The organism is Priestia sp. FSL P4-0332 (assembly GCF_038005845.1).
In the GTDB taxonomy this organism is placed as follows: Bacteria; Bacillota; Bacilli; order Bacillales; family Bacillaceae_H; genus Priestia.
In genome coordinates, this window is the sequence record NZ_JBBOUA010000001.1 from 941,030 (window position 1) to 1,171,715 (window position 230,686).

Sequence of the window (230,686 nt, forward strand, 5' to 3'; positions counted from 1 at the left end):
CCTTGTAATAATAATTTGGATATGTTCAACGAAATGAGGCTGGCGGCTACGATTCATAAACCCTCGTACGGACCAACGGCCATGAATGCAAAGCACGTGCTAGAAATGGCTACAATCGGCGGAGCGAAAGCAGTTGGGCTTGAAAAAGAAATTGGAAGTTTAGAGGTCGGGAAAAAAGCGGATCTTGCTATTTTAAATTTAAATCAGCTTCATACCTTTCCATCTTACGGCGTAGACCCTATTTCCAGAGTTGTGTATTCAGCAACGCGAGGAGATGTAGAACTAACGATGGTTGATGGAGAAATTGTGATGGAAAATCGCGTGCTGAAAACAATTGACCAAGGAATTGTATTGAAAGAAGCAAATCATTCGATTGATCGTCTTTTAAAAAGAATCCCGCTTTTAATTTCATAATCATAAGATGTAAAACAAAGAAGAGGCCGGGATAAAAGTATTTTAGTTGAAGTAAAACTCGAATTATTGATTAATAATTCGAGTTTTTTGTTGTCATGGTGAACGTGGGTTTAATCTGTTTAGTTGCTTCTAGCTGTTGATGGGAGACAAGGCGTAGAATCCTGCGGGAAAAGCGGAAGGGATGAGACTCCCGCAGGAGCGCAAGCAACGAGAAGGCTCATCGGCCGGCCGCGGAAAGCGAAGCCTTGTACGGAAATCAACAGTGGTGTCACAAGCAGTCCAGATCATCTATCCAATTTGATCGTCTTTAGATGGGATTGATTTAGTTATGTCTCAATCTCTTTTTTTGTATAAATGATTAAAAAGAGCACTCTTGCCACAGACTAAAGGGATAGAAGAAATAAATTTTCAAAATTCCAAACTAACGGAAGATAAAAATTTTTATAATGATAGCGTTTTCTACCTTTGCATATCTACAAATTAAGACTATAATAGGACAAAAGATTTTACTTTGTAACGTAAAATCCTCCTAAATCGTGTCCTTTTTAGGACATTTGAATAGGTAGGGTTTTTTATTTTTTTTAGAAGTAGGGAGGCGCGCGTGTTGGAGCGTAACGGAATATTAGAGCGCTTGTTTAAACTATCAGAGCGCAACACAACACCAAAACAAGAAATACTAGCAGGACTTACAACTTTTATGACGGTCAGTTATATGGTAATCGTCAACCCCATTATCATGTCTGACGCGGGTATCCCCCGTGAAGCGGCTCTTGCAGCTACCATTTACGCCATTGTATTTAGTACGTTACTGATGTCCCTGTGGGCAAACTTCCCGATTGTAACCGGTCCAGGGATGGGTTTAAATGCGTTTTTTACGTATTCAGTAGTATTAGGACAAGGATTGTCATGGCAAACGGCACTTGGAGCAGTTTTTATATCCGGGGTCTTATTTTTTGTTTTAACGGTAACAGGAATACGTGGAAAGATTATTGATGCCATTCCGAACGTATTAAAGTCTTCAATAGCAGTTGGAATTGGTCTTTTTGTTGCGTTTATCGGTTTGAAAAACGCTGGATTAGTTGTGGCAAACGAGTCTACTTTTGTAGGGCTTGGAAATGTCATGGATAAAGGCCCCTTACTGGCTATTTTTGGGCTGATATTAGCAGCTGTGCTGATGGCTAAAAATGTAAAAGGCGCTCTCATTATAAGTATTTTTGCTACGACAATATTAGCGATGATTGTAGGAGTACAAGCAGTTCCTCATTCGGTGAAAGACGTCTTTTCAGCTACGCCGCCAAGCGTCGGAGAAACATTCTTTCAAATGGATTTAAAAGGTGCAGTTGCCTACGGTATTTTTTCAGTTGTATTTTCTTTCACCATCGTAGAATTATTTGATACGCTAGCGACATTGATTGGACTATCTAAAAAAGCAAACTTAGTAGATAAAAACGGTAAAATTCCAGGATTAAACCGTGCGCTTGCAGCGGATTCAATCGGTACAATGGCGAGTGCTATTTTTGGAAGCACAGCGTTAAATACGTATATTGAAAATGCAACAGGTATTGCAGAAGGAGGACGTACCGGCTTAAAGGCATTAACGGTTGCCATCTTATTTATATTTACCTTGTTTTTTGCACCGCTCATTCAATTTATCCCAAGCGTTGCTACTGCTCCAGCACTCATTATTATTGGTTCGCTTATGCTAAGTGACATTCGAAACGTTAACTTCGACGATTTTACTGAGGTTGTTCCCGCTTTCTTAACAATTGTCATGATGCCGTTAACCTACAGCATTGCAGAAGGGTTAGCATTCGGCTTCATTTCATACACAGCGATTAAACTGTTTACAGGACGCCATCGCGAAATTCATTGGATGATGTATGTAATCACCATTGCCTTTTTTATCAATTTTTATATGAGTTCCCATTAGGAATGAAAAAAGACGTAGCATTAAGCTACGTCTTTTTTTGTTACTGAGTCCTTGTCAGGGAACATCGTAAAAGAATGAAGCTTTTCTTTTATTTTAGATAATTGTAAAATAATTATAAAAGGTGCGTTATAAAGGGTTGGTGGAATAAATTGAAACAAAGTAAACGCAAACGTGTAACCTTACAACAAGTGGCAGAACACGCGGGAGTATCTCGAGCTACCGCTTCGCTTATTGTGCGAAATAGTCCAAGTGTTTCTGAAAAAACAAGGAAAAAAGTTCTAGCTTCGATGAAAGAGTTAGGATACGTATATGACCGAATTGCAGCAAATTTAAGATCTCAAACTTCATCAACAATCGGAGTTATTATTACGGATATATCTAATACGTTTTTTACAGAATTGTTAATTGGAGTACATGAGGAGCTCGAGAAAGACGGGTATACGGTGTTTTTAGGTACGACGTTTGATTCGGATAATCGACAGGATCAGCTGCTTTCTACGATGCTAGAGCATCGGGTAGGAGGCATTATTTTATGTCCTGTTGCGGGTACATCGGAAGATACGATAAGAAAAATTCAGCATTTAGATGTTCCTTCAGTACTAGCAGTAAGGGAATTGCCTGAGGTGGAGTCAGATTATGTAGGGGTAGATTATAGCTTAGGCGTTCAAAAAGCGGTTCAACATCTACTTCAACAGGGACACAAAAGAATTGCATTTTTAGGAGGAACAACGGGTTCTACAACGTGGAAGGAACGAATGGAAGGTTACCGGTTGGCTCTGGAGAACGCAGGGATTTCTATTGATGAAGAGCTTGTTATTCCGAGCGGTCCGACAAGAAGCGGCGGTGTAGAAGCTGCTCATCAAGTATTGAACATTTCTGAACCTCCAACAGCAGTTTTTTGTTTTAGCGACTTAGTTGCATTTGGTGTTATGCAAGGTTTAAAAGAGAAAGGGATTGTTCCGGGAGAAGATATAGCGGTAGTGGGATTTGATAATGTCATGGAATCATCCGTATGTCACCCTACTCTAACAACCGTCTCTTCTTTTGCAAGACAAATAGGAAAAGATGCTGCACGGTGTCTTCATAACCAAATTGTTGATAAAAAAGAACATCATCATCGCATTATTTTAACGCCTCAGTTAGTTGTTCGAGAATCGTCATCAAAAAAAAGAAGCAGTTAATGAACTGCTTCTTTTCCTTGTGAATTATTTAGACGGTTCATAAATATCCCAAGCCATTTTCAGGGAATCAACAATATAATTTGCTACTTCTTCAATATCCAAATTGTCAGTTTCTACTTTGGAGTGGTGGTTGGAATAAATTGCTTGTCGCGTATAGAATAATTCTTCAATATCCTCTAGACTTCTTCCTTGTAAAACAGGGCGACTGTCAATAATAAGGCTGATGCGCTCTTTCCACGAATCCCATGAAAGGTCTAAAAAGAATACAATACAATTTGATAAGCATATTTTTTGAATTTCTTCTTGAAGAAATGCGCCTCCGCCAACGGATATAATTTTTAAACGCTGCTGAGATAACTGGCTAATTACTTCTTTTTCTTTATTTCGGAAAAACTCTTCACCAAACTCTTTAAAAATTTGTGATGTAGGCATTTGAAACATTTTTTCAATTTCTTGGTCTATATCGACAAAATCTCTGTATAATTTCTTAGCGACTAGTTCGCCGATTGTTGTTTTACCTACGCCCATAAAGCCAATAAATACAATGCTTTTTTCTCTAAGAGACATCTCGCTGTAAGTCATTTTTCAAAGCCTCTTTCTGTTTTTAACAATAAAAAACTTATTATTTTGTATTTTAGTTATTAGAATTATAATACAAATTTTACTGTTTGTAAAAACAGTGAAAGGTATATTATGTCCTAAGAAGCAAGTATCAGCTCACGTTTATAAAATTTTTGTTAGTCAACAGATGGTGATACGCTGTAACGAAAACAAATAAGTAATAGTTAAGCTCGATCACAATCATAAATCTTTGTCATATTGACAGTGCTGCTATCTTACATACTCCTGCAGTGTATGTAAGAAAAAAAGGAAGTGAATGTGAGACTACGTAAGCGAGTATAGGCAAACTGAACTCAGGATCAATGAATATTTTTAGAAAATTCTTTAATTTTCTATTGCTAGATTAAAATTTCTGTTGTAGGATTATGATAACGTTTACAAAACGAGTTATTACTTTAAATCAATAGGATTTATAGAAAACTGCATTAAATTTTAGATCGATCTAAATATAAAAATAGATCGATCTAAAAATAGCAGTCAGGTCAATTGTTAAAAGGAGAGATAACAATGAGCTTTAGACGAGCAAGACCTTATGTAAATAAAGAATGGCTTGAAGGTAATCGATCAGCAGTAAGTATTAAAAGTCCATATTCGCAGGAAGTAATTGGTGAGCAAATTATAGCAACGCCAGAAGATGTTGAACGAGCGCTATCAGCCGCCTATGAAGCTAAAAAAACAATTGCGAGTCTGTCTTCTTATGAAAGAGCCAAAATTTTAAAAGAAGCAGCACGGCTTTTGGAAAAGCAAAAAGAAAAGTTTGCTTCTCTCATCTCAAATGAGTTAGGAAAACCGTTGAAGAATACGTTGGATGAAGTATCTCGATCTGTAGAAACATTAGAACAATCTGCGGAAGAAGCAAAAAGGCTTATCGGTGAAACGATACCAGGAGATGCTTCCGAACGAGGGGGAAAAGCGATAGCTTCGACATTCCGTGTGCCTGTCGGGGTTGTTGCTGCTATTACTCCTTTTAACGCACCTTTGAATTTAGTATGCCACAAAATTGGACCAGCTTTTGCTGCTGGCAACAGTGTTATTTTAAAACCGGCTCCCCAAACAACCTTAGTTGCTTCAGAATTTATAGCTCTATTATTAGAAGCTGGAATGCCTGAATGCGCTATTAATATGGTTTTAGGGGGAGTAGAAACAGGACAGCAAATCGTAAAAGATGACCGTGTAAATATAATTTCTTTTACCGGTGGAACAGTGGCAAGCAGAAATATATGTGAACTGGCTGGAATGAAAAAAGTGCTTCTAGAATTAGGAGGAAATGCTTCAACAATTGTTCATGAAGATGCCGACATTAAGAAAGCTGCTGAAATGTGCGGGAGAACAGGGTTTAGCAACTCCGGTCAAAGCTGTATTTCAGTTCAGCGTATTTATGTACATGACTCAGTTGTTTCTGAATTTACAGAGCTTCTGAAGAATGAGGTAACGTCTTTAAAAGTTGGTGATCCTCTGCTGCCGCAGACGGATGTTGGATGTTTAGTAGATGAAAAAGCAGCAAACCGAGTTTTGGCTTGGATTGAAGAAGCAGTCGATCTAGGTGCAGAGCTGATATGCGGCGGCAAAAAGACAGGGGCTTCTATAGAACCTACTGTTCTATTAAATCCTCCTAAACAAAGCAAAGTAGTGTGTCAAGAAGTGTTTGGGCCTGTGGTAAGCATTATTCCTTATCAAGATATTGAAGAGGCTATTCGGGAAACAAATGATTCATCATTCGGTTTGCAAGCAGGGCTGTTTACAAATCAAATGGATTTAGCTTACCGTGTTGCTGAATCTTTAGAAGTAGGAGGAGTTGTGATTAATGGGACCTCTAATTTTCGACTCGACCATTGGCCGTACGGCGGGATAAAAGACAGCGGCGTTGGTAGAGAAGGACCTCGATTTGCGATTGAAGATATGACAGAAATAAAAATGATTGTCCTGCAGCTATCGTAGCTGAGTTTATTACCTGAAAAAATATATAGTGAATTTAAAGGAGGATATACAATGGAAAAATTAATATCACATCAATTAGTAAATTATCTTGAGGAACGAGGCATCGAGCATATTTTTGGTTTGTGTGGTCATACAAACATAGCGGTACTAACAGCCTTAGAAGAAAGCAAAATTAAATTTATAAACGTTCGACACGAACAAATTGCAGCGCATGCAGCTGATGGCTATGCACGTGTGACGAAAAAAGCAGCAGTAGTATTAAGTCACTTAGGTCCTGGCTTAACAAATGCTGCTACAGGTGTAGCCAATGCAGCGTTAGATTCAATTCCAATGGTTGTCATCGCTGGTGATGTTCCTACTCATTATTATGGAAAGCATCCGCATCAAGAGGTAAATTTACATGCTGATGCTTCGCAATATGAAATTTATCGTCCATTCGTTAAGCGTGCATGGAGAGTTGACCGTCCAGATTTATTTCCAGAAATATTAGAGAAAGCATTTTTACTAGCGGAAAGCGGAAATCCTGGCCCCGTATTAGTATCTGTACCTATGGATATCTTTTCAAAAAAGATCGATGTTTCTTTATTTGACCGATTGCATCGCCAAACGAAATCTTTGCAAAAACCTTCTATCGATGATGAAACGGCAAAGAGTATTGTACAAAAATTAATTAATGCTAAAAATCCAGTGTTATATGTAGGCGGAGGCATCCTATTAGCAGATGCAGCAAATGAATTAAAAGAGCTTGTGGACCACTTGAACATTCCGGTAGCCCACTCCTTAATGGGCAAAGGAGCACTTCCAGATGATCATGACTTGACTCTAGGGATGACTGGTTTTTGGGGCACGAAGTTTATTAATGAAAAGTGTCGGACTGCTGATTATATTTTAGCATTAGGAACACGATTTGCAGAAGCAGATTCTAGCTCCTGGGAGCCGGAATATACGTTTGATTTTTCACAAACAAAATTGCTTCATATTGATATTGATCCTAGCGAGATAGGGCGTAATTACCCTGCCGAAATCGGTGCAGTGGCTGATTTAAAACAAGCCCTTAAAGTCTTAAATCGCGTAGCTAAACAGCTTATTCCGGAAGGAGTAAAAAATGAAGCATTAATCAAAGAGATTGCTTCTTATCGTGAAGAGTTTAAAGCTAGCAATGAAGAATATATTCACGACAATTCATTCCCAATGCAGCCGCAGCGAATTTTAAATGAAGTTCGCGAAGTCCTGCCGAAAGATGCCTATATTACTACTGATGTAGGCTGGAATAAGAATGGGGTAGGACAGCAGTTTCCAATCTATGAAGCTGGAAGTATATTAACTCCAGGAGGCTTTGCCACAATGGGATTTGGAGCGCCGGCAGCTTTAGGAGCAAAGGTAGCTCAGCCTGATAAAGTAGTTGTTTCTCTAGTAGGAGACGGGGGATTCGGCCAAAATCCAGCTGTGCTTGCTACGGCAGCCGAAGAGAATATTCCTGTGGTTTGGATCATTATGAACAACTTTGCGTTTGGTACGATCGCGGGACTGCAAAAAGCACATTTTGGAACCACTCTAGGCACGATATTTGAAAAAGATGGAGAGGTATATTCTCCTGACTTTGCAAGTATCGCTAAAGCTTATGGAGTAGAAGGCATAAAAATTCAATCAGCCGAAGAGTTTAAACCGGCACTTCAAAGAGCTGTTGCTTCTAATAAACCAGTTGTAATTGATGTAGCGATGTTAAACAATCCTGTACCAACGTCAGGACATTGGAACATCATGGATATTTACTCACCGGATAAGAAAGTACACCATGTATCTGTTTAACAAGTATGGAACAAATGCTGAAATGAAAACGGAAACATTTAACTTTGATAAAAAGGAGCTGTTCCTATGTTAGGACGAGGAGAAGGAACTCATTCTCCATCTATTTGTACGCCTTTAGTGGGCAAAGATCGCAAAGAGCTTTTAACAGAACTAGCGGAAATTCTATTAAAAAAACCGGATATAATTGAATGGCGCTTAGATTTTTACGAAGAAATTCAAGATATAAACAGCGTCCTTTCTGCAGCTAAAGATATATATGAAAATGGCGAGCGCACGCCTATTTTGCTTACTGTACGTTCTCAAAAAGAAGGGGGGCAGCCTATTTCCTTATCAGAAAAGGAAGTAGCAGCGATACTTGCAGAGGTATGTAAGCATCCATATGTAGCAATTATTGATTTTGAAGTATCAAATCAGCCAGAGCATATCCGCTATTTACGTGAAGTTTCCAAGGAAAATAATAAGAAACTTGTACTTTCTTATCATAATTTTTCTTTTACTCCTCCTAAAGCGGAAATTTTTAAAAGCTTATTTCTAGCTGAATTTTACGGAGCAGATGCAGCGAAAGCAGCTGTCATGCCTCAGAACAATCAAGATGTTTTAACTTTATTAGAAGCTACAAGAGAGGCTGAAAAAGAGCTCAGCATTCCTCTCATTACCATGTCGATGGGAGGGTTAGGAGCTATTACCCGAATCGTCGGGTGGATGTATGGCTCTTCTGTTACTTTCGCTGTAGGGAAAAGCAGCTCAGCTCCTGGGCAAGTTCCAATTGATGAATTACGAAAAATAATTCAGTTAACAAAAAAAGTTACGGATCCTGAGAACTATCATTCCCATCAAATTGTTTCGATGTAAAATAAAAAGCACAAGAGCATGCTATGCTCTTGTGCTTTTTATTTATCCTTTAAATGCATGGAAAGATACACCCGAGTATCTTTTTTGCGCTCGTACTTTGGATTAGCGCTTCGCGTATATTCTTTTGACTGATGTTCTATATGGTAGTTCTGTGCAAACTGTTTGATCGCTTCATTAATTTCTTCTTGTTTTCCCATTAATCTTACTTGCAGCATTGTAACGTCTCCTTCCATATACTTTGCTTTTTGACTATATCATGAAATGAAAAAGAAGTAATTTTATTTTTGTTGACGATCTTGTATATACAGGTTAGAATAAAAACATAAAACTTGTATATACAGGTTTGCGGTGAGATTTATATGGGGGATAGGAAATACAGGAGTAAAATGAAAACGGAAACAAGGGGGAAAAGACATGAATCGAGAATCTGTTGAACGCATTGTAGAAGCCGTTGGCGGAAAAGAAAATATCTCTGCTGCAACGCATTGTGTAACGCGTCTTCGACTTGTTTTAAAAGATGAAGGTAAAGTCAATCAACGTATGCTAGATGAGCACGAATTAGTAAAAGGATCTTTTTCTACAAACGGCCAGTTTCAAGTTGTTATTGGTCAAGGCACGGTTGATAAAGTATATAAAGAAATGGTGACGCTTACAGGAATAGGTGAACTGTCAAAAGAGGAAGTGAAAAACGAAGCGGCTAAAAACTTAAATCCTCTGCAGCGCGCAATAAAAACATTAGCTGACATTTTTATTCCCATTTTACCGGCTATCGTAACCGCGGGTTTATTAATGGGAATCAATAATGTATTAACAGGCGCCGGAATTTTTTACGATGATAAATCTATCGTAGATGTTCATACACAGTGGAAAGACTTCGCGAGCATGATTAATTTAATTGCTAATACGGCTTTTGCCTTTTTGCCGGCTCTTATAGGATGGTCAGCTGTTACGCGTTTTGGAGGAAGTCCTTTATTTGGAATTGTCCTTGGGCTCATGCTGGTCCATCCTGATTTGCTAAATGCCTGGTCTTATGGAGAAGCATTAAAAAAAGGAAGCATCGATACGTGGAATTTATTCGGTCTGCACGTTGAGAAAGTTGGCTATCAGGGGCAGGTTTTACCTGTGCTAGCTGCTTCGTTTGTGTTAGCTAAAATCGAATTGTTTTTACGAAAACGAATACCGGATGGTTTTCAGCTTTTAATTGTAGCGCCTGTAGCTCTTTTAGTAACAGGGTTTCTCGCTTTTATTGTGATTGGTCCGATTACATTTGCAATAGGAAATGTGATTACAGGTGCAGTTGTATGGCTGTTTAAAACGGCTCCATTTATTGGAGGGCTTGTATACGGAGGCTTATATGCTCCCCTTGTTATTACAGGCATGCATCATACATTTTTGGCCGTAGATTTACAGCTGATTGGAAGCGTAGGAAGTACGTTCTTATGGCCGATGGTAGCATTATCTAATATTGCACAAGGCTCTGCGGCTTTCGCGATAATGGTTCTTTCAAAAGACGATGAGAAATTAAAAGGACTGTCTTTAACGTCAGGGATTTCAGCGTGGCTTGGCATTACGGAGCCTGCAATGTTTGGCGTGAATTTACGCTTTAGATTTGCTTTTATTTCTGCAGTGATTGGTTCAGCTATTGCAGGTGTCGTCATATCCGTAGCGGGAGTGAAAGCAGCATCGGTGGGAATTGGTGGTATCCCAGCTCCGTTATCGATTGTTCCACAGAGCTGGTCAGCTTTCATTATTGGAATGGTAATCGTAATTGTGGTGCCGTTTCTTTTAACGTTAACACTTGGAAAGCTTCAGAAAAAATCAACCGTTACATCAACTGTCGCGGCTACAGAATCGTTTCAACATAATCCAAAGAATTAAATGGTGGTGTTAAAAATGCAAGAACCTTGGTGGAAAAAATCGGTTGTCTATCAAATTTATCCTAAAAGCTTTTACGATACGACTGGCAACGGCGTGGGTGATATAGCTGGTATTATTGAAAAGCTAGATTATTTGAAAAAGCTTGGTGTAGACGTTGTGTGGCTAACGCCAATTTATAAATCGCCGCAGCGGGATAATGGATATGATATAAGTGATTATTTTGTTATTCAAGAAGAATACGGAACAATGGAGGACTTCGATCGTTTAATAACAGAAGCGCATAAGCGGGATCTTAAAATCATCATGGATATTGTCGTTAATCATACGTCAACTGAACATGAATGGTTTCAAGAAGCTAAAAAATCGAAAGATAACCCGTACAGAGATTTTTATATTTGGAAAGATCAAAAAGAAGATGGAAGTGCTCCGACGAATTGGGTTTCAAAATTTGGAGGTTCGGCGTGGGAGCATGATAAGTTGACAGAACAATCCTATCTGCATTTGTTTGATGTCACGCAAGCGGATTTGAACTGGGAAAATGAGCGTGTGCGCCGCAGCGTGTACGATATGATGACGTTTTGGTTTGAAAAAGGAGTAGATGGATTTCGTCTGGACGTTATTAACTTAATTTCAAAAGATCAGCGCTTTTTAGATGATGATGGTTCTATCGCGCCAGGAGATGGACGGAAATTTTATACCGACGGTCCTCGCGTTCACGAATATATGCGAGAAATGAATCAAGAAGTTTTTTCAAAATACGATAGCATGACCGTTGGGGAAATGTCGTCGACAACGGTTGACCACTGTATTCAATATTCTCATCCGGACCGGGGCGAGCTTAGCATGACGTTTAATTTTCATCATTTGAAAGTCGATTACCCAAACGGAGAAAAGTGGGCGCTAGCAGATTTTGATTTCATTAAATTAAAAGAGATTTTATCAACTTGGCAAACGGAGATGAATAAAGGAGGGGGATGGAATGCACTATTTTGGTGCAACCATGATCAGCCTCGCGTTGTTTCCCGCTATGGAAACGATGAACTCTATCATAATAAATCTGCCAAAATGCTCGCTGCAACGATTCATCTGATGCAGGGAACACCTTATATTTATCAAGGGGAAGAAATAGGTATGACAAACCCGAAGTTTTCCTCTATTGATGAATATAGAGATGTGGAGTCATTAAATGTGTATGAGATAAAACGTGCACAAGGAATGAACGAAAATGAAATTTTGGAGATTTTAAAACATAAATCAAGAGATAATTCCCGTACACCAGTGCAATGGGGCGATGAGCCAAATGCAGGTTTTACAAAAGGAACTCCATGGATCAATCCGGCCGATAACTACCGTGAAATTAATGTAGAAAAAGCGTTAGATGATGAAGATTCAATTTTTTATTTTTATCAAAAACTTATTGCATTACGCAAGCAGTACGACATTATCACCTATGGAAACTATGAATTGATTCTTGGAGAAGACGAGCAGATTTTCGCTTATATCCGAAATGGAGCAGATGAAAAGCTGTTGGTGATAAATAATTTCTACGGCAGCGAAACAGCCTTTGAACTGCCAGAAGATATAACTTTTGAAGGATATCATAGTGAAATATTGCTGTCTAACTACAAAGATTCATCAAAGGAATTCAAGCAAGTCTTACTTCGGCCGTATGAATCAATCGTGTATCATTTAAAAAAATAGAGAAAAAAGTAAAAAGAACGATGGGTGACAATCTATCGTTCTTTTTATACAATTGGGTATATATAGAAAGTAAAATAGGTGATGGCAATTGAAAGAAAATAAATTTATCAGTATTTACGAACAGTTAGTCGATAAAATTAAACGTGGTGACTGGCGTCCTAATACAAAACTTCCTTCTGAAAATGAGCTTGTTGAACAGTATCAAACGTCTCGTGAAACGATACGGAAAGCGTTAAATTTACTTTCACAAAATGGGTACATTCAAAAAATGAAAGGAAAAGGCTCATTTGTATTGGACGTATCACGCTTTGATTTTCCAGTATCAGGACTTGTTAGCTTCAAAGAAGTGGCGGAAAAGCTAGGGCATACATCGACTACTATTGTAAAAGAATTTGAATTAGTTAAGGCCGATCAAGATCTGTGCACACAGCTTGGGGCGACGAAAAAAGATCTTATATGGAAAGTGGTTCGAGCGCGGGAAATCGATGGAGAGAAAATTATTTTAGATAAAGATTTTTTTCATAAAAAGTATGTTCCTCACCTCACAAAAGACATATGCAAAGGCTCTATTTATGAATACTTAGAAAAAGATCTTGGGCTGAAAATAAGCTTTGCCAAAAAAGAAATTTCCGTTGACGAGCTGACGGACGAAGATAAGTGTTACTTAGATTTAAAAGACTATGAACATATTGTGGTAGTAAGAAACTATGTGTATTTAGAAGATGCAAGCCTTTTTCAATATACGGAATCACGTCATCGTCTTGATAAGTTTCGTTTTGTAGATTTTGCTCGAAGAGGTATATAATGTTTTACTGCCCATGAGTTTTTCCTTTTTGTACATGTTTACAAAAAACTGCTTTAGTATAAAAAACAAAGCAGTTTTTTTATGGGGAAAATTGAAAAAACGTGATCCTTTTGACGATAAAACTTTAAAAAGGTTGAATTTTTCTTTGGAGTTTGTTTTAGTAGAACATAAGATTATTTTATATTTGTATAATGTTATCCATACAGGATAGGGATTTATTGTTCTTTTTTTTATTAGATATATAAGAAAATGTTATTTAAAAACAACAATTCCATTAGTAATTCTAATGAATGTATTTAACTACAGCATTAAAGGGAGCTGCTCAAACAATACTAAGTAAAAAGGAGGAGACGGAATGAGTCACGATTATCGACTTTATCCTCTTGGTGACAGCGGCATTGTCGTTTCATTTGGAGACGAAATTAATTTCGGCATACACAAACGTATTCAGCAATTTACTGAGGTGCTAGAGCAATCATTATGTAAGGGAATGATTGAATATGTGCCGGCTTTTGCAACAGTTACAATCTATTATGATCCTTGGATAATGAGTGAAAAAGGAAGAAGAAATCCTTACACAGCAATATCTACATATATTGAAGAACTGCTTTTCCGCCAGGAAGAAAAATCTGAAGCGGTCGCTAGACAAATTGAAATTCCGGTGTGTTACGGAGGAAAGTACGGCCCGGACTTAGAGAGAGTAGCCGCTTTTCATTCATTAACGCCTGATGAAGTTATCTCCATTCATACAAATGGAGAATATTTGGTGTATATGATAGGCTTTGCTCCTGGTTTTCCTTACTTGGGAGGGATGAGCGAAGAAATTGCGACTCCAAGAAAAGAATCACCGAGAAACAGCATCCCAAAAGGGTCAGTTGGCATCGCAGGAATGCAAACCGGCGTGTACCCAATTGAGACACCTGGAGGATGGCAGTTAATCGGGCGTACTCCTCTTACACTATTTAACCCAGAAAAAGATTCGCCAAGCTTGCTTCAAGCAGGTGATCGTATCCGATTTGTTTCCATTTCTGAAACGGAATATGAAGCCCAAAAGGAGGTGGATGAAGATGAGTATTAAAGTGATACGTCCCGGTTTATTAACAACGATTCAAGATATCGGCAGACATGGATATCAAAAGGACGGCATGATTGTCAGCGGGGCAATGGACAAAGTTGCTTTAAGGATTGCCAACTTATTAGTAGGAAATCAAGAAAACCAGCCGGTTATTGAAATTACGTTAATGGGACCAAAAATTGAATTTCAGCAAGATGCTTTGATTGCCCTGACAGGAGGGGATTTATCGCCAACTGTTAATGATGAAGCCGTAAAGATGTGGCGGCCTTTATATGTGAAAAAAGGGAGCGTGCTACAGTTTGGTGTTCCGGCTTTAGGGTGCCGTTCTTATTTATCGGTTTCCGGTGCTTTTAATGTTCCTGCAGTTATGGGAAGTACATCTACTTCACTTCGCGCTCGGATAGGCGGGCTACACGGTAAAGCATTACAGTCAGGTGACGAAGTATTAAGCCACCCTCCTACAGAAACAGGGGAAGCAATTATAAAGAAACTGGTGAAAAAGCAAACGGACCGCTCTTTTCAGCAGGCTTTTTGGACGATTCATCCTAAACTTCTTCCTTCATACGAGACGTCTATTATCCGCACGATGAAAGGTGCGGAATTTGATTGGTTTACAAAAGAAAGTCAACAACATTTCTTTAATCAAGAATTTGACGTTACCCCTCAATCTGACCGCATGGGCTATAGGCTAAAAGGGAAGAAATTAGTCCTTGGTCAAGAAAAAGAGCTGCTCTCTAGCGCTGTGACGTTCGGTACGATTCAAGTACCAAAAGAAGGGCAGCCCATTGTTTTATTAGCAGATCATCAAACGACAGGAGGATATCCTAGAATCGGACAGGTAGCAACTGCAGATTTTTCAGCGCTGGCGCAAATTTCCCCAGGGAAAAAGGTTTCTTTTCAAGCAATTTCACTGGATGAAGCGCAGCATTTATATATGGAGCAGGAAAAGAAAATAAATCATATTAAAAGAGCACTTCGAATGAAAATATAAGGGGGAAGAAGATGGCTACCGTTGATTTGAACTGTGACTTAGGAGAGAGCTTTGGGAACTATAGATTAGGAAATGATAAAGAAATTTTACGCTATGTAACGTCAGCAAACATTGCTTGTGGCTTTCATGCCGGAGATCCTTCGGTTATGAGAGAAACAGTAAAGCTGGCTTTGAGTGAAAATGTGGCGATTGGCGCGCACCCCGGATTGCAAGATTTAGCTGGATTTGGACGTAGATATATGAAAATTACGCCTCGAGAAGCTTATGATTTAATGGTGTATCAAATGGGGGCTCTTTCAGCTTTTATACGTGCAGAAGGAGGGACCCTTCATCATGTGAAACCTCATGGCGCTTTATATAATATGGGTGCAGGGGATCGAGACATAGCTAAAGCTATTGCTGAAGCCGTTTATAATGTTAGTGAGGAAGCTATTCTATATGGTTTGGCTGGAAGTGAATCGATTAAAGCCGGAAACGAAATAGGCTTGCGTACGTCTCAGGAAGTATTTGCAGATCGAACCTATCAACAGAACGGCATGCTGACGCCGAGAAACGTTGAAAACGCTGTGATTCAAGATGAAGAAGCGGCTATTTCTCAAGTAATTAAAATGGTCAAAGAAAAGAAAGTATTCACTGTGCAAAATGAAGAGATTCCCATTCAAGCAGATACCGTTTGTATTCATGGAGACGGTGCACATGCTGTTGAATTTGCCAAAGCTATTTGTGACAAGCTAAAAGAAGAACAAATCATTATTCAACCACAATGAGGTGACATCATGAAAAAAGAACGCAACTGGAGCGTGCTGCTTGGAGCAGCATTTTTAATGGCTACTTCAGCAGTGGGTCCAGGTTTTTTAACTCAAACAACGGTCTTTACACAAGCTCTCGCCGCAAGTTTTGGTTTTGTCATTTTACTGTCGATTTTATTAGACATTGGCGTTCAGCTAAACGTATGGCGTATTATTGCCGTTTCAGAAAAAAGAGCACAGGATATCGCTAACAGTGTTTTGCCAGGTCTCGGCTTATTTATTGCTATTTTAATTGTAATCGGAGGCTTAGCATTTAATATTGGAAACGTAGGAGGAGCGGGTCTTGGCTTCAATGCGCTATTTGGTATTTCTCCTAAAGCGGGTGCAGTCATTACAGCCATCATTTCTATCGCAATCTTTTTAGTCAAAGAAGCCGGAAAATTAATGGATCGTTTTGCTCAATTAATGGGCGGAATATTAATTGTTTTAATGGTTTATGTTGCAGTTTCTTCCGCTCCGCCATTAGGAGAAGCAGTCTCTAAAACATTTTGGCCGGATCACATTGACGTAATGGCGATTGTTACTCTTGTAGGAGGAACAGTAGGAGGATATATTACATTTGCAGGAGGTCACCGTTTATTAGATGCAGGAATTAAAGGAAAAGCCGCGATTCCTGAAGTAACAAGAGGAGCAGTATCAGGTATTACGATTGCTTCGATCATTCGAATTTTTCTATTTTTAGCGACATTAGGTGTGTTGAGTCAAGGGTTAAAACTGAATCCTGATAATCCACCTGCCTCTGTTTTTCAGTTAGCCGCAGGGGATATTGGCTATAAATTATTCGGTGTCGTCATGGCAGCGGCGGCTATCACTTCAGTTATTGGTTCGGCATATACATCGGTTTCCTTTATTAAATCCTTCAGCAAAAGGATTGAGAAATATGAAAACTGGATTATCATTGCATTTATTACGATTTCAACCCTGGTTTTCTTAACGATTGGTCAGCCGGTCACTCTGCTTATTTTAGCTGGAGCATTAAATGGGTTAATCTTACCTATTACACTCGGAACAATGCTTATAGCGGCGTATAAAAAGAAGATAGTAGGCGATTACAAGCATCCGACTTGGCTTACCGTTTTTGGCGGTTTTGTGGTCGTTATTATGGCTGTGCTAGGAGTCTATACGCTTGTGACTCAAATGGCAAAACTGTGGTAAGGAATTCTATAACCAATTAAAAAAGGGCCTTCGGGCCCTTTTTTAATTGGTTATAGGCAATACATATAAAATGATTGCTAAAAAGTGGAGTACGGTTCCGCCAAGAACAAACATATGCCAAATCATATGATGAAAACGAAATCCTCGCCATACGTAAAAAACGGCCCCGATTGTATACAACACGCCTCCAACTACGAGAAGGACAATTCCTTGATGGGCAATGTTTTGAGTTAACGAATCCCAAGCAAACACAATCATCCATCCCATAAATACGTAAAGAATGGTGGAAATAAAAAGGAATTTCTTTACAAAAAAAGCTTTGAATACAATTCCTGCAAGAGCGATGCCCCATACAATTCCAAACAGTGTCCAGCCGGTGGTTCCTTTTACTGCGATAAATAAAAATGGAGTGTACGTACCGGCAATAAACAAATAAATAGAAGAGTGGTCAAATATCTCAAAAAGATCTTTTACCTTACCTTCCGGAAAGCTATGGACAAGCGTAGAGGAGACATAGAGAAGCAGCATAGTTACTCCGTAAATAGTAAAACTGATAACATGCCAAGGCGTTCCTTCTAACGAAGAAAGTACGATTAAAAGCGTTAATCCAACAATGCTGAGTACGGCTCCAACGCCGTGTGTAATTGCATTTGCAATTTCTTCTCCTCTTGTAAATGTGTGTGTAGTAGCCATTTACAAAATCCTTTCTTTACACAAATTTATCTTCTATGTTCTCAGAGGATCAGTTTTGAACATACCTGCTGAGAAAAAATCCGTAACTGTCAAAAACATGAGTGAAAAGGTCATTGGTTATTTCTTTATTATAGACCATTCTTTTGATTTTATCTATTTTGACTGGAGGTCCGAAAAGAGGAAAGATGTATATGTGAATGTTCAATAGCTGTAAAAAGCATGTATAGAAGAAAAAATTGCTTTTTGAAAAAATGGAAGAAAAGTTGTCATGAAGGCATGATTTTGAAATACATATAAAATAAAACTTTTAACAGTCAAGGTTACGATTACTGCTTAGCTCATTTGCAATAGATAAGTAACAAGATTGTAAGAAGGCAGGGGGATGGAAGCAGTGAAAAAAGAAGTTATTTTTGATGAAACAGGCACATACAAATACTCTCTATTATGCAAATGGAGTGAAGTAAACGAACGTAAACTTACGTTTATCTTGTCATTTCCAGAAAATACGTATGAATACAGCGATGATACAGCTGTATCCAAATGCATAGAACTGGCGCAAAAGTGGGGATTTGGAGTCTTAGAAATCGTTTATTTATTCAGCTATCAAACCGACCATGTTTCGTTTTTACGCATGCTTTCAAAAGAAGAAGCTGTTGGAACAAGAACAGGTGAATATATTCAAAAAGCAGTGGAAGATGCTGAACTGGTTGTGGTAGCTTGGGGTGATCATGGAAGCATTTATAACCGGCAAGAGGAAGTAGAACGCTTTTTGAAACACAAGCCGGTATACTGTTTTGGAAAAACAAAGCAGCAATTTCCTCGCCATATTTTATCCGTCGTGCACCGTACAGAATTACAAAAATACGAAATGCCGGCTAATCGTGAAGAGTCAGAAGAAGTTTCTTCATTTATTGAAGACATAGATCAAAGTTTTGGTGGAGAGGATTATTCTCCAATTAAACAACTAACAGAAGAAGAACCGCTTATGTTTATTGAAGATATTGCCAGTATGTATCGGTGAAAAGAAGAAGCGAGGTTTATATTCCTCGCTTTTTCGTTAGTATAAAACATCAAGTTTTGTCATATGGTTGTATCAAGAAGCGTGTGTGAAGGGGGAACTTTATGAAGTTGAATGAAGTGTTGCACCGCATCACAACTATTTATAACGAGTTAGAAGAAGAGTGCTTTCAATATATAGGGGCTGTGATCAACGAAAATGCAGAGCTGGATATTTCTCGTCTAGAAGAATTAAGTACGCTGTTAAACTTCGTATATGAATGCTCGCAGGATGTATTAGTAAGTTCTATTTTAACAAAATTGGATTATGGACAACCCATTTATCAATTTGCTATGTTAAAGCCTATTTCCCTTGAAGGAAATGAAGATAAGTTAGATATTTTATATGAAGAAAAGGTAAAAGTAGAAAGAGCTATTCTAGATGTGTATACAGCTCAGCGAAAGAAGTTATTGACTCAAGCAGCTGAAGACTTAAAAGAACTGCACTACGAGCTGCAGACCTATGTGTATGCTTGCAACATATAAGTGAATCTGTTGAACTGGCAAGGCATATATACAAATAAAAGGGAACATGTTAGGATAAATAAAAAGAACTCCTAATCAAAGAGTTCTTTTTATTGTAAAATATATGATTTTGAACTAGTAAAGCAAAGCATAAAGACGGTGGTAATGGCAGTTACCCTTTTCTTTGTGCTTTTTTTATCCGATTGTGTTGATGATACTGCTTACTGCGTTAAAAAAGTTCATAAGTACCTCGTTTAGCAATGTAATATGCCTCCTCTCTTACTAAATATGTACAATCAAATTATCCAATAGTGTTAATGATGCTGCTTACCGCGTTAAATAAGTTCATTAAAACGTCGTTGAACATGTTTGCAACCTCCTTTATGATAGATTCATATAGTAATACGAGAAAACATAAAGTTTGGATCACATTTTTTTAATGTTTTTTTAGAAAAATAGTTAAAAAGAGAGTTTAATGGAGGTTGAAGAAGATGAACTCGTTTACAAACGACGAAAAGCAAGCGGTATACAAAGCGATTTACGGAAGAAGAGATGTACGAACATTTTTGTCTGATGAGATTCCGAATGAAACGGTTTATAACATTCTACAGGCTGCTCACAGCGGACCTTCCGTCGGGTTTATGCAGCCTTGGAATTTTATATTAGTATCTGATACAGAAGTGAAAAATAAACTTGCCTGGGCAGCAGATAAAGAGAGAAGAGCACTGGCTATTCATTATGAAGGTGAAAAGAAAGAAGATTTTTTAGAGCTAAAGATTCAAGGATTAAAAGAAGCGCCGTTAACTATTTGCGTAACGTGTGATCCAACAAGAGGGGGCTCTCATGTTCTCGGAAGAAACTCAATTCCAGAAACTGATATGATGTCAACTGCGTGTGCGATTCAAAATATGTGGCTTGCTTCATATGCAGAAGGACTGGCAATGGGGTGGGTAAGTTTTTATAAGAAAAATGATGTACGTGACATTTTACATATTCCTCCTCATATTGATCCTGTAGCGCTCATGTCAATTGGCTATACAGATAAATATCCTGAGAAACCAATCTTAGAACAAGCAAACTGGGAAAAAAGAAGGGATTTAGACAAGCTAATTTATCATAATGTATGGGAAAATGAAAAAGAATAGCGGAGAGAAAATAAAGACATACTAAAAAGCGCCGAAATATAGTAAAATTTGAATATTAAATGATACACTATATATAGCGAAAGCGGATATGAGCGTCTAGCGTATCCGTTTTATTTATATGTATACAAATGACTTGGGAAAAAGAGAGATAGGAGAATTGAAGGTTTCATGAATATTGCAAGAAGTTGGCTTCACAACAAACTTACTGTTCGCATCATTACGCTTATTATCATTACAGTTTTACTTGTCAGCATTAGAAGTATGCTTCAGCTGCTGTTATTTACGTTTATTTTTACCTTTTTAATTGGTCGTCTTCAACAAACGTTAAGAAGAAAGCTTCCGCTTAATTCAACGCTTATACTCATCGTCATCTATATCGCACTGATTGGGGCCCTCGGTATTGTAGGGTATGTATATATCCCGGTTATTATGACGCAAGTTACCGAGCTTGTACAGAAGCTGATGTATTTTTACAAGCATCCCCCTGATAATACATTCGTCACCTATATTATCGATAATCTAAAGAGATTCAAATCACCAGAAAATATTCAGCAGAATATTGATTTAGTATACAGCTATTTATCTAATATTGGAAAAGTAAGTGCACAAGTTTTCTTAGCACTCCTGTTAAGCCTATTCTTTTTACTTGAAAAGTCGCGGATTCACCGATTATTTGTCCAACTGGAACAATCTAGGCTGGGCTGGTTTTTCAAAGAAGCTGGCTACTTGGGGAGAAAATTTGTTAATTCCTTCGGCAAGGTAATAGAAGTTCAGTTTATTATCGCTTTTGTGAACAGCATTTTATCCGTTATTGCGCTGTGGGTGTTAGGGTTTCCTAATTTGCTTGCACTTGGCGTTATGGTCTTTCTACTAGGGCTAGTGCCGGTTCTTGGGGTATTTGTTTCACTCATTCCACTTTGTACAATCGCTTACAGTTTAGGAGGCGGTGTAAAAGTACTATCTGTGTTAATTATGGTGGTAGTACTTCACGCACTTGAAAGCTATGTATTAAATCCAAAGCTCATGTCATCTAAAACAAACTTGCCAACGTTCATTACGTTTATCATTTTAGTGTTTGGTGAACACTTCTTGGGCGTATGGGGGCTAATTCTTGGCATTCCTATTTTTATTTTCTTTTTAGATTTAGTAGGAGTAGATTCAGCACAGCAACTGTCAAAAAAAGAAGAGGCTGGAACAAAATAATTTTAGACGAGGTGAAAAACGAACCATTAATCAAGATGTTTGATTAGTGGTTCGTTTTTTTTGTTATGGTGAACGTAGGTTTCATCTGTCTTCGTTCCTTCTAGCAGTTGACTGGAGGGCAAGGCGAAGACTCCTGCGGGAAAAGCGGAACAGATGAGACCCTGCAGGAGCATAAGCGACGAGGAGCTCAGCGCTCGCCCTCGGAAAGCGAATTCTTGCATGGAAATCAACTGCGGTGTCACAAGCGGTTCGGTTCATATATCCTATTTGTTCGTCTTTAGAATGGATTCATGTCGTTATGTCTCAACCTCTTCTTTTTTAGCGAGCGTATCGTTTTTTGAATAGTAGGATGATCGCGATGCTTAAGTTTATAAGCAAGAAAGATCTGATTTTTTACTGCTAAATGTTCAAGTTCGATTTTCACTTTTTTTTCTCGAATCGCTTCTTGAATTAAATAGCGGGGAAGCAGGCTGATTCCCATGTGATGCTGAATGGCTTTTAACACCGTTTGAAGATTTGGAATTACATGATGAGGCTGAATTTCAGGCCGTTTTTTAAAATGTTGCCGCCAAAATCTCCTGATAATAGGAAGTTCAAGACCATAGCTAATCCACCGCTGATTATATAAAAAATCTTCTACGTCTTTACTAGCTGTCATTTCAAAAGAAGGAGGGACGGTTAAGACAAACTCTTCTTCTTCAATGACCGTATATTCGACTCCTGGTATTTGCAATCTTTGGGTTGTAATAGCAATATCAATTTCGTCGTTTTGTATCTTTTCAAGTAAAACAGAAGCAATACCAAACTGGCTGTAGCAGCGGATACCTGCATCTTTTATTCTTTCTAAAGCTTGTTCGGTAAAATACTCTACGGGAGAACCAATTTTTACGACCGGCAGCGCGTCGGGAGATGAAGCGGTCATTTTTAATTCAATTGAAGCAGCTTCTAGACTTTCAATTAACGGGACAATACGCGTGTACAGTTCTTTACCTTTTTCTGTTGGAATCATCTTTCTCGGTGCACGGACAAATAAACCTTCGCCTATTTCAGCTTCTAAAGCAGCTAAGTGCTGACTCATGGCCGGCTGAGTTAAGATCCTCGCTCTGGCTGCTTCAGAAACGGATCTATATTTGTAAATGCTTATAAAGCTACGATACCATTCAAAATCAATCATTTATGCTATCCTTTCTTATAATTTTATTTATGGATATCTATTTATTTTCTAATTTGTATTATAGACAAGCTCTCTTTAAAATAAAAATAGTAAGCAAATCATTTTTAGATAAAATAATAAAAGCAACGCTAGGAAAATGATTTAAAAAGGAGAGTTAGACTGTGAAAGCATTATTATTGCAAGATAAAAATAAATGGACAGAAATGAAAGTAGAAGAAATAGAAAAACCTCTTCCAAATAAAGGGGAAGTAGTAGTTGAAGTTCACGCAGTGGGACTTAATCCCGTAGATTATAAAACGGCTACTAACGGAAACCCTCATTGGACATATCCTCACATTCTGGGTTTAGACGTAGCTGGGACAATTGATGCAGTTGGAGAAGGAGTAGTTGACTGGAAAAAAGGAGACCGCGTTGTCTATCACGGGGACTTTATGAAAAAAGGCGGATATGCTGAATATGCGGTTACAACTGCTCATTCAATTTCGCGCATTCCTGATGCTGTTACATTTGAAGAAGCTGCTGCTTTGCCTACTGCAGGTTACACGGCGTATGAAGCACTATTTCGTAAACTTCCAATGAACCATATTCAAACCATCTTAATTCACGGAGGAGCTGGAGGTGTAGGGGGCTTTGGCGTGCAGCTTGCTAAAAACGCTGGAAAAACCGTTTTCTCAACAGCTTCAGCACATAATCATGAGTATGTGAAGTCGTTAGGAGCTGATTATGTAATTGATTATCGCGAGGAAAATGTCGTGGAAAAAGTATTGGAGCTGACAAATGGCCGCGGCGTAGATGCTGTGCTTGACACGGTGAGCGCAAAGAACGCAACGGATTCTTTAGATATGATTGCCTATAGAGGACATTTAGCACATATTGCTGGTGCACCTGATTATACAAAAGTAAAGCCTTTTACAAAGGTGATTTCTTATCATGAAGTAGCTTTAAATGCTGCACACCACATTGATGACATGATTGCGCAAGCGGATTTAGCAAAAATGGGCGATGAGCTTTTAGCATTAGTAGCAGAGAAGAAAGTAGCTCCGATGATTGAGCGCATCATCTCGTTAAAAGAAGTGCCAAGTGCATTAGAAGAGCTTTCAAAACGCCATGTGAAAGGGAAAATTATTACTAAAGTTAAATAATAGCAGGACAGAAAAGACTCTTTTATTACAACTAATAAAAGAGTTTTTTTCTGCTATTTTCTTTTTTTGCGTTACTTCACTTATGAACTGCATATGATAGAAGATAATCAAATATAGCAAACGGGTGCGTATGAGCTTTTTTTACTAGTAAAATTGCTTTGAAATCGTGAAATTTTGAATAGTTTGAGTTATGATGAAAGAACGTGAAATTTGTATGATTGAAAGGAGAAAAAAGGTGCAGGGGTTTATTGATTTTGTACAAAATTTAGGCATAGTGGGCATCTTTATTGCTACAGCAATCGAAGCTGCGGCAATTCCTTTTCCGTGTACGTTATCGATTTTGCTCATTGGCTCGGTGCTGCAGCTCTCAATATGGAAAATCCTTATTGTTTCAGCTGTCAATACCGTTATTTATATCGCATTCAACTATATTCCGTTCGTTATGGGATACAGGTTTGAATCTATTACCAAGCGCTGGTTTGGTGAAAAAAATATAAAGCGTGCCCAAAAATGGTTTCATAAATATGGAAAATGGAGTATTACGATTTCTCGTCCCATCAGTATCGCAAACTATATAACCTATTTGGCAGGCCTTAGTAAAATCAAATCTAAGGACTTTGTTTTATACAGCACCTTAGGCATTTTTCCGTGGTTTGTTTTTTTGCTCTATGTAGGAGGACTTGGAGATATTGAAAAAATCCAAAAATATTTGCATGATGTAGATCGTTTAATAATTGTTATTCTTATAATCGGAGTGACAGTTGGTGCAGGCTGGTGGATGAAAAAGAGAAGAGAAAGCCACGCTCAAGAATAAAGCTATAATTATGGTTATAGCTTTATTTTAATATAAAGAAATTCTTTAAATAAAAAGATTTTTCTGAAAAGTAACAAAAAAACATTTTTCCTTTTAAAAAAATGTGATACTATGATACATAAGGTCGCTAAGAGTTGTCTTGGTTCACCGGGTGTTTAATGCAGTCATTTAATAAAAGAATCTAGGTATAGGTGAAAGCTTTGTTTCTAGTAATGTTGAGAAATGCTGCCTTGTGAAGGGAGGTAAGACGTACAGTACGTGTCAAACGTATGTTATTAAAACCGTAAACTTGTAAGCGGTTTCTTGTTTTTTACATGTGAGTAGAGCAGTTTTGGTTTTGAATGCGGCTTGTCAAAGGTTGGTGAATAGTGAGTATAGGTTAAAATTAGATCGATCTAATTACCTGTATTATATGAATGTGAAATGTGTTTGATCGTAAATGAAAATAAGCTTAAAAAGTACAGGCTAGGTACCACAAGTATTTCTGAAATTTTAATAAAACAGGAGGTAAAATCATGAAAAGCGTAGGGCGTATTAATGGCAAAACTCAGCTCATCGGCCTTTTAGCAACTCCAATTGGACATTCATTATCACCATCTATGCATAATATGGCCTTTAAGAAACTGGGATTAAATTATGCTTATTTAGCTTTTGAGGTAGGAAATGACTCGTTAGAAGATGCGATTAAAGGGCTGAGAGCGTTAAATGTTAAAGGTTTTAATGTATCCATGCCCAATAAGACAAAAATTCTCCCGTTTCTTGATGAATTAGCAGACAGCGCCAAATTTTCAGGAGCTGTCAATACCGTCGTAAACGATAATGGCGTACTAGTTGGGCATAGCACAGACGGCATGGGCTACATTCGAAATTTAAAAGAGAACGGCGTAGATATCACAGGGAAAAAAATGACGTTGATCGGTTCGGGTGGAGCAGCGACGCCAATTGCTATTCAAGCGGCTTTAGAAGGACTTGAAGAATTAACAATTTTTGCTCGTCACGATGAATTTTATTCAAAAGCTGTAGAGAACGTAAAAATTATTAATGAAGAGATGAAACATGTTTCATGTAAAGCGAAGCTGTATTCTCTTGAGGATACAGACATGTTAAGAGAAGAAATTAGAACGAGCGATATTTTGACAAATGGAACAGGAGTGGGAATGAAACCGTTAGAAGAATTCAGCATTATTGAAGATATATCAATGCTGCGTCCTGATTTAATTGTAACCGATGTCGTGTATATGCCTATGAGATCAAAACTGTTAGAACAAGCTGAATCAATTGGATGTCACACCATTAATGGAATAGGAATGATGATCTGGCAAGGGGCCATGGCATTTGAATTGTGGACAGGAAAAGAGATGCCTGTGGAGTATATTAAGGAACAAATGTTTGAACCGAGCTTACAGTATTAAAAACGCGTATTTTTTAACTTTGCTAGAAAGTTGTATGAATGAAGTGGCTATATCTCCTTTTTCTCTAGCAAAATAAAAAAATGATTCTAAGTCCAGATGATTAATATATAAAAGGTTTTGTTATATTAAAAAAGTTTATATTTTAATTTTCTAAAAATTAAAAATATATATTGCGCAGAGAAATGTAATTCAGTATACTAAAATTCAAGTTTGAATTGATTTTATATTAGGCTGTGTCAAACGACGACGCTTAGTAAAAAAGGCAGGTGTTACAATGAGAAATTAAAAAAGCAGACGTTGATCATCATGTTCGGATATTTGAGTAGATCATAAAATATACAGCACCGTTCCGCAATATGTGAAGAGATTCCCGCTGGAATTAGATCGTTCTAATAAAAATTTATTAGATCGTTCTAATTAGAACTTTCTATTAATCTTTTTAATTCCACTAATAAAATGTTTTTACGAAAGGATAAAAAAACAAGTAAATAGCTAGAGGATTAGGTTTTCAGCATTGCCATCTTTCAACTTTAGTTCAGACAGACTTTATGTAAGCAAGCAATTATAAATGGGATCTGAGCAAAGAAATATTTTGTAAAAATGAAAGCGCATACTTAAAATCTTATGAGTGAGGGAAGATAATGAAAAAACATCGTTGGTCGATTGTATTCTTGATTGCGGTTGGTGTAGTTGTAAACTATTTTGATCGAATTAATATGTCCATTGCTATGCCATTGTTACAAAAAGAATTTAACTTGACAGCAGGTCAGATGGGGATTTTCCTATCAGCATTTGCATGGTCTTACGCTTTACTTCAACTTCCTATAGGGCCTTTGCTAGATAAAATAGGCGTAAAATGGGTAACGCGTGTAGCGACCGTGATATGGACAGTAGCTTGTCTTTTAACTGCAGTAGCAAATGGATGGGGGTTAATTATTTTATCTCGGGTGCTGTTAGGAGTTGGAGAAGCACCATTCTTTCCATCTGCTGCCAAAGCAGTTAGCCATTGGGTTCCGCGTCAGGAACGCGGAAAAGCTATCGCAGCTTATGATTCTCAATCCAAACTTTCCAACGCCATCGGGGCGCCTATATTAGCACTAATTGTAACAGAGTGGGGCTGGCGAGGCGGTTTCTTAGCAACTGCTATTCTTAGTTTCATATATGCTATTGTTTATTGGATCTGGTATCGTGAACCTCATGAAGATGAGCGTTTGACGAAAGAAGAATATGACTACATTGTTCAAGGCGGTTCTCAAAGTTCAGAAGAAGCGAAAGGCAGTGCAATGGAGAACATTCGATATTTGCTAACTAAAAGAAAAGTCTGGGCAGTATTCATTGGGTTTGCGGCATACGGCTATTCATGGTTTTTGTTCTTGACTTGGCTTCCTGGATATTTAGCAACAGAAATGAACATGTCTATTTTAAAATCAGGCTGGTACTCGGCTATACCTTGGATTGTAGGTACCATTACTGAAATAGTAATCGGGGGCTGGCTTGTTGATCGTCTTATTAACAAAGGGTATAACCGGACGCGTGTCAGCAAGTTTTTTCTAGTAATAGGTATGGTATTTGGTTTGTCAATTATTGGAGCAGCGTTTACTCACAGTGCGAACGTAGCTGTATTTTGGATTTCAACAGCACTTGGAGGTCTTGTTGTCACATCTGCTGTTGCCTACAGTATTCCTACATTTATTGCACCCAAAGGAACGGTAGGAACATTAACGGGACTTTTAACATTTGGGAATAACTCGATGGCTATTGTTGCACCTATTACGACTGGGTTTATTGTTCAGGCCACGGGTTCATTTATGTATGCTTTCCTTTTAGCAGCTGCTTTTTTAGTGATTGGAATTTTAAGCTATACGTTTCTGCTAACAGATTTAGACCCGATTGAAAGCAAAGAGTCTATCCTATTAGAAGAAAAAGAGTTAACTTTAGAAAAATAAATAATCTTAATATTTTGACTACTATCATTGGTTTTTAACATACAAAAGGAAATCTACAAATTAATTATCTTAATTAACTATGCAAACAGTTATTACCGGAGGGGATTCAACGTGTTGACCAAAAATTATGGACCTTTAACAGGAGTTCAAATACTAGATATTTCTACTATGATTGCTGCTCCCTTTGGAGCTACTTTACTAGCGGACTTGGGGGCGGAAGTAACCAAAATTGAACTTCCGGGAAAAGGAGATACACTTCGGACTGTAGGGCCTTGGAAAGGGACTGAACCCTTAAGGTGGCCGGGACTTGCTCGCAATAAAAAGTCTGTTACGCTGGACATTCGGTCAGAAGAAGGAGCAGAAATTTTCAAAAAGCTAATTAGTGGAGTAGACATTTTAATTGAAAATTTTCGCCCGGGTACACTGGAAAAATGGAACTTAGGATATGAAGAGCTTAAAAAAGTTAACCCTAAGCTAGTAATGGTGCGCGTATCAGGTTATGGACAAACAGGTCCTTATCGAGAAAAAGCTGGATTCGGTACACCGGGGACAGCATTTAGCGGACATACTTATTTACAAGGATATTCAGATCGTCCGCCCGTCAGTCCTTCTTATTCTTTACTAGATTATGTAACGGGCATATACACTGCGTTCGCTTGTGTAAGCGCTATCTATCATAGAGATGTACACGAACAGCCGGAAGGTCAAGTAGTAGAAATGGGATTATATGAATCTATTTTTCGAATGATGGAGTTTTTAATCGCTGAATATGATCAAAACGGAAAAGTAAGAGAAAGAAGCCCTGGACTTGCAGGTCACTCAAGCCCTGCAGGCACATATGAAACAAAAGACGGAAAGTTTGTTGTTTTAGTATGCAGTACAGACTCTACCTTTGATCGTCTTGCAGAGGCAATGGAAAGAAAAGATATGTTAAAGGATCCGCGATACTATACCAACGTAGAGCGTCTAAAACATGATCATGAAGTTCAGGAAATTGTGTCAAATTGGATTAAGTCCTTCACTCAAGACGAGCTGCAGGCAAAGTTAGATTCATTTGGTGTGCCAGTTAGTCCTATCTACAGCATTGAAGATATATTTAACGATCCTCAGTATAGAGAACGAGAAAACATTGTAGAAGTAGAGCACCCCCGCCTAGGAAAAATTAAGGTTCCGGGAGTAGTACCAAAGTTTTCACATACACCGGGAGCAATTCGTCATCGTGCCCCTGAATTGGGAGAACATAATGAAGAAATTCTAGGCGGAAAACTGGGGTTATCAAGTGAAGACTTAGCGGTGTTAAAAGAAAAGGGGGTTATTTAATGAATACTATTCAAAAAATAGAATTACCGGAAAAAGTCATAATCTGTGAAGTAGCCCCAAGGGATGGGTTTCAAGCTGAACATGAGTGGATTCCTACAGAAGAAAAAATATCTATTATCCGTCAGCTAGCCAAGACAGGCATTCAATCAATGGAAATTACATCTTTTGTACATCCGAGAGCGATTCCTCAGTTAAAGGATGCCGAGCAGGTCGTAGAAAGTGTTCAAGATTTAACAAATATCAAATTTCGCGCGTTAGTGCCGAATGTAAAAGGTGCACAGAGAGCCATTGATGCCGGAGTGAAAAAGTTAAAGCTTATGCTTTCAGCTACAGATTCTCACAGCTTATCTAACGCAAATTGTTCTGTAGAAGAGGCCCAAAAAGGTTTTTATCCTATTATCGAATTAGCGGAAAAGCATAACGTTAAAGTGGGAGGTTCAATTTCGGTAGCGTTTGGATGTCCTTATGAAGGAACAGTTGCTATAGAACGCATTTCTTCTATTGTAGAACGATACAAAATGATGGGTGTCGAAGAAATTTCTTTAGCGGATACAACGGGGATGGCAAATCCTCAGCAAGTGTATCGTATGCTAGGGTTTCTTAAACAAAATTATCCCGGCATCATTTTCTCCATGCATTTGCACAATACGAGAGGAATGGCATTTTCTAATGTAGTGGCTGCTTTGCAGCAGGGTGTTATTCATTTTGATAGTTCTATTATCGGTTTAGGAGGGTGTCCCTACGCTCCAGGCGCCACTGGAAATATAGCTACAGAAGATCTGGTTCATGGATTAAGTGAAATGGGAATTCATACGGGCATTGATCTTAACAAGCTTATTGAAGCAGCAAAAGAGGTGAAGCAAGTAATTGGTCATGACGGTGGAAGCTATATGCTGCAAGCAGGTCCTTGTTCACAACTTCATGCCAAGCCAAAGGTTCAAGAGAAATTAGTATAACTAAGCCGTGAACATGATAGCCTTTTAGGAGGTGATGAGAGCGTTTAAATCAAAATAAATTAGATCGATCTATTTTCATCTCATGTAAAAACGTTCAGGTCTTGTTTTATATAAAAGTTTGTTTAATAAAAATGAAAAGTTGGTGCTAAATATGATAGAAACTATTGAAAAGAAATCACAGCCTTATATTAACGGTGGATGGATTATTGAAAATCGAGAAGTTGCTTTAATAAAAAACCCCTATTCTGGAGAAGTCATAGGTGAGCAGCTATTAGCAAATGAAGAAGATGTTGAAAAAGCATTGGCATCAGCCTATGAAGCAAAAAAACATGTCGCCGCCCTTTCTTCTTACCAGCGTTCTAAAATTTTAAAGAAAGCGGCTCTATTACTAGAACAAGAGAAAGAAAAATTTGCTCGACTTATTTCTTTAGAATTAGGAAAGCCTTTGAAAAACACGCTGGACGAAGTGGCCCGTTCAATCGAAACATTGGAACTGTCAGGGGAAGAGGCAAAAAGATTGATTGGTGAAACATTGCCTGGCGACGTTTCAGAACGAGGTGCACAAGCTATTGCATCTACTTTCCGAGTGCCCGTTGGTGTTGTAGCGGCTATCACACCGTTTAACGCCCCTTTAAATCTTGTATGCCATAAAATTGGGCCGGCTTTTGCTGCTGGGAATAGCGTGATTTTAAAGCCATCTTCCCAAACAACTTTAATCGCAACAGAACTCTTAAAGCTGCTGCTGCGGGCGGGATTCCCTAAAAATGCTGTAAATATGGTGCTTGGTCGAAGACAGGTTGCACAGCAAATTGTAAAAGATGATCGTGTGAATATTATTTCATTTACAGGTGGAACAGTAGCTAGCAAAAACATCTGTGAGCTAGCTGGAATGAAAAAAGTATTGCTCGAACTAGGAGGAAATGCTGCAACGATCGTCCATAACGACGCAGATTTAAACCGTGCTGCAGCTATGTGTGCTAAAACCGGATTTAGCAATTCCGGGCAGAGCTGTATCTCTGTTCAGAGAATTTATGTACATCAATCCGTGGTCTCTGAGTTTACCAATCTTTTAAAAGACGAGGTGCTAACACTTAAAATCGGAGATCCCTTATTGCCTGATACGGATGTAGGGTGTGTAGTAGATGTCCATGCAGCTGAACGAGTGACGAGCTGGATTGATGAGGCCGTACAGTCAGGGGCACAAGTGATATGCGGAGGAAAGCGCCGCGGAGCTACGGTGGAACCTACCGTTCTACTAAATCCTTCTAAAGAAAGTAAAGTTATTTGTGAAGAAGTATTTGGTCCTATTATTAGTATTGTCCCGTACGCTACGATTGAAGAAGCTATTGAAGAGACAAATGATTCTGCTTTTGGTCTTCAAGCAGGGATTTTTACGAACAAAATGGATTTGGCTTATAAAGTGGCTCATTCTCTTGAAATGGGCGGTGTAGTTATTAATGGAACATCTAACTTTAGATTAGATCATTGGCCATATGGTGGAGTGAAAAACAGCGGTATTGGCAGAGAAGGTCCACGTTACGCTGTTGAAGAAATGACTGAAACGAAGATGATTGTATTAAGACTGCCTACAGAGAATTAAAATCAAATCAATATGCAGGACGTTTATAAGTATATATCGTCATTTTAATTAGATCGATCTAATTCGTTTCAATAAAGGAGGAATTTATAAAATGCCTAATCAATTTTCCCTTGCGTATCTTACTGTTCTTGGATGTTCGCCACCTGAAATGACGTATATGGCTGCGAAGGCAGGATATGATTTTGTTAGTTTAAGGCCTATTTACATGGGGTTGCCTGGAGAGCCTAACTATGCGTTAACTGAAAATAAGCAGCTGATGCGAGAAACAAAATCTGCTATGTCAGAAACAGGAGTGAAGCTTCTTGATATAGAGTTAGCACGTATCTATGAGGGAGTTGATCCAAAACGTTACTTACCTGCAATGGAAGCAGCTGCTGAACTTGGAGGACGCCACGTCCTTAGCAGCATTTGGACGGACGATCGCAATTTTGGTATCGAATGCTTTGCTGAACTCTGTGATCTAGCTAAGCCTTTTGGGTTAACCATTGAATTAGAATTTGTTCCTATTGCGAGCGTATACAACCTTAAAGGCGCAATGGATGTTCTTCATACGGCTAATCGTGAAAATGCAGGTCTTATGATTGATATCCACCATTTTCATCGATCAGGAGATAAGGTGGAAGATTTGGAAGACGTGCCTCGTGAGTGGTTTCGCTATCTTCATCTTTGCAATGCTTCTGCGGAAATTCCGAGTTCAAAGGAGGAGATGACTCGAGTTCTTAGAGAAGAACGATTGTATTTAAATGAAGAAGGCATTGATGTTGCAAGTATTATTAATCGTATCCCGCAGGTTCCTTATTCCATAGAGTTGCCAAATGTAAAACGTGCCAACGAACTAGGATATGAAGAGTTTGCGCGCCAATGTTTACAAACTGCTAAACAATACTTAGATAAGCATCCGCGCAAGAAGTATGTTTCTCATGACGCTGTGGGACAAGATCAGCTGCGTTTTCATTCTACAAGATAGGCGCTCTGGAGAGTATTGTGCAGCTTGCCTTTTAGGTCTATTTAATTGAAGTACCCCCATTTAGCAAGCTTAAAGTGGGGGTATTCTCTGTTAAAACGGTAAACGTAAGAATCAAGAATAAATATAAAAGTGTGAGATCATACCTTCACTTTGTCATAGTTAATGCTAAGTTCTTATTTTTATATACATTGAAGGTTTGATGAAAAAGAGCTGTTAAGAATGTACTCAACAGCTTAGTAAATAATTGATTTATTAGTAAGTTGAGAGAGCCCGCCAGCCTCTATAAGACGTAATATCCTCCGCATCTTCTGTCGCATGAGCTTCACAAAGAAAACCCGCTACTTTACTGCCGTCTTCAAGAGTGATTTTGCCTAGTCCAAGAGGAGAAGGGATAGAATCGGCAAAAGAGCCGAGCAGTGATAAAGGAATTTTCCAAAGTTCAACTTCAATTTTTTCTCCTTGTTGATGTGTTCGCAACAGCCCCGGTTTTGCTGGAGAAGTAGGCAGTTTAAAAAGCTGGTAATAAGGAGCGGTTTGGTCTTTTCGTACGAATGAAGCTCCGTGTTCACGCATTTGAGATTCAAGGGGGAACCCGCGCATATGCAAACCGCAAACAGCTACTAATGTTGTATCTTTTTTTGAATCAGCCGTTCGTTCACCATTTAAAAACAATTCGCTGAGTCCGCAAATGAATTGTTCGCCGTCAAATGTAGAGAAAAATGAAATGCCAAACGGTAAATCAAGATCTGCATCTTGAGATGGAAGAGATACAGCACACAAGTCGAGTAAGTTACAATGATTTGTAAAACGCCCCATGTCACTGTTTGTTTCAATTGGATTTTCTCTTACTTGTTCCCGCGTCCACGTTCCGCCTGCTGTTGGCATAACAAGAACAGCATTTTTAAGCTGATGATATGCTTTATGTTTAAAGGATTGAAGCTTATGTGAAGCTTGAAATAAAGCAGCAGCATTATATTCTGATTTAGCTCCTGAACGAAGGACTTGCTCGGTTACAGGAAATGCTGTTTCTTCATGAGAAGTAATAAATTCTCCTAAGTCAGCCCAGCGCTCCGCTACGTATGGGCCGTCATACAATAAAGCAGCTGCTTCACTTAAATACGAGCCGTCAATGTATTCAATAGGAATAGATAAATCTTCAATCTTTTTCACTGCTTGCTTCCACGCTTCCTCGTACTGCTCAGCAAACGGTCCGTAAAATGAGAGCGGTTCTTTTACCATACAAATTTTTTCAGGGAGAGCCGAAGAAGCCCGAACAACAGAGCGTGACCATGGATCTTGATCGTCTACTCCTCTAATAATAGAATCTACGAGCACTACATCATTCCATTCATGAGCAAAAGCAGTGACGCAGTCTAAGCTTTTACACGCCGGAACTACACCTGCAGATGGCCACGCTCCGAGAGAAGGTTTATAGCCAATTAAACGGTTTAAACCGGCTGGAACGCGTCCTGAACCTGCTGTATCGGTACCTAAAGAAAAAGCAGCATGCCCCCGAGCTACGGATACAGCTGACCCAGAGCTCGATCCACCGCTAATGAGCTCGGACTTTAACGCGTTGTGCGTTTCGCCGTAAGGGCTTCGTGTACCGACAAGTCCTGTAGCAAATTGGTCCAAGTTGGTCTTTCCAAGAGGAATAGCACCTGCATCAATAAGGCGTTGAACAACCGTAGCATGTTCAGAAGGGATATACGTATATTCTTTACATCCGGCTGTCGTCGGTACATGTGCTACATCGATATTGTCTTTAACGGCGAATGGAATTCCCCACAAAGGTAACGCTTCAGGGCTTAGCATAGCTAAGCGATCCAGATAAGGTTTTAACTCACCGAGTGTAGGAGGGGTAATCCAAATATTCATGTCTTTATCAGCTTCTACACGTGTAAGAATTTGATGTACTACATCTTCCGGAGTTAATTCTTTTTTGATATACATATCACGTAACCATTGAACCGAAAATGTTTTAGGCAAGCTCACTGTTTTCATTGTATCCACCGTCCTTAATTAGTAATTGGAGCAAAGGCTTTTATACCGGCAATCAGCTGTCCAGCTTGTACTTCATCGCCGGGTTTTACATGAATAGAACTGATATATCCATCCATAGGTGCTAGCTGTGGAAACTCCATTTTCATGCTTTCTTCGATAATTAACGTATCGCCTTTTTCAACTTTTTGTCCTTCTTCTACAAGAACTTTCCATACGCTTCCCGGCATTGTACAGCGCGCGGCTTCCGTACCTTCGGGCAGTTCTTGTTCCGTAATTTCAGCGGTTTCATGTTCAGAGACGTACTCAGCTAAGCCGAGTGCTTTCCAATTTTCTCGCTCTGTTTGAAAAGCAGCCTGCTGGGTGTGACGAAAAGCAGCCGTGCTTTCTTCAATAGATGAAAGAAAATCTAAATATTCTCCAAGTTTAAACGTTGTCTCCGTAATATCTGCTTCAAATCTCCCACGAAGGAAATCTTCGCGCAGTTTTAAAAGCTCATCTGCTTCTACTGGGTAAAATTGAATTTGATCAAAGAAACGAAGAAGCCACGGTTTTCCTGCTTCAAAACTTTCCGTTTGACGAAGTCGGTTCCACATTTGAATCGTGCGTCCCACAAATTGATAGCCACCAGGACCTTCCATTCCGTATACGCACATATACGCACCGCCAATACCAACTGCATTTTCAGGCGTCCATGTACGAGCGGGATTATATTTCGTTGTAACTAAACGGTGACGAGGGTCTAGAGGCGTAGCAACAGGTGCGCCTAAATATACATCTCCAAGCCCCATTACAAGATAATTAGCGTCAAATACAACTCGTTTAACATCTTCAATGTGATCCAGACCGTTTACTCGGCGAATAAACTCTAGATTGCTTGGACACCAGGGGGCATCTGGACGAACGTTTTGCTGATAGCGTTCAATAGCTAATTGAGTCGCAGGATCATCCCATGAAAGTGGAAGTTTTACAATACGAGAGGGAACTTCCATTTCTTCAAGCGGAGGAAGTGCGCGATCAATAGCTGAAATGTGCTGGCAAAGTTCAAGAATAGACATCTTTGTTGCATCAATATGAATTTGAAGAGAACGGATACCAGGCGTTAAATCTAGAACTGGTAAATCCTTACGCTTTTGAATAGCTTCCATTAAAGCATGCACTTGGAAGCGAAGCAGCAGATCAAGCTCCATTTCTCCGTACTCCACAAGTATATTCGCATCGCCTGAGCAGCGGACGGAAAAAGGGAATCGTCTATTTTCCGTTTCGTTGATCAGCAGCGGATAATCGCTTTTGAGCGGCTGTGCTACTGGATTTGTAAGCACAGGAAGTGATGCAGATGTTCCGATACGCTGTAAAAAGTCTTCCTGCGTACATTTGAGTTTTTCAGCTTGTTCAAGATCAATTAATTTAAACGAAATTTTATCTCCGGGGTGAAGCTGTCCTATTTTCCAAAACTCTGCTGAAGCAGTCGTAACAGGGCAAACAAAGCCGCCAAGGCTCGGGCCGTCTGGGCCAAGTAGAATAGGCATATCTCCGGTTAAGTCTAAGGTGCCGATGGCATAGGCATTATCGTGAATATTTGATGGATGCAAACCGGCTTCTCCTCCATCTTCACGCGTCCAAAAAGGAGCAGGACCTATTAATCTAACGCCTGTTCTAGAGCTGTTAAAATGAACTTCCCATTTTGTATTTGTTAGCTGCTGCAAGTACTCTGGCTGCAAAAACTCTTCTGTACAATGAGGGCCGGGAATCACCCCGATTGTCCATTCTTTAGACATGGTCGGCTGATCAGAAAGAGCAAGTTCATTTTCAACGTGAGCGTAGTCAGAAACACGCAGTACATCTCCTGTGCGAAGTGCTCTTCCGCCGTGTCCTCCAAAGCTTCCTAGTGTAAAAGTAGAAGAACTGCCTAATATTTTAGGCATATCAAGTCCTCCGCCAATCAGTAAATACGTACGCATTCCTTCGGTTGCTTCACTAAATGAAAGAATTTGTCCTGGCTTTGCTTGAATGGTTTTATACATGGGAATTTCAGCGCCGTCTAATGTAGCATGCATGTTAGCACCGGTAATACAAAGAGATACATCGTCTCTAAATTTATAAGAGCCGCCTCGAAGAGTCATTTCAATTCCCGGGGCATCCGGTAAATTTCCGAGAAGTTTGTTTCCAGTACGAAAAGCAAAAGGGTCCATTGGCCCGCACGGAGGAACTCCTACATTCCAGTGCCCGGTGCGTCCCGGGTAATCTTGAACAGTGGACTGAACGCCGCCGTCTAATACTTCAATTGCTTGTTCGCTCGGAGTATATGAGTTAAGCATTCGGGTATATACGTCTCCCGTTTTGCACGCTTTTTCTTCTAACAGTCCCTGCAAGTATTGAAGATTACTAGTAATGCCGTATAGTCTTGTCTCTTTTAAGGCAGCGCTCAATTTTAAAAGGGCTTCTTCTCGTGTTTCTCCATGAACGATAATTTTAGCCAGCATAGGATCATAAAGTGACGTTACAGTAATGCCGTCTCGCACCCATGTTTCAACTCGAGAACTTTTAGAGAAAATGGCTTGATCGATTTGCCCGCCGCTGGGACGAAAATCATTTAAGCAATCTTCGGCATAAATACGCGCTTGGATACTGTGACCTGAAGGAACAGGAAGCAAAGAAGGAAGGTTTACTAGCTCATCGCATGCTTCTTTAAGCATCCATTCTACTAAATCGATGTTTAACACTTCTTCTGTAACTCCGTGTTCTACTTGAAGACGAGTATTTACTTCTAAAAAATAAAATTTCTCCGCTTCGGCGTCATATAAAAATTCTACCGTTCCTGCACTTCGGTATCCTACTTCTTTAGCTAGTCTAGTAGCTGCTTGCAGCATATTTTCCCGTATATATGAAGGGAAGTTTGGAGCTGGGCTTTCTTCAATTACTTTTTGATTTCTTCGCTGAATAGAGCAGTCGCGTTCTCCTAAAGCCACTACTTCTCCAAAAGAATTCCCGAAGATTTGAACTTCCACATGGCGAGCTTTTTGAATGTATTTCTCTAAAAAAACACCGCTGTTTTTAAAGTTTGTTTGTGCTAAATGGCAAACTGAGTCAAAAGCGGCTTGAAGCGCTTTTTCATCTTGGCAAACACGCATTCCAATTCCGCCGCCGCCAGCTGTACTTTTTAACATAACGGGATAGCCAATCTTTTCAGCAGCACATATAGCTTCTGATACATCTGTAATAAGAGGTGTACCAGGCAGCAAAGGCACGTCGGCTTTTTGCGCAATTTCACGAGCTGAATGTTTTAATCCGAATACTTCCATTTGCTGAGGTGTAGGACCAATAAATACAATTCCTTCAGCTCGACAGCGACGGGCAAATTCCGCGTTTTCACTTAAAAAACCGTAGCCTGGATGAATAGCTTCCGCACCTGTTTTTTTTGCAATATCTAGAATAAGGTCTTCATTTAAATAACTTTCTTTGACCGGGCCGCTGCCGATTAAAATGGCTTCATCTGCGTCGTCAACGTGAAGGCTGTCTTGATCAGCTTCTGTATAAACAGCTACAGACTTCACTCCTAAATTTCTTAATGTTCGCTCAATTCTAACGGCAATTGCGCCTCGGTTAGCAATTAATACTTTTGTAAACATAGATGAACACTCCTTTTTATAATGAATCCCAAATAACTAAGCGAATAGGGGTAGGGTTATAATCGTTGCACGGATTGTTAAGCTGAGGGCAGTTGCTAATCAATACAAGTGTAGGATTGATAGCTTCCATTTCTACATAGTAGCCAGGTGCAGATACCCCGTCATTAAACGTTAATCCGCCGCTTGGCGTCACAGGTACATTCATAAAAAAGTTTACGTTTGGTGCTAAATCTCTTTTGGTGTAGCGGCTATCATATTTTGATAGCTGCAGCATAAATGTATCTCGGCAGTTATGCATCGGAAGCGTGTCATGTGCATAACGTACGGTGTTGCTTTGTGCGGAACAAGCTCCGCCTAAGGTATCGTGGCGTCCACACGTGTCAGCTACAATTTTGACTAGTTCTTTGCCAGATTGAGAAAGCAGCACTGTGCCGGTGGATAAATAAATATTTCCTTGATTAGCAATCGTAGACACTGCACTGTAATGATCTTCTGGATTTTCTGCATCAAAGAATAAAGTATCCGCTGCTTGATTGCCTTCTACATCTATTATTCTAAGAGTTTGGCCTGGTTTAAGTTCGTGCATCCAGCCGTCCCCAGCCAGTACCGTTTCATCATAAATTGCGTTCTCTATTTTTCTGTTGCTTTCCACTCGATTAAATACAGCCATTATAGAAGCCTCCTTCATTTTTAAATCGTTGATAATGTTTTATTTCCAAGCAATAGGTCATAAGACCATGTGTTTTCAAACGCTCGTTTATTTTCAGGTCTAAAATTTAAACAGTAGTCATCTGAGTTTAGCGGAGCTGCTTCATCTACGGTTATTTCAATCGGAACAGAAGGATACGTTCCGCTCGGGTCTAGAGGGTTAGGTGTATTAGAGAGCAGAAAAAGCAAATCCATTTCTGTTCTAAGCGTAATAAAATCTCCTTTTTTACAATGAGAAGAAACAAAATTCATATTGCCTTCTTCGTCGCAGTATACTTTTGAAAATATGTTGAGGTTAGGGACTAAATCCCGTGTTGTTAAACCGTTGCGCAGAAGCTCCATTGAAAAATTTTCTTCGCCATTCCTTCTCCATTCGTTTCGGGATTCTTGATAAGTAGATGCGCCGTATTTTTGATGAGTTAAGCTGCGCGTAGTGTAGCCTGAAATGGTATCATGCCAGCCGGTGGTGTCGGCAGTGATGCTTGCAAATGCTCTGCCGTTGTCACTCATCAGAACGTGTCCTTTTGTTAAGTGAGCAGTATGCTGAGCTTTTAAGGTATCAGGCATGTTGTATCGTTCCGTTAAATCATAAGCGTTGTATAATAGTACGGATACGTTTGCACCGGATTCTTGTGCGGTAAACGTCACCGATTTTCCTCTTCCAATTCGTCCTGACCATTTTCCGCCTGCCGGGATGGTTTGCTTCCAAATATAACTCATAAAATAACCTCCTTAGAATAAAAAAAGGATAAAAGCCTGGGAGAGTAGTCTCCCAGGCTTTTATCCTTCCGTGTTATACAGCGTAGCGCTATATCGCTCTCTCTCGGACCAGTCTTTAACATATGTTAAACGGAACCCTAGACAGCTTTTTTGTTCTTAACGGCTGTAAGAACCTTTATCCATTTGTGGCTTTCGATTAATCGTAGTATAGTACGTGTGAAAATAAGTTGACAAGCAGTTTGTTAGAATGCCTGACACGAAAACTGATTTTTCAGTTTATTTTTCAGGAACCGTCACTTTTGAATGATCTCTCTTTACAAAAGGAGCCGACAGTCGAGATTTTACAAATAAATAGAGAAATCCAATCGTAAGCCAGGCGACACCAATCAAAAGAGTGTCTTTGTTTAACAGTGTGAGCAGCCATCCGATAAATGCCGCTCCGATTAAAGGGAAGATTAAATAAAGTATTGTTTCAGTAAACGACCGTTTTTTTAACTTAATATAAAAATGGACGATGACTGATAGATTAACAAATGTAAAAGCGGTTAAAGCACCGAAACTGACAAAAGTAACGGCTGTGTTTAAATCAATAAACATTCCCAAAAACGAAAAAGTGGTAACAAGCAAGATATTCACCACGGGCGTTTTAAACGTTGGATGAATATATGAAAATACCTTTTGAGGCAGTACGGATTCACGGCCTAAAGCATATAAAAACCGAGTAACGCTTGTGACTGAAGAAACTCCTTGAGTAAAGGTTGCGATAATTAAGACCGTAATAAATAAACTGCTTAAGAGATTTCCGCCCACTAATTTTACAAGGGTGTAGGCAGCATTATCAGGATTAGTAAATGTGAATCCCGGATAGGCAATCTGCGTAAAATACGAGATAGCGATGTACATAACAGCTGCAATACAAACAATAAGAAAAATGGCTTTTGGAATTGTCCTTTCCGGTTGAATCGTTTCTTCCGCCATTGTTGTAACTGCATCAAATCCTAAAAAGCAAAAGCAAATGAGAGCAGCTCCAGAAAAGATAGTCGTAAACGGTACATCTGAAGCCAAAAAAGGATGAAGTGAAAAAAGAGTAGAAGAACTAGCTTGACCTGTTGCAATATCTTTGATGATAAATAAACAAAACAAACTTATAAAGAGAATCTGAACTACAACAGAGATGCCGCTTATACGAGCTACAGATTTAATACCAACAATATTGACTAAAGCTAAGATAATGTTCATGACAATGACCCATACGTATACAGGAATAGAAGGAAATTCCGTATGCATAAAAATACCAAATGTTAAAATAGCGATAATAGGGGAGAAAATATAGTCTAAAAGAAGTGCCCAGCCTACTAAAAAGCCAAGGCGAGGATGTATAGCTTTTTTCGTATACGTATAAGCAGATCCCGCTATTGGATATGCTTTTACCATTCGGCTATAGCTATATGCGGTAAAAAAGATAGCTAAAAAAGCAATTAAATAAGCAAGGACCATTTGCCCTCCAGCCGCATCGTAGGCTACTCCGTAAACTGTAAAGAAAATCATCGGAGTCATCCAGGCAAGACCCAAAAATACAATTTGATATACCTTTAGCGATTTACTTAACGCTGGTTGGTTGTTCATATAAATCCCTTCTTTCCTCTATTTTATACTAGTAAAAAAGAAAAGCCTGGGAGAATGATGTCATTCTCCCAGGCTTTTATCCTTCCGTGTATACGGAACGTTCCGTACGCTCTCTCTCGGACCAGCCTTTAACATGTGTTAAACGGAACCCTAGATCGCTTTTTGTCTTCAACAGAGTGAAGACCTTTATAGATAATGTAAGTAGTTCGAAGTATAAGCAGGATTATAGGAAGATGCAACTACTGTGTTAGATAGTTTAACAAACTTTTTTAAAAAGTAAACTTTTGTAAAAGGCGAACTATATATAATTTTATTAAAAAGATTATTCGTTTATAGTTGACTTATAGAAAGACCTATAGTATATTTGTAGACAAGAAAAAGCTAAATACGGTTCACTCATATATGTTTGAGAATATGGCTCAGACGTTTCTACCTTATCACCGTAAATGATAGGACTATGAGTAAAAAGTGAATCTAGGTTCCCATTTTTACGTTAGTAGAAAGTTTGGTCCAAGCGATTCACATATTCATTTTTGAAGTGGATATGACACCGAAGGGATAAAAGCCCAGGCGGGTAGGTTTTTGCTCATTGTATTTGAGAGACCTGCCTTTGTTTGGGCTTTTTCTTATGTGTCTATTTGCAGTATGAGCGAGTGATGGAAATTTCTTGTTTGTATCTGCATTGCTTTCTGGGGAGAATAGCGATGCAAAGCATGAAATCACTCACTGAAGCTTTATCTGTAAGCCCTCATTTAACCATGGGAAGTACATTCTATCTATTTTCTAGCATTTTTTCTTTGATGAGCAGCGTGGGGACGCTGCTCCTTTTTTTGTTCTTGCTTTTTTCTCTGTAAATAAAGGTCTCTAAAGAGAAGGTGATTTGCGAAATTTGGCGAATTAATGCTTTAAACAATAAATGATAGAGAAGATAAAGCGGTCTATGAAAAATGAAGAAGTTGAAAAATTGAGGAGGGAATTATGTTGCTTCACTTAATTAATGTTCGTTTGCCAATTATGCACGATCACGCTCTTTTTGAAGTGAAAATTTCAAATGGAATGTATACTTCTATCGTTTTACAAAACGGTTATCTTGAAGGTGACGAGTTTTTTCCGCTGCACGCGGCCGTGTTAGGAAAAGAAACGTCACTTGATGCACAGGGTCGTGTGCTATTACCAGGATTTGTAGATATGCATATGCATTTAGACAAAGCTCATTCGCTTCCTCAAGTGCCCAATATATCTGGAACTCTTCAAGAAGCCATTAAAAATTACAGCAGCAGCCTGCCGGCATTTCCAGAAGAAGAAATTAAGCAGCGAATGTTTAAAACTGCTTTGCAGGCATTAGCTAACGGTACGACTACGATTCGAACGCATATTGATTTTGACTGCAGCATGGAAGAAGATAGTTTATTTCGAAGTTTACAAGCGGCTGTCGAAGTGAGAGATGAATTAAGCCCATATATGGACATGCAGGTTGTTCCGCTATTCTCTAACCTAGACATTGATGATATGCATAAGATGAATAAAATTGAACGAGCATTCGATCTTGAAATTGATGCAATTGGAGGCTGTCCTCATTTAGCTAGAAATCCAGAAAAAGAGATTGATGCTCTATTTTCGCTGGCTCAAGCCTACAATAAACCTCTTGATTTACATGTGGATGAAAGCGATGATCCGTCTGTTGATACAATAATTAATATTGCTCATAGAACAATTGAACTGAATATGGAAGGAAAAGTGGTAGTGGGGCATCTTTGCTCGCTTGCAGGAATGACTGATGCAAAAGTGAAAGAAATCTTAAACCTTTTGAAACAGGCGAAAATTGGAGTTGTCACATTACCTGCTTCTAATTTATATTTACAGGGAAGAGAAGATAAAGGAATTGTAAGACGAGGCGTAACGCGTATTCGCGACATACAAAAAGCAGCGATTCCAATTGCTACTGCATCTGATAACGTGAACGACCCCTTTCATCCGTTTGGAAAAGCAGACTTGCTGCAAGTAGGGTTACTAACTGCCTATGCTGCACATATGGGAAGTCCGGATGATCAGCGGCAGTTGCTCCGAATGATTACAAGTATACCAGCCCGGCTGATTGGAAAAGAAAAGTATGGAGTGGAAGAAGGAAACGAAGCAAACTTTGTTCTATTAAATGTCCAGTCTGTACAGGAAATATGGACTGAACTTCCCGAAACTCGCTTTGTTTTCAACAAGCATCGCTGGCTTAGCGTAAAGGAGACGCATCAGCGGCTCGCTGATACGAACTTAACTAACCTTTGGCAGGAAAATCAAATTTTAATTGGTTAAATAGACATAAAAAGAAGCTGTCACATTAGTGACAGCTTCTTAATCAATTACTTTTGAACGTTAGCAGCTTGTGGTCCACGAGCTCCATCTTCGATTTCAAATGTAACTTCTTGACCTTCTTCAAGTGATTTGAAACCTTCGCCTTGGATAGCTGAGAAGTGTACGAATACGTCGTCTTGTCCTTCTACTTCGATGAATCCAAAACCTTTTTCTGCATTAAACCATTTTACTTTACCTTGTACCATTGTAGTACCTCCTGTGTGGAAAATCCACGAATATATTACTATCTCTGCTCAATTTCAATAAGAATCACTTTAAAGAAAGTCTTTCTATTTGTTAACACCGAACAAGAAATAATATACCTAGTATAACACTTTTTTATAAAAAAGAAACCTTTTTTCATAAAAAAGTACTCTGAGATAAAAATAAGTTGAAAATATGGATATATTTTGAAATGGCAAATAAGCTATTGTTTTGTGGATCTTTAGCAATCACTAAAATCTTTTATCTCGTAAAAAAAATGAATAGCGAGGTTGACAAATTGAATAATGTGTAACTATAATGGTTACAACAAGCTGAGAAGAATTAGCAGTGCTATAAAAGGCTCAAATTTTTTGTGTTTTATGTAACTATAATGGTTACAACGAAAATAAAAGGAGAGAATAAAAATGAAAATTGGTGTTATTGGAGCAACAGGAAAAGCAGGTCAATTAATTATGGAAGAAGCAAAACAGAGAGGACATGAAGTAACAGCCATTGTTCGAAATGCTTCTAAACTAAAAAATCAAACAAACGTAATGGAAAAAGATATTTTTGCCATTACTTCAAAAGATATTGAACAGTTCGATGCTGTGGTAGATGCATTTAATGCACCTCCTGGAAGCGAACAGCTCCACGTTGAGTCTATACAATCACTTATTAAAGTATTTCAAGGTGTTCAAACGCGACTCGCAGTAGTGGGCGGAGCGGGAAGTTTATTTGTAGATGCAGAAAAAACAACGCCTTTAATGAGCACAGAAGGTTTTCCAGCAGCTTATTATCCAACGGCTTCAAACATGGGGAAAGGTTTAAAAGAACTTGAAAAGTCGACTGTAAATTGGACTTATTTAAGCCCAGCAGCCTTTTTTGATGCAGAAGGTGCTCGCACGGGAGCCTATCAATTAGGAAAAGATCATGTGATCACAAATAGTCAAAATGAAAGTTATATTAGCTATGCTGATTATGCGATTGCTTTAATAGATGAGTTAGAAAATAAAAACCATGTGAATGAACGTTTTGCTGTAGTGGGTGAGAAAGCATAAGCTTACGTTTGAGTCATATTGAAAAACAGCTTACATTTGTTGTGAGCTGTTTTTTATATAAAACAAAATAGATATAAAGCAATGGAAAATGGTATAGAATTTTTATTATTTCTTCGTTTTTCTTTTTAAAAACGATACAATACAACATAGATGATAAAAAGGAGATGAAAAGATGATTCGTTTTGGCGTAATAGGAACAAACTGGATAACAGATCGACTGTTAGAATCAGCTCAGTATGTAGACGACTTTCAGCTTGCAGCTGTTTATTCTCGAACCATTGAAAAAGCAGAAGAATTTGCAGGTAAATATGATATTCCTCATATATTTACTGATTTAGAGGAAATGGCAGCGAGTGCTGAAATTGATGCAGTGTATATTGCTACTCCAAATGCTTATCATGCGGAACAAGCTATCTTATTTTTGAAAAATAACAAGCATGTACTGTGTGAAAAACCGCTCGCAGCCAATGCAGCAGAAGTAACCCGCATGATTCAAACAGCCAAAAATCACAAGGTGTTACTAATGGAAGCGATGAAATCAACCCTTCTTCCTAACTTCAAAGTGATTCAAGAGAACTTACATAAAATTGGGCCAATTCGGAAATACGTTGCATCTTACTGTCAGTATTCTTCTCGTTACGATAAATACAAAGAAGGTATCGTGCTTAATGCCTTTAAGCCAGAGCTTGCCAATGGTTCACTGATGGATTTAGGTGTATATTGTCTTTATCCTCTGATTACGTTGTTTGGAGGGCCTCATAAAATAAAGGCAACGGCGTTTATGCTAGAATCTGGAGTAGATGGAGAAGGGTCAGTTGCGTTAGAGTACGAAGATCGCGACGCGGTCATCATGTATTCTAAGATTACAAATTCGCATTTGCCAAGTGAAATTCAAGGAGAAAAAGGCAGTATGATTATTGACAAAATACATACCGCTGAAAAGGTAGAAATTCGATACAATGACGGACGGGTAGAAGAGTTAACGGTCGATCAGCCTTATCCTGCTATGTACTATGAACTAAATGAATTCGTAGAGCTGTTAAAGCAAGGAAAGATGGAATCAGACACAAATTCTTATGAGAATTCATATTTAACAATGCACGTGATGGATAAAGTGCGAGAGCAAATCGGTCTTGTATATCCAAATGATGAGAAATAAATAACAGAGGCTGGACAAAAGTAGTTTAGTTGAAGAAAGATCCGAACGAGGTTGATTCTTGATGGAGAATCAACCTCGTTCGGATTTTTTCATGGGTAGGGTAAAAGTAAGTTTCATGTATGAAGTTGCTTCTAGCTGTTGCACGGAAATCAACAGCGGTGTAACCAGTCATCCATACTAGATCATTTTCCAATTTGTTCGTCTCTAAATTGGTTTGAGATAGTTATGTCTCATTCTCTTTTATTGTGGTTATAAAGAGCATAATTGAGATTCGAAATCTTGCTGCAGCACATTTTAAAAGCAAATATGTTGAAACAAGGGAAGTTTTTTAGTATCTTCTATCTTTATTCATCCCTGCATACATAGGATTAATCAAAGTAAAGAATAAAAAGAGTGCAAAACATTCGATAATTAATCCTAGATTAAAATGATTATAAAAAAGTATTGACTATAATAATAGCTCGTGTATAATAAAGAATGTAATCAATAGTCATTACTAGTTTATAATGATACTAATAATCGTTATCAAATAGAAACTGTCATTGATTGCATTAAAAATAATACATACAAGCATAAGCTTGTGAAATACATTGTACAAGGAGAGGTTTTGACATGGCAGAACGTATGGTAGGAAAACAAGCACCACGCTTCGAAATGGAAGCAGTACTTGCAAATAAGGAATTTGGAAAAGTAAGTTTAGAAGAAAATATGAAAAACGGTAAATGGACAGTATTGTTCTTCTATCCAATGGACTTTACATTCGTATGTCCAACAGAAATTACAGCTCTATCAGATCACTACGAAGAGTTTGAAGATCTAGATGCTGAAGTTGTAGGCGTTTCTACAGATACAATTCATACTCACTTAGCTTGGATTAACACAGATCGTAAAGATAATGGACTTGGAGATTTGAATTATCCATTAGCTGCAGATCCAACTCATGCAGTAGCACGTGATTACGGCGTGTTAATTGAAGAAGAAGGCGTAGCGCTTCGCGGATTATTTATTATTAATCCAGAAGGTGAATTGCAATACGCAGTTGTAAACCATAACAACATCGGCCGCAGCGTAGAAGAAACATTACGTGTACTTCAAGCCCTTCAAACTGGCGGACTTTGCCCAGCTAACTGGAAACCAGGTCAAAAAACACTTTAATAAATAGCGGTGGAGTAGAGGAGAAATTCCTCTACTGCTGCCATTAAAACAGAAAAGATAGTTTTCTAACTATAAAAGACAGAATATTCAGTTTTTATTAATAATAAGGAGGATTTTAAAATGAAATTACGTGAACAAATGCCTGAATTAACTGGAGCAACATCTTGGATTAACGACGAAGTAACAAAGGAAGACTTAGTAGGTGATAAAGCAACGCTTATCCACTTTTGGTCAGTAAGCTGCCATTTATGTAAAGAAGCAATGCCTGAAGTTAATGATCTTCGTGACGAGTATGATGATCAATTGAATGTTGTAGCGGTGCATATGCCTCGTTCGGAAGATGACTTAGATATGGGTGTTATTGAGGCAATGGCCATGGGACACGATATTACTCAGCCAATTTACGTAGACAGTGAGCATAAGTTAACAGACGCTTTTGAAAATAAATATGTACCAGCATATTATGTATTTGATAAAGAAGGTCAGCTTCGTCATTTCCAAGCGGGTGGAAATGGAATGCCGATGCTTCGCAAACGTATTAACCGCGTCTTAGGCGAAGAATAATCTCTACATGAAGAAGAAATAAAAAGGGCCGGGATAAAAATATTTTAGACGAAGTTAAAAACGAACCACTGATCAACATGTTTGATTAGCGGTTCGTTTTTTTTGCTATGCTGAACGTAGATTTCATCTGTTTCGTTCCTATAGCAGTTGATTGGAGGGCAAAGCGAAGACTCCTGCGGGAAAAGCGGAACAGGTGAGACCCCACAGGAGCGCATGCGACGAGGAGGCTCACCGGCCGCCCGCGGAAAGCGAAGTCTTGCACGGAAATCAACGGCCGTGTCACAAGCGGATCAGCTCATGTATCCTATTTGTTCGTCTTTAAATTAGATTCATTTCGTTATGTCTCAATCTCTTTTTTATTTTTTACTGAGTCATTTCAATCATTAATAAGCCTTTCATCATATTGACATAAAAAACCTAATATAGTTAAATTTATATAAGAACAAATGTTCGTTTTTGGTGTTGTTATTTTACTCTTTTCTCCCTTTTTAATAAGTATAAGAAAAAAAGGAGGAGATTTGCACAATGACTCAGCTCTATTCGCAGCAAGAAAAGCGGCACGACAAAGAATGTACCTTTCATACATTTCTTACAAACCACAGCGCAACTCTTCAGACTCATATAATGAATACATTTTTGACACCAGAACGCTATGAGCGATTACAAAAAGCGGTTGTTAAAAATGATACAAAAGAACAAATACTTCTAAACAAAGAATTTCATCAGTTTTATAGCGAAGTTAGATTGCTTCATTATATTAACAAGCTTTGCAGACATTATTCCAGAGATGTTATGCGTGTCAAAGAAAAAGAGCGTTCTTATATTCCTCTTCGCCTGCAGCAGCCGGCTGCGCTAGATGGAAATCGAACAGTGGAAGATATGCTAGGAGTACAGGACGGGGCTGTATGGGAGCATGAATTTTTAGGAAATCAACTCGAAAATCGTATTCTTCATCATGCATTTCGCCAATTAACGGCCAAGCAGCAGTGTATGCTGCACTTGATTATTGTCGAACGCTGGACTCATAAAGAAATCGCTGCTTATTTTTCTATTTCTCAGCAAGCGGTTTCTAATCATTATCAACGTGCGCTAAGCAAGTTAAAAAAAATTATGAAGGTGAGTGATAGATATGTTTGATCCTCAGTGGCTTCAACTTGTTGGAAACGTAGGATTTCCCGCTGTCCTTTCTTTTTATTTATTACTGCGTGTAGAAAACAATATAAAGCGACTTGAAGAAAAAGTGGAAGAATTAACAACTGACTTAAGAAAGAAGTGAAGAAATGGAAACTCTATATGAGCTTGTAAATAAAGTGAAAGCTGGAGATGAAGAGGCGTCAAGGCGTTTATTAAAAAAGCTGGAACCAAAACTAAATAAAGCTGTTCAAAGCTTTTCGCTGCATGAGAGAGAAGACGTAAAGCAAGATTTAAAGATTAAAATTCTTTCCGCTGTTAAGACGTTTGATTTTTCCAAAACGCCAGGACTTTGGGAATTTTTACGCCATAAATAAAAAAGAGCGCTCGTTGTATCGACGCTCTTTTTTTATTTTTGCTGCAGTTTCACTACTTACCTTACAGTGAAAAATCCAAAAAATAGAAAATGGATAAATATTAAAAAAAAGGTAAAAAGTGATGTGTGCAAATAGAGTTTAGTAGTATACTAACAAGTAGAATTTCTTGTATAAAAGGAAGATAATCACTCTTCATATAGAGAGGATTGTCGGCAACGAATAGAGGATAGAAGAGTTTTATTTAATGAAGGAAAAAATCGTGCTGTTCGATAAATCAAACAGCACGATTTATAAAAAAGCGGCAGTAAATAATATGTAAGCTAAGAAGCCTATTGTTTTTTGTTTTAGCTTTTGGAAAGAGGTGAAGAATAAAGTGAGTCAACTTCTCTTTAATATCACGTTAATTATTTCTTTCATGTTTGCTGCGAGTATAGTTCGAGAGCAAATCATTTATAGAGTAGAAGGAATAAACCGGTACAAAATGTATCGCTTAATTTATTACGGATGTTCTTACGGCCTATTAGGCAGCATTTTAATGATATATACAATTAAAATAGATTCTACTATTATTCTTGACCTTCGCTTTTTAGCGGTGACAATTGTTTGTCTTTATGCAGGAATGGTACCGGCTATCATTGCGGCTTGTATTATAGGGGTAATGCGTCTGCTTTTGTTTGGAATTACGGCAAGCGGAATAATAGGCGCTGCTACAATTATCGTAATGGCTTTACTGTCTGGGTGGACGGTTCGCTTACCTTATCGTCCATTTATTCGTTTTCAATTAATGAATTCTATTAGCTTGCTTTGCGTATTCTTCTCATTGTCCTTTCTTTTTAAAGATATCAAGCACGCTGCTACAATTATCATTTATTTACTGCCTGCTTCTTTTATAGGTGGGTGTTTGGTGTATCTGGTAGGTAGATATATATATGTATCTCGAGTAACGACAAGTCAGCATAAAAAGCTGTCTAAAATGTTTTCGGTTATGGTTCAAAATGCAAAGACAGGTACCATGATTGAAACGCCAGAGCGCGAAGTAGCCGTTATTAATCAAACTTTTTGTGACATGTTTGATATACCCGGACCTCCTAATCAATACGTTGGATTGAAAAGTAATCAGCTGTTTTTATCTCACGCTCCTATGTTGAAAGATCCTGCTAGGTTTTTAAAAACGGTAGAAAGCACCGTTTATTCAAAAGAGTCAATAGTAGATGAAGAAATTACGTTTATTAACGGTAAAATTTATGCGCGGGACTACATTCCAATCTATGAAGGTCATGTGTATATTGGTCACTATTGGGAATATCGAGATATTACGGAGAAAAAGAAGGCTGAGTGTGATCTTCGCAAAGCCAATAAAAAGCTTGAAATGCTGTCTATGAAAGATGGCTTAACAGGTCTGAACAACCGCCGATCTCTTGATAAACAGCTGGAAATTGAGTGGGGATACGCACAGAAAGAAAAAGAGCCGCTTTCTTTTCTCTTATTTGATATTGATTATTTTAAAGCGTATAACGACACCTATGGCCATATTCAAGGAGACGAATGCTTAAAAGAAGTAGCGAATATTGCTAAAAGCGTTGTTTTTGATGAACCGGCTTTTGTCGCAAGATACGGAGGAGAAGAGTTTGGTATATTGCTTCCTAGAGCTAATCAATATGAAGCGATAAAAATGGCAGAAGCTATTAGACAGCAAGTGGAGCAGCGTGGAATTATCCATCAAGCTTCTGACGTGTTTAAGTGTGTCACAATCAGTGTTGGAATAATGACAGTCGTTCCATCCGAAAACATACCCCCCATTTCAATTGTCCATCAAGCAGATCAGGCTTTATATGAAGCAAAGCGTACGGGTCGAAATCGAATTTCAGTATATTCTCACCACAAAGAAGCTGACTCAAACGTTTGAGTCAGCTTTTAAAACAGATATAAGCCTCTTATTTAGGAGGAGCTTTTTCTTTTTCGTCTTCTTCCATAATTCCTTTTGTAGCGTTTTTAAACTCTTTTAACGTTTTTCCGGCAGCTTTGCCTAATTCCGGCAGTTTCTTTGGGCCAAAAAGCAATAGAGCGACAAATACAATTAAGGCAATTTCTCCAAACCCAAGGTTCATTGTCATCGTCTCCTATTTTTTGAAAGTGTTTACAAGTTTAGTATAGCATGAAAAGAGGGGAAGTAGTACACCCTTATCCAGTGATTTTAAGGCCGATTACACCTGCTACAATACAAAAAATAAATAAAATTCGACGCATATCTTTTGCTTCGCGAAAGAAAAACATGCCAAGAAGTACGCTTCCGGCAGCCCCTACTCCCGTCCATATACCGTAAGCTGTTCCAAGAGGTATTTGCTTTAATGCTAAGGAGAGAAAATAAAAACTTCCTGCACCGAAAAGGATAAATCCAATCGAAGGAAACAATCGCTTAAATCCATCTGAAAGTTTTAAGAAAATCACAAATCCCACTTCGCAAAAACCGGCAGCTATTAATGCAATCCAAGCCATGTTAAGATTCCTCTCTTTCTGTTTCTTCGGTAGAAATTAACTTTAAACCAACGATTCCAAAGATCATTAATCCTAAAAATAAAATCTTTCCAATATTTGCGCCTTCGTCTAAAACGGTCATTCCAAGTATCGCTGTGCCTGCAGCTCCTATACCAGTGAACACTGCATAAGCTGTTCCGACAGCAATTTTTTTTAAGGCATTTGAAAAGAAATAAAAGCTGATGACAATTGTGACGATCGTAATAATTGTTGGAGTTAATTCAGTGAATCCGTGTGAATATTTTAAGCCAATTGCCCATACAATCTCGAGTAAACCAGCGATAATAAGGTAAATCCAAGCCATTTTAATTCCTCCTTACATAATAATAAGCCCTTTTTACAGGGCCTATTTAGCACGTATGCCTTCCCAAAATATTGTCCAAGCATCGTGGATTTTTTGGTCATAATACTCTGGTTCATAATAAAAGCGCTGAATGAACAGTCCGTCGGTTAAACAATAAAAGCTATTGATATACAAATCAATCGGACGTTCAATTATTTCGCCTTCAGCCATTCCCTGTGTAAAAATAGCATGCAGAATTTGATCAGACAATCGTTCGCTTCTTAAGAAAATAGCTTTTACTTCCGACTGTAAATGTTCAGGTGGAAACAAAATAAGACGACGGTACATCTGGCCAAAAGAATCTTTTTCAATCATCGTGCAGAAATCTACAACAAAGCAGTGAAGCTGTTCTTTAGCAGACTTTGTTTTATGCTGTTCGTATATAACAGATAACTTTGTTAAAAATAAATTCATTAAATCATGCACGGTTAGTAAAAATAAGTCGTCTTTGTTCTTAAAATGAGCGTACAGGGAAGGTTTTTTTATGCCTACTTTTGATGAGATATCAGCAAGCGATGTTTCTGTATAGCCTTTTTCTCCAAAGAGCTCCATTGCTGCAGCTCTAATTTTTTCTACAGTTGATAATTCACTCAAGAAAAGCTCCTCCTCAATCTAACTAACGGTCGTTAGGTAAAAGATATCAAATATAAAAAAAAGAAGCAAGGGAATCGCTTCTTTTTAATGTATTTTCATTAAATGACGCTGAGTTAAAAATAAAGAGAAGATAAAAATAAGCTCAAACGTATTTGTTACAGCTGTGCTTGGTATAGGAATTGACACGGCACTTCCTACAAGCATCACGGCTACTCCAATCATCATACTGCTCCAGCGCGTCTTGCGAAATAAGGAAATTCCAACAAAAAGCAAAATAATCGCCACAATGAGAACCATAAGGGGTGGACCGGATGATCCCACTAATGTATAGCGAACAATGCCATATTCACGTACAACTTCCATACGCTGACTAATCGTCTCGAGTGTTTCATAGCTAATTAAGGCAAACGTAGTTAGCAAAAAAAGAATGCCGGCAACAGGTTTTTTAGCCCATGTAATCGTCGAATATTTCGCTACGCCATACGCAAAGAGCACTAAAGTAGGGGTAAATAAAGCGTGAAACCAAAAGCGAAGCATGCTAAGTGAACGTAAAGTATCGCCTTCACCGATAAATGAACCAATCCCAATCATTATATTATCGTAAATTAGTCCAGCTATTACTAAAGGAAGAAAAAGCATGTAAAACGGCGAAGTGTTTTTTCGCACTACATATATGCTAAAGAAAAACAGGACAATATAGCAAAAAGAAAATAGAAAATAAAGGATTGTATCAACCATTGTTTTCCTCCTTTTGATGATACTTCTTCTTTTTATGATAGCATCATATGCCAAAAAAGTGAGAAATCATGCATTTTTCTAGGAAATCTTAACGGACGAAAGACGCCTTTATCGGTAGAAAGATTCAGAAAATATTGAAATAAAAATAGGAAAAGAGGCCATAGTCAAGAGATTTAGATTTACTGAATTGATTATTAAATAAAGGAAATCTATAAAATAACAACAAAAGAACTAGGAATACATTGAGTCTAAATGCTTATATAATTAGAAAAAAATATTTAATGTCCTTTCTATTTAAGTAAGTTAAATGTAAGCATAAAATGATAAATAAATGTATTTTTCTTACTTTTATATCTATCTATCATCCTTACAGGTACGGTTGTTAGACAAATCCAATTGGTATATCCATAAAAAGGAATTAATGGGATAAAATATTTTTTATCCCACCTTTATATTACAAAACGTTTTCTAAAGTTAAGAAATTTTTAATTACGTAATAATTCCGTGTGTTAATTGTAAGAGTGGTGTATAAAATATTCCTGTTATTATGGTAAAAAAAGGTATCGATGGAATTTTTCTAGGTAAATAAACTTTAGACCTATTCTGTAAATTTCAAATAAAACGATGAGTTTTTAATTCGGTGAATAGACAATCGGAATTGTAAGAATATATAACATTTGAGCTATTGACCACTAATGAGCGCAGATGATAGTTTTAGAGCTGTTGAAATTGGTACTCGAGTCCATTTTTCAAAGCAGGTGTTTTAGCAGCATGCTAGCGCTGTTAATTGATTTAGCTCCCATACATATATATAGGGAGTGAAACTATGAAATCGTATATCTATCATTATGAATCAAAAGCATTCATAACGTATCCAACAGGAGAAGTTTGGAAGGAGAAGAATGAAACATGATCTTAATTATCCTATGCTGCCTATTTTTAGTAGGGTATGGCGTTTGGGAGTATCGCAGACATTTACGCAAGCTGCATTCAATTCCTGTACGAGTGAATGTTAATGGTATTCGCGGAAAATCCACCGTTACACGATTGATTACAGGTATTGTAAAAGAAGCAGGTTACAAAACAGTAGGGAAAACGACAGGAACACAAGCGCGTATGATCTACTGGCATACAAGTGAAGAAGAACCAATTATTCGTCGTAAAGAAGGTCCGAACATTGGAGAACAGCGACGAGTGGTAAATGAAGTTGCCGATATTGGCGCGGAAGCTCTTATTTGTGAATGTATGGCGGTACAGCCTGATTATCAAATCACATTCCAAAATCAGCTGATTCAAGCTAAGGTAGGCGTAATTGTAAACGTACTAGAAGATCACATGGATGTAATGGGTCCAACTCTAGATGAAGTTGCTCAAGCGTTCACTGCTACTATTCCTTACGATGGCCACCTTGTTACAATTGAAGGTCCATATTTGGAATACTATAAAAAAATAGCCGCAGAGCGCAACACAAAAGTTATTGTAGCTGACAATGATAAAGTATCTGAAGAGTATTTACGTGAATTTGATTATATGGTTTTCCCTGATAATGCTTCCATCGGTTTAGCAGTAGCAGAAGCACTTGGTATCGATGCTGAAACAGCGATGAGAGGAATGTTAAATGCTCAGCCTGACCCAGGAGCTATGAGAATTACAACGTTTGGCGATGAAAAAAATCCAGCATTTTTAGTAAATGGATTTGCTGCCAACGACGCTTCTTCCACGCTTCGTATTTGGGAACGTGTAGATTCAATGAACTATAGTGAAAAGCTTCCTATTGTCATTATGAACTGCCGTCCGGACCGTGTAGATCGCACGGAGCAATTTGCTGAAGATGTAATGCCATACATTGAAGCGGACGTAATGATTGCAATTGGTCAGACGACCTCACCAATCGCTGCAGCATATCAAAGAGGCGAATTGCCAACAAAAGAATTCTGGGATATGGAAGGCGCTTCTACAGAAGAAATTTTAGAGCGCATGAAGCCTTATTTAAAAGATCGTATCGTATACGGTGTCGGAAATATCCACGGTTCAGCCGAGCCGCTTGTTGAAGCTATTATTGAAATGAAAAAGATGAGAAAAGCAGTTTAATCTAGGAGGCCATTTCATGTTCGGATCAGATTTATATATCGCCCTTGTGTTAGGGGTTACACTAAGCTTAATTTTTACAGAAAAAACGGGCGTATTGCCAGCCGGTCTTATCGTACCGGGGTATTTAGCTCTTGTATTTGATCAGCCAATTACCATTTTAATGATTTTCTTAATTAGTATTTTAACGTATGTTATCGTCGTGTACGGAATCTCAAAAGTAGTTATTTTATATGGACGTCGCAAATTTACAGCGATGTTAATTACGGGTATTGTGATTAAAGTTGCATTTGATTATTTCTTCCCGATCTTGCCGTTTGAAGTGTTTGAATTACGCGGAATTGGTATCATTGTACCGGGCTTAATTGCAAATACAATGCAAAAGCAAGGTCTTCCTTTAACAGTTGGAACAACGGTTTTATTAAGTGGTGTAACATTTGGAATTATGCAAGTTTATTATTTATTTTAATACACAAACAAACCGCAGCTGGTAAAGGAAGGTGAAAGCGTTGAAAGAGAAAAAATTAAACTTTCAAGAAAAAGTATTGATGTTTATAAAGAAAACAAAGCCTACAACGGGCAAGCAAGCTCTTATCTTAACGCCAATTTTAATCGTAATTTTAGCTCTTTCAGGATGGATGGAGCGTTCGGATGCTCTTGAAAACCCTGAGACGGCTAATCCAGAGGCCAATAATGATTTAACGATGACTATGGTCGGAGACATTATGATGGGTCGCCATGTAAGAGAAGTAACTGAACGCTACGGAGAAGATTTTGTATTCCGCAACGTGGAGCCGTTCTTTAAAAATTCGGATTACGTAAGCGGGAACTACGAAACGCCGATTTTAACAAATGACGTAGATTCATATAAAGCAATGGAAAAAGGTATTCATTTATATAGTAAGCCTGCTGATCTAGCGACTGTTAAAAATGCAGGTTTCGACGTATTAAACTTAGCGAACAACCATTCAATGGACTACAGTGCAAAAGGGTTAGAAGATACGATCTCTACTTTTGAAGCAAACAAATTAGATTTTGTTGGTGCTGGCCGTAACTCTGAAGAAGCAAAGCATATTTCCTATAAAGATGCTGACGGTATCCGCATTGCAACAGTAGGTTTTACAGATGTACATTCAGACGGAATGTCGGCTGGAAAAAACAACCCAGGTATTTTAAAAGCAGATCCGGATCTTATTTTCAGCACGATTCAGAAAGCGAAAGCAAATGCTGATTTAGTTGTAGTAAATGCCCACTGGGGTGAAGAATACGATGCACAGCCAAGTCCTCGTCAAGAAGGACTAGCAAAAGCGATGGTAGACGCTGGTGCGGACATTATCATTGGTCACCATCCGCATGTTTTACAGTCATATGACGTATATAAAGGTTCGGTTATTTTCTATAGCTTAGGAAACTTTATTTTTGACCAAGGGTGGTCAAGTACAAAAAATACAGCGATGGTTCAATATCATTTAAACAAGCAGGGACAAGCTAAAATTGATGTTATTCCAATGGTTATTAAAGCAGGTACACCAACTCCAACAGATAACCCTTGGCGCATGAAGCGTATTTATAACGATTTAAACAAGTTTTCTTCAAACCCTGAACTGTTAGAAAAAGAACGAAACAAGTTTGAATTAAACTTAGATCATTCTCGCATTATAAAACATGCAGAGGAGCGCAAAAAGAACGAAGCGCAAGCTAACTAATAGCCCGTCATACACAGAGGAGGTAAAAGATGATAAATAAACGTAATACAATTATTGTTTCCATTGTCATCTTTTCACTCATAGTAGGTGTATGTGTTTATCAATTTATGTTTCCAAAACAAGAATATGCAGTAAGTACTTCAGATCCTCGCGCCACAAAAGTAGGTATGGAAATTCTTAAACAAGGCGGTACAGCAGTTGATGCAGCTATTGCCATTTCCTACACGCTTGGTGTTGTGGAACCGTACGGATCAGGACTTGGGGGAGGCGGCGGAATGCTGATTGATCCAGCAGATGCCTCTCCAACATTTATTGACTACCGAGAAATTGCACCTAAGAATGATAAAGAAGATGAGATTGGCGTACCAGGGTTCGTCGCTGGTATGGATTATATTCAGCACCACTACGGATCTATGTCGATGAGCAAACTAATCGACCCGGCCATTAACTATGCCGAGAATGGGTACAAAGTGGACAAAGATTTGCACGATAGGCTGGTTTCATACAAAAGTAATGTGAATGAAGATGAAATTCCTAGCTTTTATCCAGATAAGGACGCCATTAACACAGGTGAAATTGTCAAACAGCATGAATTAGCGAACACGCTGCAAAAGATTAAGGAAGAAGGGCCAAATGCTTTTTATAGAGGAAAAATTGCAGACGATATTACAGAAGAAACAAAAGTAAGTCACAAAGACTTGCGAAAGTATGCGCCTGTTGAACGCAAACCTCTATTGACAAATTATAAAGGTCATCAAATTATTTCAGCACCTCCGCCTTTTGCTGGTGCTACGCTTATTCAAATGTTAAAAATGACGGATCAAGAAGATATTTGGAAGCTGAAGGAATCGCATCCTAGTCTTTATTATCATTTTCTTGGTCAAATTTCAAAAGTAGCTTATCAAGACCGCTTGAAAAAAATTGCTGATCCGGCTTTTATAAAAGAAACGCCAAATGATTGGATCGACGATCATTACGTGCATTTACTTCGTAATAAATTAAATAATACTGAAACAGATCATACCAAAGTAAGCGATGTCGAAGAACATGAAAGTACCACTCATTTTGTTGTCATGGACGGTGAAGGAACCGTTGTATCAACAACGAATACGCTGAGTAATTTCTTCGGCAGCGGTGAATATGTAGATGGATTCTTTTTAAATAATACGCTCAATACGTTTGGGGAAGGAATTAATAAGCGTCAACCTGGTAAGCGTCCAAGAACATTTACAGCCCCTACCATTATTCGTGAAGGTGATGAATGGGTAATGTCCATTGGCACACCGGGAGGAAATCGCATTCCTCAAGTGTTAACGCAAGTAATTGGGGATTATTTTGAAGACAAAGATTCCATTAAAAACGCAGTAGAAAACAAGCGTGTCATTTTTGATTCTCATAAGTTTTATTCAGAAGCTAAGCTTAAACAGTCAACTAAAGATGGTTTAAAAACGTACGGCTATGACTTAAAAAACAATGATAACGCGATGTTTTACGGAGGCGTTCAAGCACTTGTGAAAGACTTAAAGAAAAATAAGATTCAAGGTGACGCTGATCCGCGCCGCCACGGTTTATGGGAAAAAAGTACAGACTAACTTAATTGGAGGAATAGAAAATGATCGCAAAACGAATCGTAGGGATTGTAGGACCAATTGCTATTGTAGCAGGAGTAGTAGCAGGACTTGGAGCTTTAAAACATCCGGCTACTCTTTCAACAGATGAACAGCAAAAAATTGAAAATAACGTAAAAATGATTGAACAAACAAAATCTGCTGCTGCAGATGCAGTAAATGATGCTGCAGCAGTGTCTGGGAAATAAAACATATATAGTGATAAAAAGGCATCGTCCGGGGCGATGTCTTTTTTGTGTCCAATGTATTTTATGGATAAAAATGAAAGCGCTTCACAAAATATACATATGAGTAAAAATGGAGGGGAATGTGTGAATAAAAAATTACTGTTATTTAATATTGTTGCTGTTTTGTTGTTAATCGGCGTTATAGCCGTTTTCTTTATGACTCAATCAAGTACAGAATTTAATCCTAAAAAGCTCCTAAAAAAAAATAATGATCATTCTTATGGTGTGAGCTCTTCTAATTCTCTGGCAGCAAATGTAGGGATGGACGTATTAAAAGAAGGGGGGAATGCAGTAGATGCGGCCATTGCTATTTCGTATGCCCTCAATGTAGTCGAACCTTTTGGATCCGGAATTGGTGGAGGTGGAGGTATGCTGATTGCCAAAAAAGATCAGCCTGCTACCTTTATCGATTACCGGGAAACCGCTCCAGCTTCTATGAACGGTAAAAACGGCGTGCCGGGATTTGTCGCTGGTATGGAATATATTCAGCAGAAGTATGGTACAAAATCAATGAATGATTTAATTCAGCCGGCTGTTGAATACGCTGAAAAAGGGTTTGAAGTAGACTCTCTTTTATCTTCTCGATTGTATTACTCTAGAGGAAGGATGGATGTAGACGATCTATCCGCTTTTTATCCGAAGGGAGAAGCAATCGAAGAAGGGGAAACGCTGTCGCAGCCCGTGTTAGCTAAAACGCTAATCAAGATTCAGCGGGAAGGTGCATCTGCATTTTATAAAGGAGACGTGGCACAAGATCTTGCTGATGCAACGCCTATTTCTAAAAAAGACTTATCTTCCTATCAAGTGACAGAAACCAAGCCTGTCGTTTCTGCTTACAATGGAACGGAAGTGATTTCAGCGCCTCCGCCTTTTTCCGGAATTACGCTGATTCAAATGTTAAAAATGGCAGAGAAAGAAAATCTTGAAACAATGCCTGACAAAGAATATTACGAAACGATGAACAGAATTAAAAAAGCAGCTTACTCCGACCGGTTAAAACAAATCGGCGATCCAGATTTTCATAATCAAAACTCAAGTGAATTAGTTAGTGATGATTATATAACAAACTTGGTCAATCACCCGACACGTTCTTCAGGTGAAGGCGATGAAGAACACGAAAGTACAACACATTTTGTGGTTATTGATTCAGAAGGAACCGTCGTATCTACAACCAATACGTTGAGTAACTTCTTTGGTACAGGCGAACAAGTTGACGGCTTTTTTCTTAATAACAATGCTGATACCTTTGGAAGCAAAGAACCGAATAATCGCGAGCCGGGAAAAAGAGCAAGAACTTTTACGGCTCCAACTATTATAAGAGAAAAAGGTGAGTGGGCGATGGGAATAGGTTCTCCGGGCGGAACGCGGATTCCTCAAATTTTAACTCAGGTACTTTCTAAAAACCTTGAAGGAAATGAACCGCTTCAAGAAGCTGTAAACGAACCGCGATTTATTTTTGACGATTCGATTATTTATGTAGAGCCCGATTTAAATACAAAAAATATTCCTTCTGCGTTTCGAATAGAAACAAAGGAAAGCGACGTCTTTTATGGAGGTATCCAAGCGTTAACCATTAATTTTCAAGATAAACAAATGGAAGGAGCCGGAGACCCTAGAAGAAATGGAGTTTGGAAAACAGGAGATTAACGAAGTAAAGATTCCTTCTCATATGCTTAGGCATAGTGAGAAGGCGTTTGAAAATATCGAATGGAATGAAAATCTTTGTCGCTGGAATGAAAATGTACGTAAATAGGCGAACGATCTAAAGCAGGGTGAGCGTTGAAAAACGTGGCATCACCGTAGCGCAAAGCTTTTAGCAAGTAAGGCATTTCCTGTTTGAAAATAGCATATCGTATGGCTTGAACGGATTTTTCCGTTTGTTCATTTCCAATAAATACGTATACATACAGCGTATCAATACCGTCTTTGTGGAGCCATTCGGCAAAAAGCTCATTTCGCTGCTCATTTAATTGATCAACAGCAAACTTTTCGTCGATCCAAAGAAATAAATCGTCTGTTTGTTCAGAATGTGTGAGCGTATAGCGTCGCCCAATAAAAGGAAAGGTAGGCGTGCTTCCTTGCCGGTATGTGACGCTAAATTGCTGAGGATTAAAAGCAGACAAAGGGCATCTTCCTTTCACGCTTTTAAGTAGTTTATGCATAAAAAAGAGAAATTTCACACATTCGTCAAGAATTTTAAGCTGTTTTTCTTACATGCATACTTATGAAAAAGTTGTTACACTGAAGAAAAGAAATAGTGGGTGATAAAAGATGGAGCCGCTGTATATTGTCTTATCAATTTTTTTAGCAGCGATGCTATCGTATGATATTGCTAAATTTGTTCGAGGGGACCGGCCAGATTGGAAAGAGGGTTTCGTGACGGGCCTTGTGTTCGTGGGCTTTTTAGCAGCCATGCAAATGGCTTTTCACATTGTATAGCGACGAAAGAGGCTGGGACAAACGTAGTTTAGTTGAAGGAAGATCCGAACAATGAATTGTTCGGATCTTTTATGGTTAGGGTGAACGTAGATTCCATTGATTTCGTTATGTCTCAATCTCTTTTTTAAAGATATGCCGGATAAGTTTAGTCCGGCAATACTAAAAAGCCCCGATATCGAATAAGCTGTTGTATACTGCATTTTTGATAAAGGGGCTTTTTACTTGTATCGAAAAAAAACACTGCTTTTGAAGCGAAGTTTAGGAGTAGCTGTGTTTCTTTCTGTTATTGCGCTGGGAGTTTGGATGTTTCAATTTACATTTTTTTCTCCGAGTCATCAAGCCAAATCTGCTGTAAAAGAATTTTATACGCTAGAACAGGAAGGGAACTTTTCGGAATCATGGGATCTTTTTCATTCATCCATGAAAAAGAAGTGGACAAAAGGTGCATACATACAAGATCGAGCACACGTATTTCTCAATCATTTCGGGGTAGACACTTTTACGTATTCCATTGAAGATGTTGAAAAAAGAAAGAGCTGGAAGATGGAAAATGATCGTAAAGCGTTTCCTGTGGTTTACGAAATGACCGTTATCCAAACGTATAAAGGGAAATATGGAAACTTTGATTTGGTGCAAAAAGTGTATGCTGTTCGTGAAAAAGGAGAATGGAAAGTCGTGTGGGATTATAAACAGTAGGAGAGCCTGCTGTTTTTTTATCTTCATAAGAAATGAGCATACCTCAGCTGTTAATAGGCCTCTTTTTTAACAGAAAAAACGTTATGTTTTTTTGCGAGTGGGTAAAATGAAAGAAGGAGGCGAACACAGATGAAATTTAAAACGATTTTATTTGATGCATATGGAACACTGTTTGATGTACATACCGTTATTGAAACGTGTGATAAGCTGTATCCGGAACGAGGAGAAAGTATTAGCCATTTATGGCGTTTGAAGCAAATTGAATATGCAATGCAATATCAGCTGATGGGACGATACGTTGACTTTTATACATTAACAAATCAATCCCTGAAATATGCAGCAGAAGCAAATGATATTGATTTAACGGAACACGAAGAAAAAATGCTGATGAGTGCTTACATGAAGCTGAATGTCTACGATGAGGTCAAAGAGGTGCTCGCCTATTTAAAAGAAAAAGGATATCGTCTGGCTATTTTTACGAATGGTCCTAAGCACATGATTGATCCGCTTGTTTCTTATCACAACATGAATCATTTATTTGAAGACGTTATTTCCGTAGACGAAATCAAACAGTACAAGCCTACGATGGCAAGCTATCACTATGCAAAAAATAAAATGAACGCAAAAAGAGAAGAAGTATTATTTTTGTCATCGAATACATGGGACATTGCCGGTGCTAAAAACTACGGGTTCGCAACGGCTTGGGTCAACCGAAAAGGAAATGTAGCTGAACATAAAGAATTGCAGCCAAACGTAATCATTAAGAGCTTAAATCAGCTTACTAAATAAAAAAAGAACGAGCATTAAGCTCGTCCTTTTTTATTTATTGCTAAATGTATCTTTTGTTTCGCCTACTGCTTTTTGAGCATTTCCTTTTGTTTTCTCAGCTTTTCCTTCACGCTGAAGGTCGCGGTTATTCGTTGCATTTCCCACTTGATCTTTTACTTCACCTTTAGCTTTTGATACATTTCCTTTAATTTTATCTCCTAAACCTTTACTCATTTTAATCTTCCTTTCTATTAGTAATTAAGTAGTGTTACTTGTCTGTTCCACCATTAGAAAGAAATTAAACATATTTTCTGATTTTAACTTAAACAGAAGCTAAGCGTACGATATTCAGGAGTAATGTATAGGCACTATCATTACTATTGTTCGGAGGTTTTAAGCTCCCAATCATCATAAATCTGAGATTCATAAGGCCATGATAATAAGCTCAAAGATTCCACTGCTTTTAGAACAAGAGGTGAAGCATTATTGATGTTGAGATCTTGCGGTGCAATCCACAATGCTTCCAAAGAATCCTGTCCTTCAAACTGTACGGGGTTGGAAAGAAGCTCACCGCCGGCAATGTCTACGTAATAAAATACGGCAATGTGATGCACGTGAGTAAATTCTTTCCACTTACAGGGATACTGAAAATCTGTTGTACCCGCTTGAGAAACAATGTTAATCTCAAAGCCTGTTTCTTCCACAAATTCTCTTTTCATCGCTGCCGTTAATGTTTCACCGTGCTCTAGCTGTCCGCCTGGCAAATCAAAACGATGAATATACGGACCTCTATTTTTTCGAATAACAAGCATCTTGTTATCTCGCATACAAATTCCATATACGCCAAAGGCGCGATCATAGTTTGGTTCCATCTTTTTTTCACTACTTTCTATAACAGAATGGCTTGATAAAGCATAGTTTGATTTCTTTATCCTACCATACATTTTGCTATAGAACCTTTTTTAATGAGATGCTTTTACAGTAAGCGTGCGGGAAACGGCACTTTCGTTATGCAAACGGTCAACAGAGGTTACAACATATGTGTATGTTTGATTTTTGAGTGCATTTGGATCTACAAACAATTGTTTTTCTCCTGTTTTTCGAACGGTTGTCAGCAGGTTTTCTGCGTCGTTAATGTCGCCTTTTTTATTGCCTTGAAAGCGATAAATGGCATAATAAGCGGAATCATTCTGCTGGTGATCTCGAATTTCAAATGCTGCTTCTTTTGTATGAGGGCCCGCATTTTTTAATTTTGGTGCTTTTGGTGCCGTATTATCAAGCCAAGGCATTGCTGGAATAAGCGCAGGGTGTTTATAAATATCGTTTTGCAGCTTGTCTTTTATTCCTAGCGGGTTTCGGTTCAAATCTTTCAGGCTAAAATGCATGCTTCCCTGTACTTCTGGAAACTGGTGATTTAGAGCAATTTGCCTTGGATACTCATCGGGATCAGACCAAGCTTCCACCGCGTTGTTATTAATTTTGTAAGCAGCTTGTCCAATATAAAGGTGGACTGGCTTTCCGCGCACTTCATCTCTCCACCAGGTGAGCAGCGTATCGTAAGCAGCGGGTTCAAATCCGATATTCCAATAAATTTGCGGAGTGATGTAATCAATGTATCCATTTTGAATCCACGTACGCGTATCGGCATACAAATCATCATAGTTTGTTTGTCCGGCAGTCGTCTCAGAGCCGGTTGGATCATTAGCGATGTTTCGCCATACGCCGAACGGACTGATGCCAAACTTCACGTATGATTTTGTTTTTTTAATAGACTTATTTAAATCCTGAACAAGCTGATTCACATTGTCACGCCGCCAGTCTTCAATATTGGGAAACGTTTGAACACCGTAGGTTTCATATGTTTTTTGATCTGGGAACGTTTGACCTGCAATTTTGTAAGGATAAAAATAGTCGTCCATATGAACAGCATCAATATCATAGTTTCTTACGACTTCGAGCACTTCTTCAATAATAAAGTTTTTTACTTCTGGAATACCTGGGTTGTAGTAGAGTTGTTTTCCGTAGGAGACGACCCAATCAGGATGTTGTTTGGCAGGATGATTATCGGCTAGTTTGTTTAAATCAGTATGATTCATTGTAATGCGGTAAGGGTTAAACCATGCGTGGAATTCTAAGTTGCGCTTGTGTGCTTCGTCTGCCATAAAGGCCAGAGGATCATAGCCGGGATCTTTTCCTTGTGTACCGGTTAAATATTCTGACCACGGGCCATATTTTGACGGATAAAAGGAATCGGCGGTCGGTTTAATTTGAACGACAACAGCATTCATCCCCATCTTTTTGACTTCATCTAGCAAATAGGTAAACTCTTTTTTCTGCTGTTCAACCGGAAGACCAGGCTGAGAAGGCCAGTCAATATTGTATACGCTTGCAATCCAAGCGGCTCGGAGCTCCCGTTTTTGATATGTGGTAGGTACGTCTGCTTTAGCAGGCAATGTGCTCGAACAAAACAGCAGCAAAAACAAGATGCCTCCAACCCATTTTTTAATATGCATGTTCGTTCCTCCTTCTTTTTTGGTTGAGATAAAATTTCTTTCATAATATAGCATGCGGTCGTTATATTCACAATAGATTTTAATGAAATATTCTGAAAAATAAAATAAAGTTTTAAAAATATTAGAAAAATATTGAAATTAAACTTCAGAAAAAATATAATAATGGTAATTTAAAGAATATTTTAGAAATACGTTACTTAACGATGGAGGAATTCATGCGCCAATTTTCCGTACTTACTTTAATCGATGCACAAATGAATCATTACAGTCCCGCTGAAGGAAGAGTAGCTGATTACGTGCTAGAAAATCCCACGACCACGTTGAACTTAACGACCAAACAGCTAGCTAAGCAGTGTCAGTGCAGCGAAGCTACGATTATTCGCTTTTGTCAGCGTGTAGGCATTAATAGTTTTAAAGAATTAAAGATTGAATTAGCAAAAGATGCTCATAAGGTGAATACCGAACAGCTGCCGAATCTTCCAGTTAATTTTGAAGATGAGACCGATGCTGTGCTTGAAAAAGTCATAAGCAAAAGTATGAGCGCACTGATGAATACAAGTCGATTAGTGAGCACTTCTGCAATTGATGCAGCTGCGGAAGCTATTCATGGAGCGAAACGAGTGTTTTTATACGGAGCAGGAGGATCAGCTGTAGTTGCACTAGATGCTCAGTATAAACTGCTTCGAATTGATATTTCGGCTCTGTTTTCATTAGATAGTCATGTTCAAATGGTGATGGCTACAAATATGACAAAAGATGATGTGCTGTTTGTGGTATCCACTTCGGGTCAAACAAAAGAAGTGGTAGAGCTGATGCAAATAGCCAAAGACAAAGGAGCAGCCGTCATTTTGCTAACGCAGCACGGATCATCGCCAGCTTCTAGATTAGCTGATATTCTGCTGACTATTTCGGTAGAAGAACAGCATATTCGAATTGGAACGATGAGCGCTCGTATTGCTCAGTTAGCCATTGTAGATGCGATGTTTATACGGTTATGTATTCAAAAAGGCAATCAAGTGTTTGAACGCATAATCGATACACATAATGTAATTCAAAAAATAAAGAGGTAGGGGGAAACGAGAAAATGAAGGTATTGTTTGTATGTTCTGGAGGAATGTCAAGTGCGATTGTGGTAAAAGCATTAAAAACGGAAGCACAGAAGCACGGAACGGATATGGAAGTGCTGGCAATTGGAACAAATGAAGTGGCAGAGGAAATTCAAAAGGGCTGGGACGTTGTAATGGTTGCACCGCAGATTCGTCACCGGTTTAACGCAGTTAAAGCAGAAGCGGATAAAGCTTCCGTTCCATGCGGACCTATTCCGCCGCAGGCTTATACGCCGCTTGGAGGTCCAACGCTTTTTAAAACGGTTCAACAGCTCGTTAGCTAAGAAAAGCAGGTGTATTCCTGCTTTTTAAATAGATAAGGGGTTTTATTTACACAAGGGGAGAATATAGAGGGGGAAAGGGTATATGAGCAAATTTGTGTCGTTTTTAGAGAACAATTTATCAGGACCTATGGCCAGGTTATCGGAACAGCGGCATCTTCAAGCCATTCGCGATGGTGTAATTTCCGCTTTACCGTTTATCATTATCGGAAGTTTTTTCTTGATTCTAGCATTTCCGCCTGTGCCGCAAGATAGCACAATCGCGAAATGGGCAGCTGATAACAGCGCGAATATTTTAATACCGTATCGCGTAACGATGTTTATTATGTCTTTATATATAGCCTTTGGGATAGGATACAACTTGTCTAAAAGCTATAATCTCGATCCGCTGTCAGGAGCGCAAATTGCAGTAGCTGCACTACTTCTTACGGTGACTCCAAAGCTGATTGAAGAAGAAGGGTTTATGCTGCCAATGACAAACCTTGGAGGTCACGGTTTATTTGTGACGATGATTGTATCGATTTTATCGGTCGAGATTCTCAGGTTTTGTAAAGCAAAAAATGTCACCATTAAAATGCCGGAACAAGTGCCTCCTTCAGTATCACGGTCTTTTGAAGCGCTGATTCCAGTGGCTATTGTTGTTGTACTTATGACAATTATTACGATTGTTTTAGGTATCGACCTTCATCATTTAGTTGATAAACTAGTTGCTCCGCTTGTGGAAGCTGGAGATAGTTTAGCAGGAGTGTTAATACCGGTTTTCTTAATCACGTTTTTCTGGTCATTCGGAATCCACGGCGTCTCTGTTGTTGGAACAGTGGCACGGCCTGTATGGGAAGTGTACTTAGCAAAAAATGCTGAAGCGGTAGCGGACGGAGCTTCCACACTTCCGTATATTGCACCTGAAACGTTCTTTCAGTGGTTTGTTTGGATTGGAGGATCTGGAGCGACGCTAGGTCTTGCCTTAGCGATGCTGTTTTTCTCAAAATCTAAATATTCGAAAGCGCTTTCTAGGACATCTTTTATTCCAGCGGTTTTTAATATTAACGAACCAATTATTTTCGGTTTGCCAATTGTCTTAAATCCTATTTTAATTATTCCATTTATCATTATCCCGATTATTACAACGATCATTTCATACGCAGCAACGGCGACAGGTCTTATTACGCCAACCTACGTAATGGTTCCATGGACGCTCCCGGCGCCGATCGGAGCTTATCTATCAACCGGAGGAGACTGGCGGGCGGTTGTGCTAGTCATTATCAATATTGCTATTTCTGTTGTCATTTATCTTCCGTTCTTTAAAATGTACGACCGAAAGATGGTCGAAATGGAAAAAAGCGATGAAGCAACGGTTGCACCATCCGATAGTTCAGTTCAAATGTAAAGAAAGAGAAGCCAACTTGTTTGGCTTCTATCTCTTTAGTAGGAGTGAGGGTCAATGTTTGTTCGGTTTCGATATAAAACTGTGTTTTTATTTCTGCTAACCATGGTTCTTTGCAACGTTATTTTTACACCTCTGCTGCAGTATGCTGGTTTATCAGCTCAGCATAGTTTATTTGCCATTACAAGTCTATCAGCAGCGCTGCTTACAACATTTATTTCCATTCGGCTTTCAAACGCAGCTTTATCTAAAACCGCTGTTTGTATACGCTTTATTTTGCTTGGAATAGGGTGCACAGCCGTTACATATTTAGCCGTTTTTTAACAAGGAGGGACAAAAAATGAAAGTAGTGACAATAGGGGGAGGATCAAGCTACACACCGGAATTGGTCGAAGGGTTTATTAAACGATATGATGAGCTTCCAATTCGAGAGCTATGGCTTGTAGATATTGAAGAAGGAAAAGAGAAGCTTGAAATTGTAGGAGCACTTACGAGAAGAATGGTCAAAAAAGCAGGTGTTGATATGGAAATTCATTTAACGCTTGATCGACAAAAAGCGTTGATAAATGCTGATTTTGTAACGACACAGCTTAGAGTAGGTCAGCTTGATGCGCGTATTCAAGATGAACGCATCCCTCTTAAGTACGGAATGATTGGTCAAGAGACAAACGGGGCGGGAGGATTATTTAAGGGCTTGCGAACGATACCCGTTTTGTTGAAAATTGCCGAGGAAATACACGAAGTTTGTCCAAACGCCTGGCTTATTAATTTTACAAATCCTGCAGGTATGGTAACGGAGGCACTGCTTCGCTACGGAAAGCATTCTAAAGTAGTAGGAGTCTGTAACCTGCCTGTACATATGACAAACTCCATCGCCAGCTTGCTTCAAATAGAAAAAGAAGATGTTCACATTGAATTTGCAGGGTTAAATCACTTGGTATATGGACTGCATGTGTATGCAAAAGGAAAGGAAGTAACGCAAGAAGTCATTCGGCGATTAAGTGATCCAAAGTCCCAAGTAACAATGAGAAACATAGCTCCTATTCCGTGGCAACCGGACTTTTTGGAAGCTCTTGGCGTGATTTTATGTCCTTATCACCGCTACTACTACAAAACAAACGAAATATTAGCAGAAGAGCTTCTGGCCTTTCAGTCAGGTACCACACGCGCTGAAGTGGTCAAAGCATTAGAAGCCGAGCTTTTTGAACTCTATAAAAATCCAAATCTAGAAAGTAAGCCTCCGCAGCTGGAAAAACGAGGAGGCGCTTATTACAGCGATGCTGCATGCAATTTAATTTCATCCATTCATAACGATAAAGGCGATATTCAAACATTAAATGTAAAAAACAATGGCGCTATTTCCTCACTCCCAAACGAATCTGCGGTTGAAGTAAACTGTGTAGTAACAAAGCAAGGGCCGGTACCACTCACTGTCGGTGAACTTCCGGTAGAAGTGAATGGACTTGTGCAGCAAATTAAATCGTTTGAACGAGTAGGGGCAGAAGCTGCGGTTACAGGATCTTATGAAAAAGCACTGGTTGCGCTGAGTATTAATCCGCTTGTTCCAAGTGACGAGCTGGCTAAGTCGGTCTTAGACGAACTGCTTCAAGCTCATCGCGAGTATTTACCTGCTTTTTTTAAGGAAGTGAACGCATAGTATGTATGCTGTTGGACTTATGTCAGGAACGTCGCTTGATGGAATTGATGCAGCTCTTGTTCAAATTGAAGGAAGCGGCTATGAAAGTAAAGTTAAGCTTCTTCATTTCATTACCATGCCTTTTTCACCTCAGTTAAAAAAGGAAATTGAGCAGGCGCTTTCTTTTGAACATTCAAATGTACAGCTGATCTGCAGCTTGAATTTTAAACTTGGCTATGCGTTTGCAGATGCAGTGAAAAAAGTGTGCCAAGAAGCCCGCTTTTCTCTTGAACAAATAGATGTTATTGGATCGCATGGGCAAACCATTTACCATCAGCCTTATGCTTCGGGAAGTACAGCGATGTCTACACTCCAAATTGGAGAGCCGGCTGTTATTGCCTATGAAACCAAAACGAAGGTAGTAGCAAACTTCAGAGTGATGGACATGGCAGCAGGCGGGCAAGGTGCTCCGTTAGTTCCTCACACGGAACGGATTTTGTACAGCCACAATAATTATACAAGGCTGCTTCAAAACATTGGAGGTATTGGAAATGTAACGTTGATTCCTCCAAAACACCCTCCTATACCGGTAGTAGCTTTTGATACGGGGCCGGGAAATATGATGATAGATGAAGCGTGTCAGCAGCTTTTTAATGTTTCATTTGATGAAAATGGGCGTTTAGCAGCTGGAGGAAAGATTATTTCAGAGCTTTTAGAAGACTGTATGAATCATGATTACATGAAGCTTTCTCCTCCTAAATCGACGGGAAGAGAGCTGTTCGGTACACAGTACACAAAGAGACTGCTAGAGAAATATAGCAAACATAAAAAGAAAGATCTGCTAGCTACGATTACTATGTTCACGGCATCATCCATTGTACATCACTATGAAACATTTATTTTTCCTGCCTATTCTATTGACGAAGTGATTATTGGAGGAGGCGGAAGTTATAATAATACGCTGATGAATATGATTAAAGCGCAGCTCGGGAAGCGCTGCAGGGTGTATACACAAGAAGAAATAGGAATGTCTTCAGAAGCAAAAGAAGCCGTAGCATTTGCGGTGCTTGCAAATGAAACACTTTCAGGTTATCCAAGCAATGTACCAAGCGCAACTGGCGCCTTGTCTCCTGTAATACTAGGAAACATTACGCCTGCACCACTATAAAAAAGGGGATGGAAGAAATGACAGAAGCAGCAAATATGGAAAATGAAATTTTTGAACTTATTGCATATGGAGGAAATGCTAGGTCACTTGCATATGAAGCGTTAGAAGCAGCTGAAGACTATGATTTTAATAAAGCTGACGAGCTTTTAAAGCAGTCTCAAGAAGAGCTCAGTCATGCTCATAAAACGCAAACTGCGCTTATTCAACGTGAATTGAACGGAAAAACAATTGAAAAGTCACTGCTTTTAATTCACGCACAAGATCATTTAATGACGGCTATTTCAGAGCAAAAATTAATTGAACATATGATTAAGCTTATTAAAAAATTTAAAAAAGAAGGCGAAAATCAATGAAAAAGCTAGGTATTGCGATTTACCCGGAACATTCGACTGTCGAAAAAGATAAAGCGTATATAGCACTTGCGCATCAATACGGATTTACCCGCATTTTTACATGCTTGCTTTCTGTTGAAGGCGATCAGAAAAAAGTAATGGCAAATTTTAAAGAAATTATTGAGTTTGCCAATGAGCTAAAGATGGAAGTAGTAGTGGATATTGCTCCTCGCGTATTTGGAGCGCTTGGCATTTCTTATGATGACTTATCTTTTTTTCACGAATTAGGGGCTTATGCTATTCGCCTTGATCTAGGGTATACGGGAAATGAAGAGTCTATTATGACTTTTAATCCATACGGCTTAAAAATTGAAATTAATATGAGCAATGCGACGAAGTATGTGGATAATATTTTAAGTTACCAGCCAAACCGAAAACAGCTATTGGGGTCGCATAATTTTTATCCTCATCGATACGCAGGATTGTCGTATGATCACTTTGTAAAGTGTTCAGCATTGTTTAAAGAACATAACCTTGAAACAGCAGCCTTTATTAATTCACCAAGCGCTACGTTTGGACCGTGGCCTGTTACTGAAGGGCTTTGTACGCTTGAAATGCATCGCACGCTTCCGGTCGACGTGCAGGCTAAGCATCTTTTTAAAACGGAGTTGATTGATTGTGCAATTATTGCCAATGCTTATGCATCAGAAGAAGAAATGAAGGCGCTGCGTGATGTTGTTCAGCAAGAGCGCTTTACTTTTAATGTGACGCTGTATGATACGATTACTGAACTTGAGAAAAAAATTGTGCTGGAAGAGTTTCATTTTTACCGCGGAGACGTATCCGATTATTTAATTCGCTCTACGCAAAGCCGAGTAAAATATAAAAAAGAAGAATTTAAGCCTACGCATACTCCTTCCATTCGAAGAGGCGATATTTTAATAGAAAATGAACTCTACGGACAGTACAAAGGAGAGCTGCAAATTGCGCTGTTAGACATGGAAAACTCAGGTAAAACAAACGTAGTAGGACGCATTGCAGAAGAGGAAATATTCTTACTAAATGAACTGCAGCCATGGGACAAATTTGCTTTTTGTGAACGGTGATAAAATGGACTATATTATTGGTATCGACGGGGGCGGAACAAAAACAGAAGCCGTTGCTTACAGCTTAAACGGTCAAGAGCTCGCTGCTTCAAAAAGCGGCTATGGAAATTTACTCATTAATTACAATACGGCTATTACTCATATTGATGAATGTATTACGGCGTGCAAAACTGCGCTTACTGGTTATACATGTAAAGGCATTTCACTAGGACTTGCTGGAAGTAAAGCATTATCTAAGGAAGAAATAAAAAGATATTTTTATGATCGTTATCAGGTAGAAGTAGGATTATATGATGACGCCATGATTGCACACGAAGCACTACTGCATGGAAAAGACGGGATATTAACCATTGCAGGAACTGGAGCCGTCAGCATTGGAAAAAAAGACGGGGTATACGAATACGGAGGAGGGTGGGGACACCTTCTTGGAGATGAAGGAAGCGGATATTGGATTGGTCTTCAAGCAATGATATTGCTGACGAAGGAGCATGATCAAAGCCGTCCTTACAGCAGCCTTAGTCAGACAATCTTGCAACATGTAAAAGCAGATACCATACACGATATAAAAAAGTTTGTCTATTCATCTCCTAAATCAGAAGTTGCTTTACTCACTCCGCTTGTTGTAAATCAAGCAAGAAATCATAAACAAGAAGCAAGTGACATTCTTCAACAAGCTGGAAAGCACCTTGCAAACATGACTCTTCATTTATATAAGAAACAGCGGTTTGAAGGGAGCTGCTTGCTGGCATGCAAAGGCAGCATTTTAACGGAAGTTCCAGAAGTGTTTGATGTTTATAAAAAAGCATGTGAAAAAGAAATAAAGCATATCCAGTGGGCAACACAGCGAGTATCATCTGCTAAAGGAGCTTATCAGCTGTTCATGAACGAGTATAAATAGAGAAAAAATGATAGTGGAAAAGGCAGGGGATCACAGTGAACTTAAATCATATCTTAACTGAAAAACGCAATCCGCAAACCTTAAACATTGATGAATTATCAAGTCTGGAAATTGTAAAAAAAATTAATGAAGAAGATTACCAAGTGCCTCAGGCAATCAATAAGGTGCTGCCTGTTATTGCTTTGTTAGTAGATGAAATTGTCAGTGCTTTTAAACAAGGCGGACGTCTTATTTATATCGGAGCAGGTACAAGCGGGCGGCTAGGTGTGTTAGATGCATCTGAATGTGTACCAACATTCGGTACACCTGCCGAACAAGTAATTGGGATCATAGCCGGGGGTGACAAGGCGCTCCGTCATGCGTTAGAAGGAGCAGAAGATAACAAGAAACAAGCGATAGAAGATTTGAAAGCGATTAATTTATCAAATAAAGATATTCTTGTAGGTATAGCTGCAAGTGGAAGAACTCCTTATACACTCTCAGCGCTTGCGTATGCAAACAGCCTGGGGACAGTAACGGGCTGTGTTGTAAATTCTCCTCAATCACCTATGGAACAAGAAGCAAAATATGCAATAGTAGCAGAATCAGGGCCGGAAGTTGTAACAGGTTCAACAAGAATGAAAGCCGGAACTGCTCAAAAGCTTGTTCTTAATATGCTGACGACCGCTTCTATGATTCAAATCGGTAAAGTCTACAGCAATCTAATGGTAGACGTACAGCCGACTAACGATAAACTCGTACAGCGTGCTAAAAATATTATTGCGGAACTAACAGGCGTCTCACCAGAGGAGGCAGCGGAAAGTTTACAAACATACAAAACGCCAAAAGCCGCCATTCTTGCGCTTCTTACTTCTATAGAAGGTGATGAGGTGCATCGGCTGCTTGATAAACATGACGGACATTTAAAAAAAGCCATTGGAGAAGCAATGGAACAGCAGATTAAAGATTAACCCTTAAAAGAAGTGCATACAGCACTTCTTTTTTTGTTGAGCACATTTTTTGCACAATGTATGTGGGTGAATTCGGTCTAATCATTTTGCAAGACCCGTAGTATAGTAAAAGCATAAAACATAGTAAGTATTTCAATTTGTGCACGAATTGGACTGAAGGTGATTCATTTGTTAGACAAACGCAGTACGGCCGTATTGCAAGTTTTGCTTCAAGCCGCAACATTTATATCAGTACAAGAGTTAATGAAGCAGTTTCAAGTGTCAAGACGTACCATCTATTATGATATTGAGAAAATTAACGATTGGCTGTGTCAGCAAGAATTAGAGTTTGTTCAGTACACATATGGAAAAGGCTTTTTTCTAAACGATCAAGCAAAGGACCAAGTTGCTAAACAATTTTCTCATGTTATGCCATCTGCTTACTTATCAGTTGAGGACCGTCAAATATACGTTGCTTTGATGTGTATACTTCGAGGCGGAAAAATTGGAACTCAGCAGCTCATGGATGAAACAGAAGTTAGTCGCAACACTGTATTACAAGATATTAAAGACTTAAAAAACAAGTGGGCAAAGAAAGGCATATCTTTGACATACAGCTATAAAGATGGGTACGAAGTAAAAGGATCTGAAAGCGACATTCGAAATTTGCTTTATATACACATTACAGAATTATTAAGTCAACATCAAGAAGAGTTGTTGAAAAGGGTTATGAAAGCAGATTACGAATATTCACTGATTTATAACTGGCTTGTAGAGTGTGAAGATAAACTGGGAATGGCGTTTACAGACAAGATGCTGACGCAATTAGCCTATATGCTCACGTGCTGTATTCAGCGTATTGGAGGCAAGCGCTATGTAGACGCCTTGATTACTAGAAAAGAAGAATTAGAAAAAACCAGGCAGTACAAAGCGCTGCAAGAAATTGAAAGCGTTTTAGGATTTGATTTTCCACCTCATGAAAAACATTATCTGGCCACGGTTTTACTAAGTGCAAAAGTAAATGTAGTAAATCAAGCAGATAGTGATGATTGGATGAGAACCATTGTAAAAGAAATGGTATCGCGGTTTCAAGCATATGCTTGTGTGGTATTTGAAGATCGAAATCGTCTTGAACAAAATTTATATATTCATTTGAAGACGGCTTATTACAGGCTTCTCTATAATATTCACCTCCCTAACCCTATGCTTTCGGCTATTCAAACAAAGTATCAGGATATAGTGGAACTGACAAAAAAAGCGTTGCTTCCTTTGGGAAACAGCCTTCAAACACGTATTAATGAAGACGAAATTTCTTATTTTGCTCTTCATTTCGGAGGGTGGATGAAAAAACAAGAGGGAAGGCAAAAACAAAAGCGTATTGTTATTGTTTGTGCCAATGGAATTGGAACGTCCCGTATGCTTCAGTATCAGCTTGAACAACTGTTAACAGATGCTGAATTGATAGGGCCAATGACGGTAAGAGATTATGAGCAGTTTAAAGAAACCTATGATTTAGTTATTACAACTACGCCATTAAAAAAGCGAATGAACGTGATGCTTGTGAATCCTATTTTAACGGATGATGAAAAGCAGCGGTTAATCGACTTAGTTGAACCAGCTTCTTCTCAGCTAACCACTCAAGCCATCATGGGTATTATTAAGCAGCATGCAAATATTCAAGATGAACCAGCTCTATTAGCTAATTTAAAACTAGTGATACAGCAATCTAAAAAAATGGTAAGAGAGGATAAAAAGCCAATGTTGCATGAAGTATTGCAAGAGCCATTCTTGCAGCTTACAGATTCAGCAGATGATTGGAAATCAGCTGTTAGGCTGGCTGCCAAGCCTTTGTTGAACTATGAATATATTGAACCTTCTTATGTAGAAGCAATGATCAAAAGTGTAGAGCAGTTAGGCCCTTATATTGTTATTGCGCCAAAAGTTGCGCTCCCTCACGCAAGGCCGGAACAAGGTGTAAATCGTGTGGGTATGAGCATGCTTCGTTTAAAGGAGCCGGTCTATTTTTCTACTGAAAAACAGCACGGAGCGCAGCTTATTATCGTACTTGCTGCTACTGATAATGAAACCCACTTAAAAGCACTGTCACAGCTTTCAATGATGCTATCTGAAAACGATAATATTGACAAGCTTATTGCTATGAATACAAAACAAGAAATGCTTGCGTTAATTGAAGCTTACTCAAATTAAAAGGAGAGATAAAAAATGAAAAAGATTTTAGTTGTATGCGGAAACGGTTTAGGAAGCAGTTTTATTGTGGAAATGAATGTAAAGAAAATTTTAGTAGAGCTTGGTGTTGAAGCACAGGTATCTCATACGGATTTAACAACTAGTAAAACGGAGCAGGCAGATATCTATTTAGGATCTGCAGATATTGTAAATCAATTGGATGATGGCACTCGCACGGTCGTGGCACTGCAAAACATTTTAAATCAAGCGGAAATTAAAGGAGCACTGCAAAAATACTTCGTGGAGGCGTAAGCCATGTTTGATTTAATTATGAAAGATATATTAGGAACACCGGCTATTCTAGTAGGGTTGTTTGCGCTCATCGGTTTGTTGCTTCAAAAGAAAAAAAGTGCAGATATTGTATCAGGCACGTTAAAAACAATTATGGGTTTTCTTATATTAGGAGCAGGAGCTAACATATTAATTGCTTCACTTGAAGCGTTTGGGAAAATGTTTAATAAAGCGTTTTCCGTTGAAGGGATCATTCCTAATAATGAAGCAATTGTAGCTGTAGCTCAACAAACGTTTGGTACAGAAACAGCGATGATTATGCTTTTAGGTATGATTGTAAATATCATTATCGCGCGCATCACGAAATTTAAGTATATCTTTTTAACTGGGCATCACACCATGTTTATGGCTTGTTTGATTGCAGCAATTTTATCTACCGGCGGGTTAACGGGAGCACCTTTGGTTTTGATCGGTGCACTATTATTAGGTATTTTAATGGTTTTATTTCCTGCACTGCTTCAGCCGTATGTGCGTGAAATTACAGGGTCAAACGATATTGCCGTTGGTCATTTTGGTTCCTTAGGCTATTTAGTAGCAGGATTTATCGGCAAGCGAGTAGGAAATCGCGAAAAAACAACAGAAGAAATTAAAGTTCCTCAATCCTTAGGATTTCTTCGGGATACATCTGTTTCTGTCTCACTGACCATGACCGTTTTATTTATTGTTGTTGCACTTTTTGCAGGTCCTGCATTTATCGAAACAAAATTAAGCGGGGGTCAAAACTTTATTGTGTACTCGCTAATTCAAGCAATCACCTTTGCAGCAGGAGTATATGTCGTGCTGGCGGGTGTTCGTATGCTTTTAGCAGAAATTGTACCAGCATTTAAAGGAATTGCTGACAAAGCGGTACCAAATGCCATTCCAGCTCTAGATTGTCCAACGGTGTTTCCATTTGCTCCTAACGCAGTGGTCATTGGATTCTTTTCAAGCTTTATCGCAGGTCTCATTTCAATGTTCTTTTTGCCTCTATTTGGTCTAAGTATTATCGTGCCAGGCCTCGTTCCGCACTTTTTTACGGGAGCAGCTGCTGGAGTATTTGGAAATGCGACGGGGGGAAGAAGAGGAGCAGTGGTCGGGTCATTTGCCAATGGAATCTTAATTAGTTTTTTACCGGCTATTTTACTGCCTGTTCTCGCGTCGTTAGGTTTTAAAGGCACAACATTTGGAGATTCGGACTTTAGTGCGGTAGGTATTCTTCTTAGCATGCTAATTAAATTATTTACGTAAAGATAAAAAACTCATGTTACGCTAGTAGCATGAGTTTTTTTATGATATTGGAAGTGGAGGAGCAATGAATGAAAATTGGATTAGCGCAAGTGAGATTTCCAAAGTCAGCCGCAGAGGGTGCAGAAACGGTAGAAAATTGTATGAAACAAGCAGCAGAAGAAGGATGTAACCTTGTATGTTTTCCAGAATCAATTGTGCCGGGACTTAGAGGAGTTGGTTTTGAAGTTGAGACATACAATCACGAAATTCAACAAAATACGCTTTATAAAGTTAAGTTGTTTGCCAAACAGTTAAAGCTCAACGTAATTTTACCACTGGAGTGGCGCGACGAACTTGGTATGCATTTAACTGCTTTTGTAATTGATGAAAATGGAAAAGAATTAGGGTATCAAACTAAAAATCAAATTGATCCAGCAGAAGATCAATTTGGTTACAAGCCTGGAAATGGCCGCCAGTTGTTTGAAATAAACGGCGTGAAATTCGGTATTGTTATTTGCCATGAGGGATGGCGCTATCCTGAAACTGTCCGATGGGCTGCTGTAAGAGGAGCAAGCATTGTGTTTCATCCACAGTTTACTGGTGAAGTACCAGATCCGCAATTTTATGATTATGCAATGATTGCAAGAAGTACGGAGAATGGTATTTACTTTGCAAGCGTGAATTATGCCTTAGAGAACCAAAAAAGCACGACTTCTCTTCTTTCTCCAAAGGGTGAATGTTTGATAAAAGCGAAAGCTGAAAAGCAAGAACTACTAACGTATACGATAGAGCCCGGTGAGGCTAACCGCCTGTTAGCTCAGCGTCTGTTATCAAATTTACTATTGTAAAAAAGTTTATTTTTCTAGTTAAATTAGCATGTGCGCTCTGATAATCCTTTGGTTATTTCTCCTTATGACGATATAAACATCAATATGGTATTATCGAAAGTTAAAGGGGTATTAAAAGGTGTGTGGAAACAATGGATCGAAAAAAAGCCGCATCAGTAGCTGGAGCATTGGTCATTGCCGTAGGAATTTGGCTGTTTCAAAGCGGGAAATTTAAAAGTGAAGCGCAGGCAGATAAGTTTACGAGTACATTTTTGGTCGATCATGAACAAACAGACAATGGATTTGAATTATTTACTTCGGATACCAATCAATATAGGATGTGGTTTCCGCTTCAGTATGTTATTCATAAATCTTCTTATAAAAGCAGTGAAGATGAAAGTGAAGTATGGACAGCATCAACGAAGGAAAATGATTCATACAATGCTGGGAAAATAACGGCTTTATTTTCTAAGAAAAAAAGCAAAGCAGCTCAAAATAAATTGGATGCATTTCAGCCTGATTACATGTTAAAAGGTAAAAATGCAACGATTTATGTGAAAAAACAAACAAGAGATGGAAAGTATAGCATTTATCATGCTTATGTGAATGATGATTATTCAGACAAGTATATTTACTATACGTTTGAACTAAAAAGCAGCGAACAGACAAACAGTACAAAACAGCAGTATTGGGTAGAAAAAATTCTTCTAAATACACAGTTTCAAAAAAACTCAGCTCAATAGTCAGCTGAGTTTTTTCGTAAGGGTTCATAATACTTTTGCTTTTTTATGTAAACGGGTACAATATGAGTAAGGAGGCCTTTGTATGATTGAAAAACAAGCAGTTGGTGAAAAAGCAGCACAATTTGTGGAAGATGGAATGATTGTAGGGCTAGGGACAGGTTCAACAGCTTATTATACAATTGTAAAACTAGGTGAACGAGTAAAAAATGGATTAAACATTAAAGCGGTTCCTACTTCTCAAAAAACAGAAGAGCTGGCAAGGAAACTAGGTATTCCCATTGTTACCTTAGCGGATGTTGAATATATTGATATAGCAATTGACGGAGCGGATGAAGTGGATAGCGAACTTTCTTTAATTAAAGGAGGAGGAGGCGCGCTGCTTCGAGAAAAAATGATTGCGTACGCAGCGAAGCGGTTTATTGTGATTGCGGATTCTAAGAAAATAGTGAAGACGCTAGGAGCTTTTCCTCTTCCTGTTGAAGTTATACGTTTTGGCTGGGAAATGACGGCGAAGCACATTCGCAGTGCAGGTTGTGTACCGCAGCTTAGGCTTTTAGATGATCATACGCCGTTTATCACCGATAACGGAAATTACATTCTAGACTGCCATTTTTCAGAAATTGAAAATCCTGCTGAGTTAGAAAAACAGCTGATAAGGATCCCGGGCGTAGTAGAGAGCGGTTTGTTTGTAGGAATGACGGAGGAAGTCATTACCGTACAAAACCAAGATGTTCATATCATAAAAAAATAGAAGCTTTGGCGTCGGGCCTAGGCTTCTATTTTTTAATTGGAAAGAACGTTCCAATTTTTCTCTAATTGATATATGTATTGAGACGCGTTCAGTACATTTGGATGAACGAAAGTATCAATTGTTTTTTGCGGACAAGCAGATCCGTATAATGAAAAAATGACAAGCTTGCTATGCTCGATTGGTGATACAACGTGAGATAAACAGCGATAAGAAGGATTTATCAAGCTTTTTACCATCTCATGGATATCTTCTTTGTCGTAAAAATCGACTTCAATTTCCGTCTTTACTAAATAACGGCTTTCAATGGCGCTGCTTCGATAATAATTGTAGCGTGCTCCTATGAAGTAGGACGGATCTGATGTTGAAACGTCCAAATTCGTATATGTTTGATCCTGCTTGCTTTTATAAAAAATAGAATCATGAGTATGCTTCATGAATTCTTGATAAGTTGTTCCATCTTCCCACAGAGCTAGAATACAAGCATCTGTTTCATCTTCCACGTTCCAACCCCCTAATTGGCCAATGAAACCATTCACGTGTGCAAGAGCAGCCCAATGCTGTTGCGTATATGAAAAAGATGCTTTTTTATCAGTCGGTATGCTGCATTTCACAATTTTTGTCAACATTCTCCCATCACCTCAATTAATTACTTCGATAAATGAAGGAAAAATCCTTCTAAAAAGAGGAAAATCATAGACATATCCCCCCTTTAAAAGCCATACATTTCAAATAGGACAATGTTAGGGAAAGAAGGGGAAATGAATGAAAGTTTTTCGTGCAAAAGCCTGTCAATCTCCTATGCGAAAAGGCTGGTCAATTATGTTTCAGCATCCGTTTAAAAAAGATGAAAGAGGAAGATCGAACCCGTTTGTTAAACGGTTTATGTATACAGAGCAACACGATGAAATTGACATTCTGGTTGAAGAGATGAATGAACTGCTGAGAGTGCAGGATTTTTGGACAAGTACTGCAAAAGGAAGAGCAAAAGCAAGATATGATGAACGAGTAGTGAATGCTTTTTATAACGATATTGAAAAAAGGACGAGCGAACAAATTGACAGCAAGTATGAGTACATTCATGTAATCGGAGAACAAGGAAGCGGAAAAACAGCCTTAATCCGCCAGCTTCTTGGTATAAAAAAGGAATGTGGCTTTCTAGGAATAGGCAGTAAAGGCGCTTATTCTGCTACGTATAAGGTGAAGGATTCCCAACACTATGAAGCTGCTGTCTCTTTTTTTACGCGAAGTGAAGTGCAAAGGAAATTGGAGAATATCCTACTAAGAAGCGCTGAAGTGTATGCTGAAGGAGGCACGGATTATGACTTGGTCTTTGAGTTGTTACACGGAGATTCCTCTTTCAATCTGCGCGCTCTTTTGGGAGATATCCCATACAAAGCCCGTTATTTTAATGACGATGTTCCTTTAAGAATGAACGACGAAAATAGTTCATTCAAACAATTTGTAGATGCAATTAAACGAGAAAGTGAAATAGTAAAAGACGCTGTTGATCAAGAAGGAAGAGATTTTGCAGAGGGATGGCACAAGCGGCTTGAATGTAGGAAAATCACCGAGCAAATGCTTCTGGCCATTGAATCCCGGTTGAAAGAATACAAGGAAGGAACATGGGAAATAGGAGAAGACGACTGGCCAATATCCTGCCGTCTCACAGCAAAAGAGCTGTCTTCCCTTGGTCCGCTAACAAATGAAGAAGAAGAAAATAACGGACGTCTTATTTATCCATTGTTTCGTAGAATTGAAGTTTGCGGCCCTTTTTCTTTTAAAAAAGGGTTAGCGATTTGCGAGCATCCGTATTTTGAATATACGAGCACCATCCACGATTCTTTTAAAAAAGCAGCTTCTATTTTATACGTACATCATGGGCTTAAAGAATTAGATATTCAATTTCTTCAACAGCTCATCGTACATGGTCATGGCGCTAAAGTAAACGTTTGTGTTACACACGGAGATTTGCTTACCTCTCCAAGCTGCCGTACGGATTATGCTAAAAAACATGCCATGGCTAAAATGATAGATGGTGCGCTTAAAAGCGTTTCACCTCTTATGAAAAAGCAGCTTCACTACTATTTAACAGTAGGGAATACGACTATTTTAGAATGTGTACACGAGGAATTCAAAGAGAGTCACCTTCTGTATAAAGACTTAAAGGCAGCTTTAGTATCAGAAACGAGAAAAAAGCAGCAAGAGCTGCATCCTATTTATTTAAACTTGACTGTCTCTCAGGCTTTTTATGAAGTGATGGAGTCGCTGAACATTCCTTATATGGACAGAGAAACGTGTTTGAACATTTCCTTAGGAGAGCATGAAGGGCCGGTGCCAGTCATTACGTCCGCTTTTATTTCATCTGTCTACGAGCATTTTCTAAGCCAGCCGTCTGGGTGGTCAAGTACCTATCATTCGGTCACCGACCGACAGCAGGTTATTCAAGAATTGGCAGGTGAGTTTGCAACCGTCGTTTATTCCTATTTCAATGAACAGTTGCTTGAAAAATCTCGTAATGACTGGCTCGCTCTTTATAAACAAAAAGAAGACGATCAAGCCTACAAATATAGCAGACTGATAGAAAACGTAATTCCTGCCAAAAATGATATCTATCAGCAGCAAATTCTTATGAGAACGGTTTATCATCTGATTAAGTATGTCGTAGAAAAGAAAGACGGCGTACTGGTTCATTAAGGGGTCAAGGCGCGATGTAAAAAAGAGGTTTATCAATAAAAAAACAGAGCCTGAAATCAGGCTCTATTAACGTTTGGAAATAGCAGTTAAAGTATTAGGTCCGGCAATGCCGTCAGCTGCTAGCTTATTGTCTTTTTGAAAATTACGTACAGCAGCTTCTGTATTGGCACCGAAGATACCGTCCGTACCTTTTGTATTATAGCCAATCGCTGTTAATTTCTTTTGAAGAGCTTGAACATTGCTGCCTTTGCTTCCTTTTTTAAGCGTTTGTTTTGTGTTAATTGTTGTATCTGCTGGTGGATTTGTTGGCTTTGGATTTGTTGGGTTTGTTGGTGTCGTCGGGTTCGTTCCTGAACTTCCTAAAGCTTTATATGTTGATGGGCCAACAATGCCGTCAGCCGTTAAGCCGTGGTCTTTTTGGAACTTACGAACAGCTGAATCTGTATTGGCACCGAACACACCGTCCGTACCTTGTGTATTATAGCCAAGTGAAGTTAGTTTCTGCTGAAGCTCTTTAACTGCATTTCCTTTGCTGCCTTTCTTTAAAACAGTTCCTGTAGAAGGAGCTGGAGTAGAACCTGAGTTTCCAGAAACGTTGTATCCGTTTGCTGCTGCAATGTCGTTAAATGATTTAGAAGAAGTTGTAATCACAACCGGTGTACCGACGGTCACTTTACTAAATAACCATTCTACTTCTTCATCGTACATACGAACGCATCCGCTGCTTACATATTTGCCGATGGAAGCAGGATTATTATTTCCGTGAATAGCATACGTCGTGCCGTATGTACCTCTCGCATTTAGGCCTAGCCAGCGATTGCCAAGGGGATTTCTAGGATCTCCACCAGGAATGTTCCCTTTGTAATAAGGGCGATTGACGATTTTATTTACTACTTTGAAATGGCCTTCTGGTGTAAGAGACTGCGTGCGTCCTGTTCCTACTGAAAACGTTCGGACAAGTGAACCATTTTGGTAATAAGCGAGTTTATTCGTCGCTTTGTTAATGATAATTAAATGAGATGGTGTTGAAGCAGCTTCTGTTTTTGGAACTCCTACAAACAAGCAGGCTAGAGCTAAAATAGCTGCTATGAGTACGATTGCTGTTCTTGATATTCTATTTGCCATGTGCTGCGCCTCCTTAGGCTGCATTAATGAAAAACGTATGATGCTTTGGGCTGTGCTATAAATTCTTCACTAATAAAATAAAAGACGAATAGCTGCATTTTCTATCCCTGTATGTATGCGCTTAATAAGGAAATCATTAAGTAGAAAGACTTTACTAGCGGGAATTTATAATAATAAGAATAACTAAGTTTTTCTTAATTCTTTGTACAACTTTAGGAATATAAGTTTACTAATCTAGCGGATTCACATTTACATAAGCATCACATCCTTTCCAGTTCTTCATTTTTGTGTAAAGAAATGAAAGCGTTATATAGATTGTTTTGTAATCATATTGTAACATAGTTGTATTTTTTGTACCATAAAAAGACATAAAATAGTATAAAAATACTTTATATGGGTTTTATGTACAAAAAAATCAAAAGTTCAGGAGAACGAAGCTATTATTAGATATACGAAACTGGAAAAGAAGTATGCGTAGTTTTGTGGAAATAGATAAATATTCTTATTCGAATATAGGGAGGGAAAGAGTAAAAAAACTACTTGCAAAGAGACAAGTAGTTTTTAAACCGTTATTTTTGAGCATACATTACAACAAAATTAAAAAATTTATAGATGCAATCCACCGTGCTGAACCCGCTTGCTGTTAACCAATTTAACTGATCGTGCAAAGTTGCCATTTTATCTAACTTCGTACGTTCATGAGCAGCCTCAATTTGCTCATGAGTTAATCCGCTTGCGGCAATTCTTTCGCTCCAGTCTTTTTTATATAACTCTTCGATAATAGAAGAAGGGCCTAATACTTGATCGGCATTAATAAATATTCCTCCTGTATGCAGCAAATCATAAATTTGTTCATACAGCTTTTGTTTTTGTTCGTCTTCTAAATGATGAATAGCAAGTGAGGAAATCACAATGTCAAATGAGTGCTCAAATTTGTAGCTTGTTATATCTGATACGATAAATTCTATATGCTGTTCATTTTTAAAGCGTTCCTTTGCTTTTTCAAGCATTTGATCTGAGACGTCAATCAACGTGAAATGCGCATCTGGGTATTTTTCTTTAACAAAAGAAGAAAACAAGCCTGTACCTGCTCCCATATCAAGTATGCGAAGCGTCTTTTTTGGAAAGTGAAGAAGCGAAACGGGAATAGAATAAAAATCAAAAAAACAAGGAATGAGTTTGCGGCGCTGCTCATCATACTGAGAAGCATGAGCATTAAATTTTTCTTTAACGTTATTTTTCATTTTTACAGCTCCTTTATTTGGTAATATTGAGATACATATATCGTATAGAAGTTTAATAGAAAAGAAAATAAACAAAAATAAGCAGTATTGATTCCAGTTTGTTATGAATAGAAAGAGATGGAGAGAAGAGAATGGAGATCAAATGGTTAAAAACATTCATCATAGCGGCTTCTTATGAAAATTTCAGGCAAGCGTCTGAAGATTTATTTTTAACACAGCCTGCTGTATCAAAGCATATTCAGCGACTGCAGCAAGAATTAGGAGATGAGCTTTTTAAAAAAAAAGGTAAATATATCGTGCTGACTGAGGCAGGACGCTTTTTTTTGCCTCATGCTCAAAAAATGGTGAGAGCATATGAAGAAGGAGTAGGGAATTTTAGGTTATGGAAGCAAGGATATAACCGAAAACTGACTATATCCGCTGCTCCTCAAATAGCAGCATCTGTTTTGCCGAGTCTAATCAAACAATTTGTAGAGAGATATCCACATATTGAAGTAACGGTTAATATCACAAATTCGTTTCAAGTGGGAAAAGACATCAGCGACAGAAGGTCAGATATTGGATTAACAAGGATGCTTCCGGGTCAGGCAGACGTTTTTTATGAGTTAATTCATAAAGAAAAAGCAGTCTTAGTTGCCCCGTTTTCTGCAGGAGCACGTACGGAACAGGAGCTGTTATCTTCCTACCGGCTCCTTACGAATAATCATCCTGTTTATTGGGAAGATTTACTCCTTCAAATCAAGGCTTGTTATCCTCACATTCAGCTGCTTCCTGTGACGCAAGTAGAAATTACAAAGCGCTTTATTGAAGAAGGCCTAGGCGTATCTTATTTGCCATTTTCTATGGTGAAAAAGGAAGTTGAAAATCAAACGTTAAGCGTAATTTCACAGCAAAAAATTATCCGGCCTTCTTCACATACGTATATCGTAACAAAAGGCGAAACAGAAGAAACAAAGCAGTTTAAGCACTTTGTGGCTGAGACCTTAACAGAAACGAGTTGAAATGATACCATAAAAAGGAAGGGGAGATGGCGATGTATATATTGGTCATGCTAGTAGCAGCAGCAGTCTTAGTAGATTTTATTTTAAGAAAAGTGCTTGATATACCTCGTAGCAAATTTTGGGGTAAATATGAGTATGAAAGTCTAGCTTTAGGACGATGGGATAAATATGTGACGATAGCTTTTGTTCTTTTTCTAGTACTCGATATGATCTTTATATTTGTCGAGCCTTATATCGTGTCTTGCCTATTTTTAGTTGCGGCTATTTTGCTGAAAGGTATAGATGAATGGAAATATAAACAAGAAACCAAAGAGTACATAACAAGCTTTGTACAGATGGGATTCTTCCTTACGGCTTTTGTTCTATTAACCAGCGGAATTGTATAGAAAAAAGAGCTTTACCTATGGCAAAGCTCTTTTTATATTATTTAAAAATATGATCAATGTCTTTAATTTCCGAAGAAGTGAGCTGAACATCTAATGTTTTTAAGTTATCAAGTACTTGATCAGCGCGTTTTGCCCCCGGAATTAATACATCAATTGAATCGCGCGTTAAGTACCAAGCCAGAACAAGATGAGCTACTTCTACGCCTTTTGCACTAGAGATTTGACGAAGACGCTCTACTTTTTCTAGATTTTGCTGAAATGCTTCCCCGATAAAATGAGGCATATCTTCGCGCAAGTCATTAAACTTTGTGTTTTTATCGTATTTCCCAGCAAGTAAACCAGCAGCTAGCGGGAAGTACGGAATAAATGAAATGCGGTTTGCAGCCGTATAAGGTAAAATATCGTTTTCTGCTTCTCTTTGAATTAAGTTATATTGCCCTTGCACCACGTCTACATAACCATCTTTATTTGCTTCTTTTAACTGATCTAACGAGAAGTTTGATACGCCAATAGAACGGATTTTTCCTTCATCTTTTAATTCTTTTAACGCACCGACCGCTTCGTCTTTTGGTGTGTTTTTATCAGGGAAATGAATATAATATAAATCGATATAATCTGTTTGAAGGCGTTTTAAGCTATCTTCAACCGACTGTTTTAAAAACGCAGGAGAGTTGTCTAGCAGTACCTCATCTCCAACAATTTTATGTGCTCCTTTTGTGGCGATAACCGCTTCTTCACGATTTCCACGTTCTTTTAGCACTTCACCAATTAGTTCTTCAGAGCGTTTTGGACCATAAATGAACGCTGTATCAAGGAGGTTTATGCCATTATCTAGCGCCTTATGAACAAGGTCCTTGCCGACTTCTTCGTTTAGGTTAGGATATAAGTTATGTCCTCCTACAGCGTTTGTTCCAAGTCCAATAGGATTAACATATAATTCGGATTTTCCAATCTGTACTTTTTCTGCCATGTCTAACGTCCATCTCCTTTTTTATATCTTCTTTTTTACTATAGCAAAATATACCATGAATCAAAAATAGTACGCTCATATCAAAAGCAGCCTTAAAAAAGTATTGGAACTAGAGCTTCATATAAATGACGCTTATATTCTATAGGGCTTCGTCTTCAGCGGCAAAAATAAAAAAAGAACCTCTTTTAAATAAGAGACTCTCTTTTGGTCAGGGTAATATGATAACTTTTTGACAGCTGAAATGTTTCAGCGAGCTGCCTGCGTCCTTGCGCTCCTTGTTCGCGTACATACTCTAATTCGTTTGGTGTAAGAAGCTTCATGCTAATCAGTTTAATAGATTCGTAAGGTAAAGAGAGGCTAGCTGAAACAGAAGGAGACTGAACGCCTAGCAATACACCAATTTCTCCATTTTCATTTACAAAATGAGACGGTACGTCCAAATCAGTAAATTCAATTGAAAGAATATCGTGCTTCATGAATAGTTCTAGCATATTAGGATGAGCGGCAGCATTTTGACTCATTTGATAAAGAAGGTCAAATGCCCAGTGATCCTGGATATCAGATAAAGGTCCGCGCAGAGATTCATCATCGCATTCGATATAGAATTCTAATCCTTTTCCTTGCTTTCGGCTCTTTTCTTCGGGGGATTGAAACGGATCGGACAAGCCGTCGCTTGCGAGAATAACCGTCTCTGTTTTTTGAACACGAATAAATGTTTGACGTCCAGATGGCCAAGCAGGTCCGCCAAAAAACATGGGATTTAACAAATGAGTTAATACGTCTCCGTCTACATGTCCAATTGTGTTCCAGTAGTCTTTTCTTTTTGAGATTGATTCCTCAAGAACACGCTCTACTTCTTTTTCCTGCTTCTTTTGCTTCCACTTTAAAAATAATGACAAGTATCCCACACCTCTTTACGACTTCATAGTACCCAATATATACCTCATTAAGGGAACTCGTAAACCATTATTTAGTGCATGAAAGTAAATTATTCCTTTAAATTATAAAATTCCCAAAGTTTTCTTAGGAGAGCATAGTATTTTGTCTTTAATAAATCAGGTGAAAAATCAAATAAGCCACATACACGGCCTGTGCGAAGAATAACAAACCCCAAAAGCGTGCTGAAAGATGGGTCAGCTGCTTTAAACTCGTAGCGTCACCTGCATCGTTTGGATATTTAATGCTTAATACAAAGATAATAAATGCAGAAAATAGAGATTCTACAAGCAACAGCGCACCAACAAACATCATACTGTAGCGCATAAGCTGTGGATCTTGCAGATAATAGATGCCTCCGAGGATCAAACCGATAGAAAAAAGCCACACAATTCCGTATCCGTTACGTACCCAAAGCAGTAAATTAATAACAACAACACTTCCTAACCCGTAAAAAAGCCAGTCGTAGTGATGGTGAACGAGCAGGTAGAAAAACAAATAAGCCATTGCTGAGCTGAACGGGTAGCCGGCTAAAGCAATAATGACGCGCGGCAACCATCCACGGGATCCCGCGTAGGTGGCAGTCACAGCTACACCTTCATTATTGGTATAAAGCTCAATGCGATTGACGCCTTTTCCGACAATAAGCCCCATTAACGCGTGGCCATCTTCATGAAACATCGTATTTAAATTTGAAAAATAACGTCCAATATGCCGAAGCAGTGTATTAATGCTAGGAGCAAGTGAACCTATAAATGGAATACCTCTTGTTAGCACAAAAGCTAATAAAATAAATAAAAAAAGCGTAGTAGATTGTTCCATCGCGATAGTCCTTTTCGTAAAATGATATGTTTCTACTTTACTCGCAAACGTGCTAAAAGGGAAATAAAACGGCTAGTTTCTCTAGGGAAAGGGAAGCTGGGAGATCTACATAATATTAATGTTAACAGACCTGACACATTCATTGACCAGCTTATTCCAAATTTTATATTCTAAACAGATATAAGAAATGAGGAGATGGTTGAATGAAAGATACGTGGAACGCATTTGTAGACAGTGATCTTTACGTACCTCCAACGGGAACGGGAATGTTAAATAACTTGAGTTTTGCGTTAAAAGACGTATTTGATGTACAAGGACATATATCAAGTGCAGGAAATCCGGATTGGCTCGCCACGCATCAGCCTGCAAGCGAACATGCAGACGTAGTAGCTGCTCTTTTAAAAGAAGGAGCTGTACTGAAGGGAGTTACGCACACCGACGAGCTTATGTACGGACTAAATGGTGAAAATGCACATTACGGAACACCTATAAATCCAAAAAGCGCAGATCGAATTCCGGGAGGATCTTCGAGCGGATCAGCGGTTGCTGTGGCAGCGGGAATAACTGATTTTGCAATTGGAACAGATACGGGAGGATCGGTTCGAATTCCTTCAAGCTACTGCGGTATTTTTGGGTATCGTCCTTCTCACGGACGCATTTCTACAAACGGTCTGATTCCACTTGCTCCAAGCTTTGATACAGTTGGTGTAATGGCTAGAGACGGCCACACTCTGCAAAAAGTAGGAGCGGTTTTATTGAATTCAACGTCGCGTGCTAGTGGATTTACACGGCTGTATGTACCAACAGATGTGATGGAACTTGTGGATGAACAAAGCATGCGAGCTCTTGCGCCGTCTATCAACCACGTAATGGAGTCTTTCTCTACTATAGAAGAGATAGCGATTGCTCCTCAGGGTTTTTCTACATATATGGAAACCTTCCGTCTGCTGCAAGGAAAAGAAATCTGGCAAACGCACGGAGAGTGGATTCAAAAAGAAAATCCAACGTTTGGAGAAGACATCGGAAGCCGCTTTCAATGGGCCAGCACTCTTACATTATTAAATATGAATTATACAGAAGAAAAGCGTCGTGAACTTCGCTATTTTATGTACTCACAGCTTGGGGAAGAAGGAATATTAGTACTTCCTACAGCTCCAGGACCAGCGCCTGTAAAAGATGCAAAAGGGCTGGAGTTAGAAAACAGAAGATTGCGAACACTTCAAATGACGTGTATTGCCGGCCTAAGCGGTCTTCCTCAAGTTACGATACCTGCAGGAGAACTAGACGGTTTGCCAATCGGTTTATCTTTTATTGCAGGATACAACCAAGATGAAAAATTATTAAATTGGGTAAAAGAAAACAGCGATCGTATCATTCAAGCATCGGTAAGGAGCGTATCATGAAATTAGTAAATATAATAGAGCAAGGGAAAGAACAAGCAGCCATTTTAGACAATGACAGCATTCTGCTTATAGAAGATATCAATACTAAATATTTAACAAACTGGTCTACAACAATTTGGGATCTTATTCAATATAAAGAACTTCGCCACCTTGAAACATGGTATGCCCATAATAAATTTGGTATGAACAGCTCTTTTCCCTTACTGCACTTGCAGGGCAGAAAAACAGCTCCTATCATTAGTAATCCGTCGAAATTATTAGGCATTGGATTTAATTATGCGGCTTCTGAAGAAAAACTAAAAGACTACGACCGTGCCATTGATCCAGTTAGTTTTTTAAAACCCGCGACCGCCATTATTGGACCAGATGACAGCATTCGTATTCCAAAGCAGTCCTACAAAACAACGGCTGAAGCAGAACTAGCGGTGGTAATCGGCGAAACGTGTAAGGATATAGAGCCAGATGAAGCCATAAACGTAATTGCTGGTTATACGTCAGCAATTGACGTAACCGCAGCTGATATTCATGCGGCGAATCATCGCTACTTAATGCGAGCGAAAAGCTTTGATACATTTTGCAGTATAGGCTCAGAATTTATCACAAAAGAAAGTATATCAAACGTGAAATCACTTCAAGTGCGCACATTGCTAAACGGAAACGTACAGCATGAAAATACAGTGTCTAATATGATTTACGACATCGCATACTGTGTTTCATTTTTCTCAAAAGTCATGACGCTGCATCCAGGTGATATCATCCTCACCGGAACGCCGGGACCGGCTGTTATTGAAGACGGGGACTGTATTGAATGTCAGATTGAAGGGATGCTTCCATTAAAAAATAAAGTAAAAGATATGAAGAAAGTGCCTCAGCAAATCTAAGAAGAAAACCCGTTGCTTACACGCGCGGGTTTTTAAGTAGAAACGAATATCTTCACACTCAGTTCACAATTAGTAGATATACTAATTAAAAGATAGCATTTGCGTTATCATATACTGAAAAATGAAATATTTACAAATGGAAAAGAAACGGGTACGATATCTGTAGCGACACTTAATAAAAAGGAGCTGACTGACAGTATGATTTTAGTCATCGGAGGAGCAGGCTATATCGGAAGCCACCTAGTAAAAGAATTAGTGAAAACAAATGAAGTTGTGGTACTTGATAATCTATCAACGGGTCATCGCTGGGCAATCGATGAGAAAGCGGTATTCGTAGAAGGAAATCTAGGTAATGAGAAAGATTTAGAAAGCGTATTCACAAATCATAAAATTGATGCTGTCATGCATTTTGCTGCTAATAGTTTAGTAGGGGAGTCAGTAACAGATCCTCTTAAATATTATCAAAACAACGTAGCTGCGACGTTAACCCTTTTACAAACGATGATGAAGCACAATGTGAAAAAGTTTATTTTTTCATCTACTGCTGCTACATATGGGATTCCTTCTGTAGATATCATTACAGAAGATACGGCAACAAACCCAATTAATCCGTACGGACGTTCAAAGTTAATGATTGAACAGATTTTAGCTGACTTTGCAAGTGCTTACGATATGGAATATGTGGTGCTTCGTTACTTCAACGCAGCGGGTGCTTACGAAACAGCAGAAATTGGTGAGTGCCATGATCCTGAAACGCACTTAATTCCAATCATTCTTCAGCACCTGCTTGGTGAACGTGAAAACATCTCTGTATTCGGTTCAGACTACGATACTGAAGACGGAACGTGCATCCGTGACTACATTCACGTAACGGACCTAGCGAATGCTCATATCTCAGCGCTTCAAGCCCTGTTAGACGGCACGAAGAAAACAGCAACGTACAATCTTGGAAACGGCCTTGGCTACTCTGTAAAAGAAGTGATCGAAACGTGTGAAAAAGTAACCGGTAAAAAAGCGAATGTCGTTATGGCAGACCGCCGCGCTGGAGATCCGGCACGCCTAGTTGCATCTTCTGATAAAATCCACGCAGAATTAGGCTGGAAAGCGCAAATTTCATTAGAAAAAATCATCGCATCAGCTTGGAACTGGCATCAAAACAGCGCAAAAGTAACAAATTAATAAAAAGTGCCTCTTTTCTTTTTGAAAGAGGCTTTTTTGTTACAATCAAACTGATTTATGTTCTAAATAATCATTTTGAAAAGCCAGTGGTTTAGCCCATGGACAAGCCTTCTCCTTTTCGGACATTTTCCCTAAACAAGCACGACTTTTGTTCTTTTCCATATGATGTAGGTAAATATACCATTCACAACTATCCCGTTTATAAAATAGTCCGCAAGGAGGTTATGATATGTATTACTGTGTAAGATGCTCCAAATTTCATGACGAACAGGAAAAAGAAAACATCTTTCAAAATGGTTTTTACATTGATCCCTATTTGCTTCAAAAAGTTCATCTGGGCATGTGCGTACACAAATCCCCGTCAATCAAACAAATGAGAGCCGTAGAACGATTCGAAACGAAAAAAATGTAGAATTCACATTCACAAATAAGAAGCTAGATCTAACCAGGTCTAGTTTTTTCAGTGAAAAACAGCTTTCTTCAGCTATCTTTCATGTAATATTAAGAAAAATTTAAGACAAGCCCGCTATACTAGATGTTAGGCGTATACATAGAATATGATACGTGAAGAAATTGAAACAGCAGTCCGTTTTATAAACTAGAAAGGATGGCGTCAAATGATTTCTGAAAAACGATCACTTTTGTTGAAAGAACAAGCAAAGCTACTCGCATTAAAAGAATATAAAGGTATTGTCAAATCCATATCGCTGAGTAAAATACTCACTCTTCCTATTTATATAGTAGACATCCTTACGTTAAACGGAGAAGAGCACAAAGTAAAAATTAACGCCCAAACCGGCAGTATTTTGAAAGAAAAAACGATTCCTTTAACCAAAAGCCGTGCAAAAGCATACGCATTAAGACAGCATAAAGGCATTATTGAATCGGTTGTTCTTGCTAACAAGCAATATGAAATTGTGATTCTTGGACTTGATGGAAAAACCCATAGCGTGAAGATTGACGCTGAAATTGATGTGCTGGCGCAAGAAGAGCGAACCGTTCAGTAAACGTCTTATATTATGTAATCAACCTCACTTTTTTGAAAGTGGGGTTTTCTTTATTGGGAGAAACCATTAATAAAAGTAACAATAATAATAAAAAAGAAGAAGCAATTATTTCTTTAATAGAAAGGGTAAGTGATAGTGAAAAATAACCACTTCCTAATTATGGTTCTTTGATTCGTTCTGCTTATGACTCTCCCATTATAAGTATGATAGTATCGAACATGTATAAAACATAGGTTATAACATAACTAAAAGGGTGTGCGACAATGAAAAAACGTACGAAGACCATTATTGCAGTCATTGCTGGAGCTGCTATTTTAATAGGAGGAATATGGATGATAAACGAAAGCCGATACCCAAACGTCCCTGCTTTTGATGATCACTTTACACGTGAATTCTTAAACAAAGATAAAAAAGTGGACGATGGGTTTTATGAATTTAAGTCGAAGACCGGGCAGTATACGATGTGGTTTCCGGAGGAGTATCAGTTGTTACATGAAAATGAGCAACAGTATGTAAGGGATGGAGATTTTTATGAAAGATGGAAAGCTTCATCAGTTAAGAATAAAGAAGAAAATCAGTTGAACTATTTACAAGTAAAGTTATCAGAGAGCAATCCTGATGATGAATCTATTTACGTGGAGAGTTTATTTAAAGATGAGTTTGGAGTAAATAATCCTCAAAAGTGGGAAACAGCTAATACACGTATATACTTTGATACAGGATATCTTTATTTTAAGGGAACAGAAGAACATGTTATCTATGATAAAAATAAACATGCTCCCAATACATATATAGCATACGTAGCAGATAAGAATTCTAGTAAAGTAATAGAATTATGGTTCGATGACAGTCTAAATAATCAAGTTGGTAGGGAATCTGACAAAAAAGATTGGTTTGTAAAAGTACTGAATAGTATTCATTTTAAAGAGGGAAAGAAGCATGAATGATAAATGCATTTTAGATGATAGTTTAAGAAATAAAATAACTCAACTTGAATATAAAAACTTATCTAATAAAGAAAAAGAAATTAAAGAGATATACAAAAAACATACAGGGAGAGAAATTCCTAATTTTGAAATTTATAGTAGCTCAGAGATGGGGATTGGAAAAAAGTCTGGATTTGACGGAGCTGCTATTCATTTTTATGATAAACAAAGAAATATTAACGAAGTCTATTATATTTTTAGAGGCACTGAGCCGTCTAAGGACTTTGGAGATGTTGTTTATGATGCTTTAGGTGTTGGGGCTGGAAAAAATAATGCACAGATTAACGATGCAGTAAAGATGTATAAAAAAGTAGAGGCAAATTTAAAAGGCTCTAATGTGAAAGTAAAAAGATATGGCGATGGGCATTCTTTGGGAGGCCACCTTATAGTAACATTGAGCTTGATAACGAAGAATTTTACAGGTGTAAGGGGCCTAAATGATGCACCTGTTAATGTAAAGCAACTAGTGGAGCTTGATCAGACCTTTGCAAGGTACGTGGAGCATCAAGTAGGCAGAGAAAATAAAATATCTGCTAAAAGGCTAACAGAACTAGCCAACATCTACTATGAGAGACAAAAAGCTGCTATCAGCCATACTTGGGTGAAAGGTGAACCAATGCATGCACAATCGTTTCCTGGCAGCTGGTATGCAGGCAATAAAGTAACCATGCTTGGAGATTTAGATACAGAAGAAATGATTAACATTGGAAAATATCCTTTTCAGAAAGAAGCAAAATGGAACCCAGTGTATATGATAGACCAATTTCGCTATAATCTTGGAGTGAAAACGATACTAGGTGGCTTAGGCTTTGCAAATGATCATGTAAAACAGGAAACGTTACTCGACCTTCCTAATAAGAGTGAGCAATACCTTGAGCATATAAAAAAGTATCCTTTTCTCCATTTAGGTGAGATAAAAGCTGGAGTTGCTCTAGGTGCAGCAGGTGGAGTTAATTTACTAACTAGTCCCGGGGGGTTCTCACAGGTTTATAAAGGAATATCTCAAAGAGATCAAGCAAAACTCCACGGAATTAATTATGTTGTCAAATACACAGAAGCTAATGCTATGAAGACGTATTATCAGGTTTTTGATTCAGGATCTCAGGAAGAAATCTTGCTAGATTATGAACAAATGAAGAAGTTTGTTTATTACTGTGCTAATGCCATTAAAGACAAAGAGGCAAACTTAAATGCACTAAAGCAGTATTTACATAGTGAAATTAACGAAGTCTTCGAAGCTAAGAAGAAAAAATTAAAAATGAAAATATCCAGAGAAGAAGCTTCTCCCCAGTCATTTATGGAAAAGGCAGATAAAGACGAAGCTACTCTCGCTTGGTTTGGACAAAAGCGTGTGGCTGAAAAAGTGACGTTTGACAAAACGTTTGATTCGCTAGACGATAGTGTATTTACCCCTGTTGAAGAGATTATTTCTTCTATTCAAGAGGAAGTTACATACTATCAAAAGTTTCTTGAAGCGTTCTTCCAAAATTTCGAGAAGATGATGGAAGCAGACGAATCGGTAGCTTCAGATATTAAAAGCATGAAAGAAGTAGTAGGGGGGATTTAATTGTTTGATTTTGATTTTGATTTTACACACACAGGAACAACGAGCGGTAAATATACGTTCCAATTTGATAGTGATGACTTTAAGGACGAGCAGGCAAAAAGGATTAAAGAGTTAATCAAAAAGGATCAAGAAGTAAATGAAAAGCTTTGGCATGCTAAAAGCTATTTAGAAAACCAAACGGGTGAGTTTGCTGATGCTGTTAAAAGTAAATTAGAAGCAGCTGAGCGGGGATATACGCTAAGGGCTCAGCAGTATGATACTGGAGCATTTCAGCATATTATGAGTTTTATGCATTCTGTTAAAGATATGCATAAGAGAGAGTACGAAATTCGATATAAAGAATCAATGGATGAAAGTGAATTAACATAAGGGATACTGCTATTCCTCAGACAGTGGTCTGAGGGATTTTTATATGTTGAACAATTTACATTAAGTCCCGTTTATTTCAAAAGAATAATAAAGGGAGTGTATGACCATGAAAAAACGTACGAAGACCCTTCCCGCAATCATTACAGGGGCAGCTATTTTAATAGGTGGAATATGGATGATAAACGAAAGCCGCTATCCAAATGTCCCAGCTTTTGATGATCACTTTACACGTAAGTTCTTGAACAAAGATAAAAAAGTGGACGATGGGTTTTATGAGTTTAAGTCCAAGACAGGGCAGTATACGATGTGGTTTCCAGAGGAGGACCAGCTGTTGCATGAAAATAATCAACAGTATGTAAGAGACGGTAATTTCTATGAAAGATGGAGGGCTTCGTCTATTAAAAAGTATGAAGGTGAAAACCAAATAAACAATATACAAGCTACATCTTCAGAAGCGAGAAAACAAGAAAACGAAGAATTTAGCGTATCAAGTTTATTAAAGAGACGCTTCAATGTCAGTAAACCGGAAAAGCTAGAAACAGATGAAGTTCGAATCTACTATCAATCAGCTTATATCTATTTTAGAGGGACAGATAAATACGTTATAGATGATAAAAGTAAGCATGCTCCTAATACATATGTAGCATATGTAGCTGATAAAAACTCTAAAAAAGTTATTCAGCTATCTTTTGATAGTATTGGTGAGCGTTCAGATAACTCTGAGCCTATAACAGAAGAGTGGTTTATAAAACTTTGTAAAAGCATCCATTTTAATAAGCCAAACAACGGAGATGTAAGAGGATGAAAAAACATACGAAGACTATTATTCTAGTCATTGTAGGAGCCGCAATTTTAATAGGCGGCATATGGGGCGTAAACGAAAGCCGTTATCCTAACGTTCCAGCTTTTGATGATCACTTTACGCGCAAGTTCTTAAACAAAGATAAAAAAGCAGCTGATGGTTTTTATGAGTTTAAGTCAAAGACAGGACAGTATACGATGTGGTTTCCAGAGGAGTATCAAGTTCTACATAAATACCGCGAGGATTACACTAGAAATGGCGAATCATATGAAAATTGGTCAGCTACTTATATTAAACCCTACGAAAATGATCAACAAACGTACGCTATCAATGTTAAATTTTCGGAGAACGACACAAAATCAGAATTAATTTATGTAGAGAGTTTATTTAAAGAACAATTAGGCAGTAAAAAACCTAAACAGTTAGAAACCTCTAATACAAGAATTTATTATGATTCTGCCTATACATATTTTCGTGGTACTAACCAACATATAGTACATGACAGTAAAGGAAATCCACCCAACCTTTATGTCGCATATGTAGCAGATAAAAGCTCTGATAAGGTAATCAAATTAATATACGATAGTGTAGGAGAAAATACAGAAACAAATCAAATGGATAGAAAGAAATGGTTTTTGAAAATGCTAAAAAATATTCATTTTAACGAGGGGAAATAGTAGGGGATTTATAGAGAAGAAGAGATAGCGAGTTAAATGAAGAAAGTTATAAGATTTGCTTTAGCTGTTAGTATATTAGCTGTAGGTATAATGTTTTTTTTGTAATGCTTTATAGGGGCTATTATCGTTAATTTTCCAACGAGCGTCTATTTATCAGTACGAGCAATTTGTCTATGATTACAAACTAACGATAAGAGGTTATTGTGCTAAGTATATGGTAAACGTAAATTTCACATATTAGGTGCTTCTAGGGGTTGATTGGAGGGCAAGGCGAAGACTCCTGCGGGAAAAGCGGAAGTGGTGAGACCCCGCAGGAGCGTAAGCGACGAGGAGGCTCAGCGGCCGCCCGCGGAAAGCGAAGCCATGCACGGAAATCAACCGCGGTGTAACAAGCAGTCCAGCTCCTTTATCCAATTTGTTTGTTTTAGATGAGATTGAGTCCGCTCTTTTTTGAAACATCCTTTACAGCCTGTCTATCAAAAGCATAAAAGTCTCTAAAACACTTCTTTGTTGCTATCATAAGTCCCCAGAAAGTCTCAAAATACCTAAATCGTCTAATGGAATATCTTACTTTTAATGGACAATTATCTGTTTTTAGGATATATTTTTATAAGTTTAGGTTATGGAAGAAATAGTATATTGAAAACGAAAGGTGATTAAACGAAAGAATGGATGCTCATGTTTTAAAGGAACTGACGTATGAAGACTTTCAGTTTGTATATCAGCCTATTTATGCGTTGAATTCGTGGGAGACGCTGGGTTTTGAGGCTTTGTTGCGCACAGCTTTCGCAAAAGGGCAGATTGAAGAGTTGTTTTCACTGGCAAGACGCCATAATTATTTGTACAAGCTTGATACGATGGCAATTGAAGGGGCTATAAAGAACTTTCCGTTTGAGGTATTGAAATCTGAAGATTTATTTATCAATGTGTTTCCATCTACTCTTCTCCACCCGCATTTCCAACTGTTTTTAACATATCTGTTGAACACCTATAAAAATGCGAAACATCGTATTGTATGGGAGTTAAATGAAACGCTTCATGAAAAGATTTTATGGGAATCGTCTGCTCTTTTTGCCCGAGTAATGAGTTTGAAAGAGGCGGGTTTCAAAATTGCGATTGATGATTTTGGAGCAGGAGCCGCAGCGATGAGACAGGTAAGCATGTATGAGCCTCACTATATGAAATTGGACCGAAGCTATGCTGAAGGGCTAGCCGACTGCAAGCAAAAGAAAGATCTGATTGATTTGCTTGTTAACTATTATCCGCATACGAATCTCATTTTAGAAGGCGTTGAACGAGATAAAGATTTAGCCGCAGCGATTTCGTTAAACCTACATGCTGCTCAGGGCTATTTGCTGGGCATGCCGCAGTCGATCTCTTCCTACTTAACTTATAATAAGTACCGCAGTTTATTCAGACGAGAAAGGCTGCTGAACTCTTAAACCATACACTTCACTAAATAGATAATTTATCGTAATATAGGAATAAGTAATTAGACCTATATGCAACGCAGATGTCTTGAATTTTTATAAAATTATGTGATTTTATGCGATTGTTAAAATATTTTAAGGGATAAAGAAGACGTGTTGGTTTGGAGTAATGAGTGAATTGCATATCAAAACAAGACGTTTAGTGAAATTCCAAAGGCAGATGGAGGATATTTAGTATGTATAGTGAAGGGGTATTCCAATTTTATTTTATGAATATGCCGCAGCCTGTGATTTTAATTCAGCAAGAAAAACATCAGCTATATTATAAAGAAAGTAACAAAGCAGCTCAGCAATTCTTTGACAAAATGGAAGACAAGATAATCAATAAAGAAGAAAATCTGCTTTTTTACACACTTTGTGAAAAAGCTATTGCCACGAAAGAACCAATTCAATATCAATACATACAGCTTTTCCAGCCCGACCGGCATGCATATGAAGTAACATTTACCCCTCTTTTTAATCAAGCGACAACCCCTTCACATGTCCTTGTCATGGCTCAAGAAATTCATTGTAAAAAAACGCAGGAAGAGAGCACGCGTTTACTCGATGCGTTTCTAGAAAACACGGTAGATGCCATTCTAATTGCTGATTGTGATGAGAAGGTCTTAACAGTCAATGGAGCATTTGAAAAGCTATTTCAGTGGAGAAAAGAAGAAGTTATAGGAAAAAGCCGTCAAGAGATGAACATCGTGTCAAAGAAAGAGGAAAAAGAAAACCTTAAATTAATAGAAGAATTAAAAAGTGGTAAGACGCTGCCTCCTTATGAAACAGTCAGGTACACAAAAAGCGGCGAAAGCGTGTGTGTATCTGTCAGCTGTTCACCGATTTATGACTATCAAAATCAACTGGTCGCCTATTCGGTGATTTACCGAGATATCGCAGCTATTAAAAAATTAGAATGGGAGCTCATAAAAAGCAAACAGTGGTACAAATCGCTATTTACAAACCACCACCACGCGGTTTGTATGCTGAATTTGGAAGGCACGATTTTAAATGTCAACAGTGCATTCTTAGAAACGCTGCAGCTTTCTGCAAGCGATGTGCTCCATCAAAATTACCGAGATATTGCTAAAAGACTGGGAGCCTGTAATTACAAACGCTGGAATGTATATGAAGAAATCAGCTACAGCACAGAGCTAACATTTCGTAGAAGTCAACATTCCGCACAGCACGTGTACATTACAACCATTCCTGTCAAAGTAAATAATCAAACGGTTGGTGCTTATGCCATCTTACACGATATTACGCCTCAAAAAGAAGCAGAAGAACAGCTGGCTTATACGCTGAAAGAACTTGAAAATATAAAATATGCGCTCGATGAATCAGCTAGCGTTATGATTATAAATGCAAGTGGAACTATTACCTATGTAAATGATATGTATGTACAGTATTCAGGTTATGAAAAAGAAGATTTATTGGGGAAGTATTATCGAGATGCAGGGCTTCATCATAACCACGATGAGCTGCTTGAAACAATAAAAAGCGGAAAGGTATGGCGAGGGCAGCTTGAAATGGGGACGAAGCATCATCAGTCATACTGGGTATCGAAAACCATTGTGCCTCTAAAAGATATAGACGGAAATATTACTCATTATGTATCTATCCATAATGATATTACTGAACAAAAAGCGCTAGAAAATAAACTTCATTTTGAAGCCACTCACGATAGTTTAACAGGTCTTCCCAATCGGGCGATGCTGTTAAAAGAGTTAAACAAAGTAATTGAAAAAGGGCAGCGGAAAAGCGATGAGTTTTTTGCGCTTTTGTTTCTCGACTGTGATAATTTTAAACAGATTAACGATGAATATGGCCATCATATAGGCGACGAATTTCTAAAAGCATACACGAAGAGATTAAAAAGCTGTGTACGGAAAGGCGATCGCATTTATCGTTTGGGCGGAGACGAGTTTATCATTATTTTAAACGTAACAAATGGAAGGGAAATTGAACAAATTGCTAGGCGGATTCATGTATCTCTTCAGCAAAGCTGGAATGTACGGGGCTATTGTTTGCGCACAACAACTACCATCGGCGTATCTATTTATCCAGAGGACGGGGAATCGGCTGCTTTATTATTAAAAAATGCAGATGATGCGTTATACAAAGGGAAAAGAGAAGGGAAAAATAATTATATCCTCTATCAAACGTAAAAAAGCCTCACTGGAGGCTTTTTTATTTTATCCATGTTTTTGCCCACTTACTGACGGGCCCTAAGATCATACCAAGCTCTGATCCTTTTTTGGTTAAGATATATTCAATGCGAACGGGACGTTCAGGAATAACGTGCCGGATCACAATTCCTTCTTCTTCTAACTCTTTCATTCGTTCGGTTAACATTCGTTTACTTAAAGAGGGAATGCTGCTGTGAATTTCACTAAAGCGTTTAGGACCGCTCATCAGGACATAAATAATTAACCCATTCCATCTTTTTCCTATTATATCAAACGTTTTCCACACTTTTGGACATAACTCATCAAATTCATTCATTGATGTCACCTACTTTATCGTATATAGGATATTAAAAGTAACTCTTATAATGTTATTATATACTAGCATTTGGATAATGAAAAGGCTATCTTTTTTTATTTTCAAAACTTTCAGTAGCTTGGAAACGCTGTATTGTAAAGTTTTTAAAAAAAGTCACAGAATCGACATATTATTATTGACGTATCAAGAAAAAAGGTCTAAGATTGGTTACATAAAGTTACCTAGTTAAATAAAAGGTACTTTAAATTTACAATTACATCAAGAGTTTGAGAAAGAAGGTTAGTATCAAATGGATATCCTTTTGGCTATTCTTCCTGCGATTTTCTGGGGAAGTATTGTCCTGTTCAACGTTAAATTGGGCGGAGGTCCTTACAGTCAAACGCTTGGGACTACAATTGGTGCGCTGATCTTTTCAGCCGTTATTTACTTCGTAGTTCATCCAGTGTTGACGCCGCTTATTTTTATTGTCGGAATCGTTTCAGGATTATTTTGGGCAGTTGGGCAAAGTAATCAGTTGAAAACGATTGATTATATTGGTGTTTCAAAAACCATGCCAATTTCAACTGGTATGCAGCTTGTGACGACATCATTGTTTGGTGTTATCGTATTTCACGAGTGGTCAACAACAACAACCGTTATTTTAGGCGTGTTAGCTCTTATCTTTATTGTTATTGGTATTGTGTTAACATCACTAGAAAGCGAAAAAAACCCAGAGCAATCTGGACAATTCAAAAAAGGGATTATTACCCTTGTTATTTCAACAATTGGATACTTAGTGTATGTAGTTGTCGCTCGTTTATTTAATGTAGACGGATGGTCGGCGCTATTCCCACAAGCTATTGGTATGTTAATTGGGGGACTTATACTTACTTATAAACACAAACCGTTTAATAAATACGCAATTCGCAACATTATTCCAGGGCTGATTTGGGCAGCTGGTAATATGTTCTTATTTATTTCTCAACCTAAAGTAGGGGTTGCAACAAGCTTCTCATTATCACAAATGGGAATTGTTATTTCAACGCTTGGCGGTATCTTCTTATTAGGAGAAAAGAAAACAAAGCGTCAGCTTATTTCGATTACGATTGGTATTGTGCTCATCATTTTAGGTGGCGTATTCCTCGGAATGGCTAAAAGTTAACGTTTACGTAAAAGTTAATGATAGTATGTATGAATAAATGAAAACACTAGGAGGATTTTATTATGTATACAGATTTAAAAGATAAAGTAGTTGTAATTACAGGTGGATCAACAGGTTTAGGACGCGCAATGGCTGTTCGTTTCGGTCAAGAAGAAGCAAAAGTTGTTATTAACTATTACAACAATGAAGAAGAAGCTTTAGATGCGAAAAAAGAAGTAGAAGAAGCAGGCGGACAAGCAATCATCGTTCAAGGCGACGTAACAAAAGAAGAAGACGTTGTAAATCTTGTTCAAACAGCTATTAAAGAATTTGGTACATTAGACGTTATGATTAATAATGCTGGTGTTGAAAACCCAGTTCCTTCTCATGAGCTATCTCTAGATAACTGGAACAAAGTTATTGATACAAACTTAACAGGTGCATTCTTAGGAAGCCGTGAAGCAATTAAATATTTCGTTGAAAACGACATTAAAGGAAACGTTATTAACATGTCTAGCGTTCACGAAATGATTCCTTGGCCATTATTTGTTCACTACGCAGCAAGTAAAGGCGGTATGAAACTAATGACGGAAACATTAGCTCTTGAATATGCGCCAAAAGGTATCCGCGTAAATAACATTGGACCAGGTGCGATGAACACACCAATTAACGCAGAGAAATTTGCAGATCCTGTACAACGTGCAGACGTAGAAAGCATGATTCCAATGGGTTACATCGGTAAACCAGAAGAAGTAGCAGCAGTTGCAGCATTCTTAGCATCATCACAAGCAAGCTATGTAACAGGTATTACATTATTTGCGGATGGCGGTATGACAAAATATCCTTCTTTCCAAGCAGGAAGAGGCTAATAGTTTTTAATCGATGTAGAAAAAAGAGACATGGCAAAATTGCCATGTCTTTTTTCTATACCTAAGAGAATTTCACCCCCCCTTTCTGGGGTGGTGAAATTCTCCTAGGTAAAACCTTTTAAAAGCTTTTTGTACTTCCCTTATAAGTTTTATTGTATTAGCCAGCCATTTTTTTGTTAGAAGAAGGCTGGTTTTTGTCTTTTAGTTTGCTAAAGATAAAGGCTAGCACTGAGCCTGAGATGTTGTGCCAGACGCTGAAGATGGCGCTTGGGACAGCGGCTAGTGGCGAAAAGTGAGTGGAAGCGATAGTGACGCCGAGCCCTGAGTTTTGCATGCCAACTTCCATTGCCACTGCTTTTTGTTTGGCTAGATCCATTCCGCATAAGCGGGCAAAGAAGAAGCCGATTGTGAAACCAAGAATGTTGTGAAGAACAACTACGGCAAAAATGATACCGCCTGTTTTAGCAAGCTGTGCTTGGCTTCCTGCCACAACGGCGGATACAATCAAGACAATCGCGACTACTGAAACAAGGGGAAGGGCTTTGGAACTTGCTTCTGCAGCTTTTCCAAAAAACTTTTTGATAGTAAATCCAAGAGCAAGCGGAATGATGACAACTTGTATAATGGAAATAATAAGAGACATGATATCAATATCGACCCACTTGCTTGCAAATAATAAAATAAGAAGCGGTGTAACAATCGGTGCTAAAATGGTTGAAACAGAAGCGATAGCAACTGCGAGCGCAACGTTTCCTCGAGCCAAAAAGACCATTACGTTTGATGATGTGCCGCTTGGACAGCAGCCTACTAAAATAACGCCCACTGCTATTTCTTTTGGTAAATCTAAGCCAATCGCCAAACCGAATGCAAGAAGCGGCATAATGATAAAATGTCCCACCACGCCTAGTGCTACTTCTTTCGGTCTTCGAAATACTTCACTGAAATCAGACGCTGACAGCGTTAATCCCATTCCAAACATGACAATTCCTAAGAGCGGAACGATGTACTTTCCAATCCATACAAAGTGCTCTGGGAATGAGTAGGCAATAACGGAAATTAAAATAACCCAAAGCGTAAACGTTTTTCCTGCAAATGTACTGATTTTCTCTATTGTTTTCATCTGTACGATACCTCCTGCGAACTATAAGAAGAAATTATACTATTTATTCAGAAAAATGAAAACAGTATTTTTGTAAAATAGTACAGAATATTTTATCTTTTGGAGATTATTTCAGTTTAAATGCAAGCATTCCTTCATTGAATACACAGAATATGTGGTAATATAAAGAAGTTAGTTTTAGAAAGTCGGAGGAGTTTAGTCATGAAATTTATCTATATTTTGTCTGTCCTTCCGTTCGTAGGCATATTAGGTTTTCTCCCTTTTGTTAATCGAGTGACTCCATTTGTTCTCGGTATGCCGTTCAATATGTTTTGGATGGTGATATGGGTAGTGCTTACGTCCATTATTTTAGGGGTTATGTACAAGCTTGATCCCAGAAATCGGGAAGGGGAAGAAGAATGAATAGTGCACTTATTATTATTTTATTATTTTTAGTGGCAGCTATTTTTCTTGGCATACGATCAACCAAAGGCAAGGATATGAACTTGGAGCAGTGGACGGTAGGCGGACGCGGTTTCGGGGCTGTTTTAGTGTTTGTGCTGATGGCCGGAGAAATCTATACAACGTTTTCGTTTCTAGGCGGAAGCGGATGGGCTTATGGAAAAGGAGCACCTGCACTTTATGTCTTAATTTATATTAGCTTATCATATGTCTTATCATACTGGCTTCTTCCTGTTATTTGGAAGTATGCAAGAGATCATAAGCTCGTCTCGCAGCCTGATTTTTTTGTAAGCAAATATAAAAGCCCTTATCTTGGTGTGCTTGTAGCTGCTGTAGGAGTGATTGCTGTCATTCCTGTTATTGTTGTGCAGTTAAAAGGATTGGGGATTATTGTATCACAGGCATCATACGGCGCCATTTCAATGCCGGCAGCCATTTGGATGGGAGCTATCAGTTTAACGCTGTATGTTATGATATCCGGTATCCATGGTTCTGCATGGACGGCCGTTATTAAAGACATTATGATGCTTGCTGTGATTGGATTTTTAGGCATTTATTTACCTTTTCATTATTACGGAGGATACGGTCCGATGTTTGAAGCGGTGAATACAGCGAAGCCAGGGTTTTTAAAGTTTCCTGAGCAAGGATTAAGCGTCTCGTGGTTTATTTCGACCGTTATTTTACTAGTACTTGGTTTTTATATGTGGCCGCAGGTGTTTAGTTCAAGCTATACAGCGAAAAATGCAAAGGTATTTCGTAAAAATGCAATCATTAGTCCTCTTTATACGCTGATGCTGCTCTTTGTATTTTTTGTTGGATTTGCAGCTATTTTAAAAGTTCCTGGTTTAAGCGGAGGAGACGTGGATCTTGCGCTATTACGGATCTCAATCCAAACCTTTGATCCTTGGTTTATTGGAATTATAGGAGGAGCGGGTTTGCTGACAGCGCTTGTGCCGGGGTCGATGCTGTTAATGAGTGCGTCAACGCTGCTGGCTAAAAACATATACAAACCGTTTGCGCCTCAAGCAAGCGAAGCGCGTATTGCTCGTTTAGCGAAAAGTTTTGTACCGGTTGTGGCTCTCATTTCCGTTTACTTTACGCTAAACGGAGGAACGACGCTGTCAACAATTATTTTAATGGGCTATAGTCTAATGACACAGCTGTTTCCATCTCTGCTTTTCAGCTTGAAGAAAAATAACTTTGTAACGAAACAAGGAGCAGCGTGGGGGATTGTTGCTGGAATTATTGTAGTAGCCTATATTACAATCAGCGGATCTACTATTGGTACGTTATTTCCATCACTGCCTCAGCAAATGAAAGATATCAACGTCGGATTTATTGCGCTGCTGGTCAACTTTATAGTAATGTGGGCAGTCAGTATGCTCACGAAGAAAAACAGCGTTTCTGCATAAGAAGCGCTGTTTTTTTGATCAAACAGCAAAGAGCCAAAGGAATATAATTATCCTTTGGCTCTTTATGTGGCTTTTAACCGATAATTTGCAAAATGTCCTACATCAACTGATTTACGCTAAAGCGGGAACTCGGTCGTTATAGTAAATAACTTCCGATAGGATCTTACACCCTTTAATCTCCTGAAATGTCTTTTTCGCCTCTACCTCTGATTCAAATTCAAACATAGTCGGACTTTGGTTTTTCGAGTAAACGGTAATGATCCACATTGTAAAATAAGCTCCCCCTATAAAATAATAGTTTTCCTTTTTAGTGTAGCTATCAGGTGATGTAATAATAATTGAATAGTTGTGATACAGCCTCACATTTTAAAAGGTACTTCTACTATACAACAAAAATTACAAAATAAAACAAGAAAATCTAAAAAACTACAGAGAATAATGAAAGAGAATAAATAACCGTTTATATATGGGCTATATTTATAAATGGAAGTAGGAACGCAAAAAAATATGGGGAAGAGCGATTGTCTTTTAGATTGCTAAACTATATACTTATGTTCAAAAAGTGCAGGAAGTGAACGATGAAAGTTGATACGGTAGTAAAAAAAGATGTTTTACTCATTCTGGTGATGATAGTCGTTGTGCCGCTAGCAGGAGAGCTTAAATATTATCCTTTTCATGATACGTATAGAGTTAGCTTTGCTGTGCCCATTTTTTTCTTTTCACTGCTGCTTTTAAGAAGAGTTTCTCCTGTTATACCAGGTATTTTAGTTGCTGGTGCTATAGTGGGTTTTCGGATGTGGCTTGATTGGTATAGCTACGAATCATTTGATTTTATTCATTCGTTGCAGATCAGGTGTTCAGCAGGGGTCTATTATCTCGTTTATGCAATTGCTTTTTCTTGGTTTAAAATTAACGATTTTCATTCAAAGCCGTGGATTATTGGCATATGGAGTATCATCATCGAAACGGTTTCAGGCGGAATGGAATTGTTTTTTATGTATGTGATGGTTCATCATCACATTGTGTTTCCGGAGTTCATGCAAATTTTTATTGTAGGCGTCTTTCGAAGTTTCTTTGTTTTATGTCTGTTTAGCATGATCAAACTTTACGAAGGGCAGCTGAGAGAACGACAAATCTCTCAAAAAAATGATCAGCTGCTTGTTGTGCTTTCAAATTTATATGAGGAATCCATTCATTTGAAAAAAACGCTGCAGGACGCTGAGAGAATTACGAAAAAGTCGTATGATTTATATGAAGAATTACACGAAGCGAATATAGAGCAGCTTACTTCGCTGCACGAATTTAGCCAAAAAGCATTACAAATTGCAGGAGAAGTACATGATATTAAAAAAGACAATCAGCGGATATCAGCAGGACTGTCCAAGGTCATTACAAAAGAAGAATTTTCTGAGTATATGGAAATCGAAAGTCTGCTTCAAATCGTCATGCGCAGCAATGAAAAATATGCGGCGATGTTAGCAAAAGATATTCATTTTTCATATTCGATTCTAGGAGAACACTCTCGCTATCACGTGTACTTATTTTTGTCATTAATTAACAACTTAGTAACGAATGCAGTTGAAGCAATTGAAAAAGAAGGGACGATTATTATCGACGTATGCCGAGAAGAAGACCGAATCTTACTGTATGTGAGAGACAGCGGTCCCGGCGTGAAAAAAAGGCATGAACATCTCATTTTTAAAGCGGGATTTACATCCAAATACGCAAAGGACGGGACACCTTCTACGGGTCTTGGGCTTGTCTACGTTAAGCAAATGACCGAGCAGCTGGGAGGGAATATTCAGTTTATTAATCTGTCTCCAAGCCCCGGTGTTCAATTTGCTATAGATTTACCTATTTCTACGTTAATGGGGGATAAGGACTAATATGCGATTTTATATTATAGATGATGACGAAGTCTTTCGTTCAATGTTAGCTGAAATCATTGAAGATAATGATCTAGGGGAGGTTATAGGAGAAGCAGAAGACGGGATTGTGTTAAACGATCAGTTTTCTCTATTGCAACAGATCGATATTTTATTTATCGATTTGTTAATGCCCATTCAAGATGGAATCGAAACCGTGCGCAAAATAAAGGGTAGTTTTAAAGGGAAAATTATTATGATGTCACAAGTAGAAACGAAAGATTTGATTGGAAAAGCCTACTCGCTTGGCATTGAATACTATATTACAAAACCGCTCAATCGTATGGAAGTGCTCATGGTCATTCAAAAAGTAATTGAACGAATTCATGTTCAACAATCAATGGAGAAAATTCAAGAATCGTTAAATACCGTACTTAATGTAGGAAATCAGAAAAAAACGCCTTCTTTTGGTAAAAAAGAAAGCGATCCGGCAGAAGCGTGCAGGTTTCTTTTAAGAGAACTTGGTATTTTAGGAGAAAGCGGAAGTAAAGATTTGATTGAAATCATCAATTACTTGCATCAAACGGAAAAAAGCACGATGTATGAACAGCATTTTCCGTCTCTCAAAGAAATATTTGAGAAAATTACTGTGAGAAAGCTTGGTTCATCTTTTTCAGAAGACGTGTTGCAAAAAGAAATGAAAGCAGCCGAGCAGCGAGTAAGAAGAGCCATTTATCAGTCTTTAAGTCATTTGACCTCTCTTGGTATGGTTGACTTCTTTAATCCTAAATTTGAAAATTATGCTTCTAAGTTTTTCGATTTTTCAATGGTGCATCAGCGCATGAGAGATATAGAAAAAGGGACGGGAAAAAGCAGTACTCCGAGTCGTATAAACGTAAAAAAATTTATCCAAATGCTCTATTATGAAGTCAAACAAACGCTGTAGTAAAAAAACTACAGCGTTTTCATTTTGTAATTTTCTAAAAACTTTTTTGTTAGTTTCAGTAGGTTTTTGTTAGATTTTGTGATGCCTGTGATAATGTAATCTTATGAATAAAAGAACTACTTAATAAACAGTTCTTAATGGAACTGTATCTGTTGAATACATTAAGTGCAAATAAACAGCTTCAAGCTGTTAGAAAAAAGAAGGAAGGTGCAAAGATATGTTCAAAAAGCTTGGATTAGCAGGACAAATTCTAATTGGTTTGATTGCAGGTATTATTGTAGGGGCTATTTTTTACGGAAATCCTAAAGCAGTTGAGGTGCTCCAGCCAATTGGAGACGTATTCATTCATTTAATTAAAATGATCGTGGTGCCGATTGTTATATCTAGTATCATTGTGGGCGTTGCGGGTGTTGGTGATATTAAGAAGCTTGGTAAATTAGGCGGAAAAACAATTCTTTACTTTGAAATCATTACAACGGTTGCCATTGTTGTAGGCTTATTAGCAGCTAACTTGCTTCACCCTGGTACTGGTGTGGACCGCAGCGGTCTTGAAAAATCAGATATCAGCAGCTACACATCAACGGCAGAAGCTACAGAGCAAAAAGGATTTGTAGAAACATTTGTTCACATCGTTCCAACGAATGTATTTGAGTCAATTGCTGCAGGCGATATGCTGCCAATTATTTTCTTCTCGGTCCTATTTGGACTTGGAATTGCATCAATCGGCGAAAAAGGCAAGCCGGTTTTAAGATTCTTTGAAGGCACGGCAGAAGCGATGTTTTGGGTAACGAATTTAGTTATGAAGTTTGCACCGTTTGGCGTATTTGCATTAATCGGTGTAACCGTATCAAAATTTGGACTAGCGTCTCTGATTCCGCTTAGTAAGCTTGTAATTGTTGCTTACGGCACAATGATTTTCTTTGTATTAGTTGTACTAGGACTTGTAGCTAAATGGGCAGGCGTTAACATCTTCCACTTATTAAAAGTGCTAAAAGATGAACTGCTACTGGCATTTTCAACTGCAAGTTCAGAAACAGTATTGCCGCGTATTATTGCGAAAATGGAAAAGTTCGGATGTCCTAAAGCCATTACATCTTTTGTTATTCCGACGGGATATTCGTTTAACTTAGACGGATCTACTCTTTATCAAGCGCTTGCTGCGATTTTTATCGCGCAAATGTACGGTATTGATATGAGCATCACACAGCAAATTTCACTGATATTAATTTTAATGGTTACATCTAAAGGAATTGCAGGAGTTCCGGGCGTATCGTTTGTTGTACTGCTTGCAACGCTTGGATCTGTAGGACTTCCGGTAGAAGGGCTTGCTTTTATCGCTGGAATCGACCGTTTGTTAGATATGGGACGTACAGCGGTAAACGTAATTGGAAACTCACTTGGTGCGATTGTCATTTCGAAGTGGGAAGGTCAATTTAATGATAAAGACAAGGAAGCTTATATTAACGAAGTAACAAAAAAAGTATCGTAACAACAAAGAGTCTGGGACAAAAGCATTGTAGTTGAAGAAAGATCCGAACGATTATTCGTTCGGATTTTTTTCATGTTGATGTAGATTTTATCTGTGCAGTTGCTTCTAGTTGTTGATTGGAGAATAAGGCAAAGACTCTTGCGGAAAGCGAAATCTTGTATGGAAATCAACGGCCGTGCAACAAGTGATCCATACCAGCTCATTTATCCAATTTATTTAGTTATGTCTCAATCTTTTTTCGTTTGAATTTGCTTTGAAAAATTGGGAATAGTAACTAAAGATAAAAAACAAATGATTGATACAAGGAGGTCTCAACATGGGAAGAGCAAATAATCACAAATCATCACATAATAACAAAGGGTCACTGCCTCAAACACCAAAAGAGTTAAAAATTGCTCCGGATCAAGCAAATGAAGAATTTTCACGTGAGTTAGCGCAGCATCACGATGCTAAAGCGAAACAGGACTTAATTTTGAAACAGCAAAAAGAAAAGTAAGAGAAAAAGAGGTTGGACAAAAGTGTTTTAATTGAAGGGAAATCTGAACGATGAATGGAGATTCTTGATGGAGAATCCAACTCGTTCGGATTTTTTTGTGATGATGGTAAACGTAGGTTTCGGGTATGTAGTTGCTTCTAGCGGTTGATTTCGGTATGTCTCAACCTCTTCTATATATACCGCAAGATAAAAATACCTCAGTAACCATTTTGTAACATTATTTAATCATAGCGTAATAGTTTTTGAGGCTTTTTTCATTATAATTAAACCGAACATATTGAAAAATAAGTTCATAGAAACGTAACGTTCGGTTACATAATGGAGGAAAAAAATGAAAAAAGCCATCATTGGGTCTATAACGGCAGCGGCAGTCTTATTTAGCGGAGCCAGTCCGTTTATTGCACCTGCTCAAACAGTAGAAGCAGCGTCATATTCATACAAGGACACGGCTATTGCTACTGGTAAAAAATTAATTGGTGTTCCTTATAAATGGGGAGGTACAACAACAAAAGGTTTTGACTGCTCAGGATTTATTCAATACATTTTCAAAAAGGCTGGAAAAACACTTCCGCGCACAACGGAACAAATGTATCGAGTAGGGACAAGCGTTTCAAAAGCAAAGCTTCAAAAAGGAGATTTGGTTTTCTTTCAAACGTATAAAAAAGGTCCTTCACATGTAGGCGTGTACTTAGGAAATAATCAGTTTCTTCAAGCTTCTACGTCTAAAGGCGTGACGATTACATCTCTTAGCAACAGCTACTGGAAAGCACGTTATATTGGTGCAAAACGGATTTAACCATCCGTCATTTTTTTGAAAAACAACACTACATTATGTAGTGTTGTTTTTGTTTGCATATACATAACATATTGCCGATATTATTTTTTAACGTTTTATACAAAAAAATCCATATTCTATGAGATAATAACGTTAACACATTTTGTACTTTAACATAAGGAATATCCGACTCTATTCGAAAGTTTGGTGAGCGAAGATGAAGCGCTTAGTATGGAGTTATGGAATAGGTATTGTTGCAATAGTAGCAGTACTCTCATTTTTCTTTATGATGAAAGGTCAAACAGAGAAAGCCGTCGTTAGCGGAATTGTACCAAAAGCTCATGCGCAGGGAGAAAGAGTGAAGCAGCCCATCTCACAGTTCCGAGGAGTACAGCCTCATGAAGCAGATAATGAATTGAAAAATGTAAAAAACAACATGCCTGAAAAAGCGGATCCTCCTCCTTTTTTAGTCTACATTGACCCTGGTCATCAATCCCAGGCTAATCTAGAAAAGGAGCCAATCGGACCGGGATCAGCAGAAACGAAAATAAAAGTTTCCGGAGGCACATCAGGCGTTGTGACCAAGAAGCCGGAATACAAGCTAACGTTGGAAGCTTCTATGATATTAAAACAGCTGCTCGAAGAAAAAGGCATCACCGTAAAGCTTACTCGTAGTTCTGATAATGTAGATATCAGCAACCGGGAACGAGCGGAGCTTGCGAACAATTCAAAAGCTGATCTGCACGTACGTATACATGCAGATGGTTCTGAAAATGCTTCTGTAAAAGGATTTTCTGTGCTTACTCCTGCAGAAGATAATTCGTATACAAAGTCTATTTATCAAAGCAGTCTGCAGGCATCTCAGGCTATTCTGACAGAGGTGAAAAAAGATCAGTTTGTCGAAGCAGACGGCATTCGCTATCGCAGTGATCTTTCAGGATTTAACTGGTCGACTGTACCCGTAACGCTAGTTGAACTGGGGTATATGACGAATCCAGAAGAAGACCGGAACCTGTCTGATCAGTCTTACCTTACAAAGCTGATGAATCATATTGCAGATGGTATAGCGGCATATGAAGAAATGAAAAAATAAAAGGTGAAAAGACCTATAAAAGCGTGTGACTAAATCAATTGATTTATGTCACACGTTTTTTTTTGTCGTTCATATGATATAAAAAAGCATTTTTTCGACAAAAAAACGGACGAGCAGAAAAGAAAACTAGGTAAAATGCTTTAATTTTTATAGAACTGTGTCGATATAACGAAGGATATTAAAATGCGTTAGACAGTACATGAAAATGGGGGAACAAGATGAGAAAGTTAACGGCATTTGCTTTAGTACTAAGCGTACTGCTGTTTCAATTCACGCCGCTTGCTAGCGTGAAAGCTGAAACGGTAGAACCAGTTGTGTCTGTAAAATTAGTAAACTATTTAGGAGATCAGCATGCAATTACAATTAAGCCGTCTTATTTATACACTATTAAAAACTCGGATTTGGTCTTAAAGGCAAATACAGAGTATACGGTAACGGCAACAACTCAAGGTGTCACTCTAAAACAAGGAAGCACTGTCTTAGGTGATTTTACAAGCTTTGAAATTACACCGTCTCTTTATAAAAATCCCATATCTATTAATGGCAGACAGTACTTAGGAGACGTTGCGTTTACAAATGAAAAAGGAACGTACGTCAGACCTGTTAATACGCTGCCGATTGAAGACTATTTAAAAGGCGTTGTGCCAAATGAAGTCTATACATCTTGGAACCTGCAAGCCTTAAAAACTCAGGCAGTAGCAGCGAGAACATACGCAATGAGCTATGCAGGAAAAGTAATCAATGACACGGTAAGCTATCAAGTATACGGTGGCTATACGTGGTACGACAGCACAAACAAAGCAGTAGATGAGACATTTGGACAAGTAGTCACATACAACAATAAATTAATCAACGCCGTTTTCTCATCAAGCAACGGTGGGAGAACCGAATCAAACAGTAATGCTTGGGGAGGAACTCAGCTTTCTTATTTCCCGGTGAAAGAAGATCCATACGATAAGCAGACGCCGTGGACGTTAGCTATTCAAAAAACGCAAATTGATTTAACAGGAAAAGATTTAGCTAACTATAGCGCTTGGTGGAATACGGTTTCTGAAAAAGATAAAACCGTTACGGATAATTTGAAGTCATGGTTAGTAGCCAATAAGCATCCTGGTAAAACCATTAAAATTACGTCTATTCCAAAGGTGAGTTTTTATGCTCCTTCATCAGGAGGCCGTGTGACTAAAGGTGCGATTACAGTGGACTACCTCGTTAAAGGAGATGTAGACAGTTCGCAAAAACTAGTGGTTCATCATTTGGAATTAACAGATTTAACATCGACGAAGCTAAAATCGATGTTAAACAGCCGTGCGATGCTTAGTCTGCTTGTAACGGAAACAAATGAAACAAGCACATCAACAACTTTTAATGGTAAAGGAAATGGACACGGTGTTGGGATGAGTCAATACGGTGCTCAAAAAATGGCAAGCGTAGGAAAAGACTATCGTGAAATTTTAGATTTTTATTATCCAACAACAACTCTTTTAAGTTTTTATACAACTAAATATCCGCGAAAAGAGCAGGAGCAAGAAGCACCGAAAGATATGGTTGCGCCTGATGCACCTTCAGTTAATGCACTAGGAGATAACGAAACATCGCTTACGGGCGTGACAGAACCAAATGCTTCTGTTATTGCAAAAGTGGAAAATGAAGTAATTGGAACGGGTCTTGCTGACGAAGCTGGAAAATTTGCAATTACGATTGTCAAGCAGCCAGCAGATACAAAAGTATCGGTAACCTCTAAAGATGCAGCTGAAAATGAAAGCACGGCCACAGTAGTGACCGTAGCGGATCAAACGCCGCCTTCTGTTCCAATTGTAGATGAAGTAAGTGACCAAGATACGACCGTAACAGGCGTAACAGAAGCAAACGCCGCCGTGACGGTAAAAGCGGGCGATGCAACGTTCTCTGCAGTAGCGGATGGTAACGGTACATTTACTGTTTCAATTCCAGTACAAATAGGTGGAACAACAATAGCGGTAAGTGCAAAAGATAAAGCAGGAAACGAAAGTCAAGCTCCTTCTTTTGCGGTTAAATCTACGTTAAAAGCACCGCTTGCACCAAAAGTAAATGCAGTAAGTGATCAAGACACAATGCTTAAAGGAACGGCTGAAGCAAATGCGACGGTCATCGTTAAAAACGGAAGTCTTCAGCTTGCAGCAGGCAATGCAGATGCTAAAGGAAATTACAGCATCTCAATTGCGAAACAAGAAGCAGGAAGCACGCTGTCTGTAACAGCTCAAAATGCAGGTGGAACAAGTTCAGCCACTGCGGTAACCGTACAGGATAAAACGGCACCAGCTGCGCCAAAAGTAAACGCAGTAAGTGATCAAGATACAAAAGTTACAGGTACAGCAGAAGCAAATGCGACGGTTACTGTAAAAGTGGGAACAACAACTGTGGGAACGGCTAAAGCAGGTGCAAACGGAGCGTTTTCTGTTGCCATTTCTCTGCAAAAAGCGAATACAAAGCTAAGCGTACAAGCAAAAGATGCAGCAGGAAATAACAGCTCTGCATCGACTGTAATCGTTACAGCAAAGCAAAAAGCTCCGGTAAAACCGACAGTTAATGAAGTGAGTAATAGAAGTACAGCCGTTACGGGTACAGCAGAAGCAAATGCGACCGTTATCATTAAAAACGGAAGTCTTCAGCTTGCAGCTGGTAAAGCGGATGCCAAAGGAACATACAGCATCTCGATTGCAAAACAAAAAGCAGGAAGCAAACTGTCTGTAACGGCTGGAAACACAGCGGGCGTAAGTCCAGCTGTAACTGTAACCGTGCAGGATAAAACAGCACCCGTTACACCAAAAGTAAACGCTGTAAGCAATCAAGATACAGTCGTAACGGGAAGCACAGAAGCCGGCGCAGAAGTGCATGTGAAAATTCACAAAAAAGTAATTGGCAAAGGAAATGCAAAATCGGATGGAACGTTCAGCATCACCATTCCAAAGCAGCCTGCTTCTACAAAATTAGCTGTTATTGCAAAAGATGCAGCCAATAACTACAGCTCCAACACGTTTGTAACGGTCAGTGCCGCGCAGACAAAACCAGCGCTTCCAACCGTTAATACGCTTACTGAAAAAAGTACAGCCGTAACGGGAACAGGAGAAAAAAATGCGTCTATTTATATTAAAGCAGGCGGAAAGATTATTGCGAGCGGAAAAATTGATGGAAACGGCAAGTTCAGCGTAAAAATTCCTGCTCAAAAAGCAGGAACAGAAGTAACGGCCGTGCTGCAAAATAAAGTAGGATACAGCCCGTATAAAATTGTAAAAGTGCAAGACACAACCCCGCCGGCACCTCCGGCAGTGAATGCCGTTACGTCTTTGTCCACCTTTATCTCTGGAAAAACAGAAGCAAATGCCGTGATTACGATTAAAAGCGGTACAAAGCTGATCGCATCGGGCAAAGCAGATGGCAAAGGACAGTTTAAAGTAACTATCCCAAAACAAAAATCAGGCGTAAAGCTGGCTGTGACGGCAAAAGATGCCGCTGGAAATACAAGTTCAGCAGTCAATATAAACGTTAAATAAAAACAAAAAAGAATTCTCTGCGGAGGATTCTTTTTTTAGTGATTTTTAAGTGGGATAGAAGGTTACTAAAAAGTTACCTTAGAACTTTGAAGTGCCTAACTTACTTTAAAGTGGGTTCTATCTTTTTCTTTTTTTCTGTTTCATAATAACAAATGTAAAGAAATTAGCAGGGGGTTTTTTATAATGAGTAATCATTTGCAAGATACAGTCACACTTCACAACGGAGTCAAAATGCCTTGGCTTGGACTAGGTGTATTTAAAGTAGAAGAAGGGCCTGAATTAGTGAACGCGGTGAAAACAGCTATCGTCAAAGGCTATCGCAGCATTGATACGGCAGCTATTTATGGAAATGAAGAAGGTGTAGGAGAAGGAATTCGCCAAGGTCTGAAAGAAGCAGGTCTTTCACGCGAAGACATTTTTGTTACATCAAAAGTTTGGAACGCAGATTTAGGCTATGAAGAGACGCTGGCTGCTTACGAAACAAGCTTACAAAAGCTTGGCTTAGAATATTTAGATCTATACTTAATTCACTGGCCGGTAGAAGGTAAGTATAAAGCAGCGTGGAAAGCATTAGAAATGCTTTATAAAGAAGAAAAAGTAAGAGCTGTGGGCGTAAGTAATTTTCAAATTCATCATTTAGAAGACTTAATGAAAGATGGAGATGTTAAGCCTGTTATTAACCAAGTGGAGTATCATCCTCGTTTGACACAAAAAGAGCTGCATGCTTTTTGTCAAAAGCATGATATTCAGCTAGAAGCATGGTCTCCGCTTATGCAAGGAGAATTGCTAGATAACGATGTGTTAAAAGGAATTGCTGAAAAGCACGGTAAATCAGTTGCTCAAATTATTCTGCGATGGGATCTGCAAAACGGAGTTGTAACGATTCCAAAATCGACAAAAGAACATCGTATTGTTGAAAATTCATCGTTATTTGATTTTGAATTGGATGCTGAAGACGTAAGCAAAATTGATGGATTAAATCAAAATCACCGGGTAGGTCCAGATCCGGACAATTTTGATTTTTAATAGAAGAACTAAGAGGCTGGGAGAAAAGTAATTTAGCCCAAGTAAAAAACGAACTATACATCAACAAGTTTGATGAGTGGTTCGTTTTTTTGTTATGGTGAATACAGCTTCATCTGTTTCGTCCCTTCTAGCAGTTGATTGAAGGGCAAGGCGAAGACTCCTGCGGGAAAAGCGGGACAGATGAGACCCCGCAGGAGCGCAAGCGACGAGGAGGCTCAGCGCCCGCCCGCGGAAAGCGAAGCCTTGCACGGAAATCAACGGCGGTGTCATAAGCGGTTCAGCTCATGTATCTCATTTGTTCGTCTTTAGGTTGGATTCATTTAGTTATGTCCCGGCCTCTTTTTATGCATTATTACATAAATTTAACATTTTCTTCACAGTAAGCTAAAGGACGGGCCGTATGATAAAGAAAGGTCGTGAAAGATAGAGAAATCATTTCATTTTTAAGTGTAAAATAGGCGGTGTAACGATGACAAAACAAGCTTACTCTCACATACAATGTAAAAAAACATCAATGATTGATTTATTGCTGGATGCAGGGGTTTATAAAAAAGGAAACAAGCAGCTATATGAGCTTACGCTTCAAGAACTAGAAACAGAATACGAAGCTATTTCACAACAGCGCATATCCCGATGAAATTTTGATACATTGCTAGAATTTGTTATAATAGAGGAAAGGATAGGAGTTGATTTATATCGAAAAGCACCCGACAGACTCGCAGCCCATCCGTATGGATATCCTCGATTCTATATTTGCTAAAATGGTATTAAATAAGGCTATCCGAGATTTTAGAAGAGATCAAATTTTACGTGAAGTCGATCAAACATTAGAAGAAAGAAACAAAGAAAAATTTTTTCAATTAATTGAAGAATTAAAATCAATTTCGTAGAGGGCGTTCGCGCGATAGAATTTGATTTTATCATTTTAGCATATAAAAACAGGTAAGAAGCGGCATGCTTAGTTACCTGTTTTTTTGTTGTCTTATTGTAAACGAAGGCCTCACATAAGAAATGAACCTTATCACTGAACAGACAAAAAGAGCAAGTCTAATGTACTCACTCTTTTCAGAAAGGTATGGGTGTTACTGAGAAAATGAATGTCACTCTCTAAATGTTGCGTGTGGGGTTTAGAAAGTTCTATGCAACTGCATATTTTCTAATTCATTCGCTCTATGTATTGTTAAAGTAACAATATAACCATATCTTATCACATGAAGGAAATTCGATTCAATATATTTATTGATTTTCTTTTTAAATTGTTCTAAATAATTAGTGAATGTAAAAAAATGTTTTTATTGGGTGAATGTGTATCTATAAAAAAACAATAGAAAAATATAGTTGGTTTTTATGAGAGACATTTGTTTGTTTCTGACGGACTGTAAGCTTCAAAAGAGTACAATCCGTCCTGTAAATCAGTATTAAGAAAAAATGAGCTGAACCCAGTAGAACAGGAGGAAAAGAGTAACGATGGTGGTAAGCGGGATAACGATAAGTGATACCTTTAAATAATCTTTCCATTTTACCTTGATATGATTTTCTTTTAAAATATGCATCCAAATAAGAGAAGCCAGTGTTCCAATCGGCAATAAAAGCGAGCCCATATCACTTCCAATAATATTAGCAAGATAAATGGTTTTAAGAGTAATAGGATCGAGCCCCATTTCAGTCAAGGTAATGGTTCCGACCATTAGGGCAGGGTGATTGTTAAACAAGTTAGAAAGAATGGAAACAAGTCCTCCCATGATAAAGCTTGCTTCAAAAAGTCCTCGATTTACAATTGGTTCGCAAACTTTTACAAGTAGCTCCGTCAAGCCTACGTTATGCAGTCCGTAAATAATAACGTACATCGAAAATGCAAAAACAAAAATGTGCCACGGCGTTTTCTTTAAAATATCAATTGGGTTTGTACGTAAGTGATACCATCTCCAAATAAGTAAGATCAGTGAGCCCAGTACAGCAACCAATTCGATTGGTATGCCGAAATAAGAGGCAACAAATAGGAGACAGCGCATAACAAACACAAATAATAAAACTTTCAGCATAAATTGTGTGCGTTTACGTTTTGTTTCAACAGAAATGCTTCCTTTTAAGGGGTGAAACTGTTTCGTAAAGAAACTCTCTTCTATATCTTTTGAAGCATGCGGCAGTTTTTTTGGCAAATGGCGTTTTACGACCGTATACATGAGCCAAGACATAAATAATAAACCAAGTGTCGCCGGTACGAACATCATCGCCGTGTGCATATAAAGCGACATATGAACAATTTTTAAGGCAATCAAATTGACAATATTACTTACACCTATAGGCGCGCTGGAAGCGGTAGCAATAAGCGCTCCACTTAAAAGGTAGGGGATCTGCTGGTGGGGTTTTAGCTGAAGGTTTTTCAAAAGTAGAATTAAAATTGGAGTGGTAATTAAAATACTGCCGTCATTATTAAATAGTAAAGTCATTAGAAAGCAAAGCAGTTGAATGTACCAATATAATCGGTACCCTGAGCCTTTGGATAAACTCACTAGCCGTGCAGCTGCCCAGTGGAAGAATCCGAAACTTTCTAATATGACGGCCATAACAATGGTGGCAATAATGGTGATAGAAGCGCCGCTTATCTTTCCGAAAATATCAACAATGTCTGATTTGGATACAATCCCTGTAAGCAGGATAATGGCTGCTCCTATGGATGCCGGCCATGCTTCGTTGATGCCGTTTGGCCTCCAAAAAATGACGAGCATTGTCATTGTAAACACGAAAATGGCAATTCCAATTTCAATATTCATCAGTATGCTCCTTTCTTCTAAAATTTGTAATGAATATACCCTTGCATGTCCCTTACACTCTATTTATATTCATTTATTACTAGAAGGATTGTGCATAAGACCATTTTTGCTAATATGTTTGTTTATCTTGCCAAGGCACGTATCATCTCGGGAGAGGAGCCTATAAAAAAGAGGCTGGGACATAACTAAACCCATCTAATCTAAAGAGAAATCAATTGGATAAAGGAGCTAGTAGGCATTGCTTTTTATATTGCTGTTGATTTCCATGCCAGCCTTTTCTTTCTGCTTGTCCCGCAGGAGTCTTCGTCTTGCACAGATAAAAGCCACTATATACATGAAACCTGCGCTCACCATATCAATAAAAAAATCCGAACCATTCATCGTTCGGATTTTCCTTCAGCTAACATACTTTTGTTCCAGTCTGTTTAAGATTAGCAAGTATAGACTTTTTCGTGTAAAGTTAGCGCTTTTATCTGATCGTGATCAGGTTCGTAGCCGATGCCTGGTGTATCAGGAACGGAAATAATACCGTTGTCGACCGTGATTTCCGGATGAACGATATCACGCGGCCAGTATTTAGATGATGCGGCCGTATCTCCGGGAAGCGTAAAATTAGCAAGTGTGGTAATGGCAATATTATGTGCTCGTCCGATACCCGATTCCAGCATGCCACCGCACCATACGGGCACACCGTGAGTTTGACAAAGGTCATGAATTTTTTTGGCTTCTGTTAGTCCGCCTACTCGTCCAATTTTAATGTTAATAATTTGTGTGCTTCCAAGTTTAATAGCTTTTCGAACGTCTTCAGCTGAATGAATGCTTTCATCTAAGCAAATGGGCGTGCGCATGCGGGCCTGCAGTTCAGCGTGATCAATTAAATCATCATGAGCCAACGGCTGTTCAATCATCATTAAATCAAACTCATCAAGCTGAGCAAGGTGATCAGCATCTGCAAGCGTATAAGCAGAGTTCGCATCAACCATCAGGGGAATAGAAGGGAACTCGTTTCGAACTGCGCGCGTCAAGTTAAGATCCCAGCCCGGCTTAATTTTAATTTTGATCCGCTTATATCCTTCATTCAAGCCGGCTTCAATTTTTCGAAGCGTTTCGTCAATCGTAGGCTGAATGCCAACGCTAAGACCAACTTCAATTTGACTTTTACTGCCTCCTAGCGCCTTAGATAGAGAGAGGTTTTGCCTGCGCGCATACAAATCCCAAACAGCGCCTTCTAACGCCGCTTTTGCCATGTAATTGCCTCGAATATGAGCAAAGCGTTGAGATACTTCGTCAGGGTGCTGAATTTCTTTCTCTTGAAGCAAGGGAATTAAAAAATCCTCCATAATGTGCCAGTTTGTTTTGAGCGTTTCTTCTTTATAAAAAGGATCCGTGCACGCTACGGATTCAGCCCAGCCGGATCGTCCGTCTTCGTCTTGAATTTCTACTAAAATAAAATCTCGATCCACTTCTTTTCCAAGACTTGTGGTAAACGGATGAAGTAAATCCATTTTTAAATGCCGTAAAATGACGTGTTTTATGTTCATTTTTGCACCTCTTTTTTCGTTAAAATATAAAAATGAACGGGTGCGCTGCTCTCTGGATGCTTCATGAAGTCTGTTACTTCAAATCCTTTTGCAAAACACGTTTGAAATACGCGTCTTGTGCGCATACGCCAGTCCAATGCCAGAGAAGGAGAAGCTTCTTTCATTTGCTGAAAAGCAGACGGAATAGCTACAGCTACAACGTCATCATTTAACAGTTTTTCGTCAATATCTCTAACAGAAGGAAACCTTTCATCCGGTAACGTCCATTGAATGAGCGATGCGTCCATTATTTGTTCTGGCGTATAAAGAGGCTGAGCTCGTTTTGTATCTTCTGCGGATGCCCATTCTACAACGAATCGATCAGAAGGCAAGTCAGCATTTAACGGATCGTTCATGTCTCCGTAGCAGTTTTCAATATACGTAGAACAAACGGCTCCAAGCTTTCCAATATTTAAATACCCATTGGCGCTTTCTAGAGGATCATACGTCCAGCTAATATATGAATAACCCTTTTTTTTACTTTCTTGTCTCTGCGCATGCTTAAGCTTGGCACCGATACCCATGCTGCGATAGGCAGGGTCAACTGCTAATATATGAGAACATAAGTAGACGCACGTTCCGTCAAACCCGGGAAAACTATATTGAAAGCCAATCAGCTTTTCATTTAGAAACGCACCGAGAACAAGACCTCCATTTTTAACAGCGGTCAAGGTTTGATGGACAGGCGTGGCTTCTTCTTCTCCCCAGACGCGGCTTTCTAATGCGCGTACCTCTTCTAGTTCAGTGGTTGTTGTAAGTGAACGAATCGTTAAGGCTTCAGTCATTTGTTTACTTCCTTTCTATTATCTATTCTAAAAAGATGCCTTGCTCGGCATAGAGTTTTTCCAAGTGTTCTTGTCGTTTTCCAGCCGTTTTTTCATCTCTTTTTTGCATGCTGTTAATTACAACTTGAGATAGGGCAAGAAGCGATAAAATATGTTCGGTTGTTCCGGCTAAAAGCGTGATATCAGCGATTTGGCCTACCGGAGACAAACGGCGGTCTGTAATGGCAATTACTTTCGCTCCTTGTTTTTTAGCCTGCTGAGCTACTTCGAGCGCTTCTTTTGTATAGCGCGGCAGTGAAAATACAACAACAGCAGATTCACTAGTAAGATTGCATAGCGTTTCAAGCAAAAATCCTGTTGGAAAAGATAAAAGAACATGATTGCGAAGCTGATTCATTTTATAATACAGCCAGTAAGCCGCCGTATGAGATTCACGGAAACCTGCAATATACACTTGATCACTTTTGATAAGCGCATCTACAGCTTGAGATAATTCTTTTTCGTCAACAGGGGAAAGCCATTCACTAAAAGGTTTCTTTTCTTCCGCTGCAGAATCAGCTGCAGGCTTGCTAGCTGATTCTTTTGATTCGGCAGAAGAAAGCCATTCTTTTCGCATTAGCTCCTGCAAATCGGAAAAACCATTTAACCCCAGTGCGTAAGCTAGACGAATAACGGTTGTTTCACTGACACCTGCTTCTTTGCCAATTTGCCCAGCGGTGTACAGCGAGCCTTTTTCCGTAAAATTAACGAGAAACTCAGCTACTTTTTTTTGACCGCGAGAAAGGTCAGGGAATTTATGTTTAATTAATTCTTGAAATGATTGCTTCATATAGCCTCCTAGAAAAGAAGTTATAACTTCATAAAAATATATTAATGCATTTTTAACTTCATTTCAATTGCTGTTTCAAAATAAAAAGAAGTCCTTGTGATATAATAAATTGATTATTCAAAAATAAATGCCGTATTCAAAAACGAATTGTGTTTTATTCAAAAATGAATAGAAAGCAGGGAGCATACATGAATTCAGAATGGAATGAAAATCAGTGGATCCTTCATTCATTAAAAGATGATTTGCTTGTCACGGATGAAAAAGGCATCATTGTCCGAATACATGAAGGAACGGGAAACATTTACGATGTAAAAGCTGAAAAACTGCTGGGAAAGTCTGTTTATGAGCTTGAAAAACAAGGGTTGTTTACGCCAATCGTCACGCCAATTGTGCTTGAAACAAAGAAGAAAATTACGCTTGTACAAACAACTAAACAAGGCAAGCAAGTGCTCGTTACAGGCATTCCTGTCAAAGATGAAAAAGGAGAGATTAAAAGAATCGTCAGCTATTCTCATGATGTGACGGAGCTTATGGAAATGAAAACATATCTTGATGCGATGGAAGGCGAAATGCAGCGCGTAAAGAGCGAGCTTATGCTGCTAAGAAACCAAAACCTATCAACTGAAGGAATTGTATGCAACAGCGAAAAGATGCAGCACGTTCTTCGTACGGCTGTTCACGTTTCGAATGTAGACGTAAATATTTTACTTTTAGGGCAGTCAGGAGTAGGGAAAACGCACTTAGCCAAGCTGATACATAACAAAAGTACAAGAAGCAAAGGGCCGTTTATTGAAGTGAACTGCGGGGCGATTCCCGATCATTTATTTGAGGCTGAACTGTTTGGCTACGAAGCGGGTGCTTTTACCGGTGCATCTAAAAATGGAAAAGTGGGACTGGTCGAATTAGCAGATGGAGGTACGCTTTTTTTAGATGAAGTCGGAGAACTGTCACCGGCGCATCAAGTAAAAATCTTAAAGCTCATTCAAGAAAAACAGTTTTATTCCGTTGGAGGAAGAAAGCCTAAAACCGTGGACTTTCGCTTAATTGCAGCGACGAACAAAGATTTGGAAAAAGCCGTTGCTGAAAAAGAGTTTCGAGAAGATTTATACTTTCGTTTAAGCGTCGTACCGATTACCATTCCATCTTTGAACGAGCGCCCCGAAGATATTTTTCCGCTGCTCACACATTTTGCCGAGCAGTTTGAAAAGAAATACAACCGAAAAAGAACGTTTGATAACGCGGTTATTCACGCACTGCTTGCACATGAGTGGAAAGGAAACGTACGAGAGTTAATTAATGTGATTGAACACGCCGTGGTTGTGTCTTCACAAACGCTGATTACAATGGAGCATTTGCCGCATTCTCTGCATAGAAAAAAACGGATTCAGCACGTTGAAGAACATGGGGAAATGAAGCTTAATGACGCATTAAACGAGCTGGAAAAAGAGATATTAGTAAAAGCAAAAAAACAGTACAAAACGACAACAGAAATAGGGGAAGCACTTGGAATCAGTCAGCCTTCAGTTGTTAGAAAATTAAAAAAACATTCTGTTTTTTAACGTATTTGGCACGCTCTTTGCATGTAAAACAAGTACAAATACATTACTTGATAGATTGCGAGGAGGAAGTCAGATGACGCAGGCATCACTTACACAGTTAATGAACAGTCTACCGGATTTACTAGCACCAAGCATGGCGAAAGATCACCCTAATTTACCCGTGGTAAAAGCAGAAGGCTGCTACTACTACGGAGCTGACGGAAAAACGTATTTAGATTTCACGTCAGGTATTGCAACAGCGAATACAGGTCATCGTCACCCTAAAGTTGTACAAGCGATTAAAAATAGCGTTGATCATCTTATGCACGGTCCGTCGGGTGTGATTATGTATGAATCTATTTTACAGCTTGCTGAAGAATTAAAAACAGTATTGCCAAGAGGATTGGACTGCTTTTTCTTTGCTAACAGCGGAACCGAAGCAATAGAAGGAGCGTTAAAGCTAGCAAAATACGTGACGCAAAGACCTTATGCTGTTTCGTTTATGGGCTGTTTTCACGGCCGTTCTCTCGGAGCGCTTAGTGTGACAACATCAAAAAGCAAATACCGGAAATTTCTTCAGCCATCGGGCTTAACGTATCAAGTGCCTTATGCAGATGTGACTCAGTGTCCAAAAGGAGAAGATCCGGAAATCTACTGCGTAGAAAAGCTGGAAAGAGATTTTGCCACTTTGTTTAAGCATCAAGTCACGCCAGAAGAAGTAGCGTGCATGATTGTAGAGCCGGTTCTTGGAGAAGGAGGCTACGTGATCCCTCCGAAAGCGTGGCTGCAAAAAATAAGAGAAGTATGTGACAGACACGGAATTCTGCTTATTTTTGACGAAGTGCAAACAGGATTCGGACGCACCGGCGAGTGGTTTGCAGCTCAAACGTTTGACGTGACGCCTGATATTATGGCAATCGCAAAAGGCATAGCATCAGGACTTCCGTTAAGTGCTACCGTAGCTTCCAAACAGCTAATGGAAAAGTGGCCGATTGGTACACACGGAACCACTTTTGGAGGCAATCCCATTGCTTGTTCAGCAGCGCTTGCGACGTTGGACGTATTAAAAGAAGAAAAGCTGATTGAAAATTCAAAAGCAATGGGGAAATATGCAGCGGATCAGCTTCAGCATTTAAAGGCGAAGCATGAAGTTATCGGAAGCATTCGTTCAGTAGGACTAATGATTGGAATTGAAATTATTAATCCGAAAACAAAGCAAGGTGACGGAAATCTTCTTCTTGAGATTTTAGACAAATGTTTGGAAAAAGGGGTGCTGTTTTACCTTTGCGGAAATAGCGGAGAAGTGATTCGAATGATTCCTCCTTTAACGATTACAAAAGAAGAAATTGACGCCGGACTTCGCGTGCTAGACGAAGCACTGACAGAAATCACAAGTCTTCACGTGATCTAAAGCTTTTAGGAAGCTCTTTGTTTCACTGAAAGATAGATTGACCTATACGAAGGAGGAATCTGTTATGAACGGACTGGATATGACGGTTATGTTTGTCTATTTTGGCGTATTGGTTGTAGCTGGTATTATTGGCTCGTTAAAAGCAAAGTCATCAGAAGATTTTATTTTAGCCGGACGAAACTTAGGGATGTTCATGTATTTAGGGTGTTTGTCAGCCGTTATTTTAGGCGGAGCGTCGACGATTGGAACGGCTCAGCTTGGCTATGAGCACGGGCTGTCTGGCATTTGGTTTGTGACGATGATTGGACTTGGAATCATTACGCTTGGCACGATTTTTATTAAGCGGATCTCGTCGTTGAAAGTGACAACTATCAGCGAACTGCTAGGAAAAAGATATAACGCTCAAGCGCAAATTATCAGCGCCGTTGTTGCCGCTATTTATACACTCATGGTATCAGTCACTCAAGTGATTGGAATGGGAACGATCATTCATGCGCTGCTTGGATGGAACATGACGGCATCGATGTTAATTGGCGGTTCGATTGTTCTGTTCTATACGATTTTAGGCGGAATGTGGAGCGTAACGGTCACTGATATTATTCAGTTTGTTGTGATGACGGTGGCGATTTTTGGATTTATGCTTCCAATAAGCGTATCGGAAGCAGGCGGTCTTAAAGCACTTGCCGGAGATTTGCCATCATCTTATTTTGATTTTTCATCCATTGGATACGGTCAAATCTTTCAGTATTTCCTTCTATATACGCTTGGTATGGCAGTATCTCAAGATATTTGGCAGCGAGTATTCACGGCGCGAACAGAAAAAATTGCGCGAAACGGCTCCATTTTTGCAGGCGTGTACAGCATTGCCTACGCGATTGCGGGGAGTGTAATTGGAATGTGTGCGTATTTGCTGCTGCCAAACGCAGAAAGCAGTCAAAGCATATTTGCGACGCTTGCAGTTCAAATCCTGCCTCAAGGATTATTAGGTCTCGTACTGGCAGGCGTTTGTTCGGCGCTGATGTCAACTGCTTCAGGAACGCTTCTTGCGTCTTCTACGCTGATTAGTAATGATATTATTAAAAAAGTGTGGCTTAAAAATATTTCAGAGAAAAATTATTTAATCTTAACGCGCGTTAATACGCTTATTGTCGGCGTCCTTGCTATTGTGTTTGCTCTTTGGATTCAAGATGTGCTTGTGGCTTTAGATGTTGCGTATGCTATTTTATCAGGAGCGATTTTTGTTCCGTTTGTTGTGTCGCTGTTTTGGAAAGACATTCATCCAAAAGCCGGAGTTTCAGCGATTGTTGTCAGTACGCTAGTAGTACTTGGAGGTCTATTGATTGAAGGACTTTCTTCTACCACGCCAATCCTATACGGAATTTCAAGCAGCATTATTATAATGGCTGGGTTTGCGGTTATGGCTCGAAACAAAGAACTGTCTGATCGAGAACCGGTAAGCGAAGATGTAAAATAAGAAAAAAAAAGCTTCCCCTTTACGGTGAGAAGCTTTTTATATTCCTGCTTATTATTTTAGCCAGTAATTGTACATACTAATGAATATTCAGAAAGAAAAGAGTGTTGCAAATGGAACGAACAATGCTAAAAGGGCTAACTGTGTTGTGTGCAGTTCTTTTTCCTTTTGTTGTAAAAAAACCGAAATTTAAAGAAATGCTGATTGTCTTTTTTGCAAAAGGGATTTTAGCCACGCTTATTGATGCTTATGCTGTAAACACGAATCGAATCAAATATCCTGTTCGGCCATATCCTCGCATTTTTTCAACTAATATTTTATATGATCTGCTGTTTTTTCCTTTGCTAAGTATGGTTTGGGTTAGACAATCTTATGAAGACAAGCTTCCTGCAATCTTACTAAAAAGCTTGATGTGGAGCGTTCCGATGAGTATCAGCCAGTGGTATTTAGAGAGAAATAGCAATCTGTTTAAATGGAAAAAGTGGACCATCTTTCATACATTTGCAAGTATTAGTTTTACATTGCTGACAATCAGGGGGTTAGCTGGCCTTGTCAAAAAAGCAGATAAAAAGCTATAGTTCAGCTTTTTATCTGCTTTTTTATGCACAAATCTAGACAACATCTATCAAGCAGGAGTAAACTAAATGCTCAGATTATACAGATAAGGAGATTGTCAAATGAAAAGCAGAACGTCCGTAATGGTTAGTATTGTGCTGGCAATGCTAGTGGCTTCGCTTGATTCAACGATTATGAATACGACGATGCCCGTTATTGCAAAAGAGCTTGGAAGATTTGATTTGTACGCGTGGTCGTTTGCTTCGTACATGATCGCAAGCACGATTTTATCTCCGGTAGCGGGGAGATTATCGGATTTATTTGGCCGCAAAAAAGTATTTGGGTTTGGAATTATTGCTTTTTTAATTGGTTCGATGCTTTGCGGCGTGGCAAATACGATGATTCAGCTTGTTCTTTTCCGTGCGGTTCAAGGAATAGGAGCAGGGTTTATGGTGGCGTTTCCCGCTATTATTGCCGGAGACTTATTTCCCGTAGAGAAACGTGGGAAAATTCAGGCGCTGTTTACAACGATGTGGGGATTATCAGCTGTGTTGGCTCCGCTTTTAGGCGCTTTTTTTGTGGACTATTTAACGTGGAGATGGATTTTCTTTATTAATTTACCCGTATGTATTGTCTCATTTCTGACGTTAATGCCATATCAAGAAAGCTATGAGCCGAAAAGAGCAAAAGTCGATTACATCGGTGCCATTTTGTTTGGAGCGGGCGTTACGTCACTGCTGCTCGTTACGGTAGTGGAACAGAACCAAGTTGTGTATACAGTCGCGGGACTTATTTTATTAGTTATTTTTTATTTGCATGAACGAAAACATGCTTCTCCGATTGTCCCGATGTCTATGTTCCAAAACAAAACGCTGTCATGGATTAATATCAATGCGTTTATTGGAACGGTGGCTTTATTCGGTACGTCGAGCTATATTCCGTTATTTTTACAGCGAGTGGCGCATCTGTCACTGTTTATGAGCGGAGTTGCGCTGTTAGGAACAGCGGTCGGATGGATGTCTGTGTCCGTGCCTGCGGGTAAATGGATTTTAAAACACGGCTACAGAAAGCTTTTGTTAATCGGAAATGTGCTGCTGGTTGGATCAGGAACGCTGCTGCTGATGCTAAATGAAAGTCATGGTTTCTTTTATGTGTTTTGCGTCATGATTGTGCAAGGACTATCGTTTGGTCTGCTTTCTACGGTTGGAGTCATTGGTGTACAGCAATTAGTAGGAGGACATGAAAGAGGTATTTCTACGTCGTTTTTTATGTTTTGCAGAAACATGGGAACAGCAATCGGTGTTACCATTATGGGTGCGTTGCTGACTTCAGGCGGAAGCTTTATGGGAGGCATTCATCACTTGTTTTTATTTGGCTTTGCAGGAAGCATCGTGGCTTTATTGACTTCCTTAAAAATTCAAAACGATACGGAATCAAAGCACAGCCGAGCTGCTAGTTGAGGGAATTTATGCTAAATATGTTTATTTCATAAAAAAACGGGAAGAAACCAAATAAGGTCATAGAATTGCCTGAGAAATCGTAGGCATATTCTTCTTCTTCTTTCACTTACTACATGTGGGACGCCGGGTATCGGCGTCTTTTTTTTGTGCTGTAAAGGAGCTGCTTATATTATCCATAAATAATCTTGTTCAAATAATGGGACTTTTTACAAAAATAAGTCTTTAAATGGTAAGATAGATTAGGTATAATTTAGTAGTTATTTAGCATATTCTAGAAATGTTTGGCTAAGTTTGTACGAAAAAGTGAAAGGGGAAATTTCATGTCTTGGATCACCAAATGGTCGTTTAAAAATAAAGCGGCTATCACCATTATGTCTATTTTAATTTTAGCTTTAGGAGTCATTAGTTATTTTACACTTCCGATGGAATTCCTGCCGACCGCTGATCAGCCTCAAGTGTCAGTAGTGGTTATGGGGCAAGGAACGGATGCGGACTCTATGGAAAAACAGGTTACGTCACCGATTGAAGAAGCGGTAGCCGGTGTTAAAGGAAAAAACAACGTGTATTCGACGACGGGAGACGGCTATTCCAAAATCGATATTTCATTTGAATCCAAAACGGATATGAAAGAAGCAAAAACAAACGTCCAAGAAGCGCTGTCTTCGGTGCAACTTCCAGCCAGCGTATCAAAGCCTAATGTTATTCAATTAAATACCTCAATGATTCCCATCGCAGATATTTCACTCACATTTAAAGAAGGATTAACAAGAGACAATCTGGATCTTGCAGAGAAAAAACTGATCCCTAAATATAAAGACGTTAAAGGCATTGCGAGTGTTCAAACGTATGGAACAGCGGATTCCTACGTGTCTATTAAAGTTGATAATAAAAAATTGTCACAAAAGAACGTGACTATTGATAAAGTCATCAGCGTGTTAGAAGGAAAAAACACGTCGCTTGCAGTTGGAGAAAAAGTCATTAATAACAAGTCGAGCAACATCAACGTAACTGGTAAAATTGACAGCTTGGATAAAGTGAAAAAGCTGCCGGTTGCACCCAATGTAACGCTAGGGGACCTTGCAAAAGTAGAGGTGAAAAAGCCTGAAGGCGTCGTGACGCATATTAACGGAAAAGATGCACTTTTACTTATTGTTACAAAAGACAGTCACTCAAACGCCGTTAGCATTACAAAAGAAGTAAAAAAACTGTCTGAACAAATCAGCAAAGATTATAAAAATGTAAATGCTTCTGTATTTTTTGCCACAGGAGACAGCGTGCAAAACTCTGTTCATTCCATGATGAAAGAAGTGTTGCTAGGCGCATTTTTTGCGACCGTTGTAATCATGCTGTTTTTACGCAGCGTTCGCTCTACGTTTATCACAATTGTATCCATTCCGCTATCGCTTTGCTTTACGCTTTTTTTATTATCCAAATCAGGCGTCACGCTTAATATTTTAACGCTTGGAGGAGTAGCTGTAGCGATTGGGAGATTGGTAGATGATAGCATCGTTGTTATTGAAAACATCTTTCGAAAAATGCAAAAAGAAGAATTTTCGCTTGGCTTGATTATTGATGCGACAAAAGAAGTAGGCTCTGCTATTACCGCTTCTACGCTAACGACAGTGGCCGTCTTTTTACCAATCGGCCTTGTAAATGGAGGTCTTCAAGACTTTATGCTTCCGTTTGCTCTAACGCTGACGTATTCGCTGCTGTCTTCATTAATTGTGGCGCTTACCGTTGTACCGTTAATGAGCGCCGGATTATTAAAAAATGAAAAACTTCGCAAGCACAAACAGCCGGTTCGTTTTACAAAGGTTATTACGTGGTCGCTTAATCATAAATGGGTTGTGCTGCTGCTTTCGCTGCTTTTATTTGTCGGATCTATTGGTGCCTACACGATGATGCCTAAAGGAGCGGTGGATAACTCTTCATCTGACTTTGTAGGCACGACGTTAAGCTATCCAAATAATACGCCAATTAAAACCGTAGAAGAAAAATCACTGCAGCTTGAACGCTATATTTTAGCTCAAAAAGAAGTGAAAGATGTATATATGCAGCTTGGTAATACAGACGAAGGAGCAAAGTGGGGAGACGTTGGTTCGCCTACTGAAGCTACGTATACGATTATAGTAAAAGACAGTGGAAACATTGATTCGCTTATGAAACGAATTGAAAATCAAAAGAAACTCTATGACGGAGGGGACCTTAGCGTCAGTGCTGCTTCACTAATGGGAGCTTCCACTACTTCCATTACCGTTGATGTGATTGGAAACGACATGAACAAATTAGAAAAAACAGCAAGCAGCATTAAGAAAGAAATTAGCGATATAAAAGGAGTAGACAAAGTTTCTACCAACCAAGATGAAAAGAAAACCATTTACTCTTTAGACGTAGATCCAACAAAAGCGAATACGCAGCAAGTAGCGCAGCAGCTTGGCGTTATGCTGAATAAAACGCCGATTGGGGCGATAGATTTAGAAGGCAAGCAAGCAAACGTACTTCTTGAATCTGTCTTAAATCCAACATCACCAAAAGAGTTAAAAGATATTTCTATTATGACAGAGACAGGACCGTCACCTGTTTCAAAAGTGGCTTCACTAACGCAAGCTGAAAAGCCGACAAATCAGTTTCATAAAAATGGAGACCCGTATATTCAAGTAACAGCGGATGTCAATCCAGAAAAGCTTTCAGAGATTAATAAAGACATTCAAACAACAATTTTTGGAGACGGTAAGAATAAAGGACTGTCCATTTCAAAAGATGTTGACGTTGTAATCGGCGGAGCAAGCACTCAGCAAGGAGAGGATTTCTCTGACTTGTTCATTACAATGCTCGTGTCGATTGGTATTGTGTTCTTAATTATGGTGATTACGTTTAAAACGATCCGCACGCCGTTTGCGATTTTATTTTCACTTCCGCTTGCTGCAATCGGTGCCGTTTTAGGGTTATTAGTTAGCCGCATTCCAGTAGACGTAACGGCTCTACTTGGAGCACTAATGCTGATTGGTATCGTTGTGACCAATGCAATTGTACTTCTAGACCGCGTGAAGCAAAATGAAAAGAAAATGATTATGCGCGATGCCATTGTCGAAGCAGCCGCTACGCGTATGCGTCCAATTGTCATGACGTCTGCCGCTACGATTTGTGCGATGCTGCCGCTGTTATTCAAACAAAGCGAAAGCGGAAGCCTTGTTTCTCAAAGTCTAGCAGTCGTTGTAATCGGAGGATTGGCCGTTGCGACTCTGCTTACACTTGTAGTCATTCCCGTTGTATATGAACTGCTTCATTTCAGAAAATCGAAAAAGCAAAGAATACAGCAAAAACAGCAGGAAGACGTAACGCCGCTATAATGTTTAAAAGAGGTTAGGACATAAGTATGTTAGGTGAAGGAAGATCCGAACGATGAATTGAGATTCTTGAGAAAGAATCCGACTCGTTCGGATTTTTTTATTGGTAGAGTGAACGTAGGTTTCAGATCTGTAGTTGCTTCTAGCTAGGGTTGATTTGGTTATGTCCCATCCTCTTTTTATGAAACCTTTTTACTAGTGAAACGTATAATTAGATAAGGAAATGGAGGGGATAATATGTTTGGAATAAAAGAGCGATGTTCCGTTTGTCAAAAAGAAATTCAGCCGAATGAAGAAGTATGGATGCGAATGAAGTATCCAAGTAAAAGAGGCATGACTGAAATTAAAGCTTTTTTACATCAAGAGGCTCAATTTGTATGTATGGACTGCTTTGAAAAAACAAAAAAATGAGTCAAATGCAGATGTTCTCTTTTCAAAATATTGACATAGTATATTCTATAGTTTAATATTTAGATAATTATCTAAATACTTAAATATGATGGAGATGAACTTCAATTGAATGAAACGTTTAAAGCCCTGGCGGATCCCACTCGCAGGAAGATTTTAGAGCTGTTAAAAGAACGGGATTTAACCGCAGGAGAAATTTCCGAGTATTTTAACATGACCAAACCAAGCATCTCAAATCATTTAAAAATCTTGAAGCAAGCGGACCTCGTTCAAGATGAAAAAAGAGGTCAGTTTGTGATTTATTCGCTAAATACAACCGTTTTTCAAGATTTAATCGGCTGGTTTTTCAGCTTTCAGAAAGGAGAGAGTTAAATGAAAAAGCATTTATTTCCTTTAGGCATTACCCTTTTAACACTGGTTGCATGGCTGATTGCACTGCCGCACCTTCCGGCTACGATGCCCATTCACTGGGGGGCAAATGGAGAAGCAGATGGATTTGCAACGAAGATAAATGCAATGATCTTAACAGTAGGAATCATGGCACTGATTTATTTTATCATCGCATTTGTTCCGCGAATTGACCCGCGTAAAGAAAATTATAAGTACTTTTCAAAAACGTATAACATCCTGTTAAACGCCTTACTGCTATTATTCTTTTTTGTAAATATGAGCACTATTCTACAGGGGCTGGGCTATAACGTGCCGATGTCGTACATTGCTCCAATTATGGCTGGGCTCGTTTTTATCATTATCGGAAACTACTTGCAGCGCGTGCGCTCTAACTATTTTATGGGGATTCGTACACCGTGGACATTGAGCAATGAAACCGTATGGAAAAAGACGCATCGGTTATCTGGAAAGCTCTTTTTTATCGGCGGACTGCTAATTCTTATTAGCGCTTTTTTACCTGATGGATACAAGTCAGTTATCATGTGGGGGAGTATCGTTCTGTGCGTGGCGATTCCTTATCTGTATTCGTACCTGGCGTATAAAAAAGAAATGAATATGTAAGCATACCAAAAAATCCGGTGAATACACCGGATTTTTTTATGGATAACATATCGGCCGTAACGCCACCGTTCGTGTCACGCCGGCTGATGGGAATAACTAAAGCATAAAGTATGAAACGCGTTTCAGGTCAAGACTTACGATGAAAAACTTACACTTCTTTGCGGTCGCTTGCTTCAGGCGGCTTTTCAATCCACCCGTTTTTAATCATCACTTCGCTGCAGCGCCCCGCTACTTTTAAGTCTCGTAAAATACACGCTTCACAGTGACTGACAATATCAAGCCTCATGCTGGTGGTCATCGCAGTTGCATAGTATGTAATGGCTACCTTGAACATTGCTCCTGCGTGAAACGTCATCAGCTTTTCTGAAAAAGGCGCGTGTGTAGATGTTGTGATTTCATTATCCAAAAGCGGAGGAGTATGAAGGTTTTCTTCGTGCATAATGGAAGAATAAAGTTCAATATGCTTGTGGGCTACATCAAGCCCCGTCTCCATGACTTTCCGCACGTCTTTTCGTTTACTTACTTGTTTAAACGCAATTAAAAGAGCTTTGGTTACCATGCTTTTACGTAAATTAAAATAAATATTTCCGGCTTCATTTGCGTTTAAAAGACGCTGCTTTCCGACAAAATCAAGAGCGTAAGACAAATCTGTGATCGACTCTTGTTTTTTCGGATTTAAAAAATAAGGAGCCGGCACATAAAGGTTTTTTGCTAAAAGCAAATCGAGCGACCGATTGTAGATTTCCATCGCATCTAAATTACATTGATGATAATAATCTCGAATATCTCGGCGAATCGACACGCTAAACGAAATGCCGTACCCTGACAAGCCATGAATCGTCATGTCGTGAAGATATTTCAGCCAAAACGAGTCTGTAAAAAGCGGAGGTGCGTGCAAGTCCACATCTTCATCTGTAAATCCGTTCGGCAGCGGAAAATGTTCGGCCCGAAAAATGGCAGTCAGCAGCTCAATATGCTTTTTCGATAACTCCAGCGAAAAGCCAAACAGCGACCGAATCTCGGCATCCGTCACCGTTGCAAGAACGTGTTTCGCGACACAAACCGCCAGCGTATCCTGATGGTACTGCGCGCATAGACTCGTTATTTCAGTTGAAGTCAAACGCTTGCTTTCTGCGTTCAATAGGCTTCCCTCCTATCTATAAAAATGATACGTATTTATAAAAAACAGATAAGTATAGTGTGGACAAGGGTATGTTAAGTTATTCCATGAGCAAAACGCTTATTAGTGTAGAGTTAACAAAGGTTCTCGCTGATTGTTAAGTAGATAAATTATTTTTTCTAGGTGATGTAAGAATATAAGAAGGAAGTTTGTTCTTGATTAAGATCAGTATCTCATTGAACACGACATTTGCACTAATTAGTGGATATTTATCGAAAAATGTTCTTTATTGAGGTTTACTTTTTGGTATTTGTTCTCTATAATAGTCATTACTTGGTGATTATTTAGTAAAAAAGAATTAAAAACAAAGTTTGATTAGATATATATGACAAATAAAAGGGTGTAGTGGTTATCTTCGTTCTTAATAAAGAACAAAGAAGTCGTGAGGGGAGAAAATATGAGTGCAATAGCTGGAATTTACCATTTCAATAACAATCCGGTATCTCATGAAGAGGTAGCTAACGTTCTTCAAGCTTTATCCAAATATCCAGCTGATGACATACAGGTATGGAAAAAAGGAAGTGTTGCACTTTTGAGCCATACTCAGTGGATTACGTTAGAATCTGTTGGAGAAAAATTACCTTATTATGACTATGAGAAGCAATTAGCTATTACCGCAGATGCGATTATTGATAATCGTGAAGAATTGGTAGATCAGTTGCAAATCAAGGATATCTATAAAACGAAAATTACAGATAGTGAATTGATTTTGCTTGCTTATCATAAATGGGGAGAGGAAGCGCCCAAATTTCTGGTGGGAGACTTTGCTTTTGTAATTTGGGATGAGAAAAAGCAAAAGTTATTTGGAGCAAGGGATTTTTCAGGAAACAGAACTCTATATTTTTTCAAAAATGCTACAAGCATGGCTTTTTGCACCGCTATTAATCCGTTATTTTCATTACCTTATATAAAAAAATCTTTAAATGAAGAGTGGCTTGCAGAATTTTTAGCCATTCCAATAACATTTGAGTCAACGGATGCTGCTTCAACTGTTTATAAAGAAATTCAACAAATACCGCCTTCCCATACAATAACCGTTTATCATAATCGGATTGAAGTGAAGAGATATTGTATATTACGCGAAGAAAAGAAGCTGAATCTAAAATCAAACGAAGAATACGAAGAAGCATTTCGCGACGTTTTTCAACAAGCCGTGGATTCTAAGCTAAGAACGCGATTGCAGGTCGGCGCTCACTTAAGCGGAGGGTTGGATTCAGGATCAGTAGCTGGTTTTGCTTCTAAATCTCTTTATAAAGAAAACAAAAAATTACATACATTTAGCTATATCCCAATAAATGAATTTGAAGACTGGTCACCTAAAAGCAGAGTAGCAAATGAAAAGCCTTTTATCAAATCAACTGTTAATTACATAGGTAATATAGAAGATAATTACTTTGATTTTGAAGAAAAAAGTCCTTTTTCCGAAATTGATGAATGGCTTGAAATATTAGAAACACCTTACAAGTTCTTTGAAAACAGCTTTTGGCTTAAAGGTATTTATGAACAAGCCTCTAAAAAAGGGGTAGGAGTTTTACTAAATGGGCAGAGGGGAAATTGGACAATTTCCTGGGGGCCTGCGCTAGATTATCAGGCACAGCTTTTAAAGAAGGGAAATCTAGCTAAATTCTTGCGAGAGCTACGTTTGTATAGCAGGAATTTAGGAGTTGGAAGATCTCGTGTTCTTCCAGTAGTAGCCAAAAAAGCTTTTCCAAGGTTGCATTCGCTCATCTCATCAAGGCAGGGCATACCATATCCACCTATCATTAATCCTGACTTTGCCCAGAGATTTGATGTATATACCAGACTAAAAGAACATGACATCAATACGGATGGCTTACTTACTAAAAGCGCTTATGAAATAAAGAAAACGCAGTTTTTACAGCCGTATTACTGGAGTATTAACGGTACATATACAACAAAGCTTTCTTTACATCATTCTTTATGGGATCGTGATCCGACAAACGATTTAAGAGTTATTCGTTTTTGTTTATCAGTTCCTGAAACGCAGTTTGTTCAAAATGGTCAAGATAGATCTCTGATTAGAAGAGCAACTAAGAATGTTCTTCCAGATGATATAAGACTTAATCAAAGAACAAGGGGCTTGCAAGGAGCCGATGGCATTCAGCGTATGATACCACACTGGAACCTTTTTATGAATGAAATGGAAAAAGTGAAGAAGTCTGATTTTATAGCTGAATATTTTGATATTAACTTAATACAAGCCGCTGTGGAAAGCTTAAGAGATAATCCGCAGCCACAATCTGTATTCAGCACTGACTTTAAAATTTTGATGCGAAGCTTAATAGTGTATAGATTTATAAATAAGTTTCTTTGAAAGGGGGTGAAACTATGAAAAAAGAGTGGAAGAAGCCAGTACTAGAAGTACTTGATGTAAATATGACTATGGCCGGTCCAGGAACTAGTATTCCTGATGCGGTACAGCCAGATCCAGACGAAACAGTTCACTACAGCTAATTTGAATAAATGATTATAGACAACAATTGCCCTTATACACATTGAGTTGTATGAGGGCTTTTCAAAAAATTAATAACATCTGGAGTGAAATCAATGATTAGTATCAAAAAAAAATATACTTACGATGCTTTTGGGCTAAATATTTTGAGTGAGCTGTCTTTGCCAGAATTAAATCGTCCAGTTTTTCCAGGTGATCATATAGACGTTTCTATTAAACTTTCAGACTTATCAATAGACAAAATTGAATTAGATCAAAAAAACGGCTTTACGGTCCGAAGTCATTACGTAGCCTTTGAAGTTCCCAGTCTAGCCATTTTTTCTATAAAGAACGGAAAAGAAATTGTAGTAGCACCCCTTAATGACTTTGATGAAGCTAAGGCGAGGCTATATATACTGGGAACTTGTATGGGAGTCATTTTAATGCAGCAGCAAACTTTGCCTCTCCACGGCAGTGCAATAGCTATAAATGGAAGAGCTTATGCTATTGTTGGCAATTCTGGAGCCGGAAAGTCTACCTTGGCTTCAGCTTTTATTCAGAAAGGATATAAGCTCATAAGCGATGATGTAATTCCTGTTACGTTTTCAAATGAGCGTATTCCGATGGTTCAACCAACATATCCTCAGCAAAAGCTATGGGAAGAAAGCCTAAATGAGTTCGGATTGAATGCCAGAACATATCAGCCTTTATTTGAAAGAGAAACAAAATATTCAGTGCCCGTAAAAGACAGCTTTTATAATCAACCAATTCCTTTAGCGGGCATCTTTGAGCTTGTAAAAGGGAGCGGGGAATCTGTAGAAATTCGCCAAACAAATGGATTAGAAAGCTTTCGGATTTTACTTCACCATACGTTTCGAGGTTCACTTCTGCAAAGGCTAGGATTAAAGGAGTGGCATTTTATTTATTCTTCAGAGATTCTTAAAAGCGTAAATACGTTTCAAGTAACGCGATCTTCTTCTAACTTTACGCCGTATGAGTCGGTATCCAAAATACTAAATATAGTGAAAGAAGGGAATTTAATTGATTAAATCAGACCAGATTCTACCTAAGCATATTGTGACACAGAGTGAGGGAAATATCGTAAGCGATATGGGAAATGAGAAAGTTATGCTAAATATTGAAAACGGTAAGTACTATAACCTAGGTGAAATTGGAGGAGACATCTGGGAAAGTATTAGTAAACCCACACAAGTAAACGAATTAGTGAATCATATTGTAAAAAAGTACGATGTTCAAACGGATAAATGTGAAGAAGAAGTTATTTCATTTTTAGAGAACATGTATCAAGAAAATTTGATTGAGCTGGTTGTGGAAGACTAAATTTTTATGTGTATTTTATATGAATAATATTGGAGTAGCTGTGATGAAATTGATAAAAAAAGCTAAAAATTTTTTATGCTTAGATACCAGTCAAAAGCTTTTGTTAATAGAAGCCTTTTATTATCTTGCTTACGGAAGAATCCTTAAAGCATTGCCATTTTCAAAGGTTACACCTATGTTAGGCGAGCGTATGAGAGAGAGCAGCATGGATGAAGATAGCTATGAAACTAAAACGTTAAGGGATATTTCAAAAGCTATCTATCAAATGAGCAGATATACTTTTTGGGAAAGTCAATGTCTCGTAAAAGCCTTCGCAGGTATGAAGATGTTAGAAAGGCGCCGTATTGAGAGTACGCTATATTTGGGTACAGGAAAAGATGAAAGCGGGAATTTTATTGCACATGCGTGGCTGCGAAGCGGCTCAATATATGTAACAGGATCAGAGGGACTCGAAAGGTTTACAGTTGTAGGCAACTTCTCTAAAACTTTGAATGATAAAGAAAAGCGGAAGGAAAAACGATTATAGACAAACAATCCATAATTTAGACAACTCAGTCTAAAAGAAGCATTTTACCCAAATTTTCTAGGTGACTACATCTTTAAGCTACTGAAATGTTTATATTTTTTATACTCTTTACTCCAGCTATTTTTGTGGTCATGGAGAAACCTAAAAAAGTCGATGTTATTTTAAGCTTTTCGCGCAAAATAGTAAGCATATAAAAATGTGAGTGAAGCGAGGTGGATAAATTCTAAATCGGATTCATAGGAGGCAGGAGAACGTATATTGGAACCGTTATTATATTATATAAAGAAGCTGCATTCTTCCATAGGGAAAATTATATATTTTAATGTTTTTGGAATGGCAATCGTTAGTTTAATGGAGGGATTTGGCATCTTATTGATTGTCCCACTGTTAAGTATTGGAGGAGTGATAGAGACAAATGCTGGATCAAGCAAGCTTAGTCAGCTGTTCAACTTTCTTACCGTATTGCCGCCGGCTCTGTATTTACCATTAATCTTATGTATTTATGTGGTGATTATTGTTGGGCAAAACCTTCTTCAGAGAAGCTTAGCTATTCGAGATGTCAAAGCTAGAGAAAAATTTAGCAGGGACTTGAGAATTGAAATTTACAGCTTGCTTCTTTATTCAAAATGGGGGCTGTTTTTAAGAAAACGAAAATCAACTCTTATCAATTTATTAACTGCAGAGTTGGCACGTGTTATAGGAGGAATTAATTTTTTCCTTCAGCTATTGTCTAATACTATTTTTATGGTTATACAACTAGCTATTGCACTCTGGCTGTCTGTTAAAATGACTCTTTTTATCGTGCTGTTCGGCTTAATACTAGGATATCTTTCAAGAAAGTTCGTACAAAGATCTAGAAACTTAGGGCGCAGAACATCGCAATTAGGAGAAGACTACATGGCTGGAATAACAGACCAGCTTAATGGTATTAAAGATATTAAAAGTAATAAATTGGAATATAGCTATATTGATTGGCTGCGTTCTTTAACTTCTAGAATGAATGCAGAACAAATTGAATATGTAAGGCTTAAGTCAAGCTCTCAGCTAATATATAAAGTGAGTGCGGCTATTTTGATTACAGTATTTATATTTATATCCGTAAAAGCTTTTCACGCTCAAGGTGAGCAGCTTTTGTTAATTATTCTTATCTTTTCTCGACTATGGCCAAGGTTTATTACTATTCAGTCAAACTTTGAACAAATAGCAGCGACTCTTCCTGCTTGCCAGGCTGTTACGAAGCTCATAGAAGACTGCTCTAAAGAACAAGAATTTAAGCAAGCAGATGCACTTTCACTAGTTGCAAAGCCGCAAATAGAGTGTAAAGACGTTTATTTTCGCTACAAAAAAGACAGTCATAATTATGTTTTGAAAAATATCAACTTGGTCATTCCTCATAATCAAATGACAGCTATTGTAGGTCCTTCTGGAGCTGGGAAAAGTACGCTTATTGACCTATTAATGGGGCTGAATTCTCCTGAAAGAGGCGAGGTGCTTGTAAATGGTCACCCGCTTAAAGATGAACTTCTACTGTCTTTAAGACAATCCATCAGCTATGTACCCCAAGACTCGTTCTTATTTAACACTAGTGTGAGAGAGAATTTACTGACAGTGAATGCAAAGGCTAGTGAAAGAGAATTATGGGAAGCATTAGAATTTGCGATGGCAGATCAATTTGTAGGAAATTTGCCTCAGGGTCTAGATACTGTTATTGGAGATAGAGGAATGAAAATATCGGGGGGAGAACGCCAGAGGCTTGTTTTGGCAAGGGCAATCCTAAAAAAACCAGCTCTTCTGATTTTAGATGAGGCCACAAGCGCCTTAGATACTAATAATGAGAATAAGATTAAAGAGTCAATCGAACGGCTAAAAGGGAAAATAACGATTGTTGTTGTAGCTCACAGGCTGTCTACTATACAAGCTGCGGATCAGGTTCTTGTGTTAGAAGAAGGAAAAGTGATTCAAAAAGGGAGCTTTGATCAACTGGCTTATGAAGAAGAAGGTGGGTTTCATAAATTATTAGAAGGTCAATTTCAAACTGTTCAATAAAGGCAAGCGCTCTTAATTTATCAGCAAAACCTATTTGATTTTTAACTAACAATAAAATAAAGGCGCAATATTATTACGAGTATCACTTACAACTATTAACAGTGTTCCTTAAGCTAAATCTACATTTTAATAAGGAGAGTGCTTAATAATAATGATTGGTCGTCGTGTGAAAGAAATAAGAATGCAAAAAAAGCTGTCGCTTTCACAGCTTGCAGAACGTGCTGAAATTGCTAAATCTTACTTAAGCAATCTCGAACGTGATATTTGTATCAATCCAACAATTGATGTAGTCGAAAAGCTGGCTAAGGCCCTTAAAGTGCACCCCGCTGTTCTTTTAAGCTGGGAAATAAAAGAGCTGGGTTCTGGCATGGACGATTCTTTCAGCTGTATAAAAAGCCATATCAGTACTTTAGACAGCGTACAGCTTAAAGAACTAAGGGATTCCATTGATATCGTCGTCTGGAAAAGAGAAAAAGTCCCTTTAAGTGACTTAGGCAATTTAATATAAATGTGTTGAAAAGAAGGTAGTTTCAAGGTACTTTCGTATCTTCAAAAAAAGTTAATTTTACGAAAAAGACAAATTTTATACATTGATATTTTTTAAAAAACAGATAGAATATTATAAGAATATAAAATTATTCTATCTGTGTAAATAAAAGTTTTTATATTGAATTATTTTACATATTTTTTTGCAAGTAACCAACCGTATCGGTTGGTTTTTTGCATAAGGTGATTATTTTGTGAAAATTAGAATAAATCTACCGGTGAAAAAATTTATTATATATTTAAAAATATAAGAGCGTTTTGGTACCAATGGGAGGCCAGCATTTGTGTCTATAAAGAAAAAAATATCGCTATTCTTTACTTTGCTGGTATTGTGTATTTTACTAGCAAATAACACACTACATTATATTAGGTCTAAAAATAGATTAATAGATTTTAATCAAAAAGAAATTACTCTTGTAACGGAAGAAATTGCATATGAAGTAGAAAATTCTAAAAACAGCGCGTTGTATATGGAAGATAGAATGGCACAAGAGTTAAGAACAGCTTCAATTGCTATACAACGTTCTCTGCCTTCTAAATATCAGGATGTAAGTAACGAGCGGCTTACAGAGCTAGCAAAGCAGCTTAGAGTATCTCACATTACATTATTAGCTCCTAGAGGAGATGACATTATTGGTGTGAGGTCCTCGGATCCGAAAGAAATCAATATATCTACTAAAGAATGGGGATATTGGTACACGTCTTTTCAAGAGCTTCTGGCTAATAGACCGGTCACTACAAAAAAAGGTGTGGTCCTGCCTAACTTTTGGAGCGGTCCGATTGAAGTAGCTTCTAGTAACCCAAAGCATGTTGATAAATGGGGATATTATTATGATGGTTCCACTAACTATATTATTAATCCTTATTTTCGTGATAAGAATGTAATAGATATCGAAAAACAATTTGGCCCTACTAATGTGATGAATCGTTTTACGAAAAGTTTAGATGGCGTTCTTGAATTAACAGTGTTTAATCCTAATAATTTTGGAAAACAAAATCAAAGCGTCTATTTAAATGGAAATAGATATGTGAAAATGAAAGATCAGCCAATTTGGTATGGAACATATACATATCAAAATACGAATCGCGATAAAGCATTCATTAAAAATGCCTTGAAAACGGGGATGTCACAAAGCTATATTTCAGAAATCAATAAGAAAAAAGTACTGAAAACATTTGTACCAATCAAGGAAGAAAAATCTGCTTCCTACGTAATAGGGGTCGTCTATGATTATGATTTGATTGAAACAGAGCTTCATGATGAATTAGTGAAGCATCTGCTTTTATCTCTGCCTTTTATCATCCTTGTACTGATCGTCAGCATTATTTTTTCTACGTCTATTACACGCCCTATTAAAAATTTGGTGGAGCACGTGAATTATATTGCGAAAGGGAATTTTGGTAAAATATCTACTGTAAGAAGAAGGGATGAACTAGGGGGGCTTATCGAAAATATTAATCATTTATCACATTTCTTGAAAACCTATTTAGATGATTTGAAAAGCAGTCAAGAAGAAAGTGAATTTCATGCGTATCACGATTTTTTAACAGGACTGCCTAATAGAAGGTATTTCAAAGAAGAACTCAATAAGCGTTTAATGGAATCTGAGCAAAAATCAATTAAACATGTAGCCGTACTGTTTATGGATATAGACCGGTTTAAAGACATTAATGATACGTTGGGACATTCAAAAGGCGACCAGCTGATACAGCTTGTAGCTAATAGAATTAAAGCCTGCCTGCCCCCATACAATAGCTTTCTGACAAGGCAGGGGGGAGATGAATTTGTAGTTTTATTCAGTGATTTTCCACCTGTAGAGGTTGAAAAGCTTGCTCGGAAAATTATTTTAGATGTTCAGCAGCCTTGCTATATCGAAAGTGATGAAATAGTTGTAAGTATAAGCAGCGGTTTAAGTTTTTATCCGGAGCATTCTACAAATCTGGATACACTCATTACGTATGCTGACATGGCAATGTATGCTTCTAAAAGGCAGGGAGGCAACAAAGTCATGATTTACCATGAGCTATTAAATGAAAAGCAAACTGAAAAAATGCAGATTGAAAAACGTTTGCGCAAAGCTATTCAGAAAGAGGCTATTGAGGTATACTACCAGCCGAAAGTGGATGCTAGACACAATGCTATAATAGGAGTAGAAGCTCTTGTGCGCTGGCACGATGAAGAGCTTGGTTTTGTTTCGCCTGAGGTATTTATTGGTATAGCAGAAGAGGCAGGTTTAATTCATTCGTTATGGGAAAGTGTGATGAATATAGCCTGCTGTCAAATCAGCAAGTGGAATAAAATGTTCAATCAAGAATTAACACTGGCTATGAATTTTTCACCACGCCAATTTCAAGACTCATCTTTATTAGTTCACGAGGTCAAAGCTGTTCTCTCCTCGTACAAGCTTAACCCAGGAAGTTTTGAAATGGAGATCACTGAAGGTACACTGCTTATTAATACACAAGAAACAATTAAGGCTTTACATGAACTAAAAGAATATGGTATATCAATTTCTATCGATGATTTTGGTACAGGTTATTCTTCGTTGTGTTATTTGAAAAATTTACCTATAGATTGTTTGAAAATTGATCGATCCTTTATTATGGATATGAACGAAGATGACAGCAATCGTAAAATTATACAAGCAATTATCAGCTTATCTCAAAGCTTAAATTTAAATGTAATTGCAGAAGGCGTCGAGCTAGAATATCAAAAAGATTTTCTGCTTGAAAATGGTTGTGTGCATATGCAAGGATACTTATTTAGTCGACCTCTATGCGCAGCAGGCTTTGAATCGCTTTTTTGTAGTAGCGATGACCAAAGTATCGACTAAGATGAAAAAGTAACTGAAAAGGGAAGAGGAAATAGAAACATGACACTTAGTACACAAAATTTAATTGCTCAAAAGTTTTTAGAAACACTAGGCACGAATTCAACTGAAATAGATAAAAAAATAGGTCAAGCTGACACATTTATGAATGCGGTGAAAGAGCTGATTGATTTATGCGGAGACAATCCGGAAAGAGACGGCCTTGAAGAGACGCCGTACCGCGTGCTAAAGGCGTTTTTAGAATACACAGAAGGCTACCGAGAAGATCCGAAAGCTCATTTGGAAAAAACATTTGACGTAAATCACAACGAATTGGTACTAATACGAGACATTGAATTTCACTCAATGTGTGAACATCACTTTGCGCCATTCTTTGGCGTTGCCCACGTTGGGTATATACCGGATAAAAAAATCACTGGTCTGTCTAAAATCGCTCGTACGGTAGAAGGATATGCAAAAAGATTTCAGGTTCAAGAACGGTTAACAAATGAAATTGCAGATGCAATCGAAGAAATTTTAGAGCCTAAAGGAGTGATGGTGATTATTGAAGCGAAGCATATGTGCATGTGCGGACGAGGAATCAAAAAATCTTCAGCTTCTACAGCCACTTCATCCGTTCGAGGAACATTTATGGAAAAACCAGAGGTTAGAGGAGAATTTTTATCTCTTTTACAGCGACAAATGTAGTGATAGAAGCTGAGAAGTAGAAGCGAGGTAAGTTGTATGCGACACGTTGATGTACTAATCATTGGTGGAGGACCGGCCGGCATTTCAGCTGCTATATGGTGCAAGAGACTGGGGATTGACTGTTTGCTTCTTGAAGAACAGTCACAATTAGGAGGCCAGCTGTTTAACATCTTTAATGAAATTATTGACTACCCTGGAATGCGTACAAAGAACGGAATAGAAATGCAGCGTGAAATGGTGAAGCACTTTGTTGAGATGGACTGCCTATATGAGGTAAATACAAAAGTACTTTTCATTGATGAACGTTCCAAAACTGTGAAAGTTAAGAAGCAAGCTAAAGAACAGGAAATCTGCTATACGTATCTCATTTTAGCCACAGGTTCTAGTCAGCGAAAGCTGGGAGTACCCGGTGAGCAGCAAATGATTGATCGAGGAGAAGTATACTCTGCTTCAGCAGACGGCGAACGGTTAAAAGGTAAAACAGTTGCTATTATCGGCGGAGGAGACCGCGCTTTTGAAGGAGCACATCTTTTATCATCAAAAGCAAGAGAAGTATATCTTATTCACCGTTCTACGCGTTTTAAAGCAAGAGAGCAGTATGTTGAAAGGATTATTTCTAACCCTTGTATTAAAGTCATGACTGATACCGAGGTGACAGCTATCCATGGGGATCGTCATGTTACATCCATCGATTTAGAGAGTAAGAACAAAGAATATAAGAACTTGTTAGTAGATGCGGTCCTAATCAGGCTGGGCGTAGCACCTAACGTTGATCTCATTAAAGGCAAAGTAGCTACGGCACAAAATGGGCTTATTGTCACTGACGACGTGCATCAAAGCAGTAATCCATTTATTTATGCAATTGGAGACTCGTGCACGACTCCCTTGTTTTCTAGTATCAGCTCTTCAGCCGGTCAAGGAGCGATTGTTGCTAAACAGTTATCGAGCATGTTAAATATCTAACGTTTTGTTAGATATATCTTACAAAGCGTTGGATATAAAAATAAAAAGCATCTATCTTTAGGGATAGATGCTTTTTAGCTTGCACAGTAAAATAAACATAAGAGGAACACGTTCACCGGCATACAAATGGTTTTAAAAAAAGCCATGTAGCTTTTGGGGTGGTATCCTCGTTTTTTGATGAGAATATATTCAATAATGAAATTAAAGAAGAGAATAATCAAAGAAAACATGACATAAAGCAATACATTCTCTCAGAACATCCGTGTAAAAAGCGGTGAGAAAAAAAGTGAAATAGTCAGTATCTGAAAAGAGCCTCTAGAAAATAGATGAAGGTTTTTTCTTTGGGGGTTCATTGAGTTCCTCCTTTACGTAGGTAGGTATATGTTTTATTTTACCAATTAATAAGGCATAAAGGAGGTACATTTCTATATTTGATTCGAAAATTTATGGCTTGGTTAAATTAGGTTGAGTTGTACGACTAATGTTACCGAATATTATTTTGGACAAAAGAAGAGCTCTTACCTACGGGAAAGTAGAAAATAAGTACATTGGCAATCCACTAGGAGATTATTTCTTATTTAATAGTAAGATCCATAAAGTTAGTTATATTTAAAGTGCTTTAATTTCTATTAAATAACATAAATTACATTTAATTCTCCTGTTGATAAACTTATCTAGGTATGATTAACTATAAAAGTTGAGTAAAAAAATTGAAAAATAGGGCGTAATTATAATTATTTTTTAATGATCTAACATACTTATACCGACAAAAGTCGGCGTAAATAAGGAGGAAACGGTTTAATGGTGCTCAGTGTTATTTTAATCTGTTTGTTTCTAGTCCTTGCTTATGGAGCATGGGAGCAGATTAAACATCAAAAAAATATTGATTCTATTCCTGTAAGGATTAATATTAATGGAATTCGCGGGAAATCAACGGTTACTAGATTAATAACCGGTATTGTAACGGAGGCTGGATATAAAACTGTAGGGAAAACTACAGGAACGTCAGCCAGAATGATTTATTGGTTTACAGATGAAGAAAAGCCGATTGTCAGAAGACCTGAAGGACCAAATATCGGTGAGCAAAGGCGCGTAGTAAAAGAAGCTGCAAGGTTAGAAGCTGAGGCATTGGTAAGTGAATGTATGGCTGTAAATCCAGACTATCAAATTACTTTCCAAGAAAAAATGATTCAAGCTAATATCGGTGTCATTGTAAATGTATTGGAGGATCATATGGATGTTATGGGTCCGACATTAGACGAGGTAGCTGAAGCATTTCTAGCAACGATTCCTTACAAAGGACATTTAATTACAGTTGATGGTCCTTACCTTGAATATTTTAAAACAGTTGCTGCAAAGAGAAGAACGAAAGTAATTGTGGCTGATAATTCAAGGATTACAGATGAGTTCTTAAGAAAATTCGATTATATGGTATTTCCAGATAACGCATCCCTTGCATTAGCAGTAGCTGAAGCATTAGATATTCCTGAAGAAATTGCTTTTAGAGGAATGTTGAATGCTCATCCAGACCCTGGTGCAATGAGAATTACCAAGTTTGGTAACCCTAAGGCACCTGCATTCTTAGTAAACGGATTTGCTGCAAATGATGCCGCTTCCACATTGCGTATTTGGGAGAGGGTAGGGGAGATTGGTTATTCAGTAGATTCACCTATCGTTATTATGAATTGCCGTCCTGATCGTGTAGATCGTACAGAGCAATTTGCAAGAGATGTTTTACCATATATTAAAACTGATATTTTAGTGTTAATTGGAGAAACAACAAGCCCTATCATGGATGCCTACAATGAAGGAAAGATTCCAGCAAAAGAAATTTGGGATTTAGAAGGTCATAGTACAGAAGAGATATTTAATAAGTTAAGACCTGAATTACATAATCGAATGATTTACGGAGTAGGAAATATACATGGTGCTGCTGAACCACTAATTGAAGTAATGAAGGAATATGAACATATCGAGGAAGTTGTCTAGGAGGAAATTGAATGTTTGGCTCAGATTTATACGTAGCATTAGTTTTAGGAGTTATTTTAAGTTTAATTTTTACAGAAAAAACAGGAATTATTCCTGCAGGGTTGGTTGTTCCAGGCTATATTGGTTTGATTTTCGATCAGCCGGTTTTCTTAGTCATGGTATTAATTATTAGTCTATTAACCTACGTTATTGTAAAACATGGTATTGGAAGGTTTGTGATTTTATATGGCCGTCGTAAATTCGCTGCGATGTTAGTAGTCGGTATTTCGTTGAAGTTGATATTTGATTACTTCTATCCTATCATGCCTTTTGAAATTTATGAGTTTCGAGGAATCGGAGTTATTGTTCCTGGTCTAATTGCTAATACGATTCAAAAGCAGGGCTTAGCAATGACGATGGGTAGCACGCTGTTAATAAGCGGTGCTACATTCAGTTTAATGTTTGTATACAACTTTCTTATTTAGGGTGATTTGATGGACAGGAAATTAGATTTCAAAGAAAAGTTATTGAAATTTATAAAAGTAACGAAGAAGAAAACGGATAAACATGTATGGATTATGTTAGTAATCCTTGTGATTTTTATGTACGGAACCATTTTGCTAAGCAAACCAAGTGAAGCAATTGAAAATAACACGACAGACGATACGCTGCTTAATGCAACAATGGTTGGAGATATCATGTTTGGCCGTAATGTAGAGAAAGCAGCTAGCCGCTATGGACAAGAGAATTTATTTCGCTATGTGAAGCCATATTTTGAAAACGCGGACTATTCAACGGGGAACTTTGAACATCCAGTTACGCTTAGCGACAAATACCCAGAGCAGGAGAAGTATATTCACTTGCAAACGGACGCACAATCGGTACATACTCTAAAGAATCTGAATCTGTCTGTTTTGAATGTAGCAAATAATCACTCGATGGATTATTTGAAAAATGGATTAAACGATACAATAAAGACGTTTAATAAGTCAGATTTGGATTTTGTAGGTATTGGAAAAAATATTAAAGATGCTAGTAAAATTAATTACCAAACAGTCAACGGAATTAAGATAGCTACACTTGGTTTCACGGATGCATATGTTGCTGATTCAGAAGCTAATCAAAATAATCCAGGCATACTTCCTGCTAAACCAGAAATTTTTATTCCACTAATTGAAGAAGCAAAAGAAAACGCAGATTTAGTGGTGGTGCATGCGCACTGGGGACAAGAATATGACACGACTCCTTCTCCTAGACAAGAAGGATTAGCTAAAGCAATGGCAGACTCAGGAGCCGATATTATTCTTGGTCATCATCCTCATGTTTTGCAATCTGTGGATGTCTATAAAAATACCGTTATCTTTTACAGCCTAGGGAATTTTGTATTCGACCAAGGTTGGTCAGCATCAAGGGAGAGTGCAATCGTTCAATATAAGTTAAATAAAGACGGAACAGCCCGTTTTGAAATTACACCTGTACTTATAAAAGAAGCTACGCCGACTCCGTTAGGAAAGTGGGATACGTACTATAAAGAAAAAATCTTCAAACGTCTGACTAAAAGTTCTTCAAAATCACTTGCAATCAAAGAAGAAAATAATAAGTTAGTATTTACAGTCGACCACTCTCGGGTAGTAAAAAAAGGGGTTAACTGAAGAAATGAAAAGAAAATGGATGTACTCGCTGATCTTTCTTGCAGTTCTGCTAGTCGGCGGTTACGCAATTGTACAGCAGTTTAATAGTGAAACAGATAACAAGCTCTATAAAAAAATTAATAAATTTGAGTCTAGCAAGGAGATTAATCATTCTTCTGGAGGATACGGTGTAAGCTCTTCAAATCCGATAGCTGTTGAAGTCGGAATGGATGTGTTAGAAGAAGGTGGAAATGCCGTAGATGCTGCTATTGCCGTTTCTTATGCTTTAGGGGTCGTAGAACCTTATGGGTCCGGTATTGGCGGAGGAGGAGGGATGCTTATCCTTCCTGGCAACCAATCAGACAAGCCGGCTTTTTTTGATTACAGAGAAACCAGTCCTACTTCAGGGGGAGATTCCGAAGAAGGGATAGGTGTGCCTGGATTTGTAAAAGGGATGGAAACGGTCCATGAAAAATACGGAAGCAAAAAAATGGATGAATTAATAGAGCCAGCTATTAAATTAGCTAATGATGGTTTTCCAGTCGGACAGCAGCTTGCAGAGCGTCTAAAAGGAGCACAATATCGTCTATCGGAAGATGAAACTCCTAATTTCTTTCCAGGGAACCAACCTATTGAGGAAGGTGAAAAACTCAAACAGCCTGAGCTTGGAGAGACGCTTGAGCTAATTAAAGAAAAAGGTTCAGGCGTGTTTTACAATGGAAAACTTGCAGAAGAAATAGCGGATGAAGTTCCAGGAATACAGAAATCAGATTTAGAAGAGTATTCTGTTGAAGAAAGAGAACCCGTTCAAGGAGAGTTTGCTGGATACGATGTTATTTCTGCACCTCCTCCGTTTGCAGGAATTACGTTAATACAATCTCTGCAAATGGCTGAAATGTTACACATTGAAAAGACAGAAGAAGATACAGCACTTTTTACGCATGTAACTTCTGAAATAACGAACCGGGCAAATAGTGATCGCGTTAAGCATATTGGAGATCCTGCTTTCTCTGAAATAGATGAGAAAGAGTTAACGGACAAAGAATATTCTAGAGAGCTAGCACAAGATGTTTCCCTGAATAAGCTGTCTGAAAAGTATCAGCTTAAAGGAAACGATCTTGAAGAAGAGCATATTAGTACAACTCACTTTGTTGTAACAGACAAAGATGGAATGGTTGTATCCGTTACAAATACATTAAGCAACTTTTTTGGCTCGGGAGAAAATGTAGAAGGATTTTTCCTTAATAATAATCTAAATAATTTCAATAACATAAAGAGTTCTCTTAACTATTATGAGCCTGGAAAACGTTCACGAACGTTTACAGCACCTACTATTCTTCGAAAAGATAACGAGGTTATTGGAATAGGTACACCAGGGGGAAGCAGAATACCGATGATGCTTACGGAAGTTTTAGTGCGCCATCTTTTATTTAAGGACTCTTTACAGGACGCGATTGATGCACCTAGATTCTCGATAGAAAACAATCATCTTTATACCGAGTTCCAATACCCTACAAGTGTAAGAGAGGAATTAGAGGGAATGGGCTATGAGGTAGAAGAGAAGAGCTCTTCTATCTATTATGGAGGCGTACAAGCTATCGTTATTGATCAAAAAGACAATGTTATCTATGGAGGGGCTGACCCTAGAAGACAAGGAACATGGAAAGTCAAATAAACACTTATTTTAAAGGAGAGTATAATGACTGTCGTAAGAAATCTTATTAAAATAATAGTTCCAGTACTTATCGTCGCAGGATTCTTTTTTATTATGTCTAACTTCAAACATACCCAAACATTAAGCAGTGCTGAAGAAAAAAGAATTAAAGAATATGCAAACCTTATGCAACAGGCTAAAGCTAAAGAAGAAGATAAAACTCAAATTCTATCGCTTAGCAGTGTAACAGCTCTTGGCAAAGGTTCAGCAGGAGAAGAAGTTAAAGCAGTTCAAAAATCTTTAGGTCTTAATCCAGACGGTTACTTTGGTTTAGAAACAGAACAAGCGGTAAAAGAATTTCAAGTGAAGAATGGTTATACGGCAGATGGAGTAGTAGGACCTCAGACGTGGGATGCACTAGTAAACACGAGTAAGGATACAGCTGCATCTACTAGCAATAGCTTATAATATTAATAAAAAGCGAGCTTTCCTGAGAAAGCTCGCTTTTTTATTAACGCAGTAACTGAAGTACGCCTTGGGGCTGCTGGTTAGCTTGACTTAGCATAGCTTGAGAAGCCTGAGATAAAATTGAATTCTTTGTTTGTTCCATCATTTCTTTCGCCATCGTGCGAACATTTGCTTTCACAAATGACTAGACTATATCTTCACCCTCTAAAAAAGCAGGGGCCGGGCACTTCGGACATCAATATACGGAACGGTATATTCATTACCTACGGATTTCATCGTCATAGCACACTGCCTTAGACGGTTTATCCTAGTCGTTGAACTTTCTCCAGAGTTTCCTCACAGGAGCTTAGCTGCTGATTGCCCAATCTTTTCTTTTTTTAACCGTTACGCCTGTCGTTTCCAACTGCGCCGTGGCAAGAAAAGCTCTCAGGGGTTTCCAGCAATTCACCCGGTTATACTCACTAGCCGTTACCAGCTAGGACGACTGTGCTTGTTGCTGCTTAGACAGCTAAAGCATAATCTACGTCACGGATACGTGATTCAGATGCTGTTAGGTTTTCAGATGATGTACTTAGGTTGTTGATAGTGTGATCCAAACGGTTTTGAGTGGCACCTAGTCCAGAACGCTGCTCTGAAACTTGGTTAATAGCACCATCAATAATGGCTAATTGATCATCAAAAGATGTAGTAGCAAAATCTTTGACGTTAATGCTATTAACAAAAGCATCCGCTGCACCGTCTGAATCAGTATCTGCTCCTAAAGCTCCAGCACTCATATTTCCAATTTTTAGATTCACCTGCTGTCCTGCGTTTGCTCCAACTTGCAGCGTAACATCTAAGCTGCCATCCAACAGGTTTCGGCCGTTAAATTGTGCTCGATCAGAAATTCCTTTGCTGTCAGCTTCTCCACCGATTTCTTCAATTAATGAGCCAATTTCATCTTGAATAGCATCTAAATCTTCGGCTTTGTTTGTACCATTGCCTGCTTGAACTACTAATTCACGCATACGCTGAAGGATGTCATGTGTTTCATTTAAAGCACCTTCTGCAGTTTGAATTAACGAAACACCATCTTGCGCGTTGCGAGAAGCTTGATCTAACCCGCGAATTTGTCCGCGCATCTTCTCAGAAATAGCTAATCCAGCTGCATCATCAGAAGCACTGTTAATACGCTGACCTGAAGATAACTTCTCCATTGATTTTGCCTGAGCGTTGTTCGCGTTGTTAAACTGACGGTACGTGTTTAAAGCTGTAATATTGTGATTAATTCTCATTTTCCTTACCTCCGTATAATGGTTTTACTTCTTGGTTTACATCCTTGTATACAAGAAGTGTCCCGTCTTAAGACGGGATAAAAGTAATCGAACATATTTTGAAGATATGTTCATACTATATATCGGCTGAGAGAGAAGGTTGTTTATAGCTTTTATTGATTTATTTAATGAAGAATTTGCGGATATAAAAAGAAAAACCAGTTCCCCATCTGAACTGGTTTTTTAGTATTAATGAGTGGCTCCGCCTGAAACTAAAATATCATCTTCAGTTACTATGGTGGTTTTTACGATAGAAAGTAGCCCCTCCACAATCAAATCCAACGACATACTCGCTTTCCCTGGATGATTTACAGCTTGTTCAGGAAGGTAAGGAATATGAACAAATCCGCCTTTAATACAACAGTTTTGAATCATGTTCATCAGTCCGTAAAACACGTGGTTACAGACAAAGGTTCCAGCAGTTTGAGAGACGCTGCTTGGAATGCCTGCTTGGCGCAGGTTTTCGACAGCTGCTTTAATTGGCAGTGTCGAAAAGTATGCGGCAGGGCCGTTTTCAATAATAGGGCGATCAATGGGCTGCTGGCCAATATTGTCAGGGATTCGAGCGTCGTCTACATTAATAGCAACGCGTTCGACCGTAATTCCTTCTCTGCCGCCTGCTTGTCCAACGCAAATGACGATGGAGGGGCTTATTTCTTCTATATAAGTATGAAGCTTTGAGAGTGATTCACCAAAAACAGTAGGGAGAGGCTTAGCAATAATTCGGTAGTCTTCAACAGCAACACCGTCTAAAGTTTTTACAGCTTCTAACGATGGATTAATGCTTTCGCCTTCAAATGGTTCAAACCCGGTTAATAATACAGTTGTCATTCTATTAATCTCCTTTAAAAGTGATATACAAGGTAGTACATCAGCAACGTATTAATCACAAAAACTGAAAGAGCAATTGGTACTTGTGCTTTAATGACTGCGTTTTTGTCTTTCAATTCAAGCAGCATGGCAGGCACGACGTTAAAGTTCGCTGCCATAGGTGTTAAAAGCGTTCCGCAGTAACCCGCAAACATCCCTAACGCGGCCATAATAGCAGGGTTCCCTCCGTGCATATGTACAATCAGCGGAAGTCCAATGCCTCCAGTAATAACGGCAAACGCTGCAAATGCATTTCCCATTACAATGGTAAACAGCAGCATTCCTAGACAATAAGCAAGCACAGCAACAAATGCATAGTTAGTCGGAAGAATATCACTTACAATATCCGAAACGACTGTGCCAACGCCTGATTTTGAAAAGATACCGCCAAGTGCTGCCAGCATTTGCGGTAAAATAACTGCCCAGCCGACTGCTTGAAGCAAGCGGCTTCCTTCTTTAACAGGCACGTCCATTTTCGCTTTTGTGACGCCCATTGAAGCGATAAAAGCAATGACAGCAGCGATTGCCAGTGAAATTAACGTGACCTTTTCTGGATCAATTAACGCCCAGTTTCCAAATTTAATTTTGCCAAAAAGAAGGGTACCGATAATCGTAAAAATAGGAATAAATAAAGCTGGTAAAAAGATTTTATTCTTTAATCTTTGTGCGTGAGCCACTCGTTCTTCAGCAGGTGTTTCCGCTTCATTGGATTTAGTCACGCGGTTAAACGAAGCAAGCAGCACCATGATAATAACTAAGCACCCTACATAAAAAGGCGGAATCACGTTGCCAAATAAAAACGTAATGGAAAACAGCGCCCAGAATAGGGAAGATCCTAAACGGTTAGGATGGTTAGGGTCACGCGCAATTCGAATCGCGATAAAAGCGACAATAATACCGAGTAAGTAGTAAATCGTATCAAGTGTCAGGATGCTTTTCATTTAACTCGCCTCCGTCTTTGAAGATGATGTTGGTTTGTGCTTCGTCATTTTTTTGTGAATACGTCGGTCTAATTGACGGAAACGAATAGCGCTGATTACTAGAGCTGATATTGCAGTGGGAATCCCCCAAAGCGCCATATCCCAGACGTCTACGTGAATGCCTACTGAGTCAAAGAAACCTTTCATTAAGAGAATTCCACCCGTTGCAATAAAGATATCTTCTCCGAAAAACCAGCCTGTATTTTCAGCTGCCGCTGCGTGGGCGCGAATATCTTCTTTTACTTTAGGAGGAAGCTCTCCGTATTTTGCACGAGCTGCCCCTTCAGACATAGGTGCAACTAACGGACGCACGGATTGAGCGTGTCCGCCGATATTTAAGCCGACTGCGGCTGAGATTTCACGGATGAAAAGGTATATAAGTAAAACATTTCCAGAAGAAGCGTTTTTGGCTTTTTTGATCAGCACTTCTGCTTGTTCTTTTAACCCGTATTTTTCTAACACGCCGAAGATAGGAAGAGTAAGTAAAATAGCCATAGACATATAGCGGTTATCTACAAAAAACTGTCCAAACATCGTAATTACTTCATGTAGTGACAAACCTGACACAAGGCCAGTCACGATACCTGCAATAGTTACCACAAGCAGTGTGTTTAAACGAAATAAAAACCCCACTGCCACTAGCAAAACCCCAATTAATTTCAACATAAAAAATCCCCCTTAAGTATGTATGAATCGTGCTGCAAATTCACCTCCATTGCTTTTCTAAAAAAACAAAGACGTCTTGAGTATAAACAATTCTGAAAATTAAAACAAGATACTTAAGGCATAAAATAGTTTGATTAGTGAAATAAGTGTAAAAGAAAAAAACTTTGGAATTTTATATTCCAAAGCTTTTTTAAACCCAATACCTGGGATACTGCCGGTCTTGAAATAAATTATTATACATGGTAGAAATCAGCACCACCACACAAGCACACAGTATAATAACCCCTAAAAATCCCCAACCCGCTCCTGTGTTAATCGCTACAATCGCACTAGCCGCCGCGGGAGGATGAACGGTTTTGGTAACAATCATTAAAATAAGAACAAACGCAAGCACAATCGCAATCGTGATAAGACTTCGATGAAATAAACTCCAAATAATAAGTGCAGAAACCGTTGCGAGTAAATGCCCTCCAAGCACGTGGCGCGGCTGTGATAAAGGACCTTTATGAGCACCGAAGACAAGCACGCAGGTTGCACCAATCGGAGCAAGCGCCATTGGATACCCGAGAGCGAGAGCAATTGAGCTGCTGATGATAATTGCAATTAAGCCTCCTAAAGAAGAAACGACCGCATCTCTGTAGTTAATTTTCGGTTCTTCTTTTAGTTCTCCTTTCATCTTTCTCGTATAAGAGTTTAAGTAAGATAGAAAAGATTTTTTGCGCTGAGAAAGATTTTTTTCAATTTCCATTTCTTCTTTCCTTTCTCTTTTGTAAGTAAAAGTTGTATGTCAGAACATCTGCTATATTAAGTTAGTTTATAGAAAAACAAGGCTTGCTGAAAGAGGAAAAGCGACTTTTTTATTGGAAATACTTTATATGACCCAATAAGGGCAGGATAGGGGGCATAGAGGGTATCTATGTGCAGGGAAGACAAGAGAGATGTATAATAAGCTTAGAGGTGACTAAATTATGTATCTAGTAGACTACCATCATCACACGAACAATTCGTTTGACTCTCAAGCAGTCATGAAGGAAGTGTGCGAACAGGCTGTAAAAAACGGCATAAACGAAATTTGTTTTACCGAGCACTTTTCATTAAATCCATTAGCACCAACGTACGGTCATATGGATTTTGATAAATATGAACGAGAACTAGCGGAATGCAGAGAGCAGTTTCAAGATCAGCTAGTGATTAAAAAAGGAATTGAGATTTGTGAGCCGCACTATTTGAAAGAGAAGTATCAAAAAACAATGCAGCAGGAGAACTTTGATTTCATTTTAGGGTCGGTTCATAACATTAATAATATCAAGCTTCGTAAACATTTGGAGCTAAACGACAAAGACGCGATTTACCGCAATTATTTCAATGAAATGTATAAGTTAGTAAGCGACGCAGATATTGACGTGTTGGCTCATTTAGATTTAATGAAGCGCTATGCGTTTGAGCAATACGGCATTTACGACTTTCATCAATTCAAAGATATTCTTGCGGATATTTTGAAAAAAGCCATTGAGCGCAATATCGGAATTGAAATTAATACTTCAGGTATAAGAGGGAAGCTGGGCGAAGCGCTGCCGGCACTTGAAGTCGTTGGATTGTACCGCGATTTAGGCGGAGAAATCTTAACGATTGGATCTGATTCACACTTTACAGAAACTGTAGGGGCACATATGAAAGAAGCAATTGAAATGGCGAAACAGTGCGGGTTTACGGAGATTTATACGTTTGATCAGCGTCAGCCAAAAGGGGTAAAAATATAAGTAATAGTAAAAGCACGCTTCAATATAAAAGAAGCGTGCTTTTACTATTGGTTGTTCTTATTCGTTAATAAGAATTCTCGGACGTCCTCTATTTTTAATCCGAGTTCATAAGCGGCTTTTATTAGATCAATCCATTCCTGATCTACTGCTAATTTGTCGTTTGTGTTCATCACTATTCATCCACCCTTGTCAGGGAACCCAGCCATCTTAGCATGTTGTAAACATCGCCTTAGACCTGAGGCTTTGCGTCACTGCTTTTCAGCAGCTTTGCCTTTATCTGAATAAATTTTTTAAATAACTATTATTATTTTAGTAGAAAGCAAGCAGAAATAGTGTCGAAATAGGTCGAGGTTTTAAAAAAACATTTTACATCCATCTTTATATCCTAAAAGGAGTGAATAGTAAAATGATTGAACTTAAAAAGTAACGTTTTGCTGCTAATTTATACGCAGTTCATAAATAGCATTCACAATAGAAGAGAAAAGCATAGGACAAGGAGAGGTAGATATGAGCTGGATGAATACCTACAAAGTATGGAGGGACTTCAGAGACCTGCAGTCACATTTAAAAGAAGACCTGCTAAGCGAATAGAGAACAATAAAATCATAAAAAAATGAACCCTGATAGGAAGGGTTCATTTTTTTATAGAAGAACTATATTCATTTCGCTTTGCTCTTCTATTCTTTGTTTTATTTTTATATAGAAGAAACAAAAACAAAGCGCCTCCAAATGAATCAATCAGTACATCTACAATTCGACCGTCTCGACCAATAATAAAAGCCTGGTGAACCTCGTCCAAAAAAGCAAAGCAAGCAAGCAGTAGTCCAGCTTTTACATAACGCCCAGGCTTTTCTTTTAAGTTCCAATAAATTAAAACAGCTAATACACCAAAGAAGGAAATATGAGCAATTTTACGAAGGATAAACTCTAGATTAAATCCGTAGCTGTAGGAAGTATAAAACTCACTGCCCGGTTTTAAAATAGACCAAAGCGTGGCATTATGATCCCAAACAGAAGAGTTACTCCAGCTGCTTGGATCTGTGACCTGTAAATGAGGTGTGTGGGAAAAATGAGCGATGCCAAGCATCATTAAGATAACAGCGATTTTTTTTATCATGATGACATTTCCTTTATTTTACTTGATTGTATTAGCTTAAGAAAAAAAAGAGAAAAAAGCAAGAAATTTAAGTATTGATAACAAAATTTTTAAACGATCTAATGTAAAAGAAACAAAATTCAGTTAATTTTGTTTGCTTTCTTGAACAAACTTCTTTACCTCATCAATGGTCAAGCCCATTTGATAGGCTTCTTTCATAAGTAAAATCCACTCTTTCTCTAAATCTACTTTTTCTTGTAATTTGTCAGTCATGATTATTCCTCCCCGAACCTTAAGGAGTAAAGCTGTCGTGGTTGAAAAAGCTCTCGATACTAGCCTTACTTACTTTTATTAACAATTATACAAACAATCAATTTTACTTTGCAAATATTATACAGAATATAGTTACAAAGAATTATTTGTAAATGAGTAAGAATAGGTAAAAAGAAGTTAATCTGAGTAATATAGCGCAGTGTTTTTTACTTAATGCCCAGAATCCTTAACTGCCTGCAGATTTTTTTTGAAGGACAGGTACTGATAGAATTCGATAAAATCTTCTTTGGTCATGCCTTGGTTTATAGCTTTGCTTAATAACTCCATCCATTCTTCCGTAATATATGGATCAGCTTCTATATGTTCATTTGTTTCATCAATTAAATAATCAACGCTTGTGCCTAAAGAAGCAGCAATTTTGTGAAGCATCTGCAAGGAAGGGTTTGAGTTTGAACCTTTTTCAATTTGTGAAAGGTAGGATTTTGATATTTGTGCTTTCTCCGCCAGTCTAGTAATAGAATAACGTTTTTGCAGTCTCATTTCTTTAATACGATCACCGATCACGGGAAAACCTCTCCTTTATATGTAGCATCTGTTGTTCATTATAAAGGATTTTTTTGCGTTTTCAATATAAAAATATGAAAAAAAACGTCAAATCCAAAAAAAATGTTCATTATAAAGAACTTAGGGGGTGTTTGGAAATTTTGATATAAAATATATCTTAAACTGTTTTGAATGAGGGTACAATAACTATTATTGGATATGTATAGTTGGTATTATGTTGAAATTTTAAGAAAAAAATTGATTTTTGGGGTTACTAGGCAAGTAAATGTCAAAGGAATTTGCATTAAAAAATAAAGTTACTTAGGTAGTTTAATTATTGAAGAAAATTACTTTTTATTTAATGAACTAACAATAGATTTTTTATTTTTAGATGTAGCATAACAAAATGAAAAGAAGCAATGGTTTTAGGGTCGAACAAATTATATTTTGGAAGGAGAAGCCTCTGTTGAGTTAAGTCATTAAATATAGTAAATTAGTTTGTTCGTCATAGGAGTAAAGAATAGGAAGTTACTTTGTCAAAAAAAATGAGTAAGAAAGAAATTAGAGATTCTTATAAGAATAGAGCTGAAAATAAAAAAAGCGATAATCCTAAAAAGAATTGTTCTAAATACTGTTTTTTTAATAACATTTTTAAATATTGTGGTAATCATCCAATGACAACAAAAAGTGATGAATTTTGTAACCAACTCAAAATCTAAGATCTCATATAGTATATTCTAATGGTTCTATTTCTCCCAAATAAAAATTGAGCTTTTATCTTAATTCCCTGTTATTCTAAACATATTTTTTAAAACAGAATATAATTTTTCTGTTATGCAATATGATCTATACTAATAGTTTATTACCTCTAAGAAAGGAGCTTGTTATAAGTAGGGGGATCTATTAGAGAATATTTTTTTCGATCCCCATTTGGATCATTATTATTATTTTAATATTTAAACTTTTCATCTAAAATTATTGCGAAAAATTATCTGATCTTGAAAAAAAACAATAATTTTGTTAATAAAGATACTTCCTCAAATGTTTTTAATAAACCTCAAAATGCCCGTTTAAAAGATCCATATGTATGTAATTTGAAATGCCTATACCTTTAATTTTAATTACCTTTTTCCTATAAAAATTCATCTTTCATTACAAATAATTGAAATTTGCCTTTTTTTTACATTGAAATAATATCATTTATCCTATAGAATTAACGCCTGAAGAAAGTGGAATATATAGGATACATAGGATAAATGTATTATTGATTTTAATAATCAAGGTTGTTATTTACAAAAAAAAACAATAAAAAACAATAAAGTTCCTAATATTACAAAATATTGTGCTATAATTCACTTAGATTTTACATAAAGTTGGAGGAACCTATGGAAGAAAAAACTAGTATCAAAGGCCTGTTTCTTGTTATTCAAAAACGCTTACCGATAATTTTACTTTTAACAGTAACCCTGGGAATCATTAGTGGTGTCATTTCTTATTTTGTGTTGGCCCCTGTTTACCAAGCGTCTACACAAGTTCTTATTAACCAAAAGGATGCCAATAACTCTTCCTTAAACGGGATGCAAATAAAGACTAATACAGATCTCATTAATACCTATAGTGCTATCTTAAAAAGTCGTACCATTCTTGAAGAGGTAAAAAATGAGTTAAATCTTTCACAAAGCGTAGATACACTTAGTCAACAAATCACTGTTAATAGCCAAGAAAATTCTCAAGTATTTTCAGTTATAGTAGAGGATAAAAATGCAATTGAAGCAGCTAAAATTGCCAATACTGTTTCTGAAACTTTCCGAAAAGAAATACCGAATATTATGAATATTGATAATGTAACTGTTCTTTCAAAAGCAAATTTAAAAGACAAAATGGCTCCTATAGAACCACACCCTATAACGAATGTAGCAGTTACATTAGTTATAGGGTTCATGACTAGTATTGCACTAGCGTTTTTATTAGAATATATGGATAACACAATTAAAAATGAGGCTGACGTGGAGAAACTTCTAGGATTACCTGTACTAGGGTGTATTGAAAAAATCTTTGAAGATAACAAGCCAAAAATGAATAAAAACTCCATATCAAAACAAATAGGAAGTGGAAAATTTGAATCGTAAGGGGAAAAAGCTTAGAAATACGGGATTAAATTTGGTTGCACATAACGATCCTAAATCACCTATTAGTGAGCAATATAGAATGATAAGAACCAATATAGAATTTACGTCGGTAGATAAAAAGATACAGTCAATTGTCGTGACATCTGCAGTTCCAGCTGACGGGAAGTCAACAACTGCTTCTAACCTTGCTATTGTTTTAGCCCAGACAGGAAAACAAGTTTTACTTGTTGATGCTGATCTAAGGAAGCCCTCAATTCATTATGCATTTAATTTAAGTAATACGCAAGGTCTTACAAGTGTCTTAGTAAATCAAACTACCCTTAGAAATGCTATTTCTAATATAGATATTCCAAACTTAAGTGTACTTACTAGTGGTCCCGTTCCACCAAATCCATCTGAATTATTAAATTCTAAAAAAATGAGATTAATTATTGAAGAATTAACCGAAATCTTTGACTATATTATATTTGATACTCCACCTGTCCTTGCCGTTACCGATCCACAAATTCTATCAGATCAGTGTGATGGTACACTACTAGTTGTAAAAAATGGCGGAACACTTAAAGAGGCAGCTTTAAAAGCAAAAGAACTTCTCCATAGAGCTAAGGTTCCCATACTTGGCGTAGTTTTAAATAATATGAAATTTAAAAATTCCAGTTATTATTACACATATAAATAACATAGTCTATGTGATTTTAGATTCAACATCTAGAATGAGGTATGTGTATGTTTTTTGAATTGAAATAAATAATATTTTTATCCTGCTATCTGAAGTTAAAATTTCTCTTAAGTATCTTTAACTTCTTTTAAAAACAAAGCTATCCTATTAATTGATAAAAATATTTCGATTCTTCCGAAAATAAAATTTGAAAAAAACGAAAATTTAGACTTAATAAGTGGAGGATGTGTAGAGTGATAAGTCTTGACGATTACCCCAAGTCTGTAAAAAAAACACTGCGATATATTAAGCAGGATGTGCCTTTAACTAAACTAAATGATCTAGAAGAAATCCTTCTAAAGTCAATTCACATTAGAAAAGCTGCTTTAAGAAGCAGAGAAAATACTACTGAATTTAACAATAAGCTTTAAACATCTATTAATTAATAAACTTTAAAATTAATAGCTATTATACGGGAAAGGATAAAATTCATATGAGTGTAAAAGACTTAGAAAAGCATTTAACTGATAGTTTGATAGTTAATCAGCTAAATTTGAAGGATGTTCGGCGATATTTATTATTTAAGAGTTTTTACGATTTTATTTTCTCTTTATTTGGAATATTAATTACTTTTCCAATCCTAATTTTATTTTGTCTTTTTATAAAATTAGAATCCAAGGGCCCTGCTTTTTATACTCAAGAAAGAGTGGGGAAAAACGGAAAATTATTTAATGTTATAAAACTAAGGTCGATGTATATAGATGCTGAAGCAAAAGGAGCACAATGGGCGTCAAAAAATGACCCTAGAATAACTAAAATAGGCAACTTTATTAGAAAAACCAGAATCGATGAAATCCCACAACTAATTAACGTTTTAAAAGGCGATATGAGTATAATTGGACCTAGGCCAGAAAGACCTATTTTCACAGAACAATTCGAACAAGATATTCCTGGTTTCATAGATAGATTAGCTATTAAACCAGGTTTAACTGGTTGGGCTCAGGTAAATGGTGGGTATGATATAACTCCTGAACAAAAGTTGAATTATGACTTATTTTATATCAATAATTTGTCTACCAAGATGGATGTGAAAATATTGATAAAAACAATAGGAGTAGTATTTACCGGTGATGGCGCAAGGTAAGCCAAATTACTTATATATAAGTATATAAGGCGGAATTTAGACTTTAGTAAATAGCCATAAAATTACTTGAAGAAATCTTTATTAATTATATCTGAAGGTGTCAATATGAAAATACTATTCTTAACTCAATTTTTCCCTCCAGAATCTGGAGCTGCTTCAAAAAGAATACATGGTTTAGCTAAACATTTAGTTAGTTTAGGCCATGAGGTATCCGTTGTTACAGGTATGCCTAATTATCCAACCGGTAAGATAAAAGAAGAGTACCAAAATAAAACTTTTTGTTTTGAAGAAATAGATGGTATAAAAGTATTTCGTTATTATGTGTACGTTACTAATAAGAAAAGTACCTTAAATAGACTTCTAAACTATTTTTCATTAGTAGTCTCGTCATTATTTTTTCTCTTCAAAAAGAAAAAGGTCGATGTAGTAATTACATCATCTCCTCCTTTATTCTTAGGAATTTCGGGTGTAATCATGAGTAAGCTAAAAAAGGTTCCACATGTATTTGATGTAAGAGATATTTGGCCAAATGTAGCAGTCGAAATTGGCGAAATTACTAAACATTCTAAAACTTATAAGTTGATGAGCCTAGTTGAAAAGTTTATCTATAAAAACTCATCTATGTTAACTGTTGTGACAAAAGGAAAAAAAGAAACTTTAATTAGAAATGGCGTTGAAAAAAAGAAAATTACATTAATAAGTAACGGATTTGATGAAGAATTTTTAACTTTTCCAATTGATCAACATATCGCTGAAAAATATGAACTTTCTAATAAATTTAACTTACTTTACGCCGGAATCATAGGTATAGCTCAAGGAATTGACCTAATAATTGAGGCTGCAGAATCCTTAAAATCTTATAGCCATATACAGTTTGTTTTAGTTGGAACAGGAGTAGAGCTAGAAAAAATAAAGAAGCTGGTTAAAGAAAAAGGCCTGAGCAATGTCGTTTTTGCTGGTGAACAGCCACACATTAACATCAGGTCATTCTTACATTACTCTCACATATCTCTAGTACCACTTAAAAGTAATGCCTTAAAAGACAGCGTGCCTACTAAACTATATGAAGCATTAGGGGTGGGAAAACCAGTTATTTTAAGCGCTAGTGGTGATTCAGAGGAAGTAGTAAAAGAAGCACAAGGTGGGCTTGTAGTAAAACCAGGCGATGTAAATGAATTAGTAAAAGCTATAAAGAAACTTTATGAAGATGAAATATTTTACAATCGTTGTATAGAAATGAGTGAAAAATATATTATCGATAACTATAGTAGAAAGTCTATTGCAAAGATACTGGAGAACGAACTTAAATTACTATTAAAAATAGACAAGTAAACATCTACTTTAAATCTATAGGAGGTTAACAAATGAAAGTTTTAGTTACTGGTGGTGCAGGTTTTATTGGCTCTCATATCGTTGATAAACTTATTAAAAGAGGGTTTGATGTAATTATTATAGATAATTTGTCAACTGGAAAAAAGGAAAACATAAATCTTCAAGCTAGAACCTATGAGGTCGATATTACCTCACCTTCAGCTTTAGAAGAGGTGTTTGTTTTAGAGAAGCCTAATTATGTTATTCACCATGGAGCACAAATTGATATTCAAAAATCTATTATAGATCCTACATATGATGCAAACATTAATATATTAGGAACTATTAATATTCTTGAAAAATGTAGAGAACATTCTGTAGATAAGCTAGTGTATGCTTCTTCAGCAGCTGTATATGGAAACCCTAAGAATCTACCTGTTAATGAACAACATGAAATTAACCCCTTATCTTTTTATGGAGTTTCAAAATTCACTCCAGAACTTTATATAAAGATTTTCTCTAATATGTATGGTATTAAGTATAGTATCTTACGCTATGCAAATGTGTACGGTATTCGTCAAGATCCAAAAGGAGAGGGTGGTGTAGTGTCCATATTCATAGATAAAATGTTAAATAATGCTTCTCCAGTGGTATTTGGGGATGGACAACAAACTAGAGACTTCATCTATGTTTCTGATGTTGCAGATGCAAATTTAGCAGCATTATCTAATGGAGATAATGAGACATTTAACATTAGTTGTAACCAAAGAACAAGTGTCAATGAATTAATTTCACTTATGAATTCTTTAACTGAACAATCTCTAAGGCCTACCTATAAAGAAAATCGTGATGGTGATATAAAGCATAGTTGTTTAGACAATAAGAAAGCACTAAATAATTTAGCATGGTCTCCTAAATATTCACTAGAAGAAGGTCTTAGAAAAACTATACATTATTATAAAGATGCTTATTTAGCTTTGGAAAAAATTTATTAATGATTATTGTTAAGTCATTATATCTTATATTCTTAGATGGGTGTATTCATGATTAAGTTACAAGAAAAAATTGGGATTTATTGGTCTAAAAGTAAGTTTGCAACTAAATTTAAGGGGAAAGGTTCCATCTATAATGTATTTATTCTTGTTGGTGGAACAGCTATTGGACAAGCAATAACTATACTAGCTTCTCCCTTCCTAACTCGGTTCTACTCACCAGAAGATTTTGGGCTATTAGCAACATACATATCGATATTGTCAGTGCTTGTTGTAATAGCCTCATTACGATATGAGCTAGCTATTCCACTAGCTAAAAATAATAATGTAGCAAGCAATTTATTAGCCTTATCTTTATTTATTGTATTTATATTTAGTTTGATAATTGGAATCATGTTGATATTCTGTCATGATCTTTTATTAAGATTATTAAATGCACCGTCACTAGAAAAATATTTATGGCTGTTACCAATTAGTCTATTGGGTGCTGGGATCTACAAAGTTTTAAATTATCAAGCTATAAGAAATGAAAAATTTAAGCACATATCAAAGACAAAAGTAACTCAAAGTTTTAGCCAAGTCGTTACGCAATTATTCATTGGAATAGTATTTAACAATCCTATTGGGTTGTTTATTGGTGATGCCATAGGTCGTGTAGGCGGTAGTGGTACATTATTTAGAATAGTTATGCGTGAAGAAAAAGAAAACTTAAGAAAATGCTCAATTGGTGGAATTAAAGAAGCTGCTATCCGATATAAGCAATTTCCTTTGGTATCAAGTATATCTTCTCTATTTAACACTGCTGGATTACAGATCCCTCAATTGTTAATAATTATCTTATTCGGAGCACACGTAGCAGGTTTTTTTAGTTTAGTTCAAAGAGTAATTGGTTTTCCAATGACGATGATAGGACAATCAGTATCTCAAGTCTACCTTTCAGAAGTGTCGAGGTTAGTACAAAATGCTGATAAAAACATTAAACCTATGTTCTTAAAAACTTCTTTAAGACTTTTAGCTCTCGGTATATTACCTATAGCTGTTCTTTCTTTCTTTGGTCCATCTATTTTCGCTGTTTTTTTTGGTGAAACTTGGCGCGAAGCTGGGGAATATAGTAAATTGTTGGGGCTAATGTTCTTACTACAATTCATTGTATCGCCATTGTCACAAACTCTAAATATATTAGAGTATCAAAGTTGGCAATTAGGGTGGGATGTATCAAGGTTTTTAATGGTAGTAGCGGTGTTTATTTTATCTAATATATTTCAATTAACTCCTGCAGTTAGTATATTCCTATATGGAATAACAATGTCATTAGCTTATATAGTTTTGTACATTTTATCTTATATGGCAATATCTAAGGTTAGATATTGAAAAAGGGTCCCATAGAACCTGAGATGATAAAAAAACGCTTACTAAAAGACAAAGAATCAAGTAAATTCTCATATAATATTTATAAGTATTTTGGAGGCTTTTTTATGAAGACTGTTTTTATGTTTCCAAATGATCCTAATCCTAGATTTATTAAAAGGATGAAGTTCACTTGTGAAAATGGATTAAAAACGTATTTGATCTACTGGAACCGAGGTATTAATACACCATATACCTTGCCCAAAGATGTAATTTGCGAATCAATTAACCTTAAGGTCAAACTAGGAAGTCGAATTAAAAAATTCCTTCTACTTCCTATATTTTTATACAAGAGTTTGATAAAACTTATAAAGATAAAACCTGACATTATACATGTTGGATTAATTGATATGTTATTTATCGCAACAATATATAAAACTTTGTTTAATAATAAAGCGAAAATTATATATGAAATTGGTGACCTTCCTAAATTTATAATTAATAAATATTCAGGCGTGAAGGAAATTCTAAGAAAGTCCTTCATTTATCTTGAAAAAAAACTTACAAAAAAGATAAGTTTATTAATTTTAACCTCACCTTATTTTTGGGATAAGTACTACAAAAATTTTGTTAAAAAAGAAAAGTATTTATATATTGCAAATGCTCCCTCTAAAGAACTTTTTGGCCAATTTAAAAAGAAAAATTTAAGTGGCAGAATTGTAATTGGTTATGTAGGTTTTGTTAGATATAAAAAGCAAATATTAAATTTGATTGATGCTGTTCGAAAATACAAGGACGCATTTGAAATTTATATTGCAGGTGAGGGACCAGATGCTAAGGAAATAAGACAATATATAATAGATACAGATTCCGAAGATTTTGTGACAATGACGGGACCCTATAATTATAGTGAGGATATTTTAGATATCTATTCAAAACTTGACCTTGTTTACTCTGTATACGATACTTCATTTGAAAATGTTAAATTAGCATTGCCAAATAAATTGTATGAAGCACTTGTTTGTGAGTTACCTATGATTGTGGCAAAAAATACGCAACTTGAGAAGTTTGTATTGGATCATAAAATTGGTTACTCAGTGGATGACCAAGATGTTAAGGATTTAGAAAGTTTGTTAGAGTCAATAATAAATAATCCTGTACTCTTAAAAGAAAATAGCCAAGTAAGTTCCGAAATAAAAAACGCTAACTTTGTTGAAGAGTATAATAAAAAATTGTTGTTAAGATATAAATCGTTATCAAAAGAAATAGATAATAAAAGTCCATTAACTTAAGTTATTTTCTAATATAAAACATATTAAAGCGAGGTAGATAATTATGGAAAAGATTTGTGTAGTAGGGTTAGGTTATATTGGTTTACCAACAGCAGCTATTTTTGCTAAAGCAGGATTTGATGTTTTAGGTGTAGATGTTAATGAAAATGCAGTAAATCTTATTAACAAAGGAAAAATCCATCTAGAAGAAGTAGGTTTACCTGAAGTAGTCAAAGAGGTGGTGGATTCTAGGAATCTACGTGCTTCATTAACCGTTGAAGAAGCAGATGTTTATATTATTTCAGTTCCTACTCCAATTCATGAAGATTATACAGCTAATGTTGATTATGTAGTATCTGCAACGAAATCAATTCTTCCTTTTATAAAAAAAGGTAATGTTGTGATTGTAGAGTCTACAATTCCCCCTAGAACAATTGATGATGTTGTAGCTCCTATATTTGAAAAAGAAGGCTGGAATGTTAAAGAAGATATATATTTAGCACATTGTCCTGAAAGAGTACTTCCTGGGCGTATATTAATAGAATTAATTGAAAATACACGTATTGTTGGAGGTTATACTAAAGAAGCAGCATACCAGGCTGCAGAGGTTTATCGTCAAATCGTTAAAGGAGAAGTTATAGAAACACAAGCAGTTACAGCAGAAATGTCTAAGCTTATGGAAAACACATATCGTGATGTAAATATCGCTTTAGCTAATGAGTTAGGGAAAATATCTTCTAAATTAGGGGTTAATGCACTGGATGTTATAACGCTTGCAAATAGACACCCTCGGGTAAATATCCATACTCCAGGACCTGGTGTAGGAGGACATTGTCTTGCTGTAGATCCATATTTTATTATCGAAAAGGCACCTGAGTTATCTCCTCTTATCTCAAATGCTAGAAAAATAAATAATTCAATGCCTCATTTTGTAGTAGACTGTGTACAAAAAATTGCGAACAAAGGTGCTAAATTAGCAGTTTTAGGCTTAACTTACAAAGGTAATATAGATGATGTTCGTGAAAGTCCAGCGATGGAAATAGTCTCACTATTACTAGAAAAAGATTTTAAACTAGCAGTGCATGATCCACATGTTACTGAAGATCAGGTATATTTCCCGCTTCATAATTTTGAGGATGCTGTTGTAGATGCAGAATGTATTGTTGTATTAACCGATCATAAAGAATTTGAGCAATTAGATGAAAATTTAATTATTTTAAATATGAAAAAACCTGTTATTTTAGATACTAAAAATTGCGTAAAGGTAACAAATGATTCTATTAATTACTTCAATTTTAATAACCTGTTTGAAATTACTAATAGTAAAACTGAGGTATCTGTGTAATTATAAAGATAGTTCACAACCAAATTAGATCATTATTATCCTAATACAATATAGTTTTTATAAAAATTTTAGAGATAGAGGTTATCTTATGTCTACAAAAAACGCAAAGAAAATAATGGTTATTTTTGGAACTAGACCAGAAGCCATTAAGATGGCTCCATTAGTTCACCAACTTAAAAAATATGAAGAGTTTAATGTATATGTTTGTGTTACTGCACAACATCGTCAGATGCTAGATCAAGTTCTTAAAATTTTCAATATCCAGCCTGATTTTGATTTAAACATTATGAAAGATCGTCAAACATTGGTTGACGTTACCACACGTGCCCTTGGTGGGTTAGATAAGGTTATGAAAGAACTAAAACCAGATATAGTTTTAGTTCATGGGGACACTACGACAACTTTTGTAGGAAGTTTAGCTGCTTTTTATAACCAGGTAGCTATTGGACACGTTGAAGCAGGGCTGCGAACTAATAATAAATATTCTCCTTTTCCTGAAGAAATGAATAGACAACTTACAGGTGTTATTGCTGACTTGCACTTTGCTCCTACTAAAGTATCTTTTAATAATTTACGAATGGAAAATAAACCTGAAAATAATATATTTTTAACGGGAAATACCGTCATAGATGCTCAAAAAACAACAATTCGTAAGGATTATCAACATCCACTTCTTGATGAAATTGCTGGATTGAAAATGGTTCTTTTAACTGCACATCGACGTGAAAATCTAGGTGAGCCAATGCGTAATATATTCCGTGCTATCCATCGCCTAGTAGAACAACATCCAGATATTGCGGTAGTTTATCCTGTTCATATGAATCCTTTAGTAAAAGAAGCAGCAGAAAATATTCTAGGCAATCATCCTCGTATTAAACTAATAGAACCATTGGATGTAATTGATTTTCATAATTTTATGTCTCGTTCTCACCTTATCTTGACTGACTCAGGGGGCATTCAGGAAGAAGCACCAGCCTTAGGTGTTCCAGTTTTAGTGTTGAGAGACACAACAGAGCGTTCTGAAGGAATTACATCTGGTACTTTAAAACTAGCAGGAACAGATGAGGATGTTATCTTTAACTTCGCTAATGAGTTATTAACGAATAAAAAAGCATACGTGGAAATGTCTCAGGCAGCAAATCCATACGGAGACGGAGAAGCTTCGAGAAGGATCGCAGAATCTCTATTATATTATTTCGATTTACAATTTAATAAACCGCAACCATTCGACGAAGAATCATCAAATGAAGAATTATATGTAAAATAAGTTTATTTTTAATTCATATATCTAAAAACATGTTTAAAGATTAAATGCCCTTATCCCAATTTCTAATAGGGTAAGGGCATTTAATTGATGTTTAGAAATAAACTAATGGGGTGATTCATTTCACTATAGATTCTCACCTCATACATATAAAATGATATACACAAAATACTATTTATTAGGGTGTTGCTTTTGTTTAAATTTATAATTTCAGGAGAATTATTCTTTGCTCTATTTCTATTAGCTGGCTATTTTAAAGAAGCCCTCCAAGTGCCTATAGATTTGACAGCTACTTTCTTTATTCTTTCTGTGTTATGCGCTGTTTTAAGAATAGGAAGAACCTTATTCACTAATAAAATTAACAACAGAGAAAATATGATAAGTAAAAAAATTATGCTTCATGCTTTTCTTTTTTTAATTTTCTTTGGTTTCATTTGGTTAAGCAATTATTATACATTAGGGTCCAAGTACTCGCTTGAAAAGACCCTAAAATTCTCTACGTTTACAGCTTGGGCTTTCTTCGGAGTATATTTTCTTATTAATAATAGAAAAAGTCTACGTAACTTTTTAAAATCACTAGCACTAATTGCATTAATTATGTCTCTATATACCGTCCTTGGCTTGCAAAAATCTCCAGGGGGAGAAAGTGGTTTTACAGCTGTTGCTGGTGACAATTATTTAGGGTTAGGTAGATCAAGTGGTTTAGGAGCATTAATTTTCATTTCGCTTTATATTACTACTGATTCAAAAAAGTTCGTAAAGGTTTTATCCTTATGTAGTGTTCTGGTTATTTTAACTGCACTATTTGCTTCTGGCTCAAGAATGCCCTTGATTTCATTTATAATTGTTTTTTTCACTGCATTCTTTACCTCGGTCAAAATTAGAAAAGGGATTGTTTATATTCGAAAAGGTTTTAGTTATTTTATTGCTCTTCTAGGGCTAGGAATCATATCCACTTTAGCTTTAGCATCTACTGGAATATTTGATACAGTAATAAGAAGATTAAGCATTCTTTTTACAGAGACAGACGGAGGAACCTCTGCTGAGGGACGTATTGAAAGATATAAAACTGCATATGAAACATGGGTAAACCATCCTATCTTTGGAACAGGAGTAGGAAGTTTCCCTATTCACTTCGATGGTATAGACATAGTAGATTATCCTCATAATATATTTTTAGAACTGTTATCTGAATTGGGACTAATAGGTCTATTACTATTTTTATTATTTATAGTTTATCCTATTTATATTGTTGTATTAAACCGCAAAATAAAAGCCGTCTTCCTGCATTCAGAAATTTTAACTTCTTTGTTTTGTTTTATGTTCTTCTTTCTTAATGCTTGCACAACGGGAGACATTAACGATAATCGATTACTTTTTACCTTTTCCTCACTAGTGGTAGTATCTTTTGTTCTAACTAACAGGGATAACAATGTTGCTTTAAATAACACAGATTCGTTAAAAAATGCAAGTTAAGTAAACAAAAAATGCAGACTATAAAGATAAATAGATTAATATAATCAGAACCTAAACTTTGCACCAATCTAAGTAGCGAAGTTTAGGTTCATAATATAGACTAGCAATTTAAAATTAAATTTAGAGAAGGGAGCACTCAGATGTTTGTAAATATAAAAAGAACTTTTACAATACTTTGTCTATTGATTATAATTTCTTCTATATGGATACTAAATAAAGAGTATGTTAAGAAACCGAATTCCTCAAAAAACTCCTTACAACGCCTAATAAATGAAAAAGCTGGCAAAACAGTAGTTCTTTCTCCAAACGAAAGTTACAAAATTAATTCTACTTTAAAAATTCCCGATAACACTACTATTATAGGCGAAAATACAAAAATATATAACAGATCAAACAACATAACATTACTATCAATCGGTAATAATGTTAAAATATATAATTTAGAGATCGAAGGTGCTGGTAACCATAAATACAATGATAAAGCAAAAGCAATTGAATTCATTGGTACTCCCTCAAAATACAGTTCTTCGGTTATTTTAGAAAACTGCAATATTCATGATATAGGTGGGTTTGGCCTTTATTTTAAATTTGCTAGGAATATAACCATTAATAATTGTCGGATTACTAAAGTGGGCTATGCAGGTATACATGGTTTATCAGTAGAAAATGTAAAAATTAATAATACAAAAATAAACCAGATTGGCCCAGGAAAGCCATCTAGTATTTCTGATAAAAACATTGCATATGGTATTACTTTTACTCAGTCTCCTCCGTCTCAGCACAATATTAAAAGTCTTCGAAGTAAAAACTGTGTAGTTATGAATTCTATTATAGAAAATAATGCAACATGGGAGGCTTTAAATACACATGGTGGGGTCAACATTTCATTCTTGAATAATATTATTAAAAATTGCAAATATGGAATTTCTGCTGTACCTATAGAAGTTAAAAATCCAAACGGTATAAGTATTAAATCTACCGCTCCTCAGAATATTAAAGTAATTGGTAATAAACTCTACGGTACAGGAAAGGGATCAGCTGTTGTCATACAAGGTGCTTATAATGCTAATCCTATAAAGGGTAACATTGATGTTAAAAACCCAATAGAATACGTAAAAGATAGTATAATTGCTCACAATACAAGCATACAATTTGGAGAAAAAGGAAACAACTCACGTGGAGCTATATATGCACGTGAGACTTTAAACCTTAAGGTGTACGAAAATGATTTGTATAATTCATACATGAATGGAATAACCATACATTATACAAATAGAGATTTTATAGTTAAGAATAATAAAATCGAAGTAGTTCAAGTTCCTAAATACGAAATACCTATCGGCATATCAGTAAAAGGAACTTTTAACAGAGGTTTAATTACTACTAACAAGATAAAAAATATCAATAATGCGCAATTAATAAAAGGAATTCATATAGAGAGTTCAAACAGAAATAAAATAACAACTATACCCTAGATAAAAACAATTCTATTTTCTATCGAAAGAGGTTTGAATTTTACAAATATTCATTCTTTTTTGTACTTGTAGCGTGTTCGTTTTATTCTTTATTATTCTTTAAAGAATATCTAAATTTCACTCAATAATTATTTATTAAATGTCTACTATAAAGGCTGGAATGCATCCTTACGAATTCAACTAAAAATTTAAACAATTGTCTATATTTATTAACGATTTTATTTGGAGAAGTTCAATGTCAATTGAAGGTAGTAAATATATATTTGTAGAAATTGGAACTAAAAAAGATTGAATTCGATAATAAAAATAAAAACATCACTAATTAATAGCGATGTTTTTATTTTGAGGTCACTTCACTTCTTGTATGTTTTCCTTTCTATACTTAATCCTCGAATTTTTAATCCTAATACAATTATATAACAACTTTAAATACCTGTTGGTATTTGTTTTTGAATCCAAACCCCCGGTGTTCCCCCTACTATACACTCCCAGGAGTCTATGATGTATTTATTTCCTATTGAACCTAGTTCTACTTTATTATCATTTAACACTATCTTTCCCCTTGGCCAAGTCCCAATTTTTGGGGGGGAAGTTCCTAGATTAACACCTGGAATCATCTCTTGATATCCACACGAAATGGACGCATGATGACCATCCAGAGAATGAATAGAGAAACCTCTAATCTTTAAGGTATTTGTTCCATTGACAAACAAAATTGCTATTTTAGTAACTTCTTTATCGATATTGATATATAAATCATCTGAATGATCCGTTCCCGTTTTATAAACTCCTCCATAGTTAGGATCGAAGAAAAATCTACTATACGACATACTTTTTACATAGGTAGGTTTATTGGTTAATAATACACCAGATGAATTATAGCAACGAATAGCTACACGCCCTTCATTTTCTGCAATAACTTCTCTTCTGATTAAAAACCTTTTTACTATACTTGTATTAACAAATATACCTAAAGAGCGCGCGGGGCCAAGTTCAATATAATCACTATGAATAATAATTTTATCAAGAGCTTTGTATATATTAGAACTTCCACTATTGCCTAAAAACATTCCACTGACATGTGTAGTAAAATTTCCATCATATAAACAAGCTCTTTCTTGAATGTTATGAAATGTGCAAATTGCACTTCCTGGATTATCAATAAATAAACGCCTCGTAATATCTAACTTAGTAGCAGGGTACAAGCTCTGATCTTCTATCTTATCTAAGTGCGAACTATATCCAAATTCAATTTTATTTTCCGTAGATTCATTTAGAACTTTTGCTAGTGTACGTCCATTGCCATCAGATCTACAACTTCTAAATGTATTTTGATACCCGTTCTCGATAAGAATTGGAATAGCTTCCCCAGGAAAAGAATTAACAGATTGCAATTCAAAGCTAGGTTTCCACATTACATTATTATTTAACTGATTAATATTATACATAAACTCCAGTGCTGCAGTCCCATTTTCACATATTCCACTTGTATGTAAGGGCGCTACTTCTCCACTTACACCGCTCGACACTACTTTATATACTTTTCCGTTAGTCTGAAGCAAATCGTCTATGTTATACGCTGTAGAAATGAGAAAATTAGGGTTTTCTGCATCTATATTTCTTAATCTTATACCATAACGTGATTTTCCATTATTTTGCTCATTAGAAACCCATATGCGACCATTGAAAAAACTATTTTCGTTTGTCCATCCTCCGTAACGTGCCACTAATTCAAGGGCTATCTTGTTCCCGTTTAACGAACCAAGTATAATATTATTGTATGCATTTCCCTTTTTATTTTCACCAACGAATTGAACACCTATCGTGAATTTTCTGACTTGTTTAATGAATACTTGCGATTCATTAAGATTTAAAAATTGGATACCAATACAAGATTCACTTGACCAATCGGAGAGTGTGCGTCTTATGACTTGCAAATAAAGTTCTATATTACTATTGGTTTCTCCTCCCCCTGAACCTATTATTAATGCTGGGACATTTTCATTTCCAACATATATTAAAGGGCCTTCCATTCTGATAGAAATGCCATTTGGAATACTTATAGAAGAGGTTATCTTATATCCACCACTTAAAGGAAAATAAAGTTCTGGAATAGACGTACTTGATTTTAAAGATTCACAAGCGTTTATAGCATCTAATATTTTTATAGTATCATCTGTTCCACTACTTCCATTCCAATCTCCTACAGCTCCATAACTAATTACGTTGATTCTTTGCACCTTATTTTGTGAGTTGATAATTTGATCTCCATCTATAAATTCGGGCAACTTCTCTATATTAGCGTTATTATTACGCTCTAAACTAAGAGGAGATTTAACTGTCATATTTATCGTTTCTCTGCAATCTTGTATCTTCTCCTTAGATCCTTCAATCTCAGTTAGCGTTTTACTACTTAAATTTTCAAATATTACGTGACCAATTTCATCTCCTTGAATATTGCCTAAACTTGAGTTAAGCAATATACGCTGGTGGTTACCCGAGGGGAAAATTTCTTGGTTTCCATCTGCATATTTAATGATAAATTCAATTCTCAAACTCTTAAAATCAGTAATGTCATTTTCATTAATTGAAATAATGGCAGTATAGTGATTAGATATTGTTGCCTGTTTTTTTAATGCTACTCCCTTAGAGCTTAAGAACATTACGTCAATTGTTGAACCAGTAAGACCAACCGATTTACCACTTTTATTTCGAAACATAACTCCGAGCACATTAGAGCCTTTTCGTTTAAGAACTTTATTACCAAAAACTTGTTCTACCCAATTTCCAGATTGATACACATTCATCAACTCCTAACTATAATTCCATTAATAATAACTCTTAAGGTTGAACTTAAATTCACCCACTATATTTTTATTTATAGAAAGAGAGATTAAATACAACGATTGTAAATTAATTATTTAAGGATTTGTGTAACAGAGTAAATTAGTTAAGAATATTCAGATATATATATCAATGCAATAGTTTCAACTTGCCCTATTATATAATAAAATTTTCTCTTCTCTTCAGTTAGTGTATATGACGAAATAATACTTTTTATTAATTAGTTTGCTTACTGTATTTATTTTCTCTTTAACAAAAATATTATTAATTAGTAAAAAAAACAAAAATATTCAAATATAAAACATAATATTTATATGTTAGAATGGATAAGGAGTATAGTCATTTGAAATATACATTTTTTATAATTTTACACCTTTAAAAGTACTACTTGTATTTTAGTTAAGGTATAAATTAGAAAATGAAAGAATTTAGTTTATATCAAAGAAAAAGTTTCTTTATATATCTTAACTACTAGTTTGCTATAAAGCTCATTTATAAATCTACGTGAATTTAATTAAAATTAATATGACATCGTCTTATCTAAAAATGTTGGTTATATTGTTCAAATTAAAAAATAAGTAAACATCTCAGGGGCTTTTCCTTAGGAAAATCCTCTTTACGTTGATGTTATGACATCTAGTGAATAAGTTTGGGAATATATACTATACTAAATAAATTTTTTGCAATTACAAAGAATGAACAACCAAATAAATACTACTAAAAATTTACATTTTTATTTTTTAGTAAATAATTTAAAATCTATTGTTCTACTCTTAGGATTTCCGTAGAATCAATAAATTTGATAATCAGTTTATAAGTAAATTATCTAAAACTAACTGATAGAACCCTTTAAGGAGTATAAGATGCAAAATAAGTGTAAAACAGGTTCAGGACTTTTATCTCAAGAACTAAAGCTTTTATTCGAGCTATTAAAAACGGATCAGATTGAAGATATAAACTTAAATCAACATACTTGGTTTATAGGTATTGATTGGGATCATTTCCTTGAGCTAGCACAACACCATCGAGTTTATCCATTAATTTATTTTAAATTAAAAATGCTAGAAGAAGAATTAGTACCTTCAAAAGTTCTTCAAACTTTATATGATGAATACAAAAAGAATACATTTAAAATGCTTCATTTTAGTAAAGAAATGGAAGAGATAACTAAGGAATTTACTAAAAATGGAATTAGGATTCTTTTTCTAAAAGGCCCTATTTTAGCTTATGAACTTTATGGTGATATATCGCTTAGAACTTCGAAAGATTTAGACATTTTGATTCCGAGAGTTGATCTAGTAAAAGCAGAAAATATTCTTTTAAATTTAGGTTATGTAGAAGAAGAAAATAAGAATATATTTAATGAGAACAGCCGAAGAAAACATCATGTGGAATACTTTCACCCTCAAAAGAGAATTCAAATTGAAATTCATTGGAGGCTACATAACCCTCCGTTAAAAGAACCCACCTTTGAGGATTTATGGGAAAGGAAAAGAAATACTTCACTCTTAAAATACCCTGTATATTTCTTGGGCGAAGAAGATTTATTTCTACATTTAATTGTTCATGGAGCACGTCATGGATGGTTTCGTCTCCGTTGGCTGAAGGACATTGATCAAGTTTTAAAGAAAGGAGTAAATTTTAAAAAAATAGATACTTTACTAAAAAAGTACAAGTATCATGATGCAGTAGGCCAAGCCTTTATCTTAACCTCCCAAATATTAAACACTTCACTCGCTGAAGAGTTTAGAATACTAACACTGAGAAATAGATCAAAGAAAATGGCAAAAAAATCAGTTTTATATATTAGCACCTTTAAGAAATTCAAGCCTGATATTCGCTATCTATTTATGCTAACCCCAAATCGACAAAAGGTTGCATATGCAATACTTTTATTATATCCTCGATCTTGGGATGCTGATACACTAATGTTGCCCAAATTTTTTCATTTTCTATACTTTCCATTGAGACCTTTTTTATGGGCTTGGAGAAGAATGAGAAAGGCGTTATCTCGGTGAACATACGTAATTTACAAAAATAAAATTATTATTAATAGTACATTTTCACCTTTATACTTTTTATCATGAAAAGGTAAATTAATTTAAATAATCATAAACTGTATAAGTTCTATGGTGAACAATTATTTAAATATAATATCAAATCGATTTGTTCAGTGAGTAGTGCGTTATTTATAAATATTATAAAAAAATGAAAGATATCTTTAATCTTTAGAGATATCTTTCATTATTTAGTAAACTAGCGTGGCTAAAGAAATTTGCAAAAAGAAATTAAATAATTATTTCAAAAAAATACATTTCCTTATATAATTAATTTATTGAATAATTATGGGGGAAAATGTATGAAATTTAAATTTTTGGCTCTTATCAGTGTAATAAGTTTAGTTTTATTATTATTTATAGGTAATAGGAACTTACAAACAGTATCCTATTCTAAGCAAGAACAAGATGCGTTTAATAAAAATACAAATTTAAAGACCGTAACAGAAAGTAATAACGAAGAATGGAATTCTATCAATTCAAAATTATTATCACAATTAAAAACTAAAAAAATAGATAAAATACTTAAACGAACTGAGACAAGCTCAGAAACCATAAAAATTGCGGACGCTTTATTGAAGAATGAAATTTACGTAGGCGATGAATGGAAAACAGTTAAAATTGACAATCCTTCGTGGGAGGAGAATCCTTACAAAGACAAAAGTTGGGTACTATATTATCAAAGTTTAGATTTTTTACCTTATCTTCTCAATGCATATGAAGAAACAGGAGAACTAAAATACCTAGATAAAGCACAGTTTTACGTTTTTGATTGGATTCAAAATAATAGAGTGCTTTCTAAATCGAAAAATGAATTTACTTGGAATGATCACAGTACAGCTAATCGTGTATTAAATATAATTCAATTTTGGAAGTTTTATAAAGATAGTAATTTATACACAAATAAAAATGCTAAGGAACTCGTCTATTCTATGATTCAACATGGTAAATTCTTAGCCAGTGACGCTAATTATACTTTATCGAATCACGGTATTATGGAAGATCAAGCGTTATTAGCATTATCTATCACATTCTCACAGTTACCTAAATCAAATGAATGGTTTGACAAAGCCAAAACTAGATTAGTAGGTAGCTTGGAAAGAGATGTAACATCTGAAGGGGTTCATAAGGAACATTCACCAGCCTATCATACGCTAGTAAAAGGCCTTTTTAGAGATATGAGAGGTTATATGATTCATTACCATCAGTATGAAGGTGAATTCGACAAAGCTCTAGATAATATGAATATCTACGAACAGTACCTTGTTATGCCTAATAAAGATTATCCAACTTTTGGAGACACAGAAAGGTTGAAAGTACCAGGATTTACACAAATTCCGTTACTTGGAGAAAAAGCTTTCAAGGATAGTGGGGTTGCATTTCTTCGCAATGACTGGAAAACAGCAGAAAGACCTATGTACCTAATGTTTTCTTCAGCATTTCATTCTACTGTTCACAAACAAGCAGATGACCTATCATTTATCTTATCTTATGGCTCCACAGACTTCTTTGTAGATGGTGGAAAATATAATTACAATCAAGAGGATCCTTATCGTCAATATTTCACCAGTGTATTTGCACACAACTCTATAGCAATAAATGATCAGTCTTATGCTATTAATCCCGATAAGGTTGGACAATCTAAAATAGTAAACTTTAAAAGTACCCCTAGTTATAGCTACGTCACTGGACGTCATACACTTTACGATAACATAGTAGTTAAAAGAACTATGATTTATATTAAACCTTCAAATATAATTATTCATGATGAAATCCTAAGTGATGATGAGAATAAATACTCGCAGATTTTTAACATTGGAGCAGATGTAACAGTTAATAAAATTAGTGATAAAGATTTTTTATTAAAAAGTCAACTTGATTCGACTATCATTAGACTTACACAACTTGATTCCAGTGACTTGACAGGAGTTCATATTTACAACGGTTTAGAAAATCCTATTAGAGGTTGGCAATCATATTCATTAAATGAAAAACATCCAATTAATTCTATTTATTTCGATAAAAAAGGGAAAAACCAATCTTATTTTACTCTACTCAACTTTAATGAACATGATAAAATAAAAAATGCTTATTACGATTTAAATAAAAAATCCTATGAATTTGAAATGGCTAACAATACAAAAATGAGAATTAACATTGAAAAAAAGAATTAGAAAGATTAACTTCTAATCAAATAAAATGGTAAAAAGGACTGAAATCAGTCCTTTTTACCATTTTTAAAACATATTTATTTTTTTATAACCAATATATCTTCCACTATGGTAACTCCTAGAATATCAGTGTTACTAATGTTTAAATACCCTCTTAACTTTCTAGGGATATTCAAATATTTATCTTTGCTTATCAACCGTGATTGTCCAGTAAAAGATAGTTTATTCAAAGAAAAAATTATATTGATACTATTGCTTCCAGCTTTGGTTTACCAACGATCGATACATTAACAGGGTTTAAATTTATTGGTGGAACAATTAATGAATTTGAACAGACAAAAAAGTATCGATTTCAATTCGGATATGAAGAAAGCTATGGTTATTTGGTTGGTGACTTTGTGCGTGATAAAGACGCTGTTCAGTCAACAGAAGTTGCAGCATATTATAAAGAACAAGGGAAGTCATTATATGATGGTTTAGTAGAAATTTTTGAAACGTATGGATTTTATAAAGAATCCCTGCAGTCTTTAACATTAAAAGGAAAAGATGGTTCAGAAAAGGTTGCTAGTACTTTAGCTGTGTTTCGCCCTAACCCGCCAACAGAAGTTGCCGATTTAAGAGTAGCTACTGTCGAGGATTATCTTATTAGTGAAAGAACAAACATGGTCGATTAAAGTGTTGAAGCAATTCAACTGCCAAAGTCAAATGTACTCAAACACTATTTAGAAGACGGTTCTTGGTTTACGATTCGCCCTTCCGGAACGGAGCCAAAAGCAAAGTTCTATTTTAGTGTGAAGAAAAGTTCTTTAAGCGAAAGTGAAAAAGCTCTAAAAATATTAGAGGAAAAAGTAATGGAAAGTGTAAACAATCTTTTATCCACACCGATATAAATGAAACAAGTAGTAAAATAATTACTATATTGACGAAAGCATATAGTAATTGTATATTTTGTCAAGTATAATGAAAAGTATGTCTATGTTACTACAAGCTATCACGTTCGGAGGTCAATCATGGAAGAAACAATTAGTTTGCGGGATTTGGTACAAATATTGCGTAAGCGTTTATGGCTTATTGCATTAATAGCAATTATTGCTGCAATTATTAGTTCAGTTATCAGCTTTTTTGTATTAACACCCGTGTATCAAACAAGTACACAGATTCTTGTGAATCAGGCTAAGTCAGAGCAGCAATTGTACAATGCAGGGGCTGTGCAAACCAATGTACAATTAATTAGCACTTATAATGATATTATTAAAAGTCCTGCTGTCTTGGATAAAGTTATTAATCAACTTAATTTAGATAGTTCAGCTCAAGAATTAAGCGGGAAAATTCAAGTAATTAGCTCTGAAAATTCTCAAGTTGCACAAATTACAGTGCAAGATACAAATGCAAAACGTGCTACACAAATTGCTAATGCTACAGCATCTGTATTTCAAAAGGAAGTACCTAAAATTATGAATATTGATAATGTTAGCATTCTATCCAAAGCAGACTTTACTGCTAGCAAAAGTCCAATTAAACCACAGCCTATGTTAAATATAGTAATTGCATTAGTTGTAGGCTTAATGATCGGTGTTGGATTGTCATTCTTACTAGAATACTTAGATAATACGATTAAGACGGAACAAGATATTGAAAGTATTTTGAAGCTTCCAGTAATGGGTGTCGTTACAAATATTAAGGACGTACCTAAAGCAACAAACTTACAGCGCCCAGATGTGACGGCTCGTGTACCGAAAAGAGGTGAGACAATTGGCTCGTAAAGGAAAAGAAAACAAAAATGATAAGATGCTAACACTAAAACGACGACTTCTTGCACATAACAGCCCCAAAGATCCGGTTTCTGAACAGTATCGTACGATTCGTACGAATATTCAATTTTCAGGTGTGGACCAAGATATTAAGTCGCTGCTTTTAACTTCGAGTGGATCAGCTGAAGGGAAATCAACTACTGCTTCAAATTTAGCAGCTGTTTATGCACAGCGGGGCTTAAAGGTGCTATTAGTGGATGCAGATTTACGTAAGCCAACTGCTCATTACACATTTCGTTTAGAAAACCATAGTGGCCTTACAAACGTTCTAACAAGACAGTCTAGTTTAGGACAAGCGGTCCAAGAGACGGAAGTGAGTGATCTGTATGTGTTAACAAGCGGGCCCGTTCCTCCGAATCCGTCTGAGCTTCTTGCATCTTGTCAAATGGAAGAGTTGCTGAAAGAAATAGAGCAGCAGTTTGATATAGTCATTTTTGATACGCCGCCTATTTTAGCGGTAGCGGACGCTCAAATCTTAGCCAATCAAGTCGATGCTTCTATTTTAATAGTAAGCAGTGGGAAAACAGAAAAAGAAGCGGCTTTAAAAGCAAAAGAAATGTTAGTTCATGCACAGTCAAAGCTGCTTGGTGTGGTTTTAAACAATTGTAAAGCAGACAGTAGAAACTATTACTACTATGGAAGTAATTAATCTTTTGATGCGGCTTTGGCTTTTAATTATATGAGATAAGACCTCGAGACTTTAATAGTCCGAGGTCTTATTCATGTAGGAATCTAAAAAATTGACTTTATTTCTTAGTATATCGATCTTAATAAAAATACATAGAAATAAAAATGCAAATATGCTAACATAACACTACTTTAATTAGGTCTTAAGACAGATTATTAAGAAGGAGTATAATAGATGATTGATTTGCATTGTCACATTCTATCTGGTATTGATGATGGAGCTTTAAATGATGAAATGAGCTTAAAAATGGCCCGGAAAGCGGTTTCGGAAGGTATTCGTACAATTGTAGCCACGCCCCACCACCAAAATGGTCGTTATCTCAATGAAAAAAAAGATATCATACAATATGTTCAGAAATTAAATGAATTATTGAAGAAGGAAAAGATTCCATTAACAATCTTGCCAGGACAAGAAATACGGCTTTACGGGGAAATTATTGAAGATTATCAAGCAGAGAAAATTTTGACGTTAAATGATACGAGGAAATATTTATTTATAGAATTTCCGTCTAGTCAGGTGCCACACTATTCACAACAATTATTGTTTGACATTCAATCAAAAGGGTTGATTCCAATTATTGTACATCCTGAAAGGAATAGCCGTTTGCTTGAGGAGCCTGACCTGCTGTATAAATTTATAACGAACGGGGCACTTGCTCAAGTAACAGCTGGAAGCGTGATGGGCCATTTTGGGAAAAAAATTAAAAAATTTTCTCATCAGTTAATTCAATCAAATCTCGTCCACTTTGTATCCTCTGATGCCCATAACCTTGAAGGCCGCTCGTTTTACATGAGGGAAGCTTTAGAAGCTATAGAAAGTGAGCATGGACAGGATACAGTATATATGTTTCTAGAAAATGCTCAGTATGTAATACATGGCCAAATGTGCCATAAAGAGCCTCCAGAGATTATTAAAAAGAAAAAGTTTTTAGGTATTTTTTAAAGTGCTTTATTTATACTAAACTACTTATCTAAAAGGAGAAATGAACATGCAAAAAGTTAAAAAAGCCATTATTCCAGCAGCAGGATTAGGAACTCGTTTTTTACCAGCAACAAAAGCCATGCCAAAAGAGATGCTTCCAATCGTCGATAAGCCAACGATTCAATATATTATCGAAGAGGCAATTGAATCAGGTATTGAAGATATTATCATTGTAACGGGTAAAGGCAAGCGTGCAATTGAAGATCATTTTGACAATGCACCTGAGCTAGAGCAAAACTTAGCTGAAAAAGGAAAATTTGAGCTGCTAGAGAAAGTTCGTCAATCTTCAAATGTGGAAATTCACTACATTCGCCAAAAAGATCCAAAAGGATTAGGACATGCAGTATGGTGTGCGCGTAACTTTATTGGTAACGAGCCTTTCGCCGTATTACTAGGAGATGATATTGTACAGGCAGAAACGCCAGGATTACGTCAGTTGATGGATGAGTACGAACAAACATTATCATCTGTTATTGGTGTTCAAACGGTTGCTGATAACGAAACACACCGCTATGGTATTGTTGATCCAAATTCAAGTAAAGGTCGTCGTTACCAGGTTAATTCGTTTGTTGAAAAACCAGCACCAGGAACAGCTCCTTCTAATCTAGCTATTATGGGACGTTATGTGTTTACACCGGAAATATTTAAGTTCTTAGAAGAGCAGGAAGTAGGAGCAGGCGGCGAAATTCAATTAACAGATGCTATTCAAAAGCTAAATGAAATTCAGCGTGTATTTGCCTACGATTTTGAAGGAAAACGTTATGATGTAGGAGAAAAGTTAGGCTTTATTCAAACATCTTTAGAATTTGCTCTTCAGCATGAAGATTTACGTGAAAATCTCCTTGTATTTATGGAAGAATTGTTAAAACAAGAAAAAGTACGCGTGTAATATTCATTTTCAATAAAAAAAGTGATGAAGTTTCCTTCATCATTTTTTTATTAGTCAATATTTAAATGTTGTTTTAACTTGCTAGAAAGCGCTTCGCGCGCAGCATCTGATACGGCATAGTAGTAAATGCCGTCGATTTTTTCACCTTTTCCATCCACTTGAAGCTGTTCTACGTTATGACGTGCATCTTTGTAGTTGGACTGAATTTGTTTCATATCGTCAAATGTAAGGTTTGTTCTAACGTTCGTTCCGATTGTATCTAGAATTGTACCGTAATTAGCAAGAGATTGAACGCTTGCTCCTTCTTCAATAACTCCTTCAATAATTTGACGCTGACGCATTTGACGTCCAAAGTCTCCTCGAGGATCTTGTTTACGCATACGTGAATAAGCAAGAGCTTCTTTTCCATCGAGCGTAAGCTTTCCTTTTTTAAAGCTGTATCCATCATAATCAAAGTTCAGGTCATTGTTAACTGTAACTCCTCCCACTGCATCTACAATGTCTTTAAAGCTTTCCATGTTAACCTGTACGTAATAATCTACAGGCACGTCTAAGAATTTCTCTACCGTATTAACAGCCATATCTACGCCTCCAAATGCATAGGCATGGTTAATTTTATCTGTGGTGCCTTTTCCTACAATTTCTGTACGCGTATCACGAGGGATACTAACCATTTTCATGGATTGGTCTTTTGGATTTACGGTCATTAAGATTAACGAATCTGAACGGCCGCGATCTCCAGCGCGCTGATCTACTCCTAGAAGCAGGATGGAGATCGGATCACGCTTACTAAATGACACTTTTTCTGAGCGTTTCTCTGAAACATCACGATTTAATGGCTCGTGAGTTTGTGTAAAAGTCTTTTCAACTGAATGCCAAATGCTGTAGGTATAAGCACCTACACCGAGAATTAGTACTAAAATAATGGCCGTTGTAATTTTTAAAGCGCGTTTTTTCTTTGGTTTTCTTCTTTTACGTCGTCGAGTTTGAGGCTCTGTCATAATCGGTTTCTCTTCCTTTACTTAATATATTGATAAAACAAATGAACTACTTATGTACTTCATTAATTCTTATCTGTTTTTTATACATAACAGTAAGCCTATGAAATATGACATATTGACTTATTTTTATCCACTTATTCTCAAATTATATTATAATAAAAGCAAAAAAGAAAGATATAGTAGAGGAGACAATTTATGAAAATATGGGTCAATATTCTAGCTTTGGTTGTGCTTGTAGCATCTTTAGTAGCAGGTAAAATATATTGGAATCACCAAGCTTCTGAGCAATCGGCGGTAAGGCCAATCAAGATAGAAAATTCTAGTTATGCAGAAGGTGAAGAAGCTTCGTGGAAACAGTATACGCAAAACCTTCCGAAATCGGTGATAGCAAAAATAGAGCAAGCAGAAAAAACGAAAAAACCTATGAAGCTAGTGATTGTAGCCTCTGCTCCTAAAGAAAAGGTACAGAAAACCTGGGGAACTTTACTGAAGGAAAACCTGAAAAGCACTTACGGTGAAGATTTAATGAATACACAAGTATATGAATATACAGACATGACGACGTTGAAATTTATAAACAATGGAACTTATAAACAAATTTTGGATGAAAAGCCAGACGTTTTGTTATTTGAGCCGTTCCTATTAAATGATAACGGAGTAGTAGGTATCGATAATACGCTAGAAAATATTAACGTCATTATAAGCCGTTTAAAAGATCAGAACAGTGAGCTAGTTACGATTCTACAGCCATCAGCACCAGTATATAAGGCAGAAAACTACCCAAATGACGTAAAGGCACTAGAGAAATTTTCTAAAGAAAACGGATATGAATATCTTAATCATTGGACAGCTTGGCCTGACTATCGTTCCAAAGATATTTTAACATTTTTAGCGGAAACACCTGGCCAACCTAATGACGGTGGAGAAAAACGATGGGCTAAGTATTTGGAAACGTATTTTACCAATACACCATCAGAATTATAAGAATAAGCAGATTGCCCCTCTCGGCTAATCTGCTTATTTTTTATAGGTATAATGAACTAAAAATGACGATATTATGCATTTTAAGACGAAAATATAGCTTTTAAGACTTCAAACATGCACATAAGAAGGTGTCTTCCTGTATATGGAAAAGTTCATTCGTTCCTTGTGTTATAATATAATTTATGGAATATTACCCATGAATTGAGACATAGAAAGAGGAGACAAACAAATGATTGACTTACATACATACATTTTGCCGGAGATGGAAAATGGACCTAAGAGCCACGATGAACTTTTGCAGATGGCAGATGCATTAGTGAAGCAAGGAATAACAAAAGTGGTTGCGACGCCTAAATATGAAGGACCTGCTTCAAGCTGCACATCAGCGGTAGGGTTTGCAAATGAATACCTGCGAAAAGCTTCTATCTCACTAACCATTTTACCGGGACAAAAAGTAACTGCCTCCAATCATATGACTTTGTTTAATCAAGATTTCTATAAGATGACTATAAATGAAAATGAAAAATATATGTTTTTAGAGATTCCGCAAGATGTGGAAATTGAAGTGTTAGAAAGTATTGCATACGAGCTTCAGTTAAAAGGCATCGTGCCTATTTTAAATGAGCCTGAATGCCATTCATTATTTGTAGAGAATCCCGCGCATTTGTACAAGCTCGTAAAAAATGGTGCAGTCGTTCAGCTGTCTGCACAAAGTGTGCTGGGCGGCAACGGGAGTAAAGCTAAAAAAGCCGCTTATCAGTTCATTGATCACGGATTAGCACACGTTATTGCATCTGGCGTGAATCGTGAAAATTACCAGCAGTACGGCCTGCAAAAAGCTCATTCTGCCGTGTCCAAAAAATACGGCAACAGTAAGCTTTATCATTTCATGGAAAATGCTGAAGCCATTGCGAGCGGGAAGGCTGTTTATAAACAAGAGCCTGAACGCATCAAAAAAACAAAATTCCTAGGAATCTTTTAAACTTTCCCTTTGTACCCTGATTAACTTCTGTTTAATCAGGGTATTTGCATACAAAGACCTATTTAAATCCCTTCTTATATCATCAATATTTGGAGTTATTTTACAAATATTGTTTGCGTTTTCACATAGAGTGATAGTAAAATATTGTTAGTTAAGTAGGTAACAGGAAAGTACGCGGTTTTCCGGGGTTCGTGGTGGTAAATGTCGAGAAGAATACATAGTTTCACACTAGAAATCGTCGTAGAATAGAGCTATACAAAACGCAGGGAGGGAAATAAAGTGATTGATATTCATACGTACATATTGCCTAATATCGATAGCGGACCTGAGGAAGTAGACGGCTTTTTGAAGATGGCACGCTCCTTAGCGGATCAAGGCGTTCAGTCCGTAGTGGCGACGCCGCTTTATGATAGCGATCAAGAGTTTATGAAACACCATTTATTTCTCTATGTGAACGCAGCTAATGAATGGCTTACAAATTCATATATTCCTCTTCAAGTATTACCAGGTCAGCTTGTCCCTTTATCGCCTCAGCTTCTGCGAAACTATGAGCGAAATCAGCTACTCACGCTTAATCACACCGATAAATATTTGTTTCTTTCACTGCCTGACTATGATGTCTCACCTTATTTTGAAAAGATACTGTCTGATCTTCTAACAAAAGGCGTTGTGCCTATTCTTCGTTCACCAGAATGTCATCCAATTTTCCGAGATCATCCCGAGCGTTTGTATGAGCTTGTTAAAAAAGGTGTACTCATTCAGCTAAGCGCGGCTAGTATTCTCGGTTTAAACGGAAAAAAAGAAAGAAAAGCGGCGTGTACATTTATTAAATACCGCTTAGCCCACGTGATTGCCTCTGGCGTTCATGCCCGCAATTACCACGACTATTCACTTTCAAAAGCGTATGATTATATTTCCGATATGTACGGTGCGTCAGAACTTTATTTTTTTATTGAAAATGCAGAAGCGATTATCGACGGTCGTCCGGTTCATCAATTAGAGCCTGAGCCGATGAAAAAATTTAGTTTATTTAAATTATTCAGCTGAAAACAAGGGACTTTTCCATAAAAACGGGAAAGTCCCTTGTTTTGTCTTTCTCTCATTGTGGTATGGAATAGAAACAAAGTTAAAGAAAGGAAGGCTGAATATGATAAAAACTACAGCTGGAAAAGCAGCTATGTCCGTGTTAAAAGAATGGAATATCGATCACATTTTCGGTATGCCGGGAGATTCAATCAATCATTTTATGGACAACTTGCGCAGTGAAAAAGATGAAATTGAATTTATTCAAGTCCGTCACGAGGAAGTAGGTGCGCTGGCGGCATCTTCTTACGCTAAGATCACAGGCAAAATCGGCGTATGTCTGTCGATTGGAGGGCCGGGTGCAATTCATTTGTTAAACGGCTTATACGATGCCAAAGCAGACGGTGCACCGGTGCTAGTGCTAGCCGGACAGGTGCCACGTGCGAAGCTTGGCAATGAATCGTTTCAAGAAGTGAACTTAGAACGGGTTTTTGACGATGTGTCGGTGTTTAATCACCGAGTAGATTCGCCGGAATCATTTCCGCACCTTCTGCAGCAAGCCATTCGAACGGCTTACGCCAAGAAAGGCGTTGCGGTTTTAGTTATTCCAGATGATATTCCGTCTTCAACGATTAAAATTGATGAAAAAACGCCAATTGCTAATGTATCAAAATCCATTTCTCACAGTGACCCTGAAGATGTAGCTAAAGCGCTTCTAGCCATTAAATACGCAAAAAAACCGGTTATTTTAGCAGGAACGGGTGCAAAGCATGCGAAGCTTGAATTAGCGCAGTTTGCGGAAAAAATTGCGGCGCCGATTATCTTTACGCTTCCGGGTAAAGGAATACTGCCGGATCATCATCCGTATAACCTCGGACAGCTCGGTCAGATTGGAACAAAACCGGCGTATGAAGCGATGGAAGAAACCGATTTGTTAATTATGGTGGGAACGTCATTTCCATACCGCGAGTTTTTGCCAGATGGAGTCGAAGCAATACAGCTGGATTCTGATGCCACACAAATCGGCAGACGCTATCCTGTATCCATCGGATTAGTCGGAGACTCAAAAACGACGCTGTCGCAGCTTACGCATAATTTAGATTATCAAGAAAACCGCCGTTTCTTAGAAGAGTGTCAAGTTAATATGGAAAACTGGTGGAAGCACGTCGAAAAAGAAGAGAACGAAGTGAGTACACCAATTAAGCCGCAGCAAGTCATTCCTAAGCTGCAAAAAATCGTTGACGATGATGCGATTGTATCTGTTGATGTCGGGAACGTGACGGTATGGATGGCGAGACATTTCCGCATGACGAATCAAAAATTTGTGATTTCAAGCTGGCTGGCAACGATGGGCTGCGGACTTCCGGCTGCGATTGCAGGAAAGCTTGCCCATCCTGAAAAACAATCGGTAGCCGTATGCGGTGACGGAGGCTTTACGATGGTCATGCAAGACTTTGTGACTGCTGTAAAGTATAAGCTGCCGATTGTTGTCGTCGTACTTAATAACAGTGAAATCGGCATGATTAAATACGAACAAGCCATTCAAGGCCACTTGGATTACCAAACGCAGCTTGGTGAAATGAACTTTGCGAAGTTCGCTGAATCATGCGGAGGAATTGGCTACCGCGTTGAAAAGTACGAGGAGCTCGAAACAGCATTTGAAAAAGCAGCGCTTGCGACTGTTCCTGTTGTGATTGATGTGGTTGTCGCGGATGAACCGCCGCTTCCAGGCAAAATTTCATTTGGACAAGCAGCCAATTATTCGAAGCACATCATGAAAAAGTTTTTCAAAGAACACGAGCTTGAAATGCCGCCGCTTCGCAAAGGACTAAGCAGAATGCTTTAATCAGTGACTCTCCTTACAGGAGAGTCTTTTTAGGAGGGATATTATGGGAGTGTTTGAAATCATTTTACTTATTTTTGGCGCGGTAATGATGCTTGTGATTATAGTGCCGGTTATTATCGCTATTATCCTTTGGATGAAAGACGAAAAACAAGAAGAGCATTCGGTTTTGAGAAATTATCCGCTGCTCGGGAAAATGCGCTATATTTTTGAGAAAATGGGGCCTGAACTGCGTCAGTATTTATTTTTAAATAATAACGAAGGCAAGCCGTTTTCTAGAAATCAATATGAACAAACCGTTAAGTCGGGTAAATATCTAAACCGAATGATGGGTTTTGGCTCAGAGCGTGATTTTAGCGAACCGGGCTACTATATTCGAAACGCGGTGTTTCCAAAGCAGCGCGATGAAATGAAAGCGGATAATACGCAAAAAATTAAAACGAAAGTATATAAAATGGACGCGGATAACTTATTCAGCCGAAGAGAGCACCGCGAAGAAAAAGAAGCGGATCCGTTTTATTTGAGGGATGAAGATGCGGTCGTCATAGGTCCTTCATGCAAAAATCCGTTTGTTGTAAAAGGATTAATCGGCCAATCCGGCATGAGCTTTGGAGCACTTGGTGACCATGCGATTACCGCTTTATCACTAGGATTAGGACGAGCAGGCGGCACGTGGATGAACACGGGAGAAGGCGGACTGTCACCGTATCATTTAAAAGGAAACGTCGATATCATTTTTCAAATTGGTCCAGGGCTTTTTGGCGTTCGGACAAAAGAAGGCGAATTCTCATGGGAAGAATTTAAAAAGAAAAGTGAAATGAAGCAAATCAAAGCGTTTGAAATTAAGCTCGCCCAAGGAGCCAAAACGCGAGGCGGTCACGTAGACGGTTCAAAAGTAACCGAAGAAATCGCAGAAATCCGCAACTTGAAGCCAGGAGAATCTGTAGACAGCCCAAACCGTTTTAAAGAGTTCGCTTCGTATCCTGAAATGTTTCAGTTTATTGAAAAACTTCGAGATGTAGGCGGCAAGCCAGTAGGCATTAAAATGGTTGTCGGAAACACAAACGATCTTGAAGAAATGGCGGCGTATATGAAAGAGACGGGAAGCGGTCCTGACTTTATTACGATTGACGGAGCAGAAGGAGGAACAGGGGCATCGTTTCAAGAATTAGCAGACGGAGCGGGCGTACCTCTGTTTTCAGGACTTCCTTTTGTGGATGAACTGCTTAAAAAGTATGGCGTTCGTGATGAAGTGAAGCTTTTTGCATCGGGCAAGCTGTTAACGGCTGATAAAGTTGCAACGGCTTTATCGCTGGGTGCCGACTGCGTTAATATTGCCAGAGGCTTTATGTTTTCTGTTGGCTGTATTCAAGCGCAGGTTTGTCACAATAACCGTTGTCCAGTAGGCGTAGCCACAACAGATCCAAAGCTGCAAAAAGCGCTTATTATTGAAGAAAAGTCATACCGCGTGTGCAACTACGTGCTGTCATTACGTGAAGGGTTGTTTAATTTAGCCGCAGCAGCCGGTATTGATTCGCCAACGAAGTTTTCAAGGAAACACGTGGTGTTCAAAAACAGCAGCGGACAGTTAGCTGATATTTCTACAAAGGAAAAGATGTACGTATAAAAAAGCTGCCGATCGGCAGCTTTTTTATTGTCTTCGCTGAAGCAAATGCAGGCAAAACTCTAAATCTTTTTGAAGATGTTCCTGCATTAACGCTTCGGCTTTTTCAGCATTGCGTTCTTTAATAGCGTTATAAATGTCTTCATGTTCGTCAAGTGAACTACCCTCCACTTACTCCCCTTACGAGTTGTTTGAAGTGGGGGCTTCTTGGGTAATCGCCACTTTTAATAGCTGACGAAATAGACCAAGCTAACCCTCTTGTTCCAAGAGTTTGTATTTATCACGCAGTTACTAATAAGCGAATGCCTTCTTTTTTGATATTGAGTGCGGCGTTGTAGTCTCGATCGAGATTTAGCCCACAACTGCATTGATAGATACGCTCAGATAAGGGAATTTCTCTTACCGAACCACAACTTGAACACGTTTTAGTAGATGGAAACCATTTACCTATTTTGACAAGTGGTTTCCCTTGCTCTTTTAGTTTGTACTGTAAGAAAGAAGTGAACATACCCCATCCATTATCAGTGACATTTTTCCCAAACCTTAGAGCTTGTGACATTCCTTTCATGTCTAAATCTTCAATCACTACAGCATCAAAGGTAGACGCTAATTCTTTTGATTTATGGTGGAGAAAGTTCTTACGCTGGTTGGCAACTTTCTCTTGTATTTTCGCTACTTGAATACGTTGTTTATGCCAATTCGAAGAGTCTTTCTTTTTCCGAGAAAGTCTACGTTGTTCCTTTGCTAATTTCTCAAGCATTTGATGATAGAAACGTGGGTAATTGGCTTTCTTACCCGTTTCACTTTCAACAAACAGTCCATTCATCGCAAAATCTAATCCAATTACGTGGTGAATTTCTTTGCTTTTGATTTCTTTTTCGTACTCTGTGAGAATGGAAATATAGTATTTTCCTGATGAAGTCATGGAAATCGTACAGGACTTTATCTTATATTCCGGCGGAATATCTCGATGTTGTTTAAATTTGACCATTTTCAGTTTAGGTAATTTGATATGACCATCCATCAACTGAATATTTCCGTTGACCTCATTTGTTGTGTAACTTTGTTTATGACGCTTGCATTTGAATTTCGGAAATTTAGCATGACCTTTGAAAAATGCTTGATACGCTTTATCTAGGTTTCTTTGTGCATTTGCTAAAGCTAATGAGTCTACTTCTTTTAGCCACGCAAACTCTTTTTTATACTTGGCAGGAGTCGGATGCTTTACCTTCTTTAATGCTTCTTTGTCATGTTTCAGGTTTTCGTACGTTTCTTTTCGTTCGGCCAACATTTTATTGTAAACAAAACGAACACAACCGAAGGTTTGGTGTATCAATTTGATTTGTTCGTCGGTTGGATACAATCGGAACTTATACGCCTTATTTTGTTTAGCCATATCAACTCACCTCACTTCATCTCTTGAGTTTCAATATACGCTTTTACGACTTCAATAGATGAACCACCTGTGGTTAACAAACAAAAACTTCTTGACCAAAACATTTCTTTCCACAACTTTTTACGAACATGAGGGAAATCTTTCTTAATCAGTCTCGAACTCGCACTTTTATAAGCATTGATAAATTTTGATAATTCACTGTTAGGCTGTGCTTTGAAAAAAATATGAATATGGTCACAATTATGGTTCCATTCGACCAATGTAATGTTATATTTCTCACTCAACGATATAAATTTATCTTTGGCATAGTCTGAAATGGTATCATCAATAACCTTCCTTCGATACTTCACTACCAATACAAGTTGGTAATACATCGAGAATACTGAATGATTATTACTATCTAATTTCATTGCTAAATCAATCCTTATGCTTTATAAGACTGATTATAACACACTAAAACAAAAGACCAAAGAAAAAACCTTGGGGTTATTGCTCAACAGAAATTCATCTCCCCCTTACCGTTGGGCTACACCTTTCACACGCTTGAAAAGGGAGAATTCGTTAGGGGAATTTTAACAGCAAGCGGTGTAGGTGATGCGATTGCAGGATTTGCTCAAGATGCACATCTTGCTCCTATCGTACTAGCGTTTGTGATTGCAGGGTTAATTCGTGCAGCAGTTGGTTCAGCAACAGTGGCAATGACAACAGCAGCAGGTATTGTCGCACCAATTGCAGTAACGATGCCAAACGTAAGTCCAGAGCTATTGGTGCTAGCAACAGGCGCAGGTTCTGTAATGCTATCGCACGTAAATGATCCTGGCTTCTGGTTAATCAAAGAATTCTTCAATATGTCAGTGGCTCAAACGTTAAAAACGTGGACAGTGATGGAAACGATTCTATCATTTGCGGCTTTTGCAATGGTTCTTATTTTAGACATTTTTATTTAAAAGAAAAGCGCTGGCTTCAGCGCTTTTTTCTTTGGATATGAAATATATTCAAAATATTTCAAATAATGAGAAAAAAGACTAGATTTTTCCCGTTTCGATAGTATAGAATAGTTATAAAGTAGCAAAGGGGGTAGATGTATGACAAATGATGAAAAGTATCAAATTGGTTTGACGACAAAAGCATTAATTCCAGTGAATGATCCTATTCACCGCACAAAGGTGCTGGATACAACAGGAGAATACATGTTAAGCAAGACGTGTAAGCAATTGTTAGAAGAAGCGTGCATTCGAGAATTAAGTACGTTCAACGGTTCCATCGCCGCCGTTCGAAAAATGTTTCCGTACAAACAGCTTACGCCTCTTGTCATTAGTCGTTCACAAGCGATTATTGCGTTTCCGACATCTTCGCCAAACGACTATAGCTGCGCTTGGATTTTCTCCTCTCATGTTCACACTTCACATACGCTTGCTTCAGTTAGTTCAAATTCTACGGTGATTCACTTTAAAGATGAAACATTCATTACTGTTAAACTTTCCTATTACAGTTTAGAAAAAAAGTTAGCAAGAGCAGCCGTTGTTCGAAACTATTGCTTAGAAAGTCAGCTTTCTTTTTCTTAATCTGTTCGTTTTATCAAACGCGCTTATTTACATACGATCAGCATTTTGGTCCCAGTGTGTTGAGAGGAAGCTTAAACAAGGCTTCCTCTATCTTATTTTTTTATTCTTGAAGAAGCAGGACCTTTAGTTTTTTACGGGCTGTCTTTCCCCAGTTCTTAACGGCTCCTGTTGATACGTGATATTTGTATGCAATTTCTTTATAAGAATATCCTTCAAGCAAATATTCTATTACATAGATTTTTTCTCTAGGGGTGAGATGTTCAATATATTGGTTAATTGTATCAGCTTCTAATGGAACAATAGGAGCAGGGTCTTCATTTAACGCAAGTAAATCATATTCAGCAGGAGTTTCTCGTTCTTCACGCAATGCATTTCCTTTTAAATAAGAAAGGATCGTACCGCGTACGGTTGTGTAAGCATAAGCGGAAAAAGAACCCTTGCTTTCATCAAATTTTTGATAAGCTCTCCATAAACCAATTAACGCAATTTGATAATATTCGTCGTAGTCTTTGTAAATGTGAAATTTTTTAATCATCGACACAATTAATGGATGAAAAGATGAAGCGATTTGATCAAACGAGCTTTTTTGCATGTAGCAATCCTTTTTCAAAAACGCGTTTTTGCTGTATTCCGCCGGTATCTCTACTGTACAAGGGGAAGGTCACACGCGCGAATGAACATACATTATGTTTTCTTTTTAAGAAACGTGACGTAATTTCCCCGGAAACTTCACGTTTCGCTAGGAAATATGCGAAGTATACGTGTATTTGTAGAGATTTTACGTACGAAAGGTCCCCCATTCCAAATTCTACTAATCTATAATTATTTCTATATCTATTATCGATCTAGCAATTCTACCATCATGGAAGAGCAGTGCTGATAGAGTTGCTAGACCTATCCGGATGAGTCCCTCCCTTGCGGGCTGGTCTCAACCGGATAGGTGGACCTTTGAGGGTATATTCGCAGGAGCTACTAATTTTAAGTTCTTCTTTATGAAAGCAAGTCACTGAGATTGTAAGAAGAACTTGTAAAGGGGAGATTGAATGAAGGCGATCGTTGGGATAAATGTGGCAGCGGCTGTTTTGTGCGGGGCAGTGATATATGGAGGGACGCAGCACTGGCAGGAGAGAGCGGAGGCCCAGGTTCAAGCAAGTGAAACGAAAGTGCATGTTGTACATAAAGAAAAACAGTTTTCTGATGTGTCTGCTTATACAAGAAATCTTCCAGACTTTATTACAAGGCAAATCGAGTCGGCGATTGCAACTAAAAAACCTTTAACTCTTGTGCTTGCTACCTCTGCAAAGGAAACGGACTGGCCTCAGCAGTTAAAGAAAGGGCTAGAAGCTACATATGGAAGTGATGTGTTTAAGGTTAAAGCACTTTCATACGGCAGCCAGACAACGGATGAGCTTTTATCCTCACATATTGCCGATCAAATCGATCAACTTCAGCCAAACATTATTCTGTTTGAAGCACCTCTTAAAAATGATTATCAGAAGCTTACGTTAGACGATACGCTTAAAAATACAGACGAGCTGATTCATCAGCTTAAAGACTTGAAAAAAACTCTGATGCTTCAGCCGTCTCAGCCGTACATTTCCCAGACGGAGTCCTATGAAGAAGGGGTAGAAGCTATTCGGGGAGTCGCAGAAGAAAATTGGGTGCATTATCTAAATCATTCTCTCATTTGGCCGTTTCATTTAGGTGAGTATATTAATAAAAACGACGGAAGATTAACAAAGAAAGGAGGTGAAGTGTGGGGAGACTATTTAGTAAATTGGTTCACAAGTAAGAAATAGAAGATGATCTATTGCTAGGTAAAAATAGCTGAACGAAGCTTTCTATGATAAAACTAGAAAACTTCATTCACGTTATTGTGTTATTTTACTTTTTTTAAATGCCGGTTTGCTCTGCTTTTATAATAATAAGAGCCGGTGCTTGGGCATTTATAAAGCGTAATACCGAAAAACTGCAAAGGTGTTTTAATTCGTTTCAAAGAATAAGATAAGGGCATTGTGGTCCTCCTAAATAAAATGGGTTAATATTACAAATTTTGAGTTAATTATACAAAAAAATCCTCGGTTGGTAAACCTTAATAACGAACAAAAATAAAAAATGTTCTTTATCAGAAACAAAAAAGCAATTTTTCTCTAGAATAATGTCTCTTTTACTGACATAATAGTTTAGGGAGTTTAGGATAATTTTATTAAATTAACGTAAAAAATAGCTTTGAGGGTTATATTGTAACGGAATTTGATTTATAATTAGACAGGCTGAAAGAAGGGATAAAATGGATATTAATGAAAAAAGTGATGGGTTGCTTCCTCCAGAATGGATGACCCTAGTTAAGGAAGCAATGGATTCAAATATAACGAAGAATCAGTTTAAAGAGTTTCTTAAACAAAAGGCGCTAGAAAACAATGATACGGTTAACAATAAAAAAAACATTAGAATCTAGATTCTAATGTTTTTTGCTTTTTATTATTGCGCCTTATTTTGTTGTAAAAAATCCTTGATTTCTTTAATCGATAACCCCAACTGTTTTGCTTCATAAATAAGCTGCATCCAATCTTTATCTAGTTCGTTATCAAATACCTTGTTCAGCTTCTCCATCAAGTCTGCTCCTTTAGTAAAGGAAACTCAGCCATCATAGTGTAAAAACCGTAGATCTGTAGTTTTGCGTCCTAACTTTTCAATTAGTTTGCCTTTTTCTGTAATAATATAATTTAAATTATATTCTACTATACTTAGCCTGTAAAAACATGTAAAAAATAAGTTTTTGAGACTGAGTTTCCGTCATTTTGAGCATCTTCGAAAGCATTACATTCCCTATGTGAGACTTTTCGTATGAATACTTTTTCTTTATACTTCAATATTGTAACCGTATACATAAAACTATTATGTTATATAATCTAACATATAAGTTGAACGATTCAGAAAATTCATATATCTTAAGTATATCTTTAAAGATGTATAGAAAATATATCTTTGGAACAAGCAGGTATAGACGCCAGGGGAGGAATGGAACGTGCAAAAAAAGAAACTCGTATTAATTGGAAATGGAATGGCTGGAGTTCGAGCGATTGAAGAAGTATTGAAGGTTTCAAGCGAAGCGTTTGAAATTACGATTTTCGGAAGCGAGCCGCATCCGAACTATAATCGTATTTTACTATCAAAAGTGCTGCAAGGAGATACGAATGTTGAAGACATTACGTTAAACGATTGGAACTGGTATCAAGAAAACAATATTACATTATATACGGGCGAAACGGTTACTAGTATCGATTCGATAAAAAAAGAAGTAGCGACAAACAGCGGCAGAGTAGAACCGTATGATGAGTTAATTTTAGCAACGGGTTCTCTTCCTTTTATTCTTCCGATTCCAGGGTCTGATAAAAAAGGAGTGACGGCTTTTCGAGATATAAAAGACACGGACGAAATGCTGCAGGCATCTCAGCAGTATAAAAAAGCAGCGGTTATTGGAGGCGGACTGCTTGGATTAGAAGCAGCGCGCGGACTGTTAAATCTAGGGATGGACGTATCTGTGATTCATTTAGCTCCGTATTTAATGGAACGTCAGCTTGATCCAACAGCCGGCAAATTGCTTCAAAACGAATTAGAAAAACAAGGCATGAAGTTTTTGCTTGAAAAACAAACGGCGGAAATCGTTGGGGATGAGCGAGTTGAAGGATTATCTTTTAAAGACGGGACGTTTTTAGAAGCTGATTTAGTCGTGATGGCCGTTGGAATTAAGCCAAACGTTCACCTTGCAAAAGAAGCGGGACTTAACGTAAACCGAGGAATTGTCGTGAATGACTATATGCAAACGGACATCCCAAACATCTACGCCGTTGGAGAATGTGCAGAGCATAGAGGAATGGTATACGGACTGGTGGCACCTCTGTATGAACAAGGAAAAGCATTAGCAAAAGCGATTTGCGGGGCAGAAAAAGTACCTTATGAAGGATCGGTTTTATCCACCCAGCTAAAAGTATCAGGTGTTGAAGTGTTCTCAGCAGGAGACTTCACGGAAGATGAAGAGAAAAAAGCGATCAAAGTGTTCGATGAACAAGACGGCATTTATAAAAAGCTTGTTCTGCGAGGCAATCAAATCGTCGGAGCCGTTCTTTTTGGAGACAGCTGCGACGGAAATCGACTGTTTTCAATGATACAAAAGCAAGAAGATGTATCCGATGTCGCAAAAGTGTCGATTTTACAGCCGTCTGGCGGTAACGCGGGTGAAAGCTTAGTAGCAAGCATGAGCGCGGATGATATTATTTGCGGCTGTAACGGCGTAACAAAAGGTACGATTGTGGAAGCTATTCAAAAGCAAGGATGCTCATCGGTTGATGAAATTAAAGCTTGTACAAGTGCCTCTCGCTCCTGCGGAGGATGTAAGCCGCTTGTAGCGGAAGTGCTTCAGTATACTCTTGGCGCTGATTTTGACGCGGCGGTTCAAAAAGAAGCGATTTGCGGCTGTACGACTCTTTCACGAGATGAAATTGTCGAAGAAATTAAAGCAAAAGGACTTTCGCATACGCGTGAAGTGATGAATGTACTCGGCTGGAATAATGAAGAAGGCTGTTCGAAATGCCGTCCGGCGCTAAACTATTATTTAGGTATGGTGAATCCAACCGGATACGTTGACGAACGTGAATCACGATTTGTGAATGAACGCATGCACGCGAATATTCAAAAAGACGGCACGTATTCTGTTGTTCCTCGTATGTACGGAGGCGTCACAAATGCAGAAGATTTACGAAAAATTGCAGATGTTGTTGATAAATATGAAATTCCGCTCGTAAAAGTGACGGGTGGTCAGCGTCTTGATTTGTTTGGTGTTAAAAAAGAAGATTTGCCTAGCGTATGGGAAGAGTTAGATATGCCTTCTGGCTATGCGTACGGTAAGTCGCTGCGTACGGTGAAAACATGCGTCGGGGAACAGTTTTGCCGTTTTGGCACGCAGGATTCAATGGGCGTTGGAATTGCGCTTGAGAAAAAATTTGAAGGACTATGGACGCCTCATAAAGTGAAAATGGCTGTATCTGCTTGTCCGAGAAGCTGTGCTGAGTCAGGTATTAAAGATATTGGCTTTATTGGAATTGACGGCGGCTGGGAAATTTACGTAGGCGGAAATGGAGGTACGCATCTTCGCGGCGGAGATTTATTGTATAAAGTAAAAACAGACGAAGAATTGATGGACATCACAGGAGCTTATTTGCAGTATTACCGGGAAACGGCTAATTACTTAGAACGTACGTCTGCATGGATTGAGCGCATGGGACTTTCGCACATCCAGTCAGTGCTTGATGACGCTGAGATGAGAAGAGAGCTGAATATGCGTATGGACGAAGCGTTATCTACGTACCGTGATCCTTGGAAAGAAATCGTCGAAAGTAAAAAGACGAAAAAAGAGCTGTTCGAAACAGTTGTCACATCATAAAGCTGGGGGGAAATAAAGATGGTGAATAAAAACATTACAAAAGTATGCGTAGGATCGATTCATGATTTTCCGGTAAGCCTAGGTAAAACAGTGAAAGTAAACGGAAAAGAAATTGCGGTGTTTAAGCTATCAAGCGGAAAAATACGGGCAATTGAAAATCGCTGTCCGCATAAAGGCGGGGTGCTCAGTGAAGGAATCGTGAGCGGCGACTCGGTGTTCTGTCCGATGCACGACTGGAAAATTTGCTTGCATGACGGCAACGTGCAAGAGCCTGACAGCGGATGTGTAGACACGTACGAAGCGTCTGTTGAAGGAGATTTACTGTATCTTTTAATTGAAGAATAAGTACCGTGGCGCGTTGATTTTCAACGCGCCATAAAAATTCAAGGGGACACATTAAAAGGAGCGAAGCAAAAATGAGAACAGGAAAAGTGTACATTGTAGGAGCCGGACCAGGAGATCCAGATTTACTAACGATAAAAGCAGCCAAATGTTTAGAAAAAGCAGATGTTATTTTATATGACCGATTAGTGAACCCTGTTCTTCTTCAGTATGCAAAAGAAGGAGCCGAACTCCTCTACTGCGGGAAAAAGCCTGGTGATCACTGCGTTTCTCAAGAAGATATTCATGATTTGCTTGTATTCTACGCAAGAAAAGGAAATACCGTCGTCCGGTTAAAAGGCGGAGATCCGTTTATTTTCGGAAGAGGCGGTGAAGAAGCAGAAGTCCTTGTTCAGCATAGAATTCCATTTGAAATCGTTCCGGGTATTACAGCGGGAATTGCGGCGCCGGCGTATGCTGGAATTCCTGTCACGCATCGTGAGCTGAGCCGTTCGTTTGCCGTTGTGACGGGACACTGTCTGAGCGGCAAGCCGGAAAGTATTCGCTGGGAGCATTTAGCAAAAGGAGTTGATACGCTTGCGATTTATATGGGCGTTAAAAACTTGCCGTATATTTGCCGTCAGCTTTTAGATGCTGGAAAAAGCGCGGATACGCCGGTCGCTCTTATTGAACAAGGCACGTCGGTTTATCAGCGCACGGTTACAGGCACGCTTGGCACAATTGTAGAAACGGCTGCCGAGCAGCAAGTCAGCAATCCCGCGATGATTGTGATTGGTGAAGTGGTGAAGCAAGCTTCTGCTCTTTCTTGGTTTTTGGAAAAAACAGAAGAAAAAGTATGCGTCTAAGATGAATAAAAGGAGGAAACACTTTTGTTTAAGAATTCACTGCAGTCAATGAATGAGTTAGCCCGAGAAAAAACGAAGCTTGTGAATGATCATTTGCCGAGTTACTTGCTGTTAGCGGTGCTAGCAGGTGCTTACGTAGGACTTGGAGTTATATTAGCTCTATCGGTAGGAGCGCCTTTAGCCTCTGCTTCTTTACCGGTCGTTTCTCTTGTGATGGGGTTATCTTTTGCTGTTGCTTTACTGCTTGTCGTATTTGCAGGAGCGGAATTGTTTACCGGAAATCACATGGTGTATACGGTGAGTACGCTATCGGGAGTCACCACATGGAAAGATACGTTTAAAAACTGGACGTGGTGTTTTATCGGAAATGCGATAGGTGCGTTTGGGCTTTGTTTGTTAATTACCGGAACCGGTTTGTTTAAAGGAATTGAACCCAATCATTTACTTATGACGCTGGCAGCTAAAAAAATGCATTTGCCGGTCAGTGAATTATTTTTTCGCGGCATCCTTTGCAACTGGCTTGTTTGCCTGGCAATTTGGACGGCTGCGCGTACTAAAAGCGATGCGGCAAAGATCATGCTTATTTTTTGGATGCTGTTTGCATTTGTTGCTTCAGGATACGAGCACAGCGTGGCAAATATGACGTTTCTTGGTCTAGCTTTATTGCTTCCGCATCCTGATGCGATTTCGGCTGCTGGACTATTTCATAATTTAATTCCTGTTACACTCGGGAACATAGCAGGGGGAGGACTGTTTGTAGGAAGCCTCTACTGGTTCGTGAACGCTAGGCAGCTAAAAGAAGCTAAAAAACAGCCGGCTGCTCTCTCAGCTGACTTGGATTCTGCTAAACTGTCTAAATAGCAAAAAACCGCTCTTTGTACCATATAGTCTGCTTTTTAAAGCTATCATCATGGTATTTTAGAGCGGTTTCTTCTATATAATATAAACTGCTTAAAGCGTATTCACATCTATACGTATCGAACAAGCAGTATCGTTCTTCATTTTATAGAAACAGGATGTCTGTGAGAATTGAATCGGACAGATTCTGTTGAAATGAATGTGTGAGGGTGCAGGTATCATCGAAGAGGCAGAGGGCATCTTAGAATTTTAATGTTGTTTGGCATTTTATGCTCTTTTTGAGCGTCCTTAAAGCAGTTGTACATTGCTTTGCTGCCTGAATGATTAGCGGAGTGAATCGTAATTCGATCGGCATATAAATGATGCTTTACCATAAAATGCACGAGCATTAATCCATTCCGTGTCTTACTCAGTAAATCGTGATCGAGTGATAAATGTTCAACATCGAATGATCTTAGCAGATCAATACATTCATCAATCGTTTCGGCTAAAACATGACCGTCAGGGCATTTGCGATAGTCGTCTAGAAAAACATTGATTTTCATGACTGATTCTCCCTTCCTTGCCTTGTATTTAGTGTAACATACATAATGTCATATACCTACCTAAGTCTATTCGACACATTTTACTGCACTCCTTCTTAAATAGGGGTAAAAACACGAATCTTTATCATTATTTGCATATTCGCGGCGAATAAAGAGGGAATAAGGAAAGAGATGTCGAACGAAAAATGAATAAATAAACAGTTAAAACTGGACATTGCTTTTTTTATCCCTCTATCTTTATGTAAGAAGGTCATTTTAATCCCAGATTTTACAAGGGATGGAAGGGGATTAACCAATAAAAGATTGTCAGAAAAAAACTATCATTTACGATTTTTTTTAAATAAATTGGAAATTTCTCTTTACGAAAAAGATGGTTGGGACGTATAATTTGATTTAAGGATTTTTTGGAACATAGTATGACAGTATGACAATATGACAAAAAAAGAAAAGTAAGGTGAATAGAATGGGTAAGTTATTTAGTATCGGTGAAGTATTAATTGATATGATTCCAGCTCAAAAAGGTCTTCAATTAAAAGAAGTGGAATCGTTTACGCGTGTGCCAGGCGGAGCGCCGGCAAACGTTGCGGCAGTTGTTGCTACATACGGTAATGAGTCAGCGCTTATTACAAAAGTTGGAGAAGATGCGTTTGGAGACTTTCTAGTAGATACGCTTCGTGAAGTAGGAGTAGGTACTGATATGGTCTATCGTACAGAAGAAGCAAACACAGCTTTAGCTTTTGTTTCCCTGCGTGAAGACGGAGAAAGAGATTTCAGCTTCTATCGTAATCCTTCAGCAGATTTATTACTAACAGAAGACGAAATTAACCCTGATTGGTTTGCAAGCAACGATGTTCTTCACTTCTGTTCGGTTGATTTAGTTGAAAGTCCTATGAAATACGCTCATATGAAAGCGATTAAAAGCATGAAAGAAAAAGGCGGCGTTATCAGCTTTGATCCAAATGTACGTCTTCCACTGTGGAAAGATCATGAGCTATGCCGTCAAACGATTTTAGAATTTATTCCTCAAGCGCACATTGTCAAAATTTCAGACGACGAGCTGTCGTTTATCACCGGCATTGAAGATGAACAGAAAGCGATTCAGTCTCTATTTACAGGTGACGTTCAAGTAGTTGTGTTCACAAAAGGAGCAGAAGGCGCAACGCTTTATACAAAACAAGCTGTCTATGAATCAAACGGTTACAAAGTAGCGGTTGTTGATACAACAGGTGCGGGAGATGCGTTTATTGGCGGATTCCTTTATCAGCTATTAAGCCGCGATGTGTCACAAGAAAACTTAACGGCTATCCTTGACCGCGACCATGATGCTATTTTGCGCTTTGCAAATGCAAGCGGTGCCTTAACGACAACTGGAAAAGGTGCGATCAGTTCAATTCCAGCCAAAGAAGTAGTAGAGCAATTTTGTAAGCCTGTAGCTAACTAAAATGAAAAGGCTTTATCTCTTCTTGTTTTCAATCAGCAGAGGCGTCCGTTTCTGCTGATTGCAGATCACATAAGAGGGAGAAGTGAGCTGTGGAGTAAGAAGAAAAAAATTTTTTCTGTTTTTAAAAAATAATCAAAAAAATTTCTAGCTAAATAATAAATGTTCGTGTTAGTATAATACGAGCAGCAATAAATAGCAGTTTTACCACTATTTATGAAAACGTTATATATTTATCGATGTAGGAAATTTAATAGGATCAAAGAGCGATCCTATTAAATTTTCTAGACCTATGCGGATGATGCCTCCCTTGCGGGGGAGACATCATCCGCATAAGTGGACCTTTTGGGGGATATTCGAGGGAGTATGAGTGCTTGGCTCTTTGCCCTTGATGAGAGAAAAGCAGCAGGTCGTTACATACGATGTACATAGATTAGAAATAGGAAAGTAGGTTAAGAGAAAGATGGATATTTTGCTAGGTGTTCTTCCTTCCGTTGCGTGGGGAAGCATGATTTTAGTTAGTATGAAGATGGGCGGTGGACCTTACAGTCAAACGCTTGGAACAATTATTGGAGCTTTGATTCTTTCATTTGTTCAGTTTATGATTGTGCAGCCGGTGTTAACACCAACGCTCATTATTGTCGGGATTGTTTCAGGTTTGTTCTGGTCAGTAGGTCAAAGCAATCAGTTTAAAAGTGTTCCATACCTTGGTGTTTCAAAGTCAATGCCGATTTCAACGGGTATGCAATTAGTATCAACAGCTCTTTTTGGTGTTATTGTATTTAAAGAATGGTCAACGCTTCAAACGATTGTGCTTGGATCTATTGCGATTCTTTTAATACTAGCAGGCGTTGTGCTTTCTTCATTAGACGGTAAAAAAGAAGGGGCACAAGGGGCTCCGGGACAAACAAAAAAAGGAGTTATCACTCTTATCATTTCAAGTCTTGGATTCTTAGTTTACGTAGTTATCGCACGTATCTTCAACGTAGACGCATGGGCAGCTCTATTCCCGCAAGCAATCGGTATGTTAATTGGGGGCTTAATCATTACATACAAACATAAGCCATTTAACAAATATACGATTCGCAATATCTTACCAGGGCTAATCTGGGCATCTGGAAACATGTTCTTATTCTTATCTCAATCAAGACTAGGCGTAGCAACAAGCTTTTCATTATCGCAAATGGGTATCGTTATTTCAATTTTTGGCGGTATTGTCTTCTTGGGAGAAAAGAAAACAAAGCGTCAATTATTTTATGTATCTCTTGCGAGTGTACTGATTATTTCAGGCGGTATCTGTATCGGCCTCGCAAAAGCACACGCTTAATTTATCGATGTAGAAAAACCCCCATGGCTAGAGTGCAGCCATGGGGGTTTTTCTAGATCTAAGGGTTTGAGGCACCCCTTGCGGGGTAGCCTCAAACCCTTAGTCAAAGTCAAGATCAAAACCTTAGTGCTCTTCTGAATTTCAAAGCTGTATGTTCCTGTTGAGTGTTTCTCGTTCTTAAGACTGATGATTTTTCATTCTTTGTTAGGAAGCTGTTTGGTGTGAGATGGCTTATAGTAGGAGAAAAGGATGGAGGGAAGGCTATGATTAAGAGTATTTATGAGACGCATGTGCAGGTTCGGAATTTGGAGGATTCGATTGAATTTTATAGACGTCTTGGGCTGACGTTTGTTCATAAAATTGAAGAGAGGCGCTGTGCTTTTTTCTTTGTTGGGGAACAAAAGCAGATGCTCGGGCTTTGGGAAACAGATGAAAAAGAGTTGAAAAGGAGTCATTTTGCTTTTGGAATTGAAGCAGCAGATATTCATGAAGCGTTAACGTGGCTGCGTTCAAAAGGCATTGAACCTGAAGAAACGTCGTTTGGAAAGCCGCAAACAGAGCCGATCGTTCATACGTGGATGCCGGCAGCGTGCGTGTATTTTAATGACCCTGACGGTAACCGCTTGGAATTAATTACGCTTTTGGATGATAAGCCCGTTGTATCTAAGGATTTTCCATATTTAAGTGAATGGAACAAAGAGAACCGGAGGGGATTATTTTAGCCGAAGTGAAAACGAACCATTGATCAACGTGTTTGATTAGCGGTTCGTTTTTTTTGTTATGGTAAACGCAGGTTTGATCTGTTTTGTTCCTTCTAGCAGTTGATTGGAGGGCAAGGCGAAGACTCCTGCGGGAAAAGCGGAACAGGTGAGACCCCGCAGGAGCGCAAGCGACGAGGAGGCTTACCGGCCGCCCGCGGAAAGCGAAGTCTTGCATGGAAATTAACTGCGGTGTCATAAGCGATCTATATGAGCTCATGTATCCCATTTGTTCGTCTTTAGGTTGGGTTCATTTCGTTATGTTTCAACATTTTTTGTGTATCATAAACGAAAGTTTGACATAATAATAAACATATAATATATTTGTTTATAAATTAATAAACAAAATAGAAAGGTGTCTATTCAAATGGTAAATGACTTGTTTTGGGAATCATCTTTTGAAGATATGAAGAAAGGGTACGGGGAAAGCGAAGAGCACTATCACTGCTTACTGTGCGGTGAAAGTATTGAAAAAGGCATTATTTATCCAGTGGAAGGTGTTTTTTATGAAGCAAAACGTTATATGAAGCTTCATGTTGAACAGCAGCACGGGTCTGTGTTTCATCATTTAATAGAGCTAGATAAAGATGTAACCGGTCTTTCTGATCATCAAAAAAATTTAGTGAAGTTTTTTAAAGAAGGAAAAAGTGATAGTGATATTCAAAAAGAAATGGGAATCGGCAGTTCATCGACCATTCGGAATCACCGCTTTACGTTAAAGAAAAAAGAGCGTCAGGCAAAAGTGTTTTTAACGCTGATGGAACTGTTAAACGACGGGGAAGAAGAGAAGGCGGTACCCGTAACAAATACTGCGCCTAGAAGAAGTCAGCGCTACAGCGTCAGTGATGAAGAGCGTGAAAAGATTTTAGCGAAGAATTTTCCGCAAGGTTTAAACGGACCTCTTCGTACTTTTCATTTGCAAGAAAAACACCGTCTTGTTGTTCTTGAAGAATTAAGCGGGCATTTTGATTTCGGTAGCACATATACCGAAAAAGAAGTAAATGATAGGTTAGCACCTTTTTATGACGACTATGCGGTGCTGCGACGTTATTTAATTGAGTACGGTTTTTTAGAGCGCAGCGCAGATGGAAGCAGCTACTGGAGAAAAGGAGAGACAGGGATGAGTATGGACTCAAAAGACTATAAAAAGCAAATGAAGCAGCTAGCGAAAGAAGTAAAAACAGAAGGCGGCGTATATCAAATTAAAAACCTTCACAACGATAAGATTTACATTGGCTCTACGCCTAACATCAAAACGTTAAACGGCGTAAAGTTCACGTTAAAGACGAACACTCATCAAAATAAAGAGCTTCAAAACGAGTGGAATACGTACGGGGCGGATGCTTTTTTAATTGAGATGCTGGAAACGATTAAAAGAGAAGAAGAAAAAGCACTTTCAAAAAAGGATTTGCTGAAACTGGAAGCGAAATGGTTAGAGAAGCTGCAGCCTTACGGCGAAAAAGGCTATCATTCGCCGAAAGCTGATACAAAGGAGAAATAGGTGTGAAGAATCAAGATGCTAAAAGTGAAGTAGTGGAATCAGAAAAGTCCGTCAGTAAGCTGATGCTTGTGTTTTTGATTCCGCTCATGTTAAGTAATGCCATGCAGTCCGTTGGGCAGCTGGCGGGGAGTATTATTGTCGGAAGAGCGCTTGGAGTTGATGCGTTAGCCGCTATTTCCGCTTTTTTTCCTCTGTTTTTTCTGCTCGTGTCGTTTTCGATTGGAATTGGTTCAGGAAGTTCCATTTTAATCGGGCAAGCGTACGGGGCGCAAAATGAAAAACGAGTCAAAGAAATTATCGGTACCACGCTCACGTTTACATTTTTAGTCGGGATTGTGCTTGCTGTTTTGGGAAGCATATTTGCTCCGGATATTCTTCGGATTATGGGAACGCCGGCTAATATTATTGACGTAACGGTTCACTATGCGCGCATTTTGTTTGTGGCAATTCCTGTTTTGTTTTTATACTTTGTTTATACGACGTTTATGCGCGGAACCGGAGACTCTAAAACGCCTTTTTACTTTTTAGTTGTGAGTACGGTCTTAAACATCATTTTCCTTCCGATTTTAATTTTTGGATGGATCGGAGTGCCAAAGCTTGGAGTGTACGGCGCTGCGTACGCAACGGTGTTTTCAACCGTATTAACGTTCATTATTATGATTATCTATTTACGCAAGAAAAATCATCCGTTAAAGTTTGACTCATCTATTTCATTAAAAATGGACGGAACGCTTTTAAAGCTGCTTATGCGTTTAGGGATTCCAGCTAGTATCAACATGATTTTAGTTTCTCTTTCTGAAATCGCGGTCATTACGTTTGTAAACGGATTTGGCTCAGACGCTACAGCAGCGTACGGAGCGGTGAACCAAGTGGCAAGCTATGTACAAATGCCGGCAATCAGCTTAGGGATTGCGGTTTCTATTTTTGCGGCGCAGTCGATTGGTGCCAATAAATTTGAGCGTTTAAAAGAAGTTATTCGCTCTGGAATTATGCTGAATTACGTTATTGGCAGCGTATTAATTTTACTTATTTATCTCTTTTCTAATCAAATTTTAGCTTTGTTTTTAACAAGTCAGCACACGCTCCATATTGCCGAAGAGCTTTTAGTGATAACACTTTGGAGCTATTTGATTTTCGGTCATGCGCAAATTATTACCGCTACAATGCGAGCAAGCGGTACGGTGCTTTGGCCTACGGTATTTAGTATTATGGCTATTTGGTGTGTAGAAGTACCCGTAGCCTACGTGTTATCGCAGTTTACACCTCTTGAAATCAAAGGGATTTGGATTGGATATCCAGCGGCGTTTGTTGTCAGCTTAATCCTGCAGTACAGCTATTATCAATTTGTATGGAAGAAAAAGAAAATTGAACGTCTTGTCGGATAAAAAACGAGCGGAAACGCTCGTTTTTTATTTTTCCTAATTAAAACACCCTTAGCTAAGAGTTTTAATAGGATAGTGCATATAACTTTTTGATGAAAAGAGGGTATGACACTATGAGTAAATCTGGATTTGTGCCGGATAATTCAAATATTAAAAAAAGCTCAGGAACGCCTAATCTGTCAGTGAACTATAAGCAAAACGTCCTGTTCAAACGAAATGATCAAAATATAGCGTATCAACTAACCTCAACTCAGCTGCCTGCTATGCTTGGAGGTGCTTTTGTTGATTTATATATGACGAAAGGGCATATGAGAGAACCCCACTGGCATCCAAACGCGTGGGAATTAGATGTCGTCGTTTCAGGTGAAGTGCAGGTGTCTGTCTTGGATCCTGATACAAGCAGTATGCACAATTACCGGATAAAACAAGGGGAAGTTGTGTTTATACCGATGGGCTGGTGGCATTGGATTGAGCCCTTATCGGAAGAAGCGCATCTTCATCTCTTTTTTAACAATGATCAATTCGAATCTACAGAAGGATCCGACGTGCTGCGCTTAACGCCTCCGATCGTGTTTCAAAAAGCATACGGAGTAAGCGCAAGCGAAGTAGCAGAAGCCGTAGCGCCAATTACGGATACGGTTGTGATTGGGCCGCCTAATGATCATTCTTCTTATAAGAAGGGCTATGAACGTGATGAAAAAGTTGTTATTAAAATAAATGAAAAAGTAGTGCCTGCTGAAGATAAGTAGCATAAAAAACCATTGAGCCTGCGGTCAATGGTTTTTTTCGTGAGGCGTTTTTTATAAAAACAGCTCGTTGCGTTCTAAGTGCTTGTACAGCCGCGTTGTGACTTGTTTTTGGTTCCATTCGTTTTGCGGAAACTGCTGCTTGTCTACGTGAGAAACGGCCGGTTTGTAGGTTTTTTGAATCCGTTTGATATCATTAAAGGTTGCGTTGGTTTCAATGTGATCAGCGAGCGTAAATACAAGAGAGTGCAGCTTTGCAACATTGGGAATCGTAGCTGCTTGGCTGAAAATGGCTTTCGCGACGGACAGCTGTCTTTCATGCGCAGTAAAGATGTCTTGCTCATTACGCTCCTTTAAAAAAACAAGCGCTTCTTCTCCGTTAAGGCGAATCGATCCTTTTGGAAAAACAATGTTGCTATGTTCAAAAGCACGTTTGTTTGTGACGATAATGCCGCCTAATTTATTTACAGCATCGACGACTGACTGCTGATCCATTTTGACATAATAATCAACAGGAAGCTTTGCGTACGTTTCGACGTTCTTTACGACAGCATTCATATTTCTTCGGTGATAAATGGTTCGCAGTGTTTCATTGCCGAGCTGAGTTGACCCTGGCAAGTGGGTCATTTTTATTGATTCATGCTGTTTATTAACAGTCATATACACAAATGACGTATTTTGATGGTTTTCTTGAATTAAAAGCAGGGAAAACGGTTGCCCTTTTTTTAAATTGACGTGTGTTTTGTTACCATGCTCAAGCGGTACATATGTTTGATCAACGGCAGCTTTCACCGTATGATAGCCTGCAAATGTGATGCTGACAAAACTGACGAGTAAAAATAGTACGAGACCGCCAATCCACTCTTTTTTTGCTTTGCTGCTCATCGTCTCACCTTTTTCTATCGAAGTCGTTCGTAGTATTGCCATCTTAAAAGGGGAGTAAAACAAATGAGCGCTATTTTTATTGCGTATCTCGCTTTTTCTTGGCGTAGGTTTTGAGCTCTGTAATTAAAATCGCTTGTTCTTCCACATCGTTAAACGCTTCGATGCCATAAAGGTATTCGGTGTGCCGTTTTTCCTTCCACACGCAAAGTCCGGTAATATGGATGGGTTTTTCATTTAAATAAAAGCTGATTTTTAGCTGAATTTGATGGTTGAAAATAGGTAAATCAAGCGGCGTAATTATTTTGATTCCTTTCGGTGAAAGGTCGATAACAGACAAAGGACCTGGCTTAGAATCGATTTCTTTGTTGTCGTATTTAGCAATGGAAAACGTTCCAACAATGGGAGTCTCAAATAAAAAGCGAAACGGTTCTTCACGTTTAAAATGCATGTATTATCAGTCCTTTTCGTAATCTAAGTTTGTTAAGTAAGTATTCGATGAAAGTCTAAAAATTCCTACACGTTTTTCCACATCACCCATATAATGTTTATCGGTGTAGAAAATCTCATATGACCACAGACCGGTCATGTGAGATTTTCTAGACCTAATCGTAGGCGATCCCCCTTGCGGGGTTGATCGCCTACGATTAGGTGAACCTTTGTGGGAGGATTCAAGCGGTCTTAGTTATCGATTGCCGATTATAACTGCTTTTATAGTATCGGAAGTTTTGTTTGAAACTTTAAATAGAGAGGGAAAGGTTTTGAAAAAAGCGCTACGCTAGAGTTAGATTGTATGTTAAAATTAAACTTTGTGAAGTAGCTGTATTACAAGTCAGCGTTCCTTCAAGTAATTAGGAGGTGAGATGAATGGGCACTGATGACCCCATTTCGATGAAGGTTACTGCAAAACAAGATAGGGGCAACAAAGGTGTATATGTTCCTCTCATTTCAACGAAGGAAAATACTCCTTAATGCCTCAATGATGTGAGGTGAAAAATCAATGATTAAAACATACTTATATGATGATGAAACAAAAGAAATGGTAACGAATCTTGATTTAGGAGACGTGCATGAAAAATTGCGCAATCCTGATAATTTGCTGTGGATTGATTTGTATGATGTCCACGGACAAGAGCTTGCTCAAATTGCTAAATTATTCGATTTTCACCCATTGGCGATTGAAGACTGCTTACACGACAGTCCTCGCGCTAAAATGGATGATTACGAAGACTATAAATTTTTCGTTTTTCACGCGCTTCGCTATAACGAAGAAAGTGATGATGAGATTACGACGCTTGAGTTAAATGCCTTTGTCGGATCAAATTACGTAGTGACGATTCATAAACATAAAATGGGCTGGCTTCGCAAAATGGATGCTGTGTGCTCACGCTATCCAAAGTTTATGAACCGCGGCGCCGACTTTTTACTGTATGCTTTGATTGATGGCATCACGGACGAATACTTTCCGATTTTAGACCGAATTGACATGCGTATTGATGAATTAGAAGATGAAATCTACAACAAAGAAGTGCGCGGAGTGACGGAAGAGTTCTTGGCGTTAAAAAGAACGATTATCTTAATCCGTCGCGTTATTCTGCCTCAGCGCCGAATTTTCTTAACGGTGAATGGAAAGTGGAAATTCGACATACGAGAAGAAAATGTTCCTTTCTACATTGACTTGCTTGACCACTTAGAGCGTATTGTAGACTCTGCTGAAACATTTAGAGACCTCGTAAACAGTGCACTTGATACGTATTATTCTATTACCAATGCAACTTCATCTGAAAAGCTGAACGTCTTAACACTGATTTCAACGATTATGCTTCCGCTGACGTTCGTAACCGGATTTTTTGGGATGAACGTACCGATTCCATATCAAAATTCCCACTGGGCTACTGCTGTTATTATCGTTATGTTAATTGTGTTAACGTGGGGAATGTGGAAATACTTTAAAAACAAACAGCTTTTATAACCAAAAGGCACTTGGCCATAAGCCAAGCGCCTTTTTTCTTTATTTTGTCACCGTTTTTGCTGTTGCTTTACTCGTATTGTTCGCTTTGTCTTTTGCGGTTACGCTTAAGACTGTTTTTTCTTTTTGCTTTTTAATTTTTACTGAGTATTGCCCTTTGCTGTTAGCAGCAGCAGAGCCAATGCTTTTTTTGTTTACTGTTACCGTTACGGTAGCATTTGCTTCTGCTTTACCTGTTACAGCCGTGCTTTTTGTTGTGACAGCATTTACGCTTGGTGCGACAGGGGGAGTTTTATCGCTCACTTTTACAGTCGTAGCTTTACTTGTGTTGTTGGCTGCGTCTGCTGCTGTTACGCTGATTGCTGTACCTGCTTTTTGTTTTTTAATTGTTATGCTGTACTGACCTTTTGCATTGGCTTTTGCTTTGCCGATTTCTTTGTTGTTCACTTTCGCTACAACAGATGCATTTGCTTCAGCTGTTCCTTTAATAGTTGTATCCGCGTCGCTGACTGGATTTACTTTAGGGGCATTTGGAGCAATAACGTCACGCACCGTTACTTTTACTTCTTCACTTTCTTGTTTTTGGCTGTTTGTAGCCGTGATGTACAAGACTGTGTTTTCTTTTTGTTTTGGAATTTTCACTTTGAACGCGCCTTTTGCATCAGCTTTTGCTGAAGCAATCACTTTCTTAGCGCTGTTTTTAACATTTACCGTAAAATTCGCTTTAGACGTTCCTGTTACGTACTCATCTTTATTCGTTACGGCTTTTACCGCTGGTTTGGCAGGTGCTTTTTGAACAACTGCACGAATGCTCGTACTTGCTTTTCCATTTGTGACAACCACTTGTAAAACGGTATCAGCTTTTTGAGCTGGAATGTTCACAGAGAACGTATTTTTTGCATCAGCTTTAACTGTGCCAAGTGTTTTTGAGCCGTTCATTACTTTAACAGTTGAACCGCTTTGAGCTTTACCTGTAACAATTTTTTGCGTGCTGACAAATGTATTTACCTGCGCTTGCAGCTGTTGTGCACTTACCGCGCTGTACGCATTTAAACGTCCCCATCCTGATACGTAATCGTAGCCTGGAGCAGGGGGCTCTAACGGACTTTCTTCATCATCGTATACAGGAGCATCTTTTTCATCGAATTTAATATCTTTAGCTGTATCCGTTAGGCGTTTTTCAACGTCTTTTGGCTTTAAGCCTGGGTTTTGTGATAGTAATAATCCCGCAACGGCTGCCACGTGAGGTGTTGCCATTGATGTTCCGCTTAAATAAGTGACGTTCCCGTCTGGAACAAGACTTGGAATATCAGAGCCAGGAGCTGTAATATCTAATCCTTTTCCATAGTTTGAGTAGTCAGATACGATATCTAAACGGTTTGATGCGCCTACTGAAATCGCATAGGCAGATGAAGCAGGGTAAGAGAGCTCTTCCATACCGTCGTTTCCACTTGCAGCTACAACCGTTACGTTATGATCGTATGCGTATTTTAACGAATATTCAAGCACGCGGCTGTAAGATCCGCCAAGGCTTAAGTTAATGACTTTTGCACCGTGATCAACCGCGTATTTAATACCGTACGCAATTTGTTCTGTATCTCCGCTTCCAGATGCGTCTAGAATTTTAACCGGTAAAATTTTAGCGTGAGAATTAATGCCGGCCATTGAATAGTTATTGTTTGCAGAGGCTGCGATAATACCTGCTACGTGAGTTCCGTGTCCGTTGTCGTCTGTTGCATTCGACGAACGATCCACGTAGTTATAGCCTGTTTTTGTATCCACCACGCCTTTTAAATCAGCTAGTGATGAATCGACGCCCGTATCCGCAACGGCAATAACCGTATCTTTTAATTTTTGACCGTTTAGTAATTTTTCAAGCGATTCGTATTGAATATCGGCATGTTGCGTACCGTCATTTTTACCCGTATTGTTTAATGACCATTGATACGGATATTGTGAATCCATCGAAAGAGCGTGATACTCTTGAACCGGCTCGATAAATTCAGTTTCAGGAAGTGCCTGAATTTGTTTTGCCGTCATTTTACCTTGAGCAGATGACGTGCTGAAGCTTTTTGCATTGCTGTCATCTAATTGAATAACAAACATATTATCAAAAGAAGCAGCTGATTGTTTTAATGGATTAATAGATTCAATGCTTGCTGATTTTGACTGTGCTTTTGTTTTGAATGATTTAGCATTTGCACCATCTTTTAATTTAACAATATAGCGAGTTTCAGCTTTTGTTGAAACGCTGTTTGCGCTGACTAACTTAGCTCTTACTAATACAGACGATACGTTTAAGTCCGTTACGTCTTTTAATTTTGTTTGTGCTGCTACTTTTTCTAAGTCTTTCTTTAAAGCAGTCGGAACGGATTTATAAGCGATGCTGTATAAATCATTGATTGCTTTTTGATCAGCACTTGTAATCATATATGTGCTTGATGCGCCGTTTTTCGCCACATCTGTAAATAGACCCTTTAGCTGAACTAAATCTTTGTATACTTGTTCGCGCATCGATTTATCGATAATCATTTTAGAGCTGATAAACGGAGCGGCTTTGTAGTAAAGAGAAGAAAGGTCTTTTCCGCTTGCTGTTTTTGAAAGCACAGCGTCGCGAATCGTACGCAAATCTTTTAAAATACCTTTTCCGTTTTCTTTTTGGCTTGTACTTAATTCAGCCGGGCATTCTTCTTCCATCATTTGAGAAGGAGGAAGTGAAGCGCCTTCATAGCTGATTGTATATGGAACTTCTGTTTTTTCTTCCGGCTGTGGTTCTGGAGAAGTTGAACCATCTTCCGCATCTTCTTCAATCATGCCGTCTTCGCTTCCATAATACTCAACTTTCACATAATAAGGGCCAGTCCAAGCGATTGGGAAATCAAGCTGAGCAGGCTCATCTTTGTAGGAGTATCCCATATAACGGTCAAATGCCACGTTGTTTTTGGCATTTTCAAGACTAGAGTAAACCGTGATGTTTACTTCATCATCACTTTGAAGCTTAATTCGGTAGTGTGAAAACTTTGCTACATCTTGCTTAGAAGGATTAATTTTGTACCAATGTGTTTGTTCTGGTTCTGTAAATGTTCCTTTTGCTGCTTTACCAATGCTTAATGTTTTTTCATTAGCAGGAGGATTGCCTGCCGCTTGTGTTTTCAGTAAGCCTAATTGGCTAAAACACAAGGTAAACATTAAAGCAAAAGCAATAAAACGATAAATTGACCCTTTTTTCATGTTAAACCTCCAAAAAAATATAGTAAAAAACAGGAATTACATACCTATTAAACCATAAAGTTTAAAAATTTGTAAATAATTACTGTTACTTATTTTATTATTTTGTCAAGTTATTAATCTCGCATAAGAAATGGTGAGATAAGTCCTAGTTGCAAAAAGTAGAAAAAATTGGAATAATAAAGATTAAGCCTGTTTATAAGAGGCGAGAGTACGCTGAAAAGGGAAGAAGGGAATGAGAATTATTTTTCAAAGCAGAATTCACTGGAGAAAATCTGATCGGTTTCTTTTTACCTGTGTTTATAAAGAGAAAATCGGGCTATATAAATAAAGATTGGAAAAATTTTCAGTCTAATTAAGTTCATTTGTAGCATATAATACGAGCTGGATTTCTTTTATAATAAACAAAAGCAAAGAAAGAGCAAATGGTGAAAAGGAGTGAAAGAAGTTGTCAAATGTGATGCAACGACAGGAAAAACGAATGAAGTTTGATGCCGAACAGCTTGCACCCCTTGATATTGATAAAGAGACAAAGAAGTTGCTAACAGAAAAAGGATTGCCCAAAGAAGCTTCACCATTTCTAGAGTTCGTTTCATCCAAAGGAAAGCTAACAACGCTATGCGAAACATTTGAGTTATCATCTCGCTACCAGCACTATTGGTTTTTAGGAACAACAGGCGCTGGAGATCCAATTTGTCTTCATCAAAAAAACGGTTCGGTTGTGCTGCTCGATACGTCCAACGATGACTGTGAGCGTTTTATTAATACAACTTTTCCGCAGTTTTTAGCATGCTTAGATGTGTTTGAAGAGCTAGTAGAAGAAACGATTCAAGCTAACGGAGAATCTGCATACTTAGAGAGACACATTCCTGCTGAGGTGCTGCAGCGATGCAAAAAACGTATGAATGAAATTGATGAAGCTTGCTTAGCCCCTTATTCTTTTTGGTTCAAAGAACTTTCTTTTTAATATAGTAGAAAAATAGACATGGCCGTTTTGGTCATGTCTATTTAGTTGTGGCTGCAGGGCTAGATAGAATAAATAAAAATGATAGTATATAATGGATATAAATTCCTTTTTTGAAGAGGGAGGAAGGTGTAAATGATTTCTTTATTTGGATTAATGGGTGCTTTCTTTGTGCTGCTTGCTGGTGCGTCGTATTTCTTCTATAGAAGGAACTCGCCCGTGCAGTATGGAATTTCACTTAGCAGCATGCTAATAAGCATATTTCTATTTCTATATAGCATATTTGGAGTTGGCGGCTTTGAAGGAATGGGTCTTGGTGCTTTAGCGGCTGCTTTGTTCTTGGCGTCGGTTCTGAGCTTGTTCGTCAGTGTTCTTTTTAATATCATAAATAGACACGGGAAAGGTGCTGTTTGAAATGGGAGAAATAACCTTTAGAGAAGCAGTGCGGGAAGATTTAGATCAAATTGTTGGAATGCTCGCTGATGATATGCTTGGAAGCAAACGAGAGCGCTACGAATTACCGCTTCCAGACTGTTATGTTCAAGCATTTCAGGCAATTGATGCGGACCCAAACAATGAACTGATTGTCGCATGTAAAGATAGTGAAGTAATAGGTGTTCAACAAATAACCTTTACGCCCCACATTGCACGACAAGGCGGGTGGAGAGCAACGATTGAAGGAGTTCGAACCGCTTCGTCACAGCGCGGAAAAGGGGTTGGATATCAGCTGATTACATGGGCGATTGAACGAGCGAAAGAACGTAACTGTCAGTTAGTACAATTAACAACTGACAAGGAACGGTCAGAGGCTTTGCGTTTTTATCAAAAGCTTGGATTCACAGCTTCTCACGAAGGATTAAAGCTTCATTTGTAATTCGCTGTTAATGGTTGTATCCCTGTGGTAAGAATTTTTTGATTAAAATGAATTTTTTAGTTTAGTTCAATTGAAACGTGGTATACAAATAGTACAGAGCCGATAGAAATTTTTCTAAGGCTACTGTGAAAGGTAAATACTTAGCTTCATGAAGGGACTGGTTTCGTTTTGGAATACTTAACAGCAACTTCAGCAAACGTATTACCTCACATGAAAAGCAGATATTCTGATCTGACAATTGGCACTCTCGTTATGAACCGATATACGTAGCGAAAGGGCCTCACAAGGGCAAATGAACATGAAATAAGTAGCATGATATGTATGAAGGGAAGAACCTGCATCAGTTTTGATGCAGGTTCTTTTTTGTGAGATGCGGCAGAAAATCTTATATAAAATTTTGGCAGAAATTTATATGTAAAATCTATAAGGTATGTATGGTAAATTATTTTACCATCACGGATGAAATCATACATACAACAATTATGAAAGAAGCTAAAAGTCAGCTGGAACATTACCGTAAAAAAATCTTCAAATGAATGCACTACAAAATTTCTTATAACTTATTTGACACCTAAGGTATAAAAGAGTATACTTATGTTAAACATAGTAATTATGTCGGATAAGTAGGTTATGGTGCTGTGAACAAGACTTCTACTGATAAAGAGGAGATCTAGTCCAAATCGTACAGTCCGACTTTGATGAGATGCTTTCAAGCATCTTTTTTTTGTGCAAAAAAACAGCCGCAGGGGCTGTTATAGGGCAGTAATTCTTCCTTTGTAAGCATCAATCAACCGCTGGTTATGTTTATCTGAACCTTCCATGTTTCCGCTTAAAAAGACAGGAGGCGTAATGCCGCGGCTGAGCAGTTTTTGAATGGCTTTAGATAGGACGTCATTTAGGATAGCGCCTCCAATTACAGTGGAACCAGAAGCGAAAGAAATGTCTTGCTGATGAAGAAGAACGTCTCCTTTTGGAATGTGATTGTTAATAACAAGATCCACGACATCATGAAGATATTTTCCGCTTTTATGTCGCGAAGCCCGGCTCGTGGCATAAGAAGGAGAGGTAAGCCCGATAACAAAGGCGCCTTTTTCTTTTGCAATTAAGGCCACATCAACCGGAACGGGATTTACGCCCGACGTAGAAATTACAATCATGATATCGCCTGGTACGATATCTTCTTTTTCCATAAAGGTAGAGGCATAGTCGTTTTTACGCTCTAGCTGCGAAGAGCGCGAAGCTCCTTTATGAAGCATCAGTTCTTCTACAAAAATAGGGTGAATCGGCGCAAGCCCTCCGGAACGGTAAAACACTTCTTCCGTTAAAATATGAGAATGACCGCACCCAAATAAATGAATGAGGTGATGAGAAGCTAATTGCTGTGAGATTTTCTCGGCTGCGGATTCCATGGCCTGCTGTTCATGCGCCTCCACTTTGGCAAGCAGTTTTGTTAGTTCCTGTAGATATAAACTAGACATAAAAAAACTCCTTAGTTAAGATCGTGTCATATTAATCGTAAACTTATAGCGGTCTGCTCGGTACGAAGACTTCACCACTTCAAGCGGCGTGCCGTCTTGCAAATACGTATTTCTTTGAATCAATAGAACGGGTGAATATGAGCTGATTCCAAGATGCTTCACTTCGGTTTCAGAAGCTAAAATGGATTCTAACGTTTGATTGGCTTCGCCGATTTTCAGCCCGAGCTCTTCTTCAATATAGCGATAGAGCGAGTCATTAACAATGGATTCTGTTAAGCCTTTGACTAAGTTAGCGGATACATACACGCTTTCAAGTGCCATTGGCACGTCGTCAGCTAAACGAATACGCTTGATTTCATAAACAGGTGCATGAAGAGAAATTTGCAGCTGCTCGGCAATTTTTTCTGAAGCCGCAATAATTTCAAAGCTCAGCAGCTTACTGCTTGGCACCATTCCGCGCGCTTTCATATCTTCTGTAAAACTCGTTAATCCAACGAGCTGCTGCTCCAGTTTTTTTTCAGACACAAAGGTGCCCCGGCCTTTTTGACGGTATAAATAACCGTCGTTTACTAAATTGTTAATCGCTTGGCGAACGGTCATTCTGCTGATTTCAAATCGTTCTGCAAACTCTCGTTCAGAAGGAAGCGAATCATTTGGTTTTAACTCTCCGTTTTCAATTTGTTTTTTCAACTGTTCTTCAATTTGATAATAAATCGGAAGAGGTGAGCTTTTATCAATCACTTAAGTTCTCTCCTTTATGTAAACCTCCTCATCTAAAAAAGACGAGGAGGTATGTTATCTATATATACTCTAACTAATAGCCAGACACCTTTCTTTCATAAAGACGGATTGATTATAGTCGGAACAGCCTACTTGACTATTCTTTCAAAGGCTCACTTTAGCTAAAGCTTCTTGGTCCGCAATAATTGTAACACAGTGATGCTTCTTTAAAATAGAAGCAGGAAAGTCTTCTGTGATTTCTCCGTTAAGCAGCTGATACATCGCTTCTGCTTTGGCTTCCCCGGAGATAAGCAGTAAAATTTCTTTACTTTTCATAATCGATTCAATTCCCATTGTAATAGCCTGAGTAGGCACTTCGTCAAGAGAATTAAAGTAGCGCGCATTCGCTTTTCGCGTTGACTCTTCTAACGTCACAATATGAGTAGGAGAGTTGAATGACGTACCAGGTTCGTTAAAGCCAATATGTCCGTTTTGGCCGATTCCAAGAATCTGAAGGTCAATGCCTCCGTGATTTTGAATCATTTCATCGTAGCGGCGGCATTCTTCTTCAGGCGTATCAGCTAGGCCGTTAGGAACGTGCGTGTTGCTTACGTCAATATCAATATGATTAAATAACGCATCTGCCATATAGTAGTGATAGCTGTTTGGATCTTGCGGCTTCATTCCGACATATTCATCTAAGTTAAATGAAGTAACGTGTTTGTAAGACGTGCCGTGCTCCTTATGATCTTGAATTAAACGATCATATAATCCTTTCGGCGTGCCTCCCGTTGCAAGTCCCAGATTCATATTTGGTTTTTCATGAAGTTTGCTAATCAGCATATCAGCTGCTTTTGCGCTCATTTCACTGTAATTTTTCACTTGGATGATATTCATTGTTAGTCCTCCTTTTTAAAACTCAATGTGCCTCGGCAAAATGTCATTTCAACATCTAAGTTTTCATTTAACACCACGATATCCGCATCTTTTCCAATTTTGATGCTTCCTTTTGTATCGAACAGATTAAGCTGTTTTGCTGGGTTTTCAGCAGTCATTTTTACGATGTCTTCTAATGAACAGTTCGTAAAGCTCATCGTGTTTTTAATCGCATCGTTCATCTTTAAGATGCTTCCTGCTAATGTTCCATCTGCAAGTGTAGCGGTTGTGTCGTTTACGTGAACAGGCTGCCCTCCTAAATCATACGTACCGTTTTTTAGCCATTTGGCACGAAGAGAATCCGTGATAAGAATCATGCGTTCACTTGTAATTTGATCGTACGCAAGCTTGACCATTTCAGGTCGGCAGTGGATGCCGTCTGTAATCAGCTCTACAAATAATTCATCTCTCAAATACGCGGCCCCTAATACGCCCGGCTCTCTATGGTGAAGACCGCGCATGCCGTTATATAAGTGCGTAATATGAGACGCTCCTGCTTCGATGGCTTCACCAACTTGATCGTATGTGCTGTCGGAATGGCCAATAGAAGCGACGACGTTTGTTTCTTTTAAATAAGAAGTAAGCGCTAAGCCGTTTGGCTGCTCCGGAGCTAATGTAACAAGTTTAATATGTCCTCCGGCTGCTTTTTGCCACTCTTGAAACAGTGTCACATTCGGATCTTGAATGTGAGTAGGCGGCTGTGCGCCCGCACGTTTTGGTGAAATAAACGGACCTTCTAAGTGAATACCAACTACTTCAGCATCCGCATCTGTTTGCTCTTCGATATAAGTGCCGGCATTGCGAAGCGCTTTTTCAACCGCTTCATTCGACTGCGTCATAGTGGTTGCTAAAAAGCTTGTTGTACCTTCTTTTGGGAGCGTGCGCGCCATTGTTTTTAATGCTTCTGCTGTACCGTCCATCGCATCGGCATTGTTAACGCCATGAATATGCACATCAATGGCACCCGGAATAACTTTATAGGAAGGAGAAAGTTCAATTACATGGTCTTTTGGCTGACGTACGTATTGATGTATCTCTCCGATTTCAGTGATTTTTTTGTTCGTTAGTTTAATATACCCGTTTTTTAATGTCTGATTTTCACTATAAACGGTTACATTATAAATAATGATGGATGAATGTGTATCCATACATACACTCCTTTGCTCGTTGTATTGATTTAAGTGTAACGCTTTTTGGAATAGTTGTCTAGACCAGTTGATTCTTTTTTGTGAACTAGAAAGTTTTGTAAGGGCTTTTAACATTGATATAGAAAGGTTTTTAAAAAGAAAATTGGTATAGACAACTATATATTTTATGTGCTAGTATGAGTCCATGCAGTAAAACCGCCGTTATGTCAGCTGATGATGTAATCATAGGCCGGGATGAATGCGGTAACTTGTCATCCGATAAATATTGTTACGAAAATCCTTGCTCGTAACATCGGGTTAAATACGTTATACAAAGGGGATAGAAACATGCTGAATTTTTTACAACGTATTGGTAAATCGCTTATGCTGCCAATCGCAGTATTACCTGCTGCGGCATTGCTTCTTCGTTTGGGTCAAAAAGACTTATTGGATATTCCGTTTATGGCTCAAGCCGGAGATGCGATTTTTGCGAATTTAGCACTACTGTTTGCACTCGGAATTGCTGTAGGGCTTTCAAAAGATGGAAGCGGCGCAGCAGCACTTGCCGGAGTAGTCGGTTATTTTGTTTTAACAAAAGGGACTGTAGCTATTGATAAAGATATTAACATGGGTGTACTGGGCGGGATTGTCTCAGGGGTAACGGCTGGTTTACTATACAATCGTTTCTCAGCCATTAAGCTGCCAGAGTGGCTCGGCTTCTTTGCAGGAAAGCGGTTTGTACCGATTATTACGTCAGTCGTTATGCTCGCGCTTGCAGGAATCTTTGGCGTTATTTGGCCGCCGATTCAAGATCAAATTAACAACTTAGGAACGTGGATTACAGGAGCAGGAGCGCTTGGTGCAGGTATATACGGATTTTTGAACCGTCTGTTGATTCCAATTGGACTGCATCACGTGTTAAACAGCTTAGTATGGTTTGTATTCGGAGACTATCACGGCGTAACGGGAGATTTGAACCGCTTCTTTAAAGGCGATCCAACGGCAGGAACATTTATGTCTGGATTCTTCCCGGTTATGATGTTTGGTTTACCGGCAGCTGCGCTTGCGATGGTTGCAGCAGCTAAAAAAGAAAAACGCAAACAAGTCAGCGGTATGTTAATCGGACTTGCTGTTACTTCTTTTTTAACGGGAATTACGGAACCAATTGAATTTCTATTTATGTTCGTAGCACCGCTATTATACGTTATTCATGCCGTTTTAACGGGAATTTCGATGGCTTTAGCCGTTGCACTTGGTATTCACGCTGGATTTGGATTTTCAGCAGGGGCTATTGATTTCTTCTTAAACTACGGAATTTCACAAAAACCGCTGCTGTTAGCAGGAATTGGAATTGTGTATGCAGTCATTTACTTTGTCATTTTCTACACGCTGATCAAAGCATTAAATTTAAAAACACCGGGACGTGAAGATGATGAAGAAGTAGACACATCAAACGAAACGGTTGTGGCAACAGGCGATAAATATGTGGATATGGCGTCTTATTTTATTGAAGATTTAGGCGGAAAAGAAAACTTAACCGTAATTGATAACTGTGCGACTCGTCTTCGTTTACAAGTAGCTGATGCCGGCAACATTAACGAAGCTGCCTTAAAGCGTCACGGAGCGAGAGGAATCATGAAGCTCAGCAAAACAAATGTTCAAGTAATTGTCGGAACAGAAGTAGAGTTTGTTGCGGACGCAATGAATCAATTAGTTAAATACGGCACAGCGTCAACCGCTGCACCTGTTGAACAGCCGTCTATTCAAGCAGATGCACATACGGATTTTGTTTTACCGTTTGAAGGCGTTGTAAAGCCGCTGAGTGAAGTAGAAGATCAAGTGTTTTCACAAAAAATGATGGGCGACGGTTTTGCGATTGAACCTATTGAAGGAACGCTCGTATCACCGATTGACGGTGAAGTGATGACCGTATTCCCAACAAAACATGCGATTGGATTAAAAACAGCAGAAGGAATTGAAATCCTGATTCACGTTGGATTAGATACGGTGAATTTAAAAGGAGAAGGATTCGAAGCGCTTGTTCGAGAAGGTGACAGCATTCAACAAGGAACGCCGCTTTTACAAGTGAATTTAGACTATGTTAAAAAGCATGCGCCGTCTATTGTGACACCAGTTGTATTTACCAACTTGCCAGAGGATAAAGAAGTGAAGCTGTTAAAAACAGGCTACCAAAAGCAAGGCACAAAAGACGTTATTACATTTTAATAAAAAGGCTGGAACAAATGTGTTTTAGTTAAAGATCCGAATGATTCATCGTTCGGATCTTTTTCTTTTCTTCATAATTGAAAGAATTTTGTGTTAAAATTTAGTGTGTTTGATACAGCTAGTGCGGAGCAGAGAGGAAGTAGAGCAAATGAAAAAAGAAGCGGTATTATTTGCAGTAAAGGTGACAACATGTTTATTATAGGAGCATTAGTAAATGGACTAGCGATTGTTGTAGGAACATTAATGGGCAAGCTTGCTCACCGCATTCCTGAAAAGGTAAGCGTGACGGTGATGCAAGTGATGGGTTTATCGGTTATCACGCTCGGTCTGCAAATGGGCTTTAAAAGCCATCAGTTTTTAATTGTAATTTTGAGCTTAGCCATTGGAGCTGTTATTGGTGAGTTCATCGATTTAGATGAAAAGCTAAACCTTTTAGGTAATATGATTGAACGAAAATTTCAATCGCAGCAAAACGAAAAGCAAGCATTCAGTATTTCACAGGGCTTTGTGACAGGAACTTTAATTTTTGTTATTGGAGCGATGGCGATTGTAGGAGCATTAGACAGCGGAATACGAGGCGATCACAGCGTATTGTTTACGAAAGCGGTGATGGATGGATTTATCTCATTATTATTAACCACTACGCTTGGAATAGGCGTTATTTTCTCAGCGGTGCCCGTGTTTCTGTACGAAGGCATCATTTCGTTATTTGCTACGCAAATTAATGCGGTCGTGCCGCAAGATTTAATGAATAGTATCATTGCCGAAGTAACAGGAGTAGGCGGCGTGCTAATTTTAGCAATAGGGATTAATTTATTAGAAATTATTAAAATCAAAGTTGCTAATTTATTGCCTTCGATTTTAATTGCGGTTGTGATTGTGGTTGTGCAGCATACATATTTTTTATGAGGAAAAAGCTTGTGAGCATGACTCACAAGCTTTTTGTGTTACAGTTATTAGCTTATACGTTTTGATTTGCAAATCGTTTTGAAAGTTCGGCAAGCAGAGCAGGTTTATCGTCTCGGTGCATCATAACTTCAATAAATACGAGATGTTGATAATTCTGTTCGGCCAATATTAAAGCTTCCTCCAGCTCTATTTCTGTACGAACTTTAAAAGTTATACTCCGGTCTTTAGGGCCTAACACAGCGGGAAGCTCTTGATAATTCCACATTTGAATGTCATTATATACTTGATTTTCGCCGTGAATCGCACGTTCTACCGTATAGCCGTCATTATTAATTAGAAAAATTACCGGTTTAATATGTTGACGCAGCATAGTTGACAGCTCTTGTGCTGTCAATTGAAATGAACCGTCGCCGATAAGCAATACGTTGCGTCGGTTTTTGTCGGCAAGCTGTGATCCTAAAAGAGCAGGGAGTGTGTAGCCGATAGATCCCCAAAGCGGCTGGCCGATAAATGTTGTGTCTTTTGGCAGCGGCATGGTTGCTGCTCCGAAAAAAGATGTTCCTTGTTCCGCCAACAGTACATCATTTTCATGAAGGAAAGCAGCAATTCGTTCAAAGAACCTTTCTTGCGTTATCTCGGTTTCAGCTGCAGTATATGATTTAGCAGCTATCTGTGAAGTGAGAGAAAGAATATCCAAATCTTCCGCTTTTCTTTTTGTAATTGCACTGCTTAATGCGTGTAAAGAATCAATCATTGTAGCAGGTGCATATTTTGTGCTGTTAAACTGAACGGAAAATGGGTGAATATGAATAACATTGTCCTTTGAAAATTGGTGAGAAAATCCGCCTGTTATTGAATCCGTTAATTTTACTCCAACGCTGATGATGCAATCTGATTGATCTATACGTTTTTGCACATAAGAAGAACTTAAATCTCCGTTGTAAACACCGATAAACTGAGGGTGTGCTTCATTAAAAGCACTCTTTCCCATACTTAATGTTGCAACAGGAAAACCGGTTTTCTCAGCGAATTGCAGCAAAGCTTTCTGTGCTCCGTATCGAGTTACTTCAAAGTCTGCCAGTATAACGGGCCTTTTGGCTGAATTGATTCTTTCGGGAACGTCTACTATCATTTGTTTCAATGTTTCTTCGTTACTTAAAATGGCACTGTCTAATAATGAGTTGTAGGGTTTGCTAATGGGCTTATCATATACGTCGGTTGGCAAATTAATGTGAACAGGCCTTTTGTCAGTCCAGCATGTAAGAAGTACGCGGTCAATTTCTTGAGCTGCATTTTCCTGTGTAAGGAACGTTTGAGCTACAGTTACTTCTTTATACATAGTTGAAAAATGATCGAACTTTCCGTTTCCAAGCGTATGGTGAACGTACAAACCATTATCCATTACATTTGTTGTAGGAGTTCCCGTAATTTTAACGACGGGTACACGTTCAGCGTAAGATCCTGCAATACCGTTAACAGCACTTAATTCACCGACACCAAATGTTGTAATGAGCGCGGCCATTCCATTAACTCTTGCATAGCCATCAGCAGCATAAGCTGCATTTAACTCATTACAATTTCCGATCCATTCTATTTCTTTATGATCAATGACTTCATCTAAAAAAGATAAATTATAATCGCCAGGTACACCAAACATATGGTGAACACCTAATTCGGCTAAACGATCTAATAAATAATGTCCGATTGTATAGTTGCTACTCATACTTCATCACCTCAAAATAATATGTCAACATATTTGACTTAAATAAAGTGTAGAAGAATAAGTGTTTTTAGTCAAGTATATTGACCTTTAGCGCTATAAGTTCAGAATAT

General features: G+C 37.9%; 216 protein-coding genes, 2 pseudogenes and 5 riboswitches (1 of these 223 only partly in view). Of the genes and pseudogenes, 160 read left to right on the forward strand and 58 right to left on the reverse strand.

The window, feature by feature from the left end:
• From MKY06_RS04865 to MKY06_RS04875, 3 genes are all read left to right on the forward strand, one after another.
• Nucleotides 1–414, forward strand: the end of a protein-coding gene (locus MKY06_RS04865) for a 5'-deoxyadenosine deaminase (protein ID WP_029324890.1). Its footprint begins 930 nt before the window's first position; only the last 414 of its 1,344 coding nucleotides appear in the window; its start codon lies beyond the left edge, outside the window; its stop codon occupies nt 412–414.
• A 604-nt stretch (nt 415–1,018) separates the two neighbouring features.
• A complete protein-coding gene (locus MKY06_RS04870) occupies nt 1,019–2,344 on the forward strand; it encodes an NCS2 family permease (protein ID WP_289911773.1) in 1,326 nt (441 codons plus the stop codon).
• A 149-nt stretch (nt 2,345–2,493) separates the two neighbouring features.
• Entirely contained in the window at nt 2,494–3,525 is a 1,032-nt protein-coding gene (locus MKY06_RS04875; protein WP_029324892.1) for a LacI family DNA-binding transcriptional regulator, read from the forward strand.
• 24 nt (nt 3,526–3,549) lie between these two features.
• Here the strand turns inward: MKY06_RS04875 and MKY06_RS04880 are convergent, their stop codons facing one another.
• On the reverse strand, nt 3,550–4,107 hold the full coding sequence (locus MKY06_RS04880) for a shikimate kinase (protein WP_013055659.1): 558 nt from the start codon (nt 4,105–4,107) through the stop codon (nt 3,550–3,552).
• A gap of 546 nt (nt 4,108–4,653) precedes the next feature.
• Between MKY06_RS04880 and MKY06_RS04885 the strand changes: the two genes are divergently transcribed.
• The 3 genes from MKY06_RS04885 to aroD all read left to right on the forward strand — a co-directional run bounded on the left by MKY06_RS04885 (nt 4,654) and on the right by aroD (nt 8,745).
• Nucleotides 4,654–6,084 (forward strand): aldehyde dehydrogenase family protein, encoded by a 1,431-nt coding sequence (locus MKY06_RS04885; protein ID WP_098980057.1) that lies wholly within the window; start codon nt 4,654–4,656, stop codon nt 6,082–6,084.
• A gap of 51 nt (nt 6,085–6,135) precedes the next feature.
• Entirely contained in the window at nt 6,136–7,893 is a 1,758-nt protein-coding gene (locus MKY06_RS04890; protein WP_013055661.1) for a thiamine pyrophosphate-binding protein, read from the forward strand.
• A 66-nt stretch (nt 7,894–7,959) separates the two neighbouring features.
• A complete protein-coding gene (gene aroD, locus MKY06_RS04895; protein WP_272812201.1) occupies nt 7,960–8,745 on the forward strand; it encodes a type I 3-dehydroquinate dehydratase in 786 nt (261 codons plus the stop codon).
• Between the two features lie 38 nt (nt 8,746–8,783).
• Here the strand turns inward: aroD and MKY06_RS04900 are convergent, their stop codons facing one another.
• The gene (locus MKY06_RS04900; RefSeq protein WP_013055663.1) at nt 8,784–8,960 is read right to left on the reverse strand and encodes a YvzF family protein; all 177 of its coding nucleotides are present in this window, start codon (nt 8,958–8,960) and stop codon (nt 8,784–8,786) included.
• A 199-nt stretch (nt 8,961–9,159) separates the two neighbouring features.
• Between MKY06_RS04900 and treP the strand changes: the two genes are divergently transcribed.
• The 7 genes from treP (at nt 9,160) to MKY06_RS04935 (ending at nt 17,159) form a co-directional block, all read left to right on the forward strand.
• Nucleotides 9,160–10,623: a PTS system trehalose-specific EIIBC component gene (gene treP / locus MKY06_RS04905; protein WP_053486886.1), complete on the forward strand. Its 1,464-nt coding sequence runs from the start codon at nt 9,160–9,162 to the stop codon at nt 10,621–10,623.
• A gap of 15 nt (nt 10,624–10,638) precedes the next feature.
• A complete protein-coding gene (treC, locus tag MKY06_RS04910; protein WP_098399671.1) occupies nt 10,639–12,324 on the forward strand; it encodes an alpha,alpha-phosphotrehalase in 1,686 nt (561 codons plus the stop codon).
• Nucleotides 12,325–12,412: 88 nt separating this feature from the next.
• Complete coding sequence (gene treR / locus MKY06_RS04915) at nt 12,413–13,129, forward strand: trehalose operon repressor (protein ID WP_013055666.1); 717 nt, start codon at nt 12,413–12,415, stop codon at nt 13,127–13,129.
• A gap of 355 nt (nt 13,130–13,484) precedes the next feature.
• Nucleotides 13,485–14,207: a 5-oxoprolinase subunit PxpB gene (gene pxpB / locus MKY06_RS04920; protein WP_013055667.1), complete on the forward strand. Its 723-nt coding sequence runs from the start codon at nt 13,485–13,487 to the stop codon at nt 14,205–14,207.
• Nucleotides 14,197–15,195 (forward strand): 5-oxoprolinase subunit C family protein, encoded by a 999-nt coding sequence (locus MKY06_RS04925; RefSeq protein ID WP_078081512.1) that lies wholly within the window; start codon nt 14,197–14,199, stop codon nt 15,193–15,195. The genes pxpB and MKY06_RS04925 overlap by 11 nt, the downstream gene beginning before the upstream one ends.
• Nucleotides 15,196–15,206: 11 nt before the next feature.
• Nucleotides 15,207–15,962: a LamB/YcsF family protein gene (locus MKY06_RS04930; RefSeq protein WP_289911796.1), complete on the forward strand. Its 756-nt coding sequence runs from the start codon at nt 15,207–15,209 to the stop codon at nt 15,960–15,962.
• A 9-nt stretch (nt 15,963–15,971) separates the two neighbouring features.
• Nucleotides 15,972–17,159, forward strand: coding sequence for an NRAMP family divalent metal transporter (locus tag MKY06_RS04935; RefSeq protein ID WP_013055670.1), 1,188 nt, complete (start codon nt 15,972–15,974; stop codon nt 17,157–17,159).
• Nucleotides 17,160–17,201: 42 nt separating this feature from the next.
• On the opposite strand, the gene trhA is transcribed toward MKY06_RS04935, so the two are convergent.
• On the reverse strand, nt 17,202–17,852 hold the full coding sequence (trhA, locus tag MKY06_RS04940) for a PAQR family membrane homeostasis protein TrhA (RefSeq protein WP_013055671.1): 651 nt from the start codon (nt 17,850–17,852) through the stop codon (nt 17,202–17,204).
• Nucleotides 17,853–18,234: 382 nt separating this feature from the next.
• Between trhA and MKY06_RS04945 the strand changes: the two genes are divergently transcribed.
• The 4 genes from MKY06_RS04945 (at nt 18,235) to MKY06_RS04960 (ending at nt 21,721) form a co-directional block, all read left to right on the forward strand.
• Nucleotides 18,235–18,873, forward strand: coding sequence for a DUF1643 domain-containing protein (locus tag MKY06_RS04945; protein WP_016763237.1), 639 nt, complete (start codon nt 18,235–18,237; stop codon nt 18,871–18,873).
• Nucleotides 18,874–18,974: 101 nt separating this feature from the next.
• The gene (locus MKY06_RS04950; protein WP_013055675.1) at nt 18,975–19,394 is read left to right on the forward strand and encodes a hypothetical protein; all 420 of its coding nucleotides are present in this window, start codon (nt 18,975–18,977) and stop codon (nt 19,392–19,394) included.
• A 470-nt stretch (nt 19,395–19,864) separates the two neighbouring features.
• Nucleotides 19,865–20,518 carry a 5,6-dimethylbenzimidazole synthase gene (bluB, locus tag MKY06_RS04955; RefSeq protein ID WP_013055676.1) on the forward strand — a complete coding sequence of 218 codons (654 nt, stop codon included), beginning with the start codon at nt 19,865–19,867 and terminating at the stop codon, nt 20,516–20,518.
• A gap of 168 nt (nt 20,519–20,686) precedes the next feature.
• The gene (locus MKY06_RS04960) at nt 20,687–21,721 is read left to right on the forward strand and encodes an AI-2E family transporter (protein WP_013055677.1); all 1,035 of its coding nucleotides are present in this window, start codon (nt 20,687–20,689) and stop codon (nt 21,719–21,721) included.
• Between the two features lie 277 nt (nt 21,722–21,998).
• On the opposite strand, the gene MKY06_RS04965 is transcribed toward MKY06_RS04960, so the two are convergent.
• Nucleotides 21,999–22,895: a LysR family transcriptional regulator gene (locus tag MKY06_RS04965; RefSeq protein WP_098325858.1), complete on the reverse strand. Its 897-nt coding sequence runs from the start codon at nt 22,893–22,895 to the stop codon at nt 21,999–22,001.
• Between the two features lie 161 nt (nt 22,896–23,056).
• On the opposite strand from MKY06_RS04965, the gene MKY06_RS04970 reads away from it, so the two are divergent.
• The 8 genes from MKY06_RS04970 to MKY06_RS05005 all read left to right on the forward strand — a co-directional run bounded on the left by MKY06_RS04970 (nt 23,057) and on the right by MKY06_RS05005 (nt 33,052).
• Nucleotides 23,057–24,037 carry a zinc-binding dehydrogenase gene (locus MKY06_RS04970; protein ID WP_029324906.1) on the forward strand — a complete coding sequence of 327 codons (981 nt, stop codon included), beginning with the start codon at nt 23,057–23,059 and terminating at the stop codon, nt 24,035–24,037.
• A 235-nt stretch (nt 24,038–24,272) separates the two neighbouring features.
• Nucleotides 24,273–24,851 (forward strand): DedA family protein, encoded by a 579-nt coding sequence (locus MKY06_RS04975; RefSeq protein ID WP_225519207.1) that lies wholly within the window; start codon nt 24,273–24,275, stop codon nt 24,849–24,851.
• A gap of 515 nt (nt 24,852–25,366) precedes the next feature.
• Nucleotides 25,367–26,263 carry a shikimate dehydrogenase gene (locus MKY06_RS04980; protein ID WP_098325856.1) on the forward strand — a complete coding sequence of 299 codons (897 nt, stop codon included), beginning with the start codon at nt 25,367–25,369 and terminating at the stop codon, nt 26,261–26,263.
• Nucleotides 26,264–26,904: 641 nt separating this feature from the next.
• Nucleotides 26,905–28,209 (forward strand): MFS transporter, encoded by a 1,305-nt coding sequence (locus MKY06_RS04985; protein WP_013055683.1) that lies wholly within the window; start codon nt 26,905–26,907, stop codon nt 28,207–28,209.
• 111 nt (nt 28,210–28,320) lie between these two features.
• Nucleotides 28,321–29,529 (forward strand): CaiB/BaiF CoA transferase family protein, encoded by a 1,209-nt coding sequence (locus MKY06_RS04990; RefSeq protein WP_013055684.1) that lies wholly within the window; start codon nt 28,321–28,323, stop codon nt 29,527–29,529.
• Nucleotides 29,529–30,485 (forward strand): hydroxymethylglutaryl-CoA lyase, encoded by a 957-nt coding sequence (locus MKY06_RS04995; protein ID WP_013055685.1) that lies wholly within the window; start codon nt 29,529–29,531, stop codon nt 30,483–30,485. The genes MKY06_RS04990 and MKY06_RS04995 overlap by 1 nt, the downstream gene beginning before the upstream one ends.
• A 151-nt stretch (nt 30,486–30,636) precedes the next feature.
• Nucleotides 30,637–32,085, forward strand: coding sequence for an aldehyde dehydrogenase family protein (locus MKY06_RS05000; protein ID WP_098278276.1), 1,449 nt, complete (start codon nt 30,637–30,639; stop codon nt 32,083–32,085).
• Nucleotides 32,086–32,176: 91 nt separating this feature from the next.
• Nucleotides 32,177–33,052: a sugar phosphate isomerase/epimerase family protein gene (locus tag MKY06_RS05005; protein ID WP_029324910.1), complete on the forward strand. Its 876-nt coding sequence runs from the start codon at nt 32,177–32,179 to the stop codon at nt 33,050–33,052.
• Between the two features lie 252 nt (nt 33,053–33,304).
• Here MKY06_RS05005 and atzF read toward each other — a convergent pair whose 3' ends face one another.
• The 5 genes from atzF to MKY06_RS05030 all read right to left on the reverse strand — a co-directional run bounded on the left by atzF (nt 33,305) and on the right by MKY06_RS05030 (nt 41,736).
• Entirely contained in the window at nt 33,305–35,056 is a 1,752-nt protein-coding gene (gene atzF / locus MKY06_RS05010) for an allophanate hydrolase (RefSeq protein WP_029324911.1), read from the reverse strand.
• A gap of 14 nt (nt 35,057–35,070) precedes the next feature.
• On the reverse strand, nt 35,071–38,682 hold the full coding sequence (gene uca / locus MKY06_RS05015; RefSeq protein ID WP_098399672.1) for an urea carboxylase: 3,612 nt from the start codon (nt 38,680–38,682) through the stop codon (nt 35,071–35,073).
• Between the two features lie 16 nt (nt 38,683–38,698).
• Complete coding sequence (locus MKY06_RS05020; protein WP_029324913.1) at nt 38,699–39,352, reverse strand: urea amidolyase associated protein UAAP2; 654 nt, start codon at nt 39,350–39,352, stop codon at nt 38,699–38,701.
• A 20-nt stretch (nt 39,353–39,372) separates the two neighbouring features.
• Nucleotides 39,373–40,110, reverse strand: coding sequence for an urea amidolyase associated protein UAAP1 (locus MKY06_RS05025; RefSeq protein ID WP_098278280.1), 738 nt, complete (start codon nt 40,108–40,110; stop codon nt 39,373–39,375).
• A 47-nt stretch (nt 40,111–40,157) separates the two neighbouring features.
• Nucleotides 40,158–40,262: riboswitch (guanidine-I (ykkC/yxkD leader) on the reverse strand.
• A 124-nt stretch (nt 40,263–40,386) separates the two neighbouring features.
• Nucleotides 40,387–41,736: an APC family permease gene (locus MKY06_RS05030; RefSeq protein WP_057274412.1), complete on the reverse strand. Its 1,350-nt coding sequence runs from the start codon at nt 41,734–41,736 to the stop codon at nt 40,387–40,389.
• A 63-nt stretch (nt 41,737–41,799) separates the two neighbouring features.
• Nucleotides 41,800–41,901: riboswitch (guanidine-I (ykkC/yxkD leader) on the reverse strand.
• Nucleotides 41,902–42,112: 211 nt separating this feature from the next.
• Nucleotides 42,113–42,214: riboswitch (purine riboswitch) on the forward strand.
• 500 nt (nt 42,215–42,714) lie between these two features.
• Between MKY06_RS05030 and MKY06_RS05035 the strand changes: the two genes are divergently transcribed.
• Nucleotides 42,715–44,043 (forward strand): amidohydrolase family protein, encoded by a 1,329-nt coding sequence (locus MKY06_RS05035; RefSeq protein WP_029324916.1) that lies wholly within the window; start codon nt 42,715–42,717, stop codon nt 44,041–44,043.
• Nucleotides 44,044–44,090: 47 nt separating this feature from the next.
• Here the strand turns inward: MKY06_RS05035 and MKY06_RS05040 are convergent, their stop codons facing one another.
• Entirely contained in the window at nt 44,091–44,288 is a 198-nt protein-coding gene (locus MKY06_RS05040; RefSeq protein WP_013055689.1) for a cold-shock protein, read from the reverse strand.
• Nucleotides 44,289–44,711: 423 nt separating this feature from the next.
• Here MKY06_RS05040 and MKY06_RS05045 point away from each other — a divergent pair, with 423 nt between their 5' ends.
• The 9 genes from MKY06_RS05045 to MKY06_RS05085 all read left to right on the forward strand — a co-directional run bounded on the left by MKY06_RS05045 (nt 44,712) and on the right by MKY06_RS05085 (nt 51,636).
• A complete protein-coding gene (locus tag MKY06_RS05045; protein WP_013055690.1) occupies nt 44,712–45,344 on the forward strand; it encodes an NAD(P)-dependent oxidoreductase in 633 nt (210 codons plus the stop codon).
• Between the two features lie 172 nt (nt 45,345–45,516).
• A complete protein-coding gene (locus tag MKY06_RS05050; RefSeq protein WP_053486894.1) occupies nt 45,517–46,503 on the forward strand; it encodes a Gfo/Idh/MocA family protein in 987 nt (328 codons plus the stop codon).
• A gap of 612 nt (nt 46,504–47,115) precedes the next feature.
• Nucleotides 47,116–47,658 (forward strand): peroxiredoxin, encoded by a 543-nt coding sequence (locus MKY06_RS05055; RefSeq protein ID WP_014461319.1) that lies wholly within the window; start codon nt 47,116–47,118, stop codon nt 47,656–47,658.
• A 120-nt stretch (nt 47,659–47,778) separates the two neighbouring features.
• A complete protein-coding gene (locus MKY06_RS05060) occupies nt 47,779–48,222 on the forward strand; it encodes a TlpA family protein disulfide reductase (protein WP_013055693.1) in 444 nt (147 codons plus the stop codon).
• A gap of 147 nt (nt 48,223–48,369) precedes the next feature.
• Complete coding sequence (locus MKY06_RS05065) at nt 48,370–48,549, forward strand: hypothetical protein (protein WP_055989280.1); 180 nt, start codon at nt 48,370–48,372, stop codon at nt 48,547–48,549.
• Between the two features lie 198 nt (nt 48,550–48,747).
• A complete protein-coding gene (locus MKY06_RS05070) occupies nt 48,748–49,359 on the forward strand; it encodes a sigma-70 family RNA polymerase sigma factor (RefSeq protein WP_053486895.1) in 612 nt (203 codons plus the stop codon).
• Nucleotides 49,352–49,498 carry a YvrJ family protein gene (locus MKY06_RS05075; RefSeq protein WP_013055696.1) on the forward strand — a complete coding sequence of 49 codons (147 nt, stop codon included), beginning with the start codon at nt 49,352–49,354 and terminating at the stop codon, nt 49,496–49,498. The genes MKY06_RS05070 and MKY06_RS05075 overlap by 8 nt, the downstream gene beginning before the upstream one ends.
• 4 nt (nt 49,499–49,502) lie before the next feature.
• Entirely contained in the window at nt 49,503–49,730 is a 228-nt protein-coding gene (locus MKY06_RS05080) for a helix-turn-helix domain-containing protein (RefSeq protein ID WP_013055697.1), read from the forward strand.
• 373 nt (nt 49,731–50,103) lie between these two features.
• The gene (locus tag MKY06_RS05085; RefSeq protein WP_223272329.1) at nt 50,104–51,636 is read left to right on the forward strand and encodes a diguanylate cyclase domain-containing protein; all 1,533 of its coding nucleotides are present in this window, start codon (nt 50,104–50,106) and stop codon (nt 51,634–51,636) included.
• Between the two features lie 28 nt (nt 51,637–51,664).
• On the opposite strand, the gene MKY06_RS05090 is transcribed toward MKY06_RS05085, so the two are convergent.
• The 5 genes from MKY06_RS05090 to MKY06_RS05110 all read right to left on the reverse strand — a co-directional run bounded on the left by MKY06_RS05090 (nt 51,665) and on the right by MKY06_RS05110 (nt 53,940).
• Entirely contained in the window at nt 51,665–51,838 is a 174-nt protein-coding gene (locus tag MKY06_RS05090) for a twin-arginine translocase TatA/TatE family subunit (protein WP_013055701.1), read from the reverse strand.
• A 73-nt stretch (nt 51,839–51,911) separates the two neighbouring features.
• Entirely contained in the window at nt 51,912–52,226 is a 315-nt protein-coding gene (locus tag MKY06_RS05095) for a DMT family transporter (RefSeq protein WP_029324920.1), read from the reverse strand.
• 1 nt (nt 52,227) lies between these two features.
• Nucleotides 52,228–52,569 (reverse strand): quaternary ammonium compound efflux SMR transporter SugE, encoded by a 342-nt coding sequence (gene sugE / locus MKY06_RS05100; RefSeq protein WP_014461313.1) that lies wholly within the window; start codon nt 52,567–52,569, stop codon nt 52,228–52,230.
• A 42-nt stretch (nt 52,570–52,611) separates the two neighbouring features.
• Nucleotides 52,612–53,202, reverse strand: coding sequence for a TetR/AcrR family transcriptional regulator (locus MKY06_RS05105; RefSeq protein ID WP_014461312.1), 591 nt, complete (start codon nt 53,200–53,202; stop codon nt 52,612–52,614).
• A gap of 84 nt (nt 53,203–53,286) precedes the next feature.
• A complete protein-coding gene (locus MKY06_RS05110) occupies nt 53,287–53,940 on the reverse strand; it encodes a hypothetical protein (protein ID WP_098278281.1) in 654 nt (217 codons plus the stop codon).
• A 909-nt stretch (nt 53,941–54,849) separates the two neighbouring features.
• On the opposite strand from MKY06_RS05110, the gene pgsB (MKY06_RS05115) reads away from it, so the two are divergent.
• The 6 genes from pgsB (MKY06_RS05115) (at nt 54,850) to MKY06_RS05140 (ending at nt 61,236) form a co-directional block, all read left to right on the forward strand.
• The gene (gene pgsB, locus MKY06_RS05115) at nt 54,850–56,031 is read left to right on the forward strand and encodes a poly-gamma-glutamate synthase PgsB (RefSeq protein WP_013055706.1); all 1,182 of its coding nucleotides are present in this window, start codon (nt 54,850–54,852) and stop codon (nt 56,029–56,031) included.
• A gap of 16 nt (nt 56,032–56,047) precedes the next feature.
• Complete coding sequence (pgsC, locus tag MKY06_RS05120; RefSeq protein WP_013055707.1) at nt 56,048–56,497, forward strand: poly-gamma-glutamate biosynthesis protein PgsC; 450 nt, start codon at nt 56,048–56,050, stop codon at nt 56,495–56,497.
• A gap of 40 nt (nt 56,498–56,537) precedes the next feature.
• Nucleotides 56,538–57,734: a CapA family protein gene (locus tag MKY06_RS05125; protein WP_013055708.1), complete on the forward strand. Its 1,197-nt coding sequence runs from the start codon at nt 56,538–56,540 to the stop codon at nt 57,732–57,734.
• A gap of 29 nt (nt 57,735–57,763) precedes the next feature.
• Nucleotides 57,764–59,326, forward strand: coding sequence for a gamma-glutamyltransferase family protein (locus MKY06_RS05130; protein WP_289911895.1), 1,563 nt, complete (start codon nt 57,764–57,766; stop codon nt 59,324–59,326).
• A 20-nt stretch (nt 59,327–59,346) separates the two neighbouring features.
• On the forward strand, nt 59,347–59,550 hold the full coding sequence (locus tag MKY06_RS05135) for a CapE family protein (protein WP_063670776.1): 204 nt from the start codon (nt 59,347–59,349) through the stop codon (nt 59,548–59,550).
• Nucleotides 59,551–59,673: 123 nt separating this feature from the next.
• A complete protein-coding gene (locus tag MKY06_RS05140) occupies nt 59,674–61,236 on the forward strand; it encodes a gamma-glutamyltransferase family protein (RefSeq protein WP_029324924.1) in 1,563 nt (520 codons plus the stop codon).
• A gap of 26 nt (nt 61,237–61,262) precedes the next feature.
• Here the strand turns inward: MKY06_RS05140 and MKY06_RS05145 are convergent, their stop codons facing one another.
• Nucleotides 61,263–61,712 (reverse strand): staygreen family protein, encoded by a 450-nt coding sequence (locus MKY06_RS05145; protein ID WP_098278282.1) that lies wholly within the window; start codon nt 61,710–61,712, stop codon nt 61,263–61,265.
• 148 nt (nt 61,713–61,860) lie between these two features.
• On the opposite strand from MKY06_RS05145, the gene MKY06_RS05150 reads away from it, so the two are divergent.
• From MKY06_RS05150 to MKY06_RS05160, 3 genes are all read left to right on the forward strand, one after another.
• On the forward strand, nt 61,861–62,028 hold the full coding sequence (locus tag MKY06_RS05150; protein WP_170959558.1) for a hypothetical protein: 168 nt from the start codon (nt 61,861–61,863) through the stop codon (nt 62,026–62,028).
• Nucleotides 62,029–62,250: 222 nt separating this feature from the next.
• Nucleotides 62,251–62,724, forward strand: coding sequence for a hypothetical protein (locus MKY06_RS05155; protein WP_013082017.1), 474 nt, complete (start codon nt 62,251–62,253; stop codon nt 62,722–62,724).
• 129 nt (nt 62,725–62,853) lie between these two features.
• The gene (locus MKY06_RS05160) at nt 62,854–63,513 is read left to right on the forward strand and encodes a haloacid dehalogenase type II (RefSeq protein ID WP_029324926.1); all 660 of its coding nucleotides are present in this window, start codon (nt 62,854–62,856) and stop codon (nt 63,511–63,513) included.
• A gap of 30 nt (nt 63,514–63,543) precedes the next feature.
• On the opposite strand, the gene MKY06_RS05165 is transcribed toward MKY06_RS05160, so the two are convergent.
• The 3 genes from MKY06_RS05165 to MKY06_RS05175 all read right to left on the reverse strand — a co-directional run bounded on the left by MKY06_RS05165 (nt 63,544) and on the right by MKY06_RS05175 (nt 66,005).
• On the reverse strand, nt 63,544–63,726 hold the full coding sequence (locus MKY06_RS05165; protein WP_013055716.1) for a CsbD family protein: 183 nt from the start codon (nt 63,724–63,726) through the stop codon (nt 63,544–63,546).
• A 143-nt stretch (nt 63,727–63,869) separates the two neighbouring features.
• Nucleotides 63,870–64,364 (reverse strand): NUDIX hydrolase, encoded by a 495-nt coding sequence (locus tag MKY06_RS05170; protein WP_029324927.1) that lies wholly within the window; start codon nt 64,362–64,364, stop codon nt 63,870–63,872.
• 90 nt (nt 64,365–64,454) lie between these two features.
• Nucleotides 64,455–66,005 (reverse strand): glycoside hydrolase family 10 protein, encoded by a 1,551-nt coding sequence (locus tag MKY06_RS05175; protein WP_340960313.1) that lies wholly within the window; start codon nt 66,003–66,005, stop codon nt 64,455–64,457.
• Nucleotides 66,006–66,220: 215 nt separating this feature from the next.
• Between MKY06_RS05175 and MKY06_RS05180 the strand changes: the two genes are divergently transcribed.
• The 16 genes from MKY06_RS05180 to rpiA all read left to right on the forward strand — a co-directional run bounded on the left by MKY06_RS05180 (nt 66,221) and on the right by rpiA (nt 80,910).
• Nucleotides 66,221–67,075 (forward strand): MurR/RpiR family transcriptional regulator, encoded by an 855-nt coding sequence (locus MKY06_RS05180; protein WP_029324929.1) that lies wholly within the window; start codon nt 66,221–66,223, stop codon nt 67,073–67,075.
• 14 nt (nt 67,076–67,089) lie between these two features.
• Complete coding sequence (locus MKY06_RS05185) at nt 67,090–67,395, forward strand: PTS sugar transporter subunit IIB (protein WP_013055720.1); 306 nt, start codon at nt 67,090–67,092, stop codon at nt 67,393–67,395.
• An 82-nt stretch (nt 67,396–67,477) separates the two neighbouring features.
• Nucleotides 67,478–68,779: a PTS sugar transporter subunit IIC gene (locus MKY06_RS05190; RefSeq protein ID WP_057274422.1), complete on the forward strand. Its 1,302-nt coding sequence runs from the start codon at nt 67,478–67,480 to the stop codon at nt 68,777–68,779.
• A 54-nt stretch (nt 68,780–68,833) separates the two neighbouring features.
• Nucleotides 68,834–69,100, forward strand: coding sequence for a hypothetical protein (locus MKY06_RS05195; RefSeq protein ID WP_116327140.1), 267 nt, complete (start codon nt 68,834–68,836; stop codon nt 69,098–69,100).
• Nucleotides 69,101–69,116: 16 nt separating this feature from the next.
• The gene (locus MKY06_RS05200; RefSeq protein ID WP_098287320.1) at nt 69,117–70,433 is read left to right on the forward strand and encodes a 6-phospho-beta-glucosidase; all 1,317 of its coding nucleotides are present in this window, start codon (nt 69,117–69,119) and stop codon (nt 70,431–70,433) included.
• A gap of 1 nt (nt 70,434) precedes the next feature.
• On the forward strand, nt 70,435–71,580 hold the full coding sequence (anmK, locus tag MKY06_RS05205; RefSeq protein ID WP_013055724.1) for an anhydro-N-acetylmuramic acid kinase AnmK: 1,146 nt from the start codon (nt 70,435–70,437) through the stop codon (nt 71,578–71,580).
• Between the two features lie 17 nt (nt 71,581–71,597).
• Nucleotides 71,598–71,933, forward strand: a complete 336-nt coding sequence (locus tag MKY06_RS05210; RefSeq protein WP_013055725.1) for a PTS lactose/cellobiose transporter subunit IIA — start codon at nt 71,598–71,600, stop codon at nt 71,931–71,933.
• Complete coding sequence (locus MKY06_RS05215) at nt 71,930–73,018, forward strand: DUF871 domain-containing protein (RefSeq protein ID WP_029324933.1); 1,089 nt, start codon at nt 71,930–71,932, stop codon at nt 73,016–73,018. The genes MKY06_RS05210 and MKY06_RS05215 overlap by 4 nt, the downstream gene beginning before the upstream one ends.
• A gap of 4 nt (nt 73,019–73,022) precedes the next feature.
• Complete coding sequence (locus tag MKY06_RS05220) at nt 73,023–73,916, forward strand: BadF/BadG/BcrA/BcrD ATPase family protein (protein ID WP_289911926.1); 894 nt, start codon at nt 73,023–73,025, stop codon at nt 73,914–73,916.
• Between the two features lie 35 nt (nt 73,917–73,951).
• On the forward strand, nt 73,952–74,866 hold the full coding sequence (murQ, locus tag MKY06_RS05225; RefSeq protein WP_013055728.1) for an N-acetylmuramic acid 6-phosphate etherase: 915 nt from the start codon (nt 73,952–73,954) through the stop codon (nt 74,864–74,866).
• A gap of 159 nt (nt 74,867–75,025) precedes the next feature.
• Entirely contained in the window at nt 75,026–77,053 is a 2,028-nt protein-coding gene (locus tag MKY06_RS05230) for a BglG family transcription antiterminator (RefSeq protein WP_340960318.1), read from the forward strand.
• 15 nt (nt 77,054–77,068) lie between these two features.
• Nucleotides 77,069–77,344 carry a PTS sugar transporter subunit IIB gene (locus MKY06_RS05235; RefSeq protein WP_013055730.1) on the forward strand — a complete coding sequence of 92 codons (276 nt, stop codon included), beginning with the start codon at nt 77,069–77,071 and terminating at the stop codon, nt 77,342–77,344.
• Nucleotides 77,345–77,347: 3 nt separating this feature from the next.
• Entirely contained in the window at nt 77,348–78,610 is a 1,263-nt protein-coding gene (locus tag MKY06_RS05240; RefSeq protein ID WP_013055731.1) for a PTS ascorbate transporter subunit IIC, read from the forward strand.
• Nucleotides 78,611–78,678: 68 nt separating this feature from the next.
• Nucleotides 78,679–79,437: a carbon-nitrogen hydrolase family protein gene (locus tag MKY06_RS05245; protein ID WP_064471362.1), complete on the forward strand. Its 759-nt coding sequence runs from the start codon at nt 78,679–78,681 to the stop codon at nt 79,435–79,437.
• 131 nt (nt 79,438–79,568) lie between these two features.
• A complete protein-coding gene (locus tag MKY06_RS05250) occupies nt 79,569–80,159 on the forward strand; it encodes a hypothetical protein (RefSeq protein ID WP_013055733.1) in 591 nt (196 codons plus the stop codon).
• 82 nt (nt 80,160–80,241) lie between these two features.
• Entirely contained in the window at nt 80,242–80,910 is a 669-nt protein-coding gene (gene rpiA, locus MKY06_RS05255; RefSeq protein WP_013055734.1) for a ribose-5-phosphate isomerase RpiA, read from the forward strand.
• Between the two features lie 32 nt (nt 80,911–80,942).
• Here the strand turns inward: rpiA and MKY06_RS05260 are convergent, their stop codons facing one another.
• Entirely contained in the window at nt 80,943–81,536 is a 594-nt protein-coding gene (locus tag MKY06_RS05260) for a YdbC family protein (RefSeq protein ID WP_013055735.1), read from the reverse strand.
• A 136-nt stretch (nt 81,537–81,672) separates the two neighbouring features.
• Here MKY06_RS05260 and MKY06_RS05265 point away from each other — a divergent pair, with 136 nt between their 5' ends.
• A complete protein-coding gene (locus tag MKY06_RS05265) occupies nt 81,673–83,604 on the forward strand; it encodes a hypothetical protein (protein ID WP_289911936.1) in 1,932 nt (643 codons plus the stop codon).
• Nucleotides 83,605–83,670: 66 nt separating this feature from the next.
• Here MKY06_RS05265 and MKY06_RS05270 read toward each other — a convergent pair whose 3' ends face one another.
• Together MKY06_RS05270 and MKY06_RS05275 are read right to left on the reverse strand one after the other, a co-directional pair.
• Complete coding sequence (locus MKY06_RS05270; RefSeq protein WP_035439385.1) at nt 83,671–84,729, reverse strand: L,D-transpeptidase family protein; 1,059 nt, start codon at nt 84,727–84,729, stop codon at nt 83,671–83,673.
• A 569-nt stretch (nt 84,730–85,298) separates the two neighbouring features.
• On the reverse strand, nt 85,299–85,973 hold the full coding sequence (locus MKY06_RS05275; protein ID WP_013055738.1) for a class I SAM-dependent methyltransferase: 675 nt from the start codon (nt 85,971–85,973) through the stop codon (nt 85,299–85,301).
• A 131-nt stretch (nt 85,974–86,104) separates the two neighbouring features.
• Here MKY06_RS05275 and MKY06_RS05280 point away from each other — a divergent pair, with 131 nt between their 5' ends.
• Both MKY06_RS05280 and MKY06_RS05285 read left to right on the forward strand, forming a co-directional pair.
• Nucleotides 86,105–86,974, forward strand: a complete 870-nt coding sequence (locus MKY06_RS05280) for a LysR family transcriptional regulator (RefSeq protein WP_098476342.1) — start codon at nt 86,105–86,107, stop codon at nt 86,972–86,974.
• Between the two features lie 32 nt (nt 86,975–87,006).
• Nucleotides 87,007–87,360, forward strand: coding sequence for a DUF4181 domain-containing protein (locus MKY06_RS05285; RefSeq protein WP_029324940.1), 354 nt, complete (start codon nt 87,007–87,009; stop codon nt 87,358–87,360).
• Between the two features lie 37 nt (nt 87,361–87,397).
• On the opposite strand, the gene MKY06_RS05290 is transcribed toward MKY06_RS05285, so the two are convergent.
• From MKY06_RS05290 to MKY06_RS05300, 3 genes are all read right to left on the reverse strand, one after another.
• Nucleotides 87,398–88,330 carry an aldo/keto reductase gene (locus MKY06_RS05290; RefSeq protein WP_013055741.1) on the reverse strand — a complete coding sequence of 311 codons (933 nt, stop codon included), beginning with the start codon at nt 88,328–88,330 and terminating at the stop codon, nt 87,398–87,400.
• 185 nt (nt 88,331–88,515) lie between these two features.
• Complete coding sequence (locus tag MKY06_RS05295) at nt 88,516–89,229, reverse strand: suppressor of fused domain protein (RefSeq protein WP_029324941.1); 714 nt, start codon at nt 89,227–89,229, stop codon at nt 88,516–88,518.
• A gap of 148 nt (nt 89,230–89,377) precedes the next feature.
• Nucleotides 89,378–90,088, reverse strand: a complete 711-nt coding sequence (locus MKY06_RS05300; protein WP_029324942.1) for a M50 family metallopeptidase — start codon at nt 90,086–90,088, stop codon at nt 89,378–89,380.
• Between the two features lie 203 nt (nt 90,089–90,291).
• Here MKY06_RS05300 and MKY06_RS05305 point away from each other — a divergent pair, with 203 nt between their 5' ends.
• The 13 genes from MKY06_RS05305 to MKY06_RS05365 all read left to right on the forward strand — a co-directional run bounded on the left by MKY06_RS05305 (nt 90,292) and on the right by MKY06_RS05365 (nt 102,599).
• Complete coding sequence (locus MKY06_RS05305; protein ID WP_289911960.1) at nt 90,292–91,491, forward strand: amidase; 1,200 nt, start codon at nt 90,292–90,294, stop codon at nt 91,489–91,491.
• Entirely contained in the window at nt 91,488–92,372 is an 885-nt protein-coding gene (locus MKY06_RS05310) for a fumarylacetoacetate hydrolase family protein (protein ID WP_055989254.1), read from the forward strand. Before MKY06_RS05305 ends, MKY06_RS05310 begins: the two co-directional genes overlap by 4 nt.
• Before the next feature lie 198 nt (nt 92,373–92,570).
• Nucleotides 92,571–93,551, forward strand: coding sequence for a UDP-glucose 4-epimerase GalE (gene galE, locus MKY06_RS05315; protein ID WP_013055746.1), 981 nt, complete (start codon nt 92,571–92,573; stop codon nt 93,549–93,551).
• A 229-nt stretch (nt 93,552–93,780) separates the two neighbouring features.
• Complete coding sequence (locus tag MKY06_RS05320; RefSeq protein WP_013055747.1) at nt 93,781–93,963, forward strand: DUF3973 domain-containing protein; 183 nt, start codon at nt 93,781–93,783, stop codon at nt 93,961–93,963.
• Nucleotides 93,964–94,168: 205 nt separating this feature from the next.
• Nucleotides 94,169–94,558: a PepSY domain-containing protein gene (locus tag MKY06_RS05325; protein WP_029324945.1), complete on the forward strand. Its 390-nt coding sequence runs from the start codon at nt 94,169–94,171 to the stop codon at nt 94,556–94,558.
• A gap of 263 nt (nt 94,559–94,821) precedes the next feature.
• The gene (locus MKY06_RS05330; protein ID WP_013055749.1) at nt 94,822–95,505 is read left to right on the forward strand and encodes a hypothetical protein; all 684 of its coding nucleotides are present in this window, start codon (nt 94,822–94,824) and stop codon (nt 95,503–95,505) included.
• Entirely contained in the window at nt 95,498–97,111 is a 1,614-nt protein-coding gene (locus MKY06_RS05335) for a DUF6792 domain-containing protein (RefSeq protein ID WP_013055750.1), read from the forward strand. The genes MKY06_RS05330 and MKY06_RS05335 overlap by 8 nt, the downstream gene beginning before the upstream one ends.
• Entirely contained in the window at nt 97,112–97,480 is a 369-nt protein-coding gene (locus MKY06_RS05340; protein ID WP_335390110.1) for a hypothetical protein, read from the forward strand.
• Between the two features lie 106 nt (nt 97,481–97,586).
• Entirely contained in the window at nt 97,587–98,285 is a 699-nt protein-coding gene (locus MKY06_RS05345; protein ID WP_289911974.1) for a hypothetical protein, read from the forward strand.
• Nucleotides 98,282–98,959, forward strand: a complete 678-nt coding sequence (locus MKY06_RS05350) for a hypothetical protein (protein WP_289911977.1) — start codon at nt 98,282–98,284, stop codon at nt 98,957–98,959. Before MKY06_RS05345 ends, MKY06_RS05350 begins: the two co-directional genes overlap by 4 nt.
• A 254-nt stretch (nt 98,960–99,213) precedes the next feature.
• Complete coding sequence (locus tag MKY06_RS05355) at nt 99,214–99,348, forward strand: hypothetical protein (RefSeq protein WP_013055754.1); 135 nt, start codon at nt 99,214–99,216, stop codon at nt 99,346–99,348.
• 279 nt (nt 99,349–99,627) lie between these two features.
• The gene (locus MKY06_RS05360) at nt 99,628–100,401 is read left to right on the forward strand and encodes an EAL domain-containing protein (RefSeq protein WP_055989242.1); all 774 of its coding nucleotides are present in this window, start codon (nt 99,628–99,630) and stop codon (nt 100,399–100,401) included.
• A 224-nt stretch (nt 100,402–100,625) separates the two neighbouring features.
• A complete protein-coding gene (locus tag MKY06_RS05365) occupies nt 100,626–102,599 on the forward strand; it encodes a sensor domain-containing diguanylate cyclase (protein ID WP_053486916.1) in 1,974 nt (657 codons plus the stop codon).
• A gap of 22 nt (nt 102,600–102,621) precedes the next feature.
• On the opposite strand, the gene MKY06_RS05370 is transcribed toward MKY06_RS05365, so the two are convergent.
• On the reverse strand, nt 102,622–102,936 hold the full coding sequence (locus tag MKY06_RS05370) for a winged helix-turn-helix transcriptional regulator (protein ID WP_013055757.1): 315 nt from the start codon (nt 102,934–102,936) through the stop codon (nt 102,622–102,624).
• A 289-nt stretch (nt 102,937–103,225) separates the two neighbouring features.
• Here MKY06_RS05370 and MKY06_RS05375 point away from each other — a divergent pair, with 289 nt between their 5' ends.
• A complete protein-coding gene (locus MKY06_RS05375; RefSeq protein ID WP_013055758.1) occupies nt 103,226–104,077 on the forward strand; it encodes a RhaT/GlcU family sugar-proton symporter in 852 nt (283 codons plus the stop codon).
• Between the two features lie 62 nt (nt 104,078–104,139).
• Entirely contained in the window at nt 104,140–104,925 is a 786-nt protein-coding gene (gdh, locus tag MKY06_RS05380; protein WP_013055759.1) for a glucose 1-dehydrogenase, read from the forward strand.
• A 157-nt stretch (nt 104,926–105,082) separates the two neighbouring features.
• Here gdh and MKY06_RS05385 read toward each other — a convergent pair whose 3' ends face one another.
• Entirely contained in the window at nt 105,083–106,045 is a 963-nt protein-coding gene (locus tag MKY06_RS05385; protein ID WP_013055760.1) for a bile acid:sodium symporter family protein, read from the reverse strand.
• Nucleotides 106,046–106,246: 201 nt separating this feature from the next.
• Here MKY06_RS05385 and MKY06_RS05390 point away from each other — a divergent pair, with 201 nt between their 5' ends.
• The 13 genes from MKY06_RS05390 (at nt 106,247) to MKY06_RS05450 (ending at nt 120,011) form a co-directional block, all read left to right on the forward strand.
• Nucleotides 106,247–106,447 carry a DUF3311 domain-containing protein gene (locus MKY06_RS05390; RefSeq protein WP_013055761.1) on the forward strand — a complete coding sequence of 67 codons (201 nt, stop codon included), beginning with the start codon at nt 106,247–106,249 and terminating at the stop codon, nt 106,445–106,447.
• Complete coding sequence (locus MKY06_RS05395) at nt 106,444–107,898, forward strand: sodium:solute symporter family protein (RefSeq protein ID WP_063670786.1); 1,455 nt, start codon at nt 106,444–106,446, stop codon at nt 107,896–107,898. Before MKY06_RS05390 ends, MKY06_RS05395 begins: the two co-directional genes overlap by 4 nt.
• A 578-nt stretch (nt 107,899–108,476) precedes the next feature.
• Nucleotides 108,477–109,784 (forward strand): sensor histidine kinase, encoded by a 1,308-nt coding sequence (locus MKY06_RS05400; RefSeq protein ID WP_013055764.1) that lies wholly within the window; start codon nt 108,477–108,479, stop codon nt 109,782–109,784.
• Between the two features lies 1 nt (nt 109,785).
• Nucleotides 109,786–110,709, forward strand: coding sequence for a response regulator (locus MKY06_RS05405; protein WP_340960327.1), 924 nt, complete (start codon nt 109,786–109,788; stop codon nt 110,707–110,709).
• 217 nt (nt 110,710–110,926) lie between these two features.
• Complete coding sequence (locus tag MKY06_RS05410) at nt 110,927–112,198, forward strand: cation:dicarboxylate symporter family transporter (RefSeq protein ID WP_028407730.1); 1,272 nt, start codon at nt 110,927–110,929, stop codon at nt 112,196–112,198.
• 316 nt (nt 112,199–112,514) lie between these two features.
• Nucleotides 112,515–112,694 carry a YfhD family protein gene (locus MKY06_RS05415; RefSeq protein WP_013055768.1) on the forward strand — a complete coding sequence of 60 codons (180 nt, stop codon included), beginning with the start codon at nt 112,515–112,517 and terminating at the stop codon, nt 112,692–112,694.
• Between the two features lie 331 nt (nt 112,695–113,025).
• On the forward strand, nt 113,026–113,490 hold the full coding sequence (locus tag MKY06_RS05420) for a C40 family peptidase (protein ID WP_013055770.1): 465 nt from the start codon (nt 113,026–113,028) through the stop codon (nt 113,488–113,490).
• Nucleotides 113,491–113,686: 196 nt separating this feature from the next.
• Nucleotides 113,687–114,562 (forward strand): N-acetylmuramoyl-L-alanine amidase family protein, encoded by an 876-nt coding sequence (locus tag MKY06_RS05425; protein ID WP_098278290.1) that lies wholly within the window; start codon nt 113,687–113,689, stop codon nt 114,560–114,562.
• A 218-nt stretch (nt 114,563–114,780) separates the two neighbouring features.
• Complete coding sequence (locus MKY06_RS05430) at nt 114,781–118,095, forward strand: Ig-like domain-containing protein (RefSeq protein WP_340960329.1); 3,315 nt, start codon at nt 114,781–114,783, stop codon at nt 118,093–118,095.
• Between the two features lie 183 nt (nt 118,096–118,278).
• Complete coding sequence (locus MKY06_RS05435) at nt 118,279–119,121, forward strand: aldo/keto reductase (RefSeq protein WP_080518329.1); 843 nt, start codon at nt 118,279–118,281, stop codon at nt 119,119–119,121.
• A 134-nt stretch (nt 119,122–119,255) separates the two neighbouring features.
• Entirely contained in the window at nt 119,256–119,393 is a 138-nt protein-coding gene (locus tag MKY06_RS05440) for a hypothetical protein (protein ID WP_161553946.1), read from the forward strand.
• A 197-nt stretch (nt 119,394–119,590) separates the two neighbouring features.
• Nucleotides 119,591–119,758: a Fur-regulated basic protein FbpA gene (locus MKY06_RS05445; protein WP_013055774.1), complete on the forward strand. Its 168-nt coding sequence runs from the start codon at nt 119,591–119,593 to the stop codon at nt 119,756–119,758.
• A gap of 49 nt (nt 119,759–119,807) precedes the next feature.
• Entirely contained in the window at nt 119,808–120,011 is a 204-nt protein-coding gene (locus MKY06_RS05450; protein WP_016766443.1) for an IDEAL domain-containing protein, read from the forward strand.
• Nucleotides 120,012–120,539: 528 nt separating this feature from the next.
• Here the strand turns inward: MKY06_RS05450 and MKY06_RS05455 are convergent.
• The 4 genes from MKY06_RS05455 to MKY06_RS05470 form a co-directional block, all read right to left on the reverse strand.
• The gene (locus MKY06_RS05455) at nt 120,540–121,895 is read right to left on the reverse strand and encodes an arsenic transporter (RefSeq protein ID WP_013055776.1); all 1,356 of its coding nucleotides are present in this window, start codon (nt 121,893–121,895) and stop codon (nt 120,540–120,542) included.
• A 431-nt stretch (nt 121,896–122,326) separates the two neighbouring features.
• On the reverse strand, nt 122,327–123,436 hold the full coding sequence (menC, locus tag MKY06_RS05460) for an o-succinylbenzoate synthase (RefSeq protein WP_340960332.1): 1,110 nt from the start codon (nt 123,434–123,436) through the stop codon (nt 122,327–122,329).
• Nucleotides 123,433–124,260 carry a GNAT family N-acetyltransferase gene (locus tag MKY06_RS05465; protein WP_218812805.1) on the reverse strand — a complete coding sequence of 276 codons (828 nt, stop codon included), beginning with the start codon at nt 124,258–124,260 and terminating at the stop codon, nt 123,433–123,435. The genes menC and MKY06_RS05465 overlap by 4 nt, the downstream gene beginning before the upstream one ends.
• A 22-nt stretch (nt 124,261–124,282) precedes the next feature.
• Nucleotides 124,283–125,089, reverse strand: coding sequence for a MurR/RpiR family transcriptional regulator (locus tag MKY06_RS05470; protein ID WP_218812804.1), 807 nt, complete (start codon nt 125,087–125,089; stop codon nt 124,283–124,285).
• Nucleotides 125,090–125,277: 188 nt separating this feature from the next.
• Between MKY06_RS05470 and MKY06_RS05475 the strand changes: the two genes are divergently transcribed.
• The 9 genes from MKY06_RS05475 (at nt 125,278) to MKY06_RS05515 (ending at nt 136,290) form a co-directional block, all read left to right on the forward strand.
• On the forward strand, nt 125,278–126,648 hold the full coding sequence (locus MKY06_RS05475) for a sigma-54 interaction domain-containing protein (RefSeq protein ID WP_236658119.1): 1,371 nt from the start codon (nt 125,278–125,280) through the stop codon (nt 126,646–126,648).
• 73 nt (nt 126,649–126,721) lie between these two features.
• Nucleotides 126,722–128,038 carry an aspartate aminotransferase family protein gene (locus MKY06_RS05480; RefSeq protein WP_310334956.1) on the forward strand — a complete coding sequence of 439 codons (1,317 nt, stop codon included), beginning with the start codon at nt 126,722–126,724 and terminating at the stop codon, nt 128,036–128,038.
• A gap of 64 nt (nt 128,039–128,102) precedes the next feature.
• Complete coding sequence (locus MKY06_RS05485; protein ID WP_340960336.1) at nt 128,103–129,512, forward strand: sodium:solute symporter; 1,410 nt, start codon at nt 128,103–128,105, stop codon at nt 129,510–129,512.
• Nucleotides 129,513–129,622: 110 nt separating this feature from the next.
• Nucleotides 129,623–130,087 carry a CBO0543 family protein gene (locus tag MKY06_RS05490; RefSeq protein WP_340960338.1) on the forward strand — a complete coding sequence of 155 codons (465 nt, stop codon included), beginning with the start codon at nt 129,623–129,625 and terminating at the stop codon, nt 130,085–130,087.
• Nucleotides 130,088–130,186: 99 nt separating this feature from the next.
• Nucleotides 130,187–131,524, forward strand: coding sequence for an MFS transporter (locus tag MKY06_RS05495; protein ID WP_029324971.1), 1,338 nt, complete (start codon nt 130,187–130,189; stop codon nt 131,522–131,524).
• Between the two features lie 320 nt (nt 131,525–131,844).
• Nucleotides 131,845–134,874: an efflux RND transporter permease subunit gene (locus MKY06_RS05500; RefSeq protein WP_340960340.1), complete on the forward strand. Its 3,030-nt coding sequence runs from the start codon at nt 131,845–131,847 to the stop codon at nt 134,872–134,874.
• Between the two features lie 234 nt (nt 134,875–135,108).
• A complete protein-coding gene (locus MKY06_RS05505) occupies nt 135,109–135,282 on the forward strand; it encodes a hypothetical protein (RefSeq protein WP_029324973.1) in 174 nt (57 codons plus the stop codon).
• Between the two features lie 105 nt (nt 135,283–135,387).
• Entirely contained in the window at nt 135,388–135,651 is a 264-nt protein-coding gene (locus tag MKY06_RS05510; RefSeq protein WP_013082079.1) for an autorepressor SdpR family transcription factor, read from the forward strand.
• Nucleotides 135,652–136,290 (forward strand): SdpI family protein, encoded by a 639-nt coding sequence (locus MKY06_RS05515; protein ID WP_340960342.1) that lies wholly within the window; start codon nt 135,652–135,654, stop codon nt 136,288–136,290.
• A gap of 148 nt (nt 136,291–136,438) precedes the next feature.
• On the opposite strand, the gene MKY06_RS05520 is transcribed toward MKY06_RS05515, so the two are convergent.
• Nucleotides 136,439–137,431 (reverse strand): DUF3231 family protein, encoded by a 993-nt coding sequence (locus tag MKY06_RS05520; protein ID WP_340960344.1) that lies wholly within the window; start codon nt 137,429–137,431, stop codon nt 136,439–136,441.
• Nucleotides 137,432–137,867: 436 nt separating this feature from the next.
• Here MKY06_RS05520 and MKY06_RS05525 point away from each other — a divergent pair, with 436 nt between their 5' ends.
• The 15 genes from MKY06_RS05525 (at nt 137,868) to MKY06_RS05595 (ending at nt 154,583) form a co-directional block, all read left to right on the forward strand.
• A complete protein-coding gene (locus tag MKY06_RS05525; RefSeq protein ID WP_340960346.1) occupies nt 137,868–139,805 on the forward strand; it encodes an asparagine synthase-related protein in 1,938 nt (645 codons plus the stop codon).
• Between the two features lie 14 nt (nt 139,806–139,819).
• Nucleotides 139,820–139,945 (forward strand): paeninodin family lasso peptide, encoded by a 126-nt coding sequence (locus tag MKY06_RS05530; protein ID WP_014461234.1) that lies wholly within the window; start codon nt 139,820–139,822, stop codon nt 139,943–139,945.
• Nucleotides 139,946–140,038: 93 nt separating this feature from the next.
• Complete coding sequence (locus tag MKY06_RS05535; RefSeq protein ID WP_078081529.1) at nt 140,039–140,971, forward strand: aldolase; 933 nt, start codon at nt 140,039–140,041, stop codon at nt 140,969–140,971.
• Nucleotides 140,964–141,263: a lasso peptide biosynthesis PqqD family chaperone gene (locus MKY06_RS05540; protein WP_029324978.1), complete on the forward strand. Its 300-nt coding sequence runs from the start codon at nt 140,964–140,966 to the stop codon at nt 141,261–141,263. Before MKY06_RS05535 ends, MKY06_RS05540 begins: the two co-directional genes overlap by 8 nt.
• A 43-nt stretch (nt 141,264–141,306) precedes the next feature.
• Nucleotides 141,307–141,789 (forward strand): lasso peptide biosynthesis B2 protein, encoded by a 483-nt coding sequence (locus tag MKY06_RS05545; RefSeq protein WP_340960350.1) that lies wholly within the window; start codon nt 141,307–141,309, stop codon nt 141,787–141,789.
• 258 nt (nt 141,790–142,047) lie between these two features.
• Nucleotides 142,048–143,835 carry an ABC transporter ATP-binding protein gene (locus MKY06_RS05550; protein WP_340960352.1) on the forward strand — a complete coding sequence of 596 codons (1,788 nt, stop codon included), beginning with the start codon at nt 142,048–142,050 and terminating at the stop codon, nt 143,833–143,835.
• Between the two features lie 151 nt (nt 143,836–143,986).
• Nucleotides 143,987–144,343, forward strand: a complete 357-nt coding sequence (locus MKY06_RS05555; RefSeq protein WP_098287339.1) for a helix-turn-helix domain-containing protein — start codon at nt 143,987–143,989, stop codon at nt 144,341–144,343.
• A gap of 322 nt (nt 144,344–144,665) precedes the next feature.
• Entirely contained in the window at nt 144,666–147,215 is a 2,550-nt protein-coding gene (locus MKY06_RS05560; protein ID WP_340960354.1) for a bifunctional diguanylate cyclase/phosphodiesterase, read from the forward strand.
• A 39-nt stretch (nt 147,216–147,254) separates the two neighbouring features.
• Entirely contained in the window at nt 147,255–147,899 is a 645-nt protein-coding gene (gene folE, locus MKY06_RS05565; RefSeq protein WP_098672909.1) for a GTP cyclohydrolase I FolE, read from the forward strand.
• Nucleotides 147,900–147,935: 36 nt separating this feature from the next.
• Nucleotides 147,936–148,862, forward strand: coding sequence for an NAD(P)/FAD-dependent oxidoreductase (locus tag MKY06_RS05570; RefSeq protein ID WP_340960358.1), 927 nt, complete (start codon nt 147,936–147,938; stop codon nt 148,860–148,862).
• 801 nt (nt 148,863–149,663) lie between these two features.
• Nucleotides 149,664–150,851, forward strand: coding sequence for a poly-gamma-glutamate synthase PgsB (gene pgsB / locus MKY06_RS05575; RefSeq protein WP_078081536.1), 1,188 nt, complete (start codon nt 149,664–149,666; stop codon nt 150,849–150,851).
• Nucleotides 150,852–150,862: 11 nt separating this feature from the next.
• Complete coding sequence (gene pgsC / locus MKY06_RS05580) at nt 150,863–151,315, forward strand: poly-gamma-glutamate biosynthesis protein PgsC (protein WP_272812216.1); 453 nt, start codon at nt 150,863–150,865, stop codon at nt 151,313–151,315.
• A gap of 9 nt (nt 151,316–151,324) precedes the next feature.
• Nucleotides 151,325–152,482, forward strand: coding sequence for a CapA family protein (locus MKY06_RS05585; RefSeq protein ID WP_098672913.1), 1,158 nt, complete (start codon nt 151,325–151,327; stop codon nt 152,480–152,482).
• A 4-nt stretch (nt 152,483–152,486) separates the two neighbouring features.
• A complete protein-coding gene (gene ggt / locus MKY06_RS05590; protein WP_340960361.1) occupies nt 152,487–154,136 on the forward strand; it encodes a gamma-glutamyltransferase in 1,650 nt (549 codons plus the stop codon).
• 24 nt (nt 154,137–154,160) lie between these two features.
• Complete coding sequence (locus tag MKY06_RS05595; protein ID WP_078081539.1) at nt 154,161–154,583, forward strand: peptidoglycan-binding protein; 423 nt, start codon at nt 154,161–154,163, stop codon at nt 154,581–154,583.
• Nucleotides 154,584–154,626: 43 nt separating this feature from the next.
• On the opposite strand, the pseudogene MKY06_RS05600 reads toward MKY06_RS05595, so the two are convergent.
• The 6 genes and pseudogenes from MKY06_RS05600 to MKY06_RS05625 all read right to left on the reverse strand — a co-directional run.
• A pseudogene (locus tag MKY06_RS05600) lies at nt 154,627–154,740 on the reverse strand (flagellin); the annotation flags it as partial.
• Between the two features lie 343 nt (nt 154,741–155,083).
• Complete coding sequence (locus tag MKY06_RS05605; protein ID WP_078081540.1) at nt 155,084–155,857, reverse strand: flagellin N-terminal helical domain-containing protein; 774 nt, start codon at nt 155,855–155,857, stop codon at nt 155,084–155,086.
• Nucleotides 155,858–156,085: 228 nt separating this feature from the next.
• A complete protein-coding gene (pcp, locus tag MKY06_RS05610; protein ID WP_098672916.1) occupies nt 156,086–156,727 on the reverse strand; it encodes a pyroglutamyl-peptidase I in 642 nt (213 codons plus the stop codon).
• Between the two features lie 14 nt (nt 156,728–156,741).
• Entirely contained in the window at nt 156,742–157,707 is a 966-nt protein-coding gene (locus MKY06_RS05615; protein WP_029324992.1) for a DUF979 domain-containing protein, read from the reverse strand.
• Nucleotides 157,708–158,412, reverse strand: a complete 705-nt coding sequence (locus MKY06_RS05620; RefSeq protein WP_029324993.1) for a DUF969 domain-containing protein — start codon at nt 158,410–158,412, stop codon at nt 157,708–157,710.
• Between the two features lie 190 nt (nt 158,413–158,602).
• On the reverse strand, nt 158,603–159,160 hold the full coding sequence (locus tag MKY06_RS05625) for an HPP family protein (protein WP_340960366.1): 558 nt from the start codon (nt 159,158–159,160) through the stop codon (nt 158,603–158,605).
• A 220-nt stretch (nt 159,161–159,380) separates the two neighbouring features.
• Between MKY06_RS05625 and MKY06_RS05630 the strand changes: the two genes are divergently transcribed.
• Nucleotides 159,381–160,172, forward strand: a complete 792-nt coding sequence (locus MKY06_RS05630; RefSeq protein ID WP_340960368.1) for a histidinol-phosphatase HisJ family protein — start codon at nt 159,381–159,383, stop codon at nt 160,170–160,172.
• 44 nt (nt 160,173–160,216) lie between these two features.
• Here MKY06_RS05630 and MKY06_RS05635 read toward each other — a convergent pair whose 3' ends face one another.
• The 4 genes from MKY06_RS05635 to MKY06_RS05650 form a co-directional block, all read right to left on the reverse strand.
• Nucleotides 160,217–160,342: an anti-repressor SinI family protein gene (locus tag MKY06_RS05635; protein ID WP_142951093.1), complete on the reverse strand. Its 126-nt coding sequence runs from the start codon at nt 160,340–160,342 to the stop codon at nt 160,217–160,219.
• Nucleotides 160,343–160,361: 19 nt separating this feature from the next.
• Nucleotides 160,362–160,454: riboswitch (cyclic di-GMP riboswitch) on the reverse strand.
• A 352-nt stretch (nt 160,455–160,806) separates the two neighbouring features.
• Nucleotides 160,807–161,289, reverse strand: a complete 483-nt coding sequence (locus tag MKY06_RS05640; protein ID WP_340960369.1) for a VanZ family protein — start codon at nt 161,287–161,289, stop codon at nt 160,807–160,809.
• Between the two features lie 123 nt (nt 161,290–161,412).
• The gene (gene sinI / locus MKY06_RS05645) at nt 161,413–161,541 is read right to left on the reverse strand and encodes a DNA-binding anti-repressor SinI (protein ID WP_340960370.1); all 129 of its coding nucleotides are present in this window, start codon (nt 161,539–161,541) and stop codon (nt 161,413–161,415) included.
• Nucleotides 161,542–161,751: 210 nt separating this feature from the next.
• Nucleotides 161,752–162,105 carry a helix-turn-helix domain-containing protein gene (locus MKY06_RS05650; RefSeq protein WP_098321967.1) on the reverse strand — a complete coding sequence of 118 codons (354 nt, stop codon included), beginning with the start codon at nt 162,103–162,105 and terminating at the stop codon, nt 161,752–161,754.
• A 1,364-nt stretch (nt 162,106–163,469) separates the two neighbouring features.
• Between MKY06_RS05650 and MKY06_RS05655 the strand changes: the two genes are divergently transcribed.
• From MKY06_RS05655 to MKY06_RS05705, 11 genes are all read left to right on the forward strand, one after another.
• Nucleotides 163,470–164,213 carry a YveK family protein gene (locus MKY06_RS05655; protein WP_340960372.1) on the forward strand — a complete coding sequence of 248 codons (744 nt, stop codon included), beginning with the start codon at nt 163,470–163,472 and terminating at the stop codon, nt 164,211–164,213.
• Nucleotides 164,194–164,892 carry a CpsD/CapB family tyrosine-protein kinase gene (locus tag MKY06_RS05660; protein ID WP_340960373.1) on the forward strand — a complete coding sequence of 233 codons (699 nt, stop codon included), beginning with the start codon at nt 164,194–164,196 and terminating at the stop codon, nt 164,890–164,892. Before MKY06_RS05655 ends, MKY06_RS05660 begins: the two co-directional genes overlap by 20 nt.
• A gap of 472 nt (nt 164,893–165,364) precedes the next feature.
• The gene (locus MKY06_RS05665; RefSeq protein ID WP_340960375.1) at nt 165,365–166,015 is read left to right on the forward strand and encodes a sugar transferase; all 651 of its coding nucleotides are present in this window, start codon (nt 165,365–165,367) and stop codon (nt 166,013–166,015) included.
• A gap of 105 nt (nt 166,016–166,120) precedes the next feature.
• On the forward strand, nt 166,121–167,347 hold the full coding sequence (locus MKY06_RS05670; RefSeq protein ID WP_340960377.1) for a glycosyltransferase family 4 protein: 1,227 nt from the start codon (nt 166,121–166,123) through the stop codon (nt 167,345–167,347).
• A 32-nt stretch (nt 167,348–167,379) separates the two neighbouring features.
• Nucleotides 167,380–168,321 (forward strand): NAD-dependent epimerase/dehydratase family protein, encoded by a 942-nt coding sequence (locus MKY06_RS05675; protein WP_340960379.1) that lies wholly within the window; start codon nt 167,380–167,382, stop codon nt 168,319–168,321.
• 48 nt (nt 168,322–168,369) lie between these two features.
• A complete protein-coding gene (locus MKY06_RS05680; protein WP_340960381.1) occupies nt 168,370–169,689 on the forward strand; it encodes a lipopolysaccharide biosynthesis protein in 1,320 nt (439 codons plus the stop codon).
• A gap of 104 nt (nt 169,690–169,793) precedes the next feature.
• A complete protein-coding gene (locus MKY06_RS05685; RefSeq protein ID WP_340960383.1) occupies nt 169,794–170,957 on the forward strand; it encodes a glycosyltransferase in 1,164 nt (387 codons plus the stop codon).
• Between the two features lie 43 nt (nt 170,958–171,000).
• Entirely contained in the window at nt 171,001–172,281 is a 1,281-nt protein-coding gene (locus MKY06_RS05690) for a nucleotide sugar dehydrogenase (protein WP_340960385.1), read from the forward strand.
• Nucleotides 172,282–172,369: 88 nt separating this feature from the next.
• Nucleotides 172,370–173,548, forward strand: coding sequence for a non-hydrolyzing UDP-N-acetylglucosamine 2-epimerase (gene wecB, locus MKY06_RS05695; RefSeq protein ID WP_340960387.1), 1,179 nt, complete (start codon nt 172,370–172,372; stop codon nt 173,546–173,548).
• Between the two features lie 189 nt (nt 173,549–173,737).
• On the forward strand, nt 173,738–175,021 hold the full coding sequence (locus tag MKY06_RS05700; protein ID WP_340960389.1) for an O-antigen ligase family protein: 1,284 nt from the start codon (nt 173,738–173,740) through the stop codon (nt 175,019–175,021).
• Between the two features lie 140 nt (nt 175,022–175,161).
• The gene (locus MKY06_RS05705; RefSeq protein WP_340960391.1) at nt 175,162–176,496 is read left to right on the forward strand and encodes a right-handed parallel beta-helix repeat-containing protein; all 1,335 of its coding nucleotides are present in this window, start codon (nt 175,162–175,164) and stop codon (nt 176,494–176,496) included.
• Nucleotides 176,497–176,921: 425 nt separating this feature from the next.
• On the opposite strand, the gene MKY06_RS05710 is transcribed toward MKY06_RS05705, so the two are convergent.
• Complete coding sequence (locus MKY06_RS05710; RefSeq protein WP_340960393.1) at nt 176,922–179,297, reverse strand: hypothetical protein; 2,376 nt, start codon at nt 179,295–179,297, stop codon at nt 176,922–176,924.
• A gap of 906 nt (nt 179,298–180,203) precedes the next feature.
• Between MKY06_RS05710 and MKY06_RS05715 the strand changes: the two genes are divergently transcribed.
• From MKY06_RS05715 to galU, 7 genes and pseudogenes are all read left to right on the forward strand, one after another.
• Nucleotides 180,204–181,358, forward strand: coding sequence for a nucleotidyltransferase domain-containing protein (locus MKY06_RS05715; RefSeq protein WP_340960395.1), 1,155 nt, complete (start codon nt 180,204–180,206; stop codon nt 181,356–181,358).
• A gap of 341 nt (nt 181,359–181,699) precedes the next feature.
• On the forward strand, nt 181,700–183,571 hold the full coding sequence (locus tag MKY06_RS05720; protein WP_340960397.1) for a heparinase II/III family protein: 1,872 nt from the start codon (nt 181,700–181,702) through the stop codon (nt 183,569–183,571).
• Between the two features lie 248 nt (nt 183,572–183,819).
• Nucleotides 183,820–184,458: pseudogene (locus tag MKY06_RS05725) on the forward strand (phospho-sugar mutase); the annotation flags it as partial.
• Nucleotides 184,459–184,578: 120 nt separating this feature from the next.
• On the forward strand, nt 184,579–185,331 hold the full coding sequence (locus MKY06_RS05730; protein WP_340960399.1) for a YveK family protein: 753 nt from the start codon (nt 184,579–184,581) through the stop codon (nt 185,329–185,331).
• Nucleotides 185,321–186,028: a CpsD/CapB family tyrosine-protein kinase gene (locus MKY06_RS05735; RefSeq protein WP_340960400.1), complete on the forward strand. Its 708-nt coding sequence runs from the start codon at nt 185,321–185,323 to the stop codon at nt 186,026–186,028. Before MKY06_RS05730 ends, MKY06_RS05735 begins: the two co-directional genes overlap by 11 nt.
• A gap of 213 nt (nt 186,029–186,241) precedes the next feature.
• A complete protein-coding gene (locus tag MKY06_RS05740) occupies nt 186,242–187,009 on the forward strand; it encodes a tyrosine-protein phosphatase (RefSeq protein ID WP_340960401.1) in 768 nt (255 codons plus the stop codon).
• A 46-nt stretch (nt 187,010–187,055) separates the two neighbouring features.
• Nucleotides 187,056–187,937, forward strand: coding sequence for a UTP--glucose-1-phosphate uridylyltransferase GalU (gene galU / locus MKY06_RS05745; protein WP_340960403.1), 882 nt, complete (start codon nt 187,056–187,058; stop codon nt 187,935–187,937).
• Nucleotides 187,938–187,987: 50 nt separating this feature from the next.
• Here the strand turns inward: galU and tagU are convergent, their stop codons facing one another.
• Nucleotides 187,988–188,938 carry a polyisoprenyl-teichoic acid--peptidoglycan teichoic acid transferase TagU gene (gene tagU, locus MKY06_RS05750; RefSeq protein WP_340960405.1) on the reverse strand — a complete coding sequence of 317 codons (951 nt, stop codon included), beginning with the start codon at nt 188,936–188,938 and terminating at the stop codon, nt 187,988–187,990.
• Between the two features lie 195 nt (nt 188,939–189,133).
• On the opposite strand from tagU, the gene MKY06_RS05755 reads away from it, so the two are divergent.
• From MKY06_RS05755 to MKY06_RS05775, 5 genes are all read left to right on the forward strand, one after another.
• Nucleotides 189,134–189,922: an SGNH/GDSL hydrolase family protein gene (locus MKY06_RS05755; protein ID WP_340960407.1), complete on the forward strand. Its 789-nt coding sequence runs from the start codon at nt 189,134–189,136 to the stop codon at nt 189,920–189,922.
• A gap of 229 nt (nt 189,923–190,151) precedes the next feature.
• The gene (locus tag MKY06_RS05760; RefSeq protein WP_340960409.1) at nt 190,152–190,904 is read left to right on the forward strand and encodes a CpsB/CapC family capsule biosynthesis tyrosine phosphatase; all 753 of its coding nucleotides are present in this window, start codon (nt 190,152–190,154) and stop codon (nt 190,902–190,904) included.
• A gap of 279 nt (nt 190,905–191,183) precedes the next feature.
• The gene (locus tag MKY06_RS05765) at nt 191,184–191,951 is read left to right on the forward strand and encodes a tyrosine-protein phosphatase (RefSeq protein WP_098278337.1); all 768 of its coding nucleotides are present in this window, start codon (nt 191,184–191,186) and stop codon (nt 191,949–191,951) included.
• Nucleotides 191,952–192,051: 100 nt separating this feature from the next.
• Nucleotides 192,052–193,773, forward strand: coding sequence for a pyruvate oxidase (locus MKY06_RS05770; RefSeq protein ID WP_098321987.1), 1,722 nt, complete (start codon nt 192,052–192,054; stop codon nt 193,771–193,773).
• Between the two features lie 43 nt (nt 193,774–193,816).
• Nucleotides 193,817–195,397, forward strand: a complete 1,581-nt coding sequence (locus MKY06_RS05775; protein WP_218812768.1) for an FMN-binding glutamate synthase family protein — start codon at nt 193,817–193,819, stop codon at nt 195,395–195,397.
• 24 nt (nt 195,398–195,421) lie between these two features.
• Here the strand turns inward: MKY06_RS05775 and MKY06_RS05780 are convergent, their stop codons facing one another.
• From MKY06_RS05780 to tnpA, 3 genes are all read right to left on the reverse strand, one after another.
• The gene (locus MKY06_RS05780; RefSeq protein ID WP_257147033.1) at nt 195,422–195,565 is read right to left on the reverse strand and encodes an FCD domain-containing protein; all 144 of its coding nucleotides are present in this window, start codon (nt 195,563–195,565) and stop codon (nt 195,422–195,424) included.
• 109 nt (nt 195,566–195,674) lie between these two features.
• The gene (locus MKY06_RS05785) at nt 195,675–196,790 is read right to left on the reverse strand and encodes a transposase (RefSeq protein WP_340960413.1); all 1,116 of its coding nucleotides are present in this window, start codon (nt 196,788–196,790) and stop codon (nt 195,675–195,677) included.
• Nucleotides 196,791–196,801: 11 nt separating this feature from the next.
• Nucleotides 196,802–197,200, reverse strand: coding sequence for an IS200/IS605 family transposase (gene tnpA, locus MKY06_RS05790; protein WP_340960415.1), 399 nt, complete (start codon nt 197,198–197,200; stop codon nt 196,802–196,804).
• 111 nt (nt 197,201–197,311) lie between these two features.
• Here tnpA and MKY06_RS05795 point away from each other — a divergent pair, with 111 nt between their 5' ends.
• Together MKY06_RS05795 and MKY06_RS05800 are read left to right on the forward strand one after the other, a co-directional pair.
• Complete coding sequence (locus MKY06_RS05795) at nt 197,312–197,737, forward strand: GntP family permease (RefSeq protein WP_445670341.1); 426 nt, start codon at nt 197,312–197,314, stop codon at nt 197,735–197,737.
• Nucleotides 197,738–197,875: 138 nt separating this feature from the next.
• The gene (locus MKY06_RS05800) at nt 197,876–198,355 is read left to right on the forward strand and encodes a competence protein ComK (RefSeq protein ID WP_340960418.1); all 480 of its coding nucleotides are present in this window, start codon (nt 197,876–197,878) and stop codon (nt 198,353–198,355) included.
• A 100-nt stretch (nt 198,356–198,455) separates the two neighbouring features.
• On the opposite strand, the gene MKY06_RS05805 is transcribed toward MKY06_RS05800, so the two are convergent.
• The gene (locus tag MKY06_RS05805) at nt 198,456–198,947 is read right to left on the reverse strand and encodes a sigma-70 family RNA polymerase sigma factor (RefSeq protein WP_340960420.1); all 492 of its coding nucleotides are present in this window, start codon (nt 198,945–198,947) and stop codon (nt 198,456–198,458) included.
• Between the two features lie 451 nt (nt 198,948–199,398).
• On the opposite strand from MKY06_RS05805, the gene MKY06_RS05810 reads away from it, so the two are divergent.
• Entirely contained in the window at nt 199,399–200,154 is a 756-nt protein-coding gene (locus tag MKY06_RS05810; RefSeq protein ID WP_340960422.1) for an SGNH/GDSL hydrolase family protein, read from the forward strand.
• Nucleotides 200,155–200,645: 491 nt separating this feature from the next.
• Nucleotides 200,646–200,813: an anti-repressor SinI family protein gene (locus MKY06_RS05815; RefSeq protein WP_081715152.1), complete on the forward strand. Its 168-nt coding sequence runs from the start codon at nt 200,646–200,648 to the stop codon at nt 200,811–200,813.
• Between the two features lie 23 nt (nt 200,814–200,836).
• On the opposite strand, the gene MKY06_RS05820 is transcribed toward MKY06_RS05815, so the two are convergent.
• Nucleotides 200,837–200,968, reverse strand: a complete 132-nt coding sequence (locus MKY06_RS05820; RefSeq protein ID WP_340960426.1) for an anti-repressor SinI family protein — start codon at nt 200,966–200,968, stop codon at nt 200,837–200,839.
• Between the two features lie 18 nt (nt 200,969–200,986).
• Nucleotides 200,987–201,071, reverse strand: a riboswitch (cyclic di-GMP riboswitch).
• A gap of 312 nt (nt 201,072–201,383) precedes the next feature.
• Between MKY06_RS05820 and nirB the strand changes: the two genes are divergently transcribed.
• From nirB to MKY06_RS05840, 4 genes are all read left to right on the forward strand, one after another.
• Nucleotides 201,384–203,798, forward strand: coding sequence for a nitrite reductase large subunit NirB (nirB, locus tag MKY06_RS05825; protein ID WP_340960429.1), 2,415 nt, complete (start codon nt 201,384–201,386; stop codon nt 203,796–203,798).
• Between the two features lie 18 nt (nt 203,799–203,816).
• Complete coding sequence (gene nirD / locus MKY06_RS05830) at nt 203,817–204,143, forward strand: nitrite reductase small subunit NirD (protein ID WP_013055862.1); 327 nt, start codon at nt 203,817–203,819, stop codon at nt 204,141–204,143.
• Nucleotides 204,144–204,214: 71 nt separating this feature from the next.
• Complete coding sequence (cobA, locus tag MKY06_RS05835) at nt 204,215–204,985, forward strand: uroporphyrinogen-III C-methyltransferase (protein WP_098399736.1); 771 nt, start codon at nt 204,215–204,217, stop codon at nt 204,983–204,985.
• A gap of 24 nt (nt 204,986–205,009) precedes the next feature.
• A complete protein-coding gene (locus tag MKY06_RS05840; RefSeq protein ID WP_098325779.1) occupies nt 205,010–205,846 on the forward strand; it encodes a formate/nitrite transporter family protein in 837 nt (278 codons plus the stop codon).
• A 215-nt stretch (nt 205,847–206,061) separates the two neighbouring features.
• Here the strand turns inward: MKY06_RS05840 and MKY06_RS05845 are convergent, their stop codons facing one another.
• Complete coding sequence (locus MKY06_RS05845; RefSeq protein ID WP_025749520.1) at nt 206,062–206,388, reverse strand: cyclic-phosphate processing receiver domain-containing protein; 327 nt, start codon at nt 206,386–206,388, stop codon at nt 206,062–206,064.
• A 463-nt stretch (nt 206,389–206,851) separates the two neighbouring features.
• On the opposite strand from MKY06_RS05845, the gene MKY06_RS05850 reads away from it, so the two are divergent.
• From MKY06_RS05850 to MKY06_RS05880, 7 genes are all read left to right on the forward strand, one after another.
• Entirely contained in the window at nt 206,852–207,829 is a 978-nt protein-coding gene (locus MKY06_RS05850) for a carbohydrate kinase family protein (protein WP_029325030.1), read from the forward strand.
• 460 nt (nt 207,830–208,289) lie between these two features.
• The gene (locus tag MKY06_RS05855) at nt 208,290–209,153 is read left to right on the forward strand and encodes a GRP family sugar transporter (RefSeq protein ID WP_029325031.1); all 864 of its coding nucleotides are present in this window, start codon (nt 208,290–208,292) and stop codon (nt 209,151–209,153) included.
• Nucleotides 209,154–209,416: 263 nt separating this feature from the next.
• Nucleotides 209,417–209,875, forward strand: a complete 459-nt coding sequence (locus tag MKY06_RS05860; RefSeq protein WP_013055867.1) for a VOC family protein — start codon at nt 209,417–209,419, stop codon at nt 209,873–209,875.
• A gap of 99 nt (nt 209,876–209,974) precedes the next feature.
• Entirely contained in the window at nt 209,975–210,112 is a 138-nt protein-coding gene (locus MKY06_RS05865; RefSeq protein ID WP_171843212.1) for a hypothetical protein, read from the forward strand.
• 166 nt (nt 210,113–210,278) lie between these two features.
• On the forward strand, nt 210,279–211,412 hold the full coding sequence (locus tag MKY06_RS05870; protein ID WP_064471443.1) for a DUF2087 domain-containing protein: 1,134 nt from the start codon (nt 210,279–210,281) through the stop codon (nt 211,410–211,412).
• A 62-nt stretch (nt 211,413–211,474) separates the two neighbouring features.
• Nucleotides 211,475–212,797 (forward strand): MATE family efflux transporter, encoded by a 1,323-nt coding sequence (locus MKY06_RS05875; protein WP_223268955.1) that lies wholly within the window; start codon nt 211,475–211,477, stop codon nt 212,795–212,797.
• Nucleotides 212,798–212,907: 110 nt separating this feature from the next.
• Entirely contained in the window at nt 212,908–213,543 is a 636-nt protein-coding gene (locus MKY06_RS05880) for a cupin domain-containing protein (protein WP_057274508.1), read from the forward strand.
• A 51-nt stretch (nt 213,544–213,594) separates the two neighbouring features.
• On the opposite strand, the gene MKY06_RS05885 is transcribed toward MKY06_RS05880, so the two are convergent.
• Both MKY06_RS05885 and MKY06_RS05890 read right to left on the reverse strand, forming a co-directional pair.
• Nucleotides 213,595–214,425 carry an LCP family glycopolymer transferase gene (locus tag MKY06_RS05885; protein WP_064471445.1) on the reverse strand — a complete coding sequence of 277 codons (831 nt, stop codon included), beginning with the start codon at nt 214,423–214,425 and terminating at the stop codon, nt 213,595–213,597.
• A gap of 76 nt (nt 214,426–214,501) precedes the next feature.
• Nucleotides 214,502–214,873 carry a PilZ domain-containing protein gene (locus MKY06_RS05890; RefSeq protein ID WP_013055873.1) on the reverse strand — a complete coding sequence of 124 codons (372 nt, stop codon included), beginning with the start codon at nt 214,871–214,873 and terminating at the stop codon, nt 214,502–214,504.
• 549 nt (nt 214,874–215,422) lie between these two features.
• On the opposite strand from MKY06_RS05890, the gene corA reads away from it, so the two are divergent.
• The gene (gene corA / locus MKY06_RS05895) at nt 215,423–216,394 is read left to right on the forward strand and encodes a magnesium/cobalt transporter CorA (protein WP_013055874.1); all 972 of its coding nucleotides are present in this window, start codon (nt 215,423–215,425) and stop codon (nt 216,392–216,394) included.
• A 39-nt stretch (nt 216,395–216,433) separates the two neighbouring features.
• Here corA and MKY06_RS05900 read toward each other — a convergent pair whose 3' ends face one another.
• Entirely contained in the window at nt 216,434–219,622 is a 3,189-nt protein-coding gene (locus MKY06_RS05900) for a S8 family peptidase (protein ID WP_258304000.1), read from the reverse strand.
• Between the two features lie 454 nt (nt 219,623–220,076).
• Between MKY06_RS05900 and MKY06_RS05905 the strand changes: the two genes are divergently transcribed.
• The 3 genes from MKY06_RS05905 to MKY06_RS05915 all read left to right on the forward strand — a co-directional run bounded on the left by MKY06_RS05905 (nt 220,077) and on the right by MKY06_RS05915 (nt 221,457).
• Nucleotides 220,077–220,586, forward strand: a complete 510-nt coding sequence (locus tag MKY06_RS05905; protein WP_231101795.1) for an SUKH-4 family immunity protein — start codon at nt 220,077–220,079, stop codon at nt 220,584–220,586.
• Nucleotides 220,587–220,718: 132 nt separating this feature from the next.
• On the forward strand, nt 220,719–220,997 hold the full coding sequence (locus MKY06_RS05910; protein ID WP_013055877.1) for a YesK family protein: 279 nt from the start codon (nt 220,719–220,721) through the stop codon (nt 220,995–220,997).
• A 1-nt stretch (nt 220,998) separates the two neighbouring features.
• Nucleotides 220,999–221,457: a GNAT family N-acetyltransferase gene (locus MKY06_RS05915; protein ID WP_013055878.1), complete on the forward strand. Its 459-nt coding sequence runs from the start codon at nt 220,999–221,001 to the stop codon at nt 221,455–221,457.
• 752 nt (nt 221,458–222,209) lie between these two features.
• Here the strand turns inward: MKY06_RS05915 and MKY06_RS05920 are convergent.
• The 4 genes from MKY06_RS05920 to nagA form a co-directional block, all read right to left on the reverse strand.
• A complete protein-coding gene (locus MKY06_RS05920) occupies nt 222,210–222,935 on the reverse strand; it encodes an SIS domain-containing protein (RefSeq protein WP_064471447.1) in 726 nt (241 codons plus the stop codon).
• 15 nt (nt 222,936–222,950) lie between these two features.
• On the reverse strand, nt 222,951–223,676 hold the full coding sequence (locus MKY06_RS05925) for a GntR family transcriptional regulator (RefSeq protein WP_013055880.1): 726 nt from the start codon (nt 223,674–223,676) through the stop codon (nt 222,951–222,953).
• A gap of 144 nt (nt 223,677–223,820) precedes the next feature.
• Nucleotides 223,821–224,552 (reverse strand): glucosamine-6-phosphate deaminase, encoded by a 732-nt coding sequence (gene nagB, locus MKY06_RS05930; RefSeq protein ID WP_029325042.1) that lies wholly within the window; start codon nt 224,550–224,552, stop codon nt 223,821–223,823.
• A gap of 2 nt (nt 224,553–224,554) precedes the next feature.
• Nucleotides 224,555–225,739, reverse strand: a complete 1,185-nt coding sequence (gene nagA, locus MKY06_RS05935) for an N-acetylglucosamine-6-phosphate deacetylase (protein WP_013055882.1) — start codon at nt 225,737–225,739, stop codon at nt 224,555–224,557.
• Nucleotides 225,740–226,066: 327 nt separating this feature from the next.
• Between nagA and nagE the strand changes: the two genes are divergently transcribed.
• Complete coding sequence (nagE, locus tag MKY06_RS05940; protein ID WP_098287376.1) at nt 226,067–227,944, forward strand: N-acetylglucosamine-specific PTS transporter subunit IIBC; 1,878 nt, start codon at nt 226,067–226,069, stop codon at nt 227,942–227,944.
• Between the two features lie 189 nt (nt 227,945–228,133).
• Nucleotides 228,134–228,853: a DUF554 domain-containing protein gene (locus MKY06_RS05945; protein WP_013055884.1), complete on the forward strand. Its 720-nt coding sequence runs from the start codon at nt 228,134–228,136 to the stop codon at nt 228,851–228,853.
• Between the two features lie 52 nt (nt 228,854–228,905).
• Here MKY06_RS05945 and MKY06_RS05950 read toward each other — a convergent pair whose 3' ends face one another.
• Nucleotides 228,906–230,576 carry an alpha-keto acid decarboxylase family protein gene (locus MKY06_RS05950; protein WP_098287377.1) on the reverse strand — a complete coding sequence of 557 codons (1,671 nt, stop codon included), beginning with the start codon at nt 230,574–230,576 and terminating at the stop codon, nt 228,906–228,908.
• Nucleotides 230,577–230,686 lie beyond the last annotated feature (110 nt).

Coding starts and splice junctions, on each gene's coding strand:
- MKY06_RS05545 (WP_340960350.1), top strand. CDS start 141,307: ATGAAATTGATAAAAAAAGCTAAAAATTTTTTATGCTTAGATACCAGT.
- MKY06_RS05030 (WP_057274412.1), bottom strand. CDS start 41,736: ATGAACAACCAACCAGCGTTAAGTAAATCGCTAAAGGTATATCAAATT.
- MKY06_RS05220 (WP_289911926.1), top strand. CDS start 73,023: ATGGACTATATTATTGGTATCGACGGGGGCGGAACAAAAACAGAAGCC.
- MKY06_RS05280 (WP_098476342.1), top strand. CDS start 86,105: ATGGAGATCAAATGGTTAAAAACATTCATCATAGCGGCTTCTTATGAA.
- MKY06_RS05095 (WP_029324920.1), bottom strand. CDS start 52,226: ATGGCTTGGATTGCATTAATAGCTGCCGGTTTTTGCGAAGTGGGATTT.
- MKY06_RS05770 (WP_098321987.1), top strand. CDS start 192,052: ATGATAAAAACTACAGCTGGAAAAGCAGCTATGTCCGTGTTAAAAGAA.
- MKY06_RS05180 (WP_029324929.1), top strand. CDS start 66,221: ATGCGCCAATTTTCCGTACTTACTTTAATCGATGCACAAATGAATCAT.
- MKY06_RS05290 (WP_013055741.1), bottom strand. CDS start 88,330: ATGGCAGAAAAAGTACAGATTGGAAAATCCGAATTATATGTTAATCCT.
- MKY06_RS05050 (WP_053486894.1), top strand. CDS start 45,517: ATGATTCGTTTTGGCGTAATAGGAACAAACTGGATAACAGATCGACTG.
- MKY06_RS05755 (WP_340960407.1), top strand. CDS start 189,134: ATGAAAATATGGGTCAATATTCTAGCTTTGGTTGTGCTTGTAGCATCT.
- MKY06_RS05890 (WP_013055873.1), bottom strand. CDS start 214,873: ATGCATTTTAAACGTGAAGAACCGTTTCGCTTTTTATTTGAGACTCCC.
- MKY06_RS05210 (WP_013055725.1), top strand. CDS start 71,598: ATGACAGAAGCAGCAAATATGGAAAATGAAATTTTTGAACTTATTGCA.
- bluB (WP_013055676.1), top strand. CDS start 19,865: ATGAACTCGTTTACAAACGACGAAAAGCAAGCGGTATACAAAGCGATT.
- MKY06_RS05875 (WP_223268955.1), top strand. CDS start 211,475: ATGCTTGTGTTTTTGATTCCGCTCATGTTAAGTAATGCCATGCAGTCC.
- MKY06_RS05730 (WP_340960399.1), top strand. CDS start 184,579: ATGGAAGAAACAATTAGTTTGCGGGATTTGGTACAAATATTGCGTAAG.
- MKY06_RS05495 (WP_029324971.1), top strand. CDS start 130,187: ATGAAAAGCAGAACGTCCGTAATGGTTAGTATTGTGCTGGCAATGCTA.
- MKY06_RS05090 (WP_013055701.1), bottom strand. CDS start 51,838: ATGAACCTTGGGTTTGGAGAAATTGCCTTAATTGTATTTGTCGCTCTA.
- MKY06_RS05715 (WP_340960395.1), top strand. CDS start 180,204: ATGCAAAATAAGTGTAAAACAGGTTCAGGACTTTTATCTCAAGAACTA.
- anmK (WP_013055724.1), top strand. CDS start 70,435: ATGTATGCTGTTGGACTTATGTCAGGAACGTCGCTTGATGGAATTGAT.
- MKY06_RS05685 (WP_340960383.1), top strand. CDS start 169,794: ATGAAGACTGTTTTTATGTTTCCAAATGATCCTAATCCTAGATTTATT.
- MKY06_RS05060 (WP_013055693.1), top strand. CDS start 47,779: ATGAAATTACGTGAACAAATGCCTGAATTAACTGGAGCAACATCTTGG.
- MKY06_RS04985 (WP_013055683.1), top strand. CDS start 26,905: ATGAAAAAACATCGTTGGTCGATTGTATTCTTGATTGCGGTTGGTGTA.
- MKY06_RS05080 (WP_013055697.1), top strand. CDS start 49,503: ATGGAAACTCTATATGAGCTTGTAAATAAAGTGAAAGCTGGAGATGAA.
- MKY06_RS05365 (WP_053486916.1), top strand. CDS start 100,626: ATGTATAGTGAAGGGGTATTCCAATTTTATTTTATGAATATGCCGCAG.
- MKY06_RS05490 (WP_340960338.1), top strand. CDS start 129,623: ATGGAACGAACAATGCTAAAAGGGCTAACTGTGTTGTGTGCAGTTCTT.
- corA (WP_013055874.1), top strand. CDS start 215,423: ATGATTAAAACATACTTATATGATGATGAAACAAAAGAAATGGTAACG.
- MKY06_RS05810 (WP_340960422.1), top strand. CDS start 199,399: ATGAAGGCGATCGTTGGGATAAATGTGGCAGCGGCTGTTTTGTGCGGG.
- MKY06_RS05820 (WP_340960426.1), bottom strand. CDS start 200,968: ATGGAGAAGCTGAACAAGGTATTTGATAACGAACTAGATAAAGATTGG.
- MKY06_RS05260 (WP_013055735.1), bottom strand. CDS start 81,536: ATGTTGACAAAAATTGTGAAATGCAGCATACCGACTGATAAAAAAGCA.
- MKY06_RS05500 (WP_340960340.1), top strand. CDS start 131,845: ATGTCTTGGATCACCAAATGGTCGTTTAAAAATAAAGCGGCTATCACC.
- MKY06_RS05880 (WP_057274508.1), top strand. CDS start 212,908: ATGAGTAAATCTGGATTTGTGCCGGATAATTCAAATATTAAAAAAAGC.
- MKY06_RS05605 (WP_078081540.1), bottom strand. CDS start 155,857: ATGAGAATTAATCACAATATTACAGCTTTAAACACGTACCGTCAGTTT.
- pcp (WP_098672916.1), bottom strand. CDS start 156,727: ATGACAACTGTATTATTAACCGGGTTTGAACCATTTGAAGGCGAAAGC.
- MKY06_RS04935 (WP_013055670.1), top strand. CDS start 15,972: ATGAAAAAAGAACGCAACTGGAGCGTGCTGCTTGGAGCAGCATTTTTA.
- cobA (WP_098399736.1), top strand. CDS start 204,215: ATGAGAACAGGAAAAGTGTACATTGTAGGAGCCGGACCAGGAGATCCA.
- MKY06_RS05330 (WP_013055749.1), top strand. CDS start 94,822: ATGAAAAAACGTACGAAGACCATTATTGCAGTCATTGCTGGAGCTGCT.
- MKY06_RS05665 (WP_340960375.1), top strand. CDS start 165,365: ATGAGTGTAAAAGACTTAGAAAAGCATTTAACTGATAGTTTGATAGTT.
- MKY06_RS04900 (WP_013055663.1), bottom strand. CDS start 8,960: ATGCTGCAAGTAAGATTAATGGGAAAACAAGAAGAAATTAATGAAGCG.
- MKY06_RS05775 (WP_218812768.1), top strand. CDS start 193,817: ATGGGAGTGTTTGAAATCATTTTACTTATTTTTGGCGCGGTAATGATG.
- MKY06_RS05150 (WP_170959558.1), top strand. CDS start 61,861: ATGGAGCCGCTGTATATTGTCTTATCAATTTTTTTAGCAGCGATGCTA.
- MKY06_RS05485 (WP_340960336.1), top strand. CDS start 128,103: ATGAACGGACTGGATATGACGGTTATGTTTGTCTATTTTGGCGTATTG.
- MKY06_RS05370 (WP_013055757.1), bottom strand. CDS start 102,936: ATGAATGAATTTGATGAGTTATGTCCAAAAGTGTGGAAAACGTTTGAT.
- MKY06_RS05265 (WP_289911936.1), top strand. CDS start 81,673: ATGAAAGTTTTTCGTGCAAAAGCCTGTCAATCTCCTATGCGAAAAGGC.
- MKY06_RS05915 (WP_013055878.1), top strand. CDS start 220,999: ATGGGAGAAATAACCTTTAGAGAAGCAGTGCGGGAAGATTTAGATCAA.
- MKY06_RS05390 (WP_013055761.1), top strand. CDS start 106,247: ATGAAATTTATCTATATTTTGTCTGTCCTTCCGTTCGTAGGCATATTA.
- MKY06_RS05515 (WP_340960342.1), top strand. CDS start 135,652: ATGAAAAAGCATTTATTTCCTTTAGGCATTACCCTTTTAACACTGGTT.
- pgsC (WP_272812216.1), top strand. CDS start 150,863: ATGTTTGGCTCAGATTTATACGTAGCATTAGTTTTAGGAGTTATTTTA.
- MKY06_RS05240 (WP_013055731.1), top strand. CDS start 77,348: ATGTTTGATTTAATTATGAAAGATATATTAGGAACACCGGCTATTCTA.
- MKY06_RS05720 (WP_340960397.1), top strand. CDS start 181,700: ATGAAATTTAAATTTTTGGCTCTTATCAGTGTAATAAGTTTAGTTTTA.
- MKY06_RS05945 (WP_013055884.1), top strand. CDS start 228,134: ATGTTTATTATAGGAGCATTAGTAAATGGACTAGCGATTGTTGTAGGA.
- MKY06_RS05005 (WP_029324910.1), top strand. CDS start 32,177: ATGCCTAATCAATTTTCCCTTGCGTATCTTACTGTTCTTGGATGTTCG.
- MKY06_RS05160 (WP_029324926.1), top strand. CDS start 62,854: ATGAAATTTAAAACGATTTTATTTGATGCATATGGAACACTGTTTGAT.
- MKY06_RS05885 (WP_064471445.1), bottom strand. CDS start 214,425: ATGAGCAGCAAAGCAAAAAAAGAGTGGATTGGCGGTCTCGTACTATTT.
- MKY06_RS05250 (WP_013055733.1), top strand. CDS start 79,569: ATGGATCGAAAAAAAGCCGCATCAGTAGCTGGAGCATTGGTCATTGCC.
- MKY06_RS05135 (WP_063670776.1), top strand. CDS start 59,347: ATGATCGCAAAACGAATCGTAGGGATTGTAGGACCAATTGCTATTGTA.
- MKY06_RS05640 (WP_340960369.1), bottom strand. CDS start 161,289: ATGATAAAAAAAATCGCTGTTATCTTAATGATGCTTGGCATCGCTCAT.
- MKY06_RS05215 (WP_029324933.1), top strand. CDS start 71,930: ATGAAAAAGCTAGGTATTGCGATTTACCCGGAACATTCGACTGTCGAA.
- MKY06_RS05805 (WP_340960420.1), bottom strand. CDS start 198,947: ATGCAAAAAAGCTCGTTTGATCAAATCGCTTCATCTTTTCATCCATTA.
- MKY06_RS04925 (WP_078081512.1), top strand. CDS start 14,197: ATGAGTATTAAAGTGATACGTCCCGGTTTATTAACAACGATTCAAGAT.
- MKY06_RS05585 (WP_098672913.1), top strand. CDS start 151,325: ATGGACAGGAAATTAGATTTCAAAGAAAAGTTATTGAAATTTATAAAA.
- MKY06_RS05680 (WP_340960381.1), top strand. CDS start 168,370: ATGATTAAGTTACAAGAAAAAATTGGGATTTATTGGTCTAAAAGTAAG.
- nagA (WP_013055882.1), bottom strand. CDS start 225,739: ATGGATACACATTCATCCATCATTATTTATAATGTAACCGTTTATAGT.
- MKY06_RS05040 (WP_013055689.1), bottom strand. CDS start 44,288: ATGGTACAAGGTAAAGTAAAATGGTTTAATGCAGAAAAAGGTTTTGGA.
- MKY06_RS05000 (WP_098278276.1), top strand. CDS start 30,637: ATGATAGAAACTATTGAAAAGAAATCACAGCCTTATATTAACGGTGGA.
- MKY06_RS05620 (WP_029324993.1), bottom strand. CDS start 158,412: ATGTTGAAATTAATTGGGGTTTTGCTAGTGGCAGTGGGGTTTTTATTT.
- MKY06_RS05740 (WP_340960401.1), top strand. CDS start 186,242: ATGATTGATTTGCATTGTCACATTCTATCTGGTATTGATGATGGAGCT.
- MKY06_RS05555 (WP_098287339.1), top strand. CDS start 143,987: ATGATTGGTCGTCGTGTGAAAGAAATAAGAATGCAAAAAAAGCTGTCG.
- MKY06_RS05345 (WP_289911974.1), top strand. CDS start 97,587: ATGAAAAAACGTACGAAGACCCTTCCCGCAATCATTACAGGGGCAGCT.
- MKY06_RS05655 (WP_340960372.1), top strand. CDS start 163,470: ATGGAAGAAAAAACTAGTATCAAAGGCCTGTTTCTTGTTATTCAAAAA.
- MKY06_RS04890 (WP_013055661.1), top strand. CDS start 6,136: ATGGAAAAATTAATATCACATCAATTAGTAAATTATCTTGAGGAACGA.
- MKY06_RS05420 (WP_013055770.1), top strand. CDS start 113,026: ATGAAAAAAGCCATCATTGGGTCTATAACGGCAGCGGCAGTCTTATTT.
- MKY06_RS05270 (WP_035439385.1), bottom strand. CDS start 84,729: ATGGCAAATAGAATATCAAGAACAGCAATCGTACTCATAGCAGCTATT.
- MKY06_RS05860 (WP_013055867.1), top strand. CDS start 209,417: ATGATTAAGAGTATTTATGAGACGCATGTGCAGGTTCGGAATTTGGAG.
- atzF (WP_029324911.1), bottom strand. CDS start 35,056: ATGAAAACAGTGAGCTTGCCTAAAACATTTTCGGTTCAATGGTTACGT.
- MKY06_RS05020 (WP_029324913.1), bottom strand. CDS start 39,352: ATGGCTGTATTTAATCGAGTGGAAAGCAACAGAAAAATAGAGAACGCA.
- sinI (WP_340960370.1), bottom strand. CDS start 161,541: ATGACTGACAAATTACAAGAAAAAGTAGATTTAGAGAAAGAGTGGATT.
- MKY06_RS05195 (WP_116327140.1), top strand. CDS start 68,834: ATGTTTGTTCGGTTTCGATATAAAACTGTGTTTTTATTTCTGCTAACC.
- MKY06_RS05320 (WP_013055747.1), top strand. CDS start 93,781: ATGTATTACTGTGTAAGATGCTCCAAATTTCATGACGAACAGGAAAAA.
- MKY06_RS05170 (WP_029324927.1), bottom strand. CDS start 64,364: ATGGAACCAAACTATGATCGCGCCTTTGGCGTATATGGAATTTGTATG.
- galE (WP_013055746.1), top strand. CDS start 92,571: ATGATTTTAGTCATCGGAGGAGCAGGCTATATCGGAAGCCACCTAGTA.
- tagU (WP_340960405.1), bottom strand. CDS start 188,938: ATGACAGAGCCTCAAACTCGACGACGTAAAAGAAGAAAACCAAAGAAA.
- MKY06_RS05350 (WP_289911977.1), top strand. CDS start 98,282: ATGAAAAAACATACGAAGACTATTATTCTAGTCATTGTAGGAGCCGCA.
- trhA (WP_013055671.1), bottom strand. CDS start 17,852: ATGGCTACTACACACACATTTACAAGAGGAGAAGAAATTGCAAATGCA.
- MKY06_RS05070 (WP_053486895.1), top strand. CDS start 48,748: ATGACTCAGCTCTATTCGCAGCAAGAAAAGCGGCACGACAAAGAATGT.
- tnpA (WP_340960415.1), bottom strand. CDS start 197,200: ATGAAATTAGATAGTAATAATCATTCAGTATTCTCGATGTATTACCAA.
- MKY06_RS05470 (WP_218812804.1), bottom strand. CDS start 125,089: ATGAAGCAATCATTTCAAGAATTAATTAAACATAAATTCCCTGACCTT.
- nagB (WP_029325042.1), bottom strand. CDS start 224,552: ATGAATATCATCCAAGTGAAAAATTACAGTGAAATGAGCGCAAAAGCA.
- MKY06_RS05535 (WP_078081529.1), top strand. CDS start 140,039: ATGATTAGTATCAAAAAAAAATATACTTACGATGCTTTTGGGCTAAAT.
- pgsB (WP_013055706.1), top strand. CDS start 54,850: ATGATCTTAATTATCCTATGCTGCCTATTTTTAGTAGGGTATGGCGTT.
- MKY06_RS04965 (WP_098325858.1), bottom strand. CDS start 22,895: ATGATTGATTTTGAATGGTATCGTAGCTTTATAAGCATTTACAAATAT.
- MKY06_RS05630 (WP_340960368.1), top strand. CDS start 159,381: ATGTATCTAGTAGACTACCATCATCACACGAACAATTCGTTTGACTCT.
- MKY06_RS05920 (WP_064471447.1), bottom strand. CDS start 222,935: ATGTCTAGTTTATATCTACAGGAACTAACAAAACTGCTTGCCAAAGTG.
- MKY06_RS05910 (WP_013055877.1), top strand. CDS start 220,719: ATGATTTCTTTATTTGGATTAATGGGTGCTTTCTTTGTGCTGCTTGCT.
- wecB (WP_340960387.1), top strand. CDS start 172,370: ATGTCTACAAAAAACGCAAAGAAAATAATGGTTATTTTTGGAACTAGA.
- pgsC (WP_013055707.1), top strand. CDS start 56,048: ATGTTCGGATCAGATTTATATATCGCCCTTGTGTTAGGGGTTACACTA.
- aroD (WP_272812201.1), top strand. CDS start 7,960: ATGTTAGGACGAGGAGAAGGAACTCATTCTCCATCTATTTGTACGCCT.
- MKY06_RS05505 (WP_029324973.1), top strand. CDS start 135,109: ATGTTTGGAATAAAAGAGCGATGTTCCGTTTGTCAAAAAGAAATTCAG.
- MKY06_RS05165 (WP_013055716.1), bottom strand. CDS start 63,726: ATGAGTAAAGGTTTAGGAGATAAAATTAAAGGAAATGTATCAAAAGCT.
- MKY06_RS05465 (WP_218812805.1), bottom strand. CDS start 124,260: ATGACTGAAGCCTTAACGATTCGTTCACTTACAACAACCACTGAACTA.
- MKY06_RS05110 (WP_098278281.1), bottom strand. CDS start 53,940: ATGGTTGATACAATCCTTTATTTTCTATTTTCTTTTTGCTATATTGTC.
- MKY06_RS05200 (WP_098287320.1), top strand. CDS start 69,117: ATGAAAGTAGTGACAATAGGGGGAGGATCAAGCTACACACCGGAATTG.
- sugE (WP_014461313.1), bottom strand. CDS start 52,569: ATGGCTTGGATTTACCTTATTATCGCTGGTTTACTCGAGATTGTATGG.
- MKY06_RS04950 (WP_013055675.1), top strand. CDS start 18,975: ATGAAGTTGAATGAAGTGTTGCACCGCATCACAACTATTTATAACGAG.
- MKY06_RS05375 (WP_013055758.1), top strand. CDS start 103,226: ATGGATATCCTTTTGGCTATTCTTCCTGCGATTTTCTGGGGAAGTATT.
- MKY06_RS04880 (WP_013055659.1), bottom strand. CDS start 4,107: ATGACTTACAGCGAGATGTCTCTTAGAGAAAAAAGCATTGTATTTATT.
- MKY06_RS05950 (WP_098287377.1), bottom strand. CDS start 230,576: ATGAGTAGCAACTATACAATCGGACATTATTTATTAGATCGTTTAGCC.
- MKY06_RS04960 (WP_013055677.1), top strand. CDS start 20,687: ATGAATATTGCAAGAAGTTGGCTTCACAACAAACTTACTGTTCGCATC.
- MKY06_RS04995 (WP_013055685.1), top strand. CDS start 29,529: ATGAATACTATTCAAAAAATAGAATTACCGGAAAAAGTCATAATCTGT.
- MKY06_RS05900 (WP_258304000.1), bottom strand. CDS start 219,622: ATGAAAAAAGGGTCAATTTATCGTTTTATTGCTTTTGCTTTAATGTTT.
- treC (WP_098399671.1), top strand. CDS start 10,639: ATGCAAGAACCTTGGTGGAAAAAATCGGTTGTCTATCAAATTTATCCT.
- MKY06_RS05435 (WP_080518329.1), top strand. CDS start 118,279: ATGAGTAATCATTTGCAAGATACAGTCACACTTCACAACGGAGTCAAA.
- MKY06_RS05445 (WP_013055774.1), top strand. CDS start 119,591: ATGACAAAACAAGCTTACTCTCACATACAATGTAAAAAAACATCAATG.
- MKY06_RS05705 (WP_340960391.1), top strand. CDS start 175,162: ATGTTTGTAAATATAAAAAGAACTTTTACAATACTTTGTCTATTGATT.
- MKY06_RS04930 (WP_289911796.1), top strand. CDS start 15,207: ATGGCTACCGTTGATTTGAACTGTGACTTAGGAGAGAGCTTTGGGAAC.
- MKY06_RS05670 (WP_340960377.1), top strand. CDS start 166,121: ATGAAAATACTATTCTTAACTCAATTTTTCCCTCCAGAATCTGGAGCT.
- MKY06_RS05845 (WP_025749520.1), bottom strand. CDS start 206,388: ATGAAAATCAATGTTTTTCTAGACGACTATCGCAAATGCCCTGACGGT.
- MKY06_RS05305 (WP_289911960.1), top strand. CDS start 90,292: ATGAAAGATACGTGGAACGCATTTGTAGACAGTGATCTTTACGTACCT.
- MKY06_RS05175 (WP_340960313.1), bottom strand. CDS start 66,005: ATGCATATTAAAAAATGGGTTGGAGGCATCTTGTTTTTGCTGCTGTTT.
- treP (WP_053486886.1), top strand. CDS start 9,160: ATGAATCGAGAATCTGTTGAACGCATTGTAGAAGCCGTTGGCGGAAAA.
- MKY06_RS05815 (WP_081715152.1), top strand. CDS start 200,646: ATGGATATTAATGAAAAAAGTGATGGGTTGCTTCCTCCAGAATGGATG.
- MKY06_RS05850 (WP_029325030.1), top strand. CDS start 206,852: ATGGGTAAGTTATTTAGTATCGGTGAAGTATTAATTGATATGATTCCA.
- nagE (WP_098287376.1), top strand. CDS start 226,067: ATGCTGAATTTTTTACAACGTATTGGTAAATCGCTTATGCTGCCAATC.
- nirD (WP_013055862.1), top strand. CDS start 203,817: ATGGTGAATAAAAACATTACAAAAGTATGCGTAGGATCGATTCATGAT.
- MKY06_RS05045 (WP_013055690.1), top strand. CDS start 44,712: ATGAAAATTGGTGTTATTGGAGCAACAGGAAAAGCAGGTCAATTAATT.
- MKY06_RS05300 (WP_029324942.1), bottom strand. CDS start 90,088: ATGGAACAATCTACTACGCTTTTTTTATTTATTTTATTAGCTTTTGTG.
- MKY06_RS05675 (WP_340960379.1), top strand. CDS start 167,380: ATGAAAGTTTTAGTTACTGGTGGTGCAGGTTTTATTGGCTCTCATATC.
- MKY06_RS05335 (WP_013055750.1), top strand. CDS start 95,498: ATGAATGATAAATGCATTTTAGATGATAGTTTAAGAAATAAAATAACT.
- MKY06_RS05530 (WP_014461234.1), top strand. CDS start 139,820: ATGAAAAAAGAGTGGAAGAAGCCAGTACTAGAAGTACTTGATGTAAAT.
- MKY06_RS05360 (WP_055989242.1), top strand. CDS start 99,628: ATGGATGCTCATGTTTTAAAGGAACTGACGTATGAAGACTTTCAGTTT.
- MKY06_RS05635 (WP_142951093.1), bottom strand. CDS start 160,342: ATGAACACAAACGACAAATTAGCAGTAGATCAGGAATGGATTGATCTA.
- MKY06_RS05055 (WP_014461319.1), top strand. CDS start 47,116: ATGGCAGAACGTATGGTAGGAAAACAAGCACCACGCTTCGAAATGGAA.
- MKY06_RS05425 (WP_098278290.1), top strand. CDS start 113,687: ATGAAGCGCTTAGTATGGAGTTATGGAATAGGTATTGTTGCAATAGTA.
- MKY06_RS05385 (WP_013055760.1), bottom strand. CDS start 106,045: ATGAAAACAATAGAGAAAATCAGTACATTTGCAGGAAAAACGTTTACG.
- MKY06_RS05075 (WP_013055696.1), top strand. CDS start 49,352: ATGTTTGATCCTCAGTGGCTTCAACTTGTTGGAAACGTAGGATTTCCC.
- MKY06_RS05785 (WP_340960413.1), bottom strand. CDS start 196,790: ATGGCTAAACAAAATAAGGCGTATAAGTTCCGATTGTATCCAACCGAC.
- MKY06_RS05395 (WP_063670786.1), top strand. CDS start 106,444: ATGAATAGTGCACTTATTATTATTTTATTATTTTTAGTGGCAGCTATT.
- MKY06_RS05190 (WP_057274422.1), top strand. CDS start 67,478: ATGAGCAAATTTGTGTCGTTTTTAGAGAACAATTTATCAGGACCTATG.
- MKY06_RS05035 (WP_029324916.1), top strand. CDS start 42,715: ATGTTGCTTCACTTAATTAATGTTCGTTTGCCAATTATGCACGATCAC.
- MKY06_RS05235 (WP_013055730.1), top strand. CDS start 77,069: ATGAAAAAGATTTTAGTTGTATGCGGAAACGGTTTAGGAAGCAGTTTT.
- MKY06_RS04885 (WP_098980057.1), top strand. CDS start 4,654: ATGAGCTTTAGACGAGCAAGACCTTATGTAAATAAAGAATGGCTTGAA.
- pgsB (WP_078081536.1), top strand. CDS start 149,664: ATGGTGCTCAGTGTTATTTTAATCTGTTTGTTTCTAGTCCTTGCTTAT.
- galU (WP_340960403.1), top strand. CDS start 187,056: ATGCAAAAAGTTAAAAAAGCCATTATTCCAGCAGCAGGATTAGGAACT.
- MKY06_RS05410 (WP_028407730.1), top strand. CDS start 110,927: ATGTTCAAAAAGCTTGGATTAGCAGGACAAATTCTAATTGGTTTGATT.
- MKY06_RS05525 (WP_340960346.1), top strand. CDS start 137,868: ATGAGTGCAATAGCTGGAATTTACCATTTCAATAACAATCCGGTATCT.
- rpiA (WP_013055734.1), top strand. CDS start 80,242: ATGATTGAAAAACAAGCAGTTGGTGAAAAAGCAGCACAATTTGTGGAA.
- MKY06_RS05800 (WP_340960418.1), top strand. CDS start 197,876: ATGACAAATGATGAAAAGTATCAAATTGGTTTGACGACAAAAGCATTA.
- MKY06_RS05025 (WP_098278280.1), bottom strand. CDS start 40,110: ATGAGTTATATTTGGAAGCAAACCATCCCGGCAGGCGGAAAATGGTCA.
- MKY06_RS05615 (WP_029324992.1), bottom strand. CDS start 157,707: ATGAAAAGCATCCTGACACTTGATACGATTTACTACTTACTCGGTATT.
- MKY06_RS05325 (WP_029324945.1), top strand. CDS start 94,169: ATGATTTCTGAAAAACGATCACTTTTGTTGAAAGAACAAGCAAAGCTA.
- MKY06_RS05185 (WP_013055720.1), top strand. CDS start 67,090: ATGAAGGTATTGTTTGTATGTTCTGGAGGAATGTCAAGTGCGATTGTG.
- MKY06_RS05455 (WP_013055776.1), bottom strand. CDS start 121,895: ATGAATATTGAAATTGGAATTGCCATTTTCGTGTTTACAATGACAATG.
- MKY06_RS05570 (WP_340960358.1), top strand. CDS start 147,936: ATGCGACACGTTGATGTACTAATCATTGGTGGAGGACCGGCCGGCATT.
- gdh (WP_013055759.1), top strand. CDS start 104,140: ATGTATACAGATTTAAAAGATAAAGTAGTTGTAATTACAGGTGGATCA.
- MKY06_RS05690 (WP_340960385.1), top strand. CDS start 171,001: ATGGAAAAGATTTGTGTAGTAGGGTTAGGTTATATTGGTTTACCAACA.
- MKY06_RS05870 (WP_064471443.1), top strand. CDS start 210,279: ATGGTAAATGACTTGTTTTGGGAATCATCTTTTGAAGATATGAAGAAA.
- MKY06_RS05405 (WP_340960327.1), top strand. CDS start 109,786: ATGCGATTTTATATTATAGATGATGACGAAGTCTTTCGTTCAATGTTA.
- MKY06_RS05245 (WP_064471362.1), top strand. CDS start 78,679: ATGAAAATTGGATTAGCGCAAGTGAGATTTCCAAAGTCAGCCGCAGAG.
- pxpB (WP_013055667.1), top strand. CDS start 13,485: ATGAGTCACGATTATCGACTTTATCCTCTTGGTGACAGCGGCATTGTC.
- MKY06_RS04945 (WP_016763237.1), top strand. CDS start 18,235: ATGGAAGCAGTGAAAAAAGAAGTTATTTTTGATGAAACAGGCACATAC.
- MKY06_RS05130 (WP_289911895.1), top strand. CDS start 57,764: ATGATAAATAAACGTAATACAATTATTGTTTCCATTGTCATCTTTTCA.
- MKY06_RS05430 (WP_340960329.1), top strand. CDS start 114,781: ATGAGAAAGTTAACGGCATTTGCTTTAGTACTAAGCGTACTGCTGTTT.
- MKY06_RS05475 (WP_236658119.1), top strand. CDS start 125,278: ATGAATTCAGAATGGAATGAAAATCAGTGGATCCTTCATTCATTAAAA.
- MKY06_RS05415 (WP_013055768.1), top strand. CDS start 112,515: ATGGGAAGAGCAAATAATCACAAATCATCACATAATAACAAAGGGTCA.
- MKY06_RS05480 (WP_310334956.1), top strand. CDS start 126,722: ATGACGCAGGCATCACTTACACAGTTAATGAACAGTCTACCGGATTTA.
- MKY06_RS05310 (WP_055989254.1), top strand. CDS start 91,488: ATGAAATTAGTAAATATAATAGAGCAAGGGAAAGAACAAGCAGCCATT.
- MKY06_RS05275 (WP_013055738.1), bottom strand. CDS start 85,973: ATGAAAAATAACGTTAAAGAAAAATTTAATGCTCATGCTTCTCAGTAT.
- MKY06_RS05285 (WP_029324940.1), top strand. CDS start 87,007: ATGTATATATTGGTCATGCTAGTAGCAGCAGCAGTCTTAGTAGATTTT.
- uca (WP_098399672.1), bottom strand. CDS start 38,682: ATGTTTACAAAAGTATTAATTGCTAACCGAGGCGCAATTGCCGTTAGA.
- MKY06_RS05595 (WP_078081539.1), top strand. CDS start 154,161: ATGACTGTCGTAAGAAATCTTATTAAAATAATAGTTCCAGTACTTATC.
- MKY06_RS05625 (WP_340960366.1), bottom strand. CDS start 159,160: ATGGAAATTGAAAAAAATCTTTCTCAGCGCAAAAAATCTTTTCTATCT.
- MKY06_RS05855 (WP_029325031.1), top strand. CDS start 208,290: ATGGATATTTTGCTAGGTGTTCTTCCTTCCGTTGCGTGGGGAAGCATG.
- menC (WP_340960332.1), bottom strand. CDS start 123,436: ATGAACATAAAACACGTCATTTTACGGCATTTAAAAATGGATTTACTT.
- MKY06_RS05400 (WP_013055764.1), top strand. CDS start 108,477: ATGAAAGTTGATACGGTAGTAAAAAAAGATGTTTTACTCATTCTGGTG.
- MKY06_RS04980 (WP_098325856.1), top strand. CDS start 25,367: ATGAAAAGCGTAGGGCGTATTAATGGCAAAACTCAGCTCATCGGCCTT.
- ggt (WP_340960361.1), top strand. CDS start 152,487: ATGAAAAGAAAATGGATGTACTCGCTGATCTTTCTTGCAGTTCTGCTA.
- MKY06_RS05760 (WP_340960409.1), top strand. CDS start 190,152: ATGATTGACTTACATACATACATTTTGCCGGAGATGGAAAATGGACCT.
- folE (WP_098672909.1), top strand. CDS start 147,255: ATGACACTTAGTACACAAAATTTAATTGCTCAAAAGTTTTTAGAAACA.